Origin of the sequence: Pseudomonas sp. GGS8, assembly GCF_024168645.1 — a bacterium.
Lineage (GTDB): Bacteria > Pseudomonadota > Gammaproteobacteria > Pseudomonadales > Pseudomonadaceae > Aquipseudomonas.
Window position 1 is genome coordinate 3765092 of record NZ_JALJWF010000001.1, and the last position, 229117, is coordinate 3994208.

Genomic DNA, 229117 nt, shown 5'->3' on the forward strand with positions numbered 1-229117 from the left:
CACCAATCGGCCTATGGGCTTCAAGGCCGAACCATGGATTGAACGACAGATTATCGCATTGCAGATTCAGCGCCGGGGTGTCGAAATCCTGGGCGGGCAGCTTGATCCTGGCCACGGTTTCGAAAGGCGCATCTTGTTCACGCCACTCGATGCTGGTGTCTTCGATCGGCATATAGTGGCTAGGATCCTGGCGCTGGATCTGTAACACGAAGCAGGCCGGCGTCCGGTCAGTCGACAACTGCTGGTTCAGCGCACTGCGCAGGAAGTTCGGCAGGTTTTGATTTTGCGTGGGCAGGGCGTAGGCCGGGCAGCTACCGGGATCGGGCATTACCCGGAATTTGACGTTGGCTTCACCAAACTTGTACGGCGAAACCGAAAAGTAGGTGGTCTGGGTCGGGCTTGCCGGAGCGGGGGAGAGTGTCGCCAGCGCAATAAACAGATGGCGAACTTGCCAGGTGCGCGGGTCCCAACCCGGGAAGAACGCCATTACCTTTTTGCCGTCAGCCTGGGCGGCCACATTCTGACGATACTCGGCGACATCGCTGACAAAGAAGTTCGGATGGTTGAACATCACGAAATCCTGTTCGTTGTGTCCTTGTCGGTCACTCAGCAACTGTTTATCCGGCACATCGAACAATTTGATCGCCATGCCCCGGGCATCGCGGATGCTATCGAACTGCGGATACGCATTACCGTTGGACAGCCGCATCGTCGCTTGCCAGGTTTTACCGGGTTCGCTGAACACGCCTTGGCGCAACGCCGTCGCCAGATCCGGCAGCACCTGAACCTCGGCCTTCACGCAACCATGAGCCTTGGCATGGGCGTCGCGCAGGTAGCGGGTACTTTCGCGGTGCTGATCGACGATCCGTACCGCCGTCTGGATGATGTCACGGGTCATCGCCGCTTCGCCGTCCGGAATCAGTTCTTCAGCCGATACCGGGCCGCGCTGCTGCCAGGCGAACCATGCCATGGCCAGCGCCCAGCCGAGTACGCCCAACCCCAGCAACCACAGCATCGTTTTTCCGAGGAAAGCACCCAGGCGCAGCCAGAGAGTGATCAGCATGGTTCAATCCTTTTGACTGATGAGGTGGTCTGGCAATTGCGACTCCAGCGGGCTGTCCAACACTTTCAGGTATTCCAGCAGCGCCCAGCGCTCCTGCGGTTGCAGCAGGCGACCAATCACGCCATTACTGCGCTCGCCGGCGCGGAACTCGTGGCCACTGTTGTGATTGCCGGTGATACGCGTGTCGAATACAAAACCGTTGGTGAAGGCTTCGGTGCGATAGCCCAGTTGTTTGGGATCGTATTCGAAGGTGCCTTTGTAGAACGTTGTTGCGCGTTCATCCTGGGGCGAGAGCAGTTGGTAGATGCTCGGCACCGAACCGTTGTGCAGAAACGGCGGCGTGGCCCAGACGCCCGCCAGCGGTCGGGCTTTATAGCTGCGCAATTCCTGGACGCCGATGGGCAGGCCGAAACCGTCCAGGTTCGGACGCTCCGCCGGAGTCACATTGGCAGCGCGATAGGCCTGGTTCCCCACGAAAGCAGTGACGTAGGCCAGTCCCTTTGCCACTGACAACTGGCTCAAGTCCAAGGGTTCCGTGGGTTTTGGATGCAGTTGTACATCCAGTTGCGCAAGCTCTGCCGGATCCCACCGCAAGGCCGTCAGATCGAAGCGATGGTCGGCAATATTGTTGGCGGCGCCGGGGTCGGTGCCAATCACTTCCACGGGCAGTAATTTCAGATGTTGCACCGGTCTACCGTCGCTTTGGGTGACGCGAGGGACGTGACATCCGGCGCAGTTTTCAGCGAATAGAGCGCGGCCTTTTGCCGCCAAGGGCTTGTCGATGGTGCCCAGCAGGGCTTCCGGCCAGACGGGGGGCTTGAGTCGTTGCAGGGTTTGTTCGATCCGGTGCAGATCGCGCACCCGGACGCTGGACGGGTAGCGGTCGTCGCCCTTGAGAGGCTGCCCGTTGCCGTCGAAGAAGTTCAACGTGGCGCCGACACCCAAGGCCTCGCCTATGTTGCGGGCCATCGGTTGCTGCGCCGAACCGTTCCACTGCACCCAGTCGAAAGTCCACATGTCCCACAGTTGCGGGTAGTCCACCGGCGCGTTGGCCACGCGGTAGTTGGCGGGGGAAATCGCGTCGCCGAAGCTGGCGTTGGCTATGCGGCCAAAGGCGTCGGTGCGGCCAGGGCCTTCTTCGGTGGGGTAGAGTCCGCGATGGGTATCGTTCCAGGCCACCTTCAAGAAGGTATCGAGTGAGCTTTTAAAGTCCTGGCGTAGCTGTTGATGTCGGGCGTCATAGTCCTGACCCAGGACGTTGCGCGCGAAACGCTCGAATTTCCACGGGTTGTAGTAAGTCGAGGCGAGGCTGGCCACCAGTGCCTGGCCGAAGCTGCCGCCGCGCAGGGTTGGGACGCTGGACGGCAACACATGTTGGGCCGAGCCGCCGTCGATGCGCACGGCCTGGCCATTGAAGCGTAATTCGCCGGTGTGGCAGGCCGCGCAGGTGATGTCCAGAAACTCTTCCTGGCTGCCCGGATTTTGATGGCGGGCGAAACCGACGGGCAGGTTGCCGGGGTTGTTCGGCGTGGCTTTCTGGCTCGGGTCGATCAGAAAACCAAAACGTGCGAGGTATTCGGGGGTGGCGAATCGTTTTTGTGAGAAGGGCAGTTCGAGGGCGTTGAACCAGTCATAGCGCAAGCCTTTGACTTGGGTGCCTTGAGGCGTGAAGTAGTACGCCTGGCGGTCTGCGGCGCTCCATTGCTCCAGGTAATGCACCTGTTGCGCCGGTGACCAGGTCGGTAATTTCGGGTTGGCGACGTAGTACAGCACCACGGCGAGGCCCAGCCCCAGCAATACTATAAGCAGCGTGAGCAAGCGGAATAAGATTCGCAAGATAAACGTCCTTGTCAATTTGTACCTCTCTTATGCCTCAGCTAACGAAGTGCGGCAAGAGGCCATTACGCCAAGGGCTGTGGGAACCGGCATCGGGGGCTGTGAGAGCCAGATGACAGAAGCTTCATCCTCCTAATCCCGAAAAGCGTTTAAACCCCTGAACTTATCCGAAGTTTCCTGCTCTCATGCCGGTAGCCATTGGTCGTGGCCGCCTGATAAGCTCGCGGCTTTACTCGATTGCCCTTTAGGCGCATGAACAAGGAAATAGCATGAAACAGCATCGGTTGGCGGCGGCGGTGGCCCTGGTTGGCCTGGTACTTGCGGGTTGTGATTCGCAGACCAGCGTAGAGCTGAAAACCCCGGCGCAAAAAGCTTCCTACGGCATTGGCCTGAACATGGGCAAAAGTCTGGCTCAGGAAGGCATGGATGATCTGGATTCCAACGCCGTAGCCCAAGGCATCGAAGATGCCGTCGGCAAGAAAGAGCAGAAACTGAAAGATGAGGAACTGGTTGAAGCCTTCGCAGCGCTGCAGAAGCGTGCCGAAGAGCGTTTGGCCAAGATGAGTGAAGAGTCGGCAGCCGCCGGCAAGAAATTCCTCGAAGAGAATGGCAAGAAAGCCGGTGTCATCACCACGGCTTCCGGCCTGCAATACGAAGTGGTCCAGAAGGCCGATGGCGCACAGCCAAAGCCGACCGACGTGGTGACTGTTCACTACACCGGTAAACTGACCAACGGCACCGTTTTCGACAGCTCCGTCGAGCGCGGCAGCCCGATTGATCTGCCGGTCAGCGGTGTGATTCCGGGTTGGGTCGAAGGCCTGCAACTGATGCACGTTGGCGAGAAGTACAAACTGTACATCCCTAGCGACCTGGCTTACGGCGCCCAAAGCCCAAGCCCGGCGATTCCAGCCAACTCGGTGCTGGTATTCGACCTGGAGCTGTTGGGCATCAAGGATCCAGCCAAACAAGACGCTGCCAAGTAATCCGCGTCTGCTCTGACAACAACGCCTCGCTTATGCGGGGCGTTGTTGCATCTGGGGTTCGGTGAAGGTAAACAAAGCGAACGGATGCGGTACGCTGGAGTCATAGCCAGTGACAGTGCCCGAGCTAGACGTACCGGCGCGCCAAGTCAATGAAATCTTGGGTTTTTTTATGTGAGTAAAAAACGCCCGATCTGAGTAAGACCCTTGTGAAACGGGGCTTTCAGCGGTGAAATGCAGCTCTGTTCACAAGGTTATCCACAATTTGTGTGGATAACATTTCAGTGGGAGGAAAAGATGAAAACGCCCTGGAATTTCGCTCGTTTTCTACCTTTGGCCGGACGCCTGCTCGCCCGTGGTCGCTTGCCGACCCTGCTGTTCGCGGTTGCCAGCAAAAGTGCCAGCCAGGGCAATCGTCTGGGTAAGCTTAAGGATGATCTGCGCTTGTTGCAGGCACTCTGCCTGGCCTACTGGCGGGGCGAGTACCGGGCCATCAGCCCGAAAGCGCTGGTTTCGGTAGTGGCCGGCCTGATGTATTTCCTGAGCCCGGTGGATGCGATCCCGGATTTCATCCCGGTGTTCGGCATGCTCGACGACATCGCGGTACTGGCCTGGCTGATGAAAGTCCTCGATGACGAACTCAATGCCTTCCGCGCCTGGCGCAAACATCAGGTGCCGGAAAAGCTCGCGGTGGTTGAACGCCTGCCCGATACCCCGGAACAGCTGCAACTACAGGGCCCGAAAAAAAACTGAACCGATTCAGGATCATCCATATTCACACCCCCCGCGACCTTGGCCGCTGTTAGGATTACACTTCTAAGGAAAAGTGCCGACTCGCTAAGTGTCGTTGTCCTACGGGGTAGTCATGGATATTCAGATAATTACACGCGAAGGCGAACCAGAATACGCGGTTCTGCCATGGGCTCAGTATCAGGCTCTACTGAAAGCAGCAGGCATCAACGAACAACCACCGCGCGAAGCCACAGTGCGTCCCGCGGCCACATCAGACCAGACTCTTCCGGGTCTGGATCAACTACGCAGTTTGCGCGAAAGGAAGGGCATCGCCATTGAGGCGCTTGCCCGCACGGTAGGCATCAGTCCGTCATATCTCTCCTTGATCGAAAGCGGTGAGCGTCAGCCCGACGCAGCTATTCGCCGCAGCCTCGCCTGGGAATTGACGGTGCCAGGATGGAGGGATGAATCGTGAGCGTACGCATCAGTCGTCAACATTGGGACGGATTGCTCGGGGAATTGGACCAGGCGCGCCGTCAGCGCCATCTTTTGACTTATCGGGCGTTGCTGGAGCGTTTACAGCTACCCACGCCCGCCATGCAAACCCTGACCGCCGCCCTTGAACACCTGGCCGCGCTGGATGCCAGGGCCGAGCAGCCGCTGCGCAGCTCGCTGGTGATCAGCCAAGGCGCGAGCCGCTTGCCGCGCACCGGCTTCTTCGAATGTGTCGAGCGCCTCGGGCGCTTCTCTGGACCGTCCGATGGCGTGGCTGCCGCATCCTGGCATGCCTCGGAAGTGGTGCGGGTGTTCGAATACGAGTACCCCGAGTCGGCGGAAGCCTGAGTGTTCCTACGACTGAAGGCGCGGGCCGGTTACTGGCTGGCCCGCCGGTTGTTCCACTGGTCGTGGTTTGTACGCCAGCCGCGAGGCTGGCGCTGGCTCGAGGGCCAGTTCGCACGCATGGCGAACCTGGGTGATGTCGGCGCCCAGAGCTTCTACGGCCACATCCTGACCTTTCGTGGCGTCGGTCTTGGGGCTCGCGAGGAAGGCGTACGATTGCTGCGCCTGGCCGCATTGGCGGGGGATGGCAAAGCGGCGTATCAGGTTGGCGTGATCTGCCTCGCGGGGACACCGAGCAAGGCACCGGATCCGGTGGAAGCGGCGCGGTTTTGGCGTATTGCCTTGAAGGCCGGGCATCCGTTGGCTGAGATCAAGTTGAAAGAGTTGGCGAGTGGCGATATTGCGCAGTGATTCGATGTTCTTCGATAAGCAAGCGCTGTGGTGAGCTGCTTTCGGCTAGAACGCTCAACCGACAAGGAGCCATGAGAATCAAAAATGGATTTCATCTTTGATATCTTAATCAACCTGTTGGCTCATAGGATTGGCGTTTACGTGCTTGGCTTGCTGAGTGGCGGCCGTTTCAAGGGAGAAAGCGGTTTTGCCTGGGGCTGGGCAGTCGCCGTCGGCGGCTTGGTGCTGTTCGCTCCTTTCGTGGCTTTCATAGCGTTGCTCATCCATACCAGTGGTAGCCCAGGTTGAGAACGCGCTCGGGCTGGCGGCCTAGCACCGCCAGCAGAGAGCAGTTTCATTTACCTTCGCTCGATTCAGCAATGTAGAGCAGTGAGGCAATGGTTCATACACCATTGCGCGCTGACATCCGCATGACTTCAAAATGCCTCCATACCGTCATGTTTTTGCAATAAAAGCATGCGAGTTTTGTCGGCAGAAATAGGACGTAACAGTATATTTCGGCACGCTAATACACTGTTTTAATTATGGAAAATGGATTTTAAGGAAAGCCGATATCGATGTTTTGTGGCCCACGTGTTATGAGGGTGGTGACCTCAGGCTCGGCGTACCTGGACATCGACGCGTATGCCTGTTGCATTGCGTACGCCGAACTGTTGAATCACCAAGGCATTGATGCTCGGGCCGTCAGTAGCGCCCCGCTCAATGTCAGCATCTCCAGGACCGTACTCGGATGGCAATCATCTCTGGACGATTATCTGCCGAGAACGGGTGATGAGTTCGTGTTGGTGGATGTCTCCGACTACCACCATTTCGACCCGGTGGTGGTTCTTGAGCAAGTGGTGGAAGTCATTGACCATCACCCAGGCTTTGAAAACTATTGGGCGCAGAAGCTCGGATCTGCGGCAGACATCCTGCCGATCGGCGCAGCGGCGACGCTGATTTTTCAGCGTTGGGAAGCGGCAGAGCTGTTGCCGCTGATCAGCGAAAAAAGTGCTGCGTTGCTGGCCACGGCAATTCTGGACAATACCCTGAATTTCACGGGGCAGTTGACCACCCAATCGGATATCCGGGCTTATGAAGTCCTCGCACGGCGGGCGAAACTGGAAGCGGACTGGCCTGAGCGTTATTTCTCCGAGTGTCAGGCCACTATCGAGTCAGACCTGATTGGCGCGTTGGCGGTTGATATGAAGCGGCTGAGAGCCGATAGCAACCTGCCGCAGGTTTTCGCGCAGATGGCGGTGTGGGATGCCAGTGCGCTGATCCGAACGCATCGCTCAACGATCGGTCACTGGTTGGCGGCGCAGGGCGGAGACTGGCTGTTGAACGTCATCAGCATCAGCGAGTGCAAAAGCTACTTTCTGGCTGAACCCTTGGTCAGCCAACAAAAGTTGAGCCATTTGCTGTCGATCGAATGGCAGGCCGGAATGGCTGTGCTTGAGCGCTCGCTGCTACGTAAGGAACTGCTGAAGTTGGGGTTGACCCGCATCTGCGTGGTGGGTAAATAGCCTCTGGTTTTGTAGCCACATTGAAGGGCTGCTTTTAGCCGATTTCCACCTGTCGCGAAGTGCTACAACCGACCACTGGCTGCCAGTCATTTGTGTCTAAAGAATCAGGGACAATTCATAATGCTGTCCACTTCCACTAACTCCACCACTAACTCCTCCAAGATTGACACCCATGCCTGAAGAGTTCGAAGTCCCCAGCCCACACGAGCAACATATTGAGCACACCACCCATCATGCGCATGCACAAGGCGACAGCTTTGCCAGCAAGATTGCGGTGATGACAGCCATCATGGCGACCATCGGCGCCCTGATGAGCTATCAAGCCGGCTCAACGGAGAATGAGGCGGCCATGGACAAAAACAACGCCGCCATCCAGAAAACCGAAGCCGCCAACGAGTGGAATTACTACCAGGCCAAGTCCAGCCGGCAGAACCTGTCGGAACTGGCAAGTCATCTGCCAGGGCTGGATTCCGCCCACTATGTTGCTGAGGCGCGGCGGTACGGGGAACAGAAGGAAGCGGCGCGCAAGAAGGCTGAAGCATTCGAACAGCGGGCAAGAGAGTGGGACGAGAAGTCAGAGCAGGTGCTGCATCAGCATCACCGCTGGGCCCAGGCAATGACCGCGATTCAAATAGCAATTTCACTGGCGGCCATTACCTTGCTGACGCGTAAGGAATGGCTCAAGCGGATCTCGTTTGGGGCTGCGGGTGTTGGCGTCATGTTGGGTTCGTTGGCTTGGCTGCATATCTAAGCGAGGCGCTCAGAAGTTCACCTGTTGAATGCGACCGCTAATGGCCGTTTTCTGCCTCTGACGTGGGGCAACGTGCGACCCAATTCGGTCGTTTCGTTGCTTGCCAAGGCATGTCATAGCTCAACGAGCTGCAAACATCCCTGTTGACAGGCTGTGAGAATCTCTTGCGCCAATTGGTCATCGGCCACAGCTCGAGCTAGTGCCAAACCACCAATCATCCCTACGGCAATTTGCAAAGCATGCTGGCGTGTATCCGTCTCTGTCGTCGATTTCAGTCCGGACTCTAGACGTGCAATGAAAGCTGCGAGCACTTGGGTATAGCTCTCCTGGATGGCTCCGTCCTGCTGAGCAGCATCATTGACCATGAAGGCTAATGGACAGTGCATACGGCTTGCATCCCGATGGTCCATGTGGAGATAGTCTTTCACTACCTGCTGTAAACCGTTTTTACCAGCCTCTTCCAGTATCGCGCCCCCCGCGTTCGCAGCATTTCTAATAGCTTCGGTGTAAAGCACCGTTTTGGATGCGAAGTGACTATAGAAGGCCCCCCGGGTCAGTCCGGCACTCTCCATAATTGAGTCGATACTGACTTTTTCGAAACCTTCCAGTGCGAAGAGTCGCGCTGCGCTATCCAGAATCATCTGTCGAGTGGTTGCGCGCTGTGTAACAGGCCAGGGCATACGTCTTCTCCTCAGTAAAGCGAGGGATGGAGTATGACAAAACGGGACTTTATGTTCTTGAACATAAAGTCATACCAACCAGAATTGCCGACTCTTCCCTCAAGGAGCTACTCATGAGATTGCACATACTGGGACCTGGATTTAGCACCTTCGTGCGCAGTGTCAGACTTTACTGCGAAGAGAAAGCGCTGGATTACACACACGGGATGCACGTGGATGGTAAAACGATAACGCTCCACAGCCCTGAACACAGGGCACTGCATCCTTTTGGCAAGGTCCCGGTATTGCTGCATGGAGAGCGGAGCGTAATCGAAACAACCACCATTTGCCGCTACCTGGATGAAGCCTTTGCGCACACTTCTCTAAGACCCGCGGACTTGGCCCAGAAGGTAAAGGTCGATCAGTGGTCCGCTGCCTTGGCGATGTATGCCGATGATCGAATGATACGCCGTTATCTTTTATTGCTGGTTTCACCTGCGCAACCGACACGCCCTATCGATAGAGAAGCTGTGGCTACCGCCGAGCCAATGGCTATCCAAACACTTGGGCTGCTGGAGAAGCATTTGGGCGGGCAGCAATTTTTCTGCGGGGCGGACTACAGCATGGCGGACGCCATCCTGACGCCTATGCTCGATTATTTGGAACGCGTGCCCGAAAGTGCGCAATGGCTGAAAAAAACATCAAATCTTCGTGATTATCTTTTTCGCATGCGATTGCGCCAGTCAGGGCGCAACGTGTTAACCGAGCCGAACTTTAGTTAATGCTGAAAATGATGGACTTATCGTTCGCCCAAGGGCCGCTCCTGGCCATTAGCGGCCATTCGTAACGGGAAGCAATCGACCAAAAAAGCGATCAATCTTCCAAAGAAATTTTCGTTGTACCCTCTTCTATTTTGTATGTAATCCTTCGCTCATTCAGTGCATAAAATGGTTCACAGAAATGGACGCCTGCTCCCTCACATTTCAACAGTTGCATCGCCCGGGAAGCTCGTCAAGTGGCTGCACCGTGGCCGAACGATTCTCCCTCGATTTTCTGATCAACGAACGTTCGTTGCTCAATGCTCTGGTCTTGGCTTCAGGTGACCACTCAGATTTCATGGGCTGTTTCGTTAAGGGCTTCCCGGGGCCAAATAGCCTATCTCACTCTCGTCTGCTTTTACGCGAACACGCTGAAACAGAAAGTGGTCGTGTCCTCCTTTACATCTGCCCCGAGTGCGGCGACATCGGGTGTGGCGCCTACTCGGTTTATGTACGACAAAGCGATGACTGTTTCACGTGGAGTTCCTTTGCTTACGAGAACGGCTATGAAGAGCCTCAAATCATTGAGGGAGTTGGCCCCTTCACATTTGAGAAGCATGCATATGAGGCAGCTATCAACGATGCGGTGGCATTCTAACAACGATTCAACTGTCCGATTGCAGGCATCCGCAAAGGGCACAATCGGTCAAGTAGAGAACGGTCAAGCCAAAGTTTTACCTAATGAGTAGCCGCCACGAATAGGAAGAGTCAGTCACCGTATGAATTTGGATCGTGCAAAGCAGCTGATTCATGGAGAGTTAAATCATGACTTCCCTATTGAAAGTCTCATCCATGTTCTTGAAGCAGCCATTGAGCTGATTTCTCTTCCGGACAATGATTTTTGCTGGTCAAGTTGGGAGGACGAAGAACAGGCAAAGAGAGAATTGCTAGGTTTGGTCAGCACGCTGAAATCTGGTGTGATGCCCGAAAGGATAAAATTTGCCGTTCTGTTTGCTCCAACCGGCCCCTTGCAAGAAGTCAGCCTCAGCAGTGGTTGGGCGGGCCCCTTCCTTAAAGTGGCTGAGAAATATGATGAAGTTGAAGCATTGCTGTGGTGAGCGCGCCAACAACGCACTGAATCTCGTCCACTAAGCCGCATTTACGCGTTTTGTAGCTGAGCCTTCGTGTGTGACCGCTTTGGGTCGTTTTCAGCCCTCCGCGGCGGGCTGAAATCGGCCAGAAGCAGGTTTTTACCTGATCGGTATGAGGCATTAAAGACAGTTATGACACTTTCCAAAGGCGACTTCATAAAACTAACCCACGTCGATTCTACGAAGGCGGTGTATGTTGATTGGATAAATGCTCGTGATGCGGCGCCTGGAGATATCGCAGTCGTCAAAGAAACTTTTAGTACGGAGTCTGGACTCATCGTCCGTCTATTGTGCGAGCCCCGGTCGGGCTTTCAAGAATGGTGCACCACATTTTATGAAGCAGATTTGACCTACGAACTGTTGCTCGTAAAACCAATTCACGATGACTAAGCTTGAAAGTCCGCTTCGGGTTGTGGATTCCTACCTCTCGCGGAAGGCAGGAGTCGACCCTAAGCGGTCAGACGCTTGTTATGAAAGCGGCCGTGCGGACTCTGCGTATTCGCCAAGCGGAAGGAGTCTGTCATAGCCCCCTCGAATGACGAACTTTATTTTGACTTCTTCTGATTGTTGTTTGACACCCACTGCTCACCAGCTTGAGGGATGAATGTCGAGGTGGCTCGTCCTATTCCGGAAAGTAGACGACTTTTCTCCGAGCCCGCCTTGCCTCCATAACTGTTAGCGAGCCGGTAGGCTCGAAGAATTTGCTGCTTCGCCTCGGCGTACATTCCACTGCGCCAAAGTGCTTCGGAAAGTAACGTACATGCTTTGATACGGTCATCTGCAAGTCTTTCTGGAATCAGGTCAATCATGGCCAGAGCATCAAGGATTGCTTTACCGCCTTCCGCATCAAACCCGTTTTGACGCATGGACTCCGCAAGAGCTACCGTTGCTTTTACTTCCTCAAAGTAACGAATTTTTTCCGGACTATTTGAAATCGCTAGTACTGCCCGGTGGTAACTAGCCGCAGCATCCTTTCTTACTCCATTTTTTACCTGTATCTCAGCAACTTGTCGCCAGACATTGGACTCTACCCAGGAAATTTTTCTCACCGGATGCTCGGCAAAATAGAGCGCCGTGGTCAGGTCTCCCCGTCTCACCGCATCTTCGAACACGCTCTTGAAGGTGTCTAATGCATGGTCAACGTATAGATTCGATGATAGCCCTGAAACAATCGCGTGAGCCTTTTGCGGATTACCAGACCTTGCCTCTTGAATGGCAACTGCGTACGGAGACTTCTCTGGCAGCCTCTTGGTGTACCCCGCCTCTGCTGCAACATTAGTCAAACTCTCAAGCGCCAACTTCTGCATAGGAGCTTGGTTGATAGTATTCGCTGATAAGATACCTAGCTCAATGAGGTCTATGGCCAGTTCATTTCTTTGAAGCCGTACTGCGACTTGGGCTAGATCTCGATAGGCAAATGCAGATTCGGCCGATTTCTCTGTGCGCTGAAGATGTTGCTTTACTAACGCAATCATCCAGTCCCGGTTACCAGTAGATTCGCGTACCATGGCTTCAGTAACCTGTCGGTATCCACCACTACCTTCTTCATTTATGCCGCTCTCGGCGGCTCTTAGCGCTTCTTCAAAGACTGCTCGGGTTTCAGACTCTGCACCGTTCCGAGAATAGAAAAGTGCGACCTCGGTTAAATCCCCGGATTTCAGGTAGTTCGCAGATTTTCCAGAAATTTTCCTGGCTGCATCTAATGCCCGTTGAACCAACCCCGCTTTCATTTCCGGCGAAATTGATGGGACATCGACAACAAGTGCCAGAAGTGCTCCAGGCTGCGTGTTCGGGGGCATGCCAGCAATCGTATCGAGGGCATCTTCGAGAAAGCCGGCTTTGGCCTGTCCTGTGGGGATGGTCCACTCAAAACGGTCCACCGACTTGGCTTCCAGAAAAATCGCCCGCGATGCCTCTTTCCAGTTGTCGCCGATAATTAGCGACTCCACGTTAGAAGGAGTCGATTCCGCCATGCACTGAAGCGCGATTGTGATGGCACATGCACCAACTAAAGTAGAGGCCAATTTACGTGCTGAACGTGTCACTTTAATTCCCTCAAACACTACGACTGGCAATGCGATCGCGAGAAGACGCCATTCGCTAAATGTGCGGTATAAAAACAAAAAATGCCATACGCGTTGGCATTGGGGCCAACGGCTGCTTAGGGTAAATTTTCCCTAGGTCCGCTATTGGCCGATTTCTGCCTGTCGCCATCGGTTGAATCCACAGTCGAAAGCGGCTAACCCACGGTGGAGAAATGAAGCCAGGCTTCAGTGAAGCCTTCCGCCACGTTTGCGTTTTTGAGCGAAATTTCTGGGCAAGGTCTTCGGAAGTTTCCTTCAAGTTGTGGCGGTATTCGTGAGCTGGTGTGCAGCCAGTTCGATCGGTAGGCTTTAGTGGTCACTGCATATCAGTGAGGGGGTGTAGGAACCCTTTAATAGCATCGGTAATGCGTTAGCAATCGAAGTCAGTTTGCGGCCGTCAATGTGCGTCCGTAATATCTGTCGCGGCGGCTATGCGCGGGCACGCTTCGGCGTGGTCGAGTTTCCGATGCTCGGTATTCCTACCCCGCGTATAGCTGCCACCCAAGCCTGTAGGAAGGCTTTTGGCAGCTCCCATTTTCATCGGAAGGTCTCAAACGCCAACACTTCATCCTGATCCACCCTACGAAAAACCAATTCCCCACCCCAAAAACCGCTTCATGGCGTTGACCAGCAACTGCACCGACATGCCCACCCTGTTCGTCGACACCCATGCACCGCTGGATATTCTGATCGACGCCGCCAGCTTTCGAATCCGCGCCGTCACCCAAGTGCTTGAGAACCTGTCCATGCGCGGTTCAGTCGAGTGCGATTCGACGATTCTCAGTGATTTTGCCTTGCTCTGTGCCATTGCGCTGCGCGATGGCTGTGATGTGCTGGATGTGATTGGGCGGCGGTTGCGGGCTCGGTCTTCGGACTAGAGCCGAGTGGTTTTTGTGGCGAGGGGGCTTGCCCCCGTTGGGCTGCGGAGCGGCCCCAAAACCTGCATTCCGGATTTGTCAGGTACACCGCGGGGCTTGGTTTGGCGACTGCTTCGCAGTCGAACGAGGGCAAGCCCCCTCGCCACAGAGTGGTACGGCCATCACCGATGTCCGGCAACCAACGCTTCCTCGGATGATGGCACCGCCAGACTATCAATCACATGCACGCTATACCCCGGCACATTCTTCGCGTGGTGTTTGGCCTGCGAGGCCATCTCGGCCAACTGGCTCGCATCGAGTTGCCCGCAGGCCTGTGGATGTAAATGCACCACGCCGATGGACAGCGACAGCAACGGAAATTCTTGCCGTACGCCCTGGCGGTTGGGGGCGATGAAGCAGCCGGCTTCCAGGTGTTCGCTGCGATAGAAACGCCGGCATTGGCTGTGGAAGTCGTCCAGCAATTGATTCAGGCGTTTGCGCCAGTCTTCCGGGCCGAGCACCAGCAGGAAGTCGTCGCCGCCGATATGGCCGACAAAGTCGCGGGACGGGTCGACGCGGTCGTTCAGGCATTGCGCCAGGCACAGTAGGACTTCATCCCCACGACCGTAGCCGTAGATGTCGTTGAAAGGTTTGAAGCTGTCGATGTCCACGTAGCAGATCACCGATTCCCGTTCCTGTTGCAGCAGCCGTGTCAGGCATTGCTGGATCGGCACGTTGCCCGGCAGCAGGGTCAGCGGGTTGGCGTAGCGGGCTTGCTGGATTTTCAGTTCGGTAATCAGTTTGAGCACGTCGATCACTCGGCCCAGGCCCAGATAGCCGCCGTTGAGGGTGATGATGAAGTCTTCTTCGATGCGCTGGCGGGCGCGGCTGGTGATCAGGCGGCTGACCTGTTGCAGCGACTGGCTCAGTTCCACGGCGAGGAAGTCGTCGCTCATCAAGCGGCTGATGGGTTTGCGGGCGAACAGGTCGGTGGCAAACGGCTTGAGCAGGGCGTCCGAGAGCGAATGACGGTGGACGATGCCACACGGCTGGCCCTGCTTGTCGAGCACCGCCAGGGAGTTCAGATTGGCCTGGCGGCGGAAGGCTTCCAGCACGGTGGCGGTCGGGGTGTCGCTGGTCACCGCCGGTTGGTCGTTGAGCAGGGCGCTGAGGTCACTGGCTTCCTCGTTCAGCATCGCTGCGGCGGTGTTGGGTTTGGGCATCAAGGTTCGGGCATCGCGGGGCGGATGCTCCTGGGGCCGGCAGAGCAGATAGCCTTGCACAAGATCGACGCCCATTTCGGTCAACACAGCGAGTTCTTCTGGCAATTCGATGCCTTCGGCGATCACTTTTGCCCGCGAAGCCTTGGCGATCTGCAGGATCGAGCCGACGAATTCACGCTTGAGCGCGTCCTGGTGAATGCCGTCGATAAAGTGCCGATCGATCTTGACGTAATCCGGCCGCAATTCAGACCACAGCCGCAAGCTCGAATAACCTGCACCCAGATCATCCAGCGCAATCGAAAAACCCATCGCTCGATAGTGATGCAGGGCGGTTTGCAACAACTGGAAATCGTCGGTCGGGGTCTGTTCGGTGAGTTCGATCACCACCTGACTCGGCGGTATGCCGAAATCCTGCAGCAGTTGCAGAGTGCGTCCGGGTTGGTGGGCGGCTTCGAGCAGGGATTCCGGGGACACATTGAGGAACAGCTTGCCAGGCAGTTGCTGTTCATTGAAGCGTCGGCAAGCACTTTGACGGCAAGCGATCTCCAGTTCGCTGAGGCGACCGGCCTGGCGAGCGACCGCGAACAGGGCGATGGGGGAGTGCAGCGGGCTGTTGGAGGGGCCACGGCTGAGGGCTTCGTAGCCGATGATCTGTCGTTCGGAGAGCGAGATGATCGGCTGGAACAGGCTGTGCAAACCGCTTTGAGTCAGTATCGAGCTCAAGGCACTCAGCTGTTCGGTTGTGGTCATGGCGATCTCTGGCGATAAAAAAAGGACTGGGAGCGCAAAGCTCCCAGTCCTTTATTTCACGACAGAATGATGTCTGTTTGATGACGCTCCGGGGGGCGTCAGCATTAAATTGCCATCATCTGATTTTAACCACTTAGTGCTTGGCGACCGCAGTGTTGAGTTTCAAGTAATCCAGCAGAATCCGCCCGGTCTCGCTCAGGTAGGCGTCGTCTTCTGGCTTGGTCTTGTCCGGCTCGGCCGCGATGGCATCTTCGTCTTCTTTCTTCAGCTCTTTGAGCGGCTCTTCACCCTTGGCCTTGCGACGGATGTTTTCCATGGCCAGTTGTTTGGCTTCGATATCGGCGTGTTGTGCACGACGGTCGGCTTCATTGAGGCTGACGGTTTTTTCGGCCATCAGCTTCTGGGCCAGGGCCAGTTTGTCGCGGATGAACACGAACTCCGCGTCTTTGGCCGAGCGCACGTCATGCTCGGACTTGAGCTGCGTGATGTACGGTTTGAACGGGTCGAGCGCCGGCTTGATGGCCGCACGGATGGTGTCCCACGGCATGGCTTCCGGCAGGGCGCTTTCGCCGATTTCCTTGGTGTCGATGATCGACGGGTAATCGATGTCCGGCAGCACGCCCTGATGCTGGGTGCTCTGGCCGGAAACCCGGTAGAACTTGGCCAGGGTCAGTTTCAGTTCGCCATGGTTCAGCGGCTGAATGGTCTGCACGGTGCCTTTGCCGAAGGTCTGGCCGCCGATGATCAGTGCGCGGTGGTAGTCCTGCATGGCACCGGCGAAGATTTCCGAAGCCGAGGCGGACAAACGGTTGACCAGCAACGCCATCGGGCCTTTGTAGAACGCGCCCGGGTTTTCATCTTCCAGTACATCGACCCGGCCGTCGGCGTTACGCACCAGCACGGTCGGACCTTTGTCGATGAACAGGCTGGTCAGCTCGGTGGCTTCCTGCAAGGAACCGCCGCCGTTGTTGCGCAGGTCGATGACCACGCCGTCGACCTTGTCTTTCTGCAGCTCGGTCAGCAGCTTCTTGACGTCGCGGGTGGTGCTCTTGTAGTCCGGATCGCCGGCACGGAAGGCCTTGAAGTCCAGGTAGAAGGCCGGGATCTCGATGATGCCGAGCTTGTAGTCCTTGCCATCCTGCTTGAGGTTGAGGACTGACTTCTTCACCGCCTGATCTTCAAGTTTCACCGCTTCACGGGTGATCGACACGATCTTGCTGGTCTGGTCGTTCGGCGCATTGCTGGCCGGGATCACTTCCAGACGCACCACGGTGCCTTTCGGCCCGCGAATCAGTTTGACCACTTCGTCCAGGCGCCAGCCGACCACGTCGACCATCTCTTTGTTGCCCTGGGCCACGCCGATGATCTTGTCGGCCGGAGCGACCTGCTTGGTCTTGTCGGCCGGGCCGGCAGGCACCAGGCGCACGACTTTGACTTGATCGTTATCGCTCTGCAACACGGCGCCGATGCCCTCCAGGGACAGGCTCATGTTGATGTCGAAGTTCTCCGCGTTATCCGGCGACAGATAGTTGGTGTGCGGGTCGTAGGACATGGCGAAGGTGTTGATGTACGCCTGGAAGATGTCTTCCGCGCGGGTCTGGTCCAGACGCGTCAGCTGATTCTTGTAACGCTTGGTCAGGGTTTCCTGAATCTGCTTCGGCTCTTTGCCGGAGATCTTCATCCGCAGCACTTCGTCCTTGACGCGTTTGCGCCACAGGTCGTCCAGCTCGGCGGTGGTCTTGAGCCAAGGGGCATCCTTGCGGTCGACCAGCAAGGTTTCCTTGGTGGTGAAGTCGATCTTGTCGACGCCCTTGTTCAGCTCGGCAAGGGCAAAGTCCAGACGCGCCTTGACGCGATCCAGGTAGCGCTTGTAGATGGTGAATCCGGCGTTCAGGTCGCCGCTCTTGAGGAAGTCGTCAAACTGGGTTTTCCATTTGTCGAATTCGGCAATGTCACTGGCCATGAAGTAGCTGCGCGATGGATCCAGTAGCTTGAGGTAGCTATCGTAGATGATCACGGAGCGCGCATCGTCGAGCGGCGGTTTGCTGTAATGGTGACGCTTGAGCAATTCGACGACGTTCAGACTGGCGATGACTTCGTCGCGATCGGGCTGAAGATTGTCCCAGCTGTTGGCTGCGAACGAATTGCTCGACATCGGCAAAAGACCGAGACCAATGACAAGAGCGAGGGCGGTGCTGGGGAAAAAATGCTTCATGCTGATTCGACGCGGGGACAATTGATCACGCATATTAGGCCGTCTTTGAAGTCGCCGGATCCCACAAGGGCCGGTCGCATAATGCAAGAAAGCCCGGCGCTACAGCTTCGGGCTCAGTCCAGACTCACTATGGAGGCACTGTGAAAGCATTGCAAGGCGTTGAAGGGCGAGTGGTGTGGGTTGAGGAGCCGAGTCCTACGTGCGATGTAGGACAAGTTCGTATCCGAGTGGCGGCAGCGGGACTCAATCGAGCCGATTTGTTACAGAAAGCAGGCCTGTATCCGCCACCGCCGGGAGCCAGTCAAGCACTGGGTCTTGAGTGTTCGGGGGTGATCAGCGAGGTCGGCCCGGGCTCGTCCTGGCAGGTCGGCGATCGGGTTTGCGCCTTGCTGGCCGGGGGTGGGATGGCCGAAGAGGTAGTTGTCGACGGACGGCATGTGTTGCCGGTTCCCGAAGGTTTGTCCCTGGCCGAGGCCGCGGCGTTGCCGGAAGTGTATGCGACCGTTTGGCTGAATGTGTTTCAACTGGCTGCGCTCAAACCGGGTGAGAAAGTTCTTCTGCACGCCGGAGCAAGTGGAATCGGTTCAGCTGCCATTCAGCTGTGCAAGGCATTTGGTAACCCGTGCTGGGTCAGCGTCGGCTCCGAGGATCGTCTGGCCTACTGTGAAGCGTTGGGTGCCCAGGGTGGCGTGGTACGCAACAAGGATCTGGACCGCTTGAACGATCTGGGGCCGTTCGATGTGATCCTGGATCCGGTGGGCGGCAACTATGCGGCGCTGAACCTAAAGTTGCTGGCTCGCGATGGCCGTTGGGTGTTGATCGGTTTGATGGGCGGTCGTGAAGCGCAGCTGGATCTGGCGCAGGTGCTGGCCAAGCGTGTGCAACTGCTGGGTTCGACCCTGCGCAATCGCGACGAGCAGTTCAAGGCCGGTTTGTTCAGCGATCTCAACCAGCACGTCTGGCCGCTGTTTGCCGAAGGGCGTTTGAGCCCACAACTGGCCAAGACCTTTGCGATCAAGGATGCCGAAGCGGCGTTTGCGGAGCTGGCGACCAATAAGGTGTCGGGCAAGTTGGTGCTGGTGATCGACGACAGCCTGAGCTGACAACATGAACCTGTGAGTGCCTTTGTGGCGAGGGAGCTTGCTCCCGCTCGGTTGCGAAGCAGCCGCAAAACCTGAAAACCGGTTTACCTGGCTAGCCACAGTGACTGATTTCAGGGCCGCTTCGCGGCCCAGCGGGAGCAAGCTCCCTCGCCACAGGGGATCCGGGTTACTTCCAGATGTGGATGGGCCAGCCGGCTTTTTCGGCGTGTTCGAGCAATACCGGATCCGGATTCACCACATGCGGGAAGTCCACCTTCAGCAGCAACGGCAAATCGTTGCGTGAATCGGAATAGAAACTCGCGCCTTCAAGGTTTTCCTCTTCGGCGTCCAGCCATTCCAGCAGTCGGGTGATCTTGCCTTCGCGGTAAGTCAGGGTGCCAACGGTGTTGCCGCTGTATGCCCCATGCGCCACTTCCAGCTCGATGCCAAGAATTTCGTCGATGCCCAAACGGTCGGCAATCGGCTTGACCAAATGGGTGCCCGAGGCCGAGATCACCAGGATCCGGTCACCGGCTTTGCGGTGGGCAGCGATGACTTTGGTGGCATCGCTGAAGATGATCGGCTCGATGAAGTCTTCCACCCAAGGCGCCACCAAGTGCTCGACCTCTTGCGGCGTGCGACCGATCAACGGCTCCAGGCTGAAGGCCATATAGTCTTCCATCGCCAGGTGGCCCCTGCCGTAGGCATCCATCAATTCCTTGTCACGACGCAGGAAGGATTCGCCATCGACCCAGCCGAGGCGGGCCATCTGTTCGCTCCAAAGCGAGGCGCAGTCGCCATGGATCAGGGTTTCGTCCAGATCAAAAATTGCCAGGGCCATCAGTGCAGTTCTCTCTTCAACATCAGCAAGGCCATCAGGCTACCTCACACAGGGCTGTCGGATCGATGGAAAGTGCCAGACGCTGACCATCGGGATGCAGGTCGGACGCCGAGCGGTTCAGCACATCCACCACCAATTCCACCCCCCGAGCTTCCACCCGGTAGCGAATCACGTTGCCCAACAGGCTGTGGCTGCGCACCTGAGCGTCGAGTTCGCCGTTCAGGCTCAGCTCGATGGCCTCCGGACGAATGGCGATGCGGTGGGTAATCGGTCGTTGCAACAGTTTGCTGGCACTGTCGGCGTCCAGCAGGTTGTAGTTGCCGATGAAGCCTGCGGCAAACACATCGACGGGTGCGGTGTAGAGGGTTTCGGCATCGCCACTCTGTACGATCTTTCCCTGATTCATCAGGAAAATTCGGTCAGACATGGTCAGGGCTTCTTCCTGATCGTGCGTGACGAAGATCGTGGTCAGGCCGAGTTCGCGCTGGATCTGACGGATCTGTTCGCGCAAGTGTTTGCGAATCCGCGCATCCAGCGCCGACAGCGGCTCATCCAGCAACAACAGGCGAGGGCGGGTCACCAGCGAGCGAGCCAGGGCCACGCGTTGGCATTGGCCGCCGGACAGTTGATGCGGGTAGCGGGCGGCGAAATCGTTCAGCTCCACCAGGCTCAACACCTCGGCGACGCGCTTGTGGCTGTCGTCAGCGTTGACCTTCTGCATGCGCAAACCGAAGGCGACGTTCTGCTCCACGGTCATATTCGGGAACAGCGCATAACTCTGGAACACCATGCCGATTCCGCGTTTCTGCGGGCTCAGTGGGACGAGGTCGTGGCCCTCCAGCAGAATCTGGCCGCCGTCCACCGATGTCAGCCCGGCGATGCAGCGCAGCAGGGTGGACTTGCCGCAACCGGACGGGCCGAGCAGGGTGACGAATTCGCCTTTCTTGATTTCACAGTTGATGTCACTGAAGACGGTGGTGCCTGAGTAATTCTTTTGCAGATGTTGGACGCTGACATAGCTCATTCGCTTTTGTCCTTGTTCAAGATATTGGCCGCCCAGGTCAGAACCAGCACAAAGAAGAAGTAGGAAATCACCAGCGCGCTGGTGAAGTGGCCGCTGCTGTTACGCATATTGTTGAGGTAGACCTGCAAGGTTTCGTAGCGGGTGCCGACGAGGATGTTGGCGAACACGAACTCACCGAACAGAAACGAGAACGACAGCAGCAACGCCACCATCAAACCCTTGCGCAGGTTCGGCAGCACCACCAGGAAGGCTGCTTGAAAAGTGCTGGCGCCGAGCAATTGGGCAGCGTCCATCAGGTCGCGCAGGTTGATCGCTTGCAAGTTGTTGGTGATCGCCCGGTACATGAACGGCAGCGCCACGGTGAAGTAGCAACCGATCAGAATCCATGGCGTACCGACCATGGCGAACGGCCCGGAACCGTAGAGTTGCAACAACCCCACCGACGACACCACCGGCGGCACCGCGAAGGGCAGCAGAATCAAAATGTTCATCAGCGCGTCGAGTTTCGGGAAGTGGTAATGCACCACGAACAGCAGCGGCAGAATCAGCACCACCGACAGAATCAGCGAGCCGATACAGACCAGCAGCGACTGCCCGAACGCATCGAGAAAGCGCGGATCGCTCCACAGCTGGATGTACCACTTGAAGGTAAAGCCGCTGGGCATAATCGTCGCCGACCAACTGCTGGCGATCGAGTAGATCAGGGTTCCGAGCAGCGGCAACAATAGAATGGCAAACAGCAAATACACGATGACCCGGTGGTAGACACCGACGGGCCCCAGTTCAGCGCGAGACATGGTAGCTCCTCTTCAACAGCAGCTGATGCACGATGGTCACCAGGGTCATCAACGCCACCAGCACCACGGCCAACGCACTGGCGAGGTTCGGGTCGAGGGAAATGTCGCCAGACACCATCGCCGCGATACGGATCGGCAACACGTTGAAGTTGCCGGTGGTCAGCGCGTAGACCGTGGCGTAGGCGCCCAAGGCGTTGGCCAGCAGAATCACGAACGTGCCCAGCAGCGCCGGAGTCAGCACCGGCAAACCGATGTGCCGCCAGAACTGCCAACCGTTGGCCCCCAGCAAGGCGGCGGATTCACGCCAGTCTTCGCGCAGGGCGTCGAAGGCCGGGTAGAGCAACAGCACGCCCAGGGGAATCTGGAAGTAGGTGTAGAGAATGATCAGCCCGGTTTTCGAGTACAGGTTGAAATCCTGAATGATCCCGGCCTGTTTCAGCATGATGGTGAAGGTGCCGTTGAACCCCAGCAAGATGATGAACGCGAAGGCCAGGGGCACACCGGCGAAGTTGCTGGTCATGTTGGCGAAGGCATTCACGAAGTTGCGCAGTTTCGAGTCGACCCGGCGCAGAGAATAGGCGCCGAGTACGGCAATGACGATGCCGAATACGCTGGACCAGAAACTGATCTCGAGGCTGTACTGGATCGCCTGCAAATAGAACTTCGAGTTGAAGATTTTGCTGAAGTTGGCCAGGCCCCAACCGAACTCTTCCGATTGCAGGCTGTTGATCATCACCCAGAGCAGCGGGGCGATCTCGAACACGAAGAAGAAAATCGCGAAGGGCACCAGGCACAGCGCGGCCAGCCATTTACCGCGGGTCATGGCATTCACTTGAGCAGCTCCCGGCACACAGGTTTGTCGTGGGGCACGCCCAGCAGTTCGCAGACGGTGCCGCACAGTTCGGTTTGTTTCGGTGCCGCGCCTTGGTTGAAGCTGAAGGCGTCGCCGAGCACGAACAGCGGCACTTCGCGTTCTTCGGGCAACAGGCCGTTGTGCGAGCGGTCGTTGTTCATGCCGTGGTCGGCCGTCACCAGCACCTGGTATCCGCCGTCGAGCCAGCCTTGCAGGTAGTCGGCGAGGATGATGTCGGCCGAACGGGCACTGTTGCGGTATTGCATGGTGTCGAGGCCGTGCTTGTGCCCGGCGTCGTCGATGTTCATGGGGTGGATCAATAGAAAGTTTGGCGCGTGGCGCAGGCGCAGGTTTTCCGCGTCGGCGAACAGGTGCGAGTCCGGGTAGTGGTCGCTCCAGTAGAAGTGACCGTGCTGGATCGGCAGTTTCGGGTCGTCGGTGTGACGGTCCCGGGCAGCCACGAACGGTGAACGGTTATACAACTCGCTGACCCAGTGATAGGCAGCGGCGGCGGTTTTCAGGCCAGCGTCGCTGGCGTAATGGTAGATGCTGCGCTGGTTGGACAGGCGTGAGACGTTGTTGTGAACGATGCCGCTGTCGATCGGCGTTACGCCGGTCAGGATGCATTCGTAAAGTGGTCGGGACAGGGCCGGCAGTTCGCATTCCAGTTTGTAGAGCGCCGCGCGTCCTGCGCCAACGTAAGCCTGCAGATGCCCCATGGCGTAGCGCGCGACTTCGTAATTGAGGCCGTCGAGCACGACAAGGATGACGTTGTGCTTCATAGGGGCTGGAACTCCGCGAAACAGATGTTCAGAAAACTCGAATTCACCACGAACCACTGTGGGAGCGAGCTTGCTCGCGATGACGGACTGACCTTCAACAGAGATGTTGACTGAACTACCGCTATCGCGAGCAAGCTCGCTCCCACAGGGATCTCCATTAGCCCTCCCAATGACGGGCTATGGCGTTACGGCATGTTGATGATGACTTCTTCCTGCCACTTCTGAGGCAGCGACTTGGAGGTCTTTTCCCATGCATCCGCATCTTTGATCGGCGTGACCTTTTTGTACTGCTCGTTAGGCAGCAGCTTGGCCTTGACCTCTTCCGGCAGCGTCAAGTGTTCGGCGCGAATCGGACGGGCGTTGCCTTTTGCCAGGTTGATCTGGCCGGCGTCGCTGAAGATGTATTCGCGGGCCAGTTTGGCGGCGTTCGGGTGCTTGGCGTACTTGTTGATGATGGTGGTGTAACCGGAAATCACCGAGCCATCGGAGGGAATCAGCACGGTGTAGTCATCCGGATTCGCCATCTTGGCCTTGTAGCTCAAGCCGTTGAAATCCCAGACCACGCCGACTTCGATTTCACCCTTTTCCATGGTGGCGATCGTCGGGTTGGCCATGGACAGGCGGCCTTGCTTGGCGATGTCAGCGAACAACAACAGGGCCGGCTGGATGTTTTTCTCGTCACCACCGTTGGCGAGGGCGGCGGCCAGTACACCGTTGGCAGCCTGGGCTGCGGTGCTCACGTCACCGATAGAGACTTTGTACTTGCCGGTCTTGAGGTCGGCCCATTTGGTCGGTGCTTCAGAGCCGTGCAGCAGCTTTTTGTTGATGATGAATGCGATGGAGCCAGTGTAGGCCAGCGCCCAGTTACCGTCCTTGTCCTTGGCCCAATCCGGAACCTGTGCCCAGGTGGTGGGTTTGTAAGGTTGCACCACGCCTTGCTTGACCGCGATCGGGCCGAAGGCGGCACCGACGTCGCCGATGTCGGCCGTGGCGTTGTCTTTTTCGGCGGCGAACTTGGCGATTTCCTGGGCCGAGCTCATGTCGGTGTCGATGTGTTTCAGACCGTATTTCTTGGCCAGGTCTTCCCAGGTGCCTTTCCAGTTGGCCCAATCATCGGGCATGCCGACGCTGTTGACGGCGCCTTCCGCTTTCGCAGCGGCTTCGAGTGTTTTCAGATCGCTATCCGCCGCCATGGCGGCAGTGCACAGGGCAATGGTCGAGCCTAACAGTGATGCCAGGAAAAACTGTTTCATCCGAAGCTCCTTTGGGCGTTTTCAACGCTGCGATTGCGGTTGTGTTGGTCTAGGTCAGCAATACCTGAGCCAATTTAGGCGTCCTGGATGACATTTTGATGTCGACGACCGGTCGGCCTGAATCTTCTGCGCTCGGATACGCGGGGTGCGAGATAAGCGTAGACCATGGCTAAAGGGCTGATATGAAAGGGACTTGGCCATAAAATTGCAGGTGTCTGACGCAACCGTTCGGCGGCTTTGTCATCTGTCAGTCATCTGCAGTGCCTAGGCTTGCAGGCAATTGATGGAGCCCGCTTTCAATCGCGGTTCTGCCCTGAATCAGTGCTGGTCTAGTCCAGATAGGTAACGTTGATGCGCATCGAGACAACCAAAGCGGTGACAGCGATCGGGCAGGTTCTGCAAGAACAGCTCGACCACGGCCTGTTGGCGCCCGGGAGCAAGTTACCGGCCGAGCGCAAGCTCAGTGAGTTGTTCGGTACCACGCGGATTACCGTGCGTGAGGCGTTGTTGCAGTTGGAGGCCCAGGGCCAGATTTATCGCGAGGAGCGTCGCGGCTGGTTCGTGTCGCCACCGCGGCTGGCTTATAACCTGATGCAGCGCAGCCACTTTCACGCGATGGTCAGCGCCCAGGGGCGGGTGCCGTCCACCGAGGTGATTTCCGCGCGTTTGCAACCGGCATCGGCGGCGGTCTGTGCCTGGCTGCAGTTGCCGGCGCTGTCGAGCGTGATCCAGATCTGCCGCTCGCGACGGATTGACGGGCGATTGGTGCTGTATGTGGAGCACTACCTGAACCCGCAGTATTTTCCGGGGATCCTGGACTTCGATCTGAATCAGTCGATGACCGAACTGTATGCGCGGCATTACGACTTGCACTACGGGCGGGTGCGCTTCGAGATCGTACCGACCGCGCTGTCGGTGGACGCCGCGGCGGCTTTACGGGTGTCGGTGGGCAGCCCGGGGTTGCGGATTGCCCGGGTCAACTACGATCAGCATCAGCGGCTGATCGATTGTGACCTGGAGTTTTGGCGCCATGATGCGATTCATGTCGGGGTGGATGTGGTCTGAACCCGCGTTGCGCCTGCCCGCACGATATTTCCCGTCTACGCAGATTGTTCGCCACCGGGGGTGATCACCTGAATGCTCATGCGCGGTGTCGCCAGATCCAATCCGGCCTCATCCAGATGCCGCTTGAGCGACAGGTTGAACGCCCGGGACACTTCCCACTGCTTGATCGGCGCGGTCTTGAAGCGCGCGCGAAGAATCGCATTGCCTGACTCGAAACTTTCGACCCCCTGGATCTCCAGCGGCGACCAGATGTTTCGCCGTTGCAGCGGGTCGGTGCGCATTTTCTGGCCGACGTCGCGCATCAGCTTGATCGCCTCGTCGATGTCCATGTTCGAGGGCACCGCCACCCGGAAGATCGCGTAGCCGAATTCCCGGGAGTAGTTCTTGATGCTTTTGATTTCGCTGAACGGAATGGTGTGGACGATGCCGTCGATGTCCCGCAGGCGCACGGTGCGGATGGTCAGGCCTTCGACCGTGCCCAAGTGACCGCCGACGTCCACGTAGTCGTCGATGGCCAGGGAGTCTTCGATGATGATGAACAGCCCGGTGATCAAGTCGGCCACCAGCGATTGTGCGCCGAAACCGATGGCCAGGCCGATGACACCGGCACCGGCCAGCAGCGGCGTGACGTTCATGCCCATGTTCGCCAGGGCGACGATCAGCGCAATGATGAAAATCGCCACGAACAGCACGTTGCGGATCAGCGGCATCATCGTCTGCGCGCGGGCGTTGGCCAGGCCTTTACGTGAGCGGGTGAGGGCGTGATGCACGGCGGTGTCGCTGAGGATCCAGATCAGCCAGGCAAAAATCAGCGTGCCGCCGAGGCTGAACACTTTGACGCTGACTTCATGGCCTTCGCCTTCGGTGAAGCGAATCAGCGACATGCCCCAGACCCGCAGGCCGAGTTCGATGAACGCCAGCCACACCAGCAGGTGGGCGAGGGTGTAGAAGAAGCTTTTCAGGCGATCCGAATACAGCGCATGGCGCTTGGGGCCGCGTTGAGGCTTGAGTGAATGACGGCGCACCAGCCCGTTGATGACCATGCACAACACCAGCAACACGGTGCAGATCAGCGACTGACGCAACGCGGTGCTGGTGTCGCCGGCGGAGACGAAGGTGGCGAACAGTGAGATGCCCACCAGCACCAGCGCCGGCAGATACCAAAAGGTCCCGAGGATTTCGATCGTGTCGCTCAAGGCCCGGCGGGTCAGACGCCGGGACAGCGGCTGGTTGCGGATCAGGTGTGCGATGGGCCGCCGGAAACGCAGAATGAAGAAGCCTGTGAAAATCGCCGCCAGCACATTGGCGAATGTCGCCGCCGTGTGGGCCAGGTGGCTGCCGAGGCTGGCGATCAGGCGCGGGTCGTTCAGGGCTTCACCGAAGGCAGCGAAACTGCCGATCAGCCACAACGGGCGAAAGGCCTGATGCCGCAGGATGTACAAGGCGCGGTGGCGATGCGGGCCATCGAGCAGAGAAAACGCGATCACGCAGATCGCCGAGAAACAGGTGCCGACCACCAGCGCATAAGCCAACACCATGGCCAGGCTTTTACCCAATGACGAAGGCAGGGCGTAGGTCATGTAAACCGTCATGACCAAGGCGATCATCCACGGCCCGAGTTTGCGCAAGGCAAAGCGCAGCATGTCCAGGGCCTTGGGGTGTTGCGGCAGTTCTTCGGTGAGACCGAAGCGCATGCGCACCCGGTGGCCGAGCCAGATCAGGGCGGCGGCCAGCAAGCTCCAGACCATCAGGATCATGGCGAAGGCAAAGATGATCGGCAGCCATTCATTGGCCGGCAGCATGAGTGCCACCAGCTCATCCTTGGCCAGGTTGACTTCTTCGGACCAGCGCATGAGGGGGCTGTCGGCGCCGGAAAATTGCTTTTCGAAACTGGCCAGAGTGCCGCCAATCAGGCCCAACACGCCTTCTTCGGTGGTCGGTTGGGCTTTTTTGCTGACGTCGCGCAGCTTCTTCAGGTCCGCCAGGAGTTTGGTCCGCTGCTGATCGTTTTCCAGCGACTTGATGACTTCGTCCAGCGATTGCCCCAGCGGAGCTTGCGCTTTGGGTTGGGTTTTCGCCGAGCCACTGAGCAGCCCCGGCAAGCCGACCGCCTGGGCAGGGGCCATCGGCAGCAGCGTCATCAGGCAGACAAGGAACAGACAGGGCAGGGCAAAAAGACGAGCGAACACTAGGCGGTTAACCTCGGATGAGCGAATCGGCCGAGTGTACGAGCCCATCAAAATCAATGCGAGCCGGGTGAAAGGATTTATTCGTTGAGTTTGGCGAGGATCTTGTAGATCACGGTGGCGAGGATCATCAGCATGCCGACCCACATCGCGAACACACCGGCGTTCTTGTCGCGGAAGTTGAAGCCGATGGCCAGCATGATCATCCCGGAAAGAATCGGGATCAGCATGGCGTGAAACGAAGACATCGAGATCATGGTGACAGCCTTGTCGGAGGGGTTACTGCAAGTCTAGGCGGCTTTCGGGCGGGTGTTGGTGATGTGTGTCAGGGGCGGGTCATGACTGTTGCTTGAGCGATGAGCTTTCTGTGGCGAGGGGGCTTGCCCCCGTTGGGCTGCAAAGCAGCCCCAAGCCTGCCATTGCGTTGTGTCTGGCACAACGCATGAGTCGGCACTGCGACCGCTTCGCAGTCGAACGGGGGCAAGCCCCCTCGCCACAGGGTTATGGCAATTCCTGGCAGGCGTAAAACGCGCTCAGCACTTTGACCAGGTGCGCCAGGTCATGGCTGCCGCACAACTCGCGGATCGAGTGCATGGCGAACGTCGGCAGGCCGATGTCCACGGTGCGCACGCCCAGATGGCTGGCGGTGATCGGGCCGATGGTCGAACCGCAGCCCATGTCGCTGCGCACCACGAAGCTCTGCACCGGTACTTCTTCGGCCATGCACAAATGACGGAAGAACCCGGCGGTTTCGCTGTTGGTGGCGTAGCGCTGGTTGCTGTTGACCTTGATTACCGGGCCGGCGTTGAGTTTCGGGCCGTGGTTGGCGTCGTGCTTATCGGCGTAGTTCGGGTGCACGCCGTGGGCGTTGTCGGCCGAGACCAGCAGGGATTTCTGAATGGTCCGTACGAATTCATCCCCTTCGGGCAACAGACGACGCAGGGTTTGCTCAAGCATCGGACCGTCGGCGCCACAGGCCGAGCAAGAACCGACTTCTTCGTGATCGTTGCAGACCAGTACGCAGGTTTCATCGGTTTCGGTCGTCAGCAACGCTTGCAGGCCGGCGTAGCAGGACAACAGGTTGTCCAGGCGTGCACCAGCGATGAAATCGCCATGCAGGCCAATGACCGCAGCGCGTTGGGTGTCGTAGAAGCTCAGCTCGTAATCGAGCACCACGTCGGCGTTCAGGCCATGTTCGCGGGCCAGCTGATCGGTGAGCACGGCGCGGAAGTCCACGCGTTCGTCACCGGCGAACTGCGCGAGAATCGGCGGCAATTCGGTCTGGGCATTGATCGCCCAGCCCATGTTGGCTTCGCGGTTGAGGTGAATGGCCAAGTTCGGAATGATCGCGATCGGTGCCTTGAAGTCGATCAACTGGCTCTCGACCTTGCCATCACGGCGGAAGGTCACGCGGCCGGCCAAAGACAGATCGCGGTCGAACCACGGCGCCAGCAATGCACCACCATAGACTTCGACGCCCAGTTGCCAGAAGCCCTGGCGTTGCAGTTCCGGCTGGGGTTTGACCCGCAGGCACGGGCTGTCGGTGTGCGCGCCGACCAGGCGAATGCCGCGATGCAGGGGCGAATGACGGCCCATTTTGAACGCGACGATCGAAGAGTCGTTACGGGTGACGTAGTAACGGCCATTGGCTTCGGTGGTCCACGGCTCGCGCTCGTCGAGGCGCACAAAACCGGCCGCTTCCAGACGCTGGACAAGGCTGGCGGTGGCATGGAACGGGGTAGGGGAGGCCTTGAGGAAGTCGATCAGGCCTTGGTTCAACTCTTCGCGCATAAGAAGCTCCAGACAGCAGTGGCGCAAGTTTATCGTATTGGCCACAGAATTGGCGGCGGGCTGACGGTGTTGCGTCTGCAGGTGATCCCTGTGGGAGCGGGCTTGCCCGCGAAAGCGGACTGACATTCAACATTAATGTTGGCTGATGCACCGCCATCGCGGGCAAGCCCGCTCCACAGGGTTTTTGCTTACGCTTAAAACGGTGCCGGGCACTCGAAGCGCAAACGTTCGCCGCTTTGCGGATGAGTGAAGCTCAGCATGCTCGCGTGCAGGCACAGGCGCGGCCAGGCAGCCAATGCTTGCTCATGGGCGTAGAGCCCGTCACCCAACAGCGGGTGGCCGATGGAGAGCATGTGCACGCGCAACTGGTGAGAACGGCCGGTGATCGGTGTCAGCTCGACGCGGCACCAGTCGCCACAACGCTCCAGTACGCGCCAGAAGGTCAGGGCGTGCTTGCCGAATTCGTGGTCCACCACGTGACGTGGTTTGGTCGGCGGATCGTAGCGCAGGGGCAGGTCGATGCTGCCGCTGTCCAGTTCCGGTTGTCCCCAGCACAGGGCGGTGTAGGCCTTTTCGGTTTCGCGGTCGTGAAATTGCCGAGACAGCTCGCGATGAGTGTCCGGGTCACGGGCCAGCAGAATGATGCCTGAGGTTTCCCAGTCCAGCCGATGGACAATTCGCGCTTCCGGGTAGCCGTTTTCTTGCAGGCGCGTAATCAGGCAGTCCTTGTTGTCATCGGCCCGGCCGGGGACGGAGAGCAACAGGGTCGGTTTGTCCACCACCAGTACGGCGGCGTCCTGATGGATGATGCGGATGTTGGACAGCGGCATTAAAACAGCCTCGTAACAAACGCCAACGGCGACTCAGGCCCCCTCCAGTCATGGAAGGGCCCTGAGCCGCCGTGGCTCCCGCCGGATCGACTCAGCGATCGGGCAGGGTGATATTGAGTTCCAGAATCGAGCAGCTGCCCTGGTTTTCCAGAGCGACGTGCACGTCATCGGACCCGATATTGACGTACTTGCGGATCACTTCCACCAGTTCCTTCTGCAAGGCTGGCAGGTAGTCCGGCGTACTGCGCTGGCCGCGTTCATGCGCCACGATGATCTGTAGACGCTCTTTCGCTACCGAGGCGGTACTGGGCTTTTTGTTGGCACGAAAGAAGTCAAAAAGGTTCATTACCTACCTCCAAAAAGTCGCTCGAAGAATCCCTTCTTCTCGACATCGAGGAAACGATGGTCCACGGTCTTGCCCAACAGACGATCGACGGCATCGCTGTACGCTTGGCCGGCGTCGCTCTGGTCGTCGAGAATCACCGGCACGCCCTGGTTGGAGGCCTTGAGGACGGCTTGCGATTCCGGAATCACGCCCAGCAAGGTCACCGCGAGGATTTCCTTGACGTCTTCGACGCCGAGCATTTCGCCGTTGCTGACGCGAGTAGGGTTGTAGCGAGTCAGCAGCAGGTGTTCCTTGATCGGGTCTTCGCCGTTTTCGGCGCGACGGGACTTGCTGGCCAACAGGCCCAGCATGCGGTCCGAGTCACGTACGGAGGAGACTTCCGGGTTGGTCACGACAATCGCTTCGTCAGCGAAGTACATCGCCAGGTGGGCACCTTTCTCGATACCGGCCGGGGAGTCGCAGACCACGAATTCGAAGTCTTCTTTCAACTGCATCAGGACTTTTTCTACGCCTTCCTGGGTCAGCGCGTCTTTGTCGCGGGTCTGACTGGCGGCCAGTACGTAGAGGTTTTCCAGGCGCTTGTCTTTGATCAGGGCCTGTTGCAGGTTGGCTTCGCCGTTCACCACGTTGACGAAGTCATACACCACGCGGCGCTCGCAACCCATGATCAGGTCGAGGTTACGCAAACCGACGTCGAAGTCGACGATAACTGTTTTGTGACCACGCAGAGCGAGGCCGGTACCGATAGCGGCGCTGGTGGTGGTCTTACCCACACCACCCTTGCCGGATGTAACCACGAGAATCTTGGCCAAGGTGTTTTACCCCTAAGGAAAAAGGACGTTTAGCCCCTGAAAAACATCTCTTGAAAAACTACTGCAGTCGGACAGCCTTGGCTGGAATCCGGCTCTGAGCGGCGTTTACCCCCGGTAAACACTGCTTTTAGCCGTTTTCCTACTTCGTTTGAGCCGTTTTCGCTACGTTTTAGAGATGCTTGGAAAATGCGGCAGTATCCGTTAAAGCCGAATGATGTTCAACACGTCACCCGACAGGCTGACTTGTACGCCTGCGCCCCACAATGGATCGCGACGCAGGTCCTCGGAAACCTTGTAGTGACCGGCGATGGAGACCAGTTCAGCGGTCATTTGCTGACAGAAAATCCTGGCTTTCGTGTCGCCTTTGACGCCGGCCAGGACACGACCGCGCATCGGGCCGTATACATGGATGTTCCCGTCGGCGAGAAGTTCCGCCCCCGGGCTGACCGACGAAATCACCACCAGATCGCTGCCCTGGGCATAAATCTGCTGGCCACCTCGTACTGGCGACGTGATGATTTTCGTCGGTTTGATGGTCGGTTCCGGCGGTTTTTCCGGTTTTTTCGCTACGACGCCTTCGAGCGGGTCGAGCGGGCGTTCGCGCGCGCCGGACGGCGGCAGCACCGGCAGGTCGACTGCGATGGCGGCGGCGATGTCTTCGATGCGGCTGGCACGGATCGCCAGGGTGCGCAGGCCATGCTGGCGGCAGATGCGCATCAATCCCGGCAGGTCGACCGAGCCTTCGCTGGCCGGGAGTTTGTCCAGGGCCAGTACCAGCGGCGCATTACTGAAGAAGTTGGGCGCCTGGGCGACCTTGGCGGCCAGTTGCCGATCAAGGTTCTCGAGGTCGTTACGGGCCAGTTCCAGCACCGTAATGGCAAGCATGCTGCCCTTCAACTGGAACACGGGATCTTGGTCTAGCGGTTCGGTTTGGCTCATGGTCGGCATACAACGGCTTGTCACTAAAAGTGCCGAGACTTATAACGAGAACGCCCGCAGGCCGCAAGCCGGGTCGAACGATGTAGAATGCGCGGCCATTAACTTTCCGGAACCTTTAATGGAACGCCCGCGATTTCGAACAGCATTTCTTTCTCCGCGTTTCTGGCCGCTGTGGTGTGGCTTGGGGCTGTTGTGGCTGATTGTGCAGTTGCCGTATCCGGCGTTACTGGCGATCGGTCGCGCCCTGGGTGCATTGATGTACCGAGTGGCCGGCGACCGACGGCGCATTGCCAAGCGCAATCTTGAACTGTGTTTCCCTGAAAAGTCCGCTGCCGAGCGCAAGCGCCTGCTCAAGGAAAACTTCGCGTCCACCGGCATCGCCTTCTTCGAGATGGCCATGAGCTGGTGGTGGTCGCGCAAGCGTCTGGCGAAACTGGCCCATGTCGAAGGCCTGGAGCATTTGAAACAGGCTCAGGCGGAAGGCAAGGGGGTGATTCTGATGGCCGTGCATTTCACTACGCTGGAGATCGGCGCGGCGTTGCTCGGTCAGCAACACACCATCGATGGCATGTACCGCGAACACAAGAATCCGCTGTTCGACTTCATCCAGCGCCGAGGCCGCGAGCGGCACAACCTCGACTCGCTGGCGGTAGAGCGCGATGACGTGCGCGGCATGCTCAAACTGCTGCGGGCAGGGAGAGCGATCTGGTACGCACCGGATCAGGACTACGGCGCCAAGCAAAGTATCTTCGTGCCGCTGTTCGGGATTCAGGCGGCGACTGTCACCGCCACCAGCAAATTCGCACGCTTGGGCAAGGCGCTGGTGGTGCCGTTCACCCAGGAGCGCCTGGCTGACGGCAGCGGTTATCGACTGGTGATTCATGCCCCGCTCGAAGGCTTTCCCGGCGAGACGGAAGAGGCCGATTGCATTCGGATCAATCAGTGGGTCGAAAGTGCATTGCGTGAATGTCCGGAGCAATACCTTTGGGCGCATCGCCGCTTCAAGAGCCGCCCACCGGGTGAGCCGAAGCTGTACGCCAAACGCGGTTGAGTCACCGATCCCTTTAAGCACCATGGAGTGTTGCAATGAGTCCTGCTGAACCGGTTACAGGGTTGATTCTTTCCGGCGGTGGGGCTCGCGCGGCCTATCAAGTAGGCGTGCTGGCAGCGATTGCCGAGCTGCTGCCGATGGGCGCGGCGAATCCGTTTCCGGTGATCGTCGGCACCTCGGCCGGCGCAATCAATGCGGTCAGCCTGGCCAGTGGGGCGATGGATTTTCGTGGCGCGATCGAGCGTCTGACGGCCTTCTGGCAAGGTTTTCGCAGCCATCTGGTATTGCGCAGCGATTGGCCGGGGGTGATTCATCAAGCCACCCGTTTTGTCAGTCACAACCTGATGGGCATTGGCTCGCCGGTGCCGGTGGCCCTGCTCAACAGCTCGCCGCTGCGCGGTTTGCTCAATCACAAACTGCACATGCCCGGGATTGCCGAAGCGATTGCGCAAAAGCAATTGCGGGCCGTCGCCGTTACGGCGTTCGGCTATGAGTCCGGTCAGGCGGTCACGTTTTATCAGGGTGGCGGCACTATCGAATCCTGGTTGCGCCATCGGCGAATCGGCGTGCCGACCCAGTTGAGCGTCGACCATCTGCTGGCCAGTTCCGCGATTCCATTGCTGTTCGCACCCGTAAAAATCGGCGAAGAATATTTCGGCGATGGCGCGGTGCGTCAATCGGCACCGATCAGCCCGGCCCTGCACCTGGGCGCCAGTCGCGTGCTGGTGGTGGGCGTCAGCGGCAACCCGCGCGGGGTCGATCCGCAACAGCCGCTGCAACGCGCCTACACCGGTCAGCAGCCGACCCTGGCGCAAGTCGGTGGGCACCTGCTTAACAGTACGTTCATTGACAGCCTGGAAAGTGACATCGAGTTGTTGCAGCGTCTGAACCAGTTCAGCCATCTCCTGCCCGACGGCATGTCGAGTCGGGCATTGGGGGCGGCGCCAGTGGATGTGTTGGTGATTTCACCGAGTCAGCCGATCGATGAAATTGCAGCGCGGCATCGCCAGGAATTGCCGGCGGCCTTGCGCTTGTTTTTGCGCGGGCCGGGGGCGACCAAGACCAGCGGGGCGGGGGTGCTGAGTTATCTGCTGTTCGAGGCGGGGTATTGCAGCGAATTGATTGACCTGGGGCGGCGCGATGCGTTGGCCAAGCGCGATGAGCTGTGCCGGTTTCTGGGGTTGGTGGAGCCTGCGGTTTCGGCTTGAAATTTGCGGTGCGGCCATCGCGGGCAAGCCCGCTCCCACAAGGATTTCTGTCGTACACAGAATTTGAATTCGACAATAATCTCTGTGGGAGCTGGCTTGCCCGCGAAGGCCTCCTTACAGACGCCTTCGGATCAGAAGTGGAACTTCACCAGCAAGCTCGTGTTGCTCTGATCGGTCTTGAAGTACTGGCTGTCCCTGATTCCGTACTTGTCCGACCAGTAGTCGTACTCGACACCCACATACAACTGCTTCTCGCCAATGTTCAACGCTTTGCCCAGGTCATATTTGATCTGCGGGTTGAAGTGCAGGTTGGCGTGGTAAGTGCCTTTGCTGTTCTGGTCGTTGTCGACCACCCAGTCCATGAAGCCATCGATCAGGATGTTCGAATCGCCCACGGGAATGGTGTAAGACCAGACCGGGGTAATCTGCCAGACGTTGTCACCCGGGCGGCTGCCTTCGGTGTGACGCTGGTAGAAGTTCAACTGGAAGTAATCGAACCCGGGAATCGCCAGGTCGAAGCCCGGACCGATCAGGTAAGACTCGGTATCGCCTTCACCGAACTCGTACGTCATGGCCAGCAGCACGTCCTTGACCGGGCCGAACTCCAGTTTCTGGTCGAAGATTTTGCCAAACGATAAGCGTGGACTGATTTCGCCGTAGTAGGTGTTCGAACCGACGCCGGGGTCGTCCTTGCCGTTGTAGAAAATCTTGTCGACGAACATGAAGTTGTCGCCGTATTTCCAGGCGTCGGCATGCTCGAAGGTCACCGTTTGCTGAATGCGCGGGTTGACCTGGAAATCCTTGCCATAGAGGTAGGTCAGGCTGTTGTTCTGCCATTGCAGCAAGTCGCCGGCCATGGCCTGCCCCCCGGCCAGCAAGGTTCCCGCGAGCATCAGGCTGGTGCACGTACGTTTCATTCGGTTGCTCCCAAAAAGTAGGTGGTTCCACGTTATTTTTCTAAGGTCGGCGCTCTGGTGTGGCGCCTTTTCTTGCAGCTGTAAAAAATCATCCATTCGGTCAGCTTTGGTGCTGTTAGCAAGAGCTGAGCCAAGGCTTTCAAAAAGCCAAAAAATGCCCGTTCGGCTGTTCTAAAACAGTCGATTGAGCGTCTTTTCGGGAAGCCTTGGTACTGTCCAGAGCCGGGGTAAGTTGGCTTTTTGGTCAGGAATTAAATCCGGGCTTTTTTTTAGCGCGAATTCGGGCGGGCGCGGAGAATACTGACTCCTTGGCCAGGTCTCAAGTGCCCCGCAACAGAGCACTGGCGACAGGTATGGGGCATTGCTGAACGACAGACCTGTCTGGGTACGAATCATCTGTTGCTCCCTTTTTTTTATTGTTTGAGGTGCAGGCAGCCACCCCTGTGGGAACTCGCCACAGGGTGTGTGTTTTTTACTGTGTCAGTGCGGGTGGGCGTGGCAGTCGTTGACGGCTGCGCGTTCGTGACCGCCGAGAATGTTGAACAACAGGTTCAACGACAGGGCGCTAAGTGTGGCCATGGCGATGCCGCTGTGGGTGATCGGGCTCATCCACATTGGCAGATGGGCGAAGAATTCCGGGCGCACCACCGGGATCAGCCCCATGCCGATGCTCACCGCCACCAGCAACTGGTTGCGCCGGTCACCGATGTCGGCTTCCTGAAGAATCTTGATTCCGGTGGCGGCGACCATGCCGAACATCGCGATTGCCGCACCGCCCAAGACCGCCGGCGGAATCGACGCCACCAGGAACGCGGCTTTCGGCAGCAGGCTCAGCACGATCAGTAAGCCACCGGCGACGATGGTCACCGAGCGGCAACGCACGCCGGTCATCTGTACCAGGCCAATGTTCTGGGCGAATGAGGAGTGGGTGAAGGTGTTGAAGAAACCGGCAAAAAACGAAGCGCCGGCATCGCACAGCAAGCCACGGCGCAGCATCCGTGGTGTGACGTCCTGGCCGGTGATTTTGCCCAGCGCCAGGAACATCCCGGTGGACTCGACGAAGATGATCACCACCACCAGGCACATGGACAGAATGGGGGCGAGTTCGAATGTCGGCATGCCGAAATGCAGCGGGGTGACGATTTGCAGCCACGGCGCCTGAGTCATGCCGCTGAGGTCGACCATGCCGATCACGCCGCAAATCACATAACCCAGGCACATGCCGATCAGCACCGAAATATTGACCCAGAAGCCGCGCATGAAGCGGTGGACCAGCAGAATGGTGGTCAACACCAGTGCGGCAATGGCCAGGTAGACAGGTGAACCGAATTGAACCGCGCCTGCGCCGCCACCGGCCCAGTTCACGGCCACGGGGAACAGCGATAAACCGATCGAGGTGATGACGGTGCCGGTCACCAGCGGCGGGAAGAAGCGCACGACTTTGGACATGAAGGGCGCGATGAGTATGCCGAAGAAACCGGCGGCGATGGTCGCGCCGAAAATCCCATGCAGGCCGATGCCGGGCATTCCGGCCATGGCCACCATGCTGCCGACCGCGGCGAAACTGGCGCCCATCATCACCGGCATGCGGATGCCCATCGGGCCGATGCCCAGCGACTGGACGATGGTGGCGATGCCGGCCACCAGCAGGTCGGCGTTGATCAGAAAGGCGATTTCTTCACGGCTCAGGCCCGCGGCCTGCCCGATGATCAGCGGCGCTGCAATGGCGCCGCCGTACATCAGCAGTACGTGCTGCAGACCGACCAGAATCAGTTGAACAAGGGGCAAACGTTGAATGGCGGGTGCGTCGGGGATGCGCGCTTCGGATAGCTCGGACATGCAACACCTCGGATCTTTTTTATTCTTGTGATTTTTGTATCAGGGGGACCTGTGGCGAGGGGCTTGCTGTGGCGAGGGGGCTTGCCCCCGTTGGGCTGCGGAGCAGCCCCAAAACCAACAACCGCGTCCCATCTGGAGGACCGCATCCGCTGGTTTTGCGACCGCTTCGCGGTCGAACGGGGGCAAGCCCCCTCGCCACACAAAACCTATCGCCACAATGGTTTTTACTTACTTGGTCGGCGCTCCCTGAACAATCCACGCGCCGATCAGGTCACGTTCCTGCTGGGTCATCTGGGTGATGTTGCCCAGTGGCATGATCTGGCTGGTGACCGCTTGAGCCTGGATGCGAGCGGCGTTTTGGCGGATCTGCTCTGGCGTGTCGAACATCACGCCGGCCGGTGCGGCACTGAACAGCGGGCTGGTGGGTTTGGCCGAGTGGCAGACCGCGCAACGTTCCTGAATGACGCTGTGAACCTTGTCGAACGTCGGGCCCTGATTCGAGGCTTGGGCCGGTGCAGCGGCAGGCGCATCAGGTTTCGCCGCTTCAGGTTTGGCGCCACCGCCCAGGGCGGTTTCCGGCAGCGGCTGGTACTCGATGGTCCCGGGTGCCTTGGCCACTTCAGGTGCGCTGGACATCGGCGTCGGGCCGGTCACGTACGCCAGGCAAATCATGCCGACCGCCGCAACGGGCAGGGTCCAGGCGAATTTATGGCTGTCGTGACGGGTGTTGAAGTAGTGACGCACCAACACCGCCAGCACCGCGATCCCGGCCAGAATCAGCCAGTTGTATTGGCTGCCGTAGGTGCTCGGGAAGTGGTTGCTGATCATGATGAACAGTACCGGCAAGGTGAAGTAGTTGTTGTGCCGCGAACGCAGCAAACCTTTGGCTGGCAGTGCCGGGTCGGGTGTGCGGTTCTCGGCGATCGCCGCCACCAAGGCGCGCTGGGCAGGCATGATGATGCGGAACACGTTGCCGACCATGATGGTGCCGATGATCGCGCCGACGTGCAGGTACGCACCACGACCGCTGAACACTTTGCTGAAGCCGTAGGCGGCGCCGATGATCAGCACGAACAGAATAAAGCCGAGCAGGGCGGGGCGTTTGCCCAGGGCTGAGTCGCAGAGGAAGGAGTAGATGAACCAGCCGATGAACAACGAGCCGAGGCCGATGGCCACGCCTTCCGGGCCGCTCAGGGTGCTGCCCGGAGCCAGAAGGTACAGCGTCGGGTTGGAGTAGAACACCACGCACAGCAGCGCGATCCCTGAGAGCCAGGTGAAATAGGCTTCCCATTTGAACCAGTGCAGGTTGTCCGGCATGGTCGGTGGAGCCAGTTTGTATTTTTCCAGGTGGTAGATGCCGCCACCGTGGATCGCCCACAAATCGCCCGCCAGCCCGTTTTTCGGGTTGACCCGATTGAGGTTGTTTTCCAGCCAGACGAAATAGAACGACGCGCCGATCCAGGCCACGCCAGTGATCATGTGAACCCAACGCACGCTCAGGTTCAGCCATTCCAACAGATGTGCTTCCACAGTCTTTACCTCTCGCCCGTCACTCTGTTGTCGAGTGATCGGACTCTTCTCTTATTGGTGGGGGGCGAGGATCAAACACTCATCCTCTTGGAAAAAATGCTCATCGCAGTTGTTGCCTGTGCCACTGCGATCAACCACCAGGAAGTCATCCCGCTTTTCGATCGTCAGCACCGGGTGGTGCCAGACGCCGCGATGGTAATTAATGCCCTGCCTGCCGTTGGTGACGAAGGCGCGGACCAAGCCTGATACAGGTGCATCGCCAAGTGGCGCGACCACGATCAGAAAGGGGTTGCCGAGCAGCGGAATGAACGCCTGACTGCCCAGCGGATGGCGCTCCAGCATGCGCACGGTCAGGGGCATGTCCTGCGCGTCGGCGCGGAAGATGCTGATGATCGCCTTGTCCTCTGGCGTGGCGGTTTCCACCGTCGCCAGTTTGTGGAAGCGCATGGTCGAACCGTTGTTGATCATGAAGTGATCGCTGCCGTCGGTTTCGATCACGTCACCGAAAGGGGCGAAGGCTTCTTTGGTCAGCGGTTCAATCGTCAATGTGCGCATGCTGGTCTTCTTATCCAAAATTCTGTGTTGTTTGTTCTATCGCCATCGCGGGCAAGCCCGCTCCCACATGAATTGTGGCGTTCGCAAAACCTGTGGGAGCGGGCTTGCCCGCGATTGGGTTTACCCTTATTTCGCTACCTTGCCCAATACCCGCAGGCGGCTCACACCGCCATCCGGGAACACGTTCAGGCGGATGTGGGTGATTGGACCCAGCGCCTTGATCTGCTCGGCGAAGGTGTGTTCGGCGTGCATTTCCAGCTTCTGGCTTGGCAGCAGTTCGCGCCAGAACAGCGATTGGGTTTCGATCTGGCTGTCGGTGCCGCCCTTCACGAACGCGCCCTGGATCGAGCAGCTGTCCGGGTAGTTGCCCTTGAAGTGCAGGGTGTCGATGATGACTTTCTCGACTTCACCGGCATGGCCCAGCGCGACGATCACCCAGTCATTGCCCGGGGTACGACGACGTGCGGTTTCCCAGCCATCGCCCATGTTGATGCCCCGGCCCGGGTTGAGGATGTTGCTCATGCGGCCGAAGTGTTCGTCGGAGCAGGCGAGGGCGCGACCGCCGTTCAGGGCGGCAGCCAGGTCGACTTGTTCATTGTCACCGACCGCCGACCAGTCGCGGAATGGAATGCCATACACGCGCAGACGGGCCACACCACCATCCGGATAGATGTTGAAGCGCAGGTGGCTGAATGCCTGGTCGTTATTGATTTCGTGGTAGTGGTGGCTGTTGCCTTGCAGTTCGACGGCCGACAGCACTTCAGTCCACTGGGTGTTTTCGTCGGGCTCGCCCGAGGCCAGGAAGCAGGCTTCCAGGGAGGCCGATGGCGGGTAGTTACCGGTGAAGAATGAAGTGTCGATGTCCACGCCTTTGATCGAGCCTGGTACGCCCAGACGGATCACCGCGCTGTCGTAGCCTTCGAAGCGCTTGCGGCGCGACTCCCAGCCGTCCATCCACTTGCCGTTGTCATCGAACACTCCCTCCTTCCACACGGCCGGTGTCGGCTGGAACAGACGGTTGGCGTCTGCGAACCAGTCATCGGTGACCGAGATGATTTTGGTGCCCAGACGGGCGTCGGCCAGGTTGACGAACTTCTCGAAAGGTACGGCGTAAGCTTTCATTCTTCTTGTCTGCCTTTAAATAAGTTGGCTTGGGATGCTTGCGGGGCCCGGGGCGTTTTTTGCGTTCGTCAACGTCGGGCCAGGCTTGCTATAGGGTCAGTAATCGGAACAACGCGATCTTGTTGATCTGCGCCAGCGCGCATTTGAATTCAGTGTCGACCGAGTTGTGAATGCGCGTTTCGAACGCCGCGAGGATCTGATGCCGGTTGCTGCCTTTTACCGCCATGATGAAGGGAAACTTGAACTTGGCTTTGTAGGCGTCGTTCAGCTCGGTGAAGCGTTCAAACTCATCGCTCGAGCATTGGTGAATACCGGCGCCAGCCTGTTCATTCGTGCTGGCTTCGGTCAGTTGGCCCTGGACGGCAGCAAAGCCTGCCAGGTCGGGGTGCGCGTTGATCAGGGCCAGTTGGCTGGCGTGATCGGCGCTGAGCAGGATGTCGCTCATGCGCTGGTGCAGGGTTTCGATCTCGTCGATCGAAGCGTCCTGGCCCAGGTCGAAGGCCTTTTCGGCCACCCATGGCGAGTGTTCGTAGATGTCGGCGAAGGCGGCGACAAACGCGTCACGGCTCAAAGTCGATGGCTTCAGGGTTTGGAAGTGGCTCATTTGGCAGCCCCTTGATACGGGTGGGTTTCGTGCCAGTGGCGAGCGATGTCGACGCGGCGGCTGAACCACACCTGCTCATGACTTTTAGCGTATTCGATAAAGCGTTTGATCGAGGCCAGGCGCGCCGGACGGCCGATCAGCCGGCAGTGCAGGCCGATCGACAGCATCTTCGGTGCCTCGGCGCCTTCGGCATACAGCACGTCGAAGGCGTCTTTGAGGTATTCGAAGAAATCGTCGCCTTTGTTGAAGCCCTGAACCTGGGTGAAGCGCATGTCGTTGGTGTCCAGCGTGTACGGGATCACCAAATGCGGCTTGCCGGTCGGGTTGTTCGGTTCCCAGTACGGCAGGTCGTCATCGTAGGTGTCGCAGTCGTAGAGGAAACCGCCTTCTTCCATCACCAGCCGACGGGTGTTCGGGCCGGTGCGACCGGTGTACCAGCCCAGTGGGCGCTCGCCGGTGATTTCGGTGAGGACGCGGATCGCTTCGAGCATGTGCTCGCGTTCCTGAGCTTCGTCCATGTACTGGTAGTCGATCCAGCGATAACCGTGGCTGCAGATCTCATGGCCGGCCTCGACCATCGCGCGGATCACGTCCGGGTGACGCTGGGCGGCCATGGCCACGGCGAAGATGGTCAGCGGAATGTCGAATGCCTTGAACAGTTTCAGAATCCGCCAGACGCCGGCACGGCTGCCATACTCGTAAAGGGATTCCATGCTCATGTTGCGCTCGCCTTGCAGCGGCTGCGCCGAGACCATTTCCGAGAGGAAGGCTTCGGACTCTTTATCGCCGTGAAGGATATTGCGCTCGCCACCTTCCTCGTAGTTGAGCACGAAGGACAGGGCGATGCGGGCATTGCCCGGCCAGTGTGGGTGAGGAGGGTTACTGCCGTAACCGATCAGGTCGCGTGGGTAGTCAGCGCTCACTGCAGTCTTCCTTCTTGTTCGTGTCGACTCATTCAAAGTCAGGGTGTGTGGCGGCCTGGCGATGAGAGGGCAGGCTGGCGTCACAGCGATGGAATGATTGTATACAACTTTATATTCATTTTGTAAGCCTGATTTTTTGCATTTTTCACTGATTACCCTCATTAGAGAGTACTGCAAGAAACCTGCCTGAATGGTCAGCTAATGGATGGAAGGTCCACTGATCTTATGGTTCGGCGCAAGATTCGCCTGCAAAACCTGAATGACGTTGGTGGCAGTAAAAATGTCGTTTTTATTGTGTACAATTTTTTTGAAAAATGTCTTAATCAATCGCTCGCCGCAACTTTTCGTGCTCCGAAACGGTGCGGTCTCCTTTTCAACTGACTTCGGGAGGCGCGAGGTCTGACTGCTCCACGCAGGCAGGCGCGCAGAATCAATGGGACGTTTGACTACACACGTTTTGGACGCTGCACACGGTTGCCCGGGCAGTTCGATCAAGGTCGAGCTGTACCGCGTTGAAGGCTCGCAGCTGGAACTGGTCGGCACGGCGCTCACCAACAGCGACGGCCGGGTCGACGCGCCGTTGCTGCAAGGCGATGACTACCGTACCGGGGTCTATCAGCTTCAATTTCATGCGGGCGATTACTACCGCGCCCGTGGCGTTCAGTTGCCTGAGCCTGCGTTCCTCGACGTGGTGGTGCTGCGGTTCGGCCTCTCTGCCGAACAGGATCACTACCACGTGCCGTTGCTGATTTCGCCGTACAGCTATTCCACGTATCGCGGCAGCTGATCCCCCAAGCAGCTGCCTCAACCTGGAAGCGACTGCGCATATAGCTTCTTTGGTCTTTCGCCCGCTCACACTGCGGGCTTTTTTTTGCTTTTGGAAATGTGGTGTTGCTAATGACGTCTTCGCGGGCAAGCCTCGCTCCTACAGTGAGCTGTGGCGTTCACAGGACCTGTGGGAGCGGGTTTGCCCGCGATGCTTTTGCTCTTAACGACTCAACAAAGACGCCGCACCTGCGCCGCTGAACAACCCGGCACTCACCCGGTTAAACCAGCTCTGCCCTTTGCCACTGCGCAGATACCGAGCCGCGCCATGAGCCCCCAGCCCATAAGCCAGCTTGCACAGCAGATCCAGCACGGTCCAGGTGGCAATCATTACCAGCAACTGCGGCAGGAACGGTTGTTCGCCACTCAAAAACTGCGGCAGAAACGCGGCAAAGAACAAAATGTCTTTCGGATTGCTGGCACCGAGCATGAACGCGCGCCCGAACAGTGCACGAAAGCGTGGCACCGGCGCAGCCTGGGGCACTTCGGCACTTTGGGATGGCTGACGCGATTGCTGCCAGCTCTGCCAGGCGAGGTAGAACAGGTACAGCGCGCCGACGATTTTCAGGGCGCTGAACAGCTGTTCCGACGCCAGCAGCAACGCACCCAAGCCGAGCGCCGAAGCGCTGAGCAGGCAGATCGAAGCAAACACGCCCCCGAGAAATGCCGGGTAAGAACGGCGTAACCCGTAATTCAAACTGTTGCTGATCATCAGTAAAGACAGTGGCCCCGGTATCAGGATCACCACCAGCGCAGCGCCGCTGAACAGCAGCCAGGTTTCCAGACTCATCACTTTCCTCCCTATGTACAAAAGCCCCACCCGACGGGGTGAGGCTGGTTTGAAACGCGTACCGCGTGACGCTTACAAGAAGATGAACTTGGCGATGAAGATCGCGCAGAGCACCCACAGGCTAACGGATATTTCCTTGTACTTACCGGTGCCGGCCTTCAGCGCTACGTACGTGATGAAGCCCAGCGCGATACCGTCGGCGACCGAGAAGGTCAGCGGCATCATGATCGCGGTGACGATCGCCGGAATGCTGTCGGTCGCTTCGTCCCACTCGATGTGCGCCATGCCGCCCATCATCAGCATCGCTACGTAAATCAGCGCACCGGCGGTTGCATAAGCGGGGATCATGCCAGCCAGCGGTGCGAAAAACATTGCGGCAATAAATAGCACACCTACGGTCACAGCGGTAAGACCAGTCCGACCACCAGCCGCCACGCCAGCGGCACTTTCCACGTAACTGGTGACCGGCGGAACACCCACCACAGCCCCGAAAACACTGGAAGCACTGTCGGCTTTCATGGCGCGGGACAGGTTTTCGATCCGGCCGTCGGCGTTCACCAGGTTGGCGCGCTGGGCGACGCCCATCAAGGTGCCGGCCGTGTCGAACATGTGCACGAAGAGGAAGGCCAACACCACGCTGATCATGCTGACGTTGAACACGCCGGCGATGTTCATGGCCATCCAGGTCGGTGCCAGGCTTGGCGGGGCCGACATGATGCCCTCGTAGTGCACCAGGCCCAGGCCCCAGCCGGCGAGGGTCACGGTGATGATGCTGATGAGAATCGCGCCGAACACTTTGTGGTAGCTGAGCACGGCGATCATCAGGAAGCAGATGGCAGCCAGCAGCGGGCCAGGCTCGCGCAGGGAGCCGAGCTTGATCAGAGTGGCTGGGCTATCGACGACGATGCCCGAGGTTTTCAGGCCGATCAGCCCCAGAAACAGGCCCACACCCGCGCCCATGGCAAAGCGCAGGCTCACGGGAATGCTATTGAGCAACCATTCGCGAATCCGGGAAAAGGTCAGGAACATGAACAACACACCGGACACGAACACCGCGCCGAGAGCGGTTTCCCAGTTGTAGCCCATGGTGCCGACCACGGTGTAGGTGAAGAACGCGTTCAGGCCCATGCCCGGCGCCAGGCCTACCGGCCAGTTGGCGTACAGGCCCATCAACAGGCAGCCCAGCGCGGCGGCGATGCAGGTGGCCACGAACGCGGCACCGTGATCGATCCCGGCGTCGGCCATGATGTTGGGGTTGACGAAGATGATGTAGGCCATGGTGATGAAGGTTGTCAGACCGGCGATCAGCTCGGTCTTCACCGTGGTGCCATGCAAGCTGAGTTTGAAAATGCGCTCCAGCCAGCCATTGCGTAATGGCGGCGAGAGTTCCAGCGTCGAGGCTTCGGATTTGCGGCTTTCCACAGCGAGTACTCCTCAAGAGTTTTATTGTTATTTCCAGGGCCGGACCCATGAGGGTGGCAGCGACCCTTTGAGGTACTTGCGAATTTGTTGACTTAATGGTCAGGAACTCGCACGAAGCGAATTATGCTTTTGTATACAAATAAAGCAAATAATGTTTTTGATATTGTCGACGAAAAGTTTGGCAATAGGGATATATCGCCAGGAGGTGTGTGGTAGACGATCGTTCCCACGCAGAGCGTGGGAACGATCGGTTAAGGCTCAGTCTGCGAGCGCTTGGGTTTTCCCCAGCGCCAGATTCACCGCCAACCACCCATTCACCGCCGTCTCCCCAGCTTCGGCAAACACCCGCTCAAGCAATTTCACCTGCTCGCGTCGCAACGACTGCTCGAACCGTGCGCCTTCCACGGTCAGTTCCAACAACCGCTTACGTTTGTCGGTCTCGGACGCGACGCTGTTCACCAAATGCATTTCCACCAACTGCCGTAGCGGAATGTTCAGCGCCTGCTTGGTCACGCCGAGCAATGCCAGCAACTCCTTGACACTCAGGTTCGGATAACGCGCGATAAAAAACACGATGCGCTGATGCACCCGACTCAAGCCGCGGCGTTCGAGCATTTCATCAGCCTTGGCGGTGAAGGCCTGGTAGCCGAAGAAAAATGCTTCCATGGCCTGTTGCTGAGTGCTGGGGTTTTTAAGGTCAAGCATATTGACGTATCCGCTCGGTCTGTCATAATTTAGGTCAATCAGTTTGACTCATTTTCCTCAGGCCTCGCTACCGGTGACCCCCATGGCTTTTTCCGAACGTGTCTCGCGCCTTAAAAGTTCTTTGATCCGTGAAATCCTCGCTGCCGCCCAGCGCCCGGAAGTGATGTCGTTCGCCGGCGGCTTGCCGGCCGAAGCCATGCTGCCGAAAGTCGAGTGGGCGGACATGCCGCTATCCATGGGGCAATACGGTATGAGCGAAGGCGAGCCGGCACTGCGTGAAGCGTTGGCGGCCGAAGCCCGGGCGTTGGGCGTGCCGTGCGAGGCGAGTCAGGTGCTGGTGGTCAGCGGTTCGCAACAAACCCTCGATCTGGCGGCCAAGCTCCACATCGACAAAGGCACCGAAATCCTGCTCGAAGCGCCGACCTACCTGGCGGCGTTGCAGATTTTTCAGCTGTTTGGCGCCGATTGCATTACCGTCTCGCTGGAGGCCGATGGCCCGAATCTGGCGCAACTGCGCAGTCGTCTGGAACAACACAAGCCAGCGTTCATCTATCTGATTCCGACGTTTCAGAATCCGTCGGCGGTGCGTTACAGCGAAGCCAAGCGCGACGCGGTGGCAGCGTTGCTCGACGAATTCGGCGTGACCCTGATCGAAGACGAACCTTACCGTGAACTGACCTTCGACGGCGGCAGGGCCACGCCGATCGTCAGCCGCTTGACCAAGGCCAGCTGGATCTACACCGGCACCGTGTCGAAAACCCTGCTGCCGGGCCTGCGGGTCGGTTATCTGATTGCCAGTGCGGACCTGTTTCCGCATTTGTTGCGACTCAAGCAATCGGCCGATTTGCACACCAACCGCATCGGGCAGTGGCAAGCGCTGCAATGGATCGGCACTGAAAAATATCAGCAGCACCTGAGCGAGTTGCGGGACTTCTACCGGGTTCGTCGGGATGCGTTCCAGTCAGCACTTGAAAGGCACTTTTGCGATCTGGCGGATTGGAATGTGCCGCAGGGCGGGCTGTTTTTCTGGCTGACGCTCAAGCAGCCGCTGGATACCCGCACGTTGCTCAAGGCTGCGCTGGCAGCCGATGTGGCGTTCATGCCGGGCGAACCGTTTTTTCCTGAGCCGGACAATAATCTCGGTCATCTGCGGCTGAACTTCAGCCACATCGACCCGGCGCGGCTGGACGAAGGGCTCAAGCGATTGGCGGCGGTGGTGCGTCAGGCCCAGGCGGCAGAAGCAGCCTGACGGCAGAAACAAATAAACCGGCCATGGGCCGGTTTATTTTTGTCTGAAGTTTGTGGTGGCTGTTCTGGCCTCATCGCGGGCAAGCCCGCTCCCACAGTGGATCTGTTTTAAACACAGATCCCATTTACTCTACAAATCCCTGTGGGAGCGGGCTTGCCCGCGATGGCGCCGGTCGAAACACCACAAAACCATCAGACCGCAGCAAACCGCTTATCCAGATAATCAATGATCACCTTGGACTCATACATCCAGGTGGTCTGGCCATTTTCTTCGATGCGCAGGCACGGCACCTTGATCTTGCCACCTTGCTGCAGCAGGGCCTGGCGATCCTGTTCGCTGTTCTTGGCATCGCGCAAGGCCACCGGAACGTTCAGGCGACGCAGGGTGCGGCGGGTTTTCACGCAGAACGGGCAGGCGTGGAACTGATACAGCGTCAGGTCCTTGGCGGCCGCTTCGACCTGGGCCTGAGCGGCGGCGGGGCGCTGCTTCTTGCCTGGACGGGTGATGAAGTCGATGAAGATGATCAGTTGGCCGAGGCCGACACGAAGCGCTTTGACGAACACGGTATAAGTCTCTCAGGGCAAACAGAAGGCGCGCAGCTTACCTGATTTTTCGCAGGCGAAAAAAAACCGGCGATCAGTGCCGGTTTTCTTCGTGCTGCGAATTACTTGATCAGGCTGAGAAACTCGCTGCGGGTGGCCGCGTTTTCGCGGAACTCACCGAGCATCACCGAGGTGATCATCGTCGAATTCTGTTTCTCCACGCCGCGCATCATCATGCACATGTGCTTGGCCTCAATCACCACAGCCACGCCCAAGGCGCCGGTGACTTGCTGCACCGCGTCGGCGATTTGCCGGCTGAGGTTTTCCTGGATCTGCAGGCGACGGGCGTACATATCGACGATCCGCGCGACTTTCGACAGGCCCAAGACCTTACCGCTCGGAATATAGGCAACATGCGCCTTGCCGATGAACGGCAGCAGGTGATGCTCGCACAACGAGTAGAGCTCGATGTCCTTGACCAGCACCATCTCGCTGTTGTCGGAGCTGAACAAGGCACCGTTGGTGACCTCTTCCAGTGTCTGCTCATAACCGCGGCAGAGGTACTGCATGGCTTTGGCGGCACGTTTTGGCGTGTCGAGCAGGCCCTCGCGGGACACGTCCTCGCCCAATTGGCCGAGAATCGCGGTGTAATTCTGTTCCAGGGACATGAAACTACCTGTGGGATTTTACGCAAAGGTCAAGGGTACGGTGGCAAACACGGCGCTGCAAGCGTGAAGCGACAGCTTTACTCGTCGCGACCTTCCATCATGGTTCGTTTGAGCATCACATAAACTGCTCCGGCGCCGCCATGTTTTGGCTGGCAGGAGGTGAAGCCGAGCACCTGTGGATGCTGACGCAGCCAAGTGTTGACGTGACTCTTGATCATCGGCCGCTTGCCGTCCAGCCGCACGGCTTTGCCGTGGGTGACGCGCACGCAGCGGATTTCGAATTTGGTTGCTTCAGCCAGAAACGCCCAGAGGGTTTCACGGGCCTTTTCCACGTTCATGCCATGCAGGTCGAGGCTGCCTTCGAACGGTATCTGTCCGATCTTGAGCTTGCGCATCTGGCCTTCCTGAACACCGTCGCGCGCCCACATCAGCTCGTCTTCCGGGCCGACATCAATCACAAACTGATCGGACAGCCCGTCAACCGTGGTGGCATCGGTGCGCACGGTGGCAGCCTGGCGCAACTTGGCGATTTGCGCGCGGTCGGCCTTGGGTTTGCCGGTTTCGGCGCGATCGTGCTTGATCGGCTTGACGCCTTGGATCGCGCTTTTGAACAGGGAAAAATCGTCGTCTTGCATGTCAGCCTCCGCGAAGGGGGGCAGTTTACCCAAGTCGGAGCGCTATCCATAACAATTGAGGCCCGTCAAAACGCCGGGCCTTTGATTCAGTCGTGTTTTTTCATCAGGTGCGGGGCCATGTTCAGCTCTCGCGACTGGCGCGAACGGCGACGGCAGCGGCGCCATAGCAACACGCCGAGGTACAGCACGAACAGGCCCACCGCCAAAATGATCGACGAGCCCAGCGGGCTGGCATTCAACTCGCCCAACGCCGGTGGCCGCCCCAACAGGCTGGCCGCGCCGGCCATCGCCAGCAATACACCGCACATTGCCAGCAGGGCAGCGAACGCTGCGCCGAAACGAAATCGCCAGTTGCGTTGGCCCTTGGGCCGCAAGCGGCGTGCATCAAAACCATCGGATAACTTCATTCCGACCTTCCTCAATGGGTATCGGCCCTTCGACCGGGAGTTGACCGGGATGTTCCTGAGGCTAGGGCAATTACGGCAAATGAGAGGCTTTTGCGGATGAGCGGCGGTATGGGCCGCTCATCGACGGTCGATCAGATCAGATCGCGGGTCAGGGCGAGGGTAGCGAAGTTGTCCGCCATGATCGCCATTTCGGTCTGCTGAACGTGTTCGGCGCTGAGGATCCCGCCCTTGCAAGGCAAATCCCGCGTCGCGCAGGCGTCTTCCACCAGGGTGCAGCGAAAGCCCAGGTTCTTCGCCGCGCGCACGGTGGTGCTGACGCTGGAGTGACTCATGAAACCGCAGACGATCAGGTCGAGCGAGCCCAGTTGTTGCAAGCGATCGTACAATTCGGTGCCGTGAAACGCGCTTGGCAGCAACTTGCCGATGATGGTTTCGTCGCCCTGTGGCTCCAGGCCCGGGATGAACTCACCGCGTTCGCCCTGAGGATCGAACAGCCCGCCGACGGTGCCGAGGTGACGCACGTGCACGATCGGCCGACCGGCTGCACGGGCAGCAGCCAGCAGGTTTTTGATGTTCGCGACGGCAGCATCCATGCCGCTCAGGGCGAGAGGACCACTGAGGTATTCTTTCTGGGCATCGATGATGACAAGGGTCGCGTGACCCAGATTGGCCGCTGCATAACCACGGCCGCTGAGTTGAAACATCGTTTTTGGAACGGACATTCTGGGGCTCCTTCGGGTGGGGCTTTTGCGACATTGTCCTCTGGCTGAGCGCTTCTGTGAATCGCTACCATCGTAGGCACCGCCGTTGTTGGCTCGCAGCCTCGTCAAGATACTCGTTCTGTTCAATAGCCTGCTGAAAAAATAGAAGAGTCCTACATCTGATCCGGTGTTTTTCCTGCGTCGTCGCGGCGCCTTTTGGCTGTTAGAATCGTCAGTCGTTTTTTCTGGAGTTTACCCCGTGATCACTTCCCGACTTCGTACCCTGCGTGACCATATCCGTTGGGCCGTCAGCCGCTTCCATGGGGAGGATCTGTTTTTCGGCCATGGGACCGACAACGCCTGGGACGAAGCCCGTCAACTGGTGTTGGGGGCACTGCACTTGCCGTGGGAAATCGCCGACAGCTACCTGGACTGCCGTCTGGAAGATGACGAGCTGGTCAATTTGCAGCGCTTGCTCAAGCGCCGTATCGAAGAACGCATTCCGACCGCTTACCTATTGGGCGAAGCCTGGTTCTGTGGCTTGTCATTCATCGTCGACGAACGCGTACTGATCCCGCGTTCGCCGATTGGCGAGCTGATCGAAAAGCGTTTCGAGCCGTGGCTCGGTGCCGAACCTGCACGCATTCTCGACCTGTGCACCGGTTCCGGTTGCATCGGCATCGCCTGTGCCTATGAGTTCCAGAATGCAGAAGTGGTTTTGGCCGACCTATCGTTCGAAGCGCTGGAAGTGGCTAACCAGAACATCGAGCGCCACGGTGTCGACGAGCGCGTGTTCACCGTTCAGGGTGATGGTTTCGATGGTTTGCCAGGGCAACGTTTCGACCTGATCGTGTCGAACCCGCCTTACGTCGATGCGGAAGATTTCGCCGACATGCCGGACGAATATCAACACGAACCCGAGCTGGGCCTGGCCTGTGGCGACGACGGTTTGAACCTGGTACGCCGCATGCTCGCCGAAGCGGCGGATCATCTGACCGAGAAGGGTTTGTTGATTGTCGAAGTGGGTAACAGCCAGGTTCACGTCGAGGCGCTGTACCCGGAAGTCGATTTCGCCTGGCTGGAGTTCGAGCGCGGTGGGCATGGGGTGTTCATGCTGACAGCGGAGCAGTGCCGCGATCATCAGGCGCTGTTCGCTTCTCGCGTCTGACCTGAGAAAGCCATCGCGGGCAAGCCCGCTCCCACAGGTTTAGTGTGCGCCCATTGTTTGGGTACGACACAAAACCTGTGGGAGCGTGGCTTGCCCGCGATGGCCGCGCCGCGGTCTCGGATCTTTACCGATGCGTGGCAATCCAGATCAACAATCCTGCCTGAAACACCGCAAACGCCACCAGACAGGTAATGGTAAAACGCAGCCCGGCGTCTTCACGCTTGTACTTGCTAACCTTTTCTTCGTGCTTCTTGAGTTTGACTTCCTGCTCCGCCAGGTTCTGCTCGGCTTGCTGGAGCATCTGCGCAGCTTCGAGGATTTCCACCTGTTGCAGCTTTTCGCTGTTCCAGTCGCCCAGCAGATCACCGACCTGAACCTCTTTAACGCTGCCCTTCAAATGCTGGGCATCGGCGTAGACCACGTCAAAACCGTGCACCCGCAGAAAGTGATCGCGGCGCAGGCGGGTGTCTTCGTTCAACGCGTCCTTGTTGTTCAGGTCGGTGCCGTCGACGGTGTAGGCGGGCCATCTCTTCTTCGCCCACGTGACGCCCTGAGAGGCCATATAGCGCCCGATGCCACGGTTCATCGGCTCGATCTGCAAGCCGCTTTCTGGCCCGAAGTGCACGCGTTTGGCGGCGTGATCGACCCACACGTCCAAATGATTCTGTTCTTTGCGTACCCGTTGGCCTGGCAGCTTGATGGCCATGCGCAGCAGGCTGTGCTCCTTGCTGTTGCGTTCGGCGTAACCGAACTCGACAAAGCGCAACGGCCGGCCGCCGGTGTTACGGTCGGTTTGCAGCGGCGCCAGGCGGAGCATTTTGTGGTGCTCGACGTGGACGTCCGCCCACGGCAGCTCGACCGCTGGCGGTGTGTCTTTTTCAGCGGTGGAGTCGGGTGAAGTCTGGGTATCAGTCATAACGGCGAGATCCTGTCCAAGCCCTGTGCCGCCAGTCATAGCGCTGGCGACAAAGGCTTATCGGCCGTTTTTTTCAGGACTGGAGGGCAAGCAGTGCTTAACGGGTGCCAAGTCCGTCAATAAACCCGAGGATTCGCGTACCCAGCTCGGCTGCCAGCGGCAATTGCGGATCTTTATAGGAGGCCAATTGCCGCTTAACGTCGTTAGGCACGATGCGCATCACATGGTTCATGCCTTCGATCAGTGCCAGTTCGGCGTCCGGTTTGGCGGCTTTGAGCGCCCTGGCGTCACCCACGCCGACCTGGATGTCGTTGCTGCCCTGAATGATCAGTGCCGGCATCTTCAGTTTGGCGAAGGCGGCTGCCGGGTCCTGGTGGAACAGTGAAATCAGGTACGGCTGCACGCTGGGGCGGAAAATCACCTGCAACTGCGGCGGCACGTTGTCGTCAGTGTGGCCGGCCTTGAGGCTGTCGAGCAGTTCATTGCTGCGCAGCATCAAGGCCGGTGGCAGGCGATTGCTCAACTGCTGGCGCAGCACCTGATCGATCGGCCGGGCGCTGCCGGACATGGAAATTACCGCCGCAGCGTCGACACTTGGCGCCGCCAGGCTGGCAATCAACGCACCTTCGCTGTGGCCCAGCAAAATCAGTTTGCCCAGGCGCGGATCGGCCTTGAGCTTCTGCCCCCAGGCCACGGCATCGGCCACATAGGCTTCCACCGACAGATTGCGTTCGTCTGGTGTAGCCGCAAGGCTCGCCGCCACGCCGCGCTTGTCGTAACGCACACTGGCAATGTTGTGTTTGGCAAGTACCCAGGCCAGCCGTTTGAGGCTGTCGTTGCGTCCGCCATCGGGGTTGTTTCCGTCACGGTCCGTAGGACCGGAGCCGGAAATGATCAGGACAACCGGTACCGGTGTGTCGGACTTGGGCAGCAACAGCGAGCCGAAAAGCTCGCCGTTGCCGGTGTCCAGGGTGATCGGGCGTTGCAGGACGGTGGCCTGTACAAAACCGGTAAACAGGGTAAGGCTCAAGGCTAGAACTCGCAGCATCATCACGCCATCATCAACAAGGTGCCGGTTGGACTCGCAGGCACCCATAAGGTTCGAGGATGAACTAGTCGGGTAGCCTGCGTATACTGGCGCGCATTATGTATTTTGGGTTCGATTTCACGGAGCGTCCTGCATGTCCGGCAATACTTACGGCAAGCTGTTCACTGTCACCACCGCGGGCGAAAGCCATGGCCCGGCGTTGGTCGCCATTGTCGATGGCTGCCCGCCGGGCCTGGAGATCTCTCTTGAGGACCTGCAGCGCGACCTGGACCGGCGCAAGCCCGGCACCAGCCGCCACACCACCCAGCGCCAGGAAGCCGACGAAGTCGAAATCCTCTCCGGCGTGTTCGAAGGGCGCACCACCGGTTGTGCCATCGGTCTGTTGATCCGCAACACCGACCAGAAGTCCAAGGACTACTCGGCGATCAAAGACCTGTTCCGCCCGGCCCACGCCGACTACACCTACCACCACAAATACGGTGAGCGCGATTACCGCGGCGGCGGTCGCAGTTCGGCCCGTGAAACCGCCATGCGCGTAGCCGCCGGCGCAATTGCCAAAAAATACCTGGCCACCCAAGGCATCGTCATTCGTGGCTACATGAGCCAGCTCGGCCCGATCGAAATCCTGTTCAAGACCTGGGATTCGGTGGAAGAGAACGCTTTCTTCAGCCCCGACCCGGACAAAGTGCCGGAGCTGGAAGCCTATATGGACCAGTTGCGTCGGGACCAGGATTCGGTCGGCGCGAAGATCACCGTGGTCGCCGAAGGCGTGATGCCAGGCCTCGGCGAGCCAATCTTCGACCGCCTCGACGCTGAACTGGCCCACGCGCTGATGAGCATCAACGCGGTCAAGGGCGTGGAAATCGGCGCCGGTTTTGCCAGCATCGCCCAGCGCGGCACTGAACACCGCGATGAAATGACCCCGGAAGGTTTCCTCAGCAACAACGCCGGCGGCATTCTCGGTGGTATCTCGTCGGGTCAGCCGATCGTTGCGCACCTGGCGCTCAAGCCTACATCGAGCATTACCACGCCGGGCCGTTCCATCGACATCCATGGCAACCCGGTGGAGGTTGTTACCAAGGGCCGTCACGACCCGTGCGTCGGCATCCGCGCCACACCAATCGCCGAAGCGATGATGGCCATCGTGCTGATGGACCACTTGCTGCGTCACCGCGGGCAGAACGCCGATGTGCGCGTGAGCACTCCGGTGTTGGGGCAGCTTTAATGGTTGACCTGATAGCCGCTGCAGTCTGATGGCAGCGGCGGCGCTCCCGTACTGGCGGCTCTCCAGTTTCTACCTGTTCTATTTCGCCTTGCTCGGTTCGACGGCGCCGTTTCTGGCGCTGTACTTCGATCATCTGGGCTTCAGTGCCGCACGCATTGGCGAATTAGTGGCGATTCCGATGCTGATGCGTTGCGTGGCGCCGAATATCTGGGGCTGGCTCGGTGACTACACCGGGCGACGGCTGGCCATCGTGCGTTTCGGCGCGGTGTGCACGCTGCTGACGTTCTCGCTGATTTTCGTCAGCAAGACCTACGCCTGGCTGGCGATGGTCATGGCCTTGCACGCGTTCTTCTGGCACGCGGTGTTGCCGCAGTTCGAAGTCATCACCCTGGCGCACTTGCAGGGGCAGACGTCGCGCTACAGTCAGATTCGCCTGTGGGGTTCCATCGGTTTCATCATCACTGTGGTGGCGCTGGGCCGATTGTTCGAATGGCTGAGCCTCGATATTTACCCGGTGGCGCTGGTGCTGATCATGGCCGGGATCGTCGTCAGCAGCTTGTGGGTGCCCAACGCGCAACCGGTTCAGGGTGAACGGTTGACCGGGGAGGGGTTCCTCCAGCAATTGCGCAGCCCCGGAGTGTTGGCGTTTTACGCGTGCGTGGCGCTGATGCAGATGAGTCACGGGCCGTATTACACCTTTCTGACCTTGCACCTTGAGCGACTCGGTTACAGTCGCGGGCTGATCGGTATGCTCTGGGCGGTCGGTGTGGTCGCCGAAGTCTTGATGTTTCTGGCCATGAGCAAGATTCTCGCGCGCTTCTCGGTACGCCGGGTGCTGTTGGCGAGTTTCCTGCTGGCGGCCCTGCGCTGGCTGTTGCTTGGCTCGTTTGCCGAGTTCCTTTGGGTGTTGCTGTTCGCCCAGGTGCTGCACGCCGCCACCTTCGGCAGCTTTCACGCCGCTGCCATCCAGTTCGTGCAACGTAGCTTCGGCGCGCGTCAGCAAGGGCAGGGCCAAGCGCTATATGCCGCACTGGCCGGCACCGGCGGCGCACTGGGCGCGTTGTATTCCGGCTACAGCTGGAATGCCCTCGGCGCCACATTGACCTTTAGTATTGCCAGTCTCGCAGCCTTCGCCGCTGCCGTTATCATTGCCACACGTATGCAAGAGGACAGGCCATGAGCCTTAGCCGTGAACACCTCGCCCAGGAAATCATCGACGCCGGGCGCTTTCTGTATGGCCGCGGCTGGTCGCCGGCCACCAGCAGCAATTATTCGACCCGACTGTCGCCGACCGAAGCCTTGCTGACCGTGTCCGGCAAGCACAAGGGCCAACTGGGCCCGGACGATGTGCTGACCACCGACTTGTCAGGCAACAGTCTGGAACCGGGCAAGAAGCCGTCCGCCGAAACCCTGCTGCACACTCAGCTCTATAGCTGGCGTCCGGAGATCGGCGCGGTGCTGCACACCCATTCGGTGAATGCCACGGTGCTGTCGCGCCTGACACCGGAAGACTTCATCGAGTTCGAAGACTACGAACTGCAAAAGGCCTTCAGCGGCATTTCGACCCACGAGTCCCGGGTGCACGTGCCGATTTTCGACAACGACCAGGACATTGCACGGCTGGCGGCCAAGGTGCAGCCTTGGCTCGACGCCCACCCTGATTGCGTCGGCTACCTGATTCGCGGCCATGGCCTCTATACGTGGGGCGCGCGCATGAGCGATGCACTGCGGCAGATCGAGGCTTTTGAATTTTTGTTCGAGTGCGAGTTGAAGACGCGTTCGCTCTTTAACCGTAATGCATGAACCGTTAAGGAGTTGCCCTGATGAGCAGCCTGTCCGTTTACCACGTCTCAAGCCCTGACATTCCGAACAAGATGCTGACCCACTTCGAAGACATCGCCTCGACCCTGGCCGAGCAGGGCGTGCGTTTCGACCGTTGGCAAGCCGCGGCGAAAATCCAGCCCGGCGCCAGCCAGGAAGAAGTGATCGCTGCGTATCAGGAGCAAATCGACAAGCTGATGACCGAGCGCGGTTACATTACCGTCGACGTGGTCAGCCTGAACAGCGATCACCCGCAAAAAGCCGAGTTACGTGCCAAGTTCCTCGATGAACACCGCCATGGCGAAGACGAAGTGCGATTTTTCGTCGCCGGCCGTGGCTTGTTCACCCTGCACATCGGCGATTACGTGTACGCCGTGCTCTGCGAGAAAAACGACCTGATCTCGGTGCCCGCGGGGACGCCGCACTGGTTCGACATGGGCGAAAACCCGCATTTCGTCGCAATCCGCCTGTTCAACAACCCCGAAGGCTGGGTGGCCAACTTCACCGGCGATGACATTGCCAGCCACTTCCCGCGTCTTGAGGACTGAACCGATGCCGATCAAAGCGATTCTCACCGACATCGAAGGCACCACCAGCGCGGTGAGTTTTGTGTTCGACGTATTGTTTCCCTACGCGGCCAAACACTTGCCGGATTTCGTTCGGCAAAATGCCGAGCGCGCTGACGTCGCCGAGCAGCTCGCCGCTGTTCGTCATGACAGCGATGAACCACAAGCCGACGTCGAGCGGCTTATCGACATCCTTCTGGGCTGGATCGCAGAAGACCGCAAGGCCACGCCACTCAAGGCGTTGCAAGGCATGGTCTGGGAGCAGGGGTATCAGGCCGGGCAGTTGAAAGGCCACGTTTACCCGGACGCCGTTGAAGCGCTGAAGCGCTGGCATCAGGAAGGCTATCAACTGTTTGTTTATTCCTCGGGTTCGATTCAGGCGCAAAAACTGATTTTCGGATGCTCGGAGGCGGGGGATTTGTCGCCACTGTTCAGCGGCTATTTCGACACCACTTCGGGGCCCAAGCGCGAAGCTCAGTCCTACGAGCGTATCACCCAGGCGATTGGCCTCGAGGCTTCGCAGATTCTGTTTCTGTCCGACATTGTTCAGGAACTGGACGCGGCGCGTGCGGCCGGCATGGCCACCTGTGGCTTGGCCCGTGAGGGCGGGGAACTGGCAGGGCATGTGACCGTCGACAGCTTTGCGCGGATAAACCCTTCTGCCCTGTAACCACATAACTTGCGCGAAGCCAGAAACAACTCAGGCCGTGAAGCGAAAGCTCTCACGGCCTGTTTGTTTGTAGTGCGTTTATTTATACAACCGCAGGATTTAAACCGAGTGATAAGTCGGCAGCGCGAACCGTTGCTGGCTTTGCAGCATGGAGATCTGTGGCAGTTCGCTGGCCTGTTCGGCGATGTCACGGCGAATCGCGCTGATCACCCATGACAGTTGATCGCCGGCGTGCAATTGCTGGTAGGAAATCGAACGTTTGAAGACTTTGCCTTCCTGACTGCGCAGGGTCAGCAGAATGCCGCCGTCAGGCCGTGGCTGGGTGATGACTTCGAAGTTGGAGAACAGCGACGAAAATTTTTCCTGGATCAGGCTCATGTCTATCAGCTCCATTTTGTGCTTGAAGGGCAACATGGAGAGGTAGTTGCAGTGATTGTGCCAGTGCCGTATTTTTTAAAATTTGATATAAATCAACAAGTTATATATTCGTGATTTTCAGCTTGTCGTGCAATTTGCATGAATCGGTATCGTGCATCCTGCATTTTGCGAGGTTGGCGACAATTGGATGGAACCAATCGCAATCGCTGAGGTTGCGCTTTTCGAATGCTGCGGCCGTGGATACAAAACATTGCAAAAACCGCGTGTACAGCTCAAGAAGCCCTGACGTATTTTCGGCCTCAATCAACGCCACCCGACAATAAAAAGATCGAACGGGAGCAATCATGAGCCGCCCGCTGCACGACACGATTACCTGGGGCATGATGCTCCGCAAACTGCCTTCCATTGCCAAAGCCATCCCTCGCGTGGTGAAGGGCATGAAAGTCGCCAACGTCAAGGACCCGACCCAACCGTGTGGTCTCGGATGGAGCTTTGAGCAGGCGACGTTGCGTAACCCCGACGGCCCGGCATTGCTGCAGGGCGAGGTGACGCTCACTTATGCACAAGCCAATCAGTGGGCCAATCGCATCGCCCATCACCTGATTGCCCAAGGCATCGGCAAGGGCGATGTGGTGGCGGTCTTTATCGAGAACCGTGTGGAACTGCTGGTGACGATATTGGCGGTGGCCAAGGTCGGTGCGATCAGCGCTTTGCTTAATACTTCCCAGACCCGCGACACCCTGGCTCACAGCCTGAACCTGGTGACGCCCGTAGCGATCGTGGTCGGAGAAGAGCTGGTTCCGGCCTTCAATGCGGTCCGCGAGCGGGTGGCTATCGATGCAGCGCGCACCTGGTTCGTCGCCGATCAAGACACTTATCGCGATCCGGGCAAAGCGTCCGATGGCTTCATTAACCTGATGACGGCCAGCTGCAACGCCTCCCATGAGAATCCCGACAGCAGCCGACGGGTTTTTTTCGACGACCCTTGCTTCTATATCTACACCTCGGGCACCACCGGGTTGCCCAAGGCCGGGGTATTCAAGCATGGCCGCTGGATGCGCAGCTGCGCCAGTTTCGGGCTGATCGCTCTGGACATGCAGCCGCAGGACGTCGTCTATTGCACCTTGCCGCTGTACCACGCCACCGGGCTCTGTGTGTGCTGGGGCTCGGCGATCAGCGGGGCGTCGGGGTTTGCCATCCGCCGCAAGTTCAGCGCCAGCCAGTTCTGGAGCGACGTGCGCAAGTACCGGGCGACCACCCTCGGTTATGTCGGCGAATTGTGCCGCTATCTGGTGGATCAACCGCGCAGCGTCGACGACAGCCGGCACAGCGTGACGAAGATGATCGGTAATGGTTTGCGCCCTGGCGCGTGGAGCGAGTTCAAGACGCGGTTTGCCGTTGAGCATATCTGCGAGCTGTACGCCGCCAGCGACGGCAATATTGGCTTCACCAACATCCTCAACTTCGACAACACCGTTGGCTTTTCCCTGATGGCCTGGGAGCTGGTGGCGTACGACCATGACAGCGGCGCCCCCACGCGGGATGCCAAGGGGTTCATGCGCAAAGTGGCCAAGGGCGAGCAGGGGCTGTTATTGGCGAGAATCGACGACAAGGCACCGCTGGACGGCTACACCGATCCGCAGAAGACCGCAAAAGTGGTGCTCCACGATGTGTTCGTGAAGGGTGACCGTTATTTCAATACCGGTGACCTGCTGCGCAACATCGGTTTTGGTCACGCGCAATTTGTCGATCGCTTGGGCGACACCTACCGCTGGAAGGGCGAAAACGTTTCCACCACCGAGGTTGAAAACATCCTGTTGCAACATCCGCATATTGCCGAAGCCGTGGCCTATGGCGTGGAAATCCACAACACCAACGGGCGGGCGGGGATGGCGGCCATTACACCGGCCGAATCCCTGGCGACCCTGGATTTCAGTGAGTTGCTGGCGTTCGCCAGGCAGCAAATGCCGGCCTATGCGGTGCCACTGTTCCTGCGGGTGAAAGTGAAAATGGAGACCACCGGAACCTTCAAATACCAGAAGACCCGGCTCAAGGACGAAGCGTTCGACCCGAGCAAAACTGGCGGTGATCCGATTTACGCCTGGCTGCCGGGCACCGAGACTTACGTGCAGGTCACCGAGCAGGTGCTGGCGGATATTCGCGGCGGCAGGCATCGCTATTGAATCTGGCTATGACCCTCCATGAGAAAAAACAAGTGACAGGTTCCGGACTGCTCGGGAAACTATCGGCTTTCCGATTGACCGAATGTGGAGTCCCCAATGTCAGACAAAAGCCGCCAGATGACCCCCGAAGAGGCTGCTGAATTTGCCGAACAGGTGTTCAACAAAGCGCGCGAGGGCGATGCGGCCATGATGGCTGCGCTGCTGACCAAGGGCTTGCCGCCGAACCTGCGTAACCACAAGGGCGACACTTTGCTGATGCTCGCCGCGTACCACGGCCATGTCGACACGGTAAAAGTCCTGCTCGAACACAAGGCCGATCCCGAGATTCGCAACGACAACGGCCAGAGCCCGATTGCCGGCGCGGCGTTCAAGGGGGATCTGGCAGTGGTGAAGGCGTTGGTTGAGGGGGGCGCTGAGGTGGAAGGTTCGTCCTTCGACGGTCGCACTGCGCTGATGATGGCGGCGATGTTCAACCGCGTCGAAATCATCGACTACCTGATCAGCAAAGGCGCCGATCCGGCAGCCAAGGACGCCAATGGCGTGTCTGCGCTGGACGCGGCCAAGACCATGGGAGCGGCGGATACCACCGCGCAGCTGCAAAAACTCCTGGCCTGACCTCTGTAGTGTCGCGGGGCTTTTGTGGCGAGGGAGCTCTGTGGCGAGGGGGCTTGCCCCCGTTGGGCCGCGAAGCGGTCCCCTTCGGTATCTCATTCAAACCCAGTTCTCTGGTTTTACGACTGCTTCGCAGCCGAACGGGGGCAAGCCCCCTCGCCACAGGTTCCTGCCAGGTCCCGCAATCCGTTTCCGAATGCGTTATCCTTCGCGCCCTCAAAATTCCCTCGCTACAGGATCCACCTCATGAAAGCCGCACTCGTTGAACTCATCAGCAAAATCAGCTCCGGGTGCATGGGCGAGGACGAAATCCTGAAAATCGCTGACGAAGCGGCTCAGGCCTACGCCGATCCCGAGGCTTTTCTGGCGGTCAATCCAGACATCAACTACGACGACACCTTCCCGATCCCGTTGGGCGAGTGGGTTGTCGTCGGCAGTCTGCCGGAAACCGTGCTGTTCCAGGCCGACACCTACATGGACCTGTTCGCGCAGATCGTCGCCTCGTTCGGCCCCGGCGTTGAGTTCAACATCAAGCCCAAGCAACTGGCCAAAACCGAAGCTCTCACGGCGCTCAATCGCATTCAGGTGCAGATGAGCAGCCTGAACAAGGAAAACGGTGGCTACACCTTGATGAATTTCAGCCAGTTGCTCGACGATGAACTGCAAGTGGTGCTGGTCTATGGCAACGACGTGCCACGGGTGCTGGAACTGTGCGCCGAAGTCGGCATCGCCGCCGCGCCCTCCCTGGAAGCCCTGAAAGTGGCCATCCACGTCTGAAGCCGTCTACAACGGTAATAAAACGGAACCCTCGCCAGGCCCGACTATCCTAAGAGTGCCTACCATTTTTTTGGAGCGACACCATGGGTTCCACGTTCAACACCCTGATCGGCCTGATTATTTTTGCCCTGGATATCTGGGCCATCATCAACGTGCTTAAAAGTGGCGCCGAAACCGGGATGAAAGTCCTTTGGGTGCTGTTGATCCTGCTGCTGCCGGTGCTGGGCCTGATCATCTGGGCCATCGCCGGGCCAAGGGGCGATGTGCGGATCTGACCGGTTTCGCGCAAGCAACACCGAACCTGTGGGAGCGTGGCTTGCCCGCGATGCCGGCGCTGCGGACTGTCAGCTACACCGCGGTGATCCTGTCGCGTGCAAGTCGAATCGTCGCACCGCCGCTCCCGCAGGGATTGGGTCGAATCATCACGTGAGGTTCGACCTGTCATGTTCCTCGACGTAGAATGCGCGCCTTTCCCGGTCAATCGAGGCGATCGATTGGCCATCATGGGCGGGTAACCGTCCGTTGCCACCCGCATTCATCGGAGCACTTCCCATGAGTAATACCCCAACCAGCGAGTACCTGGAAACCCTCTACGAAGGCTATGGCCAGCGTTTTCGCATGGAAAAACTGCTGCACGAAGTGCGCACCGAACACCAGCACCTGGTGATCTTCGAAAACCCGCGCATGGGCCGGGTGATGGCACTGGACGGCGTTATCCAGACCACCGAAGCTGACGAATTCATCTATCACGAAATGCTCACCCACGTGCCGATCCTCGCCCATGGCACCGCCAAGCGCGTGCTGATCATCGGCGGCGGCGACGGCGGCATGCTGCGTGAAGTGGCCAAACACCGCAGCGTCGAGCACATCACCATGGTCGAAATCGACGGCACCGTGGTCGATATGTGCAAGGAATTCCTGCCGAACCACTCCAAGGGTGCGTTTGATGATCCACGCCTGAACCTGGTCATCGACGACGGTATGCGCTTCGTCGCCACCACTACCGAAAAGTTCGACGTGATCATTTCCGACTCCACTGACCCGATCGGTCCGGGCGAAGTGCTGTTCTCCGAAAACTTCTACCAGGCTTGCCGCCGCTGCCTGAACGAAGGCGGCATTCTGGTGACCCAGAACGGCACTCCGTTCATGCAAATCGAAGAAGTCAAAACCACCGCCGGCCGCCTGCGCAGCCTGTTCCCGGACTGGCACTTCTATCAAGCGGCGGTGCCGACCTACATCGGCGGCGCGATGACCTTCGCCTGGGGCGCAACCGATACCGCCTATCGCAAATTGACCCGCGAAACCCTGCAACAGCGCTTCGCTGGCAGCGGCATCATCACCCGCTACTACAACCCGGAAATCCACATCGGCGCCTTCGCCTTGCCGCAATACGTGCTGCAAGCGGTGAACAAACCCAGCAACGACTGACGCTTCGTCGATCAGAAAAGGCCGTCGCCGGTGTGAAGCACCCGGGTGACGGCCTTTTTCATGTCTCGCTTTTAGGATCCCTTGGAACGATCGGCCAATGCACGAGTCGAGATAGATGTAAGCCCATCGATGGGTTTTATCGAGGAGGCACCGATGCAAAAGTGGAAAATCACTTTCGTGGACGATCACGGTGAAACAGTCGACGAACTCTTCGAGTGCGAGGAGTGCCCGAACAGCGAGCAAGCCGCCAAACTCATTCGCGCCCGGCGCCTGCCGGTCGCTGCTGCACTTGATCTGAATGATCTGGAGGGGCGTACCGATGACCCGACGGTCAAAAGTCTGAAATCCCAGTACAGCATTGAAATCCTCAGCATTACCCCGATCTGATACGCCTCTTGTCACATTCACCACCAGGCCTTGGCAGCGGCTCTGTCTTGGGGCTACTCTGCAACCGAGATCAGCGAATGACTCGCTAAGGTCTGGTCTTGTCAGCTACATGCTTGTTTCCCGGCGGCAACCTCTGTTGTCGTATCGCTTCCATCAATCGATTGAAAGTGCAGGGAATACGGAAAGTCTATCCATCAGTCTGAGGGGGACGTTTCATGAGCACAGCCTATCAAGAAGACATCAGCAGCAGCGTGCTGCGCCGCATGAAAGAAGGCGGTTTCGACTTTTCACGATTCCATCCCATCGAGTTCTACGCCATTTTCCCGGACGAGGAGCGGGCACGCAGGGCGGCAGGTCATTTTTGTGGTGAATCCTTGAATGCCCAGATCAGCGTGCGTGACGACGGCGCGTGGTCGCTGGAATTGAGCAAAGTGATGTACGCCACCTACGACGGGATCGGAAACTTTGAGCAGGACTTCGAGGCAGTGGTCGAACCTCTGGGCGGCATCATCGAGGGATGGGGCGTCAAGCAGGAGGTACGAGGGCTACTCGCATAACCTTATGAACAGCGACAACACTCAGCAACGGCTGACCTTCGGGTTGGCCGTTTTCGTTTTCGCGGTTTGAAAAGGCCGAAGATCGTGTTTTCGATTCATAACGTTTCAAAAATGCAAAAAAAACCGCCTAAACAGGCGGCTAAAAGGGAAGAGCGATCAGTTTTCCAGCGAATGCACGGATTATCCGCCTCTCCCTCCCGAGCAATGAAATCAACTCTGACTATGCTGCTGATAGGCGACAGCATTGCTTCGCCATGAAGCGGGGGCGATCAGGGTGGGGCAATTACCGCACAGGATTGGTGCGGTGCGCGCAGCGACATTATCCAACTGATTGATATCAAAGCGTTTATGCCGATGGCACGGGCCTTGCGAAGGTCTGGACGTCCGGGTGACAAGGAGTACGGCATGATCCGCACCTATTTTGATGAGATGTACGATGCCGGCGGCCAGGTCCGTCCGCATTATCGGGAGTTTGCCCGTTGGCTGGCCGAAACGCCTGACGAGCTTTTGGCACAACGGCGACGCGAGGCCGATCTGCTATTTCATCGCGCCGGGATTACCTTCACGCTCTATGGTGATGAGCAGGGGACAGAGCGTCTGATTCCCTTCGACACCATTCCCCGCAGCATCCCCGCCAGTGAGTGGCGGGTCGTCGAGCGCGGCTGCATTCAGCGGGTCAAGGCATTGAACATGTTCCTTGCCGACCTCTATCACGAGCAGCGCATCATCAAGGCCGGCATCATCCCGGCCGAGCAAGTGCTGGCCAACGAGCAGTATCAGTTGGCGATGCAAGGGCTGGACCTGCACCGCGATATCTATTCGCACATTTCCGGCGTCGACCTGGTGCGCGATGGCGACGGCACGTACTACGTGCTCGAAGACAACCTGCGTACCCCCAGCGGCGTGAGCTACATGCTCGAAGACCGCAAGATGATGATGCGCCTGTTCCCCGAGTTGTTCGCGGCCCAACGCATTGCACCGATCGACCACTACCCGAACCTGTTGCTCGACACCCTGAAAAGCTCCAGCCCGATCGACAACCCGAGCGTGGTGGTGCTGACGCCGGGACGTTTCAACAGCGCGTTTTTCGAGCATGCGTTTCTCGCTCGAGAAATGGGCGTTGAACTGGTGGAAGGCGCGGACCTGTTCGTGCGCGACGACAAGGTGTTCATGCGCACCACGGACGGGCCGAAAGCCGTCGATGTGATTTACCGGCGCCTCGACGATGCGTTTCTCGATCCGCTGGCGTTCAACCCGGATTCGATGCTCGGCGTGCCGGGACTGTTGTCGTCCTACCGCTCCGGCAACGTGGTGCTGGCGAATGCCATCGGCACTGGAGTCGCGGACGACAAATCGGTGTATCCCTTCGTCACGGACATGATTCGTTTCTATCTGGACGAAGAGCCGATCCTGAAGAACGTGCCGACGTGGCAGTGTCGTAATCCTTCGGAACTGTCCCACGTGCTGGCCAACCTTCCGGAGCTGGTAGTCAAGGAAACCCAAGGCTCCGGCGGTTACGGAATGCTGGTGGGGCCGGCGGCGACGGCGGCAGAGATCGAGTCTTTCCGAGAGCGGATCAAAGCCAAGCCCCACGCGTACATCGCGCAACCGACGTTGTCTTTGTCGACCTGTCCGACCTTTGTCGAAAACGGCATCGCTCCGCGCCACATCGACCTGCGTCCGTTTGTATTGTCTGGCCGCGAAACCCGGGTTGTACCCGGCGGTTTGACCCGAGTCGCCTTGCGTGAAGGCTCCCTGGTGGTGAACTCCTCCCAGGGCGGCGGCACCAAGGACACTTGGGTGGTCGAGGATTGAAGGAAGCTTGCCATGTTAAGTAGAACTGCCTCGGATCTGTATTGGATGTCGCGTTACCTGGAGCGGGCGGAAAACCTCGCACGGATGCTCGACATCAGTTATTCGCTGTCGCTGATGCCCCAGGACGGTCGTGGCGACGGCTTGCACGAACTCGCCATGCCGTTGCTGATCACCGGCACCCTGGACGATTACCTGGAACGTCACGGCGATCTGCATGCCGAGCGGCTGCTGCATTTTTTCGCTCTGGACGCGGCCAACCCGGCGAGTATCTACAGCTGCCTCGGCGCGGCGCGAGCCAGCGCCCATGCGGTGCGTGGGCGAATCACTGCCGACATGTGGGAAAACATTAACGCCACCTGGCTGGAAATTCGCGGGATCGCCGAACAGGGCTTGGGTCGCTACGGCATGAGCCGTTTCTGTGAGTGGATCAAGGAACGTTCCCACCTGTTCCGCGGCGCTTGCTACGGCACGATCATGCGTAACGACGCGTTCCGCTTCATTCGTCTGGGCACCTTTATCGAAAGGGCCGACAACACCTTGCGCCTGCTTGATGCCCGTTACGAAATGGCCGGCGATCAAGCCGAAGCAGTCAGTGACGGTACGGCCCACGCCTATTACCAATGGAGCGCCTTGTTGCGGGCCTTGTCGTCGTTCGAGGCCTATACCGAAATCTACCGCGACGCCCCCGGCGCCCGGCATGTGGCCGAGCTGTTGTTGCTGCGCGCCGATGTGCCGCGATCCCTGCGAGCCTGCACCGAAGAGGTCGATCAGATTCTCGCTCAACTGCCGGGGGCCAACGGCCGTCCCGCACAACGCCTGGCGGCGGAAATGGACGCGCGCCTGCGCTACACCGGTATCAACGAAATTCTCGATGAAGGCCTGCATGCCTGGCTGACCGAGTTCATCCCGCTGGTGCGCCAGTTGGGCAATGCCATACACAGTTCCTATCTGGAGGCTGCATGAGACTTTCCATTAGCCACGAGACCGCCTATCACTACGAAGATCAGGTGCGGGCGAGCATCCAGTACCTGCGACTGACACCCCACGACAGCGAGCGCCAGCACGTGCTGAGCTGGCAACTCGACCTGCCGCGCCCGGTGCGTGCGCAACTCGACCCGTTCGGCAACATCCTGCATGTGCTGACCCTGGACGAGCCGCATGAGGCGATCATCATTGGCGCCCGTGGTCAGGTCGACATCGACGAACTGCGCGAAGCCGAGCATGAGAGCCAGTCGGCGCTGCCGTTCCTGCGTTTCACTCGGCTGACCGAAGCCGATGAAGCCCTGCGCGCGTTTGCCGAGAAGGCGTGCAAGCAACGGCGGGATCGCACGGCGCTGATCGATTTGATGCATGGCCTGAACCAGCACATGACCTACACGCCGGGTTCCACTGAAGTGGAGACCAGCGCCGCGCAAGCTTTCGCCGGGCGCTCCGGGGTTTGCCAGGACCATACCCATGCGTTTCTCGCCTGCGCCCGTAGCCTGGGCATTCCCTCGCGTTATGTGTCGGGGTATTTGTACAGCGAGAACAGCGAACACCTGGCCAGTCACGCCTGGGCGGAAGCCTGGCTGGATGACGCCTGGTACAGCTTCGATGTGACCAACGAACTGGCCCGCCCTGAGCGTCACCTGAAGTTGGCCGTGGGCCTGGACTACCTCGACGCCTGCCCGGTGCGCGGCATGCGCCGTGGCGGCGGGTACGAGCAGATGCATGCCAAGGTGTTTGTTTCGCCGACGCCAGTGATTACCGTCCAGCAGCAGTAAGTAATCCCTGTGGGAGCGGGCTTGCCCGCGATGGCGGCCTTCCAGTCACCGCATTTATGTCTGGAGTAACGCTATCGCGGGCAAGCCCGCTCCCGCAGGGAGGAGGGTGTCATTACGGCTTAATTTTGCGCCCAGCCATGTGCTTCAAATACCCCACCAACAAGTCCAGATCCCCCTCCGGCAACACTGTCGACGAGAACCCAGGCATCTTCGCTTGCGGCCACTGGCGCAAACTCTGCGGGTCACGGATGTAACGCTTGAGGAACTTCGCGCCGAAATACTCGGTCGGGTTGAACGGAATATTCAGGTCCGGTCCGAACTGCGCATCCCCCGCGCCATTGAGTCGATGGCAGGCCAGGCAGTTCTTCTGAAACAGCGCAAAGCCTTTGTTCACCGGATGGTCTGCCTTCAGCGCAGGATCGGGCAACAGGGCAGGGAAGCGTTCGGCCACCGGGGCCATGCGCTTGATGCTCGCCACTTCGAACGGCCATTGCTCGGGGCTGATATTGCCCGCCTGTGGATCGGTCCAGACCAGATAGAACGGCCCCGCACTGTGCTTGCCCTCCGACAGCGGCGGCCACGGCTTGGCCGGGTCTTCAATCGCCAGCCAGGCTCGCGCCCCCTGATGGGTATTGAGCAAAGGCGCGGCAGCCAGTTCAGCGGCAAAACCGTCCAAAGCCACGGCTTGCAGGTGATCGTCAGGCTTAGTACCCGTCAACAACGCCGCCATCGGCACGGCGCGATAGCTCATGTCCCGTTTGTAGGAAACGTCGTTAGTGATCGTGATGGTCTGAGCTTGAGGATGCTTGAGCAATTCCTCGGTCTGCCAGGTGCGAGGGCTCGCGCCCAGCTCAAGATTCAGCTGTGCGGCGGACAGAGGCGTGCTGAGCAGCAAGGCCCCAAACAGAATGAGCGCTTTCAATGATCGTCGTCCATGTCGTGGAAGTGCCGCAAGGGTTGGCACAGGCGCGCTGATTCAGGTAGCGAGCCAATCACATTTATATCAGGCGAAATGAAAACCCTGATGCTCGATCAGCCAAGCACCTTGGTCAGGTTCGGCAAAATCAACAACAGTGTAGTAGCGAATAGAATGAGCCCGGCTTGACGTACTTTCGAATGTTTGAACATGGCTTGACCGCCTTTTTTGTTATTTCCTGATTGCCTGCCTGCATATCTCCATGACGGCAGAGCGCTGCACTTCCTGTAGGACGAGAGCCTCGGCAAAACCCGACGACAACTTCGTACAGGTTTACATTAGGGCCCGCGTCACGCTTGGCTTAGATCCATTTCGTATGGGTTATGCACAATCCGCTTCTAAAAAGGTATGAGGCTCATGGCCAGCTTCTTGGGCGCCCGTTGGCTAGACAGCTTGGTGACACGAATCGATTAATCCGATAGCTGACTACCGTTCGTCTGAGCGTGACCGTCAACGCCAATGAGCGCTGTGGTCATTGAATCCATGGCTGCTCGGCATAAGGTGAGGGCATAGAGATCACCCTCAGGTTCGAGAACGCCATGACCCAAGCTTTGATATTCGACGCGTTGCGCACGCCCCGTGGCAAAGGCAAGGCCAATGGCGCCTTGCACAGCGTCAAGCCAGTGAACCTGGTGGCCGGGCTGCTGACGGCGTTGCAGCAGCGCACGTCCCTGGACACCAGTCAGGTCGATGACGTGGTGCTTGGCTGCGTCACGCCCATCGGCGATCAGGGTTCCGACATCGCCAAGACCGCCACACAAGTGGCTGATTGGGACGTCAGCGTGGCGGGTGTGCAACTCAATCGCTTCTGCGCGTCGGGGCTGGAAGCAGTGAACCTGGGCGCGATGAAAGTGCGTTCCGGCTTCGAAGATCTGGTGGTGGTCGGCGGCGTCGAGTCTATGTCCCGCGTACCCATGGGCAGCGACGGTGGGGCCTGGGCGCTGGACCCGGAAACCAACTTGCACAACCATTTCACGCCTCAGGGCGTGGGTGCCGATCTGATTGCCACAATCGAAGGTTTCAGCCGTCAGGACGTCGATGCCTTTGCGTTGCACTCGCAGCAGAAAGCGGCGCGGGCGCGGGCGAACGGATCGTTCAATAAGTCGCTGGTGCCGGTGCGGGACCAGAACGGCATTATCCTGCTTGATCATGATGAGTTCATTCGCGCCGATTCGACGATGGAAGGCCTGGGCAAGCTCAAGCCGAGTTTCGAAATGATCGGGCAAATGGGCTTCGACGCCACGGCATTGCGGGTGTACAGCCAGGTCGAGCGGATCAACCACGTTCACACGCCGGGCAACAGTTCCGGGATCGTTGATGGCGCGGCACTGATGCTGATCGGCTCCGAAGCGAAGGGCCGGGCGCTGGGCTTGCAGCCACGGGCGCGGATCGTCGCCACGGCAGTCACCAGTACCGATCCGACCATCATGCTCACCGGCCCGGCACCGGCGACCCGCAAGGCCCTGGCCAAGGCAGGGTTGCGGGTCGAAGACATCGACCTGTTCGAAGTCAATGAAGCGTTCGCCTCGGTCGTGTTGAAGTTCATCAAGGACATGGCCATCGACCCGGACAAGGTCAACGTCAACGGCGGCTCCATCGCCATGGGGCATCCGCTCGGCGCCACCGGTTGCGCGATTCTCGGCACGCTGCTCGATGAACTGGAAACCCGGCGCCTGCGCTACGGCCTGGCGACATTGTGTGTCGGCGGCGGCATGGGCATTGCCACCATCATTGAACGCCTCTGAGCCCTAGGAACATTGCCATGACCCAAGCCATTCGTTATGAAAAGGGCCAGGACCGGATCGTCGTCTTGACCATCGACATGCCGGGCCAGAGCGCCAACACCATGAACGCGGTCTACCGCGAAGCCATGGCCACCTGCATCGAGCGTCTGGTCGCCGACAAGGATGCGATTGCCGGCGTGATCATCACCTCGGCCAAGAAAACTTTCTTCGCCGGTGGCGACCTCAATGAGCTGATCAAGGTCGGCAAGCCCCAAGCCAAAGCCTTTTACGACATGGTGCTGACCCTCAAGGGCCAATTGCGCACCCTGGAAACCCTCGGTAAGCCGGTGGTTGCCGCCATTAACGGTGCGGCGCTCGGCGGCGGCTGGGAAATCTGTCTGGCGTGCCATCACCGTATAGCGCTCGACAACCCGTCGGTGCTGCTTGGCCTGCCGGAAGTTACCCTCGGCCTGTTACCGGGCGGCGGCGGGGTGGTGCGTATGGTGCGCATGCTGGGCATCGAAAAAGCCCTGCCGTATCTGTTGGAAGGTAAGAAAATCAGTCCGCAACAGGCGTGGCAAGCGAAGTTGATCGACGAGTTGGCCGCCGATCACGATGAACTGATGGCCAAGGCGCGGGCATGGATTGCTGCTCATCCGATCGCTGTGCAACGCTGGGACGTGAAGGGTTATCAGATTCCCGGCGGCACGCCCTCGGATCCGAAAGTCATGCAGATGCTGGCCATCACACCGTCGATCCTGCGCAGTAAAACCCAGGGTTGCCTGCCCGCGCCGGAGAAAATCCTCTGCGCCGCAGTGGAAGGCGCTCAGGTGGATTTCGATACGGCGCACCTGATCGAAACCCGCTACTTCACCGAACTGACCACCGGCCAGGTGTCGAAAAACCTCATCGGCACCTTTTGGTTTCAGCTCAATGAGATCAATGCCGGCGGTTCGCGACCTCAGGGCATAGCGCCTTATGTGACGAAGCAGGTCGGCGTACTCGGCGCCGGAATGATGGGCGCGGGCATCGCGTTTGTCAGCGCCTCGGCCGGCATCGACGTGATGCTCAAAGACATCAACCTCGCCGCGGCAGAGAAGGGCAAGGCCCACTCGGCGGCGCTGCTGGACAAGAAGGTTGTGCGCGGCCAACTGAGCCGGGAGCAGCGCGAGGCGATTCTGACGCGAATCCATACCACCGAAAACGATGCGGATTTGGCCGGTTGCGATTTGATCATCGAAGCAGTGTTTGAAGATCGCGAGCTTAAAGCCAAGGTCTCCTCGGCAGCGCAAACCGTCGTCGGCCCGGACGCGGTGATTGCCTCCAATACCTCGACCTTGCCGATCAGCGGCCTGGCCACCGCTGTGCCGGACCCAACGAAATTCATCGGCCTGCATTTCTTCAGTCCCGTGGAGAAAATGCCGTTGGTGGAAATCATCAAGGGCGCCGATACCAGCGACGAAACCCTGGCTCGCGGTTTCGATTTCGTCCTGCAAATCAAGAAAACTCCAATTGTGGTCAACGACAGTCGCGGCTTCTTCACGTCACGGGTGTTCGGCACGTTTACCAACGAAGGCATCGCGATGCTCGGTGAAGGTGTAAGTGCGCCGATGATCGAGACCGAGGCACGTAAGGCCGGCATGCCCGTCGGGCCGCTGGCGATCTCCGACGAAGTTTCCCTCAGCCTCATGAGCCATATCCGCCAACAAACTGCCAAAGACCTGCAAGCGGAAGGGAAACCGCTGATTGAGCATCCTGCATTCGCCGTGATTGACTTGCTGCTCAAGGAATTCAAGCGTCCGGGCAAGGCCGCTGGAGGTGGTTTCTACGATTATCCGGCCGCCGGGCAGAAACATTTGTGGCCAGAGCTGAAAACCCGCTTCGAGAAAGCTGACGGACAGATTTCGCCGAAAGACGTGCGCGATCGGTTGCTGTTCATCCAAGCCATCGAAACCGTGCGCTGTGTGGAGAAGGGCGTGCTGACCTCGACGGCGGATGCCAACGTCGGCTCGATCTTCGGTATCGGCTTCGCGGCCTGGACCGGCGGTGCGCTGCAATTCATCAACCAGTACGGGGTGAAAGACTTCGTCTCCCGCGCCCAGTACCTGGCCGAGCAGTATGGCGAGCGCTTCACGCCACCTGCGCTGCTGCTGGAGAAAGCCGCCAAGGACGGGTTGTTCTAAGGGGCGTTCCAAGGGACCGATGACGCCTTCCGGGGCTTGCCTTGCCACCGTGTTTCAAGGCAGGCTCTGGGGTGTGCATTATTCCCACCATGTGTCAGGTATTTTTTATGTCGTTACGCATCTGCATTCTGGAAACCGACATCCTGCGTCCGGAACTGGTCGATCAATATCAGGGTTACGGGCAGATGTTCCAGCGTCTGTTCTCGCAGCAACCCATCGCGGCCGAATTCACCGTGTACAACGTGATGCAGGGCGAATATCCCAGCGATGACCTGACCTTCGATGCGTATCTGGTCACCGGCAGCAAGGCCGATTCCTTCGGCACCGACCCATGGATTCAAACCCTCAAGACGTACCTGCTCAAGCGCTACGAACGCGGCGACAAACTGCTGGGCGTGTGCTTCGGCCACCAACTGTTGGCGCTGCTATTGGGTGGCAAGAGCGAGCGGGCGACCCAGGGCTGGGGCGTCGGTACCCACAAATACAAACTTGCGGCCAAGGCGCCATGGATGAGCCCGGTGAGGGAAGAACTGACGTTGCTGATCAGTCACCAGGATCAGGTCACCGCGCTGCCGGAAAACGCTACGGTGATTGCCTCGAGCGACTTCTGCCCGTTCGCCGCCTACCACATCAACGATCAGGTGTTGTGCTTCCAGGGGCATCCGGAGTTCATTCACGATTACTCACGGGCGCTGCTGGATATCCGCCAGGAAGCGCTGGGCGAGCAGATTTATTCGCAAGGTATGGCGAGTCTTGAACACGAGCATCACGGTACTACCGTCGCAGAGTGGATGATGCGGTTTGTGGCGCACAAGCCTGAGACTGACTCGGCTAAGCCTTAAAAGCTTCGTGGGCAAGCCTCGGTCCCGACTACAACCACCCAGACTTTTTGAAGCTCGCCCACAAACCGACGCACCCAACGGTGATAAACCCCAACACCGCAAAATACCCGTAATGCCAGCTCAACTCCGGCATGTTCTGGAAGTTCATCCCATAGATCCCGGCCACCGCGGTCGGGAACGCCAGAATCGCCGCCCATGCCGCAAACTTGCGTTGCACCACGCTCTGGCGTGACGCCTCCAGCAACACCCCGACTTCGATGGTCTGGCTGGCAATATCCGCCAGGGTCGTCAGGTCTTCCAGCTGCCGCGTGACATGAATCTGCACATCGCGGAAATACGGGCGCATGTTTTTGTCGATAAACGGAAAGCTCAGCTTTTGCAGTTCCTCACCGATCTCCACCATCGGCGCCGCATACCGGCGCAAGCGCAATACATCGCGGCGCAGGCCGTGGAGTTTCTGGATGTCGCGTTCGTTCAGCGAACCGCAGAGGACATTGCTCTCCAGCTCATCGATCTCGGCATGAATCGCTTCGCCCATCGGCTGGTAGTTTTCAATCACGAAATCGAGGATGGCATAGAGTACGAAATCTTCCCCATGCTCCAGCAACAGCGGGCGCGCCTCACAACGCTGTCGGACATAAGCGTAGGACGCCGAGTGACCATTGCGTGCGGTAATGATGTAGCCCTTGCCGGCGAAGATATGCGTCTCGATGAACTGCAATTTACCTTCGTTGCGGATCGGTGAATACGTGACGATGAACAGCGCATCGCCGAACGTTTCCAGCTTCGGTCGACTGTGTTTTTCCAGGGCGTCTTCGATGGCCAGTTCGTGCAGGTTGAACTGGCGTTGCAGGTTGAACAGCTCCTGCGCATTGGGCTCTTCGAGGCCGATCCACACAAAGTGGCCAGGCTTGGCAGCCCAGGCAGCGCCTTCGTCAAGGGTGATATTGGTGACTTTTTTTCCGGCGCTGTAAACCGCAGCAGCAACGACTCTACCCATGATGGTGATTCACTTCTTATTGGCCGCTTTCGATTGGTAAAGACTGGCAGTGCCAGGCAGGTTTCAGCTTAACCTTGTCTACTGCTTGAGAGTCAGCAAAATCTGTAGAGTTCGCAGGCAAAAGAAAACCCGCACAGGGCGGGTTTCATTCAGGCGGCTTGCAGCTGGCGATCCATCGAGTCGATGCACTCACGCATCTGTTCGCGGCACTGGGCGATCAACATCGGCATGTCATCCAGACTCAATCCAGCCGTAGGAATTGCCGGCAACGAACGGATCAGAATTTTCCCACTGCGCCAGCGGTTCAATCGCATGTGTTTGACGTAACTGCTGACACATACCGGCACGATTGGCACGCCGGCGGCAATCGCCATCTGGAACGCGCCTTTCTTGAACGGCAGCAGCTCCTCGCCGAGGTTGCGAGTTCCCTCGGGGAAGACCCAGATCGAGGTGTCTTCATTTTGCAAGGTGTGAGTGGTGGTCAGCATCGACTGGCGTGCCTTGTGTGCATTGCCGCGATCGATCAACACATTGCCGGCCAGCCAGAACAACTGCCCGAACAGCGGCACCCACTTCAGACTCTTCTTGCCAATACACACGGTACGGCGGGGCACCACGTTGCCGAACACAAACAGATCGTAGTTGGACTGGTGGTTGGCGATGATCACGCAGCTGTCGGGTTTATCCATCAACGGCCCGACATCGGCCTTCACCCGCAAACGCAAAATACACATTGCCGGCCACGCATACAGACGGGCGCACAAACGGCTGTTGTCCGGATTGAACGGACGGCACAGCCCGAGAATCACTCCGAGCACACCGGCCAGAATAAAGTGCAGGCCCATCAATAACATACGAAACACAAACAGCATTTAAAGGCCCACCGGGACAAAAGGTGGCGCAGTGTACGGATGTGCACTGTTTTCGGCAATTGCCGCTATAGAAGTGGGAGATGGCCGATTTTTGAACGCATGTTTCCGACTTGTGGGTCAGATGCGGCCTAGAGCGGTTGTAAGGTTTTAAACCAGACACCCAAGAAAAAGCCCGACACGACGGTCGGGCTTTTCGGTGCAACGCGTTCGGGCTTAGCCCATGTGCTCCTGATCCAGGATGATCGCGTTGTCCAGCGTCTCCAGCAGCGCCTTGCGCGTTTTCAACTTGGTGTTCTTGTGGGCGATCATGTTGAGCTTCTTCAACTGACGAGCCGCCGCCAGCGCCGCGTCTTGCAGCTCTTCGGCCGACACCACCTTATCGAGGAAGCCGGCATCCACGGCGCTTTGTGGGTTGAACATCTCGGCATTGATCACCGCGCGATGGAACGCCGACTTGCGCAGACGATCACGGGCCAGTTCGATACCGGCATGGTGCATGGTCATGCCGATCTGCACTTCGTTCAGGCCAATGCTGAACGGGCCATCGACACCGATGCGGTAGTCAGCCGACAAAAGAAGAAACGCACCCTTGGCCACCGCATGCCCAGGACACGCCACGACCACCGGGAACGGATGCGACAACAGGCGACGAGCCAGGGTCGAACCCGCAGCCACCAGCGCCATGGCCTCGTTAGGGCCGGCCGTCATCACCTTCAAATCATAACCACCCGACAAAATTCCCGGCTGACCGGTAATGATCACCACCGCCCGATCCGCTACCGCCCGATCCAGCGCAGCGTTAAACGCCACAATCACGTCCGGAGAGATGGCATTGACCTTGCCATTGCTCAAGGTCAGGGTCGCGATACCGTCTTCGAGATGGTAGGAAATCAACTCACTCATGACGCCAATCCTTCTAATAAAGTAGGGCAGACGTTACCCACCGCTGTAGGCCAGGTAAAGCGCCGTGACTGACCCGCCAGTCACCCTTTTCCCGCCCGTCAGGCGCAGCCCGCCCCGCCCACCGCGCATTAGCCTCTATATAGAAGGGGAGGCGAAGCCGGAGATTGGCAGGTTTGCCATGCCCTTGAGTGCCCGCAAAGCGCTAATTGCGTTAACCGCATGAAAATTCTGAAAAAAATGTTTGCCATCAGAAATGCTTTCGACTACATTAGCGCGCCTCGACAGACTGAATGCGTTTGACGAGATACGGTGAAGTGTCCGAGTGGCTTAAGGAGCACGCCTGGAAAGTGTGTATACAGGAAACTGTATCGAGAGTTCGAATCTCTCCTTCACCGCCACATTTATACGTTAGAGCCCTGATTATTCAGGGCTTTTTCGTTTCTGCGTTTCTAAAAAAAATCACAGCCCATACTTTGGCCCATACCCTAGATGGCTCAGTGCTTTGCGACCAACGGCTAATTTTTCCGACAGCTTCTAAGCGGCGTAGTCCAACAGTGTCCGTCGATCGATCTGGCTCGCATTGTTGTAACCGGGACCGTCCTCGACTGACACTAACGCGCGAACGCTTGTCAGTGGATAGTAATAGCGCGTCGATTCAGCGTGCTAGGCACGTTAAACCAGAAGTCATGGGGTATAGGCCTTATAAAGTAAAATTTCAGTAAGGTTCAACATGCTTCATGCTCGGTTTTGCGCCCGGTTTGGATGCGGTGTATGACCTTTCTTTCACGGTAGCTGCGTTGCTCTCGATACGTTGTGCGGTCTATGGGTGGACACCTTCCAAGTATCTTCAACAGTCTGGACGAAACTGAAAAAGAGCCCTATCAACTGCGCGGGCGATTGCGCTGGAGCATAGTGGCGAATTGGCGGTGCGCAGGCTTGACGGCGGTGGATTGGAGGCGTGGGTGGTGGCCAATGCAGAGCATGTAACACCACACACATCGAAGGCCCTAAGGGGCTTCACGCAGATACTGCAAGGCCTTTCAGGGCTGACTCAAACGAGTCAGGCTATGGGGTTACTTACAGGCTCAGGCACTGCTGTTGCGAAAACTGCCGGGTGTGATGCCGACTACTTTTTTGAAGGCTCGGGTCATGTTGCGTAATTGCATAAACTTGACCATCCAATTGCATCAGCGCTGACCACCCAATTGCACTGTCACTGACCAGTCATTTGCATTCGCGATGACCACCTAATTGCATTCAACTTGACCAGTGTTTGGAGCTGTTGCTCAAAGCTCCTCCTCCCTGATCTTACCGAGGTGATAGAAGAACAACGAGTTGTGCACCTCGCTTTTGTTCGGCCAAGCAGGAACACGACGCCTTAGCTCAACAAGCTGCTGATGGCAGTGGACTCCATTCAAACCTGCATCGAAGACCTTGAAGACCTCGAGGCCACGAACGCCGATACGGGCGTCTCGCTCGTACCTCCAGAGGAGCACCACCGCTTCTAGACTTATGCAAAGCAGCTGTCCGGCTGAACGCCCATTAATCACAAGAAGCCCCCGCCCGATCTGGCTCAGGATCGCCGCGTCACCCTTTGACGTGAGCCTGAACTGCGCAGATCCATTTGCCTGATAGCGCCCTAGGACGCCTGCTGAAAAAGGCATTGTGTTGTCTCGAAAACAAATGTTATGTTTGTAACATATAAGAAAGCAATGACATCAAAATAACAATTCACGTTCGGGCGCTCTGACATGTCTATGGAAAAGAACAGCTTCCTACAGTTGCTGGAGCAAGAGTTCTCCAGCCTGACCCCTACCGGCAAGCGCATCGCCAGCTATCTGTTGGGTAACCCAGAACAGCTCCCGTTCGAGTCGGCCGATAGCATCGCGCAGCAGACCTCCACCACTGGGATTTCTGTGGGGCGCTTTTTTCGATCCCTTGGTTACCAGAACATCGATGAGGTTAAACAGAGTCTGCGCGGTGAAACGCCGGCATCGTGGCTGATCACTGACCGCATCGGCGCCTTTCGTGCCGAAAGCAATCAGGAAGACGCTCTCGATCGTTCCATGAGTCGCGAGATCGAGGCCGTCCAGCACGTCTACGGTCTAGCGCGCAGCAGTGCCTTTGCCGATATCGTGCAGCGCATCTACGAAGCCGATGCAGTATTTATTCTCGGAATTCAGTCTACTCGCGGGATTCTCACAGCGTTTCATAGCCACCTTGAATACATTCGCCCCAAGGTCTACTACGTTGATGGCCTGTCAGGAATCTATGCAGAAACGCTGAACTCCGGCTTCGCCAATCCCTATGCAATCATTTCGGACTTCCGTGCTTATTCCAGCGTGACCCAGACCTTCTGCGACACGGCGATAGACAACGATCTGCCACTGGCCCTGATTACCGACCTGCAATGCCCCTGGGCCAGAGATTACCCGCTTGACCTCTTGCAACTGAAAACCGATGTCGGGCAGTTCTGGGACTCCCCTGCACCGTTGGCCTGTCTGTTAAATCTCATCGTGTCGGCCGTCGCGGAGAAATACGGCGATCGTCTCGATGAACGCTTGGCCAAGAACCGTCAATTGCAAAAAGCCTTCGGTCAGTTCGAAGGCTGATCCCATCGCCCCACCGAATCCCAACTGGAGTGTTTGCGTGAACAACAGCCCCCTTGTAGAGATTGATGCCCAGCGCTATCAGGTACAAATCGACCTGATCTACGCCAGTGCAGACAATCTGGCTGGAAAAGTGATCTATCCGAATGCTCGTTGCAGGTTGCACCGTCAGGCTGCGGTTTGTCTGGAAAAAGCTAGCCAGCTCGCGCGTCAGGCCGGGTTTATCCTGCGCATTTACGACGCCTACCGGCCGCCCTACGCCCAGTATCTGTTGTGGGAAGCGCTGCCAAACAACGACTACGTGCGTGACCCACACTTGGGCTCCCACCATAGCCGTGGCGTGGCGCTGGATTTGACCCTGGTGGGTAGCGATGGCGAGCCGCTGGATATGGGCACCGCATTCGACGCGATGGAAGAGAAATCCCATCAGTTCTACCCCGACTTGCCAGTAGACGTACAACGCAATCGTCTGCTGTTGCTGGGCATCATGCTCGATGCTGGTTTCCACGCAATTCCCACCGAGTGGTGGCATTACGAACTACCGAATGCCGACGATTACCCATTGCTGGAGGACGTGTAAGCCACGGCTTTTTTACAAGTAAATCGAACCACCCTACCGCACCAAAGAAATCAAAGAAACCAAAGAGTTTCGAAAACGACACCGCACAGCCCACTTTCGTGCGGCTGATAACAATAACAAGTCGGCGTTACTTACGTTTTACCTGCAACTGCCCGGTTATAGCTTTTATAAAAAACCTGACGTACTTCCATATATCGAATGATCAAGGAAACCGGCATGAATCCAATGAACACCGTGACCAGCAAAACCTTTCCCGGCGCTGGCAAATTGCTGCTGACCGTTTTGTGCAGCGCCTTGAGCCTCGGTGCCTGGCAGGCCGCGACGGCGGCTGTACCACAAGACACTCTGGTCATCGGAAAACCCGCCGATCCGCAGACCCTTGACCCGGCAGTGACCTTTGATAACAACGACTGGACCATCACCTACCCGTCGTATCAACGCTTGCTCGGCTACAAGGTCGAGAACGGCAAAAGCAGCACCGAAGTTGAGGGCGACCTGGCCGAGAGCTGGACCGTTTCCCCGGACAACCTGGTCTGGGAATTCAAAATCAAACCTGGCAACAAATTCGATGACGGCGCCCTAGTAGATGCCGCCGCAGTGAAGTTTTCCTTTGATCGCTTGATGACCCTTAAGCAAGGGCCTTCCGGAGCATTTCCGGAGGACATGGTAGTGGCGGTCGTCGACCCGCAGACCATTCGTTTCACGCTGAAGACGCCTTACGCGCCATTCCTGTTTACCCTGGCCCACAACGGTGCTTCGATCATCAACCCTGATGTGGTCAACAAGAGCTCGGACGTAAACGCCTGGCTGTCAAGTCACACCGCAGGCTCCGGGCCCTTCCGCTTGAGCAATTGGCAAAAAGGCCAGTCATTGACCATGGAACCGAACACCTATTTCGCCGGCCCCAAACCTGCGTTAAAAACCGTGGTCATCAAGATCATCGGTGAGCCCTCCGTGCGTCGCCTCCAGCTGGAACGCGGTGACCTGGACATCATCGAAGACATGCCCGAAGACCAGCTAGGCGCTCTCGCCAGCAAGTCGGGAGTGGTGGTTAAGGAATTCCCGTCACTGCGGGTGACCTACCTCTACCTGAACAACAAAAAGGGCCCGCTGACCAGCGTCGATGCTCGTCGTGCGGTTACCGAAGCGGTGGACTATAACGGCATCGTCAAAGGCATTCTCAAGGACAAGGCCAAGCTGATGAACGGGCCGATCCCGGACGGCATGTGGGCTTACGACAGCTCGCTGCCGCCGATGAAGCAGAACATGGCAGCCGCCAAGGACAGCCTCGCCAAAGCACCGCAGAAAATCACCAACCTCAGCTACATGTACTCTGACAAGGATCCTAACTGGGAACCGATCGGCCTGACTCTGCAAGCAGCATTGGCGCCACTGGGCATCAACCTCAAGCTGGAAAAACTCGCCAACGCCACCCTGCGTGAGCGCGTCGGCCAGGCGGACTATGACATCGCTGTTGGTTCTTGGAGCCCGGACTTCGCTGACCCGTACATGTTCATGAACTTCTGGTTCGACTCCAAGATGCAGGGCCTGCAAGGCAATCGCTCGTTCTACAGCAGCCCGGAAGTCGACAAGTTGATCCGCGAAGCGGCCGCTAACAGCGACACCGCGAAGCGCGTCGAGCTTTACCAGACCGCGCAGAAAATGGTGCTCAAGGATAGCGTTTACGCCTACCTCTATCAAAAGAGCTACACCTTGCCTATGCGTGATTCGGTCAAGGGTTACGTTTTCAACCCCATGCTCGAACAGGTGTTCAACCTGGGCAGTATGAGCAAGTAAACCTGCTCCCTCGCGCCAGCCGATCGCGGCTGGCTCGGCTTCTGATTCTCGTCGCTCGTGTTACTGAGGTGCCAAATGGCCTTCCTGACTTTGTTGCGCAAGCGTTTGCTCGGCCTGTTGTTGGTCGTGTTCGGTGTTTCGCTGATTACATTTTCAATTTCGCACTTGATCCCAGGTGATCCTGCCCGACTGATTGCCGGCGACCGTGCCAGCGATGCCTTGGTGGCCGGCATCCGTCATCAGCTGGGATTGGATCTGCCGCTATATCAACAATATGGTCGTTACCTGATGGACCTGCTGCACGGAGACCTGGGAACCTCGATACGCACCAGCCGTCCCGTTCTGGAAGACTTGCAAGCGTTCTTCCCGGCAACCCTGGAGCTGGCGCTGGTAGCGCTGGTGTTGGCGATCCTGGTCGGCGTGCCGCTTGGCGTGCTGTCTGCGGTTTACCACAACCGGGCCATCGACCAGATCGCCCGTACCCTTGCGGTCACCGGAATTTCCACACCGGCCTTTTGGCTCGGTCTTGGTGCAATCGTTCTGTTCTATGGCCACCTTGGCTGGCTGCCCGGTGGTGGCCGGTTGTCCGAAGGGTTTGCGTCGCCACCGACAATCACTGGTTTTTATCTGATCGACTCGCTGCTCGCCGGTGATGGCCGACTGTTTCTTGATGCTGTGGAGCACCTGATTCTTCCAGCTGCAACCCTGGGGTTCGTGACCTTGGGCGTCGTCGCACGACAAATTCGTTCAGCCATGCTTGATCAACTGGGTGAAGACTATATCCGCACCGCACGCGCCTACGGCTTGTCCCGATGGACTGTGATCCTGCGCCACGCACTCCCTAACGCCCTCATCCCTTCGGTGACCGTCCTCGGGTTGACCCTGGGTGATTTGCTGTATGGCGCGGTACTGACAGAAACAGTATTTGCCTGGCCCGGCATGGGCGCCTATGTCGTCAAGTCGATCCAGTCGCTGGACTTCCCTGCGGTGATGGGCTTCGCAATTCTGGTTTCGTTCATCTATGTACTGTTGAACATGGCCATCGATCTTTTGTACCGCGTGATCGACCCACGCATCGGCGAGGTGAATTGAAATGTCCGTAATCCTGACGGCAGCGCGCCGCCCACGTTGGAGCGAAAAACTCGCCTACCTGGCCTACCAAATCCGCCGGAGCCCGCTGACCATGGCGGGCCTGGCGATCACCTTTATCGTCTTGCTGTGCATGATCTTCGCCCCTTGGCTCGCCAGCCACGATCCCAACGCACTGAACCTCGCCGAACGCCTGGCGCCGCCGTCCAGCGTCCATTGGTTCGGCACTGACGAAGTCGGCCGCGATTTGTTCAGTCGCGTGCTGTTCGGTAGCCAACAGTCGGTAGGTGTCGGCCTGTTTGTGGCTTTTGCATCGTGTTTTATCGGCGGGTTGCTGGGATGCTTTTCGGGCGTGATCGGTGGTCGTTTCGACGCGTTAATCATGCGTCTGATGGACATCATGCTGTCGGTGCCGTCGCTGGTACTGATTATGGCCCTGGCGGCTGCGTTGGGCGCGAGCCTGTTCAACGCGATGCTGGCGATTACCCTCGTGCGAATTCCGTCCTATGTGCGACTAGCCCGTGGTCAGGCCTTGAGCATCCGACAGATGGGTTACGTCAAGGCAGCCCAGACCTTCGGGGCTGGACGCTGGCACGTGGTGCACTGGCACGTAGCACGCAATGCGATGCCGCCATTGCTAGTGCAACTGAGCCTGGATATCGGCAGTGCGATCCTCATGGCCTCGGCCCTGGGATTTATCGGCCTGGGAGCGCAACAGCCTACGGCCGAGTGGGGCGCGATGGTTGCTACCGGGCGTAACTACATCCTGGATAACTGGTGGTACTCGACCTTTCCGGGTCTGGCGATTCTGATCACAGCCACCGGCTTCAACCTGCTGGGCGATGGCGTGCGCGATCTGCTCGATCCACGGCAACAGGGGAAATGACCATGCACACTTCGAGTCCAGTACTGGCCATCGACAATCTGAGCCTGGAATTCCCGGCTTACAAAAATAACGTCAAAGCCCTGAACGGCGTGTCGTTGCACGTCAATCCCGGCGAAATCGTCGGCGTGGTGGGCGAGTCGGGGTCAGGCAAGTCGGTCACGGCGATGCTCAGCATGCGACTGTTGCCCGAGCGCAGCTATCGGATCACCGCCGGCAGCCTGAGCATGCTCGGTCGCGACATGCTGGCTGCTCCTGAAAAGGAGCTATTACAGATTCGTGGGCGCGATGCCGCGATGATTTTTCAGGAGCCGATGACAGCCCTGAACCCGACCCGGCGCATCGGTCGACAAATGCTCGACGTGATCATCCATCACCAGAAGATCAGCGCCGCCGAAGCCCGTCTCAAGGCGATTGCACTGTTGCGCGACATGCACATCGCTAGCCCGGAACAAGTATTGGAGAGCTATCCTTTCGAGCTGTCCGGAGGCATGCGTCAACGGGTGATGATTGCGCTGGCGTTCTCCTGTGAACCGCAACTGCTGATCGCCGATGAACCGACCACCGCCCTCGACGTTACCGTGCAACGCCAGGTGTTGTTGCTGCTACGAGAAAAAGCTCGGCAGCGGGGCACCGCCATTCTACTCATCACTCATGACATGGCATTGGTTTCACAGTTCTGCGATCGGGTGTACGTCATGTACACGGGGGCCGTGGTTGAGCAGGGTCGCACCGACGAAGTGATGGGGAATCCGCAGCATCCTTACACCCAAGGGTTACTCAGTGGCCTTCCTGAAATGGTAGAGCCGGGCCAGCCGCTGCTGACCATCCCCGGTCAAGTACCGAACCTAGCCTCTTTGCCCGTGGGCTGCACTTTTCAGGAGCGTTGCCCATACGCCATGCCGGTTTGTGCCAAACGCCCGAACCTCAATACCATCAACGGTAATGACCAACGTAAAAGTGCGTGCTGGTTACCGGTTAAGGAGCTTTCGTGATGAACAGTGCCGTGATTCATACCGTCACCAAAATGGCCCCCACGATTCTTCAACTTAATGATGTTCGCGTCCGCTTCCCCGTGAGTAATGACTGGCTTGGCCGACCGCGTGGATATGCCCATGCCCTGAACGGCATTGACCTCCAGGTGCGGGCGGGCGAAACCCTGGGTATTGTGGGTGAGTCAGGCTGTGGTAAAAGCACATTGGCACAGTTATTGATGGGCTTAGTGCCGCCCAGCAGCGGTGAACTGAACTGGGCCAGTCGCAGCGGCGGCGAAGGCAGCAGCAACGTTCAAATTGTTTTCCAGGATCCACAGTCTTCGCTTGATCCACGCCTGCCTATCTGGAAAATCATCACCGAGCCGTTATACGCCCGAGGCCATGCCCCCCGTGCGAAGATGCGCGATGTGGCGGCCAGGGTCGCGGCCCAAGTCGGCATCCGCCCAGAATACCTGGACCGCTTCCCTCACCAGTTTTCCGGTGGTCAGCGTCAGCGGATTGCCATCGCCCGAGCCCTTTCATCAGACCCGGATATTATTGTCCTGGACGAGCCGACATCGGCATTGGACATCTCGGTCCAGGCACAGATTCTTAACCTTCTGGCAGAACTGCAACGCGCTCGTAAATTGACTTATATCCTGATTTCCCACAACGTATCAGTAGTACGGCACGTGGCGAACCGGGTAGCGGTGATGTACTTGGGGCAGATCGTTGAACTTGGCAGCGCTGCTCAAGTTTTGGATCAGCCACGCCACCCCTATACCCGCTTGCTGCTCGAAGCGGTACCACGACTAGGCGTGCCACTGAATGCCGAACAGGTTGCGGCTCCTACCGAATTGCCAGGGAACCGTCGGCTACCGAGTGGCTGCTTCTTCCGCGAACGTTGCAGCCTTTGCACCGTTGGCTGCGAAAAGCCCCAGACCTTGCTTGGAGATGAGCAGCAGCGTGTGCGATGTCATTTACAAAGCTGATAATTGCCAGCTGGCAATAGTGTCGCGTCTCAGAGATAAGTTGGGGTTGTATGCACTTGCCGCATGCAGCCAGTACCCCAAAGAAAAATGGTACGACCGACTGTCACGTACGGTCCTGTGAGCAGCCGAGGGTTGAAATTCCCTTCGGCTGACTCGACTTGCCGGATCGCTACGCAGCGGAAAACGGGCAGCAGCGATCATGAGTTTGATCCAGTCGGCACGGCTCAATGGGCATGATCCGTATGCGTATCTGAAAGATGTGATCACACGATTGCCGACGCAGCTGGCGAGTGAGATTACTTATTTGCTGCCACACAAGTCGGCGCCTGTTTAGTCCCCAATGATGGACGCGCATGCAGCTAGTGAAAAGTCCTGAGCCGAGTGGCATCTACATAGCAGGCATTGCGTTATCTAACCTTTGATACAAGCGAATTTCATTTCACTTGTATCAGCTCTCACTCAGGCTAATAGGTCCGCAACCAGTCGACCGAACGCAGCGGGATGTTGCAACATCATTAGGTGTCCAACGTCCGGCATGATGGTGAGACTCGTAGCCTTCTTATTTGCCCAGTCAGGAATATCCCAACCTTCGACTGAGTGCTCACCCGCCAACAAATGCACCGGTATCGAAGCAAACACGCTCCTTAAGGTTGTTTGATAGTCAGGGCGCCCCGTGACCGCCACTACCGATTGGGCCATCGCTTGCAAGGTTGAAGCAGGTTGGTGGGCAAGCCAGGTCTTCGCGGTTTCTGTTTTGCCAGCGGGCTCCAGTATTCCGGATCGCTCCAGCCAGGCCTCGGGATCGGCTCGAAATCCCTCCAGCATGGTTTCTGCTTGCTCTACTGACATGTTCGCGACGGACGATGACTAGAAGGCATCCTTCAGGGTGAAGTTACCTTCAACACTGACAAGGCTCTTCACGCACTCTGGGTAGCGGTGGGCGAATGCATAGGCCACCACTCCACCGACCGAATGCCCAACAAGACTCACTGCACATTCATTGAACTCGGCTTTGACCACCTCGCGTATTCGTTCGACCTGTCCCTGAATATTGATTTTCCCCATAGGTGTGCCCTGGTGTTTTCCATAGCCGTAAAGGTCAGGGGCAAGGAAGGGTCGATCACCGAGCTGTCTATGGATCTCAGGATCATTCAACGTACCGATAAGGCCGTTGATGAATACCACAGGGGTGTTGGATGCGTTATTCATTTGGCTTTTCCTTGCGAACAATGAAGTGAGTTCTTTTCTTTAGCGTCGTGAACGGTTGAGCGAACATCTGGGACGGGTCTCACAGACATTGCGACGAGATCTTCCAGCAACGCTCTCCCCTGAAGCCAATCACCAAGTCCGCTGGCCGAATTAATGTGCCCTTGGGGCCCAATATTCACCAGGCGGCTGCCCCAGGCATATGCACATCGCCGGCTGTAATCCATATCTGCATACGGGTCGTTGGAGCTTGCGACAACCGTACTTGGAAATGCAAAACGCTTCAGCCCAAGCGGACTAAACCCTAGCGCCTCGTTCGGAAAACTGGAGCGGTCGGGGTCTGGTACGGCAACCAGCAAAGCGGCCCTGACCGATGTGCGGCTACATTGCGCCCAGTGGGCGACTTGCAGGCAGCCAAGGCTGTGGGCTACCAACACCGTGTCGGGCCCAGCTCGGCTAATCGCGACCTCCAGATTCTCGACCCATCTTGCGCAAACCGGTCGATTCCAGTCTTGCCCCCCAATGCTCTCCATGGATGCGTCGGTGTGTGCCCATATCGTTTGCCAGTGACCTGGCCCGGAATTGCCAATACCCGGGAGGAGCAATATCGAAGGTGTCATTTCTTGTTTCTCGGAAGGGGTGTCCGCAGAATGTAGCGAATGACACATCAACCTTGGATGGCAAATCATCCGAAAGAAGCACCATCAACCGATGATTCATCGGATTATTCAGCAGAGGAAAAGCATGGGGCTGGACAGCAAAGATTGGCAGATTCTGGAGGCACTGCAAAAGAATGCACGGCAAAGCCTGGCATCCTTGGGCAAGTGTATTGGGCTTTCGCAACCGGCTATGAGCGAACGGGTCCAGAAACTCGAAGCTGCGGGTGTCATAGAGGGTTACGGCGCGCGGGTAAGTTTGCGTGAGGTAGGGCTGGGATTGCAGGCGATCCTGCGCATTCGCACAACTCACCAGCACATCAAGCGCTATCTGGAGTTGTTTAACGACATACCAGAGGTGCTAGAGGCTGACAGGATTACGGGGGAGGACTGCTTCATAGTCCGTTGCGCGTTTTCTCAGCCCGCTGATTTGGAGATTATAGTCGATGCGCTGGCTGTCCATGGTTCGGTCACAACTTCGTTGGTTCTGTCCAATGCTGTGCGCAAACAGGTACCTGTACGTCCGAGAAGTGGCCCAGACAATTAACTGCTTGCCAGACGCTTACCGCTTACCGCTTACCGCCTTCCAGTACAGGAGTACCTAACACATCATCAGTATTCGCGGCTGGTGTCCGAGTGAGGCCAATACCGTTGCCTATATCTGCGAGTAAGTCACTGTAACGATGATCTTTGATGTCGTGCAATGCTGTGACAGCGAGAGGCAGTCCCTTAGCACCTGGTAGACCTCGCGGGCATATAGAGAGTGGCTATGCTAAAAATTTTTCCTTCTGCGGATGGTCGCCTCAGATTAGACCACTACAAAACCAGTCTTGCATCAGATGAATACGCAATCTCCGGCTGATAGGCTGGGCATCTACCAAAGTTTTTTGGAAATTGCGGTTCGATCAATTTTATTAAACTCTTCCTCCTAGCCAACACCTGAGCGGACGAGTTCTGATATATTTAGATCTAAAACTAATTTCCCTATCATTTTTACCGCTGTTTCGACACGATTATCTAGTATCCCGCCATAATTTATGCGAATACAGTTTTCATATTTTCCTGAGGAGGAGAAAATTTTCCCCGTTGCGATCTGTATCTTATTTTGTATTAGTTTGTCACTTAACTCATATGCTGAAACGCCCTTAGGAAGCTCGATCCAAAGAAAGTAACCACCTTCAGGTCTACTAACCCTGACTCGAGCATTAAGGTACTTTGATATCCAGAGCATCATGATGTCTCTGTTGGATTTATAATGTGCACGCATTCGACGAAGATGGATCTGGTAATATCCCTTTTCCATGAATTCAGCGATAGCCCTTTGATTTGCTGTTGCTGTTGCACCGGAGCTAATGTACTTTGTATGCAAAACTTTTTCGTAGATGCGACCGGGAACTATCCAGCCGACCCTTAACCCGGGTGCCAATGTTTTGGAAAATGAGCCGCAAAGAATAATCCTACCTTCTGTATCCTGTGACTTTATTGCTTTGGGTCGAGGGTATCGGAATATTAGGTCGCCATAGGTATCATCTTCTACGATGTAAAATCCAAATTTTTTCGATAGATTTACCAGGATTTCCTTGCGGTCATCCGGCATTACATATCCTAAAGGGTTGTTGCAGTTTGGATTCACCAATACGGCTCGGATAGTCCATTTTTCAGCAATCAATTCTAGTGATTCGAGGTCTATTCCCGTTAGTGGGTCGGTTGGAACTTCGATGACTTTTACGCCACATCCTTTAAGTATTTGAATCGCACCATGAAAGCAGGGTGACTCGACTACTACGATATCGTCCTGGTTGCAAATAGATCGGACAGAACACATTAAAGCTTCTTGGCAACCGGCGGTGATGATAATTTCATCAGGGTCGACCTGACATCCAGAGTCAATGATCAATCGGCTTATTTGTGTTCTTAAATCGAAGTTTCCTTTGATATTCTCATAGTTGAGTCCATCCTTCTGCCATCTCTTTGCCTCGTAACTTAAGCTTCTCATTAAGTGCTGTAGCGTGGATGTCTCAACACTCGGCATGCCTCTGCCAAGCTGCAATACATCTTCGTCAGGTGTGCTGGCAGTAACTTTATAGATTTCATCCCATTCCAGTATATCGATGGGGTGTTTTTCAATCTCGTGCATCGTTGGCAGCAGATAGAGGTTCTGCTTTTTATTCACAAAATGGCCCGATTTCGGTAAGGGCGATGCTAATCCTTCCTCCTCCAAAACTCGATAAGCCTGCTGGACTGTCCCTAAGCTAACGCCGTGTTCTGTACTCAATATCCGCAAAGATGGTAGTCGTTGTCCTTCTCGGTAAAGCCCCCTTTCAATCCTGCTACGCAGTAAATCGGCCAAATCTGAATACTTTGCCACTGATCCCTCCATAGAGCGCCGCTCCCCTCACCATACAGGCGTGAGCACTTCATCAACCAGATAGAGATTGTATTTACCGTGACCTATCTGGGGAACATTGTCACGGCGGCAAGGGTTCATAGTCGTCTACAGTCACCATCTGTGGCAAGCGCTCTGGTGGGGGGCATGCATGACAGGATACTCAGCGGCTTCGACGCTCTAGCGTAAGTGCCCTCATCAAATGTTTACACCGCGATTCGTGACTCGAATCGGTATAGTACAAGCCATGATGCGACACGGAAAAGCTGATCTGACTGTCTGATGAAGCTCGTAGAATTTGGTAGCTCCACCTGCCATTGTCCACCGGATTTTTTGTGGTCGTAGTGAACCCACTATGCAACCGGTAGTAGTCTATGAAAACTCTCCTCACTGCTATCGGTGAGGTGTCAAGTTTCCTTGTTGAACGAGCCCCATGAGAGACAGGACACCGTTTCCTCCCTCACCACAAGGGATAGGAAAACGACGGTGTTTATAACTAATAGCAAAGATAAGAGTGTAGAAATCCACGTCGCAGGATCGTCGAGCAAAGCAGGCCGTGGTTTGCGTGAGCCTGGAGCCTGGCAAGAACGTGTCCGTGGTCGCCCGATGCAACAGATCAACAAGCTGTACCAAGACGGCAGCCAGTGCTGGCGAAGCGGTGGTGCTAGTCTCTGAGTTGAGCAATGTGCGCAAGAAAACCCGCGAACTGCAACACATGCTGGGCAAGAAAACTATGGGCGCGGAAATTCTCAAAGACGCCGCCGTTGAGATCGCCCGATCGCGAAAATGAATTGCGCACTCACCCTTTTTACCAGGGGGATAGTGAAGCTGGTCAGCAAATATCTCGGTGCAGCGCACTCGCAATTAACGGTACCCAACGAGCGGGCAGTAGACCGCCGTTGGATGTGCTGGTTACTGAGATCAAGCAGCAGATCAGCGAGGTGCCCAGTCATGGCTAACCGTTGGCAATGTGGGTAGAGATTAGTGAAGAAAGCGAACTCCCGGTTTTAATGGTCAGGATTCGTGATGGTGTACACGGTTCGAAAGCGAGCAGACTTGCACCTGATTTTATAATATAAAATCGTAATTCTAGTTTGTTTATCGGGAGCTCGGGAAGCCTTTTAGTATGCGCCTAAAAAATTATAGGGTGATGATTATACATGATATGTAGGTTGTGTGAAATAACCGACTCCTTCACGATGTCCTATGAAGGATTGATCAAGATATCGTGAAATTCTTACGTAAGATTTTTAGTTGGTGGGTTGGGTAATTAATTATCTGGTGCTACCAGGCTAAAAGGGATAGATGGTTTTGTTGGTGCATACTAAAAAAACAGGCCAGTCTCGGCCTGTTTAAATATATAAAATCCTTTTTTAATCACGATTTTGGAAAAATTATATAGTACATGCGATCGGGCCCAGGGCCTGGTTGGTCAGCTCCCCTTGCCCAGCCAGTAGACTCGTAAAGTTCGACAGCTTCCTTGTACAAAGCTCTGGTTTTGAGGAATATTTCATCATATCCCATTGATTTTGCAGTTGCTACAGCGGTGTCCAGCATAGCTCGACCTGCACCGAACCCCCTAAAATTCCTATCCAGATAAAGCTTGGTTAGCTTGACTCTACTGTCACCATTTGAGGTTAATATAGCTGAGCCTACTGGTAAATCCCCGAACACGGTTACCATCTCAACTACATTGTCCTTGGGTTGTCCAAAGGACATGATGTCTCGATCGTCTTCGTCAGGGTCTGCAGCAATTCCATACTCCACAAAGGTTCTAAAAACCATCTTTCTTATTGCAACTGCGTCGTCTAATTTTGCGCTGCGAATTAAGAACTTATCATTCTTTAGATAAATTTTTCCTGTCATTTGTACCATGCCTCAACTTCTATGTCAGATAGCGGAACCAGTACGCAAGGCAGGATGGCGTTGTTTCTTATTTCCTTTTCAGTAAGGGCCAACATTGGGGCGATTTCTTCATAGTCGCCAGATATTATTCTTATCTGGCATGCGCCGCATTTACCTTGTCGACACCTGGTGCGAATAATCCCTAATTTTTCGCACGCATCAACTAGGGCATAAGCTGATTGGGCAACAGGCTCACGGCTACCAGAAAATGTAAGGGTGAAATTATCTTTGCTCATATTTCGTCCAGTCCCAGTCGAGATTTTCGTAAAGCTTCATTAGTCCCCTGTTGTTATTTGTAAATTCCACATCCTTTTGAAGGTCAATGGCATTGGTTTTGATTTTTTTACGCAATTTATCTAAAGACTTACGGTCTAGTTGATCAAATACGGCTAGCCATGCTTCAAGGTCTGCTCTGAAGAAGTTATTAGCGACTAGCTCGACAGTATCTTTAAAAACTTTTTTACCGTCACCTGAAAGTGACCAATAGATATCACGAGCCAGCACGGAAAATTGTGATCCGTGATTCCACTCATCTTTTGCGTGAGCGTTAACTGCAGTCAGGAACATTGGCTGAATAGACGATGCTTGCGCCAGAAGATCCAAGTAGTCGGTAATATGATTCTCTGTGCAGCAGGCGGTAGCGATTCGTGCAACTCTCCTTTTCCATTCCGAATCGAGACTGCTTATGTAATTGTTCATTGTTTTAACAAGATGGAAGTCTTTAGGGAATAATGAGAGCTTTCTATTAACTCGTACAGCATCGCACGTGAGAATAGCTAAAAGAGTATGATATCCCTCGTCTGTCATAGCTTCTGCCATCGAACGGGCCATCTCAGGGCCAACAAGATTGTCCTGTCGCGAGCGAATGATCTCTATGCATGCCGGAGTGACCAAGTCAGTTTCGATAAAAATCGTATTGCTCTGGTAGATTATCCAACCGGCGGAAAGCAAGTCGTTCTTTTCTTGATTTTCGAGTTCTCCCCATTCATCGAACATTGAAAATGGAATCATCTCCTCTATAAAATCCGGAGCGTCGGTAATAAATGACAAGCGTGTAATTCGGCCCGAATTCACCACCTCTGATTCTGTCGACCAACCAAGGCTTATTCTGTTAATAACCTCTTTTGAGTAATCTCTAGCTTCAATATTTAGACTACTATGACTAGACATTCTCATCCCCTTGCGCAGTAAATTCTAGAAAAAGCATATCTCTTGATGCGGCTTGGTCGTTCGAAGAATTCATCCTGCTTACGCTGTGGTAAATCTTGGAGTCATCAAAAAGCACCAAGTCTCCAAATCGTTTCAAGGTAAAAGTCTCAATCAACTCCTTGTCGTTGTCATAGATAGAGTTTTCTGCACCTGCACAGTTTTCAGTACGGTTGACACAGAATAGACTTGAGAAGGTAACTCCATCTTTATGAATCCCTTCTGGTGTGGGGAACCCAGGTATATCCTTCGACGAAGTAATCCTGACCTGATGCAAATAAATCTTCCAGCTAGATACATTTTTATATCGGCTAAATATGGCGACATAATCCCTAATCATACGTTTTAAAAAAGGGTGCGTGGCAACATAAGGGGTGATAGGTTCGAAGTGTCTGTCGCGCCCCCCATTCAAAGTGTTATTGTACTTGTCCTGAAAGAAAGGCTGGTGAGGTAATATACTAATCTCGTCGTTTTGAACATCGTATTGAAGCTCGGAAAATCTGCGTCTTCTGTACTTTCCACCGTCAGCCATAAATTCATCCGGTGGCAGGCCATCCCATGTTTCGAGAATTTTTTTCCAATCGTCAGATCGGTGGGCCAAAGTGATGAAATAATTAAAATAATTTCCTACCCAGTAGCCCGGTTTTTTAAGTTGCGTCTGTATGCGTTCTGAGGAGCTTTGTGTTCCGATTAAAAGTTCGGCCGATAAATTTTCATGCTTCATGCTTACTTATCCTTCAATGGATTGTGGAAAGCCCTAGCGCCGCTCCAAAAAAAACAAAAAATACAGCTACTATTTTGGAACCGATCCTGCTAGCGGATGGCGATGTTATTTTCGAGGCTATCCTGATTGCTATTACGGCATAACAGGAAAGAACGGAGAACTTTATCAGTGCACTTAACATCACGAGAAAAGCAAAAAAATGCAGATCTGGAGTGCCTGACTTCTCAAACTGGGGTAAAAGTGCAGCAAAATAGACGAGCGCCTTTGGGTTACTTATCCCAATAAAAAATGACTGAGACCATTGTCGCCACAGAGAAGGTGTCTTTGGATTCGACTCACATGATCTTACAGTTCCAGTAGTTGTCATGCTTTTCTTGAAGGCTCCGACTCCTAGATAAATAAGGTATACGGCGCCGGCGAGTTTTAATGTGTTGAACATGGTTGGGTGGTTTTCAAAAAAAGTCGCTATACCCAATGATGATATTAAGCCCATGATTAATATCGCAAGCACATCTCCTGAGAGTACTCCAATTGCTTTGAGTGGCCCGTATTTGATGGAGTTGTTAACTAAAAACACTGTGGATGGCCCAGGAGATCCTGCCTGTACCATAGTAATCAAGATGAACGACAGCCACGCATAGGTGGTCATAGGCTAGCCCTCTTCTAGTTGGATAGTCTTTGGAGTTCTATCCGTGACCAATAATGATTTTCTAAAGTTATATTTTTCGCCTAATTAATCGCATAACTAAGATTCAGGCTGTTAACTTTTTCCACACACAGTCGATCAACAAGTCATCTGTATGGTGTTTTTTTTGGAAATCTGTACCAGGATCCGTATGCCATTCTTCAAAAGAGCCAGATAGATAGCGTGGCCCTTGAGGTGCAGGAAGCGTGGCTTGCAAATGGGTAAGGATGAGGTCGGTGACGCGTGGAAATGACCTAAGTGGGTGTAGATAACTATGTTGTTATCGATCGCGCCAGCAGACAGGCCTCTACAAAACAAACCTAGGACTCGCTGACTTTGTGTAGGCAGTCGTGGTGCATGAGTCGCCAGGCGTAACTACACTCCACGAGTGAACTGACCCCACAAAGCTGGACGATTACATGCCTGTACCTAAGCTGCCTGATTTCTGTATTCAACAGGACTCATGCCGTTTAGCGTCAGTCTGATACGCGAGTGATTGTAATACGGGATGTACTGGTCGATGCCTGCATGAAGCTCATCAAGGTCGTTCAGCCAGTCCGCGATACGACTACTGTACCTGCGGTTTGAGGCCTCAATCGACACGAGCCAGTAGGTCGGGTGACCCGCGGTAACTGAAGGCGGTTTAATGCCAGGTGAGCGAGCCAAGTGAGAGGGCCACTTACATCGACTTGACCGGTCCAGGTGATCCCCAGGAAGCATTTGAAGCAGGTTTTCTGCTGCGGTTGCAGCAGACGCTGATCATGCGGCGTGAAGCCGTCACCTCCCAATCAACCAGCCTTGATGCCTGAGTCTGTAATTGACGTTTGAGACTTTGCTTTTCCCGCCAAAACCTCCGATCTAGCGATCTTTGATCGCGCCGGTCGGAGGGTTCACTCGTTTTTTCTCGAAGCCACCGCTATCCACCGTCTCATTTCATTATCTGATTAGCACCACGCTTTCCTTTCCCCGTCAGTAATTGCCCTCGATCTCTATCGAGTGCAATGCAGTTTCGACGTCAGAGCCGAGCTTGTCTTAGGGATATGGCTATAGATGGCGACAGCGGCGACAGCGGCGACAACGCATGTAGAACGTGGTCTGGAGCATGGCGACAAAAGTGGCGACAGTCGCCACTTTTTGCTCGCTTTGGCCGGGATGCTTGACCACCTTTTCGAGCGGGTATAAAAATTGGCGCACGGATCGCTGTCGTTGACAGCACCAGCCCAGGTAGCCAGAACCTTTAAGGCTACGCCACTTGTGTGGTGGTTCTTCCGAAGTGCGATTAGCGTCCGGCGGCTCGCACGGTCACTCCCCAAGAGTGATGGATGCCTACTCGACCGATCTGCCCACTGCGGCAGACGATGGACCTTCCTCGCTGCACTGCAGCAACCTCACCTCTCGGCACACTTCGCTGCGCCAATCCGCGCCCGTCTCTTTCTCCTTGAAAGAGACGGGCGCTCGTACCACTGCTGCAAGCCACGTCGTACAAGGCATTGCCGCAACTCTCCTCGTGACAATCGGCCTGACAAATCCGATTCGTCGCCATCCGCAATAACACAGGCACCGGTGCCGCAGCCTAAGGAAAGGCTGCACCTGACTGACAGTCAGGCATGCCCCAGGTGTCGATGTTGTTGCCTTCTCCCACTCAGGATCTCCAGGTGCCGAACTCGTCAGTCGGCACAGCCTCCACCCGCCCGTGTCTTTGGATACGTCAAGGAGGTCAGGTTCATGGGGTCATGCCCTCGCTCCCGGTCGTATGGAGCCGTGCGTTCCACGTCAGTGAACACCTCACAGGCCGCAGGGGCCTTGATCCCTGATAACACTCAACAGCCGTGGCGGGACTACGTGAGGACAACCAGCAATTACCGAGGAGAGGGCCCATGCAGCAGTTAGATCCGAAGCTTGAACTACCACGACCGCCTCGACCGCTGATTGAGTCAAACCCCGTGGCCGAGCCTTATCCGGTCCAGGCACTGGGTGGAATTCTTGGGCCTGCGGTTGAGCGCATGGCCGAGGTCATCGGCGTGCCCCAGGCACTGGCCGCACAATCGGTCTTGGCTGCCTCGGCGCTGGCCACTCAAGGTCATGCGGGCTTGCAACTCGATGGACGAAATTACCCCCTGTCGCTGTTCCTGATTACAGTGGCCGCGTCAGGTGATCGCAAGACCGCGGCAGATCGTTTTGCATTGCTGCCAGCACGGCAATGGGAGCGTGAGCAGTGGCAGCGCTACCGTGAACAACTCGCCCGGTACCGTGTCGCGCAGCGACAGGCGCAGCGTATCAACCCTGGCGATCCCGACCCCACAAACGGCGTACCGCTTGAAGCGGAGCCCTCTGCACCTAGGCTGATCACCACGGATCCGACTATCGAGGCCCTGATCAAGGGACTCTGCCATGACTTGCCGAGCATGGGCCTGTTCTGTGACGAGGGGGGACAATTCCTCGGTAGCAGCACCATGAGTCGAGATAACCGTTTGAAAGCGGTTACGACCTTGTCGTCACTCTGGGACGGCAGTCCGATAGATCGCGCGCGGTCCATGGTGGGTGAAAGCTTGCGAGCTTACGATCGACGCTTAAGCCTGCACCTGATGCTGCAACCGTATCTAGCCATGCAGTTACTCAGTGACCCGTTGCTGCAGGGGCAAGGCATTCTCGGTCGCTGCCTCATGACCTGGCCCACCAGCCTGGCCGGACAACGTAGCTATCAGGCTGTCGACTTGTCCAAAGACGCCGCCCTAAAGCGCTATCACCACCGTCTTTCGGCGCTGTTTGATCAGCCGTGGTCACTTACATCTGACGGTGCTCTGCAGCTATCACCGCTGACCCTCAGTCCGTTGGCCCGGCGTCGTTGGATTGATCTGCATGATGCCATTGAAGCTGAGTTGGGTGAGTTTGGCGAGTTGGCCAGCGTGCGGCCTAGCGGATCGAAGGCCGCCGACAACCTGCTGCGCGTCGCCGGCATCCTGGCAGTTGTGGAGGAGAGCAGCGTCGTGGAGGTCGATCATATCCAACGCGCCTCTGCTTTAGTCGGTTACTACCTCACCGAGATCCAACGCCTGACCGAGCAGGAACCGGTGTGCAGGGTTAAGGAGGAGGCGGACCGCCTGCTGCGCTGGCTGCAGGTCAAGGAGTGGAAGCGCTTCAGTATTCGGGAGCTGAATCGCAACGGTCCCCGCTTTGCCCGCAAGAGCAGCCGTCATGCCGCCCAGTTGCTGGTGGAGTTGATTGATCATCAGTGGTTGATCACCGATGGTCAAACCTTCGAGGTGCGCCATGTTCAATCTTGATGAAGCGCTGCGTAACCATCTGGCTCAGCGCCAAAAGGAGCCGAAAGCGCGGTTTGTCGCCGCGAGTGTCGCCACTTTGTCGCCACGTTCAAAGGCAGACAAGGCAAGGGTTGTCGCCGCTGTCGCCGCTGTCGCCGATGTCGCCACCCTCCGAAAAACGATCACCTCGACGACAGCCATCATCCAATGGTTGAAAGAGGAGGGCGCGCATCTCTACGTCACCGACAACACGCTGTGTTTTCGCCCGACTGATTGGGCCCAGTTCGCGATCGTGAGTGCGCACTGGCGAGCCCTTTTGCGTGATCTCGCCGCGGTCGATCAGGACCAGAAAAATGGCTCGGGTCGGTAATCGAGCGGGGCGCAATTTCGGCTTCGGTCGCCAGCTCAGCTATGCCGGACCGCAAGCCCTGAAAGATCTGTTTGGTGGCGGTCATTTTGCGACCGTCAAAGCCCATAGCGATCGCTGGCAGGCATTCGTGCAATGGTGTCGATCCGATAAAGGACCAGGACTCAATGACGCGCGACAGATCGACCGTGACATCCTCATGCGCTACGCCACTTATGTGCGTGAGCAGGTTGATCAGGGCAACGTCGGCATCGCCACCGCGCAAAACCGCCTGTCCAGCGTGAACCGAACGATGGCCGCGCTGCGCGGTGATCAGTACGTCAAAATCCCCAGTCCGAGCAAGGCGCTAGGCCTACAGCGTTCAAGCGTGCGTAGTGAGGCACCGCAAGGCCAAGACCGTGTGCAAGTCAGACTGATTGCGCAAACGCTGTCAGAGCGACAGCAATCGAGGGTGAGTGCCATTGTGCTCTTAGCTCGGGAGACCGGCATGCGCCTGCGTGAAGCGATCTTGGCGGACCTGCCACGGCTGCAACGAGAGGCTCAACGACTGGGCAAGATCAACATCCAGGAAGGCACCAAGGGCGGTCGATCAGGTACATCGGCACCGCGTTGGATTGCGGTCACGGATCAAGTTCGTGGCGCCCTGGATAGAGCCAGTGAGGTCTCACCCAGTGGCAGTCGGAATTTGTTGGCGCCCGACGAAAGCTACAAAGACTTCATGCAGACAGTCGTGCGACCGGCGCGGGACCTCCTGCATGAGCATGGATTAAAAGGCTTTCATGAGCTGCGGGCGGCTTACGCCTGTGAGCGCTATGAACAACTGACCGGCTTCTCCGCGCCCATCAATGGCGGTCGTGGTCATCGAGAGGATCGAGCACTCGATCAGCGTGCACGCCAGCAGATCAGCCACGAGTTGGGGCATAACCGCATCGACGTGGTGAGTGCCTACGTCGGAGGTCGTCGATGAAAGCCGAGTTCGATATGGCGTTGTTTCTGAGTCCGGTGCTCAAAGGTGCGCATGCCACGCGGCAGCGGCACATCAGGCAAGCAGAAAGGATGCAAGAGGTAATTCGTGAGCGCTGGAGTTGCGCAACGCCCTGGTCCTGGAAGGAAAAGCACACCAGATGGTTTTTAGAGCACTGTCTGCGTTGCTCTGCGCCAGCGACTGTTTACTACTACGAATTAACAGCAGGGTTGATTCGTCGAAGATGTGAAGGCCGTTCAGCTGACTATCAGCTCAATATGGATAAGCGCTCCCCAAACCATAACGGTAAATAAGCCAAATACTCTGCTTCAAGCTGACTCTCCCAGGGCCCTCTACGGAAGTGCTTCGTTGGGTTGAGGGGTAGGAGATCGCTGTTTGTAAGGAATTATAAGCGGGGCGGTAGGAGTGCTAATCAGCCATGAAAATACGGTCGGTACCTAGCAATCTCGCGATTGATCCGCATAAAAGCCCCTCGGGACTGACACCGCCGATGGTGACGCTAGAGGCGTTACTGATTTTGTATTTTTACGGTCTGGAAGGTTGTCGCCTACTTTTGTCTCGAAACGCTGAAATGGGCTCCATCAAGGTTTACATAGGATGCAGGTTATAGAAACAACGCTCTCACGAGGGGATTCATCCAGTCCTTGAGTTGCTCGGGCAGCGGGTCGATACAACCTGACATCGGGCTAAATTGAGCCTCATAGGGGGATGTGGGTTGTCGACAAGACCTGGCGCAACCCCATGAACGAGCGAATCTGGCGAACCCCGGGCAGGTAAAGCAATTGCTCCGCGTGGAGCCGGTTGAAACTGTTGCTGTCCTTGGTTCGTATCAACATGAAGTAGTCGAATTCCCCCGTCACCACATGGCATTCCATGCAGCCGGACACCTTTTGCGCCGCGGCTTCGAAGGCTGCGAAGGATTCCGGCGTCGAGCGGTCCAGTACCACGCCGATCAACACCACCATCCCTGCATCGAGCGCTTGATTGTCCAGCAACGCGACAATGCCCTTGATCAGGCCCGCCTGCTTGAGGCGTTCGACTCGTCGCAGGCAGGCCGGCGCGCTCAGTTTCACCTTCTCGGCGAGCGCCACATTGGAGATAGAGGCGTCTCGCTGCAGGGTCTTGAGAATGGCGCGGTCGGTCCGGTCCAGCGGGTGCGGCTCCGCACCTGAAGTGCCGGGTTTCTTGTGATTATTTGTTGCGCTCATATTGGTTTCTACACAATAAAAATATGTTTTAAGTAGTGATCGATGATTTATGTTTCTTTAATGGATTGAAACTTGCAACACATATTTTCAGCTTTGTTCTTAATATTGAACTCGTCGGAGCCCCTCTGAAAGAACCTGGAACGCAGCCTTTTTGCCTTTCGGTCTGGCGCTTGGATATCCAATAAACAAGGAGCAGAGTCATGAACCTGAATCGTTTTAAACGTTATCCGCTGACCTTCGGTCCTTCTCCGATCACGCCCTTGAAACGCCTCAGCGAACACCTGGGCGGCAAGGTCGAGTTGTATGCCAAACGTGAAGACTGCAACAGTGGCCTGGCCTTCGGCGGCAACAAGACGCGCAAGCTCGAATACCTGATTCCCGAGGCACTCGAACAGGGCTGCGACACCCTGGTCTCCATCGGCGGGATCCAGTCGAACCAGACCCGGCAGGTCGCCGCCGTCGCTGCCCACCTCGGCATGAAGTGTGTGCTGGTGCAGGAAAATTGGGTGAACTACTCCGACGCCGTGTATGACCGGGTCGGCAATATCGAGATGTCCCGCATCATGGGTGCGGACGTACGACTGGACGCTGCAGGGTTCGACATCGGTATTCGGCCCAGCTGGGAGAAGGCCATGAACGACGTGGTGGAACGGGGTGGCAAGCCGTTCCCGATACCGGCGGGTTGTTCCGAACATCCCTACGGCGGGCTCGGGTTCGTCGGCTTTGCCGAGGAAGTGCGGGAGCAGGAAAAACAACTGGGGTTCAAGTTCGATTACATCGTGGTCTGCTCCGTCACCGGCAGTACCCAGGCCGGCATGGTCGTCGGTTTCGCCGCGGACGGCCGTTCGAAGAACGTTATCGGCATTGATGCCTCGGCCAAGCCCGAGAAAACCAAGGCACAGATCCTGCGTATCGCCCGGCACACCGCTGAGCTGGTGGAACTGGGTCGTGAGATCACCGAAGACGACGTGGTGCTCGATACACGCTTCGCCTACCCGGAATATGGTTTGCCCAACGAAGGTACGCTGGAAGCCATTCGTCTGTGCGGTAGCCTTGAAGGTGTGTTGACCGACCCAGTGTATGAAGGCAAATCCATGCACGGGATGATCGAAATGGTCCGCCGTGGCGAGTTCCCCGAAGGCTCGAAAGTGCTTTACGCACACCTGGGCGGGGCACCTGCGCTGAACGCCTACAGTTTCCTGTTCCGCAACGGCTGATTAACGCCAATAACCTGTAGGCGCGAGCTTGCTCACGAAGCGGTGGGTTAGTCGGCATCAATGTTGAATGTCACGGCCACATCGTCGGATCACCGCCCGGAGCAAGCTGCTCCTACCAAACTGCCGGGAGTACCACCATGCATGCGATATCGCAATCCGCAGTCTGGATCAAGGAGCCTTCGGCGGATGCCGGAGTGGTCATCGTGACCAGCGCCGCGTTGCCCAAATACATGATCGACAAGCTGCACGTGGCGATAGATGACTGGGACCAGGTGGCTTATCTAGCCGTCAAGCAATCCGAGGAGTTGATGGTCGACTGGTTGCGGGTCGGGTCTAGCCCGGAGCAATCTGCTGGGGGCTACGCGTGTTATGCCAGCCACCTGTTGCGCTCCGTCTCCCACGGCAGTTTTTTACTGGATGTCGAAGTCGGCACGGTTCCCGGCTTGACCTGGCTGGGGTCCGTGCGCGGTCACCCGTTGCGCGTCGTCGAACTGGGAACGATAGCCTCATCCACCGCAGCGATGGATCAACAGGTAGAACAAGTGCTTTCGGCGACCCGCCGTCTGGCGAAAAGCGTGCTGCAGGCGCGCGGCGTCATTTAGCCAGTGTCCTCGCCAATTCGCCTGTTGAATCAACCACTCCAAACAACAAAGGCAACGCCTATGAGCCAAGCTGCCGACTGTCATACCAACGCCCTGAAGTGGATGCGCGAGCCTTCAAATTGCACACGTATCGTGGTCATCGCGTGCGGGCTTGATAGCGATCATATTGACTTGATCCATCAGGGTTTCAGCTGTTTTGACAATGTGGCACTGATCCATGTCGATGCTGTGAACACGATGCCTGGCCAGCTCGCTGAAGTGCGAGTGGCCAAGGGTGACTACTGTTTTGTCGTGCTCGGTGAACTGGATGAGCGTTTATTGCACGACCTTTCCATTGGTCAGCCCTGCATCTACCCGATTGCTTCAGACGGGGCGGCCGAACGTTCGGTCATTGCGGCAGTAGAACAGGTGAAAAGCCTCGCCCGAGTGAACCGTTCGCACCACCTTGAAGTGTTATCCGACACCTGCAGGAGTTGCTCATGAGCCCGTCCGATATCCAGACCCAATTGCCGGGCCAGACAGCTGAAGATGCACAGGAAATGGCCGAGTGGCGGGAGGCGTTGCTGTCCGTCATTGCCCACGGCGGCACGGTCCGGGCAAAACAGATCCTCGACATGCTGGTGGCCGTGGCCAGCACTTCCGAGATCGGTTGGCGGCCCAGCCACGGCACGCCCTATATCAATACGATCAGCGTCGAGCAGCAGCCGGTGTTTCCGGGCGACCTGGCGCTGGAAGAGCGACTGGCTTCGATCATGCGCTGGAACGCGCTGGTCATGGTCGCCAGAGCCAACCAGGCCTATGGGGAACTGGGCGGCCACATCGCCAGTTACGCCAGCGCCGCCGATTTGTTTGAAGTGGGCTTCAACCATTTTTTCAAGGCGCGCACCGACACTCGCGGCGGTGATCTGGTGTTTTACCAGCCGCACTCGGCACCGGGCGTTTATGCGCGGGCCTTTCTGGAAGGGCGCCTCGAGGAGCAGGATCTGCAACATTATCGGCAAGAGATCGGCGCGCGCGCCAATGGCGCCCGGGGTTTGTCGAGTTACCCGCACCCGTGGTTGATGCCGGACTTCTGGCAGTTCCCGACGGGCTCGATGGGCATCGGTCCGATCAGCTCGATCTACCAGGCGCGTTTCATGCGTTACCTGGAGCACCGCGGCCTGCAAAATACCTCGGGGCGGACCGTCTGGGGGGTGTTTGGCGACGGTGAAATGGATGAGCCGGAAAGCATGTCGGCGCTGACCCTGGCGGCGCGTGAAGGGCTGGATAATCTGGTGTGGGTGGTCAACTGCAACCTTCAGCGCCTGGACGGTCCGGTGCGTGGCAACGGTCGCATCATCGATGAGCTGGAGGCGCTGTTCGGCGGGGCCGGCTGGAACGTCATCAAACTGGTCTGGGGCTCCGACTGGGACGGATTGTTTGCCCGGGATAAAGACGGCGCGCTGGTCCGGGCATTGTCGGCAACGGTCGATGGCCAGTTCCAGACGTTCGCGGCCAAGGATGGGCGCTTCAACCGTGAGCATTTCTTTGGCCAGAACGAAGCCCTGGCGCATTTGGCTCAAGGCCTGACCGACGAGCAGATCGACCGCCTCAAACGCGGTGGTCATGACCTGGTGAAAATCTTTGCCGCGTATCAAAGCGCAATGCTCGAGGGCAAGAAGCCTACGGTGATTCTGGCGCAAACCAAGAAAGGCTTCGGCATGGGCGACGCCGGGCAGGGCAAGATGACCGTGCACCAGCAGAAGAAACTCGACAAGGACGCCTTGATCGCCTTCCGCAACCGCTTCAATTTGCCGCTGACCGATGAACAGGCGACCTCGCTGAGCTTCTTCAAACCTGCTACCGACAGCGCGGAAATGCGTTACCTGCACGAACGTCGCCGGGCGTTGGGCGGGTACATGCCGTCGCGGCCCACCACTTCGGCGTCGTTGGTTGTGCCTGACGTCAACAGCTACGCCGGGTTTGCCATCACCGCCGAAGGCAAGGAAATGTCCACCACCATGGCCTTCGTGCGGATGCTCAGCGGTTTGCTGCGGGACAAGCAACTGGGGCCGCGCATCGTGCCGATCGTGGCGGATGAAGCGCGTACCTTCGGCATGGCCAGCCTGTTCAAGCAGATCGGCATCTACTCCAGCGTGGGGCAGCGTTATGAGCCGGAGGACATTGGTTCTATCCTGAGTTATCGAGAAGCCCTGGACGGGCAGATTCTCGAAGAGGGCATCAGCGAGGCCGGCGCCATCAGCTCCTGGGTGGCTGCCGCGACCAGCTACTCGGTGCATGGCCTGCCGATGTTGCCGTTCTACATCTATTACTCGATGTTCGGCTTCCAGCGCATCGGCGACCTGATCTGGGCAGCGGCAGATCAGCGTGCTCGCGGGTTCCTGCTCGGCGCCACCGCGGGGCGCACGACCCTGGGCGGCGAAGGTTTGCAACACCAGGACGGCAACAGCCATTTGATGGCGTCGATGGTGCCCAATTGCCGTGCCTACGACCCGGCGTTCGCCAGTGAGTTTGCGGTGATTCTGGACCACGGCATGCGCCAGATGCTGGAGCGTCAGGTCGACGAGTTTTACTACGTCACGTTGATGAACGAGAACTACCCGCAGCCGAATCTTCCCGAAGGTGTCGAGCAGGCGATTATCAAGGGCATGTACCTGTTCGCCCGACATGAAGTCGAAGACGCGAGCGGCAGCGTTCAGCTGTTGGGCTCCGGCACGATCCTGCGGGAGGTGATCGCGGCGGCCGAGTTGTTGGCCCGCGACTGGAACATCGACAGCGAAGTCTGGAGCGTCACCAGCTTCACCGAGCTGGCCCGGGATGCCCGGGAAGTGGAACGCTGGAACCGCCTGCACCCCGGACAAACCGCTCGGCACAGTCATGTTCAGGAGTCGCTCAACGACACGGCGCCGATCATTGCCTGCACCGATTACGTGCGCGCCTTGCCCCAGTTGATCGCCAGTTATCTCGATGCCCGTTACACCGTGCTCGGCACCGACGGCTTTGGTCGCAGTGATACCCGCAACCAGCTGCGCAGGTTCTTCGAAGTGGACCGCCATCAGGTCGTCTTGAGCGCACTGACTGCACTGGTGCATGAGGGGCATCTGGACGCCAGTGTCTGTGCCGAGGCGATTGAGCGCTACGCCATTGACGTTGACGCAGTAGTCCCTTGGGACGCTTGAAACCGGCTTCAGACAGAATCGAATTTTTAGGAAACGGTTATGAAGAATGTGCATGAAGTTCGAATGCCCGACATCGGCGATGCCAAGGATGTCGGTGTCATTGAAATCCTGGTCAAGGCGGGCAATGCGGTAGTCGAAGGGCAGCCCCTGATCATCGTCGAGACCGACAAGGCGTCCATGGAGATTCCTTCGCCGCAAGCGGGCGTGTTGCAATCATTGGCGGTCAAGCTGGATGACAAGGTCAGCGAAGGATCGTCGATTGCCTTTATCGAGATTGATCGGCCATTGTCAGTGCTTCCACAACCGGATATCGCACCTGTAGCCGAAGCTGTTGCAACCTGCGCCGAACCCGAGCGGGTCGTTGCGACACCATCGCCAACTGAAACCAATGGTTCACTAACGGACTTGCCGCTGGCATCGCCCTCGGTGCGTAAGTTCTCTCGGGAACTGGGTGTTTCACTCAAGGCCATTCAGGGCACGGGAGCGCGTCATCGCATCACTAAGGATGATGTCCTGGCCCATGTAAAAGGGGCTCTGACCGCCCAGGCGCCGGCGGCCAATGCTCAGCCGTTGGGTGGTTTATTACCTTGGCCGGTGGTTGATTTCGCCAAATATGGGCCGGTGGAAAGCAAGGCGCTGTCCCGGATCAAGACAATCAGTGGCGCTAACTTACACCGCAATTGGGTGATGATTCCTCACGTTACCAATCATGACGATGCGGATATCACATTGCTGGAACAGTTCCGTGTGCAGATGAACCAGGAAAAAGCACAAGGCGGAATAAAGATCACGTTGCTGGCCTTGTTGATGAAAGCCTGTGCGGCGGCGCTGAAAAAGTTTCCGGAGTTCAATGCCAGCCTCAATGGCGACGAACTGGTGTTTAAGCGTTACTTCCATATCGGGTTTGCCGCCGATACGCCGCAGGGGTTGGTCGTTCCTGTGATCAAGGATGTAGACCAGAAAGGCGTGCTGGCGATTGCGCGGGAAATGTCAGCGCTTGCTGAGAAGGCTCGTGCAGGTAAGTTGAGCGTTAGCGATATGAGTGGCGGCTGCTTTTCCATCTCATCGTTGGGCGGGATTGGCGGGACCTATTTCACGCCGATCATCAATGCGCCCGAGGTCGCCATATTGGGGGTGGGTAAAAGCAGGGAAAGACTGGCGATGGAAGATGGGCAAGTGGTCACGCGGAACATTCTGCCATTGAGCCTGAGCTGGGATCATCGCGTGATCGATGGCGCCGCCGCCGGGCGTTTCAATGCCTATCTGGGCAGTGTGCTGGCGGATTACCGCAGGCTTGTTTTGTAGTCTGAAAGTGACGGTTTGGTTGAGCCGTTTATAGATTTTTCGTTTGTCATCGCGTTGATCTACGAGGCGCTGTAAATCACCCCCTGTTGCGATGCTCATCATCTGGAAGGTACGGATAAATTGGTGGATGTTTTCCCGCGACCGCAAATCAGAATGTGGCGGATCATCCTCATGTCTCCATCAATTGGGATGATGTTACCGTTGCGCTTTGGTCACGCCCCGGTGTGGTGTGGACGTGGGTAAACTCATCGGCGTGGCGGCGGCGACGGAAACTTCCCCGGCAAGTCGAGGGTGTGCAGGCATTCTTGAAGGATACCGTGACGAACGCCGTGTTCTGGCCTCGGGTGACAAACAGTGCCGTCAGTGCATTGGCCACACGGTATTCGGCGCGGTGTCCCCCGTTGGGTCAGTAGGCTGTTGCACGCATCCAGGACGCGTTGCATACGCAGAAGCATGGTGCGCAAGGTCCCGATGGATTCTTATGCTGGCGATACGTTACGCCTCCAGGCTTGAGCGCTTATCGCCATCTAGGGCGTTGAAGGAGTAGTCCACCAATTCCGGACAGTAGCGTTGGACCCTTGGAATCGTCATGACCATGCGCTCTTACAGTCGGATGCTCGAATGTCATCTCGTCGGTAAACACTGGATCTTGTCGCTTGTCCGGGGTTGTTGAGTCCGCGTTATGGCGCTGGGTTAATCAGTTCCTGCTCGTTCATGTTGGCGTGCGATCTTATCTCGTCGGTGGTATGCCATCAGGTGATGATGTCAACCTTCAACGCCGGGGCGTGACTGCGTGAACACCCTATCCCCGGCGATTCGTAGAGACCCATTAGCTCAACTGCTCTCGCCGATAGCCAGAATGGTCGCCACCAAGGCCAGCGCGCGAGGCACCAGCGTGTCCAGTTCCAGATATTCACGATCGGTGTGGACCTTGCCACCAACCGGCCCGAGGCCACACAGGGTTGGAATGCCCAGGCTGGCGGTGAATCCGGAGTCGGCGCAACCGCCGGTGAATTCGCCTTCGACGCTGAAACCCAGCGCCAGCGCTTTTTGTTGGTAGATGTGCAGCAGCCGTTCGCTGTGATGGGCTTCCATCGGTAGAAAGGTCGTCGCTTCCTTGAGGATGGCGCTGGTGCCGATCAGTTCTTCTTCTGCGACGATGGCCTGGATTGCGGTAAAGATCTGATCCCAGTGCTTGAGTTCGATGAAGCGCACGTCCAGTCGGGCGGAGGCGCTAGGCGCGACGGTGTTGCTGGACGTGCCACCGGATATCAGGCCAACGTTAGTGGTGATGCCTGCCGGGTAATCGGTCAAGGCATGGAGCTTGACGATCTTGCGTGCCAGGGCCTCGATGGCGCTGGCTCCGTCGGCATGGTTGACCCCGGCATGCGCCGCGCGGCCGCTGACTTCGATGATCAGCGTGGCACCGCCTTTGCGTGCGCTGACCACGTTACCGCTGGCCCGGCCGGGTTCGGTATTGAGCACGGCGCGGGCGGCACGGGCTGCGTTTTCGATATGGGTTCTGGCGCTGCCGGAGCCGATTTCTTCGTCACCGGTGTACAGAACCTGCACCGGACAGGGCAACTGACCGGCGCGCTTGAGTGCCATGAGGGCGAAGCAATTGAGCACCAAGCCGCCTTTCATGTCGGCGACGCCGGGGCCATAGGCGAGATTGGCGTCGCGGCTGTAGCCGCGAGTCGTGGTGGTGCCTTTGGGGAACACTGTGTCGCGATGGCCCAGCAACAGCACCGGCTTTCCAGATGCGCCTGGCACTTCGGCGAGTATCACGTCGCCAAAACCATCGACCGGCATGCGCTTGAGCAGGATGCCGTCAGCTTCCAGTTCAGCCTCGAGCAGCGCGCCCACAGCGTCGACGCCCGCCTTGTCATAGCTGTTGGAGTCGGTGTCGACGATACGCTGTAGCAGCGCTTCCATGGCTTGGCGCTGGTCAGCAAGCCAGTCCAGCGCCTGTTGTGGCGTGGCGTTCATTGCGCCTGCTCCCGTAACTGATGTTCCTGAGTCAGGCGTGCCGCGTCGTTGCCCAGGTCCCAGAATAGTCCGGCCATGATTTGCAGGCTTTCCTTGACCACCGGTGCCAGCAAGTGCTCGTTCGGCGCATGTTGTGAGCATGCCGGGTACGAGTGCGGCACCCACAATGTTGGCAGGCCGAGCACGTCCGCGAACACGTCGTTGGGCAGCGAGCCACCGAGGTTTGGCAGCAGCGCAGGTTTTTTGCCGGTGGTCTGTGCCAAGGAGCTGAGCGCCCAATTGACCCATGGGCTTTGCGGGTCTAGCCGAGTGGCATGCATCACATCGATGCGGCTTTGCTTGATCTCGACATTGCTGAAACCATGAGCATCCAGGTGGGTGCGCACAGCCGGGATAAAGGTCGTGTAGTCGCTGTTCACCACGAAGCGGATATGGCAGTGGGCGTTGGCCTTACCGGGGATCGCATGCACGGGGGCGTCCGGGTTGCCGGTCTTGAAGGCGATGACGTCGAGGGTGTTCCAGCCGAACACCTTTTCGCTCAGCGAGAGCTCCGGATTACCCCAGTTGGCGTCGATTTCCGGATCGCCCGGTCCGCCACCGACGTCAATATCGGCCAGTGCCTGCCGAACCGGCTCCGGCAGTGTCTCGGGCATCAGCCCCGCAACTTTCACCCGACCGTGTTCATCGACCATGCTTGCGATGGCATTGGCCAGAATGATGCCAGGGTTAGCCAGCAACCCGCCCCAGTTGCCAGAGTGATGAGCGCCTTCGCGCAAATTGACCACCAGCTCGAAGTTGAACACCCCACGTGAGCCAAGAAAAATCGTCGGTCGTGATGCCGACAGGCGCGGGCCGTCCGAGGCGATGAAAATATCCGCCGCGAGCTCTTTACTGTGCGCGGCACAGAATGCATTCAAGCCCGGCGAGCCTTCTTCTTCGCCCATTTCCAGCAGCAGTTTGACGTTGAAACCCAGCTTGCCGTCGCGAGCCTTGAGCGTTTGCTCCAGCGCGGTCAGGTTGATCAGGTGCTGGCCTTTGTTATCCGCCGTGCCGCGGCCGTACCAGCGATCGCCTTCGACAGTGACTTGCCACGGCGACAGGCCTTCACGCCATTGCGCTTCATAGCCCCGCACCACATCACCGTGGCCGTAGCTGAGCACGGTTGGCAGTTCTGGATGTTCAATGCGTGTGGCGATCATGAAGGGGCCGCGCTCTGCCACCGGGTTGTCATAGATCTTGACGCTGAAGCCCATCGCCTCGACATGCGGGGTGATGAAGTCATTGAGGTAGCGATGCAACTCGGGCTGGCTGTCCGTTGCCTGGCTTTCGGTGTGCAAGGCGACGCTACGTTCGAGCAGATTGAAAAATGCGCCGTTGTCAAATTGCTCTGTGGTGTTGCTGATGGCCAGTGAACGACTCATGAGTGGACAAGCTCCAGTGTTTGGGCAGGATTGTCGTGAAGGTGGCAACGCACGTTGCCGCCGATAAGCGGACCATTGGCCGGGTAGGCCGTTTTGCAGGGGGCGAAGCAGTTCGGGCAGCGCGGATGGAAGGCGCAACCGGACGGCGGTGACATCGGATTGGGGAAGGTGCCGTGCAGGCCGATTTCGGGAATGCCCAGGCGTGGATCGGGCGTGAGCACCGAATCCAGCAAGGCGCGGGTATAAGGGTGGCCGGGTTTAGCGAACAACGATTCGCGAGTGCGTTCTTCGACGATGCGCCCCAGATACATCACCGCGACCCGGTCGGCGAGGTGTTCGATGACCGCCAGGTTATGGCTGATCAGTAGATAGGTCAGGCCGAATTCGCGCTTGAGGTCTTGCAGCAGGTTGAGAATCTGCGCCTGCACCGAAACGTCCAGCGCCGAGGTGGGTTCGTCGCAGATCAACACGTCAGGGCGCATGATCAACGCCCGGGCAATGGCCACCCGTTGCCGCTGGCCGCCGGAAAGTTGGCTCGGATAGCTGTCGATGACCCGTTTGGGCAGGCCGACCACCTCGAGCATCTCTTCGGTCTTCTTGCGCCGCTCGGCGGTGCTGCCGATGTCATGCACGATCAGCGGCAGGGTAACGATTTCGCGCAGTGTCTTGCGTGGGTTCAGCGAGGAATACGGGTCCTGGAATATCGGCTGAATGTGCCGGGACATTTCCTTACGATCAGTCGCCGCCAGATGTTTGCCATTGACCAGCACATCGCCGCTGGTAGGCGGCAAGAGACCGAGCAGCATCTTTGCCAGGGTACTTTTTCCGCAACCGGACTCGCCTACCAGACCGAGGGTCTCGCCACGCATCAGGCGCAGGGAAACGCCATCTACGGCCTTCAGGGTGGCGGCGGGTTTGAAAAAGCCCTTGTTGATCCGAAACTCGCGACGGATGTCACACAGCTCCAAAGTGATGTCTTTTTTCATGACCATGCACTCTCCTGAAGGCGAATCGGTGCGGGGTCCGGTGCGGCGAACAGGCAGCGCGCCATGTGTCCGTCCTGTTCGACTTCGGGGATGTTTTGCGCGCAGGCCGGTATCGCCTGACCGCAACGATTGCGGAACGCACAACCTTGCTGTTCGCCTACCAGACTCGGCACCAGGCCTGGAATCGAACCCAGCGCCTCACCCGGTTTGGTCCGACCAGGGATTGGAATACTGGCCAGCAGACCACGGGTGTACGGATGCTGTGGGTTCTCGAACAGTTGCAGGGCAGGGGCGGTTTCGACGATCTCCCCGGCATACATCACTGCGATCCGATCGGCGATCCGTGCCACCAGCCCAAGGTCGTGGGTGATGAAGATCACCGCCAGGCCGAGTTCTTTCTGAATGTCGCGGATCAAGCGCAGGATCTGCGCTTGAATGGTCACGTCCAGTGCCGTGGTTGGCTCATCAGCGATGATCAGGTCCGGTTCGCACATCAACGCCATGGCGATGATCACCCGCTGGCGCAAACCGCCAGAAAGTTGATGCGGATACTGACGCAAGCGCTCGGTGGCATTGCTGATACCGACTTTCTCCAGCATCTGCGCGGCGCGAGCTAGGGCATCCTTGCGTGACACCTTGCGATGCTGAGTCAGCACTTCGCTGAGCTGATCGCCAATGCTGTAGGCCGGGTTCAGCGAGGTCATCGGTTCCTGGAAGATCATCGCCAGACGGTTGCCGCGCAGGTCACACATGCGCCGTTCGCTAAGGCCGAGCATGTCGATACCGTCCAGAGTCAGCCGGGACGCGGTGCGTTTAGCCTTGCGTGGCAACAGGTCCATCAGCGCCAGCGAGGTCAGGGATTTACCGCAGCCGGATTCGCCGACGATGCACAGCATTTCACCGCGCTCGACTTCAAAATCCAGACCGCGCACGGCATGCAGCATGTCATCCGGCGTCGGGCTGTTGCCCATGGGGATGTCCACGCGCAGGTTTTCCACATGGAGTAGTGCCATGTTCGGTACTCCTCTATCAGTTGCGGCCGTCGGGCAGGATCAGATCGCGCAGGCCATCGCCGACCAGGTTGATGCCCAGCACCAGAATCATCAGGGCGACGCCGGGAATGGCGATGACCCATGGGGAAAAGAACATGTAGGGTTTGCCTTCAGCGATCATCAAACCCCAGGACGGCGTCGGCGGCTGTACGCCAACCCCGAGGAACGACAGTGCCGACTCCAGCAGGATCGCGTGGGCCATTTCCAGAGTCGCGACGACGATCAGCGCGCCGACCAGATTGGGCAGGATTTCACTGACCAGAATGCGCAGGGTCGAGCAGCCAAGAGCCTGGGCCGACGCCACATATTCAGCATCGCGAATCTGTTGCACCGAAGCCCTGACCACCACCGCGAAGCGATCCCATAACAGGCAGCCGAGCAGCACGATTACCACTTTCAGTGAGCCGCCCATCAGCGAGGCCGAGGCCAGCGCGACCATCACGACCGGCATCGCCAGTCGGGTGGTGATCAGGTAGCTGATAAACGCATCGACCTTGCCGCCGTAGTAACCAGCCAACAGCCCCATGACGGTGCCGATAAAGCCGGAAATCAGCGCCGCCGCAATGCCGATGAACAGCGAAATACGTGCGCCGTAGAGCAGTCGCGACAGGTAGTCACGGCCCAGCTTGTCGGTGCCGAGGACGTACTCCCAGGTGCCGTGGGCCATCCATACCGGCGGTTTCATGCGCAGCATCACGTCTTGCGCATAAGGGTCGTAAGGTGCCAGCCACGGCGCGAATAGTGCACCAGCGAAGATGATCAGCAACAACACCGCGCCGATGGCGAAACCACGATGACGAAAGCTCTTGCCAAGTACTCGGCTCAGGCTGCTCGGTGGTGGCAGGTAGTCATTGATCGCAAGGGTCGTGGGGGTGCTCATGTAAGCCTCCTAGCGCACGCGAATGCGCGGGTCGAGCAGTGCGTTGAGCACATCGGCCAGCAAGGTGAGGATGATGTAGATCACCGCAATCAGCAGGACCACGGCCTGTACCACCGGAAAGTCGTCACGGGCGATGGCGTCCCAGGCGAGTTGTCCGATGCCTTGCAGGGAGAACACGGTTTCGATCACCACCGAACCGCCGAGCATGAAGCCGAACTCCACCGCCGCCAGCGCGACTACCGGAATCAAGGCGTTGCGCAGTGCATGCTTGAACAACACGCGGGCAGGGCGCAGGCCCTTGGCGCGGGCGGTGCGGATGTAATCGGAACTGAGTACATCAAGCATGCCGGCGCGGGTCAGACGCATGATTGCCGGAGTCGCGTAGTAGCCCAAGGCAATGGCCGGCATGACGAAGTGCAGCATGGTCGAGTTGCCGGACACCGGCAGCCACTTGAGCGTCACCGCGAACACCACGATCAACATCAGCGCAAACCAGAAACTTGGCATTGCCTGACCCAGCACCGCAATGCTCAAGGCCAGTCGGTCAACCCAGGTGTCGCGTTTGACCGCCGCCAGCACGCCCAGTGGAATCGCCACCAGCAAGGCGATACCCAGCGCCATGGCACCTAACCCGAGGGTAATCGGCAAGCGGCTGGCGACGAGGTTGTAGACCGACTCCTGAAAGAAAAAAGAGTTGCCCAGGTCCAGCCGTAGCAAATCGCCCAGCCAGTTGAAGTACTGGGTCGGTAGCGGTTTGTTCAAACCGTACTGCACGCGGATCTGTTCGATCTGTTCGCTAGTGGCTTCCGGTCCGCCAATGGCCGTGGCCAGGTCGCCGGACAGATGCAAAAGAGAAAAGCTGATCACCGACACGGTAATGGCAACGCAAATAGCGATGCCCAGACGGCGCAGAAGGAATCCAAGCATGGCAAGTTTCCTCATATCCAATGGATGGCAGGTGTGAGGACGTGTCCGTGGTGCGGGTTAGTCCGCAAGCCACGGCACCTCTCGATCAATCCGCTCGGTTGCGGATTACTTCCAACTGGACTGAACGAAACGCGGCAGCTCATCCGGGTACGGCGTGAACGCGAGTTCGGAGGTGTAGGCGTAGTTCATCGAGTAGTTGAACAGCGGCGCCCAGTACGCCTGTTCGCTGATGCGCTGCAACGCCTTGCGGTAGTTGTCCTTGCGAAATTGCGGGTCGAGGGCGTTATCGGCGGCCTGCAACCAACCCTGGACTTGCGGATCTTTGATGTTGTCGTCCGGATTGCCCTTGAACCAGGTGCCGGCCGACGCCGAGGTGTCGAGGATCGAGAACGAGCCCCAGGCCTGAAACGACATCGGCACCTTGCCGCCACGTTGCTGATCGCGCAGGGCGGCGTACTTCAAGTAGCGTAGCTTGGCGTTGATGCCCACAGCGCGCAGGTTACCGATGATGGCTTCGACGTAATCACGGTCGCGATAAGCGAAGATTTCTGTCTCGAAGCCATTTGGGTAACCGGCTTCGGCGAGCAGCGCCTTGGCCTTGGTCGGGTCATAGTTGTAGACCGTGGCCGCGGTGGTATCGCAGCCGAACTGGCCTGGATAACAGGCAACCTGCAAGGGTTTGGCTTCGCCACCCACCAATTGCGTGGCCAGCGCATTGCGGTTGATCGCATAGTTGATGGCCTGACGCACCTTGAGGTTCTTCATCGGCGAGTTTTCCGTGGAGGTGCCCCGAGCATCAAGAATCAGGAAGCCGATGCGCATGGTTTCGCTGCTGGTCACGGTCAGGTTCGGCATGCCTTTGAGGTCGACTGCCTGATCCGAGGTCACACGCCAGGTCCAATCGACACCATCGGTCATCAACTCGGCCAGGCGGGTTTCTGCATCCGGGATCACCCGGAACGTGAGGTGGCCGATATGTGGCTTGCCTTGTGGGCTGTCCGAAAAGTAGTCCTTGTTGATCTCCATGGTCACGCCTTCGCCAGCCACCACCGACACGGCTTTATACGGCCCGGTACCAATTGGCTTGCGACTGAATTCGGCCAGGCCGACCTTCTCGAAGTACTGCTTGGGGAACATCGGAACGGCGTTGGACAGGTATTCCAGTGCCGGAGGGAAGGGCTTCTTCAAATACAGGCGGACGCTGTAGTCACCGGTCTTTTCGGCGCTCTTGATCCAGTCTACGTTTTGCACGGTAACGACTTTCGCTTCCGGCGACACCACGTAGTTGAGGGTGAACACCACGTCGTCGGCGGTGAAGGCGTCGCCGTTGTGAAATTTGACGCCTTTGCGCAGATCAAAGTCGATGGTGGTGTCGTCGACCTGTTTCCAGCTGGTGGCCAACATGGGTTTGTATTCGCCGCTCTTGGGATCGCGGTAGATCAGGTTGTCCCAGATCAGCCGGCCGAGAATCACACCTTCGCGTAAATCGTTGTGATAGGGGCTGATGTTTTCAGGCTCGCTGTCGGAAGCGTAAACCAGGGTGTCGTTGGCTTTACCGGCGTGAGCCGGAAAACTGCTGATGAGGCCCATCAGCGCAATACTGCAGGCGAAACCTTTGATGCCCATGCCGTCGTCTCCGTTGGCGAGAGTGGTTGAATCAAAGGGCAGCGAATCGCAAATGCGTAAAGGAGGATGAATAGGTCAGGTAATGTTTTTTTGGTCTGGACACGAATGTAGGGAAAGGCTATCAATGCCACAAGAATAATATTTCGATACTTCCGTTGCCGAAAAGGCAATCCTTGGGGGCGCCGATGCAGCTGTATGGTGTGCAGTCCACGGCTCTGCGCTATTTTCTGGAAGTAGCGCGATGCGGATCGATCAGCGAAGCCTCGGTACGGCTGAATGTCGCGGCGTCAGCGGTGAGCCGACAAATCTCCAAGCTTGAGTTGGCCCTGGATGCCAGCCTGTTTGAGCGTCGTGCCCGTGGCATGGTGCTCAGCGAGGCGGGGGCGCGACTGGCGGCTTATGCGCGCAAGTCGCAGCTTGAGGCCGAGCAGGTGGTGCTGGAAATTACCGAGCTGCATGGCTTGCAACGGGGTCATGTGCATGTTGCCTGCTCGGAAGGATTTGCACTGGAATACATGCCCAGGAGCATTAGCGCGTTCAGGCGTGAGTATCAGGGCATTCATTTCACATTGGAGGTCTGTGCGCCTGCGGAAGCGACTGAGAAGGTTCGTTCTGGGGAAGCCGATCTGGCGATGACCTTCAGCCTGATGCCGCAAAAGGAAATCAAGGTCGAACATGTCCTGAGCGGGGCGATTTTTGCCGTGGTCTCCAATTCTCACCCCTTGGCCGGGCGTGAAGCGGTCAGCCTCGCCGAGTTGCAACCCTGGCCCATAGCGTTACCGAAGGCCGACACCACGATACGGCAACTGTTCGACATCTGTTGCGGTGTACAGGGGTTGTTGTTCGACCCGGTGTTGACCACTAATTACGTTGCCGCACTCTATAGCTTCGTCCGCGAAGAAGGTGTGATTAGCCTGGCCAGCGAAATGACCTTGCACAAACAGGTAGCGGACAAGCAGCTGCAATGCTTGCCGATCCTGGATGAAGGCATGCAGGCACGGCGCATCGAACTGCAAAGCATGGCTGGACGCAATTTACCGGCGGCGGTTTCTGCGTTCAGGGATTTTCTGATCGCTGAGCTGGCGAAGGCGAAGCGTCGTTGAAAAGACCAGGTTACTCGACGCTTCCGCCTTGTGGTCGCTCTAGCACCCAAATCAAACTCTACGAGTGGCTGCGAATAACTGTGGGCTTAACCATACGACGCAACAATGCGGAGCCTTCCCGTCCTCGTGGGCTTGGCCGAAAAAGCCCCAAGAGCGAGGCTTGCAACGGCGACAGGCGCCACATCTGTCGCCACGCTGCAGGCCAAGCACCACGCGGGTTGTCGCCGGTGTCGCCATCCTCCACTCGATAAACGAGGTGAGATGATGGCTTGAACATCTCGCTCCTCATTCAACAGTATTTGCTACCGGATGCCCGGAGGCATATCGCGCCCAATCCTCCATCAATATTCGCCGCTTTTCAAAAAGATCGCCACGTCGATAAGCCGCCTCTACCGCATTCTCTACTGTATGCGCGAGCGCCTGCTCACAGACCTCTCGAGGATGGTGAGTAACTTCACTAGCCCAATCCCTGAAAGTCGAGCGGAATCCATGCGTCGTGAGATCGTCCCGCTTCATCCGACGCAATGCCATCAACATCGCCATATTGCTCAGAGGACGCTTTTTGCGAGCCCCCGCAAATAGGTGATTGTTTCCTTCAACACGAGGAAGCCCTGTGAGTAAATCCAATGCCGCTTTTGATAGAGGCACCCGGTGTTCCTTACCTGCTTTCATCCTCAGCGCAGGAATGGTCCATACCCTTGCTGGCACATCAATCTCTGCCCACGTCGACTCAAGCACCTCACTGGTTCGGCAGGCAGTCAGGATGGTAAATCGCAATGCTTTAGAGCTAAGATCATCTGCTTTCTCAAGGGGCGCCATAAAGGCGGGAAGCTCTGTCCATGACATTGCTGCGTGATGCTTCACAGCACGCACTTTTGAGCGAGGTGGTAGCAGTTTGTCCAGGTGTCCACGCCATCGAGCGGGGTTTTCTCCATCGCGTAGCCCTCTGGCCTTTGCTGCATCGAGTACCAGTTCGATTCGGTTTCGCAAGCGGCTGGCAGTTTCGGGTATTGCTGTCCAAATCGGCTTGAGGATTTTCAACACATGCTCAATGCCTATTTCCTGCGTCGGAAGATCGCCTATGACCTTGAATGCATAAGTAGCCAGAGTGTTCTCCCACTGCTGAGCATGCTTGGCATTTTTCCAGCCCGTCCTGTGGGCAGCGATGTAGTCGAGTGCAACCTCTTTGAAAGTGGTTGCTTTGGCCCTGGCTGCATCCTGAGCTAAACGCTCGGCTTCTATTTCCAGTCGTTGCCGTTCCATCTCCTCATCCCGAGTGGTAAGAGGATCGACGCCTGATTTGCTCAGCTTTCTGGCTTCTGCTGCTTTCTCACGAGCTACCGCAAGGCTTACTTCGGGGTGCCCGCCCAGCCCCATGTCTCGGCTCTTGCCAGCAAGCTTGTAGCGGAAGATCCAACTTGCGCCACCGGTACGGCCGACTTTCAAGTAGAGGCCGTCACCATCATTGGTCATTCCAGGTAACCCGGATCTGACTATTTTCTCTACCGTTTTCGTCGTCAGGGATGCCATCAATCACCTCCTATTTGAAAGGCTGATGACTCAATCTAAATGAACTCCGGCCCATACTCCAGCCCATACCTTGGACCCTGGCTTCATGTAGCCACGCTTGGAACACCAAAGAAAAAAATCACTCAATCATCTGTTTTTATAGAAGTTTTATAAGAAACCTTAAAAGTCGCTGGACTTCTAAAAACACTAAAATAGCGGACTCCTTCACCGCCAAATTCGATATACACGAAACCCCTGATTTCGAGAGAAGTCAGGGGTTTTGTGGTTTCTGGCGTCTGGATTTTATGCATGGTGGTATCAGCGAAGGCGCTTCCGAAATTGATGTAGGACGATGGATAGGCGCGTGGGAAGCAATGCTGGAAAGCCAGATGGTTTGGGGGCTTTCATAGGTTTTGGCACCTCGCATGAGCCGCATCGGGAGGGGGTATTCGTTTTGCGCCTTTAAGGTACAAAATGACCCAAAGGGCAGCGCACACGACGCGCCCCATCATCCGGAACGGACGCACGCACGTTATGCAGGAATTCACCATGAAGCAGGCGGAGTTGGAAAAGGTTCACGTGGAAATCGTCAAGCTGATGGCTGAGCAGCGCAAGCTGAATGCCGAAGCGGGCAAGATGCCCCGTGAAACTTTTTGGTACCCGGTAGCTGTTGCGACTGGCTTAATCGGTACGGTGGCGACCGTCACTGCGGTGTTGATCAAGCTGCTCTACCCCCTGATTCTTTCGATGCCGTGAAAGGCTGATATCACCTCGCCTCGCGATCCGTTCGGTGCGAGTTTTTTGTGTATGAAGGGATTCATGAGCGATTTACTCGATTTCATCAGTGCGCTGTGCCAGGTATCCGATTGGACGCCATCACGCCCCAGGCGGGTATTTTCACGACGATTCGTGTTCTTTATGGTGCTTATAGCGGTATTCGAGTTGGTATTACTCAACCATTACTGGGGGTAATCCAGTTCCGGGCTTTTTGTTTTCATCACCTGACTAGCGAGGAATAATGCGCGCTTCTATGGACAAGGACATCTCATGATCACCACCACTACCCACACCATCGAAGGTCGGCAAATCACCGCGTACCTGGACATCGTCAGCGCCGAGTCGGTGCAGGGCGTTAACGTGATCCGCGACATGTTCGCCGGGATGCGGGATTTTTTTGGTGGGCGTTCTCAGACGTTGGAGCGGGCGTTGAAGGATGCGCGGATTCAGGCGACCGACGAGATCAAGGAGCGGGCGCGGGCACTTCAGGCGGATGCGGTGGTGGGGCTCGATTATGAGATCAGCATGCCGGCTGGAAAGGGTGGGATGGTGGTGGTGTTTGTCACCGGGACGGCGGTCAAGCTGAGGTAGGTCGGCGCGGTGCTGGCCATTCGTCGGGCATGTAACGATCTGAATCACAAGTCTGGGAATGACCGGCTAGTCTCAAAAACCAGGGTGGTCGATATTTTTCAGGCAAAAAGGGCTTGCCGGTATCGACCCGTTTTGAGAGGAGCGAAGATATGGCTGAGCCGTATATCGAAGACGACGGTGCAGAGTTTCCAATCAATGATTGCGTGCAGTGTGGTCAGACGGACTATGTGCCGAGCTTCGGCGAAGACCGTATCCAAATCAACAAAATCAAATCTGCAGTGCCTAGAACCCGAGGGCCGAAATCGAAATTTATGCCCAAGCTGGGGGCGCCCTCCAGGAAGTAAACCGATAACAGCACGAACCCCGCCATTGAGCGGGGTTTCTTGTTTCTGAAGGGCAGGAAAGGTGCCTCGATGGCAATGCCGAGAAATGTCCTACAACTTTGCGAGCACTGGTATTTTTTTCACAAACTTTTCACACCGGCCTACGTAGGCTCAACTCATCCGTTAGAAAGCAGTACCCTGGCCCGTCTCCCCAGCGGGCTTTTTTTTGCCTGTCATAAAACCTTTTGCATAAATGCTGTCCAACCGTCGCCAATGGCGAGGTTGTTCCGGTTTTGTGTCTGGACTTTACCTGCGCTAAAGCATTCAATCTCCGGCCTTTCCGTTCCCCTTTTTTTGAGGTTTTTGTTATGCGTTTGACACTGCCTGCTTTGGTTTTGGGCCTTTTGGTTGCTCAAGGTGCGATGGCTGCCGGTGACGGTACGGCCGCGCTCGGTGGTGGTCTGGGTGGTGCGTTGGGTAATGTGGTCGGCCAGAAAATGGGCGGCAGCACCGGCGCAGCGATTGGTGCTGGCGTAGCGGGTGCAGCCGGCAGCGCTGTTGCCGCACGTAAAGGCAGCCGCACCAAAGCGGCCATCGGCGGCGGTGTTGGCGCGGCGGGCGGTTCGATAATCGGCAACAGCCTGGGCGGCAAGACCGGCTCCACCATCGGCGCAGGCCTGGGTGGCGCATTGGGCGGTGGCGTGGGCAGCAACCTGTCCAAAAAGGGTCACTGATCCTGAAGATCCGCTGAAAAAGCCCGGCTTACATGCCGGGCTTTTTCGTTTTGGAACGTTTCTCCGGCATGTGGCTCAAATCTCATACAGTCGGTATTTGGTTTGCTGTACAACAGATGCAGATGCCAGGCTGAAGCCATCCGCGGCATGTTCTTTTCTCCAATGCGGAAATTAGAGGTGCATATCATGCGTTTGACATTGTCCACAGTGTTTTTAGGGCTTTTGGTCGCTCAGGGCGCAATGGCGGCCGGTAACGGCGACGCTGCAGTCGGCGGTGGTCTTGGCGGTGTGTTGGGCAACGTAGTCGGCGGGCAGTTGGGTGGCAGCACCGGGGCTGCGGTGGGCGCAGGCGTCGGCGGTGCGGCAGGCAGTGCGGTCGGTGCGCGCAAGGGCAGTCGCACAGAAGCGGCCGTCGGCGGTGGCCTCGGCGCGGCGGGTGGTTCGGTGATCGGCAACAGCCTGGGCGGCTCCACTGGTTCGGCCATTGGCGCGGGCGTGGGCGGCGCAGCCGGTGGCGCGGTGGGCAGCAGCATGGGGGATGACCGCGGCAGTTCGCATTCCGGTGGCGGCTACTACAAACACAAGCATAAAAATAAGTACAAGCATCGCTAACTCGATATCGAGTGTCAGTAAAAACCCGGCCGAGTGCCGGGTTTTTCGTTTCTATCGATAGGGCTCTGGAACGATTGGCCGTAGGACCTCTCGAACTTTATAGACACCCTGAACGTTGTGAGGCATGCCATGACTCCGGAAACCGAAGACAAGGAAGAAGAGGGCCCGATCAACGATCCCGGCAACGAAGATCCGGGGTCGCTGATGGATGACGCCACGGTGCCGCTCAACGATGCCGATGACGCAGGCGACGTCGGTAACCTGGAGAATGATGAGTATGACGAGGAAGACGACGAGTGATCGGGATTCGTGGGCGGGACGACCAATCGTCCTTCTGACCGAACCGCGTCTATTGAGTTGTCCTCGAAATATCAGGATCTGCTTTTCAGGTCCATTGAGAGGTGCGTTATGAAAGCTGATCCGAAAGACTCCGACATCGACGATACCCCCGAATACCCGCTGCCTTCACCCACCAACCCCTTGAGTCGCAATCAGCGCCCGCCCGACGATGACGACACTGCTGTGGAGCAAGTACCGGACGATGATGTGAAGCGCGGTAATGTGGAGGCCGACCCGGAAGACCCGGACATCGCCGGTGATGACGCCTCGGGCGAACCGAGCTGAAACCTGACGCACCGGTCGACAAGGGGGATGCCGCCTTACTCGGAAATGAATGGGGGTTCTTCGGATGGGAAAGCGCCGCCATGTACCCTTGGTGGTGGGAATAGCGGTGATGCCTACGGGAGTAGAACCAGCCCGGACGTGAGCCGGGCTATTGATGATCAGACCTTTTCTGATTCAATCCAGCATCTATAGAAAGATCGCTGTTCATTTGGATCGTTTGTTAGATTGTTATCATCATAATCAAAAATATAGACTATATCGGTGAGTGACGACGCTTTACCAAGTGTCAATTCATATGCTTTCAATCCAAGAGACATTTGTGATGACATGCTGGAGGTGTGTACGTTGATTTTTGATCCTTTGCAGAGAAATTGTATGTTGGGGTTGTCCTCTCTAACACGTGCAAAGCACCTATAAAAGTCACTGTCTGAATATGTTTTGTTAAAGCCATTTCTCATTATAAAAGTTATGGTTACGTCTTTGTTGTCGCATACGAGGTTGGCGATTTCCTTTATGCCATCAATGCTTACTGTTATTTCGATATTTATCATTTTTTTATTATCCTGTACGGATTTGGTATCGAATAGCCGAGCTCTCGGCCGTCATCTATAATTAGTGTGGCGCCAAGTACGTCGACATTTTCTATACGGTTAGCTATGGCTATCTCTTTTTCTGATCCGAAAAGATAAGCCTGTCCAAGCTCTTTCTGTAAGTCATGTCCATCTAGTTTTTGAAGAGTATAAAGGTAACCTACTTTTGTATGATATCCAGTGGCGAAAAGCTTGCCAACATCTCGCGATGGCGACGTGCTGATAAAGTTGCTGGGTGGGTTTTCACTGTCGATAGAGTGGAGCAATAGATCATTGCTTTTGCCTTTGCTTTTAAAACCATTTTGAAATACATCATCAGGCTCTCGTTCGTCCCCGCGATATAAGTAATCCTCTTCTCTCTTGGGGGACGGAGTTTTTGGCACCCCCTCATCAACCCCAACCTTACCCGCCGGATCCTCATCCCCAAACGACGGCTTCTTACACCCATCCCCCCCAGGGCACTCACTCAACCCCAACGGATCAACCCAACCCACCGGATTGCGCGTGTACTGATAGCCGTTTAACCCGCCTGCCAGCTTGCTCGGGTCCGGAGTCAGGTACCGCCCGACATCCGGATTGTAGTAGCGATGCCGGTTGTAATGCAGGCCGGTTTCCGCGTCGAAATACTGCCCTTGAAATCGCAACGGCTGATCGAGGACTTGATGGGTGTCGCGGTTGAGGCGGGTGAGGCGGCCATAGGCGGTGTATCGGGCGGCCCAGATGATGTCGCCACTGTAGTCGGTGAGTTCTTGTGGGGTGCCGAGGTGGTCGAGTTGGTAATAAAACGGGCAGGCCTTGCGCGGGCCTTTGCCGTCGAGCATGGCCAACGGGCGGAAGCTGCCAGGTTCATAGACATAGCTGCGGTGGTGCTCGCGACTGCTCTCAGCAACGAGGTGGTCACCCTGCCAGAAAAACTCGGTGGTTTTGCCGTCGACGGTTTTGGCGATGCGACGGCCGAAGGCGTCGTAGCGGTAACTTGAAAAACGACCGTCCGGCAACGTGACGCCGACCAGCCGATGCTGACAGTCATAGCGGTATTCGGTGACGAGTTTCTGCGCGGTGCCACGGCGCTCGCGGATCAGGTTGCCGAAGGTGTCGTAGTCGAAGTGGCGATCACCCTGCATCAACAGGCGATTGCCTTTGACAGTCGTCGGGCCGGGGCGGTCCTGCATCAGCAGGTTGCCGGCCGGGTCGTGGGCGTAGCTTTCCGGCTGCTGGTCGCGGGAGTGGCGGACGCGGATCAGTCGGTTGAGCGGGTAGTACTGATAGCTGCGCTGGCCATGACGGGTGTCGGCGATGCTGTCGAGATTGCCATTGAGGCTGTAGGCATAGTCGCGACGGTAGAGCGGATGTTGGTGTTGGCCGACGGCATGGGCCTTCAGCCGGCCCTGTTCGTCGTAGGCATATTCACTGAGTAGCAGACCTTGTTGGCGGTTTTGTTCGCGCCCCGTGAGGAACGTATGCGAGGTCAGTCGCGCGCCGTTGAGGTCGATAGCCGTCAGCGCACCACCCTTGGCGTGGTGGTAATCGAGTTTGCTGCCGTCCGGCAGGCGCAGGCGGTTGAGCTGGCCGCAGGCGTCGTAGGCATAACGCAGCGTGCCCCACCCCTGATGCTCGGTGATTAGGCGGTCCTGTTGGTCGTACTCGAACTCCAGCGGGTGATCGTGATCGTCGTCGACGCTGGTCAGTCGGCCCAGCGAGTCGTAGCAGTATTCAACCTTGATGCCATCGGGCAACGTTTTGACCAGCAACCGTCCGGCCGAATCCCGCTCATAAGCCGTCACCAGCTGCGAGCCGTCGTCGCCGAACTCGGTTTTCTCCAGCAGGTGGCCATTGAGGTCGTAGGCGTAGGCAGTGCGGCGGCCGTCGAAGCCGGTTTCCTGTCGGATCAATCCATTGGGCGTGTAGTCCAGCCGATAGTGTTCGCCGGATTCGTTTTCGATTTCCGTCAGCAGCAGCTGTGCGTTGTCGTAGCGGTACTGGAGCTGGGTGCCGTCCGGATTGATTCGGCGGCTGACCAGGTGCAGATCATCGGCGTATTCGTAGCGGGTGACGCGGCCCAGTTCATCGCGCTCGGCGGTGATCTTGCCGTAGGCGTTGTAGCTGAACCCGCGCGTGGCCCCGGTGGGCAACGTCGTCTGAATCAGTCGGCCAACGGCATCCCATAGGTACTGGGTGACCGCACCGTGTTCGTCCTGACGGGTAATCTGCCGTCCCAGCGCATCGTAGGAAAAGCGCCGCTGCCCACCGTCCGGCAAGGTCTCTTCGAGCAGCTGCCCCAAGGCATTCCAGACGAACACATGGCGACTGGTGTCCGGGTAGCGGATCGACAGCAAGCGCCCCTGAGGGTCGTAGTGATAATGGGTGACCTGGCCCTCCGAATCGGTCGCCTCGGTGACATCACCCTGGGCATTGCGCTGGTATTTCCACACCGCTTTACCGCGATAGCGCGCATGCAGGAAACCGTTGCGATACTCGTAGGCCGTTGTCTCGTCTTGCGGTGGAATCAGCGCCACCAACCGTCCGACGTCGTCATAACGGTATTCGGTGACAGCCCCCAACGGATCCTGCTCGGCCACCAGCCGCCCGCTGTCATCGTAGGTTTTGAGCAGCTCACCGCCGTCCATCCCGATCCGGCGCACCAGCCGCGCCCGGTCGTCGTGGACGTAAACCTCTTCGCTGCCGTCGATGTGCTGGACGGTGACGCTGCCCTGGCCATCCCAGGCATAACGAGCATCCATCTGCGCAAACGACGCCCAATGCCGGACACAGCGTGCCGACTTGCCGGACCGCTCCCACTCCCAGAAGAAACTCGCGCCACCGGCCAGCTGCCGCTGCAAAATTACGTGGTTGTCGTCGTAGTCGTAACGCTCGCTTTCCCCGACGGCATTGGTCGTTTCGATCAAGCGTTGGCGGGCGTCGTAGCGGTAGAAAACCAGCGTTTGCTCTGTGCGCCAGGCTTCACTCAAGTCCTCGCTGGGGTGCAACGACTGATATTCGACGGCGATGAGGTGCCTGCGCTCGTAGCACAACAGCAGCGAACGGCCAGCGCCGTTATCGAGGCGTTGAATGCGATCCTGGCGGTCGCGAGTGATGCGCAGCCGGTTGTCATAAGCATCACTGATCGTCGTCAGCCGACCGTTATGAAAGTGGTAGAACCGCGCTTCATCACCGGCCAGCGCGAGAATCAATTCCTCGGGCTCGGTCCCGAGGTAAATCGCTGCTCGTGACAGGCTGTTGTGGATGGCCGGGCGCTCGACGTTCGGCAGCGGAAACGTCGTACGACGGTTTTCATGGTCGATCCAGATGACCTGTTCATCACCCAGCTCCAAGCGCTGCGCCAGCGAATGGCTCCAGCCCCAGCCCAGCCCGCAATCGATCTCCACTGCGCTGGAGCGGTACAACCGGGTGAAGTCGAACGGCAGCAGTCCATCCAGCGCACCGTCGGTCAGGGTCAGCAGTTCTTCGCCGCTGACCATCGACACAGGACAGCCGTTGGTGCAGGTCAGTGCCGCGCAATCGGCGCTGTCGCCATTGGGGTTTTTCGCTTGATTCGGTACATCGTCGTGAGGTTCGTGACGGCCCAGCCGGGTCATGGCTGTGGACTTGTCGCGAGCAATCGCGACCGGATTGTCCACCCGCATAACCGGTGCGTCGCCGGGGCTGATTTGTAGCGCAACCGTCGGTGCAGGTTTCAGCGTTGCATTGCGCGCGTTGACCATGAGCGGTTTGAGCGCGCCAGCGTGGGCTGTCAGGTCCGAGTTGGCCGTCAGCTCAGCCAGTCGCAAACTGGCTGCCGCCAACCACTGCCGAGCCCTTTGGGACTTGAGTTTGTCCAGAACTTTGGCGCTCATGCCGAGCTTCAGCCCCGTAGGACCGGTGAGACACATCAGCAGGAAACTGATCAGTATTTCCGTACGAATTTGTGCCACGACTTCGGCGATGTACTGCGGCGGTAACATCCTCAGCCAACTGCTGAAGGCGGCGAGATGGATGAACATCAGCGGCTCATCGCTCAACATCAGCAACACATTGGCAATGGTTTCAGCCGAAGCGTTCAGCAGCGTCTCAAGCTCGCCTTGTGTCAGGTATTCAAGGAGTTTTTCGCTGCTGCCTTGCAGGTCCGCCACCAGGGCGTAGACCTGCTTCACGTCATCCCACAAGCCGTGCAGCGAACGCTCGAAACTGTGCCAGTCAGCCTGTTGCAGCAGGCCGTAGCGTTGGGTGAAACCTGCTTTGGAAAAATCTGCCCATAACGGCTCGAATTCGCTCGTCCATTCGTTGTGCAACCAGCCTTCCAGCTCGCCGATCACTCCCTGATAGGAGGCGTAGAGCGCTTTGACATGTTCAGTGGAGACATTGGGAAAGAAGGTGATGCGATAGCGATGGCCGCGCCAGCATTCGGGGATTTCGAGAATACCGCTGGGGCCGATGGTTGCGTGGACGGGCTCGCCGAACGTCAGTTCGCCATTGCGCTGCGAGATGACCGGCTCAAGCATCACCGGCGTATCGCCGATCGGCACGAAACGCGCGGCTTCAAACATATGCACCAGGGTCAACGGGCCGCTGGCCGGGCACATGGCGACTGTCGAGCTGACAGGCGCGGTGGAGTCCTTCGGTGCGCTGAGCCGGACTTCGTTGCCGACCTTGAACACTTGCTCGACGTTCAGCGCGCCACCGCTCCAGAAGCTTTCCGCCCAGGCGTCGTAGTCGTTGAGGCAGAGTCGGAAATCACTGAACAGCGCTTCGATGTTCGGCTGCTCGGGGTTCATGGCGGCGACCACCAACAGACCGATGGCGTTGTTCAAGGCCAGGACCTTGTCAGGTTCGAACATTCGCAATCCCTCGCGCAGGTCAATTTGGAGCGAGAGACTTTGCGGGGGATCAAAAAGGAAAGAAGTCGGGAAAGGAGGTGTTTGGTGTAGGGGAAATCGCTAAATCAGCGCGGGCCCCTCGGCAGAGGATTTTGTATCCGCCAGGCATTGCCCGTTGCTCTCGACCAATCGCGCTCGCTATGCTGCTGAACCCATTAATCCATCACGGATCCGGCCGTACCTGAGCCGCCCTGAGATGTCATGAGAAAACGGATCAGATGCGATGAGTGCACCCTTGGATGAGTTCGGTCCGATCAAGGCCGTGATTTTCGATATGGACGGTTTGCTGCTGGACACCGAGGGCATTTACACCGAGGTCACGTCCATCATTGCCGAGCGCTATGGGCGGACCTTCGACTGGAGCGTCAAACAGAACATCATCGGCCGTGGCGCGGGTGATCTGGCGCGCTATGTGGTCGAGGCGCTGGACCTGCCGATCACTGCCGAAGAGTTTCTGGTGATCCGCGAGCCCTTGATGCGCGAGCGTTTTCCGACGGCGCTGGCGATGCCCGGTGCAGAGGAACTGGTTCGGCACTTGAAGGCCAACAACGTTCCTATCGCGGTGGGCACCAGTTCTTCGCGTCAGTCGTTTGGTCAGAAAACCACCTTGCACCGCGACTGGTTCGCGCTGTTTGACTTCATCGTCACCGCTGACGACCCGGAAGTGGGGGCGGCGAAACCGGCGCCGGATATTTTCCTGACGGCGGCGCGACGTCTTGGGGTCGCGCCCCAGGATTGTCTGGTGTTCGAGGATTCGCCGTTCGGCGTCACTGCAGCCAAAGCGGCAGGAATGACGGCGATTGCGGTACCGGATGCGGCGATGGCCGACGAAAAGTACGCACACGCCGATGGCATTCTTCGTACGTTGAAGGCGTTCAAGCCCAGCGCATGTGGCTTGCCGGCGCTTGAGTGGGCCTGACCATTCGATAATCCCTGCCACAAAAACGCCGGCAATCGATTGCCGGCGTTTTTATTTCAGCCGAGCGGTGTATCAGGCGCCGAAACCACCGTCGATGGTCAGGCTGGCACCGGTGATGTAGCCGGCTTCGGGACCGACAAGGTAGGCGACGAAGCTGGCGATTTCTTCCGCTTTGCCGTAGCGACCCACGGCCATCAGCGGGATCAGGCTATCAGCGAAGTCGCCGCTGGCAGGGTTCATATCGGTGTCGACCGGGCCCGGTTGCACGTTGTTGATGGTGATACCTCGTGGGCCGAGGTCGCGAGCCAGGCCTTTGGTCAGGCCGACCAGCGCCGATTTACTCATGGCGTACGGGCCGCCACCGGCGAAAGGCATGCGCTCGGCATTGGTGCTGCCGATGTTGATGATGCGACCGCCTTCGGTCATATGTTTGGCCGCTTCCTGGGTGGCGATGAACACGCTGCGTACATTGATGGCCAGGGTTTGGTCGAAGTCTTCGAGTTTGAAGTCTTCCAGCGGTGCGATGGCCAGAACGCCTGCGTTGTTGACCAGGATGTCCAGGCGACCGAAGGCTTCGACGGTGGCGTTGACGGCATTGCGAATGGCCACTGCATCGGTGCTGTCGGCCTTGATGGCCAAGGCTTTGCCGCCGGCGGAGATGATGCTGTTTTGCAGGTCTTCGGCTTTGGCGGTAGAGCTGACATAGGTGAAGGCGACGGCTGCGCCTTCGGCGGCCAGGCGTTTGACGATGGCAGCACCGATGCCGCGTGAACCGCCTTGAATCAGAGCTACTTTGCCGCTGAGGTGTTGAGTGGTCATGTCGATCTCCAGAAGTTCAAGGCAGGCTGCCATGTTGTCGGAGTCGAGTATCGGCTTCGCATTACCCTCGGGGTAGACCGTGATTGCTATAGTCTGTGTAAACCAGAAGTTTATAGTGGCGCTTATGGAAACCTTCAGCAGTATCGAATGCTTCGTGCGCAGCGCCGAGGTCGGCAGCTTCGCCGAAGCCGCGCGGCGCTTGAGCCTGACACCGGCGGCGGTGGGCAAGAGTGTCGCCAAGCTGGAGGCGCGACTCGGCGTGCGGTTGTTCCAGCGTAGCACGCGTAGCCTGACGCTGACCGAGGCCGGCCAGCTGTTTCTCGGCGAAGTCAGCACCAGCCTGCACACGATCCAGAATGCCGTGGCCAACCTGGCCAGCGCCGAAGGACGTCCGGCGGGAACGCTGAAGGTCAGCATGGGCACGGTGTTCGGGCGTTTGTACATCGTGCCGTTGCTTGGAGAGTTTTTGCGGCGCTTTCCGGCGATCAATCCCGACTGGCATTTCGACAACCGTCAGGTCGACCTGATCGGCCAGGGCTTCGATGCGGCGATTGGTGGCGGATTCGAACTGCCTCAGGGCGTGGTGGCGCGCAAGCTGACGCCCGCCCATCGAGTGTTGGTGGCTTCAGCCGAATACCTGGCGGGGTACGAGGCGATCATCGAGCCCGACGACCTGCAGCACCACGATGGCATCCTGATACGGTCGCCGCAGACGGGGCGCGTGCGTTCCTGGCAGTTGACCAGTCGCAACCGGCAACACAATCCGCTGATGCTCAAGGCGCGGATGACCATGAGCGATTCGGAAGCGGCCTGCGCCACGGCGGCCCAGGGTTTGGGCATTGCGCTGGTGAGCATGCCATTCGCCGTGGGCTATCTGGACGCCGGGACCTTGCAGCGGGTGTTGCCCGACTGGTACGTCGACGATGGCAACATCTCCATCTATTACGCCGAGCACAAACTGCTGCCGGGCAAGACCCGGGCGTTTGTCGATTTCATCATTGAACAGTTTGCCGAGCGGGGGTTGGGACAGCGGTTTAGTGCGCTTTGAATATGGCTTAAGACCGAGGTGTGGCCATCGCGGGCAAGCCTCGCTCCCACAGGGTTTTGTGTCGTACCAGGGTGATGTAAACGACGCAAAACCTGTGGGAGCGGGCTTGTCCGCGATGAACGATAACGCGGTCTAGCGCCCAAACCGCCCCGGCCAACCCATAATGGTCTTCGGTCGCGGCGTCGCATACGTCCGCACTTTCGACGTCGACAACCCCAACCGCACCAGTGATTCGGCAATGGTCACCGCCGCCGTCACGCCATCCACCACCGGCACACCGGTGCGCTGACGAATCTGTTCATCCAGCCCGGCCATGCCGCCGCAGCCCAGGCAAATTACCTCGGCCTTGTCTTCGCTCACCGCCAATTCCGCCTGGCGGACAATCGCCTTCAGCGCACGCTCTGGATCGGACTCCAGCTCCAGCACCGCCAGCCCACTGGCCCGCACCGACGCACAACGGTCCCAGAGCCCGGAGAGTTTGAGGCGATCCTCGATCAGCGGCACGGTGCGGTCCAGGGTGGTGACCACCGAATAGGCATGGCCGAGGAACATCGCGGTGCTGGCGCCGGCATCGGTGATGTCCACCACCGGCACGTTGAGCAACTCCTGCAAACCTTCGCGGCCGTGCTCGCCATAGCCGGCCTGAATCACCGCATCGAAGGGCTGGTCGTAGGACATGACCCGGTCCATCACGGCGATGGCGGCCAGGTAGCTCTCGAAATTGCCTTCAATGGAATCGGCGCCGAAATGCGGGGTCAGGCCGATGATTTCCGTGCCGGGCGCGGCCACGGACTGCGCTTGACGGGCGATGGCCTGAGTAATGGATTCGGTGGTGTTGACGTTGACCACGAGAATTCGCATGGGAGGTCCTTTTATAGCGAGGTGGTTCTGCGGCCCGACGTTGGCGGGCCGCCCGGGGATCAATGGCTGACGTTATCGACCGAGATGGCTTCACCGCTGACATCTGCGTAGTAAGGCTGCCGTTTGGCGATGATCAGGTAGAGCATCCCTGCAATACCGGCGCCAATCAGCTATTTCGATGGGGGTTGTATGGGAATGATCGACTGAGGGAGTCAGGGCCAGAGGGATGTAACTTTTTGGGGCGTATAAACAAAAAGTGCGCACAGCTATGGCGCTTATGGTGACATTTCTGTGTACACATTTTTTAAGATCAAAGGATCGCAGGCTTCGCCAGCTCCTACAGGGGAATAGTGCTCATCTGTAGGAGCTGCCGCAGGCTGCGATATTTTAAGCTTTGGACTTGCCGATGATGTTCCCGGCATGCAGCCCGCATTCTTTCTGCGTGGCTTCTTCCCACCACCAACGACCTTCGCGCTCATGCTGGTTCGGCAGCACCGGACGGGTGCAAGGCTCGCAACCAATGCTGATGAACCCGCGTTCATGCAGGCTGTTGTACGGCAACTCCAGCATGCGGATGTAACCCCATATCTCTTCGCTGGTCATCTGTGCCAACGGGTTGAACTTGTACAGGGTACGTTCCGGGGTGGAAAACGCGGTGTCGATTTCCAGCACCGCGACGGCGCTGCGGGTGCCTGGGCTCTGGTCCCGACGCTGGCCGGTGGCCCAAGCGGTCACGCCAGACAGTTTGCGACGCAGCGGCTCGATCTTGCGAATACCGCAGCACTCGCCATGGCCGTCCTTGTAGAAGCTGAACAGGCCTTTTTCCTTCACAAAAGGTTCGAGTTTGGTGTAGTCCGGCGATACCACCTCGATATCGATCTTGTAGTGCTCACGCACCTGCTCGATGAAGCGGTAGGTCTCGGGATGCAAGCGGCCGGTGTCGAGGCTGAACACTTTGACGTTCTTGTTCAGCTTCCAGGCCATGTCCACCAGCACCACATCCTCGGCGCCGCTGAAAGATATCCACAGGTCATCGCCGAACTCGGCGAACGCGAGTTTCAGGATGTCCTGGGCGGATTTGTTGGCATAAGTCGTGGCGAGTTCCACGACATCGAACGATGGGCTCATCAGGGCGGCTTCCTACAGGTCGGTGGCGCTGGGCGCTCTATATGTGCCGATGGTAACAAAATCCTGCGGCGGCTGGTGCCCCCTCTGCGTTGCGCGGAGGGGGGCGAGTCGCTAGAGTTCGGCAGTCCTTTTGCTCGCTCGACTCATAAACAATACCAATGGGAGTGTCTTGTGGAAATTGCCTGTCTGGATCTTGAAGGTGTGCTGGTCCCGGAAATCTGGATCGCCTTTGCCGAAAAAACCGGGATCGAGTCCCTCCGGGCCACCACTCGGGACATTCCCGACTACGACGTGTTGATGAAGCAGCGCTTGCGGATTCTCGACGAGCACGGCCTGAAGCTCTCCGACATCCAGGAAGTGATCGCCACGCTCAAGCCTCTGGAAGGCGCCAGCGAATTTGTCGACTGGCTGCGTGAGCGCTTTCAGGTGGTGATTCTGTCGGACACCTTTTACGAATTCTCCCAGCCGCTGATGCGTCAACTGGGCTTCCCTACGTTGCTTTGCCATCGTCTGATGACTGACGATACCGGTCGGGTCACGGGCTATCAGTTGCGTCAGAAAGATCCCAAACGCCAGTCGGTTTTGGCGTTCAAGAGCCTCTACTACCGAGTGATCGCGGCGGGTGACTCCTACAACGACACCACGATGCTGGGCGAGGCGGATGCCGGGATTCTGTTCCATGCGCCGGACAATGTGATTCGCGAGTTCCCGCAGTTCCCGGCGGTGCACAGCTTTGCCGAGTTGAAACAGGAATTCATCAAGGCTTCCAACAGGACCTTGAGTTTGTAAACACAACACTGTGGCGAGGGGGCTTGTCGGAACGCCGCATCGCCCCGTTCGGCTGCGAAGCAGTCGCAAACCGGTGCATGCGTTCTATTTGAAGATTCGCGGTGTCGGGTTTTAGGGGCGCTTCGCACCCCAACGGGGGCAAGCCCCCTCGCCACAGAAGTGCGGTATCAGAGGTTCTGCAAGGTATCGAGCAACACCTTCACCTTGGTTATCGACTCCTGATATTCCGCCTGCCAGTCCGAATCCGCGACGATCCCGCCGCCGCCCCAGCAGCAGACCTGCCCATCCTTGACCAGCAAGCTGCGGATGGCGATGGAACTGTCCATCTCCCCGCGTACGTCCAGATACAGCAATGAGCCGCAGTACAACCCGCGACGCGTAGGTTCCAGCTCATCGATGATTTGCATGGCGCGAATCTTCGGTGCGCCGGTAATCGAGCCGCCGGGGAAGCTGCCGGCGATCAAATCCAGTGCATCCTTGTCATCCGCCAGTTCGCCGGTAACGCTGCTCACCAGGTGATGCACGTTCGGGTAGCTTTCCAGGCTGAACAATTCCGGCACCCGTACCGAACCGATGCGGCAGGTACGACCCAGATCGTTACGCAGCAGATCGACGATCATCAGGTTTTCCGCGCGGTCCTTGGGGCTGGCCAGCAGTTCGGCGGCGTTCGCCGCATCTTCGGCAGCAGTCAGGCCGCGCGGGCGGGTGCCTTTGATCGGGCGGGTTTCGACGTGGCGTTCGCTGACTTTGACGAAGCGCTCCGGCGACAGGCTCAGCACCGCGCCGCCGTCGGGCAGGCACTGGAAGCCGGAAAACGGTGTCGGGCAGGCCGCCCGCAGTGCGCAATAGGCCGCCCACGGATCGCCCTGACATTGGGCGCGAAAGCGCTGGGCGAAGTTGACCTGATAGCAGTCGCCGGCCTGGATGTACTGCTGAATGCGTTCGAAAGCTTGCCGATAGTCTTCGGCGCTCAGGTCGGCGCTCATCGGGCCGTCCAGTTTGAATGGCTCGATGTTCTCGGTCGCGGGTTGAGCGAAGAGTTCGATCAGTCGTTGTCGTTCGCTATCGATCAGTGTCGGGTGGAACACCAATTGACTGGTGGCCATGTGGTGATCGCTGATCAATGCCCAGGCGTAGAGCCCGAAACGTGCGTCGGGCAACTGCAGGTCGTCCCTTGCCTGGCTCGGCAGGTTTTCCAGATGCCGGCCGAAGTCGTAGCTCAGGTAGCCGATCAGGCCGCCGGCGAAGGGCAGGTCGTCAGGGACAGTTGCTTCACCGAGCCGTGTGAGGTTATTGCGAAGGCGTTGCAGGAAATGGCTGCCGCTTTCATCCGGCAACACCGTCAGTTGCTCCAGCGGCCAGGCGCTGAGCAGGTCAAAACGCCCACGTTCGGCGCTGGGCCGGCCGCTGTCGAGCAGCACGGCACCGGGGGCGTGACGAATCGCCGCGAAGTACTCGGCGGGGTTGGCGCGATAGGGCAGCGGGTGTACGGAACAGGTCAACATGGGCGGGGCAGATCAGCCATCGAGGCGGGGGAGCGATTGTAGTCCTCTGCAGGATTTGCTCCTAGAGGGGATGTCGGGGATTGGCAGGTTGAGAGCAGCTGCGCAAGACCTGTGGCGAGGGGGCTTGCCCCCGTTGGGTTGCGCAGCGACCCCACGTCATTCTCCCCCGGTGTATCAGATAACCCGCATTAGCCGGTTTTACGACTGCTGCGCAGCCGAACGGGGGCAAGCCCCCTCGCCACAGGTCAGCCCTCAATCGTCGGAATATGCCCAAACAATTCTTGAACGAACGCCACACGTTCCTGCGCCGTTTCGGTGATCCCGCGCGCCTTCAGCTCTTCGAGTCGCGCCTCGACCGCGTGGGTACGCGACGTCAGCCCGCAATCGTTGGCGATCTGAATGTTCAACCCAGGCCGGGCGTTGAGCTCGAGAATCAGCGGTCCTTTTTCCTGGTCGAGCACCATGTCGACACCGATATAACCCAGCCCACACAGCTCATAACAGCCGGCGGCAAGTTTCATGAAACCGTCCCAGTAGGGCAGTTGCACACCATCTACCGCGTTGGTGGTGTCCGGGTGTTTGTTGATGATGTTGTTCAGCCAGGTGCCGCGCAGTGTCAGGCCGGTGGCCAGATCGACACCGACGCCAATGGCGCCCTGGTGCAGGTTGGCCTTGCCGCCGGACTGGCGCGTCGGCAGGCGCAACATGGCCATCACCGGATAGCCCATCAGCACGATGATGCGGATGTCCGGCACGCCTTCATAGCTGATGCTTTTGAAGATCTGGTCTGGGGTCACGCGGTATTCGATCAGCGCACGGTCGCGGTGCCCGCCCAGGGAATACAGGCCGGTGAGGATGCTCGAGATATGGTGCTCGAGTTCCTCATGGTCGATGATCTTGCCGGACACTGTGCGATAGCGCCCCTCGAACCGGTCGGCAACCACAATGATGCCGTCGCCGCCGGCACCTTGGGCCGGCTTGATCACGAAGTCGGTGCGTCCGCCGATGATCTCCTTGAGGTTATCGATTTCCTTCTCGGTGGAGATCACGCCGTACAGCTCCGGCACGTGGATGCCGGCGGCGATGGCGCGCTCCTTGGTGATGATCTTGTCATCGACGATCGGGTACAGGCTGCGCTTGTTGTACTTGAGCACGTAGTCGGCGTTACGCCGATTGATCCCCATGATGCCCCGGGCCTCCAGGGCTTTCCAGGTCTTCCAGAGACCGAACATCAGGCGTCAACCTCCTTCAGGAAAGCCTTGAAGCGCACCAGTTCGGTCAGGCGGTAGCCGCGATAACGACCCATGGCCAGCATGAAGCCCACCAGGATCAGCAGGACCGCCGGGAAGGTGAATACGAAGTACACCAGTTCCGGCACGCTCATGATCAGGTGCGCCAGGGAGGCGGCGAACAGCGTGCCGATCGCCACTTTCATGGCATGGCCGCCACCGCGCTCTTCCCAGGTGATCGACAGGCGTTCGATGGTCATGGTCAGAATCACCATCGGGAACAACGCCACCGACAACCCGCGCTCCAGGCCGAGTTTGTGGCTGAACAGGCTGATCGCCGCGATTAGCACCACCACGAAGGTCAGCACCACCGACAGCCTCGGCAGCATTTGCAGTTTCAAATGTTCAAGGTAGGAACGCAGCGACAGCCCCAGCGCCGTGATGATGGTAAACAGCACGATGCCGAAGCCGAGCTGGGTTTCCCGGAAGGCGAGGGCGATCAGCACCGGGGTAAAGGTGCCGAGTGTCTGAATGCCGATCAGGTTGCGCAGGATCAGGATCACCAGCACGCCGATCGGGATCATCACCATGATCATGAAGGTCTGCTGGGTTTGCAACGGCAGGCCGTACAGCGAGTAATCGAGGAAATTGGCGTCGGAGTTTTCGTCGGTCAGCTTGGCCAGGCGAATGGCGTTCATTTCGCTGTTGTTCAGGCTGAAGGTGACGTTGGCTTTCTTGCCGCCATCGACGGTGATCAGGTTTTCATCGCCGGTCCACCACAGCAGGCGGTCGGTGGGCAGGCCCTGTTCGCCGGTTTCCGGGTTGAAGTACAGCCAGTCGGTGCCGTTGAAGCTGCGCAGCCAGAGTTCAGGCATTTGCGGCTGGTCGGCCACCAGGCGGATGGTGTGGACCTTTTCCACCGGGACGTGGGCGATGGACAGTACCAGCTCGACGATTTTGGCTTTGTTCGCGGTGGACGGATCGCCGGCCAGCAGCAGTTTCACGTTGTCGTCGTTGAGATTGTTGACACGCTTGATGGCTTCGCCGATGAAGGTTTCGACGTCAGCCGAATGCTGGCGGATCGGCGCGAGCAGGGCTTCGGCGGCGATTTTTTCCGGGCCTTCGACGGCGATGCTGTCGCGGAAAGTCGGCCCTTTGACCTTGGATTTTTCACCGGTGTAACGCTTGGTCAGCACCAAGCGGTAATAAAGGGTCTGGTTGCCCTTGGCCCGGCGCGCCGACCAGGTGACCTTGCGGTTGCCGTCGATACGGTTCACCGCCACACCGTAGTTATTGGAAATGAAACTCTCGTTGAGGCTCACGTAGTCGCGACTCAGCGGCGGCACGAACATCTGGATCTTGATCGGGTCTTTGGCGTTGGCGACGAACTCGACCTTGGCGTCGATGTTCCACAAGTCGTCCGTGGCGTCTTCAGTCACCGGAATACCGAGCACGAAAATCTGATAGGCCGTAACTGAAATGCCCAGCACCACCAGGATGGCGATGAGCAATTTCAGATGAAGGGTAAGAGAGCGCATTGGAATTACTCTGCGGTATGTGCGTCGGTAGCGCAGGCAGGTTTGCCAGCAGCGTATTTAAGACTTGGATCGACCAGCGCATCGAAACGTTTGAGTGCCTCGGAGCCGATCAGGAGCGGATATTGGAAGGCGCTGCGGTCGGTCAAGTTCACTTCGATACTGCGTAAAGCCGAACCCATGCAGATTTCCAGCTCGATGACCGGACGGGCGGTGTACTTCTTGCCTGCTTCCGGGTCGTAGTCACCGGCCCGGCGCTTGATCTTGCTGACACGGGCCAGCGGTCGTTCGATCGGGTGCGAATGTGCGGCGTCGATGGCCAGATAGAAGCGCACCCAGGATTCGCCATTGCGTTTGAAACGTTTGATGTCTCGGGCGCTCAGCGAGGCGGTTTTCGCCCCGGTGTCGAGCTTGGCGGCGACTTGCAGATTGATGCCGTCCAGCGAAGCGTACTCATTGAGGCCGTATACAGTCTTTTCCCCTGCCGCGGCGAAACCTGACAAGCCAAGAAGACAAAGGAGCGTGGTGAAGAGCTTGAGTCTCATAAATCCTGATGCGCAGCGGTCCGTTCTTCAATTCAAGGCCCTGGCATTGCTGCACAAGCTCCCTCGTATGCCTATCCTTTTTTTATGACAGGCAATGCAGATGACAAGCAAATGCGGGCGGCATTCTAGCACGGTGGGTTTATGGCGCCAGCGCTCACGGACGGCTGTAACCGCAGGCGCTGCTTCGTTATGGTGCAAGCGGTTATTAGACGATTGTCGACAATGTCTATTTATCCTTTGACGTAACAGACCTTATTCGCTAGTTTTTGCGGAATTGATTTTAAAGGTGTCGACAATATGCTGGATCAACTCGATCCCCCGGTCACGGTTCAGGACGACTCGGAAACACTTTCCGAAAATGTCTTCCGACGCATTCAGGCGGCCATCGTCAAGGGCGAGATCGCCCCGGGCAGCAAAATCTCCGAGCCGGAGCTGGCGCGCACCTACGGCATCAGCCGCGGGCCGTTGCGTGAGGCGATCCACCGCCTGGAAGGTCAGCGCCTGCTGGTTCGCGTGCCGCACGTCGGGGCGCGGGTGGTGTCGCTGAGCCACGCCGAACTGCTGGAACTCTACGAAATCCGTGAATCCCTGGAAGGCATGGCCTGCCGTTTGGCGGCCGAGCGCATGACCGTCGAAGAAATCGACGAATTGCGCCGGGTGCTGGAAACCCACGAGCGCGATGCGGCGTTTCAGGCGGGTGTCGGCTATTACCAGCAGGAAGGCGATTTCGACTTTCATTACCGGATCATTCAGGGCAGCGGCAACCGCACCCTGACTCAGATGCTCTGCGGCGAGCTGTATCAACTGGTGCGCATGTACCGCATCCAGTTTTCCACCACGCCCAATCGGCCACGCCAGGCGTTTGCCGAGCACCACCGAATTCTCGATGCCATCGCCGACCGTGACGGTGAGTTGGCCGAGTTGTTGATGCGCCGTCACATCGGCGCCTCCAAACGCAATATCGCCCGTCACTACCAGGACGGCGCTAACCCGACAGCCACTGAACGAGGTGAGTCATGAGTTCCAACAAGAGCACTCCAGGCCAGCGTTTCCGCGATGCGGTCGCCAGCGAGCATCCGCTGCAAGTGGTCGGCACGATCAACGCCAACCACGCCCTGCTGGCCAAGCGCGCCGGTTTCAAGGCTATTTACCTGTCGGGGGGCGGGGTGGCTGCCGGCTCCCTCGGCGTGCCGGACTTGGGCATTACTGGCCTGGATGATGTGCTGACCGACGTGCGCCGTATCACCGATGTCTGCGACCTGCCGCTGTTGGTGGACGTGGACACCGGCTTTGGTTCCTCGGCGTTCAACGTCGCCCGTACCGTCAAGTCGATGATCAAGTTTGGCGCGGCAGCAATTCACATCGAAGACCAGGTCGGCGCCAAGCGCTGCGGTCACCGTCCTAATAAAGAGATCGTCTCGCAGCAGGAAATGGTCGACCGCATCAAAGCGGCCGTCGATGCCCGCACCGACGACAGCTTCGTGATCATGGCCCGCACCGATGCCCTGGCGGTGGAAGGTCTGGAGTCTGCACTGGATCGTGCCGCCGCGTGCATCGAGGCCGGTGCCGACATGATCTTTCCGGAAGCGATCACCGAGCTTGAGATGTACAAACTGTTCGCCAGCCGCGTGAAAGCGCCGATCCTGGCCAACATCACCGAATTCGGCGCGACGCCGCTGTACACCACGGAGCAGCTCGCCGGCGCCGACGTGTCGCTGGTGTTGTACCCGCTGTCGGCCTTCCGCGCCATGAACAAGGCGGCGGAAAACGTCTACACCGCGATCCGCCGCGACGGCACCCAACAGAACGTCATCGACACCATGCAGACGCGCATGGAGCTTTACGATCGCATCGATTACCACACGTTCGAGCAGAAGCTCGATGCGTTGTTCGCCGCGAAGAAGTAAGTCGAAGAACTCCCTGACAAATTCAAGAAAACTGGAGACAGCAATGGCCGAAGCAAAAATACTCAGTGGCGCCGGGCTCCGTGGCCAGGTGGCCGGGCAAACCGCACTGTCCACCGTAGGCCAGTCGGGTGCCGGCCTGACCTATCGCGGCTACGACGTGCGCGAACTGGCGGCTGACGCACAGTTCGAAGAAGTGGCTTACCTGCTGCTGTACGGCGAGCTGCCAACCCAGGCGCAACTCGCTGCCTACACCCAGAAACTCAGCAAGCTGCGCGACCTGCCGCAAGCGCTGAAAGAAGTGCTGGAGCGCATCCCCGCGGACGCCCATCCGATGGATGTGATGCGCACCGGTTGCTCGTTTTTGGGCAACATCGAGCCGGAGAAAGACTTCTCCGAGCAGCATGACAAAACCGATCGCCTGCTGGCCGCGTTCCCGGCGATCATGTGCTACTGGTATCGCTTCAGCCACGACGGCAAACGCATCAATTGCGTGACCGATGAAGCCTGCATCGGCGGCCATTTCCTGCACCTGTTGCACGACAAGAAGCCGAGCGAATTGCACGTCAAGGTGATGAACGTTTCGCTGATCCTCTACGCGGAACACGAGTTCAACGCCTCGACCTTCACCGCCCGGGTGTGTGCCTCGACGCTGTCGGATCTGTATTCCTGCGTTACCGCCGCCATCGGTTCCCTGCGCGGTCCGCTGCATGGCGGCGCCAACGAAGCGGCAATGGAAATGATCGAGCGCTTCAGCTCACCGGAAGAGGCGGTCGAGGGCACCCTCGACATGCTGGCACGCAAGGACAAGATCATGGGCTTCGGCCACGCGATCTATAAGGACAACGATCCACGCAATGAGGTGATCAAGGGCTGGTCGAAAAAGCTCGCCGACGAAGTGGGCGATACGGTGTTGTTCCCGGTTTCAGAAGCCATCGACGCAACCATGTGGGAACAGAAGAAATTGTTCCCGAACGCCGACTTCTACCATGCGTCGACGTACCACTTCATGGGCATCCCGACCAAGTTGTTCACGCCGATTTTTGTCTGCTCGCGCCTGACCGGCTGGGCAGCCCACGTGTTCGAACAACGTGCCAACAACCGCATCATCCGTCCGAGCGCCGAGTATGTCGGCGTTGAACAGCGCAAGTTCGTGCCAATCGAACAACGCTGACCGGGGGAGGGTGTTGACGCAGGGATCTGGACAAAATGCAGATCCCTGTGGGAGCGGGCTTGCCCGCGATTGCGGACTGACATTCAACCTCTATGTCGTCTGATACACCGCTATCGCGGGCAAGCCCGCTCCCACAGTGGATGGTGTTGACTTCGTATCCGGTGCCAGGCCCCCCCTTTTGAAATTACCGTGACCGAGTCCTGACGATGAACACTGAATTCCGTAAACCGCTGCCCGGCAGCTCTCTGGATTATTTCGACGTCCGTGCGGCGGTCGATGCCATTGCGCCAGGCGCCTACGACACCCTGCCGTACACCTCCCGAGTGCTGGCGGAAAACCTCGTGCGTCGCTGCGACCCGGCCACGCTCACCGATTCTTTGAAGCAACTGATCGAGCGCAAACGCGACCTCGACTTCCCGTGGTTCCCGGCCCGCGTGGTGTGCCACGACATTCTCGGCCAGACAGCCCTGGTGGACCTCGCCGGCCTGCGCGATGCCATCGCCCTGCAAGGTGGCGACCCGGCGCAAGTGAACCCGGTGGTGCCAACGCAATTGATCGTCGATCACTCGCTGGCCGTCGAGTCCGGCGGCTTCGATCCCAAGGCGTTCGAAAAGAACCGCGCCATCGAAGACCGTCGCAACGAAGACCGTTTCCACTTCATTAACTGGACCAAGAAAGCCTTCAAGAACGTCGACGTGATCCCGCCGGGCAACGGGATCATGCACCAGATCAACCTGGAGAAAATGTCGCCGGTGATCCAGGTGCGCGACGGCGTGGCCTTCCCTGATACCTGCGTCGGCACCGACAGTCACACGCCACACGTCGATGCGCTGGGTGTGATCGCCATTGGCGTTGGCGGCCTGGAAGCGGAAAGCGTGATGCTCGGCCGCGCATCGTGGATGCGTCTGCCGGAAAGCGTTGGCGTCGAGCTTGCCGGCAAGCTGCAACCGGGCATCACCGCCACCGACATGGTGCTGGCGCTGACCGAATACCTGCGCAAACAAAAAGTCGTCGGCGCGTGGCTGGAGTTTTTCGGCGAAGGGGCGTCGGCTCTGACCTTGGGCGACCGTGCGACCATTTCCAACATGGCCCCGGAATACGGCGCCACGGCGGCGATGTTCTACATCGACCGGCAGACCATCGACTACCTGAAACTCACCGGGCGTGAAGACGAGCAAGTGCAGCTGGTCGAGAACTACGCCACACAGACTGGCCTGTGGGCCGACAGCCTCAAAGGCGCGCAGTATGAGCGCGGGCTGAGCTTCGACCTGTCCTCGGTGGTGCGCAACATGGCCGGCCCGAGCAACCCCCATGCGCGTGTTGCGACCTCGGATCTGGCTGCCAAAGGCATCTCTGGCCAATGGGATGATGTACCGGGGCAAATGCCCGATGGCGCGGTGATCATCGCCGCCATCACCAGTTGCACCAACACCAGCAACCCGCGCAACGTCATCGCCGCGGGCCTGCTGGCGCGCAATGCCAACAAACTCGGGCTGACCCGCAAACCATGGGTCAAGTCGTCCTTGGCGCCCGGTTCGAAAACCGTGGCGCTGTATCTGGATGAGGCCGGCCTGACCAAAGAGCTGGAGCAGCTTGGCTTCGGTGTCGTGGCTTTCGCCTGCACCACGTGCAACGGCATGTCCGGCGCGCTGGACCCGGTGATCCAGCAAGAGATCATCGATCGCGACCTGTACGCCACCGCCGTACTCTCCGGCAACCGTAACTTCGATGGGCGGATTCACCCATATGCCAAGCAGGCGTTCCTCGCATCGCCGCCATTGGTGGTGGCTTATGCCATCGCCGGCACCATTCGTTTCGACATCGAAAAGGATGTACTGGGCGTGGTCGATGGCCAGGAAATCCGCCTGAAAGACATCTGGCCGAGCGACGAGGAAATCGACGCGGTGGTCAAGGCCTCGGTCAAACCGGAGCAGTTCCGCCAGGTGTACATTCCGATGTTCGCCATCCACGAAGACACCGGCCCGAAAGTCACGCCGCTGTACGACTGGCGCGAGATGAGCACCTACATCCGTCGTCCGCCGTACTGGGAAGGCGCGCTGGCCGGGGCACGTCCGCTCAAGGGCATGCGCCCGCTGGCGGTGCTGCCGGACAACATCACCACCGATCACCTGTCGCCTTCCAACGCGATCATGCTCGACAGCGCAGCGGGCGAATACCTGGCGAAAATGGGCCTGCCGGAAGAGGACTTCAACTCCTACGCCACGCACCGCGGCGACCACTTGACCGCACAGCGCGCGACCTTCGCCAACCCGAAACTGTTCAATGAAATGGTGCAGGAAAACGGCAAGGTCAAGCAGGGTTCGCTGGCGCGCGTGGAGCCGGAAGGCAAAGTGATGCGCATGTGGGAAGCCATCGAAACCTACATGGAGCGCAAGCAACCGCTGATCATCATCGCAGGCGCCGACTACGGCCAGGGTTCGTCCCGGGACTGGGCGGCCAAAGGTGTGCGTCTGGCGGGAGTGGAAGCGATTGCCGCTGAAGGTTTCGAGCGCATTCACCGCACCAACCTGGTGGGTATGGGCGTGTTGCCGCTGGAATTCAAACCGGGCACTGATCGCCACACGCTGGCCATCGACGGCAGCGAAACCTACGACGTGATCGGCGACCGCACCCCGCGTGCGACGCTGACGCTGGTGATCAACCGCAAGAACGGCGAACGCGTTGAAGTGCCGGTGACCTGCCGCCTCGATACCGCCGAAGAAGTGTCGATCTACGAGGCCGGCGGCGTGTTGCAGCGTTTCGCTCAGGACTTCCTCGAATCGGCGGTTGCCGTTTAACACGATGGGCCGCGCGGGGGTTCAGCTCCCGCGCGGGCCGAGAAGGATCAATATGGTTCACACACCTCAAATCAAGATCCCCGCCACCTACATGCGTGGCGGCACCAGCAAAGGCGTGTTCTTCAGCCTGCAAGACTTGCCCGAAGCGGCACAAATTCCAGGGCCGGCTCGTGACGCGTTATTGCTGCGAGTGATCGGCAGCCCCGATCCCTATGAAAAACAAATCGACGGCATGGGCGGCGCAACATCCAGCACCAGCAAAACCGTGATCCTGTCGAAAAGCATCAAGGCCGATCACGATGTCGATTATCTGTTCGGTCAGGTCGCCATCGACAAGCCTTTCGTCGACTGGAGCGGCAACTGCGGCAACCTGTCGGCGGCGGTCGGTTCGTTCGCCATCAGCAATGGGCTGGTCGACGCCAGTCGCATCCCGCACAACGGTGTGGCGGTGGTGCGCGTGTGGCAGGCCAACATTGGCAAGACCATCATCGCCCATGTGCCGATCACCAACGGCGAAGTGCAGGAAACCGGTGATTTCGAACTCGACGGCGTGACCTTTCCGGCGGCCGAAGTGCAGCTCGAATTCATGGACCCGGCGGCGGAAGAGGAGGGGGGCGGTGGTTCGATGTTCCCCACCGGCAACCTGGTGGACGACCTCGAGGTGCCGGGTGTTGGCACGTTCAAGGCCACCCTGATCAATGCTGGCATCCCGACCATTTTCATCAACGCCGAAGACATCGGCTACACCGGCACCGAGTTGCAGGGCGCGATCAACGGCGACCTGGAGGCTTTGGCAATGTTCGAAACCATCCGTGCTTACGGCGCGCTACGCATGGGGCTGATCCAGCACCTGGACGAAGCCGCCAAGCGTCAGCACACGCCTAAGGTGGCTTTTGTGGCTAAGCCTGCGGATTACATTGCGTCCAGCGGCAAGGCGATTGCGGCAACCGACGTCGACCTGCTGGTGCGTGCGCTGTCCATGGGCAAGCTGCACCACGCCATGATGGGCACGGCGGCGGTGGCCATCGGCACGGCGGCGGCGATTTCCGGCACGCTAGTCAACCTGGCGGCGGGCGGCATAGAGCGTAATGCCGTGCGCTTCGGCCATCCGTCCGGCACCTTGCGCGTGGGCGCCGAGGCCACTCAGGTCAACGGTGAATGGACAGTGAAAAAGGCCATCATGAGCCGCAGTGCGCGGGTGTTGATGGAAGGTTACGTCCGTGTGCCGGGTGATTGTTTCTGACATAAATTTAGACGTCACCCAAAACCCTGTGGGAGCGGGCTTGCCCGCGATGAGGCCTTCACATTCAGCATCTATGCTGGCTGATACGGCGCTATCGCGGGCAAGCCCGCTCCCACAGTGGACTGCATTTCAATATAAGAATGGCGTCACCAACCAAGATTGCCCCTGAACCGAGGTCCCATCAACGAACACTTCAAGAGTGAATCGAACATGAGCGCCAACGTCGACCTGAACACCCGCCCCGACTATGACACGGTCCTGCAGGACATCGCTGACTACGTCCTGAACTTCAAAATCGACTCTCCCGAGGTGCTTGATACCGCCCGCAATTGCCTGATGGACACCCTCGGCTGCGGTCTGCTGGCCTTGCGGTTCCCCGAATGCACCAAACACCTGGGCCCCATCGTCGAAGGCACCGTCGTTCCTTTCGGTGCCCGCGTGCCCGGCACCAGTTATCGTCTCGATCCGGTCAAGGCTGCTTGGGACATTGGCTGCATCGTCCGCTGGCTCGACTACAACGACACATGGCTCGCCGCCGAATGGGGCCATCCGTCCGATAACCTGGGCGGTATTCTCGCGGTGGCCGACCACCTGTCGCAAAAAAGCTTGGCCAATGGCGACGCACCGCTGACCGTTCGCGCGGTGCTGGAGGCCATGATCATGGCTCACGAAGTTCAAGGTGTGATTGCCCTGGAAAACTCGTTCAACCGCGTCGGTCTTGATCACGTGATTCTGGTGAAAGTCGCTTCAACCGCCGTCACCGCCAAACTCATGGGCGCCAATCGCGAGCAACTGCTGTCGGCGTTGTCCCATGCCTTTGCCGACGGCCAGGCGCTGCGCACGTACCGGCATGCGCCGAACGCCGGGTCGCGTAAATCCTGGGCGGCAGGGGATGCGACCAGTCGGGGCGTGCGTCTGGCCGACATCGCGATGCGCGGTGAAATGGGCATTCCCGGCGTACTGACCGCCAAGCAATGGGGGTTCTACGATGTGCTGTTCAGCCACACCAACAACGATCTGGCGCTCAAGCCTGAAGGTAAACGCGCTTTCAGCTTTTCCCGGCCGTTCGGCAGCTATGTGATGGAAAACGTGCTGTTCAAGATCAGCTTTCCCGCCGAGTTCCATGCGCAAACGGCCTGCGAGGCGGCCGTCACCTTGCACCCATTGGTCAGGAATCGCCTGCATGAAATCGACAAAATTGTCATCACTACCCACGAATCGGCGATCCGCATCATCTCCAAGGTCGGCCCGTTGGCCAACGCGGCGGACCGCGATCACTGCCTTCAGTACATGACCGCCGTACCCTTGGCGTTTGGCAATCTGGTGGCCGAGCAATACGAAGATGACTTCCATGCTGTACATCCGATCATCGACGTGCTGCGCGACAAAATGGTCATCGTTGAAGATCAGCGCTTCACTCGCGAATACCTGGAGCCGGACAAGCGCTCCATTGCCAATGCGCTGCAGGTGTTCTTCAAGGACGGCTCCAGCACCGAAAACGTGGTGGTGGAGTACCCGATTGGCCATCGCCGTCGCCGCGCTGATGGCATTCCGTTGCTGGAGGACAAGTTCAAGGCCAACCTGGTGACGCGCTTCACGGCGCAGCGAAGCAAGGAAATCCTTGCGCTGTGCAAGGACCAGATTGCGCTGGAAGCAACGCCGGTGAACCGGTTTGTGGATTTGTTTGTGATTTGAGAGACCGCGTTATCGTTCAATCGCGGGCAAGCCCGCTCCCACAGGTTCTCCATTGTTTGCAAAATTTGCATTCAACACAGAATCTTGTGGGAGCGGGCTTGCCCGCGATGGCAGTGGAACAGGCGCCGAAAATTTACTTGAACCGCCGCTCCACACCTTTTTCTACCAGAATCTTCGCCGAAATCTCTTCCACCGAGAAATGGGTGGAATTGATGTGGGGAATGTTCTCGCGTCGGAACAGGTTCTCCACCTCGCGCACTTCGAATTCGCACTGCGCGTAGCTCGAATAACGGCTGTTGGGCTTGCGTTCGTTGCGGATCGCGGTGAGGCGGTCCGGGTCGATGGTCAGGCCGAACAGCTTGTGCTGATGGGCGCGCAGGGCGGTCGGCAGTTGCAGGCGCTCCATGTCGTCTTCGGTCAGCGGGTAATTGGCCGCGCGGATACCAAATTGCATGGCCATGTACAAACACGTCGGGGTTTTACCACAGCGCGACACGCCTACTAGTATCAGATCGGCTTTGTCGTAATAGTGGGTGCGGGCGCCATCGTCATTGTCGAGTGCGAAGTTCACTGCCTCGATGCGCTCCATGTAATTGGAGTTGTGGCCGATGGAGTGGGATTTGCCGACGGTGTAGGAAGAATGCTCGCTCAGCTCCTGTTCGAGGGGCGCCAGGAAGGTCGAGAAAATGTCTATCATGAAACCATTCGACGTTGCGAGAATCTCACGAATGTCCTGATTGACGATGGTGTCGAAAATAATCGGACGAAATCCATCGTTTTCGGCCGCTTTGTTGATTTGTTGTACCATGGCCCGCGCTTTATCAGCGTTGTCGATGTACGGTCGTATGATTTTGCTGAAGGTAATGTTTTCGAACTGCGCCAGCAGGCTTTGGCCGAGGGTTTCGGCGGTAATGCCGGTGCCATCGGAGATAAAGAAAGCAGATCGTTTCATTTGCACCTTGGGCCTTAAGCTAGTGACGATTCTTGGATATAGTAGACGCGATTTGTCGGCCGCCAATGGCCCGCATTCTCACTTATTTTCCAGGTCCAGGCCATACAGCCGGCAAATGCTCCCCCGAGTCGCCGGCTTCTGAGCTTTTCCAACACAGTTAGTGGAGAGATCACCTTGGTAGAGTACGTAGTTTCCCTCGATAAGCTCGGCGTCCATGATGTAGAGCATGTGGGGGGCAAGAACGCATCCCTGGGCGAGATGATCAGTAACCTTGCAGGTGCCGGTGTATCGGTGCCAGGTGGCTTTGCCACGACAGCTCAGGCTTATCGTGATTTTCTGGAACTGAGCGGCCTGAACGATCAGATCCACGCCGCCCTCGACGCCCTGGACGTCGATGATGTAAACGCCTTGGCCAAGACCGGCGCCCAGATCCGTCAATGGATCATGGAAGCCGAGTTCCCCGAGAAGCTCAACGCCGAGATCCGCACCGCGTTCGCCACGCTGTCGGCCGGCAACCCTGACATGGCCGTGGCCGTGCGCTCTTCCGCTACCGCCGAAGACCTGCCGGACGCTTCCTTCGCCGGTCAGCAGGAGACCTTCCTGAACATCCGTGGTGTCGAAAACGTCATTCGCGCCGCCAAAGAGGTGTTCGCTTCGCTGTTCAACGACCGCGCCATTTCCTACCGCGTTCACCAGGGCTTCGACCACAAGCTGGTGGCCCTGTCGGCTGGCGTGCAGCGCATGGTCCGCTCCGAAACCGGCACTGCCGGCGTGATGTTCACCCTCGATACCGAATCGGGCTTCCGTGACGTGGTGTTCATCACCGGCGCCTACGGCCTGGGTGAAACCGTCGTACAAGGCGCGGTGAACCCGGATGAGTTCTACGTCCACAAAGGCACGCTGGAAGCTGGTCGCCCGGCCATCCTGCGTCGCAACCTGGGCAGCAAAGCCATCAAGATGATCTACGGCGACGAAGCCCGCGCCGGTAAATCGGTCAAGACCATCGACGTGGACAAGGCCGATCGCGCGCGTTTCTGCCTGACCGACGCCGAAGTCAGCGAGCTGGCCAAGCAGGCGATGATCATCGAGAAGCACTACAAGTGCCCGATGGACATCGAATGGGCCAAAGACGGCGACGACGGCAAGCTGTACATCGTGCAGGCCCGTCCGGAAACCGTGAAGAGCCGCACCCAGGCCAACGTCATGGAACGTTACCTGTTGAAAGAAACCGGCACCGTGCTGGTGGAAGGTCGTGCCATCGGCCAGCGCATCGGCGCCGGCAAGGTGCGGATCATCAAGGACGTGTCCGAGATGGACAAAGTCCAGCCGGGCGACGTTCTGGTTTCCGACATGACCGACCCGGACTGGGAACCGGTCATGAAGCGCGCCAGCGCCATCGTCACCAACCGTGGCGGTCGTACCTGTCACGCGGCGATCATTGCTCGCGAGCTGGGCATCCCGGCCGTGGTCGGTTGCGGCAACGCCACCCAGCTGTTGAAAGACGGCCAGGGCGTGACCGTTTCCTGCGCTGAAGGCGACACCGGCTACATCTTCGAAGGCGAACTGGGCTTCGACATCAAGAAAAACTCTGTTGATGCCATGCCGGATCTGCCGTTCAAGATCATGATGAACGTCGGCAACCCGGACCGCGCCTTCGACTTCGCGCAACTGCCGAACGCCGGTGTGGGCCTGGCCCGTCTGGAATTCATCATCAACCGCATGATCGGCGTGCACCCCAAAGCGCTGTTGAACTACGACGGCCTGCCGCAGGAAATCAAAGACAGCGTCGACAAGCGCATTGCCGGTTACAACGACCCGGTCGGCTTCTATGTCGACAAGCTGGTCGAAGGCATCAGCACCCTGGCGGCAGCGTTCTGGCCGAAAAAGGTCATCGTGCGTCTGTCGGACTTCAAGTCCAACGAATACGCGAACCTGATCGGCGGCAAACTCTACGAGCCGGAAGAAGAAAACCCGATGCTGGGCTTCCGTGGCGCTTCGCGTTACATCAGCGAATCGTTCCGTGACTGCTTCGAACTCGAATGCCGCGCCCTCAAGCGCGTGCGTAACGAGATGGGCCTGACCAACGTTGAAATCATGGTGCCGTTCGTCCGTACTCTGGGTGAAGCGAGCCAGGTGGTCGATCTGTTGGCTGAAAACGGTCTGGCCCGTGGCGACAACGGTCTGCGCGTGATCATGATGTGCGAACTGCCGTCCAACGCGATCCTGGCTGAAGAGTTCCTCGAGTTCTTCGACGGCTTCTCCATCGGCTCCAACGACCTGACCCAGCTTACCCTGGGCCTGGACCGTGACTCCGGGATCATCGCTCACCTGTTCGACGAGCGAAATCCTGCGGTCAAGAAACTGCTGGGCAACGCCATTGCCGCGTGCAACAAGGCGGGCAAGTACATCGGTATCTGCGGTCAGGGCCCTTCGGACCACCCGGACCTGGCCAAGTGGCTGATGGAGCAGGGCATCGAAAGCGTTTCGCTGAACCCCGATTCCGTACTGGAAACCTGGTTCTTCCTGGCTGAAGGTCAGGCTTCGGCCTGATTCGTGAATGAGGCCTCGGTCAAGTGGCCGAGGCTTTAAGATTCAAGTAGGGCGGGCTCCAACGGGATGCCGCCCTTTTTTGTGCAAGAGCATATGCAAAGTAGCAGCAACCTATTTCCTGTCGCCCTGATCAGCGCCGAGCGGCGCGGCGATCTGAGCGAAGACGTCTATCGTTTGAAACCCGGCAACAGCCCCGACGGTACCGTCGAACTGGCTGTGACACGCTTGGGTCTGGCCGATGAGCCGGCGGTGCGTGGCGTGCCGGTGATTCTGTTGCACGGCAGCTTTTCCAATCGACGGTTTTGGTTCTCTCCCAAAGGTTTGGGCCTGGGTGCTTACCTGACGCGTCTGGGATTCGATGTGTGGATTCCGGAAATGCGCGGTCACGGCCTGTCTCAGCGCAACCAGAACTATCGCCAGAACAGCGTCGCCGACTATGCGCGTTACGATTTGCCGGCCATTGGCGCGTTCGTGCGCGAGCAAAGCGGCCAGATCCCGCACTGGATCGGCCATTCGCTGGGTGGCATTACCCTGGCTGCGGCATTGGGCGGTCAGTACCTGGGCGAGCCCGCCGTGGCTTCCGCGGCGTTTTTCGGCACGCAGGTCAGCCGCACCTACTGGCCGTTGAAGTTTCCACCGGTGGAGTGGAGCGGGCGCTTTATTCTCAAGCGTTTTGCCCAACTGTCGGGTTCACGGCTCAAACGCGGCCCGGAGGACGAGCCGATTGGCCTGGCCCTGGAAAGCATGCGCTGGTACGGGCTGTTCGGCCGTTTTGGTGATGCCGACAAAGACTGGTGGGCGGGGTTGGCCGAGGTGCAGTTGCCGGTGCTGGCCGTAAGCGCCGCGGGCGATCATCAGGACCCGACATGGGCCTGCCATAAGCTGTTCGATCAAGTCGGCTCCGAGCACAAGCAGTTCATCACCCTTGGCCGTGAGCAAGGCTTTGGCGATAATTTCGGTCACGTGGAAATGCTGGTCAGCAAGGCTGCGCAGACTGAAGTCTGGCCGTTGGTAGCGCGCTGGCTGGTGGATCAACAGACGCCTTTGCTGGGCGAAAAGCCGGATTTAGCCGCAGCGATTTGAGCCTGATGCCCTAAGGAGGGCATTCCGCTCTGATCGGCTAGCGGATAAGATGTGACGCGCTGAGTGGTTCTGGTCACTTTGAGTGACTGAATCGGTCGTGATGTTCGTGCGAGTGGAGTGATTTGCACCGCCCCAATCCTGGCCCGAGTATGCTGCTTACTCGATTGTCTTCCTTGTTACAGGAGTTTCTCGATGAACCATTACCTTACGCCTGACTTGTGCGACGCCTACCCGGAGCTGGTGCAGGTGTTGGAACCGATGTTCAGCAATTTCGGTGGCCGTGATTCTTTCGGCGGCGAAATCGTGACCATCAAATGTTTCGAAGATAACTCGCTGGTCAAGGAACAAGTCGAGCTCAAGGGCAACGGCAAAGTGCTGGTGGTCGACGGTGGTGGCTCCCTGCGCCGCGCACTGATGGGCGACATGCTGGCCGAGAAAGCCGCGAACAACGGTTGGGAAGGGCTGGTGATCTACGGTTGCATCCGCGACGTTGATGTCATCGCGCAAACCGATCTGGGGGTTCAGGCCCTGGCCAGTCATCCGATGAAAACCGACAGGCGCGGTGTGGGTGAACTCAACATTGCCGTGACCTTTGCAGGTGTGACGTTCCATCCGGGCCACTACATCTATGCGGACAATAACGGCGTGATCGTTTCGCCAAGTCCGCTTGCAATGCCTGAATAAAGCACCGTATCAACAAAGGGGTGAGGATGTTCGAGGAAGAAAACGCGCAGTGGGGGCTGGTGCATGCCCTGGTGCTGGACGGTAAAGGCGGTGCGCGTTCGATAGCCCGGACTGAACTCGATGACTTGCAGCTGCAGGCCCATGAAAGCCTGTGGTTGCACTGGGATCGCAGTCACCCGCAAACCCAGACCTGGCTGCGCAAATTCAGTGGTCTGAGTGAATTTAGTTGCGACTTGTTGCTGGAAGAAAACACCCGACCGCGTCTTTTGCCGCTGCCGGACTCTGAACTGCTGTTGTTTCTGCGCGGGGTCAACCTCAATCCAGGTGCCGAACCGGAAGACATGGTCTCGGTGCGGATTTTCGGTTCGGCCCAGCGGGTGATTTCCCTGCGGCTGCGGCCGTTGCGCGCCACCGATGAGTTGCTGGTGCAACTGGCCGAAGGCAAAGGGCCGAGAACCGCTTCCGAACTGATCCTCTACATGGCGCAATACCTGACCAACAAGGTGCAGGATCTGGTCGCTTGCCTCTCCGAGGTGGTCGATGAAGAGGAAGAAAAGCTCGATGCCGACGAACGGTATACTCCCGAGCATGGTGCTATTTTGCATATCCGCCGCAGGGCCGCCGGACTGAAACGTTTTCTGGCGCCGCAGCGGGATATTTTCGGTCAGCTGACGCGGATAAAACTGCCGTGGTTCTGCGAAGACGATGGCGATTACTGGAACGAATTGAACAACAGCCTGACCCGGTATCTCGAGGAGCTGGAATTGACCCGGGAGCGTGTGGGGCTGGTCCTGGACGCTGAAGACCGGCGTTTGAGCGAGCGCATGAACCGCACGATGTACCGCTTCGGGATCATTACCGGGATCTTTTTACCAATGAGCTTTCTGACCGGTCTTTTGGGGATCAACGTCGGTGGTATTCCGTTCTCCGCCAACCCCTACGGCTTTCTGATTGCTTGCCTGTTGATGGTCTCGGTGGCATTGGGGCAGTGGTGGTTATTCCGACGTTTGCGTTGGGTCTGACGATGAGCCATGTGACCCGACCAAATTTGACCGCGTCTTTGACAGATATCACGAGAGGTGCGTATGCACGATCCGTTTGAACAGTCTTTGCGTGACATGCTCAAAGCATCGCCGTCCAGCCGTGACGACGATGCCTGCCTGGGGCGTGTGCTTAAAACCGCCAACCGCCAGGTCGGTGCCGGCGATCTGTTCAGCCTGCTGGGCCGTTGGCTGCCCGCGCTGATGATTGCCCTGAATAACGGATCGGCCCATGTCGCGCCGGTTTCTCGTCTACGTAAACCTACCGCTCGCACTGCTGATAAGGCTGATTGAATATGGAACTTGATCTCTGGACTCAGAGCCTCGTCACTGCAATGACTGCGTTGTGGACCAAAGTTGCAAACTTCATTCCGAACCTGTTTGGCGCACTGGTTGTGCTGCTGTTGGGTTTTGTCGTGGCCAAGCTGCTGGACACGCTGCTCTCTAAGTTGCTCGCCAAATTGGGCCTCGATCGCCTGATGGGCGGCACCGGGCTAACCAAATTGCTGTCCCGCGCCGGCCTTCAGGTGCCTATTTCGACGCTGATCGGCAAAATTGTCTACTGGTTCGTCCTGCTGATTTTTCTCGTTTCTGCCGCAGAATCCCTTGGCCTTGAGCGAGTTTCGGCTACGCTGGACATGTTGGCGCTGTATGTGCCGAAAGTATTCGGCGCGGCGCTGGTGCTGCTGGTAGGTGTCTTGCTGGCGCAACTGGCCAATGGGCTGGTGCGTGGCGCGGCAGAAGGCGTGGGGCTGGATTACGCCGCGGGCCTGGGGCGGATTGCTCAGGGCCTGGTGATCATCATCAGTATTTCGGTTGCGATCAGCCAGTTGGAGGTCAAGACAGACCTGCTTAACCACGTGATTGTGATCGTGTTGATTACCGTTGGTCTGGCGGTTGCGCTGGCCATGGGGTTGGGAAGCCGGGAAATTGCCGGTCAGATTCTTGCGGGAATCTATGTGCGTGAGTTGTATCAGGTTGGGCAACAAGTGCGTGTTGGCGAGGTCGAAGGTCAGATCGAAGAGATCGGCACGGTGAAAACTACGGTGCTGACCGACGAGGGTGAGCTAGTCTCTCTTTCGAATCGGATTCTCTTGGAGCAGCATGTGAGTAGCCGCTAACCCGGCAAATCCTGCTAATGTATGCCGCCGCAAAATGCCCTGAGGGGCTGCGGCGGACATTGACCTGACTGTCGGCCCGACTTGTTTTGAATAAAGCTCAATCGCTCTCCACGCGCTACGACCCCCGCGAGCTCTCTGATGAGGAGTTGGTCGCGCGCTCGCATACCGAGCTGTTTCACGTAACGCGCGCCTATGAAGAACTGATGCGGCGTTACCAGCGAACATTATTTAACGTTTGTGCACGATATCTGGGGAACGATCGTGATGCAGACGATGTCTGTCAGGAAGTGATGTTGAAGGTGCTGTACGGCCTGAAGAACTTCGAGGGGAAATCGAAGTTCAAGACGTGGCTCTACAGCATCACGTACAACGAGTGCATCACGCAGTATCGGAAGGAACGGCGTAAGCGTCGCTTGATGGACGCTTTGAGTCTGGACCCCCTCGAGGAAGCGTCTGAAGAAAAGGCGCCGAAACCCGAGGAGAAGGGCGGACTCGATCGCTGGCTAGTGTATGTGAACCCGATTGACCGTGAAATTCTGGTGCTACGATTTGTCGCAGAGCTGGAGTTTCAGGAGATCGCAGACATCATGCACATGGGTTTGAGTGCGACAAAAATGCGGTACAAACGCGCTCTTGACAAATTGCGTGAGAAATTTGCAGGCATTGCTGAAACTTAGTTCGGCGCAAATATCTCTTACGTGTAGGCAAGTTCTGATAGACTTGCCGCCGAGTTGTCCCCCGGTTTGCGGGACTGCTTCACAATCACCAGATGGGGATTTAACGGATGAAACTGAAAAACACCTTGGGCTTTGCCATTGGTTCTCTTATTGCCGCTACTTCGTTCGGCGCGCTGGCACAAGGCCAAGGCGCAGTTGAAATCGAAGGCTTCGCCAAGAAAGAACAGTACGACAGCGATCGTGACTTCAAAAACAACGGCAACCTGTTCGGCGCTTCCGTCGGCTACTTCATCACCGACGATGTTGAACTGCGTCTGGCCTACGACGAAGTGCACAACGTACGTGCAGATGATGGTCGCAACGTAAAGGGCGCTGATACCGCTCTGGACGCTCTGTACCACTTCAACAACCCAGGCGACATGATCCGTCCATACGTTTCTGCCGGTTTCTCGGACCAGAGCATTGGCCAGAACGGTTCGGGTCGTAACCGCTCCACCTTCGCCAACATTGGCGGCGGTGCCAAGCTGTACTTCACCGATAACTTCTACGCCCGTGCTGGCGTTGAAGCTCAGTACAACATCGACCAGGGCGACACCGAGTGGGCTCCAAGCGTCGGTATCGGTGTGAACTTCGGTGGCGGCTCCAAGCCTGCTGCTGCTCCAGTTCCAGCACCAGCTGAAGTTTGCTCCGACAGCGACAACGATGGCGTTTGCGACAACGTTGACAAGTGCCCTGACACCCCAGCCAACGTAACTGTTGACGCTGATGGCTGCCCAGCAGTTGCTGAAGTTGTTCGTGTTGAGCTGGACGTGAAATTCGACTTCAACAAGTCGGTAGTCAAGCCTAACAGCTACGGCGACATCAAGAACCTGGCTGACTTCATGAAGCAGTACCCATCCACCAATACTGTTGTTGAAGGTCACACTGACTCCGTCGGTCCTGACGCTTACAACCAGAAACTGTCCGAGCGTCGTGCAAACGCCGTTAAGCAAGTTCTGACCAACCAGTACGGTGTTTCGCCGTCCCGCGTTCAGTCTGTTGGCTACGGCGAATCCCGCCCAGTTGCTGACAACGCCACTGAAGCTGGTCGCGCTGTAAACCGTCGCGTAGAAGCGAAGGTTGAAGCTCCAGCTAAGTAATTAGCTCGCAGCTCAAGAAAAGCCCGGCTCAGGCCGGGCTTTTCTTTGTCTGCGATTTGGTGATGAGGGGGGGCAAGTAGGTTCAGGCTGATTGATCGGCCGTCATCGCGGGCAAGCCACGCTCCCACAGAGATGACGTTGCACAGGCTGCCACGGTTCCAATCACCAAAATGGCTGGGCTTTTCAATTCAAAGGCGCAGGCATCGTCTTCCATCGCGGTCAGGTTGCTCCGACATTCCCGTTGGTGCGGCAGCGAAGCGTTTTCGATCATCGCCACAGGGGTATTGGCTGCCATTCCGCCGGCCAGCAGTTGCTCACGGATTTCACTGAGTTTCGCCACGCCCATGTAGATCACCAGCGTGGTGCCGCCTTGAGCAAGGGCTTGCCAGTTCAGGCTGCTGTCATCCTGAGTGTGCGCCGTGACCAGTGTCACGCCCCGCGCGACGCCCCGGAGCGTCAGTGGGATATCGCATTGTGTCGCGCCGGCAAGGCCGGCGGTAATGCCATTGACCAGCTCAACCTCGACCCCTCGTTCACGCAACCACTGCGCCTCTTCACCGCCGCGCCCGAAAATGCACGGATCGCCACCCTTGAGCCGCACCACGCATTTACCGTGGCGGGTATAACGCAGCATCAGGCGATGAATGAAGGCTTGAGGCGTGGAGCGACAGCCGCCGCGCTTGCCCACAGGAATAATTCGCGCATTCGGGCAATGCTCCAGCACCGCGGGATTGACCAGATCGTCGATCAACACCACGTCCGCTTCGCGCAACGCTCGAACCGCCTTGAGGGTCAGCAATTCCGGATCGCCGGGACCCGCACCCACCAGCCAGACTTTAGCGCTCATAGTGTTTTCCTCACGAGGTGACGGCGACTGGCTGCGCAGTGGCGGCCAGCAAACGCTTGATTTCCGGGACGCAGGAGCCGCATTGCGTGCCGCAGCCCAATTCTTGTTTCAAACCCTGCAAATCCAGACCACGGCTGATGCCGGCGCAGACTGCGTTCTGGCTGACGTTCATGCAGTTGCACAGGGTTTTGGTGCCGGATGCCGGGGCGCCAGCGTTGCCTGGTGGCGCGCTCAACGGTGCCAGCAGCCAACGCCGCAGTTGTTCGTCGGCGCGACCTTCGAGCCACAGGCTTTGCAGCCAGTGCTGGGCGAGTGTTTCACCGGCCAGGCGAATCGCGGTGATCCGTCCATTCTCGATACGCACCCGTTTACCGATCGAACGCCGGGGGTCGTCGTAGGCCAATACCGGGCCGTCGTTGAGACCCAGGCATTGATCGATATCACGCAACAACTGTGGCTCTGGCGCGGTGGCGCTGGCGGCGCGTATCAGCAGCGCGGGGCGCTCACGGCCGGCCAGACTGAGGCTGGCGTAGGAAAACGCCTCGCAGAGTGGTCGCAGCGTCTCCAGGTGCTGTTGAACATCGCCTTCGATGAGGGCGAAAAGCTGCCAAGGCAATTGCACGGGCTCGAGTCGCACACCGCTGTGTTTGAGTTCCGGTTGTTTCGACAACGGATCGAAGGCGGGAAGGGTGAGGGTATTCACACCGCCCTTGAGAAAGCGGTCGCCCCAATGCATCGGCAGGAAAGCCTGGCCCGGACGTACGCTGTCGTCGCTGCTGACCGGCAGGATCACCGCGCCCCGGCGACTTTTCAGATTGATCAGGTCGCCAGGTTGCAGGCGGTGCCGACGCAGTTCATCCGGGTGTAGGCTCAACACGGCTTCGCTGACATGGCCGAACAGCTGCGCGGCGGTGCCGGTGCGGCTCATGCCGTGCCATTGATCGCGCAGGCGGCCGGTGATCAGGGTCAGCGGGAAGCGCGCATCGCGTTGTTCCTTGGCGGCGCGATACGGGTCGGTTACGAACTGTGCACGCCCGCTGGCGGTCGGGAAAACCCCGTCGAGGTACAATCGCGCGGTGCCTTCGCGGGCACCGGCGGGGAAGGGCCATTGCTGGGGGCCGAGTTGGTCGATCAACGCATGACTGATCCCGGACAGGTCGAGGTCGCGACCGCGAGTCAGTTGTTTGTATTCGTCGAAGACCTGTGCCGGGGTTTCAAAGGCAAACAGGCTAGGGGCTCCGGGACGCAGATGTTTCTCCAGGCGCTGTGCGAAATCCACGGTGATTGCCCAGTCGGGCCGTGCTTCACCGGGTGCGCCGATGGCTCGGCGGACGTGGGAAATGCGTCGTTCCGAGTTGGTAACCGTGCCGTCCTTTTCTCCCCAACTGGCGGCTGGCAGCAGCAGGTCAGCGAAGGCGGCGGTTTCGGTGGTGTGGAAGGCTTCCTGTAACACCACGAACGGGCAGGTTTGCAGTGCCTCGCGCACGGCGGTCTGGTCCGGAAGTGACTGGGCAGGGTTGGTGCAGGCGATCCACAGGGCTTTGATCTTGCCGCTGCGCATCTGCTCGAACAGTTCGATGGCTGTTAGTCCGGTGTTTTCGGGCAGTTGATCGACGCCCCAGTAGGCGGCCACTTGCGCGCGGTGTTCGGCATTGGCCGCTTCACGATGGCCTGGCAGCAGGTTCGACAAGCTGCCGGTTTCCCGACCGCCCATGGCATTAGGCTGACCGGTCAGCGAGAAAGGTCCTGCACCGGGCCGGCCGATTTGCCCGGTGGCCAGGTGCAGGTTGATCAGCGCGCTGTTCTTCGCGCTGCCGGCGGTGGACTGATTCAGCCCCATGCACCACAGCGACAGGAAGCTCGGTGACGTGCCGACCCATTCCGCGCATTGCTGCAGTTGCTCGACGCTGATGCCACAGAGTTGCGAAACCATTGTCGGGGTGTAATCGCGCACCAGGGTTTTCAGCTCGGCCAAACCTTCGGTGTGGGCCTTGATGAAGTCGCGGTCAATCCAGTCTTCCCACAACAGCAGGTGCAATATCCCATGGAACAAAGCGACATCGGTACCGGGCAGAATCGCCAGGTGCAGGTCAGCCAGATCACAGGTGTCGGTGCGCCGTGGGTCGATGACGATGACTTTCATCTGCGGACGGCGAGATTTGGCTTCTTCCAGGCGACGAAACAGAATTGGGTGGGCGTAAGCCATGTTGCTGCCGACGATCATCACGCAGTCGCTCAATTCCAGGTCTTCGTAGTTGCAGGGCGGAGCGTCGGCGCCGAGGCTGCGCTTGTAGCCGACCACCGCTGAAGACATGCACAGTCGTGAATTGCTGTCGATGTTGTTGGTGCCCACCAGCGCCCGCGCCAGTTTGTTGAAGGCGTAGTAGTCCTCGGTCAGCAATTGCCCGGAGATGTAGAACGCGACACTGTCCGGGCCGTGCTCGGCGATGGTTTCGGCGAAAACGCTGGCGGCGTGATCGAGGGCAGTGTCCCAGTCGGTGCGGCTGCGAGCCAGGCCTTTGCCCAGCCGTAGTTCCGGGTACAACGCCCGTGCTGTCAGATCGCCGGTCAGGTGCAGGGTCGAACCTTTACTGCACAGTTTGCCGAAGTTGGCCGGGTGCGCCGGATCGCCGCTGACGCCGAGAATGCGCTCGCCGTCGTGCTCGATCAGCACGCCGCAGCCAACCCCGCAGTAGCAGCAGGTGGAGGCGGTGATTTGGCGGTCCATCAGCTTGCTTCCCGCAGGGCCAGCAACACCCGGCCATTCTCGACCCGTGCCGAGTGATGGTGGGCGCAGCCGATATCGGGAGCCTGGGCCTCGCCGGTTTCCAGATCGATCTGCCAGTTGTGTAGCGGGCAGGCGACCCGTTTGCCGTAGATCAAGCCTTGGGACAGCGGCCCGCCCTTGTGCGGGCAGCGGTCGTCGAGGGCGAAAACCTCATCATCGCTCGTACGAAAAATCGCGATGTCGCCTTTCGGGCCGGCGATGATTCGCGAGCCGAGGGCATTGATCTCTTCCAGTGCGCAGATATCCAGCCAGTTCATACCGACACCTCCAGGTTCTTCACGGGAATGACCTCGAATTCTTTTTTCAGCAGTGGCTGTTCGAGGCGTTCCTTCCACGGGTCCTGTTCGAACGACAGGGAAAATTGCAGGCGTTCGTTGAGTGCCTTGCGCCGTACCGGGTCTTCCAGCACGGCTTTCTTGATGTGTTCCATGCCGACCCGCTGCAGGTAATGCACGGTGCGCTCGAGGTAGAAGGCTTCTTCACGGTACAGCTGCAGGAAAGCGCCGTTGTATTCGCGCACTTCTTCAGCGGTTTTCAGCTTGACGAAGAATTCTGCGACTTCGGTCTTGATCCCGCCGTTGCCACCGATATACATCTCCCAGCCGGAATCCACGCCGATAATTCCGACGTCCTTGATCCCCGCTTCCGAGCAGTTGCGTGGGCAACCGGATACGGCCAGTTTCACTTTGTGCGGCGACCACATGTTGAACAGGTCATGTTCGAGCTCAATGCCCAGTTGCGTGGAGTTCTGGGTGCCGAAGCGGCAGAACTCGCTGCCGACACAGGTTTTCACGGTGCGGATGGATTTGCCGTAGGCGTGGCCGGACGGCATGTCCAGGTCTTTCCAGACGCCCGGCAGGTCTTGCTTTTTGATCCCCAGCAAGTCGATGCGTTGGCCGCCGGTGACCTTGACCATTGGCACGTTGTACTTGTCGGCCACGTCGGCAATGCGTCGCAGCTCTGAAGGATTGGTCACACCGCCCCACATCCGCGGGACTACAGAGTAAGTGCCGTCTTTCTGAATGTTGGCGTGGGCACGTTCGTTGATCAGGCGCGATTGCGGGTCGTCCTTGGCCTCGCCGGGCCAGGTGGAAATCAGGTAGTAGTTGAGCGCCGGGCGGCAGGTGGCACAGCCGTTCGGGGTGCGCCAGTTCAGGTAGCTCATGGTGCCGGCGATGGTCAGCAGGTGCTGGTCGCGGATGGCCTGGCGGATTTGTCCGTGGTTGAGGTCGCTGCAACCGCAGATGGCTTTTTCGCTTTTCGGTTTGACGTCTGCCGCGCCGCCCACGGTGTTGATCAGGATCTGCTCGACGAGGCCGGCGCAGGAGCCGCAGGAGCTGGCGGCCTTGGTGTGTTTCTTCACGTCGTCGACGCTGAACAACCCATGTTCCTGAATGGCTTTGACGATGGTGCCTTTGCACACGCCGTTACAGCCGCAAACTTCGGCGGTGTCGGCCATGCTCATGGCTTTGTCCTGGCCTTGATGTCCTACATCGCCTAAAGCATTTTCGCCAAACATCAAATGATCGCGGATCTCGCCGATGGCATGGTTCTCACGGATCTGCCGGAAATACCAACCACCGTCTGCCGTATCGCCGTACAGACAGGCTCCCACCAGCACGTCATCCTTGATCACCAGTTTTTTGTAGACCCCGCCGATCGGGTCGGAGAGGGTGATGGTTTCGGTGCCTTCGCCGCCCATGAAGTCGCCGGCGGAGAACAGGTCGATGCCGGTGACTTTCAATTTGGTCGACGTCACCGAGCCCTTGTAGGTGGCGAAGCCCAGTTGGGCGAGGTGGTTGGCGCACACCTTGGCTTGTTCGAACAGCGGCGCGACCAGGCCGTAGGCGGTGCCGCGGTGGCTGGCGCATTCACCGATGGCGTACACCCGAGGGTCGTAGGTTTGCATCGTGTCGTTGACCAGAATCCCGCGGCTGCAAGGGATGCCGGATTTTTCCGCGAGTTCGGTGTTGGGGCGAATGCCGGCGGCCATCACCACCAGGTCGGCGGGGATGATGTCGCCGTTCTTGAACTGCACCGAACCGACCCGGCCATTGCCGGCGTCGTGCAGGGCCTGGGTCTGTTCACACAGGCGGAAATGCAGGCCGCGGGCTTCCAGGGCGGTTTGCAGGAGTTGGCCGCTGGTTTTGTCCAGTTGGCGCTCCAGCAGCCATTCGCCGATGTGCACCACGGTGACGTGCATGCCCCGCAGCATCAGGCCGTTGGCGGCTTCAAGGCCCAGCAGGCCGCCACCGATGACCACGGCGTGCTTGTGGGTCTTGGCGGTGTCGATCATCACCTGGGTGTCGGCAATGTCGCGGTAGCCGATCACGCCCTGCAAGGTATTGCCGGGGATCGGCAAGATGAACGGGGTCGAGCCGGTGGCAATCAGCAAGCGGTCGTATTCAGCCTCAGTGCCGTCTTCGGCGATGACCCGGCGTTTGACCCGGTCGATCTCCACCACTTTGCGGTTGAGCAGCAGCTTGATGTGGTTTTCCAGGTACCAGTCCAGATCGTTGAGCACGATCTCTTCGAACGTCTGTTCGCCGGCCAGTACGGGGGACAGCAGGATACGGTTGTAGTTGGTATGGGGTTCGGCGCCGAAGACCGTGATGTCGTACAGCTCATTACTCAGCTTGAGCAGTTCTTCCAGGGTACGAACCCCGGCCATGCCGTTGCCGATCATCACCAGCTTTAGTTTTTTCATCAGGTTCTCCGGGGAGCTCGGGCTTGCCTCATCAGGGCATTCAGGCCTTGCTCGACAAAATTTGCGCAAACAAAAAAGGCGTCCCGCTAGCTAACTAGCGAGGACGCCTTTGTCCTTGTCCCGTTCTCTCGGGCAGCGCAGCCTTCTACGTTGAAGGCCGGGCTTTATGTATGTTGGGAAAGGTAATGCAGTGGTTGTGCCAAGTCTCGCAAGGGCCGGATTTATGGGCTCTTGTCATGGAAGGAGGGTGTTTTCGTGCACCGGTTCAAGGCGTGATGCCCGGTTTTGAAGCAGAAAAATCAAAAGATCGCAGCCTTCGGCAGCTCCTGCAGGAGATCGTGGGCACCCGTGGGAGCTGTCGCAGGCTGCGATCTTTTGATCTTTATGGGGGGGGCAGTAAAAATCTCAGCCATGAAACAGCAAAAACAGCAGCGCCAGATTCGCCAGCAACGACACCAGCGCCAACGTTCGCCAGACTTTCAATGGCTCGCGCTCCAGCAACGGTCTGGGGCGCACGCTCAAACTGCGTCGTTCTCCCTGTTCCAGCAGCAACAACCATTCTTCGGCCGTTTCAAAGCGCTGATCCGGGGCTACCGCCACTGCGCGCTCCAGACTTTGTGCGATCCATTCCGGCAGGTCGGGCCGGTAGCGACTGGCGCTGACAGGCGCCCCAAACCGTGGACGCTGGAACGCTTCGATTTCGCCGTAGGGATAATGCCCGGTGAGCAGGTAATACAAGGTCACGCCGACGGCATACAGATCCTGTTGTGGCGTCGGTGAGTCGCCGCGAAAGGCTTCCGGCGCGATATAGCTGGGCGTTCCAGGCAGGGCAAAGGCTTGATCTTCAGACAGCCCGGGACAGTAGGCGAGGCCGAAATCCAGCAGGCGCAACTCGCCATCGTCACCCAGCAGCAGGTTCTCCGGTTTGATATCGCGATGCAGAATCTGCCGTCGATGCAGGATGCCGACGGCTCTCAGCAAGCGTTCGGCCAGGTCCTGCCATTGCGCCAGTGGCAGCGTTGTGACGCGCTCATGCAACTCAGCCAGGGTCGACCCGGAATATTCACGCATCACGTAGTACAAATGCTGACGCTGACTGGCGGCATGGACTTCAGGGAAATGCCGACCCGCTACACGCTTGAGAAACCATTCCTCCGACAACAATGCCTGCCCGGCCTGGTGATCGTCACGCAGTGCGCTGGGCAATGTTTTCAGCAGCCAGGGCTGTTGTTGTGCGTCGCGCACCCGGTAGAGCAGCGATTGCTGGCTCTGGCCGAGGGTCCCTTCGACCTGCCAGCCTTCGAAGGTCTGGCCCGGTTTCAGCGCAGGCGGGAGTGGCCATTGCTGCAGATGAATCAATGCATCGCCAATGCTGGTTTCACCTAGGGCATCGACCCGCACCAGCAGGGCGCTGGCATTGTCCTGACTACCGGCCAGGTGCGCGGCGCTGACCAAAGTCTGCGCGGCACTGTTGAGGTCAGGTTGGTCGCGCAGAATCGCTGCGATGGCGGTGTCGCCCAGCACGGCCCAGATGCCGTCGCTGAGCAGCACGAAACTCTCGTTCAGGCGCAGTTCGCCATCCAGAAAATCCAGCACCAGATGTTGATCCAGCCCCAAGGCCCGCTTGAGCACATGCTGCATACCCGGCTGGTCCCAGACGTGATCTTCGCTCACCCGTTGCAAGGTGTCGGCGTGCCAGCGGTATACCCGGCAATCGCCGACATGCGCCAGGGTGAAACGCCTGCCGCGCATCACCAAGGCACTGACCGTGGTCAGCAGCGGTTGCCCGCCGCCGTTGGCCTGCAACCAGCGGTTTTGCGCCAGTAGCAGACGATCCAGTGCCTGGGCGACACCCCAGGTTTCCGGGGTGGCGTAGTAGTCCAGTGCCAGGGCCTGCAAGGTTGAACGGGCCGCGAGACCGCCATCGGCACATTGGCTGACGCCGTCGGCGATGGCGAACAGGTAACCTTTGCTCGCCGCCAGTGCCGGCGCCGGAGTGACCAGGCGCAGGGCGTCCTGGTTTTCTTCACGAGGCCCGATGGCGCTGGCTTCGGCAAAACTCAGTTGCAGGCTCATTCAACCCTCACACGCGAGCCGCGGTAACGGCTGCCGAACCCCAAGTGGTTCTCCAGCGACGTTTCACCCCGTGCAGACCGAACCAGGCGAGTACGCCAAGGCTGGCGAACAACCACAAAGCCATTTGATAGCTGCCGGTGCTTTGCTTGATCGCGCCCATGCCTGCCGCCAGTGCGAAGCCACCGATACCGCCGGCCATGCCGATCAAACCGGTCATCACACCAATCTCCCGACGAAAACGCTGCGGCACTAACTGGAATACCGCACCGTTACCTGCACCTAAACCGAGCATAGTGCAGACGAAAAGCGCCAGGGCTGCGTAGGAACTCGGCAGATTGAAACCCACTGTCGCGATGCAGATCGCTGCCACGGTGTACATCGCCAACAGGGTGCGAATCCCGCCGAAGCGATCCGCCAGCGCGCCACCCAGCGGACGCATCAGGCTGCCGCCGAACACACACGCCGCGGTGTAGTAACCGGCGGTCACCGGGCTCAGGCCGTACTGGTCGTTGAAGTAGCCGGGCAGGGCGCTGGCCAGACCGATGAAGCCACCGAAGGTCACGCTGTAGAAAAACATGAACCACCAGCTGTCGCGGTCACCCAGGGCCTTGAGGTAGTCGGCCATGGACTTGGCTTTCGGCCGTTCAGGGGCATTTTTGGCCAGCCAGGCGAAGACGATCAGGGTCAGGATCAGCGGGATCAGGGCGAAGCCGAACACGTTGCTCCAGCCAAACATGGCGGCCAGCACCGGGGCGATCAGGGCGGCGAGCACGGTGCCCGAGTTACCGGCACCGGCGATGCCCATGGCTTTGCCTTGGTGCTGCGGCGGATACCATTGCGAGGCCAACGGCAGGGCGACGGCGAAGGACGCACCGGCCATGCCGAGGAACAGGCCCAGCAACAGCGCCTGCTCGTAACTGTGGATGCCGACTTTCCAGGCAACGAGCAGGGCGCTGATGACGATTATCTGGCCGATGATCCCGGCGGTTTTTGGCGACAGGCGATCAGCCAGCAGGCCCATCGCAAAGCGCAATACAGCGCCGGCCAGAATCGGCGTGGCCACCACCAGCCCGCGCTGTTGAGTGGTCAGGTGCAGGTCAGCGGCGATTTGCACCGCCAGAGGGCCGAGCAGGTACCAGACCATGAAGCTCAGATCAAAATAGAGGAAGGCTGCGAACAGTGTCGGGGTATGGCCGGATTTCCAGAAGCTTGAATTCATCGCGCACCTCAGCTGTCAGGCGTATCAAGAAGGAGTCATGAGCTTGCAGGTGGGGCGCCACTACGGCCGCACCACCAGCCCCGGTCTCTGGGGCCAAAACGGAAAAACGCCGCTACCTGATTCGCAAAAGGGGGCGAATGAGGTGAGCGACGTCTTTGTCGTAGGTGGGGCAACCGCCGTTGGTTACCTTGCGGTGATTTACTTAGCGAGATTTGTGCCAACAATCTGCTTTTGTGGCGAGGGGGCTTGTCGGACCGCCGCATCGCCCCGTTCGGCGGTGAAGCCGTCACAAGACCTTTGTGCGAGGTCTGTATGAAGGAAATTGAGGGGCCGCTTCGCTGCCCAACGGGGGCAAGCCCCCTCGCCACAATGATCGGATCAACCCAATAACTCACTCATGGCAATGATCTGCTCCGCCACCTGGATCAGCTTCTGCTGGCGGCTCATGGCCTGGCGGCGCATCAGGGTGTAGGCCTCTTCTTCGTTGCAGTCCTTCATCTTCATCAGCAGCCCCTTGGCCAGTTCGATGCGCTTGCGCTCGGCCAGTTGCTGGTCGCGGGCGTGCAGTTGCGCGCGCAGGGCCTGGTCGCTTTCAAAGCGAGCCATGGCCACGTCGAGAATCGGCTGCAAGCGTTGCGCGTGAATGCCTTCGACGATGTAGGCACTGACGCCGGACTTGATTGCCTGGCGCATTACGCCGGGGTCGTGCTCGTCGGTGAACATCACGATTGGCCGTGGTTGGTCGCGGGTCACCAGCACCACTTGCTCCATCACATCGCGGCTCGGTGACTCGGTATCGATCAGGATCACGTCCGGACGCACCGTTTCGACGCGCGCGGGCAGGTCAATAGTCAGGCCGGATTCGTCGATGACTTCGAACCCGGCTTCGGTCAGGGCCGCTTTCAGACGGCCGACTTTTTTCGCGGTGTCGTTGATCAGCAGGATACGCAACATATTCGCAGGCTCCTGTCAGCGGCTGGCGAGAAGGGGAGCGCTGTCGCTCATGGCGTGCAGCGTAAAGCTGCGGGCATAGCCGGCCGGGTCCGAACCGTTCCAGATCTTGCCGTCGATCAGTTGGCTGCTGCGCATTTCCTGACTCCGGGCGGGCACACCGACAGCGGTGGCGGCCTCACGGTATAAGTCTAGTTGCTGGACCTGACGGGCCACGCCGAGGTAATCCGGGTCGTCACGCAGCAAACCCCAGCGACGGAACTGGGTCATGAACCACATGCCGTCGGACAAATACGGCAGATTGACCTCGCCGCCACCGTGGAAACGCATCGCGTGCGGGTCTTGCCAGCGATTGCCCAAGCCGTCGGCATAGTCACCCAGCAAGCGCGGTTCGATGCAGTCGAGCGGGGCATCGAGGTATTCGGGAGCGCATAACAGTTGCGCGGTGCTGCGGCGATTTTCGTGGCTGGCTTCGATGAACCGGCTGGCTTCGAGGATTGCCATCACCAACGCCCGGGCGGTGTTGGGGTATTGCTCGACGAAGGCGCGGGTGCAGCCGAGGACTTTTTCCGGGTGATCGGGCCAGATCGTCTGGGTGGTGGCCATCGTGAACCCGAGATTTTGCTGCACCGCACTGGCAGCCCACGGTTCGCCGACGCAGAACCCGTCAATGCGCCCGGCTTGCAGGTGCGCGACCATTTGCGGCGGGGGGACGACCACGCTGTCGACATCCTGCAACGGGTGAATGCCCTGACTCGCCAGCCAGTAATACAACCACATGGCGTGGGTGCCCGTGGGAAATGTCTGGGCGAAGGTCAGTTTTGGGCGACTTTGGTGCACGTGGTGGTCCAGTGCTTCAGGACTGGTCACGTCCAGGGCCTGCAAGCCATGGGAGAGGTTGATGCTCTGGCCGTTCTGGTTCAGGCCCATGAGCACGGCCATGTCGGTGGAGGCTACGCCGCCGATGCCCAGGTGCACGGCGTAAATCAGGCAGTACAGGCTGTGGGCGGCATCGAGTTCGCCGCTGACCAGTTTGTCCCGCAGGTTGGCCCAGGATGACTGGCGCTTGAGGTTCAGGGTCAGGCCGTAAGGCTGGGCGAAGCCCTGAGTGGCGGCGACCACCACTGAGGCACAGTCACTCAGGGCCATGAAGCCGAGGTTGATTTCGGTTTTTTCCGGGGCATCGCTGCCGTTGACCCAGGCCAGTGGGCCGGCTGATGGTTCATTCATCGATTTGCACCTTCCAAAAAAAACGTCGTCCCATGGCCTCTGCGCGAGCAGAGCCGGTGACGACGCCATTGTCCTGCCACTCATCCCGTCGTTGGCATGAGTGCTGATGACCATGTTGGTGCAAGGCATATGCCATCGCTGGATGATTTTGTCGTGCGCCTCGCCTGTGGACTCGATGCGCGGCTATAATCGCCGCCTCTCATCGCCAACCGAGTCAAGCCTGCCCATGTACACCCTGGCCCGTCAGCTATTGTTCAAACTTTCCCCGGAAACCTCCCACGATTTGTCCCTGGACCTGATCGGCGCGGGCGGGCGTTTGGGCCTCAACGGCTTGCTGTGCAAGGCACCGGCAAAGATGCCGGTGACGGTCATGGGCCTGGAATTCCCGAACCCGGTGGGGCTGGCGGCCGGTCTGGACAAGAACGGTGCGGCGATCGATGGGTTTGCCCAACTGGGTTTTGGTTTCGTCGAAATCGGCACCGTCACTCCGCGTCCGCAACCGGGTAATCCGAAACCCCGGATTTTCCGCTTGCCGGAGGCCGAGGCGATCATCAACCGCATGGGTTTCAACAACCTTGGCGTCGATCACTTGCTCGCTCGCGTGGCGGCAGCCAAGTACAAGGGCGTGCTGGGGATCAACATCGGCAAGAATTTCGATACGCCGGTTGAGCGCGCGGTCGACGACTACCTGATCTGCCTGGACAAGGTTTACGCCCACGCCAGCTACGTGACCGTCAACGTCAGCTCGCCGAATACCCCGGGCCTGCGCAGCCTGCAATTCGGCGACTCGCTCAAGCAATTGCTCGCCGACCTGGCCACGCGCCGGGCGGAATTGGCCCTGCGCCACGGCAAACATGTGCCGCTGGCGATCAAGATCGCGCCCGACATGACTGACGAAGAAACTGTTCAAGTTGCCCAAGCGTTGATCGAAACCGGGATGGATGCGGTGATCGCCACCAACACCACCCTGAGCCGTGTCGGCGTCGAAGGCCTGGAGCATGGTGACGAGGCGGGCGGGTTGTCCGGCGCACCGGTACGCGACAAGAGCACCCACACCGTGAAGGTACTGGCGGCGGAGCTGGCCGGTCGCTTGCCGATCATCGCCGTGGGTGGCATCACCGAAGGCAAGCACGCGGCTGAGAAAATCACTGCGGGTGCGAGCCTGGTGCAGATTTATTCGGGCTTTATCTATAAAGGCCCGGCCCTGATTCGTGAATCGGTAGATGCCATCGCCGCGCTGCGCTGAAGCCTGATTTGGGCCTCATGGTGGGGGCTTTGTGGCGAGGGGGCTTGCCCCCGTTGGGCTGCGAAGCGGCCCCAAAACCAGGCAACGCGGTGAATCAAAGAGAACACGGACACAGGGTTTACGACTGCTTCGCAGCCGAACGGGGGCAAGCCCCCTCGCCACAATTGTTTCTTCGCTGAATTTGGAGCAGGCATAAAAAAGGGCTCCCCGAAGGAGCCCCTGGGCCGAAGCCCGCCGTCCGGATGGGACGTGCGTGGTTAAGTCGTTGCGTATTCAGATTGTCGTGTCGGAGTGTGTGCCCTGTATTAGCCGACGGCGTGAAGTTCGTTGAGTCTGTGGATTCCCGCAGTGCCGGTCATACCGTCCCAATTGTCGCCGCGTCCTTCTCGCCAGCCATTGATCCAGGCTTGGCGTACCGACGGTAGAGTAAAAGGGCAAAGCTCACGGGATTTACCACCAACGCCATATTGATATCCGCGCAAAAATGCTCTTTCCAACGGATCACGCTTAAGTCTTCTCATAGGGTGTTTCCCTCACTTGTTGACTGTATGTATCGCGTCGACCTCAATCGAGGTCAGGCAGAAAAATTCTGCCGTTGGTGGCTCGCTGCCGGCGTCGCGAGCCAAGGTGTTGACGCCGTTGCGACGTCAACCTGTGTTGAGTTCTAACCAATGCGTCACATCGAGGGAATGATCGTTTTGTCATAAGAACGTAACCATAAAGATGCTAAGGCCATAAGTAACACGATATTTGTCCCGTGTTGGTTGGCCAAAGCCCGGTATGATCGGCCCTGCGCTGGATGGTGGGGGTTGCGCCTTTAACGAGAATGACACCCGTTGCCCTTGGGGTTATTCGACGAAGGGTCGACTTATGACATTTTGTTGCATCAACTTTTTTATCTGCCCTGGCATCTAAGCTCTTTTAACCCGAGCAGTCAGGGTGGGACGGCACACCTTCGTGCCACGCGGGCGCTCTGTTAGAAAAGCGCCTGATTGAAAACCGGATCGGCAACGCGTTGCCGGTTCACTTAGCTAAAGGCTCTGGAATTACCATGTCCGATCGTTTCGAACTCTTCCTCACTTGCCCCAAAGGCCTTGAAGGTCTGCTCATCGAGGAAGCCGTCGGGCTTGGCCTTGAGGAGGCACGCGAGCACACCTCGGCTGTGCGCGGCATGGCCACCATGGAAACCGCTTATCGCCTGTGCCTGTGGTCGCGTCTGGCAAACCGGGTGCTGCTGGTGCTCAAGCGTTTCCCGATGAAGGACGCCGAAGACCTGTATCACGGCGTGCTCGACATCGAGTGGCAAGACCACATGCTCAACGACGGCACCCTGGCCGTCGAATTCAGCGGTCACGGCTCTGGCATCGATAACACGCACTTTGGCGCCTTGAAGGTCAAGGATGCCATCGTCGACAAACTGCGTACCCCGCAAGGCGACCGCCCATCCATCGACAAGCTCAACCCGGACCTGCGCATTCACCTGCGTCTGGACCGTGGCGAAGCGATCCTGTCCCTCGACCTGTCCGGGCACAGCCTGCACCAGCGCGGTTATCGCTTGCAGCAAGGCGCGGCGCCGCTGAAGGAAAACCTCGCGGCAGCGATTCTGATTCGTTCCGGCTGGCCGCGCATTGCCGCCGATGGCGGCGCGCTGGCTGACCCGATGTGCGGTGTCGGCACGTTCCTGGTGGAAGCCGCCATGATCGCCGCCGACATGGCGCCGAACCTGCGCCGCGAGCAGTGGGGCTTCACCGCCTGGCTCGGTCACGTGCCGGCGCTGTGGAAAAAACTCCACGAAGAAGCCACCGAACGCGCCGCAGCCGGCCTGGCCAAGCCGCCGCTGTGGATTCGCGGTTACGAAGCCGACCCACGCCTGATTCAACCGGGCCGCAACAACGTCGAACGTGCCGGCCTGAGTGATTGGATCAAGATTTATCAGGGCGAAGTGGCAACGTTCGAGCCGCGTCCGGACCAGAACCAGAAAGGTCTGGTGATCTGCAACCCTCCGTACGGCGAGCGTCTGGGTGACGAGGCGAGCCTGCTCTACCTCTACCAGAACCTCGGTGAACGTCTGCGTCAGGCGTGCTTGAACTGGGAAGCGGCGGTGTTCACCGGCGCTCCGGACCTGGGCAAGCGCATGGGCATCCGTAGCCACAAACAGTATTCGTTCTGGAACGGCGCGTTGCCGTGCAAATTGCTGCTGATCAAGGTCACGCCAGATCAGTTCGTCACCGGCGAGCGCCGTACCCCGGAACAGCGTCAGGCCGAGCGTGAACAGGCGGCCTACGATGAAGCACCGAGTGAGCCGCAAGAGCGCAAGTACAACAAGAACGGCAACCCGATCAAACCGGTTCCGGCACCCGCTCCGGTGATCGAGCAGCCGCGCCTGAGCGAAGGTGGGCAGATGTTTGCCAACCGTCTGCAAAAGAACGTCAAGGCGCTGAGCAAATGGGTCAAACGTGAAGGCATCGATTGCTACCGCGTCTACGATGCTGACATGCCGGAATATTCCATGGCCATCGACCTGTATCACGACTGGGTCCACGTTCAGGAATACGCCGCGCCGAAATCCATCGATCCGGAAAAAGCCTCGGCGCGGATGTTCGATGCCCTGGCGGCAATCCCGCAGGCATTGAACATCGACAAGAGCCGCGTGGTGGTCAAGCGTCGCGAGCGTCAGAGTGGCACCAAACAGTACGAGCGCCAGAGCACTCAGGGCAAGTTCAACGAGGTCAGCGAAGGCGGCGTGAAGCTGCTGGTGAACCTCACCGATTACCTCGACACCGGGTTGTTCCTCGACCACCGGCCGATGCGCATGCGGATTCAGAAAGAGGCCGCCGGCAAGCGCTTCCTCAACCTGTATTGCTACACCGCGACCGCCAGCGTGCATGCGGCCAAGGGCGGCGCGCGCAGCACCACCAGCGTCGACCTGTCGAAAACCTACCTGGACTGGGCGCGTCGCAACCTGTCGCTGAACGGTTTTTCCGACAAGAACCGCCTGGAACAGGGCGATGTGATGGCCTGGCTCGACGCCTGCCGTGACGAATACGACCTGATCTTCATCGATCCGCCGACCTTCTCCAACTCCAAGCGTATGGAAGGGATCTTCGACGTGCAGCGTGACCAGGTGCAATTGATCGACCTGGCCATGGCGCGACTGGCACCGGGCGGGGTGTTGTATTTCTCCAACAACTTCCGCAAGTTCCAGCTCGAGGAAAATCTCACCGAGCGTTATGCCGTTGAAGAAATCACGGCCCAGACCATCGATCCGGATTTCGCCCGTAATGGCAAGATCCACCGTGCCTGGAAGATCACTGCTCGCTGACACTTGAGACTGATTGGATCCACAGAGCCTTGATTTTTAAAGGCTCTTTGGTTCTTTCAGTGCTGGTCAAATTAGTGGCTAATAGCTATAACTCAACCCATGGCCAAAGGGCTTTTCCGGCACCTGGCGTTTTGAGTTGCATTTATGTCGTTGCACGCCGTGCGCCCCAAGATCCTGGGTTTTATCAGTGAAGATGTCTCGGCCTGGCTGGTCGCGCTGCTGGTATTGCTCGTGGGCGGGATTCTCACGGGGTTGCTGGCCTGGGCAACACTCAATCAGTTTCATCAGCAAATGCGGCAACGTTTCCAACTGCTCGCCAGTGAACGCTATAGCCGTATCGAAGAACGTTTCCAAGATCAAGAGCAGCGCCTTGATGGCCTGCGCCGGTTCTTCTCCAATTCCGAGTCGGTATCGCGCGACGAATTCGACGGTTACGCCAAACCTCTTTTGCGACGCACCCAAGCCTATTCCTGGGCACCACGGGTTTCCCGCGCCGAACGCCCCGTGCTCGAACGCTTCGTGCATGACGAAGGCTTGAGCAATTTCACCTTTCGCGAACTCACCGCCGACGGCCAGTTGCAACCGGCTGCGGAGCGGGACGAGTACGTGCCGGTGCTCTATAGCCAAACCCAAAGCCGACTGCCCACGCCGCTGGGTTATGACCTGTTGGCCCAGCCCCTGCGCCGTTCGACCTTGGAGCGCGCCGATCAAACGGGCAACATGGCCGTCTCGCAACCTTTGCATCTGGTAGGCATTGAGCCCGCCTACTCACGGGGTGTGTTGCTGGTGGCACCGGTCAGCCGTCAGCACCTGCCGGGCGCCACGCCCGCCGGGTATGTGATGGCGGTGATCAGCATGCGCCAGCTGCTGGCGGACGGGTTGCCGGAAGAGAATCTTGATTCTCTTTCGGTACGCATCCTCGACTTGTCTACCAATGACCAACACGAAGTGCTGTATGAGTCGACCAACCCGGCCGGGGCCAGCGACTTGTCCTCCACGCGCTTGCTGCGTCTGGCCGACCACGAATATCAAGTGGATATGCGTCCCAGTGCTGCGTTCCTGCAAGCCAACCACTCCTCGGTGGCCAGCCAGGTGGTGCTTGGCGGTTTACTCAGCTTGCTGCTCAGTGTGTTTCTCTATGTGTTGGTCAGCCAGCGGCAACGGGCGCTGAAAATGGTCGAGCAACGGACCGAGGAACTGCACGCCCGTGAGCAAGAGCTGCGCGGCACGCATGGCCAGTTGCGCGGTGTGCTGGATGCCGCGACTCAGGTGGCGATCATCGCCACCGACCTGCGCGGGATCGTCAGCACTTTCAACGCCGGTGCCGAGCACATGCTCGGTTACTCCAGTGCGCAGGCCGTGGGCCACATGACCCTGGAAAACCTGCACCTGCCCCGGGAACTTGAGGCGCGCTCGGCGGAGTTGAGCGCACGCTATGGCAAGCCGATTCCGACCTGCCAGGCGATGCTGGTCGAAGGCGGGGAAGAGGGCGGTCACGAAGCCCGGGAATGGACGCTGGTGCGCCGCGACGGCAGCCATTTGACGGTGAACATGCTGGCGACCCCGGTTCTCGACGAACAAGGGCTGTGGGTTGGGCACCTTGCGATCTGTATCGACGTCACCGAGCGCAAGCGTGTCCACGAGGCTCTGGCGGCGCGGGACCTGTTGTTGAAGAAGCTCAGCGCCCATGTGCCCGGCGGGATTTACCAGTTCAAGATGGAGTTCGATGGGCGTTTCAGTGTGATCTACGCCAGCGACGGGATGCGCGACATCTATGAGCTCGAGCTGGACGTACTATTGCGCGATGCCGAAGCGGTATTCGCGCGGATTCATCCTCAGGACGCGCGGCGGGTCCGCGCGTCGATCCAGGCGTCGGCGGACACCCTCAGCCCCTGGCGTGAAGAGTATCGCGTGCAATTGCCCGAGCGCGGCCTGCGCTGGGTCCGCGGCGAAGCGACGCCGGAGGAGCTGCCCGGTGGCGGTGTGCTGTGGCATGGCTACATTTCGGACATTTCCGACCTCAAGCGGGTGGAAGAGGAATTGCGTGCGCTGTCGGTGACCGACTCATTGACCGGGATCCATAACCGCCGCTACTTCCAGGAGCGCCTGACCACCGAAATGGCCCGGGTCGAGCGCGGCGGTGGCGAGTTGTCGGTGATCATGCTCGACATCGACCATTTCAAACGCATCAATGACCAGCACGGCCACGCCGTGGGCGATCGGGTGTTGCAGGCGGTGTGTGAGCGCATTGGCGGTCGTCTGCGGCGCACCGATGTGTTCTGTCGCCTGGGGGGCGAAGAGTTCATGGTGCTCTGCCCGGACATCGACGGCGAACAGGCGCATGTGTTGGCGGTGGAGTTGTGGCAAGGACTGCGCAGTTCGCCGATCGACGAGGTCGGGATTGTCACCGCGAGTTTCGGGATTGCCAGCTGGCGGGCCGGAGAGGGTGCGGATGCGTTGCTGTTGCGGGCGGATTCGGGAGTGTATGCGGCGAAGCAGGCGGGACGGGATCGGGTTGAAGGGCAGATGAGCTAGGTCTGCATACAGACCCTGTTGGAGATTCTATGTTGCAGGGTTGCCCTGCAACATAGAATCTCCAACATTGGATCTGAGGTGTTCTATGGATCCGGTTACAACACCGAAGCCGTGGTCGGCAGCTTCGGTTGGCGATACAGGTCCAGCAGCACCTGATCCAGCACCGAAGACGCGCCAAACGGAGCCTTGTCGTTAAGGATCGCCACCACCGCCCAGGTATTGCCATTGACATCGCGGCTGAAGCCGGAGATGGCACGCACGGTGTTCAGGGTGCCAGTCTTGACGTGGGCTTCACCGGTCATGGCCGTGCGTTTCAGGCGTTTGCGCATGGTGCCGTCGGTGCCGGCAATCGGCATCGAGCTGATGAACTCGGCGGCGTACGGGCTGCGCCAGGCGGCTTGCAGCATCGCAGCCATTTCACGCGCGCTGACCCGTTCGGCGCGAGACAAGCCGGAGCCGTTCTCCATCACCAGGTGCGGTGCAGTGATGCCTTTCTGTGCCAGCCACTGACGCACCACGCGCTGGGCCGCTTTGGCGTCATCACTGTCGGCGTCGGTGCGGAACTTCTGGCCCAGGCTCAGGAACAACTGCTGGGCCATGGTGTTGTTACTGTATTTGTTGATGTCGCGAATGATTTCCGCCAGGTCGGGCGAGTAGGCGCGGGCCAGCACCTTGGCGCTGCTGGGCGTCGGCGCCAGACGATCCTGGCCCTGGATGCTGCCGCCCAGTTCCTTCCAGATCGCCCGCACGGCGCCGGCGGTGTAGGTCGCGTGGTCGAGTAGCGACAAGTAGGTCTGGGAGCTGCAACCTTCGCCCAACTGGCCGCCGACGGTCACGGTGACGCTGCCATCAGCCTGGGTCACCGGGTTGTAGCGCACGCCCCCGGTGCATTGCTTGGAATTGAGCGCCTTGACCTGATTGTCGATGCGGATGTTGGCAATCGGCGGTTCGACCGACACCAGGACCTTGCCCGAGTCGTTGCGGGCCACGAAGCGCAGGGCCTTGAGGTTGACCAGCAGCGCGTCGGGCTTGACCAGGAACGGTTTGTTCTCGTCATTGCCGTCGTCGTTGAACTCGGGCAGCTGCGGTTGCACGAAGAAGCCGCGGTCCAGCACCAGGTCGCCGGTGACTTGGGTCACGCCGTTGGCACGCAAGTCGCGCATCAGCAGCCAGAGTTTTTCCATGTTCAGCTTCGGATCGCCGCCACCCTTGAGGTAGAGGTTACCGTTGAGGATGCCACCGCTGAGGGTGCCGTCGGTGTAAAACTCGGTTTTCCATTGGTGGTTCGGGCCGAGCATTTCCAGGGCGGCATAGGTGGTGACCAGTTTCATGGTCGAGGCCGGGTTGACCGAAACGTCAGCGTTATAAATGGTTGGGGTGCCCGGGCCGTTAAGCGGGATCATCACCAGCGACAAGGCGCTGTCCGGCAATTTGCTGGCCTTGAGGGCCTTTTCGACATTGGGCGAAAGGGCGGTGTTGACCGGCGCGGCGGAAACGGAGAGGGCCAGAGGCAGAAGAAGGCTGGCCAGCAGCAATGGACGCAAAGATTTGATCATCTGAAATAAAACCCTACAGGCGAGGGGGAAAAAGACGAGGGCATGGCGATAAATTCCCTCAGCGGTCATGAAAGTGTCGGCATTATGCCCCAAGGTGTGAGGGCTTGTGCCGCACCTTGGTCGTCTAATTCGCTATTTTTTTACCGACGGTAGACGTCGCACCGTTCTGAGGCGGGTAATCGGCGCCTTAAACTGCTAAAGTGCCGCCCGTTATTACTTATGAGGATTGTTCCAATGGCGACTAACCGTTCCCAGCGTCTGCGCAAAAAACTGTGCGTCGATGAATTTCAAGAGCTGGGTTTCGAACTGAACCTGGATTTCAAAGAAGATTTGGCTGATGAAGCCATTGATGCTTTCCTCGACGCGTTCCTGAAAGAAGCCATGGAAGCCAACGGTCTGGGTTATGTCGGCGGCGACGACTTCGGTCTGGTGTGCCTGCAGAAGCGTGGCTCGGTTTCCGAAGAGCAGCGTGCCGCTGTTGAAGCCTGGCTCAAAGGCCGCAGCGAACTGACCGAAGCAACCGTCAGCCCGCTGATCGATGTCTGGTACCCGGAAAAGCCGATCAATCCGGTAGCTTGATGTTCAAAAAAACGGCGACCCAAGGGTCGCCGTTTTTTTATGCCTGCTTTTTGTAGGCGCATGGCTTGGCCTGCGAAGGGGGCCTCAGGCCTTGCGCCAGTTCAAGATAACCAACGTCAACACCCCCGCGACAATCCCCCAGAATGCCGAACCGATGGAGAACAGCGTCAGCCCCGACGCCGTGACCATAAAGGTAATCAGCGCCGCTTCCCGTTCCTGCACTTGCGCCATGGCAATGCTCAGCCCGTTGATGATCGAGCCGAACAGCGCCAGCGCGGCAATCGACAGCACCAGTTCTTTAGGCAACGCGGCAAACAACGCCGCCAATGTCGCGCCGAACACCCCGGCAATCCCGTAGAAAATCCCGCACCAGACCGCAGCCGTGTAGCGTTTGTTGCGGTCCTCATGGGCGTGCGGCCCGGTGCAGATCGCTGCGCTGATGGCGGCCAGGTTGATGCCGTGGGAGCCGAACGGTGCCAACAGCAATGAGGCAATGCCGGTGGTGGTGATCAGCGGCGAGGCCGGCACGTTGTAGCCGTCGGCGCGCAAAACGGCGATGCCTGGCATGTTCTGCGAGGTCATCGCCACCACGAACAGCGGGATGCCGATGCTGATGGTCGCGGCCAGGGAGAAATGCGGTGTGGTCCAGACCGGCGTCGCGACTTCCAGGTGAAAGCCACTGAAGTCCAGTAACCCCATGAAACCGGCCAGCGCAGTGCCAATCAATAGCGCCGCGAGCACGGCGTAGCGCGGTGACAGGCGCTTGACCAGCAGATACGTGACGAACATCCCCAGGACCAGCGCGGTGCGGTGCTGGACGGCGACGAAAATCTCGCTGCCGATCTTGAACAGAATCCCCGCCAGCAACGCTGCCGCCAATGAGGCCGGAATCTTTTTCACCAGCCGTTCGAAACTGCCGGTCAGGCCGCACACAGTCACCAACACCGCGCAAGTAATGTAGGCACCGATGGCCTCGCCGTAGCTGACACCGCCCAGGCTGGTGATCAGCAACGCCGCGCCGGGGGTCGACCAGGCAATAGTAATCGGGGTGCGATAGCGCAAGGACAGGCCGATCGAGCACACCGCCATGCCGATGGAGATCGCCCAGATCCACGACGAAATCTGCCCGCTGGTCAGGCCCGCCGCTTGCCCGGCCTGGAACATCAGCACCAGGGAACTGGTGTAACCGGTCATCATGGCGATGAACCCGGCGACGATGGCCGAGGGCGACGTGTCGGTCAGGGGACGAAGCTGCGTGTGCGTGGCGTCGGTCATGACAGCGGTGTTCCTTATACGGGTGAAGATGTCCGTAGCAACGCTCCCACAGGGTTGTTGTTCAGGCTGCGGATTCTGTGTTCAAGCCTAAACTGAAACGTAACCGGTCGTTGCAATACAGCGAAGGCGACAAACAGCCGTACAGTCGTGTTGCCACCCTCCATTGTGTACAATTGCAGTGTTTTTTACGCGATACTTGCCAGCGACCCACTGTGCCGTATTACAGTCACGGTCAATTCGCCGCAGTTCTCCCGACTCGAGTGCCCATGAACGAACAGTTGCAACCCCTCAAGAAACAACCGCGAGCAGGCAAAGCCGGCCGCAGCGGTACCCAGGACGATATTGTCTACGCGCATATCTTCGAGGCCATCCTCGAACAGCGTCTGGCGCCCGGCACCAAGTTGAGCGAAGAAGCGCTGGGGGAAATCTTCGGGGTCAGCCGCACCATCATTCGCCGCGCGCTGTCGCGTCTGGCCCATGAAGGCGTGGTGTTGCTGCGACCGAATCGCGGCGCTGTGGTTGCCAGCCCGAGTGTCGAAGAGGCTCGCCAGGTGTTCATGGCGCGGCGGCTGGTGGAGCGGGCGATCACTGAGTTGGCGGTGCAGCACGCCACTGCCGAGCAGATTGCCGACTTGCGGCAGATGGTCAACGACGAGCGCGACAGCTTCTCCCGTGGCGATCGCGGTGCCGGTATTCGTCTGTCGGGCGAGTTTCACTTGAAACTGGCCGAAGCGGCAAAAAACGCGCCATTGATCAGCTTCCAGCGCAGCCTGGTGTCCCAGACTTCGTTGATCATCGCCCAGTACGAGAGCGGCAACCGTTCGCACTGCTCTTACGATGAGCACACCCAATTGATCGATGCCATCGAAGCGCGGGACGCGACGCTGGCGGTGGACTTGATGATGCATCACATGGATCACATCGACAGCAAGCTCAACCTCGACGACGAAAGCGCGTCGGATGATTTGCATGCGGTGTTCTCGCATCTGTTGCAGACCAAGAAGCCGGGGCGCTCGACTGCCAAGCTATAAGTCAGACTGAGTCGCGGCCATCGCGGGCTTGCCCGCGATAGCAATCTGACAGGCGATAGAAAAATCCCCCGCAACCAACGATTGCGGGGGATTTTTTATGCCCGCAAGCTTTAGCGCTGATGCACCAGATTCCCCGCCGCATATGTCTGCAACACCGTCCGGTCATCCCCCAGCGTCATCAACACAAACAACGTCTCGGCTATGTTATTGGCCTGCTTCAGGCGATAGCTCAGCAGCGGCGTGGCGTTGTAATCCAGCACTAGGAAGTCCGCGTCGGTGCCCGGTTGCAGGGTGCCGATCTTGTTTTCCAGGCGCAGCGCGCGGGCGCCGCCAAGGGTGGCCAGGTACAGCGACTTGAACGGGCTCAGCCGCGCGCCTTGCAGTTGCATGACCTTGTACGCTTCGTTCAGGGTTTGCAGCAGCGAGAAACTGGTGCCGCCACCGACGTCGGTACCGAGACCGACATTGAGTTTGTGCTTCTCGGCCATCGGCAGGTTGAACAAACCGCTGCCGAGGAAGAAGTTCGAGGTCGGGCAAAACGCAATCGCCGATCCGGTCTGTGCCAGGCGTGCGCATTCGTCGTCGCACAGGTGCACGCCGTGGGCGAACACCGAGCGCTCGCCGAGCAGTTGGTAGTGGTCGTAGACGTCCAGGTAGCCCTTGCGCTCCGGGAACAGTTGCTTGACCCACTCGACCTCCTTGAGGTTTTCGCTGATGTGGGTCTGCATGTACAGATCCGGGTATTCGCTGAGCAGCTGCCCCGCCAGTGCTAGCTGTTCCGGGGTGCTGGTCGGGGCGAAGCGCGGGGTGACGGCGTAATGCAGGCGGCCCTTGCCGTGCCAGCGCTCGATCAGCGCCTTGCTTTCGACGTAACTCGATTCGGCGGTGTCGGTCAGGTAATCCGGTGCGTTGCGGTCCATCATCACCTTGCCGGCGATCATCCGCAGGTCCAGCTGCTCGGCAGCCTCGAAAAACGAGTTCACCGATTGCGGATGCACGCTGCCGAATACCAGGGCAGTGGTGGTGCCGTTGCGCAGCAGTTCCTTGATGAAAATGTCCGCCACTTCGTCAGCGTGGGCCTTGTTGGCGAACTGGCTTTCGCACGGAAAGGTGTAGGTGTTCAGCCAGTCCAGCAGCTGCTCGCCGTAGGCGCCGACCATGCCGGTTTGCGGCAGGTGAATGTGGGTGTCGATGAAGCCTGGGGTGATCAGCGCGTCCTGATAATGGGTGATCTCGATGTCGGATGGCAGCGTTGGCAGCAATTCGCTGGCGTGGCCGATGGCGTTGATCTGGCCGTTCTCGACCAGCAGCAGGCCGTCTTCGAAATACTCATACGAGGCTTCGATACCCACTTCGGCGGGATCGGCAATGCTGTGCAAAATGGCGGCGCGGTAGGCTTTGCGAGTCAAGGGCATGGGGGTTCTCAATTAGTTCGTAGCTTTAGGTTCGAGGCTTTTCAGTTCAAAGCGCTTCAGTTCAAAGCTTGGCTGCGGCGTGAAGCAGGCAGCAGTTTGGCGATCGATGAGCCGGCGCTGGCGGTGTGCTGGCCGAAATTCGCGTTATAGGTGGCGATGATTTCGCCGGCGATGGAGATGGCGATTTCCACAGGCAACTTGCCTTTGACTTCGCCCAGCCCCATTGGGCAGCGCATGCGTTGCAGCACGGCGCTGTCGAAACCACGATCACGCAGGCGGTGTTCGAACTTCACCCGTTTGGTCTTCGAACCGATCAGGCCGAAGTAGGCGAAGTCGTTGCGCTTGAGGATCGCGGCGGTGAGTTCAAGGTCGAGCTGGTGATTGTGAGTCATGACAATGCAGTAGCTGCCGGCGGGCAGGTCATCGACTTCGTCCAGCGGTTCTTCGGTGACGATTTTGCGCACGCCGTGGGGGATCTGTTCGGGGAATTCGGCTTCCCGTGAATCGATCCAGCGCACCCGGCAGGGCAGGCTGGCGAGCAGCGGCACCAGCGCCCGCCCGACGTGGCCGGCGCCGAACACAGCAATCTGCGCCTGGACCTGACCCATCGGTTCGAACAGCAACACGGTCACGCCGCCGCAGCACTGGCCCAGGCTGGCGCCGAGGCTGAAACGCTCCAGATGGGTGTCCTGCCGGCCACTGGCAAGCATCTCGCGGCCGATCTGCATGGCCTTGTATTCCAGATGCCCGCCACCGATGGTGTCGAATGTTTGCGTGGCGCTGATGACTATCTTCGAGCCGGCATTGCGCGGCGTCGAGCCGAGCTCTTCGATGATGGTCACCAACACACAGGGTTCACCCCGGGTTTGCAGGTCGGCGAGGGCGTCGATCCAGTTGTACATGTTTCACCTCAACATCTCTGTTGTCTGTTCGGGCCTCATCGCGAGCAGGCTCGCTCCCACATTTGGAATGCATTCCCCTGTGGGAGCGAGCCTGCTCGCGATGGGCTCGCCTCGGTCTAGAGCGAAGCCAGTTCGGTTTCAGCTTCCACGGCTTTCACCGCCTTCAACCGCCGCATCTGCTCACACCCCCACAACACCCGCTCAGGCGTCGCCGGTGCGTCAATTTTCGGTTGATGCTGGTAGTCGCCCAAACTGGCCACGGCATCCTTGATCGCGCACCAGACGGCGATGCCGAGCATGAACGGCGGCTCACCCACGGCCTTGGAATGGAACACCGTGTCTTCCGGGTTCTTGCGGTTTTCCACCAGCTTCACCCGCAGGTCCAGCGGCATGTCGGCCACCGCCGGGATCTTGTAGCTGGCCGGGCCGTTGGTCATCAGTTTGCCTTTGTCGTTCCATACCAGTTCTTCCATGGTCAGCCAGCCCATGCCCTGGATGAAACCACCCTCGACCTGGCCGATATCGATGGCCGGGTTCAGCGAGGCGCCGACGTCGTGGAGGATGTCGGTGCGCAGCATCTTGTACTCGCCGGTCAACGTGTCGACGATCACCTCGGCGCAGGCCGCGCCAAAGGCGTAGTAGTAGAACGGCCGCCCCCGCGCCTGACTGCGGTCGTAGTAGATTTTCGGGGTCTTGTAGAAGCCGGTGCTCGACAGCGACACCTGCGCGAAATAGGCCTGCTGGATCAGCGCTTCGAACGTCAGAATGTGATCGCGAACCCGCACGTGACCGTTGTGGAATTCCACGTCTTCTTCGCTGACCTTGTATTGCCGCGCGGTAAATTCCACCAGGCGTTTCTTGATGATTTCCGCGGCGTTCTGTGCGGCTTTGCCGTTGAGGTCGGCGCCACTGGAGGCGGCGGTCGGCGAGGTGTTCGGCACCTTGTCGGTGTTGGTCGCGGTGATCTGCACCCGGTCCATTTCCACCTGGAATACTTGCGCCACGACTTGCGCGACCTTGGTGTTCAGGCCCTGGCCCATTTCGGTGCCGCCATGGTTCAGGTGGATGCTGCCGTCGGTGTAGATGTGGATCAGCGCGCCGGCCTGGTTGAGGAAGCTGGCGGTAAAGGAAATACCGAATTTGACCGGGGTCAACGCCAGGCCTTTTTTCAGGATCGGGCTGTTGGCGTTGTAGCGACGGATCGCTTCGCGGCGTTCGGCGTACTGGCTGCTGGCTTCCAGTTCGGCGGTCATTTCCTCGAGCATGTTGTGCTCGACGGTCTGGTAGTAATGGGTGACGTTGCGCTCGGTCTTGCCGTAGTAGTTGGCCTTGCGCACCGCCAGTGGATCGAGGCTCAGATGGCGGGCGATGGCGTCCATCACTTCTTCGATGGCGACCATGCCTTGCGGGCCGCCGAAACCACGGTAAGCGGTGTTCGACGCAGTGTTGGTCTTGCAGCGGTGACCGTTGATGGTCGCATCGCCCAGGTAGTACGAGTTGTCGGCATGGAACATCGCGCGGTCGACAATCGAGGCCGACAAATCCGGTGAGCAACCGCAGTTACCAGCCAGTTCCAGAGCGATGCCGTGCAGGCGACCGGTGCTGTCGAAGCCCACGTCGTATTCAACGTAGAACGGGTGTCGTTTGCCGGTCATCAGCATGTCTTCGACACGCGGCAGGCGCATTTTGGTGGGTTGACCGGTCAGGTGCGCGATCACCGCGCACAGGCATGCCGGGCTTGCCGCCTGGGTTTCCTTGCCGCCGAAACCACCGCCCATGCGGCGCATGTCGACGACGATCTTGTTCATCGACACGTCCAGCACTTCCGCCACCAGTTTCTGCACTTCGGTGGGGTTCTGGGTCGAGCAGTAAACGATCATCCCGCCGTCTTCAGTCGGCATCACCGAAGAGATCTGGGTTTCCAGATAAAAGTGTTCCTGGCCGCCGATGTGCAGCGTGCCTTGAATGCGGTGCTCGGCAGTGGCCAAGGCATTGGCCGAATCGCCACGCTGGTGGGTATGGCTGTCGAGCACGAAATGGCGTTTGCGCAGGGCTTCGACCACGTCCAGAACCGGTTCGAGGTCTTCGTATTCGATGATCGCCGCCATCGCGGCTTTGCGCGCGGTTTCCAGGTCTCTCGCGGCGACGGCGAGCACCGGTTGACCGACGAACTGCACGTCATCGATGGCCAGCAACGGATCGCCCGGCAACAACGGGCCGATGTCTTTCAGGCCCGGCACGTCTTCGTGGGTGATGGCGATGCGCACGCCTTCGAAGGCGTAGCAGGGCTTAGTGTCGATGCTGATGATTTTCGCGTGGGCGCGGTCCGACAGGCGTGCGTAAACGTGCAGCTGGTTGGGGAATTCCAGCCGATCATCGATGTACTGCGCTTCACCGGACACATGTTTTTCGGCGCTGTCATGCTTGACGCTGCGGCCGACACCGGTGGTCAGGTCCTTGGCGAACAGTTCAGCCAGTTCGGCTTGGGTCTTCTCTACGGCGTGATGATTAGACATAAGCGGTCACCCGAGTCTCGATGTGCGGTGTTTGCAGTTCGATGAAGTATTTGCGCAGCAGGTTCTGCGCACTGAGCAGGCGGTATTCCTTGCTGGCGCGGAAGTCCGAGAGCGGTGTGAAATCTTCGGCCAGGGCGGCGCAGGCGCGTTCAATGGTGGTGTTGTTGAATGGTGCGCCAACCAGCGCGGTTTCGCAGTTTTTCGCGCGTTTCGGAATGGCCGCCATGCCGCCGAAAGCAACGCGGGCGTCGGCGACTACGCCATTGTCGATGCGCAGGTTGAATGCTGCGCAGACCGCGGAAATGTCGTCGTCCAGACGCTTCGACACCTTGTAGGCGCGGAACAGTTGTTCAGCGCTGGCGCGGGGCACGATGATCTTTTCGATGAACTCGCTTTCCTGACGCGCGGTGACCCGGTAATCGATGAAGTAATCTTCCAGGGCCAGGGTGCGGCGAGTCTCGCCTTTGCACAGCACGATCTGCGCGCCCAGGGCGATCAGCAGCGGTGGCGAGTCACCGATGGGCGAGGCGTTGCCGATGTTGCCGCCGAGGGTGCCCTGGTTGCGAATCTGCAACGAAGCGAAGCGCTGCAGCAATTCGCCGAAGTCCGGGTACTCGGCCTTCAAAGCGTCGTAACAGTCGGAGAGGACGGTGGCGGCGCCGATTTCCAGGCGATCGTCGAAGCGTTCGATGCGCTTCATTTCGGCGACGTTGCCGACGTAGATCATCACCGGCAAGGTGCGGTGCAATTGCGTGACTTCCAGCGCCAGGTCGGTGCCGCCGGCCAGTAGGCGAGCCTGTGGATAAGCGTCGTAGAGGTCGGCCAGGTCGGCCACGGTCAGCGGCACCAGGCAGCGTTTGTCGCCACTGTTGAGCTCACCGATGTCGGTGGGGGCGATGGCTTTCAGGCGCGCGATGGTTTCTGCCTCGCGAGCATCGAACTGGTCCGGTTGCTTGCCGCAGCAGGATTGTTCGGCGGCGGCCAGGATCGGCCGATAACCGGTGCAGCGGCAGAGGTTGCCGGCCAGGGCTTCATGGGCCTTGTGGGAGTCCGGTTGATCGCTGTTCTTTTGCAGGGCGAACAGCGACATGACAAAGCCCGGAGTGCAGAAACCGCATTGTGAGCCGTGGCACTCAACCATGGCTTTTTGCACGCTGTGCAGCTGGCCTTTGTGCTTGAGGTCTTCGACACTGATCAGTTGTTTGCCATGCAGCGACGAAACAAAGGTCAGACACGAGTTGAGGCTGCGATAGCGAATGTGTTCGCGGCCATCGTCATCCGTTTGCAGCTCGCCGACCACCACAGTGCACGCGCCACAGTCACCGCTGGCGCAGCCTTCTTTGGTGCCGGGTTTGCCCACATGTTCGCGCAAGTAATTGAGCACAGTCAGGTTGGGGTCCAGGGCATGCTCGCTACGGAGTTCCTGGTTGAGTAAAAACTGGATCACGGATGGCCTCGCAAACTCATTATTGTTGTTAACCGACATGAGCCGAATTTATCAGGTCTGACTTTTCGGTCAATGATTTTCTGACTTAAAGGTCAGGAAATGGCATTTTGTCGATCAACGACTCGTTCCTTCATTATTGCCCCTCACGGGATAGCCTGCTTTTTGCTTGAATCGTGCCAAAAACCGCTGGGTGGGCACTCCGCCATGACGCCTCAATTGCGCTACACTGCGCCGCTTGTGCAGATCGAAGAGTTTGAAGGACAACCATGACGTTCAAGGCGCCGGACAGCCTCGCCGAGCAAATCGCTCACCACCTCGCCGAACGTATCATTCGCGGCGAAATGAAGCCGGGGGAGCGCATCCAGGAACAGAAGGTCACGCTGGCCCTCAATGTCAGCCGCGGTTCAGTCCGTGAGGCCTTGCTGATCCTCGAACGCCGCCACTTGATCGCGATTTTGCCGCGACGTGGCGCCCACGTGACCGAACTGACGGCGCATAAGGTGAAGAGCCTGTGCGCGCTGATGAGCGAGTTGTACATCTTGCTCGGCAACGCCGTGGCCAGCGGCTGGCAAGTCCAGGCCGATATGGCGCCGTTCGTGCAGATTCAGCAGCGCCTGACCGCCAGCTACGAACGCCAGGACATCCGCACGTTCGTCGACGACAGCTTCAGCGTGATGCGTGCCGCGTATCCGTTCGCCAACAACCCGTATTTGCAGGAAACCGTCGAGAATCTGCAGCCGGCCATGAGCCGTGCGTATTTCCTTGCGCTGGACCAGCGCAAGGCCTCGATGAGCGAGTTCCTGGAGCTGTTCGAACGCCTGCTGGCCGCCGTGCTGGCCCGTGACTTTGCGCAGATCCGCGAGGTGCTGACGGCGTATGCCCAGCGCAGTTGTGATCTAGTGGTTTCTGCGTTGACGGTCGCTTAAGCGTGCGGCTCAAGTGCATCAAACTGGCGGGGTTCAAATCCTTCGTCGACCCGACCACGGTGAACTTCCCCAGTAACATGGCGGCGGTGGTCGGGCCCAATGGTTGCGGCAAGTCGAACATCATCGATGCCGTGCGTTGGGTGATGGGCGAGAGCTCGGCCAAGAACTTGCGCGGCGAGTCGATGACCGACGTCATCTTCAACGGCTCCACCAGCCGTAAGCCGGTGAGCCAGGCGAGCATCGAACTGGTGTTCGATAACTCCGACGGCACTTTGCTCGGCGAATGGGCGGCCTATGCGGAAATTTCCATTCGCCGCAAAGTGACCCGCGACAGCCAGACCACCTACTACCTCAACGGCACCAAATGCCGTCGCCGCGATATCACCGACATCTTTCTGGGTACCGGTCTCGGTCCGCGCAGCTATTCGATTATCGAGCAGGGGATGATCTCCAAGCTGATCGAGTCCAAGCCTGAAGACCTGCGCAATTTCATCGAAGAAGCCGCCGGTATTTCCAAGTACAAGGAGCGTCGGCGCGAGACTGAAAACCGTATTCGCCGCACCCACGAAAACCTTGCTCGTCTGACCGACCTGCGCGAAGAACTCGAGCGTCAGCTTGAGCGCTTGCACCGCCAGGCCGAGGCCGCCAAGAAATATCAGGAATATAAAGGCGAAGAGCGTCAGCTCAAGGCTCAGTTGTCGGCCCTGCGCTGGCAGGCGTTGAACGAGCAGGTCGGCCAGCGCGAGGCGATCATCGGCACTCAGGAAATCACCTTCGAAGCCCTGGTGGCCGAGCAGCGCAATGCCGACGCGGCCATTGAACGCCTGCGTGACGGTCATCATGACCTGTCCGAACGCTTCAATCTGGTGCAGGGGCGCTTTTATTCGGTCGGCGGCGACATCGCCCGGGTCGAGCAGAGTATCCAGCACGGTCAGCAGCGCTTGCGTCAATTGCAGGACGACCTGAAAGAAGCCGAGCGTGCGCGACTGGAAACCGAGTCACACCTGGGCCACGACCGCACCTTGCTGCTGACCCTGGGTGAAGAGCTGGACATGCTCACGCCGGAACAGGAGGTCACCAGCGCCGCCGCCGAGGAAGCCGCCGCCGCGTTGGAAGAGTCCGAAACCACCATGCACGGCTGGCAGGAGCAGTGGGACACCTTCAACCTCACCGCCGCCGAGCCGCGTCGTCAGGCTGAAGTTCAGCAGTCGCGGATCCAGCAGCTGGAAACCAGCATGGAGCGTCTGGCCGATCGCCAGAAGCGTCTGGCCGAAGAACGCGCTCTGCTTTCGGCGGACCCGGAAGACGCGGCGATCATGGAGCTCAGCGAGCAATTGGCCGCGAGTGAAGCGACGCTGGAAGATTTGCAGGCCAGTGAAGAAGCGCAGGTCGAACGCCTCGAGCAGCTGCGTCAGGAGTTGCAGCAAGCACTCTCGGCGCAGCAGCAGGCGCAAGGTGATTTGCAGCGGCTCAACGGTCGTCTGGCGTCTTTGGAGGCTTTGCAGCAAGCCGCGCTCGATCCGGGTACCGGCACCGCCGAATGGCTGCGCGAACAGCATCTGGCGGATCGTCCGCGTCTGGCCGAAGGCCTGAAAGTTGAAGCGGGTTGGGAGCTGGCGGTGGAAACCGTGCTCGGCGCCGACCTGCAAGCGGTGCTGGTGGACGACTTCGGCGATTTCGATCTGGCCGGGTTTGCCCAAGGCGATTTGCGCCTGCTCAGCCCGGCCAGCGATGGTGTGCGCATGCCCGGCAGTTTGCTCGACAAGGTTGAGGCGCAGATCGATCTGTCGCCGTGGCTGGGGCAGGTCAAGCCGGTCGACAACCTTGAACAGGCCTTGGCCTTGCGCGGGCAATTGGCCGCAGGGCAAAGCCTGATCAGCCGTGATGGTTACTGGGTCGGCCGACACTTTTTGCGCGTGCGTCGGGCCAGCGAAGCGGAAAGCGGTGTGCTTGCCCGTGGCCAGGAAATCCAGCGTCTGGGCCTTGAGCGCGAAGAGCGCGAAGCCACCGTCGAAACCCTGGAAACCCAACTTCAGAATCTCAGGGCGCAACAGCGTCAACAGGAAAACGGCCGCGAACATTTGCGCCGTTTGCTGCAAGACGAAGCGCGTCAGCAGGGCGAATTGAAAGCCCAGTTGTCGGCCGGTAAAGCCAAGGTCGAACAGTTGACTCTGCGCCGCACCCGTCTCGATGAAGAACTCACCGAGCTCAGCGAACAGCGTGCCCTGGAACACGAAAACATCGGCGAAGCGCGCCTGCAATTGCAGGAAGCCCTCGACAGCATGGCGCTGGACACCGAGCAGCGCGAGTTGCTGCTGGCCCAGCGCGACAGCCTGCGCGAACGCCTCGACCGGGTGCGTCAGGAAGCCCGGCAGCACAAGGACCATGCGCATCAATTGGCGGTGCGCCTCGGTTCGCTGAAGGCGCAACATGATTCCACTCGTCAGGCTCTTGAGCGGCTGGAAATGCAGGCAGAGCGCCTGACCGAGAAGCGCGAACAACTGAGTCTCAACCTGGAAGAGGGCGAGGCGCCGCTGGAAGAGCTGCGGCTGAAGCTCGAAGAGTTACTCGACAAACGCATGACCGTCGACGAAGAACTCAAGACCGCGCAAATCGCCATGGAAGACGCCGACCGCGAACTGCGCGATGCGGAAAAGCGCCGCACCCAGGCCGAGCAGCAATCCCATTTGATTCGCAGCCAGCTCGAACAGCAGCGTATGGAATGGCAAGCGCTGACGGTGCGGCGCAAGACCTTGCAGGATCAATTGCTCGAAGACGGTTACGACCTCAATGGCGTACTCGCCACTCTGGTGGCCGGGGTCAGCGAGAAGGACGCCGAAGAAGAAATCGAGCGCATTGCCGCGCGGATTCAGCGCCTGGGCGCGATCAACCTCGCGGCCATCGACGAATACCAGCAACAATCCGAGCGTAAACGTTATCTGGATGCCCAGAACGACGATCTGGTGGAAGCGCTGGACACCCTCGAGAACGTGATCCGCAAGATCGACAAGGAAACCCGAAACCGCTTCAAAGATACCTTTGATCAGATCAATGGCGGTTTACAGGCCCTTTTCCCAAAAGTTTTCGGCGGAGGACGCGCGTATTTGGAACTGACGGGCGAAGATCTACTCGATACAGGGGTAACGATCATGGCGCAGCCGCCTGGAAAGAAGAACAGCACCATCCATTTGCTCTCCGGTGGCGAAAAAGCCCTGACTGCTTTGGCGCTGGTATTTGCCATCTTCAAGCTGAATCCGGCGCCGTTCTGCATGCTCGATGAAGTTGACGCGCCATTGGATGACGCTAACGTTGGACGCTACGCACGGCTGGTCAAAGAGATGTCGCAGACGGTGCAGTTCATCTATATCACCCACAACAAGATCGCCATGGAAATGGCCGATCAATTGATGGGGGTAACGATGCACGAACCGGGTTGCTCGCGTCTGGTGGCAGTGGATGTGGAGGAGGCGATGGCCATGGTGGACGCCTGAGTCGTTACGTGTAGGGCAAGTAATATTAGGCTGTAGGGCTTTTTTACCTGCCTTGACTTGCTGGCCAATCGACATATTCGCACAAGCCAATGTGACAGACGGTGTAAAGTTATCTTTGGTCGTGCTAGTTTAATGTCAATTTTTCGTATACGTGGGCAAAACGCCTGTCAGAACATAGAGTTGGCGCCACGTTTTAAAGCGGTTTACACAATGTAAACCCCTTATTTTTCAGCATTTTTTATAGAGGCACGGGATTACATGGAAATCGGTCTGCGCGAGTGGCTGATCGTCATCGGCATTATTGTCATTGCCGGTATTCTTTTCGATGGCTGGCGTCGCATGCGCGGCGGCAAGGGAAAACTGAAGTTTCGTCTTGACCGAAATCTGTCCAATTTGCCGGACGAGGACACCAGCGCCGAGCTGTTGGGCCCGCCCCGTGTGCTGGACACCCAGAAAGAACCGCAACTGGACGAGCATGACCTGCCGTCGGTGAGCATGCCTGCCCGTGAGCCTCGCGAATCGGGTTCCAAGCGCGGCAAGCGTAGCCATGGCGAACCCTCCCAGGGCGACTTGAACCTCAACCTGGACCTGGACGGCAGCCCGAGCTTCAGCAGCCGTGACAACGATTTCCCGGATGACACCAAGTCCGCCAGCGTGGCCGATAAAGAGCAGCCACAAGCCGAAGAAGTGCTGGTGATCAGTGTAATCTGCCGCGACCCGGCCGGCTTCAAGGGCCCGGCGTTGTTGCAAAATATTCTGGAAAGCGGTCTGCGTTTCGGCGAAATGGACATTTTCCACCGCCACGAAAGCATGGCCGGTAATGGCGAAGTGCTGTTCTCGATGGCCAACGCGGTCAAGCCGGGTGTTTTCGATCTGGATGACATCGATCATTTCAGCACTCCGGCGGTGAGTTTCTTCCTCGGTCTGCCAGGCCCGCGTCATCCGAAGCAAGCCTTCGACGTGATGGTGGCGGCGGCGCGCAAGCTGTCCCAGGAGCTGAATGGCGAACTGAAGGACGACCAGCGCAGCGTGCTGACCGCCCAGACGATTGAGCATTACCGTCAGCGCATCGTCGAATTCGAACGTCGCGCTTTGACCCAGAAGCGCTGATCTGTAGGAGCCCGCGGTGCGGCGACCCGACTTGCCGCTGGCTCCTACAATGATTTGTACAGCATCACAGATTGAGCAGCCTCGGCTGCTCTTTTGCTTTATGAGAGAACACCCATGACTGCCGTCGAAACCCGCATTTTAGAGCTGCGCGCTGAGCTGGATCAGCACAACTATCGCTACCACGTGCTGGATGAGCCGAGCATTCCGGACGCCGAATACGATCGCTTGTTCCACGAGCTCAAGGCCCTCGAAGCGGCCCATCCTGAACTGATCACCAGTGACTCGCCGACCCAACGTGTCGGCAGCGCGGCGCTGTCGGCGTTCACCCAAGTGCGTCATGAAGTGCCGATGCTCAGCCTTGGCAACGCCTTCGAAGACACCGACATGCGTGAATTCGATCGGCGGGTGACGGAAGGGCTGGACCTGCCGGTCGGCGACCTGTTCGGCGCTGGCGCAGCGGTAGAGTACAGCTGCGAACCCAAGCTCGATGGCCTGGCGGTCAGCCTGCTGTATCAGGACGGTATGCTGGTGCGCGGCGCCACTCGCGGCGATGGCACCACCGGCGAAGACATCAGCGTCAATGTGCGCACCGTGCGCAATATCCCGCTCAAGCTGCATGGCAGCGGCTGGCCGGCGACCCTGGAAGTGCGCGGCGAAGTGTTCATGTCCAAGGCCGGTTTCGAACGGCTCAACGCCACGCAACTGGAAGTCGGCGGCAAGACCTTCGCCAACCCGCGTAATGCGGCGGCGGGCAGCTTGCGGCAGCTGGATTCAAAGATCACCGCCAACCGTCCGCTGGAATTCTGCTGCTACGGTATCGGCCAGATTTCCGCCGATATCGCTGACACGCACATTGGCAATCTGCAGCAGCTCAAAGCCTGGGGCATGCCGATCAGTCATGAGTTGAAATCGGCACATGGCATCGATGAGTGCCTGGACTACTACCGCGACATCGGCGAACGCCGCAATGCGCTGCCCTATGAAATCGACGGCGTGGTGTTCAAGGTCAACAGCATTGCCTCCCAGCGCGAACTGGGTTTCCGTGCTCGCGAACCGCGTTGGGCGATTGCCCACAAATTCCCGGCGATGGAAGAACTCACCGAGTTGCTCGATGTGGAGTTTCAGGTCGGCCGCACCGGTGCCGTGACGCCGGTGGCGCGCTTGAAACCGGTCAAGGTCGCTGGCGTTACCGTGGCCAATGCGACGTTGCACAACATGGATGAAGTCGCGCGGTTGGGTCTGAGGATCGGCGACACCGTGATCATCCGTCGCGCCGGTGACGTTATTCCGCAAGTGGTGCAAGTGGTCATCGAGCGCCGTCCTGAGGATGCCCGTCCGGTAAAGATTCCCGAGCAGTGCCCGGTCTGCGGTTCGCATGTCGAGCGCACGCAACTGGTCAAGCGCAGCAAGGGGCGCGAGACCGTCAGCGAAGGCGCGGTGTATCGCTGCGTCGGCCGTCTGGCCTGTGGTGCACAACTCAAGCAGGCGATTATCCATTTCGTTTCGCGCCGTGCCATGGACATCGAAGGGCTGGGTGAGAAGAGCGTCGAGCAATTGGTGGATGAAGGTCTGGTGAGTTCGCCAGCTGACTTGTACGCATTGACCTTCGAACAAATCGTCGACCTCGAAGGCTTTGCCGAGCTGTCGAGCAAGAACCTGCTCGGCGCCATTGAAGACAGCAAGCGACCGAGCCTGGCGCGGTTCATCTATGCCTTGGGTATCCCTGATGTCGGCGAAGAGACGGCCAAGGTGCTTGCGCGGTCTCTTGGCTCGCTGGAGCGGGTTCAGCAGGCGTTGCCGCAAGTGCTCACGTACCTGCCGGATGTCGGGCTGGAAGTGGCTCACGAGATTCACAGCTTCTTTGAAGATGCACATAACCAGCAGGTGATAGCCAATCTGTTGAAGCACGGCTTGCAGATTCAGGATCAGGGAGAGTTGGGTGCCGAGTTTGCTGCAAGCACCACGCTTGGCGGTTTTCTCGACAAGCTGAACATTCCTTCGGTTGGGTCGGGCGGCGCGCAGAAGCTTGCCGACAAATTCGGCTCGCTTGAAGCAGTGATGAATGCTGATTGGCTGGACATGCGTCAGGCGCTACCGGAGAAACAGGCGACTTCGGTTCGGGAGTTCTTTGCAGTGGCGCAAAATCGTCAACTCGCCGAGGCTGCCGAAAAGCAGTTGAGCGATTTCGGTATGCATTGGCAGAGCGAGAAAAAAGTCGTGGAAGGATTGCCGCTGGCCGGGCAGACCTGGGTGCTGACCGGTTCGCTGGAACTGATGAGTCGCGACGTTGCCAAGGACAAACTTGAAAGCCTCGGGGCCAAGGTGGCCGGTTCGGTGTCGGCCAAGACCCATTGCGTGGTCGCCGGGCCAGGCGCAGGTTCGAAGCTGGCCAAGGCCAATGAGCTGGGGTTGAAGGTGCTGGACGAAGAGGCGTTTGTCGAGTTTCTTGGCAAGCACAATATTTCGGTTTAACTGATCGTTCCCACGCAGAGCGTGGGAACGATCATGTCTGAGCAATGATCTAGTCTTGGCAGTCCCCAAAGAGAGATCGCCATGTACCGCTTCTTCGAACAGCTCAGTTCACGCATCGCCGCGCCCTTCATGGGTGAGCGTTCGCGCAACAGCAAGGTCTGGCATTGTCGCTGCGGGCAGTCGCTGTTCTTTCGCAACAGCCAGTGCCTGGCCTGTTCGGCGGCACTGGGCTATCAGCCGCAGCAAAGTCGCTTGTCATCGCTGCAACCCGGCCCGCAAGCGGATACCTGGTTGCTCGATGCCGACCCTGACGCCGGTATTTTCCGCCGTTGCGCCAATCTCGATTCCCCGGCTGCGTGCAACTGGTTATTGCCGGCCAATCATCACGATGGGTTGTGCATCGCCTGTAGCCTGAATCGCACCATCCCCGACCTGTCGATTCCCGAGAATCACGAACGCTGGCGCAAAGTGGAAACCGCCAAGCGTCGTCTGGTGGCGCAGTTGCTCAGCCTGGGCTTGCAGGTCATTCCCAAAACGGTGGACGAAGGGGCTGGTCTGGCCTTCGATTTCATCGGTATCGACCTCGAAGGCAAGCCGCCGACCACCGGGCACGCCAACGGCCTGATCACCCTCGATATCAAAGAAGCCGACGACGCCCACCGCGAGCAGGTTCGCGTGCAGATGCACGAACCCTATCGCACGCTGCTCGGTCACTTTCGGCACGAGACAGGGCATTACTACTGGGACCGACTGATCGCCAACAGTGCCTGGCTGGAACCGTTCCGCGGCCTGTTCGGCGACGAGCGTGCCAGCTACGCCGAGGCTCTTGAGCAGCATTATCAACAAGGTGCGCCGCTCGACTGGCAGCAACATTACGTCAGCGCCTACGCCACCATGCACCCTTGGGAAGACTGGGCGGAAACCTGGGCTCACTACCTGCACATGATGGATGCGGTGGACACCGCCCTGGGTTTTGGCATGAGTGTCCAGGAAATGGAGTTCGATTATCAGCCGTTTCCACCCAGTACGCTGTTCGACCCGCAACATCCCGGCGGGCCGGCGTTCCTGTCGTTCGTCAACGCGTGGATCGAACTGGCCGGCATGCTCAACGAGCTGTCACGCAGCATGGAGCAGCCGGACTTCTATCCGTTCGTCTTGCCGCCGGCGGTGATCGCCAGGCTGCACTTCATTCACCTGGTGATCCAGCAAGAGGGCGGCCGGGCGGATGAAGTGTTGGTGCAATAGGATCAAAAGACCGCGGCCTGGTCGCGATCTTTTGAAGGCCAGCGCATGTCCTTGAAGCAGCTCATGTTTTTTAATCCGCCCGAACGGTTGTAACTTCGTCTCAGATAGGTACAATGGCGCGGCTCGCCGTCAGGTGAGCGTCGTTATGGTGACCCCATCGGTCCCCCCGCAACGATTACCCGTGAACCTGGTCAGATCCGGAAGGAAGCAGCCACAGCGGGAACATTGTGTGCCGGGGTGTGGCTGGTGGGGTTGCCTCCATAACGATTCATTCTTCAGTCATTACAGATGTTTCGTTACCTACCCTTTGATAACGTGTCTGTGAGTCGCAATACCCCAGCTTTCGCCTCCGAACTCCCCTTTCTGTATATTCTGATTTTTTCTAACTGGATCGCTTTCCCTGAACTTGTGTCTTGAAGTCAGTTTTTCCGGTTGCGGCTATGTCCTTCTGTTCGTTATTGTGCCGTATTCAGTGCAAGGTGTGCGGCACATGGGTGTTACTTAAGTGCGTTGTTTAACGTGCGTAGATGCGCTGTCGTTAACGGAGTGCGTTTGGATAGGGGGATAGGGAATGGTGGTTTGCATCACGGAAATAGAAGGTTTCACGGCCGCATTAAGAAATAAGTATGTGTCGGAAGCCGGCTTTGATGTATTCGCGGCCATAAAATCCCAAGGCATAACGTTGACATTGCACGTTGGCGATGATCGGCAGTGCAGAGGTGTAGTAACATTGGCATCCGGTGGGATTGAGTTTTCAGGCCCTGAGAATATCAGAAATGATGCACTGTATTGGTTGGTTTATTTGTTTGGCGCCTCGCTTCTTTATACATCTGAGTACGTTAAGCATATCGAGATCGTGTCGGATGTTGTCAGTATCATTTTCTGTGATGCAAAAAAAACCGATGAAGTAGATGTTCGTAAAAATTTACATGAATTTGCAATCGGTCTGTTGATGCCCAAACACCAAATTTTAAGTGCTGTAAGGTATTTGGCAGATCAGCATGAGGTGAAGTGGCGTGGTCATGGCATAATTTACCTAGATTACGAAAGATATAATTACGATACCTACATTACGCTGGTTTCAGAAATTGCAGTTCTGTTTCAGGTTTCTGGTCAGAGAGTTGCCGACAGGTTGAAAGAATTGGGTGTCTTAAATGACGTTCGCTTTCCTCAGCCATCGTACTGGTCTCAATTTTTAACTGAATCCGAGATCGAAGGTCCAAGGCGCGTGAGTCTGGAAATTGAGTGCGATAGCGATTTAGACAATGAGCTAGATGAGTTTGATGACGATGATTATTGAATCGCCGAGTTCCACAACCTGGTTTGCAATTTAATAGATATATGGCGGTAGTGCATGCGTTCTGAGCATTATGATTTCTCAAACCCTTTATTCTTGCCGATTAGTGCAGAAGTATTTGAGCGTTTACTCGCTAGCGGAGAGTCTGAGGTGCTTGAGCAGCTATCTGACGCTGAGCTTGCTGCCGTCCTAGTGATCCAGAATCTCGAGAGTTGCAATAGCGATCAATCCAGAGCATTCGCATCTGAACAGATTTTGGCAAAGCTTATTCATTGGGGGAATGAATCCAAATATAAGTCCAGTGAGGTGAGTTTACTGGCGGAGGCGCTGCGTTTGTTTGATGTTGGTAAACTTCGCAGCGGCTCTCGTTTGCTGCATGGCGAGAATATAGAGCTTCTGCCCGATGATACAGTCAAGTCTCAAGAGTACTTACTTCCCAGTGGGGAGTGGGATACGGGGTTCAGGAAGGCATACTTTCTCCGAAATTATGCGTTTAACAGTAGGGTTGTAACGCAGCGCAATCAAGAGTTATGGCTGTCCAGTGCTCAGGATAAGGTGTTGAGGACTTTTTATGCTAATAGGGATGAGCATCTGCATATTCAGGGTTACGCAGGTATCGGAAAGAGTCATCTTATAGGTTCAATGCTTCAGTTTTTGGAAGTCCGTAAGACGCTGGTTCTCGCTAAAACGACCAGCAAGCTAAATGAGCTCAAGCAAAGATCGAAATTAAGTTTTTTTAACGGGCTCACATTTGAGGTTTTTTCGCGAAAGCTACTAGGCGAAGCAAGGTTTAATAAAGGGTTGATCGACAACAGGGCTTCGGCAGCGCACGTAAGTAATACCCTCATTGCAGAAAGGTTGCTTATTGGTCCGTTGAGAGGTTTTTCCCCAGCAGACGTCGTTTCCCTGTGCATGCGGGTATTGGATGCTTATTGTGAGTCGGCTGATTACAGAATAAGTGAGAAGCACATACCGTTTTTTATGGTGCCTCTTTCTGCTGTAGAAGCAAATGTATTAATAGAGTATTCCAACCGCATATGGTATTGCGTTGATCCTTCAAATCCCTCAGATTTCGTATTGCCTCTGAGGGGTATGTTTTTGGTAAAGAAGGCCTCTCTTTTAGGTGTTTCTGTTCCCGCTAGATACACGCATATCCTGATTGATGAGAGTCATGATTTACCTGCATCATTAATGCGGATACTTAAAAAAAGTTCTCAAGTTTTAATTACGTTGGGGGATGAGTATCAGCGGTTGAGTGGCCCTGCTTTGAAGAGATCACTTGATGTTCGTCAGAGTGATGTCACATTTTCGGTAAGGTCAGGGGAGAATCTTGAGCGTATATTGAATCCGCTTATCCAAGCGCATCCGAATAAGATAAAGTTAGCGTTTGAGGCGTCTAGCGGCGTAAAAATCAACGTGTTTGAGTATTGCGACCCAATATTTCCGAAGGCGCCATCGACCATCTTAGTCTCTTCCGTATGGGAGAAATTTCAGTGGTTAAAATACCTTGTTGACTCCCAGCAGGACTTCATACTATTGGGTGACGCCGACGGCTTAATAGAGCTTGCTAAAGCGTGCGTCAGGCTTTATCGAAACGAATCTGCTCAATTCAATCACTCGAACGAAAGGCCGCATGAGATGCTGTATCAATACTCAACTTGGGATGAGTTGGCAGCTGTTCATAGCAATGATAATGCATTTCTTTGGCTTCAGTCTCAGCTTGCCGATGGATACAAGGTTTCGGACGTGCCGACATCTGGGCAGTCGCAGAACGCTTCCCAAGGGAAAGCTCATCGTCTGGGGAGGGTGGAGGATGTCGGCAATATGGAGTTTGAGAGTGTAATGCTTGCTCCTGAACTTTTGAGTTATAGTCGTTGCAAAGATGCTTACGAACTCGATCAAAGGATATGTGCGGTCTACACGGCTGCATCCCGTGCAAGGCATGATCTATATATTCCAGGTGATATTGAAGAGTGGTTAAGGTTTCACAGAAATAATTTTTTGTATAGTTGATGGGCGCTGTTGTATTATTTGCTAATAATTTACGCTCAATGGTTGAGAGTGACGGGGAAATATAAGTTGGCGACCAGACCCTGTCCCGAAAATACTCAGTCTGATTGCGCCTCTTGATTTAGTCATGTTTGTGGGGATGAATACCAAGGATCTCAATCAATAATAGTGTGAGTGCCCCCCCCCCCCCCCCATAAAGCAGCTACGCCTGTTCAGCAATCGCTTCACTTCCTTTGCTGTGGTCAATGAGCCACTGCACAGTTTTTTTTGAGAGGCATATATGTACAGTCGTCTAGCTATTAAACTATGAAGATAGGTTTCTGTTGGTTAAATGGCGCTCTCACTCATCGAATGATTGTGAGGGCGCCATCTTTTTACTTGGATTCTTCCAGCTTTATAGTGTGTTGCGATAAGAATTGTTCGGGTGAGATTTTGAACTCGTTCATTGTTGTTGCTGCGTTTTCCGGGGTGACAAAAACTGGGCCTTGTTGAGAAAGCTTAATGCAGGCGAGGTGGAGTCCGTGAGCAAGGGCTTTACAACCAGACTCAAGAAGTACGCGCGTACCTTGTGGGTAGTGTGCATCTCGGTCAGATATGAAAACTTTAGCCGCTGTTATAGGGATTATCCTATCTGCATATACAGGGAAGCTTTCTCTTGCCCATTGAAGGCTGTCATGGAGTTGCCCGCTGTCTCCTTTGTGTAAGGTTTTTTGATTTTCATTTTTCACTTCTATTACAAATAGGTGGTTTCCCCAAAACCATATGACATCCGGGCCAACAGAATAGTCTATTTCTGGGCGCGTGGAATCAGCCCCTAGCGCTTGTCCAAGCTCCATTATAGCTTGTTCCACAGCGCGGAATTTCTGGTTGAAACCTAGCGAGCCTTCTATTTTTGTGGCTTGTATCACTGCTGCGTTGGCGGGGGAAAACTCTCTAAACCAAGCACAGAATTTTTCTGCTGCTGTCTTCGCTCCTGGGGAGACCGGTTTTCTAGGTGCTGATGGTGGAAGTGCAGCGGATCTGCAATAGGTTCTAGCTGCTTGCTGTATCTGCATGGACTCAGCAGGGTCTATGTAGTATGTAATGCGTGAAACGCGTTGTAGATATATGCCCAGTTCTTCACCCTCTACTTTTGCAAGGTTCAAAGCGGCTCGAAAATTTGGCACAGCCTCTGATGCTCTATTGGCGGCTGCTAATAAGTGGGCTTCACGCTCGCTGTGTGCAAGTTGGACTTTTGTACTTGAAGGAGTGTGAGGGTTTTTCGGGGCACTGCGAATGCGAGAATTATAGAATTTTTTCCAGCCTGGGTCTCGTGTTAAGCACTGGTTGATGACTTGTTCGAAAGACGATTTGTGGTCTGCTGTTGACGCTTTGACTAAATCTGCAAGCTCTACAGATAGTTCAAGTTGTGCGCGTGTCTCATCGGTGAGGGCGCCGAGTACCTCAGTGCGGCCTATGTAGGTTGCCAAGTCTTGGCCAACAAGTAGTATGAGTGCATAGTCTGCATGTGAGCGTACAGCTCGTCCCATACCTTGCTCGATACGATAGACCGTTTTATTTCTTATCCCGCCAGGCGTGAAAACCATTTGCGCATCGTTTTTGTCTATCAGGTTTTCGCCGTACGGAACACTATCAATTACCAAAACTCTACAGGCATCGTCCGCCAAATCCACCCCGTCATAACGTTGTGCAAAAACAGCAAACCGTAATCCAGACGTTGGGTCTTTTAGTTTTTTTACGGCATCGCTGAAGTCATCTCCTGAAAAGAACTTTGCACCTACTGCCTGCCACTCTCGACCAACAGCTTCACTTGAAGTGAGAACTACAACGTTGTGTTTTTTTGAAAGATCACGGCATAATCCCATTAGATAGTCTCTGTCTAGGTCGGGACTTATTAGCGCCGGGGCCAAGATCATTCTCTCTCCGAGGCCTTGGTCTGATGGTGGGCAAATTGGTGATAAAGCTGCAGATGGGGCAACTCCGAGCTCTCTTACTAGTAAAGCATCATCTGCGAGGGTCGCGGACATAAAAAGTCGGTGGTTTGCGTTGTGGTAAGGTCTCAGCAGATGAACTGGGATTATTTCTGGCGAGAGTTCTGCGTGGGTGCCGGATAGCACGCATCTGCATAGTTTTAAGTTGTCCTCGAGGAATGACCAAACAAACAAAAAGCTGCTTTCTTCAGAGTAACAATGGAGATTTGTTCTGATTTGTTCTGATTTGTTCTGATTTCTTCTGATAAGTCTGACCATATCCAGTGGGGTACTTCAAATAGTGCTAGGGGGTCGTTTGTTTCTATGTCGGTCCACTTTGTTGAATGGTGCGCTCTGCACCGAGATTCTAATAGGCGCTTTAAAGATTCAAACGCATCTCCATATACTTGAAGGGTAAATTTTTTTCTGACAATTTCAGCCCCTGCGTGCGCATCATCTAAGACGATGGCTGTGGGAAGGAGGTTAACGTCTTGACGCAGGAATGTGCTCCTAGAGTTGAAAAGCTTCTCGTAAGTGCAGACTAAAATTGCATCCCCTCGGACGCATGCGGCGTGTGGATACTTTTCTCCAGATGGGTAATGATAGGCTTCTATTCCTAGCTTTGACGCCTCCTGTAGAACCTGTTCTACAAGCTGAATCGTTGGGCATAAATAGATACCGGGTCTTTTTTCTTTCCGCATATGTCCGAGCAAGTAGAGAAGGCCGACTCCAGTTTTACCCGCTCCAGTGCTTATTTTTAAAACTATATCCTTGTCGTCATGGCGAGCTGTTAGCTCTTGCATTGCCTCCTTTTGAGAAGTGCGCGGTTCCGTATGGGTGCTTTTAACGTCCAAGGATGAATACAGCTTTAGGAGGTCGTACTCAGTCGCTTCTTTCGCTTTTCCAACCAAACTGCCAAAGTCGATCATGGTGTCCCTACCTCATATCAGTTAACCCGTCGGTCCATGCCCTTGCGAGAGTGGTAAGGCCCGTAGCGGTGGGAGATTCTGACGCTAGCTGAGTGGGACGCCCTGTGCAATGTTAGGTAGCCATGACTGACGCAAAAGTAGATATATAAGTGGTGCAAACGGCTTGCCTGAGCTGCCTCCACTCGCGGTAAATTTAGTCAAATTAACATCTGCGTGGTGGGGAAAATCGCTTGAAGCTCTTCTGGTGCCTAGTGAGCGTCGTTATGGTGACCCCATCGGTCCCCCCGCAACGATTACCCGTGAACCTGGTCAGATCCGGAAGGAAGCAGCCACAGCGGGAACATTGTGTGCCGGGGTGTGGCTGGTGGGGTTGCCTCCATAACGCAACACGAACCCTCTTTCGTGTTTTCTATCCAAAAACTGTTTTGTTTCCCCTGCCATGGCGCTCATCCAGGGCGGTGTTTTGTCGTTTCCGAATTAAATAGCGTGATATAAAAAAGGAGGCCGACCTGTCGATTCGACAGGACGGCCTCCTTTTTTAATTTACTGGCATTAAGGCTTGGACAAGGCCTGGTCAACCGCTGCGATCAGCTTTCCCAGATCCTTCGGGGTGGCTTTGTGTATGACGCTGAACAGGTACGCCCGCTGTTCATCTTCGTCGCCCATATCTGCGAAAAAGGCTTTCAGCTTCACACCCAGCACATCGGCAAGCAGGAACAATGCTTCCACGCTGGGGGTATAGGTGCCAGTTTCGAAGCGGCTGATGGTTTTGGGGTCAAAACCGGTTTTTTCGCCGAGTTCAGCCTGAGTAAGCCCTGCGACCTTGCGGTAGCGTCGGATGGCTGGACCCAAACTTGAAATTTGCATCGCTCAATTCCCATTTAGAATCAAGAACTTAACGATAGATTTTTGCATTAGGCAACTGCATGATCCATCACCTTGCTTTGCAAAATGTGATGCATTTCGTAGAATCGCCGCTTCGGAGGGGTTTTGGGTGATCTGCAGTTTGAAGTTTAGGCGATATGAAACAGCCAGTATTGTCTTCCCTTGCCGGGTATGCAGAGAAGCCGTCAGCGGTCTGAAACCCTCGCGAAATATTACCAGAGTCGGTGTTGCTACCTTGCCCGAGGCTAGTTGATCTTCGGCTATCCCGGGGGCCATCAAATGCTGTTCATGGAGTGATAACGTGTCTCTGCGCTGTACGTCTCAAAACATCTCTTCCGGGCATCATGCGCTGGTCGAGCGGTACCTCCGCTAGCGACAGTGAGCCTCACTCATGGATGAGAAATACCGCAGGGCCGTGGATGCCGCCGCTATATTTTCCGAGACCGATCTGGACGGCCGGATTACTTACGTCAACGATCAATTCTGTGCCGTGTCCGGCTACAGTCGCGAGGAACTGCTCGGGCAAAACCATCGCCTGCTGAACTCCGGCCTGCATTCCGCTGATTTCTTCGCTGTCATGTGGCGCACCATCGCTCTGGGCAATGTCTGGAAGGGCGAGATTTGTAATCGCGCCAAGGATGGCAAATTGTATTGGGTCGACAGCACCATGGTGCCGGTGCTCGACGACATTACCGGGCGCGTTGACCGATACCTGTCGATTCGTTTCGACATCAGCGAAAAACGCCAATTGCTGCAATCCCTGCAATGGCGGGTCGGGCATGACGTGCTGACCGGGCTGCCCAATCGCGCGTTTCTCTCGGATTTGCTGGATCAGGCGCTGGAATTCTCCCGGCGTGAAAACATTCCGTTGGCCGTGTGCATGCTTGACCTCGACGGGTTCAAAGCGGTCAACGACGGCTACGGTCACGCCAGTGGCGATATGTTGCTGGTGGAAGTGGCCAAGCGTCTGCGTAACATCGTGCGCGGCGAAGATGTAGTGGCGCGACTGGCCGGTGACGAGTTCGTGCTGGTGTTGCGTTACGTGCGTGATCTGCCGGAATTGCGCGCGGCGTTGAATCGCGTGCTGGGGGCGATCTCGGCGCCTTACACGCTGCACGGCAAGGACATCAATGTGTTTGCCAGTATCGGCGTCACCCTGTTTCCCCATGACAACGAAGATGCCGAAACCCTGTTGCGGCACGCCGACCAGGCGATGTACGTGGCCAAGCAGCGCGGGCGAAACCGCTTTCATCTGTTCGATGTGTCCCGGGATCAGGAGGTCAAGGCCACGCACCAGACCGTCGAGCGGGTACGTCAGGCGCTGGTCGCCGGTGAATTGCGCCTGCACTTTCAGCCCAAGGTGAACATGCGTCGTGGCGAGGTCGTCGGCTTCGAGGCCTTGTTGCGTTGGCAGCACCCGCAAAACGGCATGGTGCCGCCCCGCGAGTTTTTGCCGCTGGTAGAAGATACTGACCTGATCATCGATATCGGTGAATGGGTGATGGACCAGGTGCTGGCGCAGTTGCACCGCTGGCAGCAAGCGGGGCAGGGCTGGCCGGTCAGTATCAATATCGCGGCGCGACATTTTCAGCGCGCGGATTTTGTCGACCGGCTCAGGCGCGTGCTCGCTCGGCATGCCCAGGTAGCTCCGCATATGCTCGACCTGGAAATCGTCGAGTCGGTGGCGATCGAGAATATCCAGCACGTCAGCGCCTGTTTGCAGGCCTGTCAGGCGCTGGGGGTGCAGTTTTCCCTGGGTGATTTCGGCACCGGTTATTCGTCCCTGAGTTATCTCAAGCGTTTACGTACCCAAACCATCAAGATCGACAAGTCATTTGTGCGCGACATTCTGATTGACCGGGATGATCTGGCCCTGACCACGGCGGTGATTGGCCTGGCCCGGGCATTCGGTCGGCAGGTGATTGCCGAGGGGTTGGAAAGCCTTGAGCACGGTGAGTTGTTGTTGCGGCTGGGGTGCGAAGTCGCTCAAGGCTATTTCATCGCTCGCCCGATGCCGCCCGCCGAGGTGCCGGCCTGGGTGGCGGGGTTTGTCGCCCCGTCACAATGGCAGGCACTCGACCAGACGGCCTGACTTGCTCTATGTAGCCGCCTTCGGCAGCTGCTACGGGGTCGGGTTGCCGGTATAGAGTCGGATGATGTCATTGATCTCTCCCGACATTTTCATTTGGTGCAGCGTGCGCAGAATGCGTTGTACAGGCACTTTGGGGTCATTGCGCACGTAACAACTGACAGGTTGTTCCTGCACCAGTGCGACGCTTTTCAATTGTTGGTCGGGCAGCAGGCGCAGGTTGAACCAGTCCAGGGTCCATTGGTTACTCACCGCGTAGCGATAGCGTCCGGCCAGCAGCTTTTCCAGCACCTGTTCCTGATTGCGTGCGTCCTCGCGGTGCAGTCGGTCGGCGTCGAACAGCAGTTGCAGGGTCGGGTAGCTATAGCCGAGCACGGTGCCGATCGACTGGTGTGGCAAGTCGGCTGGATTGACCGAACCGGGAGAGCCTTGCCGGCCAATCAGCACGTCGCGCTGAACCAGCAACGGAACGCTCCAGATAGAGTCGCCGGTCGGGGCCGGCAACCAGTCTTGTGAGACAAAGCAGCGTACATTGGCTTCGCCGTGTTCCATGGCGCTCTGTACTCGGGGCCGAGGCAAGACATGAAATTGCGCCGGCGCACCGACCTGAGTCGCCAGGCTGAGCATGATGTCGTACAGAATGCCCTGGGTCGGCCGGCCTTGCTCGATTTGCACCATGGGCATGGCCCAGCTGTCCGGAACGACAAAGCGCAACGGCACTTCGGCGGCCGCGACACTTAGGCTGACTAATAGCAGTGCCCCCAAGGCAAAATGCATAAACGCTCCGGTACGGCTCAAGCCTGAGCCTATAAAAGCTCCTCAAAGTGCAGCTTAGCCAGAATAGACGAGCGCACCGGATGCAATTTTGGCCTTGCTCCGCTAGCATTAGCCGCTTCTGCTTCCTTCGCTGCGACGGTTTTCGATGAGTTATCAGGTTCTTGCACGTAAATGGCGCCCGCGCTCGTTCCGCGAAATGGTCGGCCAGACCCATGTGCTCAAGGCTCTGATCAATGCCTTGGACAGCCAGCGGCTGCACCACGCCTACCTGTTTACCGGTACTCGTGGGGTCGGCAAGACCACCATCGCGCGGATCATCGCCAAATGCCTGAACTGTGAAACAGGTATCACTTCGACCCCTTGCGGCGAGTGCTCGGTGTGCCGCGAAATCGATGAAGGCCGCTTCGTCGACCTGATCGAGATCGACGCCGCGAGCCGGACCAAGGTCGAAGACACCCGCGAACTGCTCGACAACGTGCAGTACGCGCCGAGTCGCGGGCGCTTCAAGGTCTACCTGATCGACGAAGTGCACATGCTCTCCAGCCATTCCTTCAATGCGCTGTTGAAAACCCTCGAAGAGCCGCCGCCCTACGTCAAGTTCATCCTGGCCACCACTGATCCGCAGAAACTTCCGGCAACGATTCTTTCGCGGTGCCTGCAGTTCTCCCTGAAGAACATGACCCCGGAGCGGGTGGTCGAGCATTTGAGCCATGTGCTGAGCGTCGAGAACGTGCCGTTCGAAGACGACGCGTTATGGTTGCTGGGTCGCGCCGCCGACGGCTCGATGCGCGACGCCATGAGCTTGACCGACCAGGCCATCGCCTTCGGTGAAGGCAAGGTTCTGGCCGCCGACGTGCGGGCGATGCTCGGCACCCTCGATCACGGCCAGGTCTACGACGTCCTGCATGCGTTGATCGAAGGCGACGCCAAGGCGTTGCTCGAAGCCGTGCGCCATCTGGCCGAGCAAGGCCCGGACTGGAATGGCGTACTCTCGGAAATTCTCAACGTGTTGCACCGTGTCGCCATTGCCCAGGCCCTGCCCGAAGGCGTCGACAACGGCCATGGCGACCGTGATCGCGTATTGGCGCTGGCCCAGGCGCTGCCGGCCGAAGATGTGCAGTTCTATTACCAGATGGGCCTGATCGGTCGCCGGGATTTGCCGCTGGCGCCGGATCCGCGCGGCGGCTTCGAAATGGTCCTGCTGCGAATGCTCGCATTCAGGCCAGCAGACACCGAGGACGCTCCGAGGCAACCGCTAAAGCCAGTGGGGATCAGCCAGGCCACAGTTGATTCCGCAAACTCAGTGGCTGCCGCGCCGATTGTTGCGCCGGTAGTCTCTGCGGTCGTGGCACCGGTTCCCGTTGCGCCGGTGGTTGCACCAGCGCCTGTCCCTGCCGTTGCGCCCGAGCCAGTCGCGCCGGTGGTCGTGCCCGAGTCCGAGCCAGTGGTCGAGCCAGTGGTCGAGCCTGTAGCGGTCGAAGAAGTCGTCGATCTGCCCTGGAACGATCCGGTAGAGCCCGAGGTTGCCCAGCAGCCCGCCGTCGAGCCGGTGCTGGAGACGGCCGGTGAGCAACCCGAATTGCCTCCGATGCCCATGCCAACGCCGGACAGCGTGGTGCCGGACGCGCCGGACGCTCCTGAATGGACCGTTGCGTCGATCCCGGAACCGTCCGTGGCCCAAGTCGATGCCGCCACGCCGGGCATGGACCTGGACGACGAGCCGCCGCTGGACGAGGACTACATCGAGCCGGACATGGATTCGGCCTACAGTTACCTCGATGATCTGGCCAGTGAGCACACCGCTGAACCTGCGGCGGAGCCCGAGCCGGAACCGGCCGCGATGCCGGCCACTGGCCTGGCCCTGCAATGGCTGGAGTTGTTCCCGAAATTGCCGGTGTCCGGCATGACCGGCAGCATCGCCGCCAACTGCACGCTGATCGCCGTCGATGGCGACAATTGGCTGTTACATCTGGACCCGGCCCACAGCGCCCTGTTCAACGCGACGCAACAACGTCGCCTCAACGATGCGCTGAACCAGCACCACGGGCGTACGCTGACCCTGAGCATCGAGCTGATCAAGCCTGAGCAGGAAACCCCGGCCCAGGCGGCGTCCCGGCGTCGTGCCGACCGTCAGCGCGAGGCCGAGGAGTCGATCCATGGCGATCCGTTCATCCAGCAAATGATGCAGCAGTTCGGGGCGGTGGTCCGTCACGATACTATTGAACCTGTCGAGGCCCTGGTCAGTCAGGGCTAATAACTGAAGGCGTCTGGCCACACTCGCCGGGCGCTGTTTTTATCCAAGTACTTTTGAGGTGATTCCCATGATGAAAGGTGGCATGGCCGGCCTGATGAAACAGGCGCAGCAGATGCAGGAAAAAATGGCCAAGATGCAGGAAGAACTGGCCAACGCCGAAGTCACCGGTAAAGCCGGTGGCGATATGGTCACCGTGGTAATGACCGGTCGTCACGACGTCAAGCGCGTGACCATCGACCCAAGCCTGGTCGAAGGCCTGAGCGAAGACGACAAAGAGATGCTGGAGGCTGTATTCGCCGCCGCCGTCAACGATGCCGTGCGCAAGATCGAAGCCAACAGCCAGGACAAAATGGGCAGCATGACCGCTGGCATGCAACTGCCACCGGGTATGAAGCTGCCATTCTGATTCGCCGACGCGCGTCGGATGGGTTAAAAAAATGCCAGGCATCGCGCCTGGCATTTTTGTTTCTGGCTGTTGGAAATGGGGTATCTGTGAGGCAGCCTTCGCGGGCAAGCCCGCTCCCGTAGGGATCACCTGGATCCTATGGGAGCGTGGCTTGCCCGCGATGAAGTTACCTCGGTACAACTGACGAAACTTCGAACGCGCCACCACCACAAAGGTCTGCTCCCTATACAGCCGAAATTCATCGATCAAGGAGAAGTCCAAATGGCGGCCGCGTCCGACGCCGTGGGTGCGTGACGGTAAGGTGAAATTCCGTGAAGGCAGGGTCGATGGCCGGAGAACGCGCCCGAGGCCTTTATCGGCCTGCTGGAGGGGCGCAACTTCGGCAAACTGGTGGTGCGGCAGGCGCCGACTGAGTAATTGACGCTGCTATTTGACGCTAAACAGAGGCACGGGTATAAACCGCGTCTCGTTGTTATGTCGGACTTTTTCCCCATGAGCTTCAGCCCTTTGATTCGCCAACTGATCGATGCCCTGCGAATTTTGCCGGGTGTGGGTCAGAAAACTGCCCAGCGCATGGCATTGCAACTGCTTGAGCGTGATCGCAGCGGCGGCTTGCGACTGGCCCAGGCGCTGAGCCAGGCCATGGAAGGGGTGGGCCACTGCCGCTTGTGCCGCACGCTGACCGAAGACGATCTGTGCCCGCAATGCGCTGATTCACGCCGCGACGACACCTTGCTGTGTGTGGTGGAGGGTCCAATGGACGTTTACGCCGTGGAGCAGACCGGTTTCCGCGGTCGCTACTTCGTGCTCAAGGGCCACTTGTCGCCCTTGGACGGGTTGGGGCCGGAAGCCATCGGCATTCCACAACTGATGGCGCGGATCGAAGAGGCGGGCACGTTTACCGAAGTCATCCTCGCCACCAACCCGACGGTGGAAGGCGAGGCCACGGCGCATTACATCGCCCAGTTGCTCAGCAACAAAGGCCTGATCGCCTCGCGCATCGCCCATGGCGTGCCGTTGGGTGGCGAGCTGGAGCTGGTGGACGGCGGGACATTGGCACATTCGTTTGCCGGGCGTAAGCCGATTTCGTTGTAACGGTGCTGTCTGGGCTGACGCCATCGCGAGCAAGCCCGCTCCCAGATTGAATGTGCGAGTAGCATAACACCCTGTGGGAGCGGGCTTGCCCGCGATGGCGGCCTTCCAGACGCTGCCTTACTTATCGCTCAACGCAAACTGCGTCAGACAGAAAGTCGGTATTCCCATGTCTTCCAGCCGTTGCGAACCACCCAGCTCCGGCAAGTCAATGATCGCCGCCGCTTCATGCACCCGCGCGCCCATGCGCCGAACCAGGTTGGCCGCCGCAATCAGCGTGCCGCCGGTGGCGATCAAGTCATCGAACAGCACCACCGAATCACCCTCGCACAGGCTGTCGGCGTGGACTTCGAGGAAGGCTTCGCCGTACTCGGTCGCGTAACCTTCGGCCAGCACGTCGGCGGGCAATTTGCCCTGCTTGCGGAACAGCACCAATGGCTTGTTCAGCTGATACGCCAATATCGAGCCGATCAGGAAACCGCGCGCGTCCATGGCGCCGATGTGGGTGAAGTCGGCCTCGACGTAACGATGGGCAAAACTGTCCATCACCAGGCGCAGGGCCGTGGGCGACTGGAACAGCGGGGTAATGTCGCGAAAGATCACGCCCGGCTTGGGGAAATCGATCACGGGGCGGATCAGGGATTTGATGTCGAAGGAGTCGATAACCATCGTCCAAGTGTCCTGGCGGGCTGCAAACGCCGCAGTATAACGGCGGATGAACCGTTTCGCTCAGCCGCCGTTGCCGGGATCAGCCGTCGAGCGAACCGCCGGCCAGGGCGCAGAGTTGGATCGGGTCGAGGATGTGCACTTCCTTGCCCTCGGCGGCGATCAGTTCGTTTTGCTGGAAGCGGGTGAACACCCGGGACACGGTTTCCACCGCCAGGCCCAGGTAATTGCCGATTTCGTTGCGCGACATGCTCAACCGGAACTGGTTGGCCGAGAAGCCCCGAGCGCGGAAACGGGCCGAGAGGTTGACCAGAAAGGTAGCGATGCGCTCGTCGGCGGTTTTCTTCGACAGTAGCAACATCATTTGCTGATCGTCACGAATCTCGCGACTCATCACTCGCATTAACTGACGGCGAAGTTGTGGCAGTTGCAGGGCCAGTTCGTCGAGGCGCTCAAACGGGATCTCGCACACCGATGTGGTTTCCAGGGCTTGCGCCGAGACCGGGTGCTTTTCGGTGTCCATGCCCGACAGGCCGACCAGTTCACTCGGCAAATGGAAACCGGTGAGTTGTTCTTCGCCGCCATCGCTCAGGCTGAAAGTCTTCAGGGCGCCGGAGCGTACTGCATAAACGGAATCGAACGTGTCTCCCTGGCGAAACAGAAACTCGCCTTTTTTCAGCGGCCGACCACGTTTAACGATTTCGTCCAGCGCATCCATGTCTTCCAGATTCAGAGAAAGTGGCAGGCAGAGAGGGGCCAGGCTGCAATCCTTGCAATGGGCCTGGCTATGAGCGCGCAGTTTTACTGGCTCGGACATTTCTTTAATCCTTGTGGGAAAACACACATAAGCCGTAAGGGTAACCCACGGGAGGACATTCGGGCCAGCCTGCGACAATTTAACCGCAAGGCCTTAGATCACTCGTGAAAAGCGCTGGCGGTTGGTGTGTTCCAGGTATGCATCGAACACCATGCACACCGAGCGCACCAGCAGTCGGCCTGCGGGGAGTACGGTGATCCGTTCATTGTCGAGCTCGATCAACCCGTCCTTGGCCATGTCCTGCAGCTGTGGCCAGAGCTCGCCGAAGTAACCGCGAAAATCGATGTTGAAGGCCTGCTCGATTTCCGCGAATTCCAGGTCGAAATGGCAAATCAGTTGCTGGATCACTGCCCTGCGCAAGCGATCGTCGGCGTTGCATACCAGGCCACGGTTAGTGGCCAGTTGCGCGGACGCCAAAGCGTTCTGGTACTGGGTCAGGTCGCTGCTGTTCTGGCAGTACAGGTCGCCGATCTGGCTGATGGCCGATACCCCCAGACCGATCAGATCGCAATGGCCGTGGGTGGTGTAGCCCTGGAAGTTGCGTTGCAGGGTCGATTCTTCCTGGGCAATCGCCAGTTCATCATCGGGCAGGGCGAAGTGGTCCATGCCGATATAGCGGTAACCGGCGGCCGTCAATTGTTCGATGGTGCGCTGGAGCATTTCCAGCTTCTGCGCCGGCGCCGGTAGATCGTTGCTGTTGATCCGTCGTTGCGGCATGAAGCGCTCTGGCAGATGAGCGTAGTTGAACACCGAGAGCCGGTCCGGTTGCAGGCTGATTACTTCGTCGACGGTGCGGGCGAAGTTCTCGGGCGTCTGCTTCGGCAGGCCATAAATCAGATCGATGTTGATCGAACGAAATTGCAGGGTCCGGGCGGCGTCGATCACTGCGCGGGTTTCTTCCAGGCTTTGCAGACGATTGACTGCCCGCTGTACCGCCGGGTCGAGGTCTTGCAGGCCGATGCTGACCCGGTTGAAGCCCAGCTCCCGGAGCAGACCCATGGTCGACCAGTCGGCCTCGCGCGGGTCGATCTCGATGCCGTAGTCGCCGGAATCGTTGTCCAGCAGATTGAAATGCTTGCGCAGTCGGGCCATCAGCTGACGCAGTTCATCGTGGCTGAGAAAGGTCGGTGTGCCGCCGCCGAAATGCAGTTGCTCGACTTTTTGCGCGGGGTCGAGGTGGCAGGCAATCAGCTGGATTTCCTGTTCCAGGCGCTGCAAATAGGGCAGGGCACGGCCGCGGTCCTTGGTGATGACTTTGTTGCAGGCGCAGTAGTAGCAGATGTTCGCGCAGAACGGCACATGCACATACAGGGATAACGGCCGCAGCGCCTTGCGGCTGTCGCGCAGGGCATGAAACAGGTCGAAGGTGCCGACCTGGCTGTCGAATTGTACGGCCGTCGGATACGAGGTGTAGCGTGGTCCCGCCAGGTCGTAACGGCGGATCAGATCTGTGTCCCAACGAATGGCGTCGAGCATGCGGGCATTCCCCCGGATAGGCTGGCAGTGTCGGCGAGTCTAGGGGCTGCGGCGTTGCGGCATCTTGATTTGCATCAACGGTGATTGGCGATAGCGATAGTTTTTGTGGCGAGAGGGCTTGTCGGAACGCCGCACCGCCCCGTTCGGCTGCGAAGCAGTCGTTGAGTCGGCGGACATGGTCGTTCTGAAAAGGTGCGGTGCAGTGTTTTTGGGGTCGCTTCGCAACCCAACGGGGGCAAGCCCCCTCGCCACAGGTCTAATGCCCCATCAACCAATGCTGATGCGGCCCTGGCAAGGTCCAGATGCCGAACACCATCACCAACAAGCCGCCGGTCATGCGCACGCTGCGTTTGCGCAACAGCGCCGTGACCCGCTCGGCGGCCAGGCCTGTGGCGAGCAACACCGGCCAGGTGCCCAGCCCGAAAGCCAGCATCAGCAATGCACTGTCCAGCGCATTGCCCTGACTCGCGGACCACAGCAATGTGCTGTAAACCAGCCCGCACGGCAGCCAGCCCCACAGCGCGCCGAGCAGCAAGGCGCGGGGCAGGTTTGACACCGGCAGCAGTGTGTTGGCAATCGGCTGGATATGCCGCCACAGGCCGCGACCGAGGCTTTCGATGCGGGTTAAACCGCTCCACCAACCCGCCAGGTACAGCCCCATGGCGATCAGCAGCAATCCGGCGAGGATGCGCATGAACATCGCCGCCGGGCTATTGGCCACGGCCCAACCGGCCAGGCCGATCAGCAGGCCGGCCGCGGCGTAGCTGAGAATTCGCCCCAGGTTGTAGGCCAACAGCAATCGAAAGCGTCGGCTGCGTTGTTCCTTGGGAATCGCCAGAGTCAGCGCGCCCATCAAACCGCCGCACATGCCCAGGCAATGGCCGCCACCGAGTAGCCCGAGGATGAGCGCCGACACCAGCAGTGGCGCCAACTCAAGCATGGGGTGGCGCCTTGTCGTCCGGTTTGACCGGATGGCCGCTGGCCTCATCGACCGCTGCCATGTGCTTCGGGTCCTGGTCGTCGAACAGGATGCTGTGGGCCGGGCCGTCGAGGTCGTCGTACTGACCGCTGTCGACCGCCCAGAAGAAGATGTAGATAGCGATGGCCACGATCAGCAGCGCGGCCGGGATCATCACGTAGAGAGCTGGCATCTGGACTCCATGCCCGCGCGGCTCAAGCCGGCAGCGGACGGGTTTCTGGCGTGGCGCTGGTGGCTGGCGCGCTCGGCAGGCGAGTCAGGCGCAAAGCATTCAACACCACGGTCAACGAACTGATGGACATGCCGACCGCGGCCCACACCGGGGTGATCCAGCCGAGGGCGGCGAATGGCAACATGAGGCCATTGTACAGCGCTGCCCACAGCAAGTTCTCGATGATGACCCGACGGGTGCGACGGGCCAGGCTGAAGGCTTGCACCAGCGCGTCGAGGCGGTTCGATAGCAACACCGCGTCGGCACTGGTTTTCGCCAGATCGGTGGCCGAGCCCATCGCCACGCTGATGTCGGCGGCGGCCAGCACCGGCACGTCGTTGACCCCGTCACCGAGCATCAACACCTTGCGACCTTCCTGGTGCAGTTGTTGCAGCACCTGCAATTTATCGTCCGGACGCAAACCGCCACGGGCCTCGTCGATACCCAATTCGGCGGCGACGCTGGCGACCATCGGCGAGCTGTCGCCGGACAGCAGCAAGGTGCGCCAGCCGCGAGCCTTGCATGCCGCCAGCAGGGCAGGGGCATCGGCGCGCAAACGGTCGTCGAGGACGAACCACGCCAGCGGTCCCTGGCTGTCGCCGAGCAGCAGCCATTGGCCGGGCTCATCGGGCATCATCGGCACTTGAGCATCGCTGAGTTCGCAGACAAAACCCGGTTGGCCGATGCGCAAGCGTTGCGCGCCGACCAAGCCTTCAAGGCCCAGGCCCGGCGTGCTGTGGACTTCTTCGGCGGCCAGCGGCGCGCGGCCAAAAGCGCGGGCGATCGGGTGTTCGGAGCGGTTTTCCAGGGCGGCGGCGAGGCTCAGGCATTGATCGCTGGCCAGTGCCCCAAGCGGCCGGATCGAACGCAAAGCCAGACGACCTTCGGTGAGGGTTCCGGTCTTGTCGAAAATTACCGTGTCGATCTGGTTCAGGCCTTCCAGTACATGGCCGCGCGTCAACAAAAGCCCCAACTTGTGCAGCGTGCCGGTGGCGGCGGTGAGGGCGGTCGGCGTGGCCAGGGACAAGGCGCACGGGCAGGTGGCAACCAGCATCGCCAGGACAATCCAGAACGCTCGCGATGAATCCAGCTCCCACCAGAGCAGGCCGATGGCGGCCACGGCGATAAGCGTCAGTAGTAAAAACCACTGCGCGGCGCGGTCAGCGATTTCCGCCAGCCGCGGCTTCTCAGCTTGGGCGCGATCCAGCAGGCGGACGATGGCCGACAGGCGCGTGTCCTGACCCAACGCGAGGACTTCCACGGTCAACGCACCCTCGACGTTCAAAGTGCCGGCAGTGACCGCGTCGCCCGGGGTCCGTGGTTGTGGCAGGTATTCGCCGGTGAGCAGGGATTCGTCGATGCTCGACTGACCGTCGAGGATCTTGCCGTCGGCCGGCAGGATCGCGCCGGGGTGCACCAGCACCTGATCGCCCACGCGTAACTCGCTGAGCAGAATCCGCTCGCTCTGGCCATCAGCGCTCAGCCGCAGGCACGAGGCGGGCAACAGATTGACCAGTTGTGCGGTCGCGGCGGCGGTGCGTTCCCGGGCGCGGCGTTCCAGATAGCGCCCGGCCAGCAGGAACAGCGCGAACATCCCCACCGCATCGAAATACAGCTCGCCGACTCCGGTGATCGAGGTCCAGATCCCGGCGATGTACGCACTGCCGATCGCCAGCGACACCGAGACATCCATGGTCAGGTGCCGGGTGCGCAGATCGCGCATCGCCCCTTTGAAGAACGGCGCGCAGCTGTAGAACACGATCGGCGTGGTGAGAAACAGCGCGACCCAGCGCAGGATGGTGTGTAGTTCGGGGCTGAGGTCGATGTTGAATTCCGGCCAGGTGGCCATGGTCGCCATCATTGCCTGGAACCACAGTAACCCGGCAACGCCGAGTTGGCGCAGGGCCAGACGGTTTTCGCTGGCCAGTTGTTCGCTGGCGCGGTCGGCCTGATAAGGGTGAGCGGCGTAACCGATGTGGCGCAATTCGCTGAGCACTTGGCTCAACGGCAATTGCGCGTCCGCCCAGCGCACGTGCAGGCGATGATTGGACAGATTCAGACGTGCTTCGGCCACCGCCGGCAGGCTGCGAAGATGCTTTTCGATCAGCCAGCCACACGCGGCGCAACTGATGCCTTCCATCAACAGAGTGGTTTCGGCGAGTTCGCCTTCGTGACGGACAAAGGGTTGCTGCACATCGGCGCGATCATACAGCGCCAGCTCGTCGACCAACTGCACCGGCAAGGCGTCGGGGTTGGCCGAGGCTTCGCTGCGATGCTGGTAATAACTTTCCAGCCCTCCGGCCACGATGGCCTCGGCCACCGCCTGGCAACCCGGGCAGCAGAACTCGCGGGTATCCCCGAGGACGGCGGCGGTGAAGCGGCTACCGGCCGGGACGGGCAGAGCGCAGTGGTAGCAGGGGGTTGGAGTGGTCATGTTTGTTGCCATGAAAACCATTGTGGCAGGCCCAAAGGCCTCTGTGGCGAGGGGGCTTACCCCCGTTGGACCGCGCAGCGGTCCCAAAGACAGTCAGCGCGAACTTCTCGATAGATCGAGTAGACAACTTGCGGCTGCTGCGCAACCGAACGCGGGCAAGCCCGCTCGCCACAGGAGATCGTTGTGACTATTTTTTCAGGTCTTCGGCGCCTTGCAACGGCTCGTCACCGAGCAGCAGATCCTTGGCATGGCTGACCTGTTCTTCCTCGAACATGCGCCAGGTCTTGTCGTCCTGCACACCCAACAATTCAACAAAGCGTCGGCCTTCGACCTTGTCGCTCAGCTGGCCGATGTAGCGGCCCTGTTCGGTTTCGCTGCGGGCCAGAGTGATCTTGCGATCCTTCTCTGGCTGGGTCGGCGAAATCAGGTTCAGTTCAAGGGTTTTCGGTTGGCTGTTGCCGCTCAGGCGCAGGTCGACTTCGCCGGTCACCTCATCCAGATGCACGCTGGCACGCAGCTGCAGGGTCTGGGCCAGCAGTTCACGGTCCAGGGAGCGGTTGATGCCTTTGCCGGCCTCGTAATAGTTGTCGTTGACCAGGTTGTCCGGGTTGTTCACCGCGATGGTCACCATCGACAGGGTCAAGGTCACCGAGCAGGCCAGGATGGCGATGATGATCCACGGCCAAAGGTGCTTGTACCAGGGACTTGCGGCAGTTGCTGCGGGCATGATCATTTCTCTTAACGAATTTGTGGGCCGATGAATCGGCTCTTGGCTTCAACGTGGACGCTGGCGTCATCGGCATCCTTGAGGATGAATTTCACTTCGTTGGTGCTCGACGGCAGTTGCTCCGGTGAACTGGACAACTCGACCGGCTGGCTGAAAATTTCACCGGCGGCGACTTTGATCTCACGCTTGCCTTGCAGCTTGAGGTCCGGCAGGCCGGTGGCCTCGAGCACGTAGGTGTGGTCGCGCTGGTCCTTGTTCATGATCTTCAGGCTGTAGACGTTTTCGATCCGGCCTTCAGCGTTCTCGCGGTACAGCACGCGGTCTTTGCTGACATCGAAACCGACCAGCGAGCGCATGAAGAACGCGGTCACCAGCAACGCGATCATGGTCAGCAACACCAAGGCGTAGCCAATCAGGCGCGGACGCAGTTTATGGGTTTTTTGCCCCGACAGGTTGTGCTCGGTGGTATAGCTGATCAGGCCGCGCGGGTAATCCATCTTGTCCATGATGCTGTCGCAGGCATCAATGCAGGCCGCGCAGCCGATGCATTCGATTTGCAGGCCGTCGCGGATGTCGATGCCGGTGGGGCAGACCTGGACGCACATGGTGCAGTCAATGCAATCGCCCAGGCCCTGGGCCTTGTAGTCGATGCCTTTCTTGCGCGGGCCACGGCTTTCGCCCCGGCGCGGGTCGTAGGAGACGATCAGCGTGTCCTTGTCGAACATCACGCTCTGGAAGCGTGCGTAGGGGCACATGTAAATGCACACCTGCTCGCGCAACCAGCCGGCGTTGCCGTAGGTGGCGAGGGTGAAGAAACCGACCCAGAAATACGACCAGCCATCGGCTTCACCGGTGAAGAAGTCGATCACCAGTTCACGAATCGGCGAGAAGTAGCCGACGAAGGTCATGCCGGTCACGAAACCGATCAGCAGCCACATCGTGTGTTTGCTGAATTTTCTCAGGAATTTGTTGGCGCTCATCGGCGCCTTGTCGAGCTTGATGCGCTGGTTGCGGTCGCCTTCGGTGACCTTTTCGCACCACATGAAGATCCAGGTCCAGACGCTTTGCGGGCAGGTGTAGCCGCACCAGACCCGACCGGCATACACGGTAATGAAGAACAGGCCGAAGGCGCTGATGATCAGAATGCCCGAGAGCAGGATGAAGTCCTGGGGCCAGAAGGTCGCGCCAAAAATGAAGAACTTACGCTCCGGCAGGTTCCACCAGACAGCCTGGTGAGCGCCCCAGTTCAGCCACACCGTACCGAAATACAGCAAAAACAGCGCGGCACCACCTGCCATCCGCAGGTTGCGGAACAGACCGGTGAAGGCGCGGGTATAGATCTTTTCTCGAGAGGCGTAGAGGTCGACGCTGTTATTCGCGTTTTTGGCAGGTGGAGTGACGTCGTGTACCGGAATCTGATTGCTCATCATTGCATCCCACGGCAGTGGAAAAATGCCCCGGTCAGTACGTGCCGACCGTGGTCAAAAAGAGGTGTTGCAGTGGCGCAATGATACGCCTGTAGCTCTGGCACAAGGGTGCGACCTTTGGTCACGTTGGTAGAAATCAACTGACAGTGTAATGACTTGAATCAATTGACTTGTGAAATTATGGACGGTTTTGTGGGGGCGGCGAGCTCATTCGAGCGCTACGGTGGCATCGACCGGCAAAATCCTGGCATCGAAGGCGGTATGGCGTGGTGGCGCTTCAGTCAGGCGCGCATTACGTTTCCCTGTATGGGATCACGACGCTCCTGGCGAAAGCAACGCTGTCAGTTGTTATGAGTAAGTCGGAAATATATTAACTAAATTGCTCGTTGTTTGATGTTTGCGGTTTTCTATTTTCTGGAATAAGTTGTTCTGGCATGCAGTTGTTAAACAGCAGTGTGCCTATCTAATATTACGGAAATGGAATTCTATGAGCATTGTAGAAGGTGCGAAGTTATTCGCATGCATATGGATCTTGTCGTTGGCATCTATCGCACATTCAAGTGAGCGTACGCCGCTTCATATGGTCTTCGCGTCTGATCCGCAGTATCCGTGGACGGATAAAACGGACAATGATGAATATGAATCTGACAGCGAATTTGAACAGCGCGCCAAGTGGCTGGTGGAGACCCAGTTCGCGAGTATTGCGGATTTCAGGAGCAAGATGGGCGGTCAGTCGCAGGTACCGTTGATGATCAACGGTGACATGACGGCGTTTGGTCATGGCTGGCAGCGCTCGTATATCCATTCGACGCTGCAGAAGTACTTTAATAAAGACTATCTGTACGGCTTGGGTAATCATGACTATCAGAATAATGTCGATGATTGTTTTAGTAATAGTTGTGCGGCGGGCAGTATTGTCGAATATCAAGAGCATCATGCCGGCAAGGCAGATAACTTCGATTTGAAAATTACGGGCTTTTTGTTTGATAGGACGTATTCGGGCAGTCTTGCCTATTCCAAAAATATAGGGGAGGTTCATCTGGTCCAGCTTAATAATGAGCCGACTTACGCAACCAAAATTTCCCATCCCCTGAATCCTACAACGTTTAACATTACCGCTGCGCTGGATTGGCTTGAAAATGATTTGCGCGTTGCCCGGGCCCAAGGTTACGCGATCATTATCAACATGCATAAACCCAATGACTGGCAGGGTGACTGGAGTCAGGAAAGTCGTTTCAGGGATATGATCGCGAAATATGAGGTGACGGCCATATTCGCAGGTCATCTTCATGAAAGCGGCGGTTCCATGTCGTATAGGGGTAACGTGCCCGTTTTCCTCAGCGGCAGCGCTTCCCAGGAGACCTATCTGATTGCCAGTTTTTCCGCGGATCGCAAACAACTGCAGGTCGATCTGGTCGAAAACAACCAGTGGCCAAGCCGCAATTTCGTGGCGAAAGTACCGGTGAAATCAATTTTCGCCAGTCGCCCATGAAAAAGGCCCCGCCAGATCACTGGCGGGGCCTTTTTTTGTTGCATCGAGCGTTTGCCTTACTGGGCGTCTGCCACCGGCGCTTTCTCACCGTGAGAGAGGCTGTAGACGTAAGCGGCCAGCAGGTGAACCTTGTCGTTGCCTTGCAGCTGTTCTTGCGCAGGCATCTGGCCCTGGCGGCCGTAACGGATGGTCTGCTGCAGTTGAGCGAAGCTCGAACCGTAGATGAACGCGGCCGGGTGGGTCAGGTTAGGGGCGCCTATGGCTGGGGTGCCTTTACCTTCCGGACCGTGGCAAGCCACGCAGTTGGCGGCGAAAATCTTCTGGCCGGCAGCCGGGTCGGCCTTGGCACCTTCCGGCAGCTTGCGGCCATCGAGGTTGGTCACCACGTAAGCGGCAACGTCCGCAACGCCTTGTTCGCCGATCACTTCGGCCCAGGCCGGCATCACCGCGTGACGACCGCCCATGATGGTGGTCTTGATGGTTGCCGCTTCACCGCCCCAGCGCCAGTCGGCGTCGGTCAGGTTAGGGAAGCCATAAGCGCCCTTGGCGTCGGAACCGTGGCAGACCGAGCAGTTGGAGGCGAACAGGCGGCCACCCATCTTCAGGGCTTGCGGGTCCTTGGCGACTTCTTCGATTGGCATGGAGGCGAACTTGGCGAAGATCGGGCCGAACTTGGCGTCCGACCTGGCCATTTCCTTTTCCCACTCGTGAACGCCGGTCCAGCCGGTCTGGCCGTTGGCGAACGCGGTCTGCTTGTCGTTATCGAGATAGTTGTAACCCGGCAGCAGGCCTTTCCAGTTGCCCAGGCCCGGGTAAAGCACCAGGTAGCCAAGGGCGAAGATGATGGTACCCACGAACAGCATGAACCACCATTTCGGCAGTGGGTTGTCGTACTCCTCGATCCCGTCGAAGGAGTGGCCGACCGTCTCGTCGGTCTGCTCGGCGCGCTGGCCCTTGCGGGTAGACAGCAGCAGCCAGGTCAGGGCGAAGATGGTGCCGAGACTGAGGACTGTGACGTACAGACTCCAGAACGTAGTCATTCTTTATTACTCCTAGAAGCTTGCTCGACGTGCTTGATGGCTTCGGGATCATCCGCGAAAGGCAGCAAGGTCGCGTCTTCAAACTCCGACTTGCGCTTGGGGCTGAATACCCACAACGCCAGACCGATGAAGGCCACCATCACAACAACGGTGCCCAGGCCACGAATCATCCCGATATCCATCTAAATCACCGTTTGCTTTTGATGATGGTGCCCAGGCCTTGCAGATAGGCCACCAGCGCGTCCATTTCGGTTTTGCCCTTCACCGCATCCTTGGCGCCGGCGATGTCTTCGTCGGTGTAAGGGACGCCGAGCGTGCGCAAGACTTCCATTTTCTTGGCGGTGTCTTTGCCGTCGAGCTTGTTTTCTACGAGGAACGGGTAGGCCGGCATTTTCGACTCGGGCACCACGTTGCGCGGGTTGTACAAGTGCGCACGATGCCAGTCATCGGAGTAACGACCGCCGACACGGGCCAGGTCCGGACCGGTACGCTTGGAGCCCCACAGGAACGGGTGGTCCCAGACGCTTTCACCGGCGACCGAGTAGTGGCCGTAGCGTTCGGTTTCAGCACGGAACGGGCGGATCATCTGCGAGTGGCAGCCGACACAACCATTGGCGATGTAGATGTCGCGGCCTTCCAGTTCAAGGGCGGTACGCGGCTTCATGCCCTCGACCGGCTTGTTGGTAACGTCCTGGAAAAACAGCGGAACGATCTGGGTCAGGCCGCCGATGCTGACGGCGATAACCATGAAGAAGGCCAGCAGGCCAATATTCTTCTCGACTGCTTCATGCTTCATCAGTGAGCTCCAACTACAGCAATCTTGGCGGCGGCTTCAGCTTCAGCCGGGTCCGAGGCGCGAACGGTACGGAACACGTTGTAGGCCATCAACAGCATGCCGCTGGCAAAGAACGCGCCGCCCAGGGCACGAACGATGAAACCAGGGTGGCTGGCTTGCAGCGCTTCGACGAACGAGTAGGTGAGGGTGCCGTCGTCGTTGATTGCACGCCACATCAGGCCCTGGGTGATGCCGTTGACCCACATCGAAGCGATGTACAGCACGGTACCGATGGTCGCGAGCCAGAAGTGCGCGTTGATCAGGCCGGTGCTGTGCATCTGCGCACGGCCGAACAGTTTCGGAATCATGTGGTAGATCGCGCCGATCGAGATCATCGCTACCCAGCCCAAGGCGCCGGCGTGTACGTGGCCAATGGTCCAGTCGGTGTAGTGCGAGAGCGAGTTGACGGTCTTGATGGCCATCATCGGGCCTTCGAAGGTCGACATGCCGTAGAACGCCAGCGACACCACCAGGAAGCGCAGGATCGGGTCGGTGCGCAGCTTATGCCAGGCGCCCGACAGGGTCATCATGCCGTTGATCATGCCGCCCCAGCTCGGAGCCAGCAGGATGATCGACATCGCCATGCCCAGGGACTGAGCCCAGTCCGGCAGTGCGGTGTAGTGCAAGTGGTGCGGACCGGCCCAGATGTACAGGGTGATCAGCGCCCAGAAGTGCACGATCGACAGGCGATAGGAGTAGATCGGACGCTCGGCCTGTTTCGGCACGAAGTAGTACATCATCCCCAGGAAGCCGGTAGTCAGGAAGAAGCCTACGGCGTTGTGGCCGTACCACCACTGGATCATTGCATCAGTCGCACCGGCGTAGGCCGAGTAGGACTTGAACAGGCTGACCGGCAGCGACATGTGGTTGACGATGTGCAGCATCGCGGTCACGACAATGAAGGCACCGTAGAACCAGTTACCGACATAGATGTGTTTGGTCTTGCGCTTGACGATGGTGCCGAAGAACACCAGACCGTAGGTGACCCAGACGATGGCCAGCAGAATAGCCAGGGGCCATTCCAGTTCCGCGTATTCCTTGGTGGTGGTGAAACCCATCGGCAAGGTCACGATCGCGCCGACGATCACCGCTTGCCAACCCCAGAAGGTGAAGGCCGCGAGGCTGTCGGAGATCAGTCGCGTTTGGCAGGTTCGCTGCACGACGTAGTAAGAAGTGGCAAACAGAGCACAACCACCGAAGGCGAAAATCACCAGGTTGGTGTGCAACGGGCGTAAGCGTCCAAAAGTCGTCCACGGCAGACCGAAGTTCAATTCCGGCCATACGAGCTGTGAGGCGATGAAGACACCAAGCCCCATGCCAAGGATCCCCCAGACCACCGTCATGATGGCGAACTGGCGGACTACCTTATAGTTATAAGCAGTCGGACTGATTGCTGTGCTCATTCTAAGGTTCCACGGTTTGGGTGTTTTATTAGGAGTAAAAATCGGCCGCAAGTATGGAGAAAGCGGGGGGTCATTGCAACGCGCCATGACCTGGGTCAATGCTTTCAAAAGCTGATTCTGCGGCCTTTCCATGCGCCGCGTAAGGACAAAATTGCCCTCTGACAAAATGTCGCAGCGGATGAAAAAGGCGAGGGGTTCAGGTCAGTTGTAACGGCGTGTGTTCAAACGCAATGATCGAGGGACAGACGGCAATTTGCGCGACAGCCGGTATCTACCAGCCTTTGCGGCCTGTCATCGAGCAGAATCGTCGAACACATCGGGTAAAATCGACCTGGAACCGACTCATGCCAGTCCGCACCGAGGTAGCTTAGACCTGAATCTGGTGAACCGAAAGGAAGGGGAATGGAAGGGTGCGACAATGGGTCGCAAAGAGGCAGGGAACTGCCGCATTCCGCAGAATGCGGCAGCAGAGCGGTCAAAAATTATTCGCTTTTCCCTTGTGCCTGCAAACGCTCGGTGCTGACTCCGTGGGACAAGCTGTACACGTAAGCGGCCAGCAATTGCACCTTGTCGTTACCGAGCAGTTCGTTCTGCGCCGGCATATGGCCCTGGCGGCCATGGCGGATGGTTTGTTGCAGTTGCGCCAGGCTGGCGCCGTAGATGAACCCGGCCGGATGCGTCAGATTCGGCGCCCCCATGGCTTCAGTGCCCTGGCCGTTTGCCCCATGGCAGGCGACGCAGGTGGTGCTGAACAGTTGCTGTCCGGCTTGCACATCGGCGCCACTGTCGGCCGGCAACGGCAGGCCCGCCAGTTCGTGACGCACATACGCGGCGACGTTTTTCACGCCGGCTTCACCGAGGATTTCACCCCAGGCCGGCATGGCCGCCATCCGGCCACCCATGATGGTGGTCTTGATGGTCTCGGCACTGCCGCCCCAGCGCCAGTCGCTGTCAGCCAGGTTGGGGAAACCGAACGCACCCTTGGCATCCGAACCGTGGCACACCGAGCAGTTGGAGGCGAACAGGCGGCCGCCCATTTTCAGCGCTTGCGGGTCTTTCGCTACTTCTTCCACCGGCATTGCCGCGAATTTGGCGAAGATCGGCCCGAACTTCGCGTCCGCCTTGTTCATCTCCTTTTCCCATTCGTGCACGCCGGTCCAGCCGTTTTCATAACCGGGCAAGATGCCTTTCCAGTTGCCCAGGCCCGGATAAAGAATCAGGTAGCCAACCGAGAACACCAGGGTGCCGGCGAACAGCATGAACCACCACTGCGGCAGCGGGTTGTCATACTCCTCGATGCCGTCGAAGCTGTGGCCCATGGTCTGGTCGACGCTACCCTTGGTTTCGCCCCGGCGCGTGCCGATCAGCAGCCAGGTCAGGCCGATCAGGCTGCCGATGGTCAGTACGCAGATCCACGCACTCCAGAAGGTGGTCATGGCCGGGTACTCCTTGTTATTGCAGATTCTTGGGTGGTTTCGGGTTGCGGCTCGTCAGCGAACGGCAGCAGGCGCGCTTCGGCGAATTGCGGATTGCGCTTGCTGTTGAACACCCACAGCGTCAGGCCGACGAAGGCCACGAACACCACGACTGTGCCGAGGCCGCGGATCAGGCCTGTGCTCATATCAATGATCATGACTCACCTCTTGCTCTTGATGGCTGTGCCGAGCACTTGCAGGTACGCGACCAGTGCGTCCATCTCGGTCTTGCCCTTGAGCGAAGCGACTGAGCCTGCGATGTCGTCATCGGTATAAGGCACACCGAGGGTGCGCATGGCGCGGAGCTTGGTTTCGGTGTGGCTGCTGTCGAGCAGGTTGGCCACCAGCCATGGATACGCCGGCATCTTCGACTCCGGCACCACGTTGCGCGGGTTGTACAAGTGCGCGCGATGCCAGTCTTCGGAATAGCGACCGCCGACACGGGCCAGATCCGGCCCTGTACGCTTGGAGCCCCAGAGGAACGGGTGATCCCACACGCTTTCCCCGGCCACCGAGTAATGGCCGTAGCGCTCGGTTTCTGCACGGAACGGGCGGATCATCTGCGAGTGGCAACCGACGCAGCCTTCGCGGATGTAAATATCACGACCTTCCAGCTGCAACGCGGTGTAGGGCTTCATGCCTTCCACCGGTTTGTTGGTCACGTCCTGAAAGAACAGCGGGACGATCTGGGTCAGGCCGCCGATGCTCACGGCGAACACCATCAGCAACATCAGCAGGCCGACGTTTTTCTCGATTGTTTCGTGTTTCATCGCGGACTCCTCAGGCGATCTGCGCGGCAGCAACGGCTTCGGCAGGCTGCGAGGCCCGCACGGTGCGCCAAGTGTTGTAAGCCATCAGCAACATGCCGCTGAGGAAGATCACGCCGCCCGCCAGTCGCACGATGAAGCCGGGGTGGCTGGCCACCAGGGTCTCGACGAACGAGTAGGTCAGCGTGCCGTCCTCGTTGACTGCGCGCCACATCAGGCCCTGGGCGATGCCGTTGACCCACATCGAGGCGATGTACAGCACGGTGCCGATGGTCGCGAGCCAGAAGTGCGCGTTGATCAGGCCGATGCTGTGCATCTGCTCGCGGCCGAAGACTTTCGGGATCATGTGATAGAGCGCGCCGATGGAAATCATCGCCACCCAGCCGAGCGCGCCGGCGTGAACGTGGCCGATGGTCCAGTCGGTGTAGTGGGAGAGGGCGTTGACCGTCTTGATCGCCATCATCGGCCCTTCGAAGGTCGACATGCCGTAGAACGCCAGCGACACCACCAGGAAGCGCAGGATCGGGTCGCTGCGCAACTTATGCCACGCACCCGACAGGGTCATCATGCCGTTGATCATCCCGCCCCAGCTCGGCGCCAACAGAATCAGCGACATCACCATGCCCAGCGACTGCGCCCAGTCCGGCAGTGCGGTGTAGTGCAGGTGGTGGGGGCCGGCCCAGATGTACAGGGTGATCAGCGCCCAGAAGTGCACGATCGACAAGCGATAGGAATACACCGGCCGTTCGGCCTGTTTCGGCACGAAGTAATACATCATCCCGAGAAAACCGGCAGTGAGGAAAAAGCCTACGGCGTTGTGGCCGTACCACCACTGCACCATGGCATCGGTCGCACCGGCGTACAGCGAGTAGGACTTGGTGAAACTCACCGGCAATTCCAGGTTGTTGACGATGTGCAGAATCGCCACGGTGATGATGAATCCACCGAAGAACCAGTTACCGACATAAATGTGTTTGGTCTTGCGCTGCATGATCGTGCCGAAGAACACGATGGCGTAGGCCACCCAGACGATGGTGATCAGGATGTCGATCGGCCATTCCAGCTCGGCGTATTCCTTGGAACTGGTGTAACCCAGCGGCAGGCTGATCGCCGCCAGCAGGATTACCAGTTGCCAGCCCCAGAAGCAGAACGCGGCGATTTTCGGCGCGAACAGCCGTGTCTGGCAGGTGCGTTGCACCGAGTAGAACGAACTGGCGAACAGGGCGCAGCCACCGAAGGCGAAGATCACCGCGTTGGTGTGCAGGGGGCGCAACCGGCCGAAACTGGTCCATGGCAGATTGAAGTTGAGTTCGGGCCAGACCAACTGGGCGGCGAGAAAAACCCCGAGCCCCATGCCGACGATGCCCCACACCACCGTCATAATGGCGAATTGGCGGACCACCTTGTAGTTGTAGGCGGTACTGATAGAAGTGTTCATGGTTCCCCATCCACGGTTCAGCCGAAGTGAGAACGTTTGCACAAGGCAACGCTCCCTTCGCCTGGAGTTATAAGCAGACTAAAAGCGAGGCAAGCATGGACAAACAGCACAAGGCCAGTATTGACGGGGATCAATGGGCGCAGTGCGTGCGGGATCATGGATGGTTGTGGAATGCCGCTGTCGGCAAGGCCTCGGCGACGCTGATCCTGGCCCATGGTGCCGGTGCGCCGATGGACAGCGACTGGATGAGCGACATGGCTGCGCGCCTTGCCGCGCAAGGCGTCAACGTGTTGCGCTTCGAATTCCCGTACATGGCCCAGCGGCGTATTGATGGCGGTAGACGTCCACCGAACCCAGCGCCGAAACTGCTCGAGTGCTGGCGTGAGGTCTATGCTGCGGTGCGACGCCATGTCGCTGGGCGTCTGGCCATTGGCGGCAAGTCGATGGGCGGGCGGATGGCGAGTTTGGTGGCTGACGAACTTGGCGCGGATGGGTTGGTGTGTCTGGGGTATCCGTTTTATGCGGTGGGGAAGCCGGAGAAGCCGCGGGTTGAGCATTTGGCTTCTTTGAAAACCCGGACGTTGATTGTGCAGGGGGAGCGTGATGCTTTGGGTAACCGGGAAGCCGTTGAGGCTTACACCTTGTCGCCGAGCATTGAGGTGATGTGGCTGGCGTCGGGAGATCATGACCTGAAGCCATTGAAGGCTTCAGGTTTTACCCATGGACAGCATTTGGCGGCTGCGGCGGGGAAGGTAGCTGCATTTCTGCAGTGAGATTCTCGCCGGCAGACATGCCCGCGATGGCGATCTACCAGGCAACAAAAAACCCGGAAGCTTTCGCCGTCCGGGTTTTTTGTTTTTCGACCACGATCAGCGATTAAACCGCTCCACCAACGAATACTGGGTATTCGCGGTCTTGGTCAGTTCTTCACTCAACAACGCCGAGTGCTGCGCCTGTTCCGACGTCTGGTCAGCCAGGTGCGAGATGTTGCTGATGTTGCGGCTGATTTCTTCGGCCACCGAACTTTGCTCTTCGGTCGCGGCAGCGATTTGGGTGGTCATGTCGGTGATGTGGGCCACTGCTTCGCTGATGCCCACCAGCGCCTGATCCGCTTCCAAAACTCGCGCGACGCCTTCTTCGGCCTGGCGATGGCCGGCCTCCATGGTTTGCACCGCCGAGCTGGCGGTCTGTTGCAGCTTGGCGATCAGGGTGTGGATCTGTCCGGTGGATTCGCTGGTGCGTTGCGCCAGTTGGCGCACTTCGTCAGCCACCACCGCAAAACCACGGCCCATCTCGCCGGCACGGGCCGCTTCGATGGCGGCGTTCAAGGCCAGCAGGTTGGTCTGGTCGGCAATACCTTTGATCACGTCGACCACGCCGCCGATTTCGTCGCTGTCCTTGGCCAGTTGCGTCACGGTCAGGCCGGTTTCACCGACCACCACCGACAGGCGCTGAATGGCTTCGCGGGTTTCGCCTGCGATGTCGCGACCGCGACCGGTCAGGCGATTGGCTTCCTGAGTGGCGTCGGCGGTGCGCTGCACGTGGCTGGCGACTTCCTGAGTGGTAGCGGCCATCTGATTGACGGCGGCTGCCACTTGCTCGGTTTCGACGCGCTGACGTTCCAGGCCGGTGGAGCTGTTATGGGCCAGGGTGTCGGACTGTTTCGCTTGCTCGGTCAGGTGCTCGGCGGTGTCCTGTAGACGGGTCAGGCAGGTTTTCAGGCGTGCTTCCTGGCTGAGGATCGACATTTCCAGACGCGCCTGGGCGCCACGGCTGTCGGTGTACATCTGTGCGATCAGCGGGTCGGACGTAGTCTGTTCGGCCAGGCGCAGCAAACGCTTGATGCCGCGCTGTTGCCAGCTCAAACCCATCAAGCCCAATGGCACCGAGAGACCGGCGGCGAGGGCGAAGCCCCACTGGGAGTTGAGCGAGGCGCCGATCATGAAGCTCAGCTGGCTGACCAGAATGAACGGCAGCCAGTCCTGCAGCACCGGCAGCCATTTGTCTGTTGAAGGGATCGCCGACTTGCCCTGGTTGATGCGTTGGTAGAGCGCTTCGGCACGGCGGATCTGTTCGGCGGTGGGTTTGACCCGCACCGACTCGTAACCGATCACCTGATTGCCTTCGAACACCGGTGTGACATAGGCGTTAACCCAATAGTGGTCACCGGTCTTGCAGCGATTCTTGACAATGCCCATCCATGGCAAGCCTTGTTTCAGTGTGCCCCACATGTGCGCGAACACCGCCGCCGGGACGTCTGGATGACGAACCAGGTTATGCGGCGCACGGATCAGTTCCTCACGCGAAAACCCGCTGATTTCGACGAAGGCGTCGTTGCAGTAGGTGATCATGCCCTTGGCATCGGTGGTGGAAATCAACCGTTGCTGAGCCGGGAAGGTCCGTTCGCGTTGTGTAATGGGCTGGTTGTTACGCATGGCTTTTTCAATCCGCAAGGCTTTGAAGAGGTATCGGCATCGTCAGGCATTTATTGAGGTTTTTTTTCAATAATCAGTAGCGCGTCGCAAAACGACCGCTGCGTCATCCCGCGAGCATCGGATAGGTGAACAAGCCGAAATGCAGTAGATTCAAACCAAAATGGGTGGCGATGGCCGCACCTAACCCACCGAATCGGTAGGCCAGGCCATAGCCGATACCGGCCAGGCTCGCCAGCAACACCCATTGCCAGCCAGCGCCCAGATGAACGAGGCCGAATAGCATCGATGCGAGCACCAGCGCGAGGTTTTCGCCATAAGGCAGGTGTTTAAACTGCCGGCTCAGACCGCCCTGGATGTAGCCGCGAAACAGTGCTTCTTCCACCAGCGTCACCAGCAACAGATTGTTCAGCAGCCACAACCAGGCCTGGTCCGGCCACTTCGGTGCCCAACTGATCACCCCCAGCAACAGCGCACCACCCAGGGCCAGCACGGCGCTTACGGCCAAGGCGAGGGCGGTGGCATAAACGGTCAGTCGAAGGGAGCGCCGGCCGATAATCCATGGGCAGACCAGTAACAGCCAAAAGCCGATCAGGGGTTTGTCCAGATTCAGGTACATGGCGAACCGCACGGCATCGTCGGTGAAGCGCTGGGGATCGATGGCGCGACCGTTGTAGAAACCGGGAAGCCAGTGTGTCGCCAGCGCCACCGCCAGGACGAAGAACAAGCCATGGCCGAGGTAGCGGCCAATCAGAATCTGTTGCTGGCGAACGGCGGAACCTGCGACCAGCAGCAACCCGAAAGAAATAGCGGCGAGCCAGCCGAGATGGCCGTAGATCAGAGCGAGGCTGTAGCCAGCGGAGAGAAGTGCCAGATAGATCCATGGCAGAGCGATCATTTGAAGTCCTTGTTTCAGAGATTCTGCGGATTGCCCCGGGCCATGTGGGAGCCCCCTCACCACAGGTCGCTCCCACATTGGCTATGTGTCGTACACAATACCGATGCAATCGGAGGGCGATTATAGAGACATACACCGCCCAAACAAAAACACCGCCCGAAGGCGGTGTCGTTGTCAGTCGGCTGTTACGAAGCAATCAATTGCCGCAACACATAATGCAAAATTCCTCCGGCCTTGAAGTACTCCACCTCGTTCAGGGTATCGATCCGGCACAGCACCTCGACCTTTTCCTGGCTGCCGTCTTCACGGGTGATGACCAGTGTCAGGTTCATTCGCGGGGTCAGCTCGACGCCCGTCAGGCCAAGGATGTCCAGGGTTTCCTTGCCGGTGAGGTTCAGGCTCTTGCGGTTCTGATCCAGCTTGAACTGCAAGGGCAATACGCCCATGCCCACCAGATTTGAACGGTGAATCCGCTCGAAGCTTTCCGCGATGACCGCTTTGACCCCCAGCAGGTTGGTGCCCTTGGCCGCCCAGTCACGGCTCGAGCCGGTGCCGTATTCTTGCCCGGCGATCACCACCAGCGGCGTGCCCGATGCCTGGTAACGCATGGCCGCGTCGTAGATCGGCAGCTTTTCCCCAGTCGGAATGTAAATCGTGTTGCCGCCTTCTTCACCACCGAGCATTTCATTGCGAATGCGGATGTTGGCGAAAGTGCCGCGCATCATCACTTCGTGGTTGCCGCGACGCGAGCCGTAGGAGTTGAAGTCCCGCGGTTCCACCCCTTGCTCGCGCAGGTAACGACCGGCAGGGCTGTCCGTCTTGATGTTGCCGGCCGGGGAGATGTGGTCGGTGGTCACCGAATCGCCGAGCAGCGCGAGGACTTTCGCTCCTTTGACATCCTTGACCACCGGCGCAGGGCCGCCAATGTCATCGAAGAAGGGCGGGTGCTGGATATACGTTGAATCGTTGTTCCAGACATAAGTCGCCGCCTGCGGCACTTCGATGGCTTGCCACTGTTCGTCACCGGCGAAGACTTCGGCGTACTCCTTGTGGAACATCGCGGTGTTCACCTGTGTCACCGCCTCGGCGATTTCCTTGGTGCTCGGCCAGATGTCTCGCAGGTAAACCGGGTGGCCGTCCTTGTCGTTACCCAAGGGCTCAGTGCTGATGTCGATGCGCACCGTGCCGGCCAGTGCGTAGGCGACGAC

General features: G+C 58.3%; 206 protein-coding genes, 1 tRNA gene, 2 other RNA genes and 3 pseudogenes (2 of these 212 cut by a window edge). 103 read left to right on the forward strand and 109 right to left on the reverse strand.

Annotation, left to right across the window (positions count from 1 at the left end; genetic code table 11):
* Window positions 1–1063, reverse strand: partial view of a catalase family protein gene (locus J3D54_RS17065; RefSeq protein ID WP_253420423.1) — the 5' portion only. Its footprint begins 74 nt before the window's first position; 1063 of the gene's 1137 nt are visible here — the first part of the coding sequence; its start codon is at window positions 1061–1063; its stop codon lies off the left edge, out of view.
* Window positions 1064–1066: 3 nt separating this feature from the next.
* Window positions 1067–2899 (reverse strand): di-heme-cytochrome C peroxidase, encoded by a 1833-nt coding sequence (locus J3D54_RS17070; RefSeq protein ID WP_253420433.1) that lies wholly within the window; start codon window positions 2897–2899, stop codon window positions 1067–1069.
* A 269-nt stretch (window positions 2900–3168) separates the two neighbouring features.
* Between J3D54_RS17070 and J3D54_RS17075 the strand changes: the two genes are divergently transcribed.
* The 8 genes from J3D54_RS17075 to J3D54_RS17110 all read left to right on the forward strand — a co-directional run bounded on the left by J3D54_RS17075 (window position 3169) and on the right by J3D54_RS17110 (window position 8118).
* Window positions 3169–3882: an FKBP-type peptidyl-prolyl cis-trans isomerase gene (locus J3D54_RS17075; RefSeq protein ID WP_253420436.1), complete on the forward strand. Its 714-nt coding sequence runs from the start codon at window positions 3169–3171 to the stop codon at window positions 3880–3882.
* A gap of 294 nt (window positions 3883–4176) precedes the next feature.
* The gene (locus J3D54_RS17080) at window positions 4177–4632 is read left to right on the forward strand and encodes a YkvA family protein (RefSeq protein ID WP_253420440.1); all 456 of its coding nucleotides are present in this window, start codon (window positions 4177–4179) and stop codon (window positions 4630–4632) included.
* A gap of 112 nt (window positions 4633–4744) precedes the next feature.
* The gene (locus tag J3D54_RS17085) at window positions 4745–5086 is read left to right on the forward strand and encodes a helix-turn-helix domain-containing protein (protein ID WP_253420443.1); all 342 of its coding nucleotides are present in this window, start codon (window positions 4745–4747) and stop codon (window positions 5084–5086) included.
* Window positions 5083–5454 (forward strand): hypothetical protein, encoded by a 372-nt coding sequence (locus J3D54_RS17090; protein WP_007898892.1) that lies wholly within the window; start codon window positions 5083–5085, stop codon window positions 5452–5454. The genes J3D54_RS17085 and J3D54_RS17090 overlap by 4 nt, the downstream gene beginning before the upstream one ends.
* The gene (locus J3D54_RS17095) at window positions 5455–5862 is read left to right on the forward strand and encodes a sel1 repeat family protein (protein WP_253420446.1); all 408 of its coding nucleotides are present in this window, start codon (window positions 5455–5457) and stop codon (window positions 5860–5862) included. It abuts the gene before it with no gap.
* Window positions 5863–5946: 84 nt separating this feature from the next.
* Entirely contained in the window at window positions 5947–6150 is a 204-nt protein-coding gene (locus tag J3D54_RS17100; protein ID WP_253420449.1) for a hypothetical protein, read from the forward strand.
* Window positions 6151–6440: 290 nt separating this feature from the next.
* A complete protein-coding gene (locus tag J3D54_RS17105) occupies window positions 6441–7367 on the forward strand; it encodes a bifunctional oligoribonuclease/PAP phosphatase NrnA (RefSeq protein WP_253420452.1) in 927 nt (308 codons plus the stop codon).
* A gap of 172 nt (window positions 7368–7539) precedes the next feature.
* Complete coding sequence (locus tag J3D54_RS17110) at window positions 7540–8118, forward strand: DUF4337 domain-containing protein (protein ID WP_253420467.1); 579 nt, start codon at window positions 7540–7542, stop codon at window positions 8116–8118.
* A 113-nt stretch (window positions 8119–8231) separates the two neighbouring features.
* Here J3D54_RS17110 and J3D54_RS17115 read toward each other — a convergent pair whose 3' ends face one another.
* Entirely contained in the window at window positions 8232–8798 is a 567-nt protein-coding gene (locus J3D54_RS17115; protein WP_253420470.1) for a TetR/AcrR family transcriptional regulator, read from the reverse strand.
* Between the two features lie 113 nt (window positions 8799–8911).
* On the opposite strand from J3D54_RS17115, the gene J3D54_RS17120 reads away from it, so the two are divergent.
* The 3 genes from J3D54_RS17120 (at window position 8912) to J3D54_RS17130 (ending at window position 10653) form a co-directional block, all read left to right on the forward strand.
* The gene (locus J3D54_RS17120; RefSeq protein ID WP_253420472.1) at window positions 8912–9559 is read left to right on the forward strand and encodes a glutathione S-transferase family protein; all 648 of its coding nucleotides are present in this window, start codon (window positions 8912–8914) and stop codon (window positions 9557–9559) included.
* A gap of 244 nt (window positions 9560–9803) precedes the next feature.
* A complete protein-coding gene (locus J3D54_RS17125) occupies window positions 9804–10193 on the forward strand; it encodes a hypothetical protein (RefSeq protein WP_253420474.1) in 390 nt (129 codons plus the stop codon).
* A 121-nt stretch (window positions 10194–10314) separates the two neighbouring features.
* On the forward strand, window positions 10315–10653 hold the full coding sequence (locus J3D54_RS17130; protein WP_253420476.1) for a hypothetical protein: 339 nt from the start codon (window positions 10315–10317) through the stop codon (window positions 10651–10653).
* A gap of 578 nt (window positions 10654–11231) precedes the next feature.
* Here the strand turns inward: J3D54_RS17130 and J3D54_RS17135 are convergent.
* Window positions 11232–12731, reverse strand: coding sequence for a hypothetical protein (locus J3D54_RS17135; RefSeq protein ID WP_253420478.1), 1500 nt, complete (start codon window positions 12729–12731; stop codon window positions 11232–11234).
* 656 nt (window positions 12732–13387) lie between these two features.
* On the opposite strand from J3D54_RS17135, the gene J3D54_RS17140 reads away from it, so the two are divergent.
* Complete coding sequence (locus J3D54_RS17140) at window positions 13388–13648, forward strand: short-chain dehydrogenase (protein ID WP_253420480.1); 261 nt, start codon at window positions 13388–13390, stop codon at window positions 13646–13648.
* Between the two features lie 161 nt (window positions 13649–13809).
* On the opposite strand, the gene J3D54_RS17145 is transcribed toward J3D54_RS17140, so the two are convergent.
* Together J3D54_RS17145 and J3D54_RS17150 are read right to left on the reverse strand one after the other, a co-directional pair.
* The gene (locus J3D54_RS17145) at window positions 13810–15600 is read right to left on the reverse strand and encodes a bifunctional diguanylate cyclase/phosphodiesterase (RefSeq protein ID WP_253420482.1); all 1791 of its coding nucleotides are present in this window, start codon (window positions 15598–15600) and stop codon (window positions 13810–13812) included.
* A 133-nt stretch (window positions 15601–15733) separates the two neighbouring features.
* Entirely contained in the window at window positions 15734–17815 is a 2082-nt protein-coding gene (locus tag J3D54_RS17150) for a carboxy terminal-processing peptidase (protein WP_253420485.1), read from the reverse strand.
* Window positions 17816–17955: 140 nt separating this feature from the next.
* Here J3D54_RS17150 and J3D54_RS17155 point away from each other — a divergent pair, with 140 nt between their 5' ends.
* Window positions 17956–18918, forward strand: a complete 963-nt coding sequence (locus tag J3D54_RS17155; RefSeq protein WP_253420488.1) for a zinc-binding dehydrogenase — start codon at window positions 17956–17958, stop codon at window positions 18916–18918.
* Between the two features lie 166 nt (window positions 18919–19084).
* On the opposite strand, the gene J3D54_RS17160 is transcribed toward J3D54_RS17155, so the two are convergent.
* The 6 genes from J3D54_RS17160 to J3D54_RS17185 all read right to left on the reverse strand — a co-directional run bounded on the left by J3D54_RS17160 (window position 19085) and on the right by J3D54_RS17185 (window position 24447).
* Entirely contained in the window at window positions 19085–19738 is a 654-nt protein-coding gene (locus tag J3D54_RS17160; RefSeq protein WP_253420490.1) for an HAD family phosphatase, read from the reverse strand.
* A 34-nt stretch (window positions 19739–19772) separates the two neighbouring features.
* Complete coding sequence (locus J3D54_RS17165; RefSeq protein WP_253420493.1) at window positions 19773–20762, reverse strand: ABC transporter ATP-binding protein; 990 nt, start codon at window positions 20760–20762, stop codon at window positions 19773–19775.
* On the reverse strand, window positions 20759–21559 hold the full coding sequence (locus tag J3D54_RS17170) for an ABC transporter permease (RefSeq protein WP_253420496.1): 801 nt from the start codon (window positions 21557–21559) through the stop codon (window positions 20759–20761). The genes J3D54_RS17165 and J3D54_RS17170 overlap by 4 nt, the downstream gene beginning before the upstream one ends.
* Window positions 21546–22382 (reverse strand): ABC transporter permease subunit, encoded by an 837-nt coding sequence (locus tag J3D54_RS17175; RefSeq protein WP_167331172.1) that lies wholly within the window; start codon window positions 22380–22382, stop codon window positions 21546–21548. Before J3D54_RS17175 ends, J3D54_RS17170 begins: the two co-directional genes overlap by 14 nt.
* Window positions 22383–22387: 5 nt before the next feature.
* Window positions 22388–23194: an alkaline phosphatase family protein gene (locus J3D54_RS17180; RefSeq protein ID WP_253420498.1), complete on the reverse strand. Its 807-nt coding sequence runs from the start codon at window positions 23192–23194 to the stop codon at window positions 22388–22390.
* A 185-nt stretch (window positions 23195–23379) separates the two neighbouring features.
* Window positions 23380–24447, reverse strand: a complete 1068-nt coding sequence (locus J3D54_RS17185) for an ABC transporter substrate-binding protein (protein ID WP_253420502.1) — start codon at window positions 24445–24447, stop codon at window positions 23380–23382.
* Window positions 24448–24798: 351 nt separating this feature from the next.
* Between J3D54_RS17185 and J3D54_RS17190 the strand changes: the two genes are divergently transcribed.
* Entirely contained in the window at window positions 24799–25512 is a 714-nt protein-coding gene (locus J3D54_RS17190) for a UTRA domain-containing protein (RefSeq protein WP_007940851.1), read from the forward strand.
* 35 nt (window positions 25513–25547) lie between these two features.
* On the opposite strand, the gene J3D54_RS17195 is transcribed toward J3D54_RS17190, so the two are convergent.
* The 7 genes from J3D54_RS17195 to minC all read right to left on the reverse strand — a co-directional run bounded on the left by J3D54_RS17195 (window position 25548) and on the right by minC (window position 32416).
* On the reverse strand, window positions 25548–27701 hold the full coding sequence (locus J3D54_RS17195) for a mechanosensitive ion channel family protein (RefSeq protein WP_253420505.1): 2154 nt from the start codon (window positions 27699–27701) through the stop codon (window positions 25548–25550).
* A gap of 77 nt (window positions 27702–27778) precedes the next feature.
* Window positions 27779–27955, reverse strand: a complete 177-nt coding sequence (locus J3D54_RS17200) for a hypothetical protein (RefSeq protein WP_008005668.1) — start codon at window positions 27953–27955, stop codon at window positions 27779–27781.
* Window positions 27956–28199: 244 nt separating this feature from the next.
* The gene (locus tag J3D54_RS17205) at window positions 28200–29489 is read right to left on the reverse strand and encodes a M18 family aminopeptidase (RefSeq protein WP_253420508.1); all 1290 of its coding nucleotides are present in this window, start codon (window positions 29487–29489) and stop codon (window positions 28200–28202) included.
* Between the two features lie 194 nt (window positions 29490–29683).
* Window positions 29684–30319, reverse strand: coding sequence for an RluA family pseudouridine synthase (locus J3D54_RS17210; RefSeq protein ID WP_028941050.1), 636 nt, complete (start codon window positions 30317–30319; stop codon window positions 29684–29686).
* A gap of 91 nt (window positions 30320–30410) precedes the next feature.
* The gene (gene minE / locus J3D54_RS17215; protein WP_007940845.1) at window positions 30411–30665 is read right to left on the reverse strand and encodes a cell division topological specificity factor MinE; all 255 of its coding nucleotides are present in this window, start codon (window positions 30663–30665) and stop codon (window positions 30411–30413) included.
* Complete coding sequence (minD, locus tag J3D54_RS17220) at window positions 30665–31477, reverse strand: septum site-determining protein MinD (RefSeq protein ID WP_253420511.1); 813 nt, start codon at window positions 31475–31477, stop codon at window positions 30665–30667. Before minD ends, minE begins: the two co-directional genes overlap by 1 nt.
* A gap of 201 nt (window positions 31478–31678) precedes the next feature.
* Entirely contained in the window at window positions 31679–32416 is a 738-nt protein-coding gene (gene minC / locus J3D54_RS17225) for a septum site-determining protein MinC (protein ID WP_105339951.1), read from the reverse strand.
* 118 nt (window positions 32417–32534) lie between these two features.
* On the opposite strand from minC, the gene J3D54_RS17230 reads away from it, so the two are divergent.
* Both J3D54_RS17230 and J3D54_RS17235 read left to right on the forward strand, forming a co-directional pair.
* Window positions 32535–33467 carry a lipid A biosynthesis lauroyl acyltransferase gene (locus J3D54_RS17230; protein ID WP_253420514.1) on the forward strand — a complete coding sequence of 311 codons (933 nt, stop codon included), beginning with the start codon at window positions 32535–32537 and terminating at the stop codon, window positions 33465–33467.
* A 35-nt stretch (window positions 33468–33502) separates the two neighbouring features.
* Window positions 33503–34675, forward strand: coding sequence for a patatin-like phospholipase family protein (locus J3D54_RS17235; protein WP_253420517.1), 1173 nt, complete (start codon window positions 33503–33505; stop codon window positions 34673–34675).
* A gap of 131 nt (window positions 34676–34806) precedes the next feature.
* On the opposite strand, the gene J3D54_RS17240 is transcribed toward J3D54_RS17235, so the two are convergent.
* From J3D54_RS17240 to puuE, 7 genes are all read right to left on the reverse strand, one after another.
* Entirely contained in the window at window positions 34807–35592 is a 786-nt protein-coding gene (locus J3D54_RS17240; RefSeq protein ID WP_253420520.1) for an outer membrane protein OmpK, read from the reverse strand.
* A 480-nt stretch (window positions 35593–36072) separates the two neighbouring features.
* Entirely contained in the window at window positions 36073–37431 is a 1359-nt protein-coding gene (locus J3D54_RS17245; protein ID WP_253420523.1) for a nucleobase:cation symporter-2 family protein, read from the reverse strand.
* 228 nt (window positions 37432–37659) lie between these two features.
* The gene (locus J3D54_RS17250) at window positions 37660–38961 is read right to left on the reverse strand and encodes a urate hydroxylase PuuD (protein WP_019579697.1); all 1302 of its coding nucleotides are present in this window, start codon (window positions 38959–38961) and stop codon (window positions 37660–37662) included.
* Window positions 38962–39012: 51 nt separating this feature from the next.
* The gene (locus J3D54_RS17255; RefSeq protein WP_018925187.1) at window positions 39013–39516 is read right to left on the reverse strand and encodes an ureidoglycolate lyase; all 504 of its coding nucleotides are present in this window, start codon (window positions 39514–39516) and stop codon (window positions 39013–39015) included.
* Between the two features lie 126 nt (window positions 39517–39642).
* Window positions 39643–40638: an allantoicase gene (alc, locus tag J3D54_RS17260; protein WP_253420526.1), complete on the reverse strand. Its 996-nt coding sequence runs from the start codon at window positions 40636–40638 to the stop codon at window positions 39643–39645.
* Window positions 40639–40726: 88 nt separating this feature from the next.
* On the reverse strand, window positions 40727–41242 hold the full coding sequence (gene uraD, locus J3D54_RS17265) for a 2-oxo-4-hydroxy-4-carboxy-5-ureidoimidazoline decarboxylase (protein WP_253420529.1): 516 nt from the start codon (window positions 41240–41242) through the stop codon (window positions 40727–40729).
* Window positions 41239–42165 carry an allantoinase PuuE gene (gene puuE / locus J3D54_RS17270; protein ID WP_253420532.1) on the reverse strand — a complete coding sequence of 309 codons (927 nt, stop codon included), beginning with the start codon at window positions 42163–42165 and terminating at the stop codon, window positions 41239–41241. The genes uraD and puuE overlap by 4 nt, the downstream gene beginning before the upstream one ends.
* Window positions 42166–42598: 433 nt before the next feature.
* Between puuE and uraH the strand changes: the two genes are divergently transcribed.
* Complete coding sequence (gene uraH / locus J3D54_RS17275; RefSeq protein ID WP_253420535.1) at window positions 42599–42952, forward strand: hydroxyisourate hydrolase; 354 nt, start codon at window positions 42599–42601, stop codon at window positions 42950–42952.
* A gap of 201 nt (window positions 42953–43153) precedes the next feature.
* Here uraH and J3D54_RS17280 read toward each other — a convergent pair whose 3' ends face one another.
* The 3 genes from J3D54_RS17280 to J3D54_RS17290 all read right to left on the reverse strand — a co-directional run bounded on the left by J3D54_RS17280 (window position 43154) and on the right by J3D54_RS17290 (window position 45907).
* Window positions 43154–43780: a LysE family translocator gene (locus J3D54_RS17280; RefSeq protein WP_253420537.1), complete on the reverse strand. Its 627-nt coding sequence runs from the start codon at window positions 43778–43780 to the stop codon at window positions 43154–43156.
* Window positions 43781–43852: 72 nt separating this feature from the next.
* The gene (locus tag J3D54_RS17285) at window positions 43853–45172 is read right to left on the reverse strand and encodes an NCS2 family permease (RefSeq protein ID WP_239077723.1); all 1320 of its coding nucleotides are present in this window, start codon (window positions 45170–45172) and stop codon (window positions 43853–43855) included.
* Between the two features lie 288 nt (window positions 45173–45460).
* Window positions 45461–45907 carry a MarR family winged helix-turn-helix transcriptional regulator gene (locus J3D54_RS17290; protein WP_253420539.1) on the reverse strand — a complete coding sequence of 149 codons (447 nt, stop codon included), beginning with the start codon at window positions 45905–45907 and terminating at the stop codon, window positions 45461–45463.
* 82 nt (window positions 45908–45989) lie between these two features.
* On the opposite strand from J3D54_RS17290, the gene J3D54_RS17295 reads away from it, so the two are divergent.
* Window positions 45990–47156 carry a PLP-dependent aminotransferase family protein gene (locus J3D54_RS17295; protein ID WP_253420541.1) on the forward strand — a complete coding sequence of 389 codons (1167 nt, stop codon included), beginning with the start codon at window positions 45990–45992 and terminating at the stop codon, window positions 47154–47156.
* A 191-nt stretch (window positions 47157–47347) separates the two neighbouring features.
* Here the strand turns inward: J3D54_RS17295 and J3D54_RS17300 are convergent, their stop codons facing one another.
* The 5 genes from J3D54_RS17300 to J3D54_RS17320 all read right to left on the reverse strand — a co-directional run bounded on the left by J3D54_RS17300 (window position 47348) and on the right by J3D54_RS17320 (window position 50130).
* Entirely contained in the window at window positions 47348–47719 is a 372-nt protein-coding gene (locus J3D54_RS17300) for a glutathione S-transferase N-terminal domain-containing protein (protein ID WP_253420543.1), read from the reverse strand.
* A 101-nt stretch (window positions 47720–47820) separates the two neighbouring features.
* Entirely contained in the window at window positions 47821–48366 is a 546-nt protein-coding gene (folE, locus tag J3D54_RS17305) for a GTP cyclohydrolase I FolE (RefSeq protein ID WP_007988130.1), read from the reverse strand.
* A gap of 77 nt (window positions 48367–48443) precedes the next feature.
* Window positions 48444–49001, reverse strand: coding sequence for a Smr/MutS family protein (locus J3D54_RS17310; RefSeq protein ID WP_007940819.1), 558 nt, complete (start codon window positions 48999–49001; stop codon window positions 48444–48446).
* A gap of 86 nt (window positions 49002–49087) precedes the next feature.
* Window positions 49088–49408, reverse strand: a complete 321-nt coding sequence (locus tag J3D54_RS17315; protein WP_253420545.1) for a hypothetical protein — start codon at window positions 49406–49408, stop codon at window positions 49088–49090.
* 131 nt (window positions 49409–49539) lie between these two features.
* Window positions 49540–50130 carry a cysteine hydrolase family protein gene (locus J3D54_RS17320; protein WP_253420558.1) on the reverse strand — a complete coding sequence of 197 codons (591 nt, stop codon included), beginning with the start codon at window positions 50128–50130 and terminating at the stop codon, window positions 49540–49542.
* Window positions 50131–50368: 238 nt separating this feature from the next.
* Between J3D54_RS17320 and prmB the strand changes: the two genes are divergently transcribed.
* Window positions 50369–51277, forward strand: a complete 909-nt coding sequence (gene prmB, locus J3D54_RS17325; RefSeq protein WP_028941057.1) for a 50S ribosomal protein L3 N(5)-glutamine methyltransferase — start codon at window positions 50369–50371, stop codon at window positions 51275–51277.
* 124 nt (window positions 51278–51401) lie between these two features.
* Here prmB and J3D54_RS17330 read toward each other — a convergent pair whose 3' ends face one another.
* Both J3D54_RS17330 and J3D54_RS17335 read right to left on the reverse strand, forming a co-directional pair.
* Window positions 51402–52193, reverse strand: a complete 792-nt coding sequence (locus J3D54_RS17330; RefSeq protein WP_253420560.1) for a hypothetical protein — start codon at window positions 52191–52193, stop codon at window positions 51402–51404.
* 97 nt (window positions 52194–52290) lie between these two features.
* Window positions 52291–53289: an alpha/beta hydrolase gene (locus J3D54_RS17335; RefSeq protein WP_253420563.1), complete on the reverse strand. Its 999-nt coding sequence runs from the start codon at window positions 53287–53289 to the stop codon at window positions 52291–52293.
* Window positions 53290–53374: 85 nt separating this feature from the next.
* On the opposite strand from J3D54_RS17335, the gene aroC reads away from it, so the two are divergent.
* The 5 genes from aroC to mtnC are packed head-to-tail and all read left to right on the forward strand — an operon-like array spanning window position 53375 to window position 57523.
* On the forward strand, window positions 53375–54466 hold the full coding sequence (aroC, locus tag J3D54_RS17340) for a chorismate synthase (protein WP_253420567.1): 1092 nt from the start codon (window positions 53375–53377) through the stop codon (window positions 54464–54466).
* A gap of 28 nt (window positions 54467–54494) precedes the next feature.
* Window positions 54495–55646, forward strand: a complete 1152-nt coding sequence (locus tag J3D54_RS17345; protein WP_253420569.1) for an MFS transporter — start codon at window positions 54495–54497, stop codon at window positions 55644–55646.
* Complete coding sequence (locus J3D54_RS17350; RefSeq protein WP_253420587.1) at window positions 55643–56269, forward strand: methylthioribulose 1-phosphate dehydratase; 627 nt, start codon at window positions 55643–55645, stop codon at window positions 56267–56269. Before J3D54_RS17345 ends, J3D54_RS17350 begins: the two co-directional genes overlap by 4 nt.
* 20 nt (window positions 56270–56289) lie before the next feature.
* A complete protein-coding gene (locus J3D54_RS17355; RefSeq protein WP_253420590.1) occupies window positions 56290–56835 on the forward strand; it encodes an acireductone dioxygenase in 546 nt (181 codons plus the stop codon).
* 4 nt (window positions 56836–56839) lie between these two features.
* Entirely contained in the window at window positions 56840–57523 is a 684-nt protein-coding gene (gene mtnC, locus J3D54_RS17360) for an acireductone synthase (RefSeq protein ID WP_253420593.1), read from the forward strand.
* A gap of 99 nt (window positions 57524–57622) precedes the next feature.
* Here mtnC and J3D54_RS17365 read toward each other — a convergent pair whose 3' ends face one another.
* Window positions 57623–57901, reverse strand: coding sequence for a DUF3509 domain-containing protein (locus J3D54_RS17365; RefSeq protein ID WP_105339697.1), 279 nt, complete (start codon window positions 57899–57901; stop codon window positions 57623–57625).
* A 344-nt stretch (window positions 57902–58245) separates the two neighbouring features.
* Between J3D54_RS17365 and J3D54_RS17370 the strand changes: the two genes are divergently transcribed.
* The 10 genes from J3D54_RS17370 (at window position 58246) to J3D54_RS17415 (ending at window position 67423) form a co-directional block, all read left to right on the forward strand.
* Entirely contained in the window at window positions 58246–60084 is a 1839-nt protein-coding gene (locus J3D54_RS17370; RefSeq protein ID WP_253420596.1) for a long-chain-acyl-CoA synthetase, read from the forward strand.
* Between the two features lie 96 nt (window positions 60085–60180).
* Complete coding sequence (locus J3D54_RS17375) at window positions 60181–60699, forward strand: ankyrin repeat domain-containing protein (RefSeq protein ID WP_105339695.1); 519 nt, start codon at window positions 60181–60183, stop codon at window positions 60697–60699.
* Window positions 60700–60942: 243 nt separating this feature from the next.
* A complete protein-coding gene (locus tag J3D54_RS17380; RefSeq protein WP_253420599.1) occupies window positions 60943–61473 on the forward strand; it encodes a hypothetical protein in 531 nt (176 codons plus the stop codon).
* Between the two features lie 83 nt (window positions 61474–61556).
* On the forward strand, window positions 61557–61748 hold the full coding sequence (locus J3D54_RS17385) for a PLDc N-terminal domain-containing protein (protein WP_007940802.1): 192 nt from the start codon (window positions 61557–61559) through the stop codon (window positions 61746–61748).
* 277 nt (window positions 61749–62025) lie between these two features.
* A complete protein-coding gene (gene speE / locus J3D54_RS17390) occupies window positions 62026–62901 on the forward strand; it encodes a polyamine aminopropyltransferase (protein WP_253420602.1) in 876 nt (291 codons plus the stop codon).
* A 153-nt stretch (window positions 62902–63054) separates the two neighbouring features.
* Window positions 63055–63288: a hypothetical protein gene (locus J3D54_RS17395; RefSeq protein WP_253420605.1), complete on the forward strand. Its 234-nt coding sequence runs from the start codon at window positions 63055–63057 to the stop codon at window positions 63286–63288.
* Between the two features lie 215 nt (window positions 63289–63503).
* The gene (locus J3D54_RS17400) at window positions 63504–63845 is read left to right on the forward strand and encodes a ribonuclease E inhibitor RraB (RefSeq protein WP_253420608.1); all 342 of its coding nucleotides are present in this window, start codon (window positions 63504–63506) and stop codon (window positions 63843–63845) included.
* A gap of 405 nt (window positions 63846–64250) precedes the next feature.
* A complete protein-coding gene (locus J3D54_RS17405; protein ID WP_007902187.1) occupies window positions 64251–65660 on the forward strand; it encodes a circularly permuted type 2 ATP-grasp protein in 1410 nt (469 codons plus the stop codon).
* Window positions 65661–65672: 12 nt separating this feature from the next.
* Window positions 65673–66623 carry an alpha-E domain-containing protein gene (locus J3D54_RS17410; RefSeq protein WP_253420610.1) on the forward strand — a complete coding sequence of 317 codons (951 nt, stop codon included), beginning with the start codon at window positions 65673–65675 and terminating at the stop codon, window positions 66621–66623.
* On the forward strand, window positions 66620–67423 hold the full coding sequence (locus J3D54_RS17415; RefSeq protein ID WP_253420613.1) for a transglutaminase family protein: 804 nt from the start codon (window positions 66620–66622) through the stop codon (window positions 67421–67423). Before J3D54_RS17410 ends, J3D54_RS17415 begins: the two co-directional genes overlap by 4 nt.
* Window positions 67424–67535: 112 nt before the next feature.
* Here the strand turns inward: J3D54_RS17415 and J3D54_RS17420 are convergent, their stop codons facing one another.
* Window positions 67536–68345: a cytochrome c gene (locus J3D54_RS17420; protein WP_253420616.1), complete on the reverse strand. Its 810-nt coding sequence runs from the start codon at window positions 68343–68345 to the stop codon at window positions 67536–67538.
* Window positions 68346–68938: 593 nt separating this feature from the next.
* On the opposite strand from J3D54_RS17420, the gene J3D54_RS17425 reads away from it, so the two are divergent.
* The 3 genes from J3D54_RS17425 (at window position 68939) to J3D54_RS17435 (ending at window position 73148) form a co-directional block, all read left to right on the forward strand.
* Complete coding sequence (locus J3D54_RS17425) at window positions 68939–70144, forward strand: acetyl-CoA C-acetyltransferase (RefSeq protein ID WP_253420619.1); 1206 nt, start codon at window positions 68939–68941, stop codon at window positions 70142–70144.
* 17 nt (window positions 70145–70161) lie between these two features.
* Complete coding sequence (locus J3D54_RS17430; RefSeq protein ID WP_253420622.1) at window positions 70162–72306, forward strand: 3-hydroxyacyl-CoA dehydrogenase NAD-binding domain-containing protein; 2145 nt, start codon at window positions 70162–70164, stop codon at window positions 72304–72306.
* 107 nt (window positions 72307–72413) lie between these two features.
* Complete coding sequence (locus tag J3D54_RS17435) at window positions 72414–73148, forward strand: amidotransferase (protein ID WP_253420625.1); 735 nt, start codon at window positions 72414–72416, stop codon at window positions 73146–73148.
* Window positions 73149–73176: 28 nt separating this feature from the next.
* Here J3D54_RS17435 and J3D54_RS17440 read toward each other — a convergent pair whose 3' ends face one another.
* The 3 genes from J3D54_RS17440 to J3D54_RS17450 all read right to left on the reverse strand — a co-directional run bounded on the left by J3D54_RS17440 (window position 73177) and on the right by J3D54_RS17450 (window position 75923).
* On the reverse strand, window positions 73177–74148 hold the full coding sequence (locus J3D54_RS17440; RefSeq protein ID WP_253420628.1) for a magnesium and cobalt transport protein CorA: 972 nt from the start codon (window positions 74146–74148) through the stop codon (window positions 73177–73179).
* 149 nt (window positions 74149–74297) lie between these two features.
* Window positions 74298–75020 (reverse strand): 1-acylglycerol-3-phosphate O-acyltransferase, encoded by a 723-nt coding sequence (locus J3D54_RS17445; RefSeq protein WP_018925219.1) that lies wholly within the window; start codon window positions 75018–75020, stop codon window positions 74298–74300.
* A gap of 213 nt (window positions 75021–75233) precedes the next feature.
* Window positions 75234–75923 (reverse strand): crotonase/enoyl-CoA hydratase family protein, encoded by a 690-nt coding sequence (locus J3D54_RS17450; protein ID WP_019648239.1) that lies wholly within the window; start codon window positions 75921–75923, stop codon window positions 75234–75236.
* 308 nt (window positions 75924–76231) lie between these two features.
* Between J3D54_RS17450 and J3D54_RS17455 the strand changes: the two genes are divergently transcribed.
* Window positions 76232–76321, forward strand: a tRNA-Ser gene (locus J3D54_RS17455).
* Window positions 76322–77209: 888 nt separating this feature from the next.
* Here the strand turns inward: J3D54_RS17455 and J3D54_RS17460 are convergent.
* Window positions 77210–77587 carry a hypothetical protein gene (locus tag J3D54_RS17460; protein WP_253420631.1) on the reverse strand — a complete coding sequence of 126 codons (378 nt, stop codon included), beginning with the start codon at window positions 77585–77587 and terminating at the stop codon, window positions 77210–77212.
* An 87-nt stretch (window positions 77588–77674) separates the two neighbouring features.
* Here J3D54_RS17460 and J3D54_RS17465 point away from each other — a divergent pair, with 87 nt between their 5' ends.
* The 8 genes and pseudogenes from J3D54_RS17465 to J3D54_RS17500 all read left to right on the forward strand — a co-directional run.
* A complete protein-coding gene (locus J3D54_RS17465; RefSeq protein WP_253420634.1) occupies window positions 77675–78535 on the forward strand; it encodes a MurR/RpiR family transcriptional regulator in 861 nt (286 codons plus the stop codon).
* Window positions 78536–78572: 37 nt separating this feature from the next.
* Entirely contained in the window at window positions 78573–79112 is a 540-nt protein-coding gene (gene ddpX / locus J3D54_RS17470; protein WP_253420650.1) for a D-alanyl-D-alanine dipeptidase, read from the forward strand.
* A 216-nt stretch (window positions 79113–79328) separates the two neighbouring features.
* Window positions 79329–80909, forward strand: a complete 1581-nt coding sequence (locus tag J3D54_RS17475; protein ID WP_253420653.1) for an ABC transporter substrate-binding protein — start codon at window positions 79329–79331, stop codon at window positions 80907–80909.
* A gap of 75 nt (window positions 80910–80984) precedes the next feature.
* Window positions 80985–82001 (forward strand): ABC transporter permease, encoded by a 1017-nt coding sequence (locus tag J3D54_RS17480; RefSeq protein WP_253420655.1) that lies wholly within the window; start codon window positions 80985–80987, stop codon window positions 81999–82001.
* Between the two features lies 1 nt (window position 82002).
* The gene (gene ddpC / locus J3D54_RS17485; RefSeq protein ID WP_253420658.1) at window positions 82003–82884 is read left to right on the forward strand and encodes a D,D-dipeptide ABC transporter permease; all 882 of its coding nucleotides are present in this window, start codon (window positions 82003–82005) and stop codon (window positions 82882–82884) included.
* A gap of 2 nt (window positions 82885–82886) precedes the next feature.
* Window positions 82887–83876 carry an ABC transporter ATP-binding protein gene (locus J3D54_RS17490; protein ID WP_253420661.1) on the forward strand — a complete coding sequence of 330 codons (990 nt, stop codon included), beginning with the start codon at window positions 82887–82889 and terminating at the stop codon, window positions 83874–83876.
* Window positions 83876–84847, forward strand: a complete 972-nt coding sequence (locus J3D54_RS17495; protein ID WP_253420664.1) for an oligopeptide/dipeptide ABC transporter ATP-binding protein — start codon at window positions 83876–83878, stop codon at window positions 84845–84847. The genes J3D54_RS17490 and J3D54_RS17495 overlap by 1 nt, the downstream gene beginning before the upstream one ends.
* Before the next feature lie 160 nt (window positions 84848–85007).
* A pseudogene (locus J3D54_RS17500) lies at window positions 85008–85181 on the forward strand (transposase domain-containing protein); the annotation flags it as partial.
* A 125-nt stretch (window positions 85182–85306) separates the two neighbouring features.
* Here J3D54_RS17500 and J3D54_RS17505 read toward each other — a convergent pair.
* From J3D54_RS17505 to J3D54_RS17515, 3 genes are read right to left on the reverse strand one after another with little or no spacing between them, the layout of a single operon-like run.
* Entirely contained in the window at window positions 85307–85696 is a 390-nt protein-coding gene (locus tag J3D54_RS17505; protein WP_253420668.1) for an alpha/beta fold hydrolase, read from the reverse strand.
* A gap of 18 nt (window positions 85697–85714) precedes the next feature.
* Window positions 85715–86056 (reverse strand): alpha/beta fold hydrolase, encoded by a 342-nt coding sequence (locus tag J3D54_RS17510; RefSeq protein ID WP_253420671.1) that lies wholly within the window; start codon window positions 86054–86056, stop codon window positions 85715–85717.
* Complete coding sequence (locus tag J3D54_RS17515) at window positions 86053–86742, reverse strand: RBBP9/YdeN family alpha/beta hydrolase (protein WP_367399611.1); 690 nt, start codon at window positions 86740–86742, stop codon at window positions 86053–86055. The genes J3D54_RS17510 and J3D54_RS17515 overlap by 4 nt, the downstream gene beginning before the upstream one ends.
* Before the next feature lie 55 nt (window positions 86743–86797).
* Between J3D54_RS17515 and J3D54_RS17520 the strand changes: the two genes are divergently transcribed.
* The gene (locus tag J3D54_RS17520) at window positions 86798–87256 is read left to right on the forward strand and encodes an Lrp/AsnC family transcriptional regulator (RefSeq protein WP_217858000.1); all 459 of its coding nucleotides are present in this window, start codon (window positions 86798–86800) and stop codon (window positions 87254–87256) included.
* A gap of 381 nt (window positions 87257–87637) precedes the next feature.
* On the opposite strand, the gene J3D54_RS17525 is transcribed toward J3D54_RS17520, so the two are convergent.
* Window positions 87638–89077, reverse strand: coding sequence for a PLP-dependent aminotransferase family protein (locus tag J3D54_RS17525; protein WP_253420674.1), 1440 nt, complete (start codon window positions 89075–89077; stop codon window positions 87638–87640).
* Between the two features lie 583 nt (window positions 89078–89660).
* Between J3D54_RS17525 and J3D54_RS17530 the strand changes: the two genes are divergently transcribed.
* Window positions 89661–89885 carry a hypothetical protein gene (locus J3D54_RS17530; RefSeq protein ID WP_217857998.1) on the forward strand — a complete coding sequence of 75 codons (225 nt, stop codon included), beginning with the start codon at window positions 89661–89663 and terminating at the stop codon, window positions 89883–89885.
* Between the two features lie 587 nt (window positions 89886–90472).
* Here the strand turns inward: J3D54_RS17530 and J3D54_RS17535 are convergent.
* The 6 genes and pseudogenes from J3D54_RS17535 to J3D54_RS17560 all read right to left on the reverse strand — a co-directional run.
* Complete coding sequence (locus J3D54_RS17535) at window positions 90473–90961, reverse strand: GNAT family N-acetyltransferase (protein WP_217857997.1); 489 nt, start codon at window positions 90959–90961, stop codon at window positions 90473–90475.
* Window positions 90958–91236 carry a 2Fe-2S iron-sulfur cluster binding domain-containing protein gene (locus J3D54_RS17540; RefSeq protein ID WP_253420677.1) on the reverse strand — a complete coding sequence of 93 codons (279 nt, stop codon included), beginning with the start codon at window positions 91234–91236 and terminating at the stop codon, window positions 90958–90960. Before J3D54_RS17540 ends, J3D54_RS17535 begins: the two co-directional genes overlap by 4 nt.
* Entirely contained in the window at window positions 91223–92170 is a 948-nt protein-coding gene (locus J3D54_RS17545) for a diiron oxygenase (RefSeq protein WP_217857995.1), read from the reverse strand. The genes J3D54_RS17540 and J3D54_RS17545 overlap by 14 nt, the downstream gene beginning before the upstream one ends.
* A complete protein-coding gene (locus J3D54_RS17550; RefSeq protein WP_217857994.1) occupies window positions 92163–92930 on the reverse strand; it encodes a 2OG-Fe dioxygenase family protein in 768 nt (255 codons plus the stop codon). The genes J3D54_RS17545 and J3D54_RS17550 overlap by 8 nt, the downstream gene beginning before the upstream one ends.
* 13 nt (window positions 92931–92943) lie before the next feature.
* Window positions 92944–93579 (reverse strand): LysE family translocator, encoded by a 636-nt coding sequence (locus tag J3D54_RS17555; protein ID WP_253420680.1) that lies wholly within the window; start codon window positions 93577–93579, stop codon window positions 92944–92946.
* 465 nt (window positions 93580–94044) lie between these two features.
* Window positions 94045–94158 (reverse strand): annotated as a pseudogene (locus tag J3D54_RS17560) (IS3 family transposase); the annotation flags it as partial.
* A gap of 1334 nt (window positions 94159–95492) precedes the next feature.
* Between J3D54_RS17560 and J3D54_RS17565 the strand changes: the two are divergent.
* From J3D54_RS17565 to J3D54_RS17580, 4 genes are read left to right on the forward strand one after another with little or no spacing between them, the layout of a single operon-like run.
* Complete coding sequence (locus J3D54_RS17565; protein ID WP_253420683.1) at window positions 95493–96899, forward strand: YfjI family protein; 1407 nt, start codon at window positions 95493–95495, stop codon at window positions 96897–96899.
* Window positions 96886–97248: a hypothetical protein gene (locus J3D54_RS17570; RefSeq protein ID WP_253420686.1), complete on the forward strand. Its 363-nt coding sequence runs from the start codon at window positions 96886–96888 to the stop codon at window positions 97246–97248. The genes J3D54_RS17565 and J3D54_RS17570 overlap by 14 nt, the downstream gene beginning before the upstream one ends.
* The gene (locus J3D54_RS17575) at window positions 97232–98212 is read left to right on the forward strand and encodes an integrase domain-containing protein (RefSeq protein ID WP_253420688.1); all 981 of its coding nucleotides are present in this window, start codon (window positions 97232–97234) and stop codon (window positions 98210–98212) included. The genes J3D54_RS17570 and J3D54_RS17575 overlap by 17 nt, the downstream gene beginning before the upstream one ends.
* Entirely contained in the window at window positions 98209–98523 is a 315-nt protein-coding gene (locus tag J3D54_RS17580; RefSeq protein ID WP_217857989.1) for a hypothetical protein, read from the forward strand. Before J3D54_RS17575 ends, J3D54_RS17580 begins: the two co-directional genes overlap by 4 nt.
* A 405-nt stretch (window positions 98524–98928) precedes the next feature.
* Here the strand turns inward: J3D54_RS17580 and J3D54_RS17585 are convergent, their stop codons facing one another.
* Window positions 98929–99438, reverse strand: a complete 510-nt coding sequence (locus tag J3D54_RS17585; protein WP_217857988.1) for an Lrp/AsnC family transcriptional regulator — start codon at window positions 99436–99438, stop codon at window positions 98929–98931.
* A 200-nt stretch (window positions 99439–99638) separates the two neighbouring features.
* Between J3D54_RS17585 and J3D54_RS17590 the strand changes: the two genes are divergently transcribed.
* The 5 genes from J3D54_RS17590 to J3D54_RS17610 all read left to right on the forward strand — a co-directional run bounded on the left by J3D54_RS17590 (window position 99639) and on the right by J3D54_RS17610 (window position 105741).
* Entirely contained in the window at window positions 99639–100655 is a 1017-nt protein-coding gene (locus J3D54_RS17590) for a 1-aminocyclopropane-1-carboxylate deaminase (protein WP_024077475.1), read from the forward strand.
* 137 nt (window positions 100656–100792) lie between these two features.
* Window positions 100793–101257: a transketolase gene (locus J3D54_RS17595; protein WP_217857987.1), complete on the forward strand. Its 465-nt coding sequence runs from the start codon at window positions 100793–100795 to the stop codon at window positions 101255–101257.
* A gap of 60 nt (window positions 101258–101317) precedes the next feature.
* The gene (locus tag J3D54_RS17600; protein ID WP_253420691.1) at window positions 101318–101740 is read left to right on the forward strand and encodes a hypothetical protein; all 423 of its coding nucleotides are present in this window, start codon (window positions 101318–101320) and stop codon (window positions 101738–101740) included.
* The gene (mdeB, locus tag J3D54_RS17605) at window positions 101737–104436 is read left to right on the forward strand and encodes an alpha-ketoglutarate dehydrogenase (RefSeq protein WP_253420694.1); all 2700 of its coding nucleotides are present in this window, start codon (window positions 101737–101739) and stop codon (window positions 104434–104436) included. The genes J3D54_RS17600 and mdeB overlap by 4 nt, the downstream gene beginning before the upstream one ends.
* Before the next feature lie 39 nt (window positions 104437–104475).
* Window positions 104476–105741: a dihydrolipoyllysine-residue acetyltransferase gene (locus J3D54_RS17610; protein WP_253420696.1), complete on the forward strand. Its 1266-nt coding sequence runs from the start codon at window positions 104476–104478 to the stop codon at window positions 105739–105741.
* Window positions 105742–106575: 834 nt separating this feature from the next.
* On the opposite strand, the gene J3D54_RS17615 is transcribed toward J3D54_RS17610, so the two are convergent.
* The 7 genes from J3D54_RS17615 to J3D54_RS17645 all read right to left on the reverse strand — a co-directional run bounded on the left by J3D54_RS17615 (window position 106576) and on the right by J3D54_RS17645 (window position 114622).
* Window positions 106576–107730 (reverse strand): M20 family metallopeptidase, encoded by a 1155-nt coding sequence (locus J3D54_RS17615; RefSeq protein ID WP_253420699.1) that lies wholly within the window; start codon window positions 107728–107730, stop codon window positions 106576–106578.
* Entirely contained in the window at window positions 107727–109151 is a 1425-nt protein-coding gene (locus J3D54_RS17620) for a M20 family metallopeptidase (RefSeq protein WP_217857982.1), read from the reverse strand. The genes J3D54_RS17615 and J3D54_RS17620 overlap by 4 nt, the downstream gene beginning before the upstream one ends.
* Complete coding sequence (locus tag J3D54_RS17625; protein ID WP_253426649.1) at window positions 109148–110137, reverse strand: ABC transporter ATP-binding protein; 990 nt, start codon at window positions 110135–110137, stop codon at window positions 109148–109150. The genes J3D54_RS17620 and J3D54_RS17625 overlap by 4 nt, the downstream gene beginning before the upstream one ends.
* Window positions 110134–111150: an ABC transporter ATP-binding protein gene (locus tag J3D54_RS17630; protein ID WP_253420702.1), complete on the reverse strand. Its 1017-nt coding sequence runs from the start codon at window positions 111148–111150 to the stop codon at window positions 110134–110136. The genes J3D54_RS17625 and J3D54_RS17630 overlap by 4 nt, the downstream gene beginning before the upstream one ends.
* 16 nt (window positions 111151–111166) lie before the next feature.
* Window positions 111167–112069 carry an ABC transporter permease gene (locus J3D54_RS17635; protein WP_217857979.1) on the reverse strand — a complete coding sequence of 301 codons (903 nt, stop codon included), beginning with the start codon at window positions 112067–112069 and terminating at the stop codon, window positions 111167–111169.
* Between the two features lie 9 nt (window positions 112070–112078).
* Window positions 112079–112996, reverse strand: coding sequence for an ABC transporter permease (locus J3D54_RS17640; RefSeq protein WP_217857978.1), 918 nt, complete (start codon window positions 112994–112996; stop codon window positions 112079–112081).
* Between the two features lie 105 nt (window positions 112997–113101).
* Window positions 113102–114622 carry an ABC transporter substrate-binding protein gene (locus tag J3D54_RS17645; RefSeq protein WP_253420705.1) on the reverse strand — a complete coding sequence of 507 codons (1521 nt, stop codon included), beginning with the start codon at window positions 114620–114622 and terminating at the stop codon, window positions 113102–113104.
* Window positions 114623–114807: 185 nt separating this feature from the next.
* Between J3D54_RS17645 and J3D54_RS17650 the strand changes: the two genes are divergently transcribed.
* On the forward strand, window positions 114808–115725 hold the full coding sequence (locus J3D54_RS17650) for a LysR substrate-binding domain-containing protein (protein WP_217857976.1): 918 nt from the start codon (window positions 114808–114810) through the stop codon (window positions 115723–115725).
* A gap of 285 nt (window positions 115726–116010) precedes the next feature.
* Here J3D54_RS17650 and J3D54_RS17655 read toward each other — a convergent pair whose 3' ends face one another.
* Window positions 116011–117255, reverse strand: coding sequence for a site-specific integrase (locus J3D54_RS17655; RefSeq protein WP_217857975.1), 1245 nt, complete (start codon window positions 117253–117255; stop codon window positions 116011–116013).
* A 528-nt stretch (window positions 117256–117783) separates the two neighbouring features.
* Here J3D54_RS17655 and J3D54_RS17660 point away from each other — a divergent pair.
* The 7 genes from J3D54_RS17660 to J3D54_RS17690 all read left to right on the forward strand — a co-directional run bounded on the left by J3D54_RS17660 (window position 117784) and on the right by J3D54_RS17690 (window position 120895).
* Window positions 117784–117990 carry a hypothetical protein gene (locus tag J3D54_RS17660; protein ID WP_253420708.1) on the forward strand — a complete coding sequence of 69 codons (207 nt, stop codon included), beginning with the start codon at window positions 117784–117786 and terminating at the stop codon, window positions 117988–117990.
* Window positions 117991–118281: 291 nt separating this feature from the next.
* Complete coding sequence (locus tag J3D54_RS17665) at window positions 118282–118602, forward strand: YbjQ family protein (RefSeq protein WP_105339643.1); 321 nt, start codon at window positions 118282–118284, stop codon at window positions 118600–118602.
* Window positions 118603–118751: 149 nt separating this feature from the next.
* Window positions 118752–118946 (forward strand): hypothetical protein, encoded by a 195-nt coding sequence (locus J3D54_RS17670; RefSeq protein ID WP_253420712.1) that lies wholly within the window; start codon window positions 118752–118754, stop codon window positions 118944–118946.
* 347 nt (window positions 118947–119293) lie between these two features.
* A complete protein-coding gene (locus J3D54_RS17675) occupies window positions 119294–119659 on the forward strand; it encodes a glycine zipper domain-containing protein (protein ID WP_007940778.1) in 366 nt (121 codons plus the stop codon).
* A gap of 186 nt (window positions 119660–119845) precedes the next feature.
* The gene (locus tag J3D54_RS17680; protein ID WP_253420714.1) at window positions 119846–120271 is read left to right on the forward strand and encodes a glycine zipper domain-containing protein; all 426 of its coding nucleotides are present in this window, start codon (window positions 119846–119848) and stop codon (window positions 120269–120271) included.
* A 129-nt stretch (window positions 120272–120400) separates the two neighbouring features.
* The gene (locus J3D54_RS17685; RefSeq protein ID WP_007940775.1) at window positions 120401–120571 is read left to right on the forward strand and encodes a hypothetical protein; all 171 of its coding nucleotides are present in this window, start codon (window positions 120401–120403) and stop codon (window positions 120569–120571) included.
* Window positions 120572–120679: 108 nt separating this feature from the next.
* Window positions 120680–120895, forward strand: coding sequence for a hypothetical protein (locus J3D54_RS17690; RefSeq protein ID WP_253420717.1), 216 nt, complete (start codon window positions 120680–120682; stop codon window positions 120893–120895).
* A gap of 158 nt (window positions 120896–121053) precedes the next feature.
* Here J3D54_RS17690 and J3D54_RS17695 read toward each other — a convergent pair whose 3' ends face one another.
* Window positions 121054–121446, reverse strand: coding sequence for a hypothetical protein (locus J3D54_RS17695; RefSeq protein ID WP_253420720.1), 393 nt, complete (start codon window positions 121444–121446; stop codon window positions 121054–121056).
* A complete protein-coding gene (locus tag J3D54_RS17700; protein WP_253420726.1) occupies window positions 121443–126320 on the reverse strand; it encodes an RHS repeat-associated core domain-containing protein in 4878 nt (1625 codons plus the stop codon). The genes J3D54_RS17695 and J3D54_RS17700 overlap by 4 nt, the downstream gene beginning before the upstream one ends.
* Window positions 126321–126582: 262 nt before the next feature.
* On the opposite strand from J3D54_RS17700, the gene J3D54_RS17705 reads away from it, so the two are divergent.
* Window positions 126583–127278: an HAD-IA family hydrolase gene (locus tag J3D54_RS17705; protein ID WP_253420728.1), complete on the forward strand. Its 696-nt coding sequence runs from the start codon at window positions 126583–126585 to the stop codon at window positions 127276–127278.
* Between the two features lie 72 nt (window positions 127279–127350).
* Here the strand turns inward: J3D54_RS17705 and J3D54_RS17710 are convergent, their stop codons facing one another.
* Complete coding sequence (locus J3D54_RS17710) at window positions 127351–128097, reverse strand: 3-oxoacyl-ACP reductase family protein (RefSeq protein WP_253420731.1); 747 nt, start codon at window positions 128095–128097, stop codon at window positions 127351–127353.
* A gap of 124 nt (window positions 128098–128221) precedes the next feature.
* Here J3D54_RS17710 and J3D54_RS17715 point away from each other — a divergent pair, with 124 nt between their 5' ends.
* A complete protein-coding gene (locus J3D54_RS17715) occupies window positions 128222–129145 on the forward strand; it encodes a LysR family transcriptional regulator (RefSeq protein ID WP_253420734.1) in 924 nt (307 codons plus the stop codon).
* 132 nt (window positions 129146–129277) lie between these two features.
* Here J3D54_RS17715 and J3D54_RS17720 read toward each other — a convergent pair whose 3' ends face one another.
* Both J3D54_RS17720 and J3D54_RS17725 read right to left on the reverse strand, forming a co-directional pair.
* Window positions 129278–130006: an aspartate/glutamate racemase family protein gene (locus tag J3D54_RS17720; protein ID WP_253420737.1), complete on the reverse strand. Its 729-nt coding sequence runs from the start codon at window positions 130004–130006 to the stop codon at window positions 129278–129280.
* A 387-nt stretch (window positions 130007–130393) separates the two neighbouring features.
* Window positions 130394–131134, reverse strand: a complete 741-nt coding sequence (locus tag J3D54_RS17725; protein ID WP_253420741.1) for a phosphoadenylyl-sulfate reductase — start codon at window positions 131132–131134, stop codon at window positions 130394–130396.
* 171 nt (window positions 131135–131305) lie between these two features.
* On the opposite strand from J3D54_RS17725, the gene thrH reads away from it, so the two are divergent.
* Window positions 131306–131923 carry a bifunctional phosphoserine phosphatase/homoserine phosphotransferase ThrH gene (thrH, locus tag J3D54_RS17730; RefSeq protein WP_253420744.1) on the forward strand — a complete coding sequence of 206 codons (618 nt, stop codon included), beginning with the start codon at window positions 131306–131308 and terminating at the stop codon, window positions 131921–131923.
* A 167-nt stretch (window positions 131924–132090) separates the two neighbouring features.
* On the opposite strand, the gene pabB is transcribed toward thrH, so the two are convergent.
* From pabB to J3D54_RS17750, 4 genes are all read right to left on the reverse strand, one after another.
* The gene (pabB, locus tag J3D54_RS17735) at window positions 132091–133428 is read right to left on the reverse strand and encodes an aminodeoxychorismate synthase component I (RefSeq protein ID WP_253420746.1); all 1338 of its coding nucleotides are present in this window, start codon (window positions 133426–133428) and stop codon (window positions 132091–132093) included.
* Between the two features lie 245 nt (window positions 133429–133673).
* Window positions 133674–134660 carry an alpha-L-glutamate ligase-like protein gene (locus J3D54_RS17740; protein ID WP_018925248.1) on the reverse strand — a complete coding sequence of 329 codons (987 nt, stop codon included), beginning with the start codon at window positions 134658–134660 and terminating at the stop codon, window positions 133674–133676.
* Complete coding sequence (locus J3D54_RS17745; protein WP_253420749.1) at window positions 134660–136195, reverse strand: inactive transglutaminase family protein; 1536 nt, start codon at window positions 136193–136195, stop codon at window positions 134660–134662. The genes J3D54_RS17740 and J3D54_RS17745 overlap by 1 nt, the downstream gene beginning before the upstream one ends.
* Window positions 136196–136200: 5 nt before the next feature.
* Entirely contained in the window at window positions 136201–136737 is a 537-nt protein-coding gene (locus tag J3D54_RS17750; protein WP_253420752.1) for an ATP-dependent zinc protease, read from the reverse strand.
* Window positions 136738–137037: 300 nt separating this feature from the next.
* Between J3D54_RS17750 and J3D54_RS17755 the strand changes: the two genes are divergently transcribed.
* The 6 genes from J3D54_RS17755 (at window position 137038) to prpD (ending at window position 145551) form a co-directional block, all read left to right on the forward strand.
* Window positions 137038–137757, forward strand: coding sequence for a GntR family transcriptional regulator (locus J3D54_RS17755; RefSeq protein ID WP_172901229.1), 720 nt, complete (start codon window positions 137038–137040; stop codon window positions 137755–137757).
* Window positions 137754–138644: a methylisocitrate lyase gene (gene prpB / locus J3D54_RS17760; protein ID WP_018925250.1), complete on the forward strand. Its 891-nt coding sequence runs from the start codon at window positions 137754–137756 to the stop codon at window positions 138642–138644. The genes J3D54_RS17755 and prpB overlap by 4 nt, the downstream gene beginning before the upstream one ends.
* A gap of 43 nt (window positions 138645–138687) precedes the next feature.
* Window positions 138688–139815, forward strand: coding sequence for a 2-methylcitrate synthase (prpC, locus tag J3D54_RS17765; protein WP_253420761.1), 1128 nt, complete (start codon window positions 138688–138690; stop codon window positions 139813–139815).
* A 206-nt stretch (window positions 139816–140021) separates the two neighbouring features.
* Window positions 140022–142613 carry a Fe/S-dependent 2-methylisocitrate dehydratase AcnD gene (acnD, locus tag J3D54_RS17770; RefSeq protein ID WP_253420764.1) on the forward strand — a complete coding sequence of 864 codons (2592 nt, stop codon included), beginning with the start codon at window positions 140022–140024 and terminating at the stop codon, window positions 142611–142613.
* Between the two features lie 52 nt (window positions 142614–142665).
* Window positions 142666–143856 carry a 2-methylaconitate cis-trans isomerase PrpF gene (prpF, locus tag J3D54_RS17775; RefSeq protein WP_253420767.1) on the forward strand — a complete coding sequence of 397 codons (1191 nt, stop codon included), beginning with the start codon at window positions 142666–142668 and terminating at the stop codon, window positions 143854–143856.
* A 210-nt stretch (window positions 143857–144066) separates the two neighbouring features.
* Window positions 144067–145551: a 2-methylcitrate dehydratase gene (prpD, locus tag J3D54_RS17780; RefSeq protein WP_253420769.1), complete on the forward strand. Its 1485-nt coding sequence runs from the start codon at window positions 144067–144069 to the stop codon at window positions 145549–145551.
* A gap of 133 nt (window positions 145552–145684) precedes the next feature.
* Here the strand turns inward: prpD and J3D54_RS17785 are convergent, their stop codons facing one another.
* Entirely contained in the window at window positions 145685–146503 is an 819-nt protein-coding gene (locus tag J3D54_RS17785) for a pyruvate, water dikinase regulatory protein (RefSeq protein WP_253420772.1), read from the reverse strand.
* Window positions 146504–146677: 174 nt separating this feature from the next.
* Between J3D54_RS17785 and ppsA the strand changes: the two genes are divergently transcribed.
* The 8 genes from ppsA to J3D54_RS17825 all read left to right on the forward strand — a co-directional run bounded on the left by ppsA (window position 146678) and on the right by J3D54_RS17825 (window position 154797).
* Entirely contained in the window at window positions 146678–149053 is a 2376-nt protein-coding gene (gene ppsA, locus J3D54_RS17790; RefSeq protein ID WP_253420775.1) for a phosphoenolpyruvate synthase, read from the forward strand.
* A gap of 93 nt (window positions 149054–149146) precedes the next feature.
* A complete protein-coding gene (locus tag J3D54_RS17795) occupies window positions 149147–150136 on the forward strand; it encodes an alpha/beta fold hydrolase (protein ID WP_253420778.1) in 990 nt (329 codons plus the stop codon).
* Window positions 150137–150328: 192 nt separating this feature from the next.
* The gene (gene rraA / locus J3D54_RS17800) at window positions 150329–150820 is read left to right on the forward strand and encodes a ribonuclease E activity regulator RraA (protein WP_105339617.1); all 492 of its coding nucleotides are present in this window, start codon (window positions 150329–150331) and stop codon (window positions 150818–150820) included.
* A 26-nt stretch (window positions 150821–150846) separates the two neighbouring features.
* Window positions 150847–151842 carry a zinc transporter ZntB gene (locus tag J3D54_RS17805; RefSeq protein WP_253420781.1) on the forward strand — a complete coding sequence of 332 codons (996 nt, stop codon included), beginning with the start codon at window positions 150847–150849 and terminating at the stop codon, window positions 151840–151842.
* Window positions 151843–151905: 63 nt separating this feature from the next.
* Window positions 151906–152154, forward strand: a complete 249-nt coding sequence (locus J3D54_RS17810) for a hypothetical protein (RefSeq protein WP_007940635.1) — start codon at window positions 151906–151908, stop codon at window positions 152152–152154.
* Between the two features lie 2 nt (window positions 152155–152156).
* The gene (locus J3D54_RS17815) at window positions 152157–152981 is read left to right on the forward strand and encodes a mechanosensitive ion channel domain-containing protein (RefSeq protein WP_007940637.1); all 825 of its coding nucleotides are present in this window, start codon (window positions 152157–152159) and stop codon (window positions 152979–152981) included.
* Window positions 152982–153067: 86 nt separating this feature from the next.
* The gene (gene sigX / locus J3D54_RS17820; protein ID WP_017337463.1) at window positions 153068–153658 is read left to right on the forward strand and encodes an RNA polymerase sigma factor SigX; all 591 of its coding nucleotides are present in this window, start codon (window positions 153068–153070) and stop codon (window positions 153656–153658) included.
* A 107-nt stretch (window positions 153659–153765) separates the two neighbouring features.
* Window positions 153766–154797 carry an OmpA family protein gene (locus J3D54_RS17825; RefSeq protein WP_253420784.1) on the forward strand — a complete coding sequence of 344 codons (1032 nt, stop codon included), beginning with the start codon at window positions 153766–153768 and terminating at the stop codon, window positions 154795–154797.
* Between the two features lie 82 nt (window positions 154798–154879).
* Here the strand turns inward: J3D54_RS17825 and cobA are convergent, their stop codons facing one another.
* The 8 genes from cobA to J3D54_RS17865 form a co-directional block, all read right to left on the reverse strand.
* Entirely contained in the window at window positions 154880–155644 is a 765-nt protein-coding gene (cobA, locus tag J3D54_RS17830) for a uroporphyrinogen-III C-methyltransferase (protein ID WP_253420787.1), read from the reverse strand.
* 10 nt (window positions 155645–155654) lie between these two features.
* A complete protein-coding gene (locus tag J3D54_RS17835) occupies window positions 155655–158372 on the reverse strand; it encodes a nitrate reductase (RefSeq protein ID WP_253420790.1) in 2718 nt (905 codons plus the stop codon).
* Window positions 158372–158689, reverse strand: coding sequence for a nitrite reductase small subunit NirD (gene nirD, locus J3D54_RS17840; protein ID WP_008146292.1), 318 nt, complete (start codon window positions 158687–158689; stop codon window positions 158372–158374). The genes J3D54_RS17835 and nirD overlap by 1 nt, the downstream gene beginning before the upstream one ends.
* Window positions 158686–161139 carry a nitrite reductase large subunit NirB gene (gene nirB, locus J3D54_RS17845; protein WP_253420793.1) on the reverse strand — a complete coding sequence of 818 codons (2454 nt, stop codon included), beginning with the start codon at window positions 161137–161139 and terminating at the stop codon, window positions 158686–158688. The genes nirD and nirB overlap by 4 nt, the downstream gene beginning before the upstream one ends.
* Window positions 161140–161544: 405 nt before the next feature.
* Window positions 161545–163215 carry a bifunctional protein-serine/threonine kinase/phosphatase gene (locus J3D54_RS17850; RefSeq protein WP_253420795.1) on the reverse strand — a complete coding sequence of 557 codons (1671 nt, stop codon included), beginning with the start codon at window positions 163213–163215 and terminating at the stop codon, window positions 161545–161547.
* Window positions 163216–163222: 7 nt separating this feature from the next.
* Window positions 163223–164434 carry a NarK/NasA family nitrate transporter gene (locus J3D54_RS17855; RefSeq protein WP_253420798.1) on the reverse strand — a complete coding sequence of 404 codons (1212 nt, stop codon included), beginning with the start codon at window positions 164432–164434 and terminating at the stop codon, window positions 163223–163225.
* 378 nt (window positions 164435–164812) lie between these two features.
* Window positions 164813–165388: an ANTAR domain-containing response regulator gene (locus tag J3D54_RS17860; RefSeq protein ID WP_018925269.1), complete on the reverse strand. Its 576-nt coding sequence runs from the start codon at window positions 165386–165388 to the stop codon at window positions 164813–164815.
* A gap of 15 nt (window positions 165389–165403) precedes the next feature.
* Entirely contained in the window at window positions 165404–166615 is a 1212-nt protein-coding gene (locus tag J3D54_RS17865) for a CmpA/NrtA family ABC transporter substrate-binding protein (RefSeq protein ID WP_253420802.1), read from the reverse strand.
* Between the two features lie 226 nt (window positions 166616–166841).
* On the opposite strand from J3D54_RS17865, the gene J3D54_RS17870 reads away from it, so the two are divergent.
* Window positions 166842–167861, forward strand: a complete 1020-nt coding sequence (locus tag J3D54_RS17870; protein WP_253420805.1) for a quinone-dependent dihydroorotate dehydrogenase — start codon at window positions 166842–166844, stop codon at window positions 167859–167861.
* Window positions 167862–168166: 305 nt separating this feature from the next.
* Here J3D54_RS17870 and J3D54_RS17875 read toward each other — a convergent pair whose 3' ends face one another.
* Entirely contained in the window at window positions 168167–168382 is a 216-nt protein-coding gene (locus J3D54_RS17875) for a ribosome modulation factor (RefSeq protein WP_003223300.1), read from the reverse strand.
* A gap of 530 nt (window positions 168383–168912) precedes the next feature.
* Between J3D54_RS17875 and rlmKL the strand changes: the two genes are divergently transcribed.
* Together rlmKL and J3D54_RS17885 are read left to right on the forward strand one after the other, a co-directional pair.
* A complete protein-coding gene (gene rlmKL, locus J3D54_RS17880; protein WP_253420809.1) occupies window positions 168913–171183 on the forward strand; it encodes a bifunctional 23S rRNA (guanine(2069)-N(7))-methyltransferase RlmK/23S rRNA (guanine(2445)-N(2))-methyltransferase RlmL in 2271 nt (756 codons plus the stop codon).
* A gap of 144 nt (window positions 171184–171327) precedes the next feature.
* On the forward strand, window positions 171328–173718 hold the full coding sequence (locus J3D54_RS17885) for a diguanylate cyclase (RefSeq protein ID WP_253420812.1): 2391 nt from the start codon (window positions 171328–171330) through the stop codon (window positions 173716–173718).
* Window positions 173719–173813: 95 nt separating this feature from the next.
* Here the strand turns inward: J3D54_RS17885 and dacB are convergent, their stop codons facing one another.
* Window positions 173814–175274 carry a D-alanyl-D-alanine carboxypeptidase/D-alanyl-D-alanine-endopeptidase gene (dacB, locus tag J3D54_RS17890; RefSeq protein ID WP_253420815.1) on the reverse strand — a complete coding sequence of 487 codons (1461 nt, stop codon included), beginning with the start codon at window positions 175272–175274 and terminating at the stop codon, window positions 173814–173816.
* Window positions 175275–175508: 234 nt separating this feature from the next.
* Between dacB and J3D54_RS17895 the strand changes: the two genes are divergently transcribed.
* Entirely contained in the window at window positions 175509–175853 is a 345-nt protein-coding gene (locus J3D54_RS17895; protein ID WP_007896965.1) for a YggL family protein, read from the forward strand.
* An 84-nt stretch (window positions 175854–175937) separates the two neighbouring features.
* Here J3D54_RS17895 and J3D54_RS17900 read toward each other — a convergent pair whose 3' ends face one another.
* Window positions 175938–177128 (reverse strand): benzoate/H(+) symporter BenE family transporter, encoded by a 1191-nt coding sequence (locus tag J3D54_RS17900; RefSeq protein WP_253420817.1) that lies wholly within the window; start codon window positions 177126–177128, stop codon window positions 175938–175940.
* Window positions 177129–177394: 266 nt separating this feature from the next.
* Between J3D54_RS17900 and J3D54_RS17905 the strand changes: the two genes are divergently transcribed.
* Window positions 177395–178159, forward strand: a complete 765-nt coding sequence (locus J3D54_RS17905; protein ID WP_253420819.1) for a GntR family transcriptional regulator — start codon at window positions 177395–177397, stop codon at window positions 178157–178159.
* A 110-nt stretch (window positions 178160–178269) separates the two neighbouring features.
* Here the strand turns inward: J3D54_RS17905 and guaD are convergent, their stop codons facing one another.
* The 4 genes from guaD to xdhA form a co-directional block, all read right to left on the reverse strand.
* Window positions 178270–179574, reverse strand: a complete 1305-nt coding sequence (guaD, locus tag J3D54_RS17910; RefSeq protein WP_253420822.1) for a guanine deaminase — start codon at window positions 179572–179574, stop codon at window positions 178270–178272.
* 56 nt (window positions 179575–179630) lie between these two features.
* Complete coding sequence (gene xdhC / locus J3D54_RS17915; RefSeq protein ID WP_253420825.1) at window positions 179631–180476, reverse strand: xanthine dehydrogenase accessory protein XdhC; 846 nt, start codon at window positions 180474–180476, stop codon at window positions 179631–179633.
* Window positions 180477–180592: 116 nt separating this feature from the next.
* Window positions 180593–182992: a xanthine dehydrogenase molybdopterin binding subunit gene (gene xdhB / locus J3D54_RS17920; protein ID WP_253420828.1), complete on the reverse strand. Its 2400-nt coding sequence runs from the start codon at window positions 182990–182992 to the stop codon at window positions 180593–180595.
* A complete protein-coding gene (gene xdhA, locus J3D54_RS17925; RefSeq protein ID WP_253420831.1) occupies window positions 182985–184439 on the reverse strand; it encodes a xanthine dehydrogenase small subunit in 1455 nt (484 codons plus the stop codon). Before xdhA ends, xdhB begins: the two co-directional genes overlap by 8 nt.
* 266 nt (window positions 184440–184705) lie before the next feature.
* On the opposite strand from xdhA, the gene J3D54_RS17930 reads away from it, so the two are divergent.
* The 8 genes from J3D54_RS17930 (at window position 184706) to J3D54_RS17965 (ending at window position 196993) form a co-directional block, all read left to right on the forward strand.
* On the forward strand, window positions 184706–185365 hold the full coding sequence (locus J3D54_RS17930) for a GntR family transcriptional regulator (RefSeq protein WP_253420834.1): 660 nt from the start codon (window positions 184706–184708) through the stop codon (window positions 185363–185365).
* A 2-nt stretch (window positions 185366–185367) separates the two neighbouring features.
* Complete coding sequence (smc, locus tag J3D54_RS17935; RefSeq protein WP_253420837.1) at window positions 185368–188856, forward strand: chromosome segregation protein SMC; 3489 nt, start codon at window positions 185368–185370, stop codon at window positions 188854–188856.
* 258 nt (window positions 188857–189114) lie between these two features.
* Entirely contained in the window at window positions 189115–189966 is an 852-nt protein-coding gene (zipA, locus tag J3D54_RS17940; RefSeq protein ID WP_253420840.1) for a cell division protein ZipA, read from the forward strand.
* Window positions 189967–190080: 114 nt separating this feature from the next.
* Window positions 190081–192438 carry an NAD-dependent DNA ligase LigA gene (gene ligA / locus J3D54_RS17945; RefSeq protein WP_253420843.1) on the forward strand — a complete coding sequence of 786 codons (2358 nt, stop codon included), beginning with the start codon at window positions 190081–190083 and terminating at the stop codon, window positions 192436–192438.
* Between the two features lie 81 nt (window positions 192439–192519).
* A complete protein-coding gene (locus tag J3D54_RS17950; protein ID WP_253420846.1) occupies window positions 192520–193683 on the forward strand; it encodes a putative zinc-binding metallopeptidase in 1164 nt (387 codons plus the stop codon).
* Window positions 193684–193838: 155 nt separating this feature from the next.
* Window positions 193839–193935: signal recognition particle sRNA small type (gene ffs, locus J3D54_RS17955), an RNA gene on the forward strand.
* Between the two features lie 319 nt (window positions 193936–194254).
* Window positions 194255–194983 carry a hypothetical protein gene (locus J3D54_RS17960; RefSeq protein WP_253420849.1) on the forward strand — a complete coding sequence of 243 codons (729 nt, stop codon included), beginning with the start codon at window positions 194255–194257 and terminating at the stop codon, window positions 194981–194983.
* Window positions 194984–195037: 54 nt separating this feature from the next.
* On the forward strand, window positions 195038–196993 hold the full coding sequence (locus J3D54_RS17965; protein ID WP_253420852.1) for a hypothetical protein: 1956 nt from the start codon (window positions 195038–195040) through the stop codon (window positions 196991–196993).
* 371 nt (window positions 196994–197364) lie between these two features.
* On the opposite strand, the gene J3D54_RS17970 is transcribed toward J3D54_RS17965, so the two are convergent.
* Both J3D54_RS17970 and J3D54_RS17975 read right to left on the reverse strand, forming a co-directional pair.
* Window positions 197365–198906 carry a helicase C-terminal domain-containing protein gene (locus J3D54_RS17970; RefSeq protein WP_253420855.1) on the reverse strand — a complete coding sequence of 514 codons (1542 nt, stop codon included), beginning with the start codon at window positions 198904–198906 and terminating at the stop codon, window positions 197365–197367.
* Between the two features lie 215 nt (window positions 198907–199121).
* Window positions 199122–199889: a DEAD/DEAH box helicase family protein gene (locus J3D54_RS17975; protein WP_253420858.1), complete on the reverse strand. Its 768-nt coding sequence runs from the start codon at window positions 199887–199889 to the stop codon at window positions 199122–199124.
* A gap of 273 nt (window positions 199890–200162) precedes the next feature.
* Between J3D54_RS17975 and ffs (J3D54_RS17980) the strand changes: the two genes are divergently transcribed.
* Window positions 200163–200259, forward strand: an RNA gene (gene ffs / locus J3D54_RS17980) — signal recognition particle sRNA small type.
* 182 nt (window positions 200260–200441) lie between these two features.
* Here ffs (J3D54_RS17980) and J3D54_RS17985 read toward each other — a convergent pair.
* Entirely contained in the window at window positions 200442–200756 is a 315-nt protein-coding gene (locus J3D54_RS17985) for a helix-turn-helix domain-containing protein (RefSeq protein ID WP_237884940.1), read from the reverse strand.
* 409 nt (window positions 200757–201165) lie between these two features.
* Between J3D54_RS17985 and J3D54_RS17990 the strand changes: the two genes are divergently transcribed.
* Window positions 201166–202866 (forward strand): bifunctional diguanylate cyclase/phosphodiesterase, encoded by a 1701-nt coding sequence (locus J3D54_RS17990; RefSeq protein WP_253420861.1) that lies wholly within the window; start codon window positions 201166–201168, stop codon window positions 202864–202866.
* Between the two features lie 30 nt (window positions 202867–202896).
* Here J3D54_RS17990 and J3D54_RS17995 read toward each other — a convergent pair whose 3' ends face one another.
* Window positions 202897–203640 (reverse strand): ABC transporter substrate-binding protein, encoded by a 744-nt coding sequence (locus J3D54_RS17995; RefSeq protein WP_253420864.1) that lies wholly within the window; start codon window positions 203638–203640, stop codon window positions 202897–202899.
* A 145-nt stretch (window positions 203641–203785) separates the two neighbouring features.
* Here J3D54_RS17995 and dnaX point away from each other — a divergent pair, with 145 nt between their 5' ends.
* The 4 genes and pseudogenes from dnaX (at window position 203786) to recR (ending at window position 207395) form a co-directional block, all read left to right on the forward strand.
* Window positions 203786–205894 (forward strand): DNA polymerase III subunit gamma/tau, encoded by a 2109-nt coding sequence (gene dnaX / locus J3D54_RS18000; RefSeq protein WP_253420867.1) that lies wholly within the window; start codon window positions 203786–203788, stop codon window positions 205892–205894.
* A 67-nt stretch (window positions 205895–205961) separates the two neighbouring features.
* Window positions 205962–206300 (forward strand): YbaB/EbfC family nucleoid-associated protein, encoded by a 339-nt coding sequence (locus J3D54_RS18005; RefSeq protein ID WP_007933349.1) that lies wholly within the window; start codon window positions 205962–205964, stop codon window positions 206298–206300.
* A gap of 292 nt (window positions 206301–206592) precedes the next feature.
* A pseudogene (locus J3D54_RS18010) lies at window positions 206593–206717 on the forward strand (NADP-dependent oxidoreductase); the annotation flags it as partial.
* Between the two features lie 75 nt (window positions 206718–206792).
* Complete coding sequence (gene recR, locus J3D54_RS18015) at window positions 206793–207395, forward strand: recombination mediator RecR (protein ID WP_253420870.1); 603 nt, start codon at window positions 206793–206795, stop codon at window positions 207393–207395.
* A gap of 117 nt (window positions 207396–207512) precedes the next feature.
* On the opposite strand, the gene J3D54_RS18020 is transcribed toward recR, so the two are convergent.
* The 8 genes from J3D54_RS18020 to ccoG form a co-directional block, all read right to left on the reverse strand.
* A complete protein-coding gene (locus J3D54_RS18020) occupies window positions 207513–208061 on the reverse strand; it encodes an adenine phosphoribosyltransferase (RefSeq protein WP_007933355.1) in 549 nt (182 codons plus the stop codon).
* 79 nt (window positions 208062–208140) lie between these two features.
* Window positions 208141–208875, reverse strand: a complete 735-nt coding sequence (gene fnr, locus J3D54_RS18025) for a fumarate/nitrate reduction transcriptional regulator Fnr (RefSeq protein WP_253420873.1) — start codon at window positions 208873–208875, stop codon at window positions 208141–208143.
* A 93-nt stretch (window positions 208876–208968) separates the two neighbouring features.
* Window positions 208969–210351 (reverse strand): oxygen-independent coproporphyrinogen III oxidase, encoded by a 1383-nt coding sequence (gene hemN / locus J3D54_RS18030; protein WP_253420876.1) that lies wholly within the window; start codon window positions 210349–210351, stop codon window positions 208969–208971.
* Window positions 210352–210607: 256 nt separating this feature from the next.
* Window positions 210608–211291 carry a sulfite exporter TauE/SafE family protein gene (locus J3D54_RS18035; protein WP_253420879.1) on the reverse strand — a complete coding sequence of 228 codons (684 nt, stop codon included), beginning with the start codon at window positions 211289–211291 and terminating at the stop codon, window positions 210608–210610.
* Window positions 211284–211502, reverse strand: a complete 219-nt coding sequence (ccoS, locus tag J3D54_RS18040; RefSeq protein ID WP_253420882.1) for a cbb3-type cytochrome oxidase assembly protein CcoS — start codon at window positions 211500–211502, stop codon at window positions 211284–211286. Before ccoS ends, J3D54_RS18035 begins: the two co-directional genes overlap by 8 nt.
* Before the next feature lie 22 nt (window positions 211503–211524).
* Window positions 211525–213975 carry a heavy metal translocating P-type ATPase gene (locus J3D54_RS18045; protein ID WP_253420885.1) on the reverse strand — a complete coding sequence of 817 codons (2451 nt, stop codon included), beginning with the start codon at window positions 213973–213975 and terminating at the stop codon, window positions 211525–211527.
* Between the two features lie 187 nt (window positions 213976–214162).
* Window positions 214163–214702: a FixH family protein gene (locus tag J3D54_RS18050; protein ID WP_253420888.1), complete on the reverse strand. Its 540-nt coding sequence runs from the start codon at window positions 214700–214702 to the stop codon at window positions 214163–214165.
* A gap of 11 nt (window positions 214703–214713) precedes the next feature.
* Window positions 214714–216129 (reverse strand): cytochrome c oxidase accessory protein CcoG, encoded by a 1416-nt coding sequence (gene ccoG / locus J3D54_RS18055; RefSeq protein WP_253420891.1) that lies wholly within the window; start codon window positions 216127–216129, stop codon window positions 214714–214716.
* A gap of 487 nt (window positions 216130–216616) precedes the next feature.
* Here ccoG and J3D54_RS18060 point away from each other — a divergent pair, with 487 nt between their 5' ends.
* Window positions 216617–217621 carry a metallophosphoesterase gene (locus J3D54_RS18060; protein ID WP_253420894.1) on the forward strand — a complete coding sequence of 335 codons (1005 nt, stop codon included), beginning with the start codon at window positions 216617–216619 and terminating at the stop codon, window positions 217619–217621.
* A gap of 56 nt (window positions 217622–217677) precedes the next feature.
* Here the strand turns inward: J3D54_RS18060 and ccoP (J3D54_RS18065) are convergent, their stop codons facing one another.
* The 8 genes from ccoP (J3D54_RS18065) to ccoN (J3D54_RS18100) form a co-directional block, all read right to left on the reverse strand.
* The gene (gene ccoP / locus J3D54_RS18065) at window positions 217678–218661 is read right to left on the reverse strand and encodes a cytochrome-c oxidase, cbb3-type subunit III (RefSeq protein WP_253420909.1); all 984 of its coding nucleotides are present in this window, start codon (window positions 218659–218661) and stop codon (window positions 217678–217680) included.
* On the reverse strand, window positions 218658–218843 hold the full coding sequence (locus J3D54_RS18070; protein ID WP_003175465.1) for a CcoQ/FixQ family Cbb3-type cytochrome c oxidase assembly chaperone: 186 nt from the start codon (window positions 218841–218843) through the stop codon (window positions 218658–218660). Before J3D54_RS18070 ends, ccoP (J3D54_RS18065) begins: the two co-directional genes overlap by 4 nt.
* A gap of 5 nt (window positions 218844–218848) precedes the next feature.
* Entirely contained in the window at window positions 218849–219457 is a 609-nt protein-coding gene (gene ccoO / locus J3D54_RS18075) for a cytochrome-c oxidase, cbb3-type subunit II (protein WP_003199605.1), read from the reverse strand.
* Complete coding sequence (gene ccoN, locus J3D54_RS18080; protein ID WP_007942208.1) at window positions 219457–220899, reverse strand: cytochrome-c oxidase, cbb3-type subunit I; 1443 nt, start codon at window positions 220897–220899, stop codon at window positions 219457–219459. Before ccoN (J3D54_RS18080) ends, ccoO (J3D54_RS18075) begins: the two co-directional genes overlap by 1 nt.
* 482 nt (window positions 220900–221381) lie before the next feature.
* Window positions 221382–222335, reverse strand: a complete 954-nt coding sequence (gene ccoP, locus J3D54_RS18085; RefSeq protein WP_253420911.1) for a cytochrome-c oxidase, cbb3-type subunit III — start codon at window positions 222333–222335, stop codon at window positions 221382–221384.
* A complete protein-coding gene (locus J3D54_RS18090; protein ID WP_253420913.1) occupies window positions 222332–222532 on the reverse strand; it encodes a cbb3-type cytochrome c oxidase subunit 3 in 201 nt (66 codons plus the stop codon). The genes ccoP (J3D54_RS18085) and J3D54_RS18090 overlap by 4 nt, the downstream gene beginning before the upstream one ends.
* Window positions 222533–222535: 3 nt before the next feature.
* Window positions 222536–223144 (reverse strand): cytochrome-c oxidase, cbb3-type subunit II, encoded by a 609-nt coding sequence (ccoO, locus tag J3D54_RS18095; RefSeq protein WP_253420915.1) that lies wholly within the window; start codon window positions 223142–223144, stop codon window positions 222536–222538.
* A 10-nt stretch (window positions 223145–223154) separates the two neighbouring features.
* Window positions 223155–224579 carry a cytochrome-c oxidase, cbb3-type subunit I gene (ccoN, locus tag J3D54_RS18100; RefSeq protein ID WP_253420918.1) on the reverse strand — a complete coding sequence of 475 codons (1425 nt, stop codon included), beginning with the start codon at window positions 224577–224579 and terminating at the stop codon, window positions 223155–223157.
* A gap of 95 nt (window positions 224580–224674) precedes the next feature.
* On the opposite strand from ccoN (J3D54_RS18100), the gene J3D54_RS18105 reads away from it, so the two are divergent.
* A complete protein-coding gene (locus J3D54_RS18105) occupies window positions 224675–225352 on the forward strand; it encodes an alpha/beta family hydrolase (RefSeq protein ID WP_253420920.1) in 678 nt (225 codons plus the stop codon).
* A 96-nt stretch (window positions 225353–225448) separates the two neighbouring features.
* Here the strand turns inward: J3D54_RS18105 and J3D54_RS18110 are convergent, their stop codons facing one another.
* From J3D54_RS18110 to acnA, 3 genes are all read right to left on the reverse strand, one after another.
* Window positions 225449–227014, reverse strand: a complete 1566-nt coding sequence (locus J3D54_RS18110) for a PAS domain-containing methyl-accepting chemotaxis protein (RefSeq protein ID WP_253420923.1) — start codon at window positions 227012–227014, stop codon at window positions 225449–225451.
* Between the two features lie 103 nt (window positions 227015–227117).
* Complete coding sequence (locus J3D54_RS18115) at window positions 227118–227909, reverse strand: CPBP family intramembrane glutamic endopeptidase (RefSeq protein ID WP_253420926.1); 792 nt, start codon at window positions 227907–227909, stop codon at window positions 227118–227120.
* A gap of 185 nt (window positions 227910–228094) precedes the next feature.
* On the reverse strand, window positions 228095–229117 hold the end of the coding sequence (gene acnA, locus J3D54_RS18120; RefSeq protein WP_253420929.1) for an aconitate hydratase AcnA. 1719 nt of this gene lie beyond the right edge of the window; the window shows 1023 of its 2742 coding nt (coding positions 1720–2742); its start codon lies beyond the right edge, outside the window; the stop codon is at window positions 228095–228097.

What these genes read in the sequence shown, in the direction of transcription:
- J3D54_RS17245 (WP_253420523.1), bottom strand. Translation starts at nt 37,431, where the DNA reads ATGTCCGAGCTATCCGAAGCGCGCATCCCCGACGCACCCGCCATTCAA.
- acnD (WP_253420764.1), top strand. Translation starts at nt 140,022, where the DNA reads ATGAACACTGAATTCCGTAAACCGCTGCCCGGCAGCTCTCTGGATTAT.
- J3D54_RS17595 (WP_217857987.1), top strand. Translation starts at nt 100,793, where the DNA reads ATGCATGCGATATCGCAATCCGCAGTCTGGATCAAGGAGCCTTCGGCG.
- J3D54_RS17645 (WP_253420705.1), bottom strand. Translation starts at nt 114,622, where the DNA reads ATGGGCATCAAAGGTTTCGCCTGCAGTATTGCGCTGATGGGCCTCATC.
- folE (WP_007988130.1), bottom strand. Translation starts at nt 48,366, where the DNA reads ATGTCCCTGGAACAGAATTACACCGCGATTCTCGGCCAATTGGGCGAG.
- J3D54_RS17425 (WP_253420619.1), top strand. Translation starts at nt 68,939, where the DNA reads ATGACCCAAGCTTTGATATTCGACGCGTTGCGCACGCCCCGTGGCAAA.
- J3D54_RS17600 (WP_253420691.1), top strand. Translation starts at nt 101,318, where the DNA reads ATGAGCCAAGCTGCCGACTGTCATACCAACGCCCTGAAGTGGATGCGC.
- ccoS (WP_253420882.1), bottom strand. Translation starts at nt 211,502, where the DNA reads ATGCCAGCTCTCTACGTGATGATCCCGGCCGCGCTGCTGATCGTGGCC.
- J3D54_RS17610 (WP_253420696.1), top strand. Translation starts at nt 104,476, where the DNA reads ATGAAGAATGTGCATGAAGTTCGAATGCCCGACATCGGCGATGCCAAG.
- J3D54_RS17810 (WP_007940635.1), top strand. Translation starts at nt 151,906, where the DNA reads ATGCACGATCCGTTTGAACAGTCTTTGCGTGACATGCTCAAAGCATCG.
- J3D54_RS17140 (WP_253420480.1), top strand. Translation starts at nt 13,388, where the DNA reads ATGGCGTTGACCAGCAACTGCACCGACATGCCCACCCTGTTCGTCGAC.
- aroC (WP_253420567.1), top strand. Translation starts at nt 53,375, where the DNA reads ATGTCCGGCAATACTTACGGCAAGCTGTTCACTGTCACCACCGCGGGC.
- J3D54_RS17905 (WP_253420819.1), top strand. Translation starts at nt 177,395, where the DNA reads ATGAACGAACAGTTGCAACCCCTCAAGAAACAACCGCGAGCAGGCAAA.
- J3D54_RS17570 (WP_253420686.1), top strand. Translation starts at nt 96,886, where the DNA reads ATGTTCAATCTTGATGAAGCGCTGCGTAACCATCTGGCTCAGCGCCAA.
- ccoG (WP_253420891.1), bottom strand. Translation starts at nt 216,129, where the DNA reads ATGAGCAATCAGATTCCGGTACACGACGTCACTCCACCTGCCAAAAAC.
- J3D54_RS17965 (WP_253420852.1), top strand. Translation starts at nt 195,038, where the DNA reads ATGCGTTCTGAGCATTATGATTTCTCAAACCCTTTATTCTTGCCGATT.
- J3D54_RS18110 (WP_253420923.1), bottom strand. Translation starts at nt 227,014, where the DNA reads ATGCGTAACAACCAGCCCATTACACAACGCGAACGGACCTTCCCGGCT.
- J3D54_RS17990 (WP_253420861.1), top strand. Translation starts at nt 201,166, where the DNA reads ATGGATGAGAAATACCGCAGGGCCGTGGATGCCGCCGCTATATTTTCC.
- J3D54_RS17440 (WP_253420628.1), bottom strand. Translation starts at nt 74,148, where the DNA reads ATGGGTAGAGTCGTTGCTGCTGCGGTTTACAGCGCCGGAAAAAAAGTC.
- J3D54_RS17720 (WP_253420737.1), bottom strand. Translation starts at nt 130,006, where the DNA reads ATGCGAATTCTCGTGGTCAACGTCAACACCACCGAATCCATTACTCAG.
- J3D54_RS17490 (WP_253420661.1), top strand. Translation starts at nt 82,887, where the DNA reads ATGCACACTTCGAGTCCAGTACTGGCCATCGACAATCTGAGCCTGGAA.
- pabB (WP_253420746.1), bottom strand. Translation starts at nt 133,428, where the DNA reads ATGTTGACCTGTTCCGTACACCCGCTGCCCTATCGCGCCAACCCCGCC.
- J3D54_RS17875 (WP_003223300.1), bottom strand. Translation starts at nt 168,382, where the DNA reads ATGAGAAGACTTAAGCGTGATCCGTTGGAAAGAGCATTTTTGCGCGGA.
- ccoP (WP_253420909.1), bottom strand. Translation starts at nt 218,661, where the DNA reads ATGACTACGTTCTGGAGTCTGTACGTCACAGTCCTCAGTCTCGGCACC.
- J3D54_RS17745 (WP_253420749.1), bottom strand. Translation starts at nt 136,195, where the DNA reads ATGCGCTCTCTTACCCTTCATCTGAAATTGCTCATCGCCATCCTGGTG.
- xdhB (WP_253420828.1), bottom strand. Translation starts at nt 182,992, where the DNA reads ATGTCTAATCATCACGCCGTAGAGAAGACCCAAGCCGAACTGGCTGAA.
- J3D54_RS17240 (WP_253420520.1), bottom strand. Translation starts at nt 35,592, where the DNA reads ATGAAACGTACGTGCACCAGCCTGATGCTCGCGGGAACCTTGCTGGCC.
- J3D54_RS17580 (WP_217857989.1), top strand. Translation starts at nt 98,209, where the DNA reads ATGAAAGCCGAGTTCGATATGGCGTTGTTTCTGAGTCCGGTGCTCAAA.
- ligA (WP_253420843.1), top strand. Translation starts at nt 190,081, where the DNA reads ATGACTGCCGTCGAAACCCGCATTTTAGAGCTGCGCGCTGAGCTGGAT.
- nirD (WP_008146292.1), bottom strand. Translation starts at nt 158,689, where the DNA reads ATGAACTGGCTGGATATCTGCGCACTGGAAGAGATCAATGCCCTCGGC.
- minC (WP_105339951.1), bottom strand. Translation starts at nt 32,416, where the DNA reads ATGAGCCAAACCGAACCGCTAGACCAAGATCCCGTGTTCCAGTTGAAG.
- J3D54_RS17715 (WP_253420734.1), top strand. Translation starts at nt 128,222, where the DNA reads ATGGAAACCTTCAGCAGTATCGAATGCTTCGTGCGCAGCGCCGAGGTC.
- J3D54_RS17450 (WP_019648239.1), bottom strand. Translation starts at nt 75,923, where the DNA reads ATGAGTGAGTTGATTTCCTACCATCTCGAAGACGGTATCGCGACCCTG.
- J3D54_RS17690 (WP_253420717.1), top strand. Translation starts at nt 120,680, where the DNA reads ATGAAAGCTGATCCGAAAGACTCCGACATCGACGATACCCCCGAATAC.
- J3D54_RS17475 (WP_253420653.1), top strand. Translation starts at nt 79,329, where the DNA reads ATGAATCCAATGAACACCGTGACCAGCAAAACCTTTCCCGGCGCTGGC.
- J3D54_RS17860 (WP_018925269.1), bottom strand. Translation starts at nt 165,388, where the DNA reads ATGTTGCGTATCCTGCTGATCAACGACACCGCGAAAAAAGTCGGCCGT.
- J3D54_RS17750 (WP_253420752.1), bottom strand. Translation starts at nt 136,737, where the DNA reads ATGAGACTCAAGCTCTTCACCACGCTCCTTTGTCTTCTTGGCTTGTCA.
- guaD (WP_253420822.1), bottom strand. Translation starts at nt 179,574, where the DNA reads ATGCCCTTGACTCGCAAAGCCTACCGCGCCGCCATTTTGCACAGCATT.
- J3D54_RS17660 (WP_253420708.1), top strand. Translation starts at nt 117,784, where the DNA reads ATGAAGCAGGCGGAGTTGGAAAAGGTTCACGTGGAAATCGTCAAGCTG.
- prpD (WP_253420769.1), top strand. Translation starts at nt 144,067, where the DNA reads ATGAGCGCCAACGTCGACCTGAACACCCGCCCCGACTATGACACGGTC.
- J3D54_RS17950 (WP_253420846.1), top strand. Translation starts at nt 192,520, where the DNA reads ATGTACCGCTTCTTCGAACAGCTCAGTTCACGCATCGCCGCGCCCTTC.
- J3D54_RS17825 (WP_253420784.1), top strand. Translation starts at nt 153,766, where the DNA reads ATGAAACTGAAAAACACCTTGGGCTTTGCCATTGGTTCTCTTATTGCC.
- J3D54_RS17545 (WP_217857995.1), bottom strand. Translation starts at nt 92,170, where the DNA reads ATGTCTAGTCATAGTAGTCTAAATATTGAAGCTAGAGATTACTCAAAA.
- J3D54_RS17795 (WP_253420778.1), top strand. Translation starts at nt 149,147, where the DNA reads ATGCAAAGTAGCAGCAACCTATTTCCTGTCGCCCTGATCAGCGCCGAG.
- J3D54_RS17410 (WP_253420610.1), top strand. Translation starts at nt 65,673, where the DNA reads ATGTTAAGTAGAACTGCCTCGGATCTGTATTGGATGTCGCGTTACCTG.
- J3D54_RS17805 (WP_253420781.1), top strand. Translation starts at nt 150,847, where the DNA reads ATGTTCGAGGAAGAAAACGCGCAGTGGGGGCTGGTGCATGCCCTGGTG.
- J3D54_RS18050 (WP_253420888.1), bottom strand. Translation starts at nt 214,702, where the DNA reads ATGCCCGCAGCAACTGCCGCAAGTCCCTGGTACAAGCACCTTTGGCCG.
- J3D54_RS17175 (WP_167331172.1), bottom strand. Translation starts at nt 22,382, where the DNA reads ATGACCCGCGGTAAATGGCTGGCCGCGCTGTGCCTGGTGCCCTTCGCG.
- J3D54_RS17480 (WP_253420655.1), top strand. Translation starts at nt 80,985, where the DNA reads ATGGCCTTCCTGACTTTGTTGCGCAAGCGTTTGCTCGGCCTGTTGTTG.
- J3D54_RS17930 (WP_253420834.1), top strand. Translation starts at nt 184,706, where the DNA reads ATGACGTTCAAGGCGCCGGACAGCCTCGCCGAGCAAATCGCTCACCAC.
- J3D54_RS17900 (WP_253420817.1), bottom strand. Translation starts at nt 177,128, where the DNA reads ATGACCGACGCCACGCACACGCAGCTTCGTCCCCTGACCGACACGTCG.
- J3D54_RS17185 (WP_253420502.1), bottom strand. Translation starts at nt 24,447, where the DNA reads ATGAAACAGTTTTTCCTGGCATCACTGTTAGGCTCGACCATTGCCCTG.
- J3D54_RS17315 (WP_253420545.1), bottom strand. Translation starts at nt 49,408, where the DNA reads ATGAAGTTATCCGATGGTTTTGATGCACGCCGCTTGCGGCCCAAGGGC.
- J3D54_RS17400 (WP_253420608.1), top strand. Translation starts at nt 63,504, where the DNA reads ATGAGCACAGCCTATCAAGAAGACATCAGCAGCAGCGTGCTGCGCCGC.
- J3D54_RS17975 (WP_253420858.1), bottom strand. Translation starts at nt 199,889, where the DNA reads ATGATCGACTTTGGCAGTTTGGTTGGAAAAGCGAAAGAAGCGACTGAG.
- J3D54_RS17370 (WP_253420596.1), top strand. Translation starts at nt 58,246, where the DNA reads ATGAGCCGCCCGCTGCACGACACGATTACCTGGGGCATGATGCTCCGC.
- J3D54_RS17150 (WP_253420485.1), bottom strand. Translation starts at nt 17,815, where the DNA reads ATGAAGCATTTTTTCCCCAGCACCGCCCTCGCTCTTGTCATTGGTCTC.
- ddpC (WP_253420658.1), top strand. Translation starts at nt 82,003, where the DNA reads ATGTCCGTAATCCTGACGGCAGCGCGCCGCCCACGTTGGAGCGAAAAA.
- rlmKL (WP_253420809.1), top strand. Translation starts at nt 168,913, where the DNA reads ATGTCCGATCGTTTCGAACTCTTCCTCACTTGCCCCAAAGGCCTTGAA.
- J3D54_RS17725 (WP_253420741.1), bottom strand. Translation starts at nt 131,134, where the DNA reads ATGAGCCCATCGTTCGATGTCGTGGAACTCGCCACGACTTATGCCAAC.
- J3D54_RS17835 (WP_253420790.1), bottom strand. Translation starts at nt 158,372, where the DNA reads ATGGACCGCCAAATCACCGCCTCCACCTGCTGCTACTGCGGGGTTGGC.
- J3D54_RS17550 (WP_217857994.1), bottom strand. Translation starts at nt 92,930, where the DNA reads ATGAAGCATGAAAATTTATCGGCCGAACTTTTAATCGGAACACAAAGC.
- J3D54_RS17705 (WP_253420728.1), top strand. Translation starts at nt 126,583, where the DNA reads ATGAGTGCACCCTTGGATGAGTTCGGTCCGATCAAGGCCGTGATTTTC.
- J3D54_RS17675 (WP_007940778.1), top strand. Translation starts at nt 119,294, where the DNA reads ATGCGTTTGACACTGCCTGCTTTGGTTTTGGGCCTTTTGGTTGCTCAA.
- J3D54_RS17895 (WP_007896965.1), top strand. Translation starts at nt 175,509, where the DNA reads ATGGCGACTAACCGTTCCCAGCGTCTGCGCAAAAAACTGTGCGTCGAT.
- J3D54_RS17695 (WP_253420720.1), bottom strand. Translation starts at nt 121,446, where the DNA reads ATGATAAATATCGAAATAACAGTAAGCATTGATGGCATAAAGGAAATC.
- dnaX (WP_253420867.1), top strand. Translation starts at nt 203,786, where the DNA reads ATGAGTTATCAGGTTCTTGCACGTAAATGGCGCCCGCGCTCGTTCCGC.
- ccoP (WP_253420911.1), bottom strand. Translation starts at nt 222,335, where the DNA reads ATGACCACCTTCTGGAGTGCGTGGATCTGCGTACTGACCATCGGCAGC.
- J3D54_RS17460 (WP_253420631.1), bottom strand. Translation starts at nt 77,587, where the DNA reads ATGCCTTTTTCAGCAGGCGTCCTAGGGCGCTATCAGGCAAATGGATCT.
- J3D54_RS17635 (WP_217857979.1), bottom strand. Translation starts at nt 112,069, where the DNA reads ATGAGCACCCCCACGACCCTTGCGATCAATGACTACCTGCCACCACCG.
- J3D54_RS17075 (WP_253420436.1), top strand. Translation starts at nt 3,169, where the DNA reads ATGAAACAGCATCGGTTGGCGGCGGCGGTGGCCCTGGTTGGCCTGGTA.
- uraH (WP_253420535.1), top strand. Translation starts at nt 42,599, where the DNA reads ATGGGACGTTTGACTACACACGTTTTGGACGCTGCACACGGTTGCCCG.
- prpF (WP_253420767.1), top strand. Translation starts at nt 142,666, where the DNA reads ATGGTTCACACACCTCAAATCAAGATCCCCGCCACCTACATGCGTGGC.
- J3D54_RS17540 (WP_253420677.1), bottom strand. Translation starts at nt 91,236, where the DNA reads ATGAGCAAAGATAATTTCACCCTTACATTTTCTGGTAGCCGTGAGCCT.
- J3D54_RS17430 (WP_253420622.1), top strand. Translation starts at nt 70,162, where the DNA reads ATGACCCAAGCCATTCGTTATGAAAAGGGCCAGGACCGGATCGTCGTC.
- J3D54_RS17375 (WP_105339695.1), top strand. Translation starts at nt 60,181, where the DNA reads ATGTCAGACAAAAGCCGCCAGATGACCCCCGAAGAGGCTGCTGAATTT.
- J3D54_RS17630 (WP_253420702.1), bottom strand. Translation starts at nt 111,150, where the DNA reads ATGGCACTACTCCATGTGGAAAACCTGCGCGTGGACATCCCCATGGGC.
- J3D54_RS18090 (WP_253420913.1), bottom strand. Translation starts at nt 222,532, where the DNA reads ATGATCATTGATATGAGCACAGGCCTGATCCGCGGCCTCGGCACAGTC.
- J3D54_RS17590 (WP_024077475.1), top strand. Translation starts at nt 99,639, where the DNA reads ATGAACCTGAATCGTTTTAAACGTTATCCGCTGACCTTCGGTCCTTCT.
- recR (WP_253420870.1), top strand. Translation starts at nt 206,793, where the DNA reads ATGAGCTTCAGCCCTTTGATTCGCCAACTGATCGATGCCCTGCGAATT.
- J3D54_RS17145 (WP_253420482.1), bottom strand. Translation starts at nt 15,600, where the DNA reads ATGACCACAACCGAACAGCTGAGTGCCTTGAGCTCGATACTGACTCAA.
- J3D54_RS17740 (WP_018925248.1), bottom strand. Translation starts at nt 134,660, where the DNA reads ATGTTCGGTCTCTGGAAGACCTGGAAAGCCCTGGAGGCCCGGGGCATC.
- fnr (WP_253420873.1), bottom strand. Translation starts at nt 208,875, where the DNA reads ATGTCCGAGCCAGTAAAACTGCGCGCTCATAGCCAGGCCCATTGCAAG.
- J3D54_RS18035 (WP_253420879.1), bottom strand. Translation starts at nt 211,291, where the DNA reads ATGCTTGAGTTGGCGCCACTGCTGGTGTCGGCGCTCATCCTCGGGCTA.
- J3D54_RS17200 (WP_008005668.1), bottom strand. Translation starts at nt 27,955, where the DNA reads ATGATCTCGATGTCTTCGTTTCACGCCATGCTGATCCCGATTCTTTCC.
- J3D54_RS17380 (WP_253420599.1), top strand. Translation starts at nt 60,943, where the DNA reads ATGAAAGCCGCACTCGTTGAACTCATCAGCAAAATCAGCTCCGGGTGC.
- J3D54_RS17650 (WP_217857976.1), top strand. Translation starts at nt 114,808, where the DNA reads ATGCAGCTGTATGGTGTGCAGTCCACGGCTCTGCGCTATTTTCTGGAA.
- J3D54_RS17320 (WP_253420558.1), bottom strand. Translation starts at nt 50,130, where the DNA reads ATGTCCGTTCCAAAAACGATGTTTCAACTCAGCGGCCGTGGTTATGCA.
- J3D54_RS17415 (WP_253420613.1), top strand. Translation starts at nt 66,620, where the DNA reads ATGAGACTTTCCATTAGCCACGAGACCGCCTATCACTACGAAGATCAG.
- mtnC (WP_253420593.1), top strand. Translation starts at nt 56,840, where the DNA reads ATGCCGATCAAAGCGATTCTCACCGACATCGAAGGCACCACCAGCGCG.
- zipA (WP_253420840.1), top strand. Translation starts at nt 189,115, where the DNA reads ATGGAAATCGGTCTGCGCGAGTGGCTGATCGTCATCGGCATTATTGTC.
- J3D54_RS17535 (WP_217857997.1), bottom strand. Translation starts at nt 90,961, where the DNA reads ATGACAGGAAAAATTTATCTAAAGAATGATAAGTTCTTAATTCGCAGC.
- J3D54_RS17680 (WP_253420714.1), top strand. Translation starts at nt 119,846, where the DNA reads ATGCGTTTGACATTGTCCACAGTGTTTTTAGGGCTTTTGGTCGCTCAG.
- J3D54_RS17335 (WP_253420563.1), bottom strand. Translation starts at nt 53,289, where the DNA reads ATGGGTGCCTGCGAGTCCAACCGGCACCTTGTTGATGATGGCGTGATG.
- J3D54_RS17385 (WP_007940802.1), top strand. Translation starts at nt 61,557, where the DNA reads ATGGGTTCCACGTTCAACACCCTGATCGGCCTGATTATTTTTGCCCTG.
- mdeB (WP_253420694.1), top strand. Translation starts at nt 101,737, where the DNA reads ATGAGCCCGTCCGATATCCAGACCCAATTGCCGGGCCAGACAGCTGAA.
- J3D54_RS17355 (WP_253420590.1), top strand. Translation starts at nt 56,290, where the DNA reads ATGAGCAGCCTGTCCGTTTACCACGTCTCAAGCCCTGACATTCCGAAC.
- J3D54_RS18005 (WP_007933349.1), top strand. Translation starts at nt 205,962, where the DNA reads ATGATGAAAGGTGGCATGGCCGGCCTGATGAAACAGGCGCAGCAGATG.
- J3D54_RS17555 (WP_253420680.1), bottom strand. Translation starts at nt 93,579, where the DNA reads ATGACCACCTATGCGTGGCTGTCGTTCATCTTGATTACTATGGTACAG.
- J3D54_RS17465 (WP_253420634.1), top strand. Translation starts at nt 77,675, where the DNA reads ATGTCTATGGAAAAGAACAGCTTCCTACAGTTGCTGGAGCAAGAGTTC.
- J3D54_RS18105 (WP_253420920.1), top strand. Translation starts at nt 224,675, where the DNA reads ATGGACAAACAGCACAAGGCCAGTATTGACGGGGATCAATGGGCGCAG.
- rraA (WP_105339617.1), top strand. Translation starts at nt 150,329, where the DNA reads ATGAACCATTACCTTACGCCTGACTTGTGCGACGCCTACCCGGAGCTG.
- J3D54_RS17405 (WP_007902187.1), top strand. Translation starts at nt 64,251, where the DNA reads ATGATCCGCACCTATTTTGATGAGATGTACGATGCCGGCGGCCAGGTC.
- J3D54_RS17190 (WP_007940851.1), top strand. Translation starts at nt 24,799, where the DNA reads ATGCGCATCGAGACAACCAAAGCGGTGACAGCGATCGGGCAGGTTCTG.
- J3D54_RS17365 (WP_105339697.1), bottom strand. Translation starts at nt 57,901, where the DNA reads ATGAGCCTGATCCAGGAAAAATTTTCGTCGCTGTTCTCCAACTTCGAA.
- cobA (WP_253420787.1), bottom strand. Translation starts at nt 155,644, where the DNA reads ATGAGCGCTAAAGTCTGGCTGGTGGGTGCGGGTCCCGGCGATCCGGAA.
- J3D54_RS17350 (WP_253420587.1), top strand. Translation starts at nt 55,643, where the DNA reads ATGAGCCTTAGCCGTGAACACCTCGCCCAGGAAATCATCGACGCCGGG.
- J3D54_RS17785 (WP_253420772.1), bottom strand. Translation starts at nt 146,503, where the DNA reads ATGAAACGATCTGCTTTCTTTATCTCCGATGGCACCGGCATTACCGCC.
- J3D54_RS18070 (WP_003175465.1), bottom strand. Translation starts at nt 218,843, where the DNA reads ATGGATATCGGGATGATTCGTGGCCTGGGCACCGTTGTTGTGATGGTG.
- J3D54_RS17310 (WP_007940819.1), bottom strand. Translation starts at nt 49,001, where the DNA reads ATGCAAGACGACGATTTTTCCCTGTTCAAAAGCGCGATCCAAGGCGTC.
- J3D54_RS17855 (WP_253420798.1), bottom strand. Translation starts at nt 164,434, where the DNA reads ATGAATTCAAGCTTCTGGAAATCCGGCCATACCCCGACACTGTTCGCA.
- J3D54_RS17700 (WP_253420726.1), bottom strand. Translation starts at nt 126,320, where the DNA reads ATGTTCGAACCTGACAAGGTCCTGGCCTTGAACAACGCCATCGGTCTG.
- J3D54_RS17085 (WP_253420443.1), top strand. Translation starts at nt 4,745, where the DNA reads ATGGATATTCAGATAATTACACGCGAAGGCGAACCAGAATACGCGGTT.
- J3D54_RS17170 (WP_253420496.1), bottom strand. Translation starts at nt 21,559, where the DNA reads ATGTCTCGCGCTGAACTGGGGCCCGTCGGTGTCTACCACCGGGTCATC.
- J3D54_RS17180 (WP_253420498.1), bottom strand. Translation starts at nt 23,194, where the DNA reads ATGAAGCACAACGTCATCCTTGTCGTGCTCGACGGCCTCAATTACGAA.
- J3D54_RS17505 (WP_253420668.1), bottom strand. Translation starts at nt 85,696, where the DNA reads ATGTCAGTAGAGCAAGCAGAAACCATGCTGGAGGGATTTCGAGCCGAT.
- speE (WP_253420602.1), top strand. Translation starts at nt 62,026, where the DNA reads ATGAGTAATACCCCAACCAGCGAGTACCTGGAAACCCTCTACGAAGGC.
- nirB (WP_253420793.1), bottom strand. Translation starts at nt 161,139, where the DNA reads ATGAAAAAACTAAAGCTGGTGATGATCGGCAACGGCATGGCCGGGGTT.
- J3D54_RS17960 (WP_253420849.1), top strand. Translation starts at nt 194,255, where the DNA reads ATGGTGGTTTGCATCACGGAAATAGAAGGTTTCACGGCCGCATTAAGA.
- J3D54_RS17160 (WP_253420490.1), bottom strand. Translation starts at nt 19,738, where the DNA reads ATGGCCCTGGCAATTTTTGATCTGGACGAAACCCTGATCCATGGCGAC.
- J3D54_RS17120 (WP_253420472.1), top strand. Translation starts at nt 8,912, where the DNA reads ATGAGATTGCACATACTGGGACCTGGATTTAGCACCTTCGTGCGCAGT.
- J3D54_RS18115 (WP_253420926.1), bottom strand. Translation starts at nt 227,909, where the DNA reads ATGATCGCTCTGCCATGGATCTATCTGGCACTTCTCTCCGCTGGCTAC.
- J3D54_RS17815 (WP_007940637.1), top strand. Translation starts at nt 152,157, where the DNA reads ATGGAACTTGATCTCTGGACTCAGAGCCTCGTCACTGCAATGACTGCG.
- J3D54_RS17655 (WP_217857975.1), bottom strand. Translation starts at nt 117,255, where the DNA reads ATGGCATCCCTGACGACGAAAACGGTAGAGAAAATAGTCAGATCCGGG.
- J3D54_RS17995 (WP_253420864.1), bottom strand. Translation starts at nt 203,640, where the DNA reads ATGCATTTTGCCTTGGGGGCACTGCTATTAGTCAGCCTAAGTGTCGCG.
- alc (WP_253420526.1), bottom strand. Translation starts at nt 40,638, where the DNA reads ATGAAAGCTTACGCCGTACCTTTCGAGAAGTTCGTCAACCTGGCCGAC.
- J3D54_RS17710 (WP_253420731.1), bottom strand. Translation starts at nt 128,097, where the DNA reads ATGACCACTCAACACCTCAGCGGCAAAGTAGCTCTGATTCAAGGCGGT.
- J3D54_RS17565 (WP_253420683.1), top strand. Translation starts at nt 95,493, where the DNA reads ATGCAGCAGTTAGATCCGAAGCTTGAACTACCACGACCGCCTCGACCG.
- J3D54_RS17080 (WP_253420440.1), top strand. Translation starts at nt 4,177, where the DNA reads ATGAAAACGCCCTGGAATTTCGCTCGTTTTCTACCTTTGGCCGGACGC.
- J3D54_RS17985 (WP_237884940.1), bottom strand. Translation starts at nt 200,756, where the DNA reads ATGCAAATTTCAAGTTTGGGTCCAGCCATCCGACGCTACCGCAAGGTC.
- J3D54_RS17445 (WP_018925219.1), bottom strand. Translation starts at nt 75,020, where the DNA reads ATGCTGTTTGTGTTTCGTATGTTATTGATGGGCCTGCACTTTATTCTG.
- J3D54_RS17295 (WP_253420541.1), top strand. Translation starts at nt 45,990, where the DNA reads ATGGCTTTTTCCGAACGTGTCTCGCGCCTTAAAAGTTCTTTGATCCGT.
- J3D54_RS17435 (WP_253420625.1), top strand. Translation starts at nt 72,414, where the DNA reads ATGTCGTTACGCATCTGCATTCTGGAAACCGACATCCTGCGTCCGGAA.
- J3D54_RS17510 (WP_253420671.1), bottom strand. Translation starts at nt 86,056, where the DNA reads ATGAATAACGCATCCAACACCCCTGTGGTATTCATCAACGGCCTTATC.
- J3D54_RS17395 (WP_253420605.1), top strand. Translation starts at nt 63,055, where the DNA reads ATGCAAAAGTGGAAAATCACTTTCGTGGACGATCACGGTGAAACAGTC.
- J3D54_RS17870 (WP_253420805.1), top strand. Translation starts at nt 166,842, where the DNA reads ATGTACACCCTGGCCCGTCAGCTATTGTTCAAACTTTCCCCGGAAACC.
- hemN (WP_253420876.1), bottom strand. Translation starts at nt 210,351, where the DNA reads ATGCTCGACGCCATTCGTTGGGACACAGATCTGATCCGCCGTTACGAC.
- J3D54_RS17290 (WP_253420539.1), bottom strand. Translation starts at nt 45,907, where the DNA reads ATGCTTGACCTTAAAAACCCCAGCACTCAGCAACAGGCCATGGAAGCA.
- J3D54_RS18060 (WP_253420894.1), top strand. Translation starts at nt 216,617, where the DNA reads ATGAGCATTGTAGAAGGTGCGAAGTTATTCGCATGCATATGGATCTTG.
- J3D54_RS17585 (WP_217857988.1), bottom strand. Translation starts at nt 99,438, where the DNA reads ATGAGCGCAACAAATAATCACAAGAAACCCGGCACTTCAGGTGCGGAG.
- ccoO (WP_003199605.1), bottom strand. Translation starts at nt 219,457, where the DNA reads ATGAAGCATGAAGCAGTCGAGAAGAATATTGGCCTGCTGGCCTTCTTC.
- prpB (WP_018925250.1), top strand. Translation starts at nt 137,754, where the DNA reads ATGAGTTCCAACAAGAGCACTCCAGGCCAGCGTTTCCGCGATGCGGTC.
- J3D54_RS17205 (WP_253420508.1), bottom strand. Translation starts at nt 29,489, where the DNA reads ATGCGCGAAGAGTTGAACCAAGGCCTGATCGACTTCCTCAAGGCCTCC.
- J3D54_RS17520 (WP_217858000.1), top strand. Translation starts at nt 86,798, where the DNA reads ATGGGGCTGGACAGCAAAGATTGGCAGATTCTGGAGGCACTGCAAAAG.
- J3D54_RS17115 (WP_253420470.1), bottom strand. Translation starts at nt 8,798, where the DNA reads ATGCCCTGGCCTGTTACACAGCGCGCAACCACTCGACAGATGATTCTG.
- prpC (WP_253420761.1), top strand. Translation starts at nt 138,688, where the DNA reads ATGGCCGAAGCAAAAATACTCAGTGGCGCCGGGCTCCGTGGCCAGGTG.
- dacB (WP_253420815.1), bottom strand. Translation starts at nt 175,274, where the DNA reads ATGATCAAATCTTTGCGTCCATTGCTGCTGGCCAGCCTTCTTCTGCCT.
- J3D54_RS17575 (WP_253420688.1), top strand. Translation starts at nt 97,232, where the DNA reads ATGGCTCGGGTCGGTAATCGAGCGGGGCGCAATTTCGGCTTCGGTCGC.
- J3D54_RS17105 (WP_253420452.1), top strand. Translation starts at nt 6,441, where the DNA reads ATGAGGGTGGTGACCTCAGGCTCGGCGTACCTGGACATCGACGCGTAT.
- J3D54_RS17850 (WP_253420795.1), bottom strand. Translation starts at nt 163,215, where the DNA reads ATGAGCCTGCAACTGAGTTTTGCCGAAGCCAGCGCCATCGGGCCTCGT.
- ccoO (WP_253420915.1), bottom strand. Translation starts at nt 223,144, where the DNA reads ATGAAACACGAAACAATCGAGAAAAACGTCGGCCTGCTGATGTTGCTG.
- J3D54_RS17615 (WP_253420699.1), bottom strand. Translation starts at nt 107,730, where the DNA reads ATGAACGCCACGCCACAACAGGCGCTGGACTGGCTTGCTGACCAGCGC.
- ccoN (WP_007942208.1), bottom strand. Translation starts at nt 220,899, where the DNA reads ATGAGCACAGCAATCAGTCCGACTGCTTATAACTATAAGGTAGTCCGC.
- xdhC (WP_253420825.1), bottom strand. Translation starts at nt 180,476, where the DNA reads ATGTACAACTGGATCGACGCCCTCGCCGACCTGCAAACCCGGGGTGAA.
- J3D54_RS17495 (WP_253420664.1), top strand. Translation starts at nt 83,876, where the DNA reads ATGAACAGTGCCGTGATTCATACCGTCACCAAAATGGCCCCCACGATT.
- J3D54_RS17230 (WP_253420514.1), top strand. Translation starts at nt 32,535, where the DNA reads ATGGAACGCCCGCGATTTCGAACAGCATTTCTTTCTCCGCGTTTCTGG.
- J3D54_RS17255 (WP_018925187.1), bottom strand. Translation starts at nt 39,516, where the DNA reads ATGCGCACATTGACGATTGAACCGCTGACCAAAGAAGCCTTCGCCCCT.
- J3D54_RS17865 (WP_253420802.1), bottom strand. Translation starts at nt 166,615, where the DNA reads ATGAATGAACCATCAGCCGGCCCACTGGCCTGGGTCAACGGCAGCGAT.
- J3D54_RS17165 (WP_253420493.1), bottom strand. Translation starts at nt 20,762, where the DNA reads ATGAGCTATGTCAGCGTCCAACATCTGCAAAAGAATTACTCAGGCACC.
- ccoN (WP_253420918.1), bottom strand. Translation starts at nt 224,579, where the DNA reads ATGAACACTTCTATCAGTACCGCCTACAACTACAAGGTGGTCCGCCAA.
- J3D54_RS17100 (WP_253420449.1), top strand. Translation starts at nt 5,947, where the DNA reads ATGGATTTCATCTTTGATATCTTAATCAACCTGTTGGCTCATAGGATT.
- J3D54_RS17970 (WP_253420855.1), bottom strand. Translation starts at nt 198,906, where the DNA reads ATGATCTTGGCCCCGGCGCTAATAAGTCCCGACCTAGACAGAGACTAT.
- J3D54_RS17210 (WP_028941050.1), bottom strand. Translation starts at nt 30,319, where the DNA reads ATGCCGCTGTCCAACATCCGCATCATCCATCAGGACGCCGCCGTACTG.
- J3D54_RS17110 (WP_253420467.1), top strand. Translation starts at nt 7,540, where the DNA reads ATGCCTGAAGAGTTCGAAGTCCCCAGCCCACACGAGCAACATATTGAG.
- J3D54_RS17620 (WP_217857982.1), bottom strand. Translation starts at nt 109,151, where the DNA reads ATGAGTCGTTCACTGGCCATCAGCAACACCACAGAGCAATTTGACAAC.
- J3D54_RS17345 (WP_253420569.1), top strand. Translation starts at nt 54,495, where the DNA reads ATGGCAGCGGCGGCGCTCCCGTACTGGCGGCTCTCCAGTTTCTACCTG.
- J3D54_RS17640 (WP_217857978.1), bottom strand. Translation starts at nt 112,996, where the DNA reads ATGCTTGGATTCCTTCTGCGCCGTCTGGGCATCGCTATTTGCGTTGCC.
- J3D54_RS17885 (WP_253420812.1), top strand. Translation starts at nt 171,328, where the DNA reads ATGTCGTTGCACGCCGTGCGCCCCAAGATCCTGGGTTTTATCAGTGAA.
- J3D54_RS18045 (WP_253420885.1), bottom strand. Translation starts at nt 213,975, where the DNA reads ATGACCACTCCAACCCCCTGCTACCACTGCGCTCTGCCCGTCCCGGCC.
- J3D54_RS17670 (WP_253420712.1), top strand. Translation starts at nt 118,752, where the DNA reads ATGGCTGAGCCGTATATCGAAGACGACGGTGCAGAGTTTCCAATCAAT.
- J3D54_RS17280 (WP_253420537.1), bottom strand. Translation starts at nt 43,780, where the DNA reads ATGAGTCTGGAAACCTGGCTGCTGTTCAGCGGCGCTGCGCTGGTGGTG.
- J3D54_RS17130 (WP_253420476.1), top strand. Translation starts at nt 10,315, where the DNA reads ATGAATTTGGATCGTGCAAAGCAGCTGATTCATGGAGAGTTAAATCAT.
- uraD (WP_253420529.1), bottom strand. Translation starts at nt 41,242, where the DNA reads ATGAGCCACTTCCAAACCCTGAAGCCATCGACTTTGAGCCGTGACGCG.
- J3D54_RS17625 (WP_253426649.1), bottom strand. Translation starts at nt 110,137, where the DNA reads ATGAAAAAAGACATCACTTTGGAGCTGTGTGACATCCGTCGCGAGTTT.
- J3D54_RS17515 (WP_367399611.1), bottom strand. Translation starts at nt 86,742, where the DNA reads ATGATTTGCCATCCAAGGTTGATGTGTCATTCGCTACATTCTGCGGAC.
- minE (WP_007940845.1), bottom strand. Translation starts at nt 30,665, where the DNA reads ATGAACCTTTTTGACTTCTTTCGTGCCAACAAAAAGCCCAGTACCGCC.
- J3D54_RS17665 (WP_105339643.1), top strand. Translation starts at nt 118,282, where the DNA reads ATGATCACCACCACTACCCACACCATCGAAGGTCGGCAAATCACCGCG.
- J3D54_RS18020 (WP_007933355.1), bottom strand. Translation starts at nt 208,061, where the DNA reads ATGGTTATCGACTCCTTCGACATCAAATCCCTGATCCGCCCCGTGATC.
- J3D54_RS17685 (WP_007940775.1), top strand. Translation starts at nt 120,401, where the DNA reads ATGACTCCGGAAACCGAAGACAAGGAAGAAGAGGGCCCGATCAACGAT.
- J3D54_RS17330 (WP_253420560.1), bottom strand. Translation starts at nt 52,193, where the DNA reads ATGACTGATACCCAGACTTCACCCGACTCCACCGCTGAAAAAGACACA.
- J3D54_RS17235 (WP_253420517.1), top strand. Translation starts at nt 33,503, where the DNA reads ATGAGTCCTGCTGAACCGGTTACAGGGTTGATTCTTTCCGGCGGTGGG.